Below are 228,213 nucleotides of genomic sequence, written 5' to 3' on the forward strand. Positions count from 1 at the left end.
TACTGGGCGCATGAAGCCTGTTTTCTGCCGCGCAGCGATTTCGCCCTTGTGCGCCACCGAATGTTGAACCCCGACAAGATGGGCTGGAAATATCATCGCGCGTGGATGGAGGAGCATGCCGGAAGTATTGCAGAGCTGGTGGCGCATATCGGACAAAACGGACCGGTTCGCTCGGCGGATTTTGCCCACCCACGCAAAGGCGCCAGCGGCTGGTGGGGGTGGAAACCGCATAAGCGCCACCTGGAAGGGCTGTTTACCGCCGGTGAAGTGATGGTGGTGGAGCGGCGAAACTTTCACCGCGTGTATGATTTAACCCGGCGGGTGATGCCGCACTGGAACGACGAGCGCGATGCGCTGTCCCGCGATGCTGCGGAGGCCATCATGCTGCGCAACAGCGCCCGCAGCCTCGGCATCTTTCGCCCCCAGTGGCTGGCGGATTACTATCGTTTACGTCAGCCGGCGCTACCGGGTTTGCTGGCGGCCTGGCAGGAAGAGGGCCTGGTTGTGCCAGTCGACGTGGAAGTGCTTGGCGAGATGTGGCTGCATCGCGACGCGCTGGCGCAGCTGGAGTCCGCGCCCGGCGGTAAACTTACCGCCAGCCATAGCGCCGTGCTCTCGCCCTTCGACCCGGTGGTCTGGGATCGGAAGCGCGCTGAGCAACTGTTCAACTTCAGCTATCGCCTGGAGTGCTATACCCCGGCGCCGAAGCGTCAGTATGGCTACTTCGTACTGCCTCTGCTGCACCAGGGGAAACTGGTCGGGCGGATGGACAGTAAAATACATCGCAAAAGCCGGGAGCTGGAGATCTTCGCCCTGTGGCTGGAGGATGAGGTGAAGATCACCCGTGGTCTGGAGCAGGGGCTGCGCCGGGCGATCAACGACTTCGCACGCTGGCAATCGGCAGACCGGATCCTGTGTCGACGCCTGCCGGAAGGGCTGTTTGTCGGCCAGGAGCGAGGATGGGAAATCGATGCCGATTGATCCCGGCGCCGACCTTCCTGTGTTATGCTGCTGAGAAATCTATCCGGTCCATCAGGAGGAAACATGGATCACCGTTTACTTGAAATCATCGCCTGCCCGGTCTGTAACGGTAAGCTGTATTACAGTCAGGATAAGCAAGAACTTATTTGCAAACTTGATAGTCTGGCGTTTCCACTGCGCGACGGTATCCCTGTGCTGCTGGAGACAGAAGCGCGTCCGCTGGCGGTAGAAGAGAGTCACTCATGAGTTTCGTGGTCATTATTCCTGCGCGTTTCGCCTCCACGCGCCTGCCGGGAAAACCACTGCAGGACATTAACGGCAAGCCGATGATTGTCCATGTGCTGGAGCGCGCCCGCGAATCCGGCGCGGATCGCATTATTGTCGCCACCGATCACGAAGAGGTCGCCCGGGCGGTTGAAGCCGCCGGCGGCGAGGTCTGCATGACCCGCGCCGACCATCAATCCGGCACCGAACGGCTGGCGGAGGTGGTGGAGAAGTGCGCGTTCAGCGATGACACCATCATCGTCAATATCCAGGGCGATGAGCCGATGATCCCCCCGGCTATCGTCCGCCAGGTGGCGGAGAATCTGGCTGCCAGCACCAGCGGAATGGCGACGCTGGCGGTACCGATCCACGATGCGGAAGAGGCGTTTAATCCAAATGCGGTCAAAGTGGTGATGGATGCGCAGGGCTATGCGCTCTATTTCTCCCGCGCCACCATTCCCTGGGATCGCGATCGCTTTGCCCACTCCCGCGACGCCATTGGTGATTCTCTGCTGCGCCACATCGGCATCTATGGCTATCGCGCCGGCTTTATTCGCCGCTATGTCAGCTGGGCGCCAAGCCCGCTGGAGCAGATAGAAATGCTCGAGCAGCTGCGGGTGCTGTGGTATGGCGAGAAGATCCATGTCGCCGTGGCGGCCGAAGTGCCCGGCACCGGCGTCGATACCCCTGAAGATCTGGCGCGCGTCCGCGCTGAACTGCGTTAGTCCTCTGTCCCCTCCTTGCAGGAGGGGATATCCCCACCGGTTTTATGCTTTTTTTGCCCATTTTTGATCTTATCCGATGACAACCCAGGTGCGGGCGCTCATTATGAAATCAGTAGTGTTCATAGGGGTAATCGACAATGGAACAGTTGCGAACCGAACTGAGTCACCTGCTTGGCGAAAAGCTGAGCCGGGTGGAGTGTGTCAGTGAAAAAGCCGCTACGGCGCTGTGGTCCCTGTATGACGCGCAGGGAAATCCGATGCCGCTGCTGGCGCGAAGTTTCACCACCCCCGGCGTGGCGCGGCAGTTGGCCTGGAAGATCTCCACTCTGGCGCGCAGCGGTACGGTGCGCATGCCGGTGGTCTATGGCGTGATGACGCATGAAGAGCATCCCGGGCCGGACGTGCTGCTGCTTGAGCGTCTGCGCGGCGTCCCGGTGGAGGCGCCCACCCGCACCCCGGCGCGCTGGGAGCAGCTGCAGGAGCAGATCGTCGAGGCGCTGCTGGCCTGGCATCGTCAGGACAGCGGCGGCTGCGTGGGGATGGTCGATAATACCCAGGACAATCTGTGGCCGAACTGGTACCGGCAGCGGGTGGCGATGTTGTGGAGCACCCTGAACCTGTATCAGGACACCGGCCTGACCATGCAGGATAAGCGGGTTTTGTTCCGCTCCCGCGAGTGTCTGCCGGAGCTGTTCCGCGATTTCAATGATAATGCCGTACTGGTGCACGGCAATTTCACCCTGCGCAGCATGCTGAAAGATCCGCGCAGCGATCAGCTGCTGGCGATGGTTGGTCCGGGGATGATGCTGTGGGCGCCGCGGGAGTACGAACTGTTCCGTCTCGCGGAGGGGGGCCAGGCCGAGCAGCTGCTATGGCGTTACCTGCAGCAGGCGCCGGTCTCCGAGGCCTTTGTCTGGCGGCGCTGGCTTTATCTGCTGTGGGATGAGGTGGATAGCCTGGTCAATACCGGGCGCTTTGACCGCGCCCGTTTCGACCTCGCCGCAAAATCACTCCTGCCCTGGCTCGCCTGAGCTGCCTTTCAGCCATTGCCAGACGCGACCAAGCGTTTCATAGCCGACCCGGTCGCTGTGCATCAGCCACACCGGTGAAGGAATGACCCGCTCCCACGGATTGAGCGGTGATGTGACCGCCATCTGATTAGCCGGCGCGGGCAGCGGATCCAGACCGGCATGGCGAAAGAAGATCATCGCGCGCGGAAGATGCGACGCCGAGGTGACCAGCAGGAAGGGGGCGTCGCCGATGGCGCCCTTCACCGCCAGCGCTTCCTCTTCCGTATCTTTCGGCTTATCGAGCACGATGATATCGCTGCGCGGTACGCCGAGGCTCTCCGCCACTCTCGCCCCGGCCTCCGCCGTGCTGACGGGGTTGGTTTTTGCCGCCGCGCCGGTAAAGATCATTTTCGATCCCGGATTCTCCTGCCACAGGCGAATGCCCTCCGTCAGGCGCGGCAGGCTGTTGCTGATAAGGTTAGAGCTAGGCGCCCACTCCGGGTTCCAGGTATAGCCGCCGCCCAGCACCACCACGTAGCTCACCGGCTGCTCGCCGCGCCAGGTGGGATAGCGATCTTCTATCGGTTTAAGCAGGCTGTCTGCCACGGGCTGCAGGCTCAGCAGCGTCAGCAGCAGCCAGCCGAGGCTCACGCAAAACTTCCCGGTACGTTGAAAGCGGCTGAACCATAACAGGGCGATCCCGATACCGATCAGCAACAGCAGGGCAGGAAGCGGTAGCAGCAGACCGCCGACGATCTTTTTTAGCGTGAAAAGCATGCCAGATGGTTCCTTTTTTAACCATATAACCAAAGTTATGTTCGGATCTTATAACAGATCGCTTCATTCTCGGCGTGGGTATGACAAAATAGCGGTTTTGTGTTGGCTTGTGGAGTCGCTCGTGCAGGATCGCAATTTCGATGACATTGCTGAAAAGTTTTCGCGCAATATTTACGGCACCACAAAAGGCCAGCTGCGCCAGGCGATCCTCTGGCAGGATCTGGAGCCGCTGCTGGCGCAGCTGGGGCCGGGGCCGCTGAGGGTACTGGATGCCGGCGGCGGCGAAGGGCAAACGGCCATTAAAGTGGCGCAACTGGGCCATCACGTGACGCTGTGCGATCTCTCCGCTGAAATGGTGGCCCGCGCCCGCCAGGCTGCTGTCGATAAAGGTGTGATCGACAACATGCATTTTGTACAATGCGCGGCTCAGGATATTGCGCAGCACTTGGAAAGCCCGGTCGATCTGGTACTGTTTCATGCGGTGCTGGAGTGGGTGGCGGAGCCCCAGGCGGTGCTGCGTACCCTGTGGTCGACGCTGCGTCCTGGCGGCGGCTTGTCGTTGATGTTCTACAATGCTAACGGCCTGCTGATGCACAATATGGTTGCCGGTAATTTCGATTACGTACAACTGGGCATGCCAAAAAAGAAAAAACGCACGCTGTCGCCGGACTATCCGCGTGAGCCGCAGCAGGTTTATCACTGGCTGGAAGAGATTGGCTGGCAGATTGTCAGCAAAACCGGCGTGCGGGTGTTTCATGATTATCTGCGTGAAAAACGCCAACAGCATGACAGCTATGCGGCGCTGCTGGAGCTGGAGACGCGCTACTGTCGTCAGGAGCCGTACCTCAGCCTGGGCCGTTATATTCATGTCACCGCGCTTAAGAGCCAGGCTCATAGCCGCAGATGCAAGGATAAAGTATGAGTGAATTTTCCCAGACAGTCCCCGAACTGGTTGCCTGGGCCAGGAAAAATGATTTTTCTATCTCGCTGCCGGTCGACAGACTCTCTTTCCTGCTGGCGATCGCCACCCTGAATGGCGAACGGCTGGAAGGGGAAATGAGCGAGGGAGAACTGGTGGATGCGTTCCGCCACGTGAGTGATGCGTTTGAGCAGACCAGCGAAACCATCAGCCAGCGCGCCAATAACGCCATCAACGATTTGGTGCGCCAGCGTCTGCTGAACCGCTTTACCAGCGAAATTACCGAAGGCAATGCAATCTATCGTCTGACGCCGTTGGGGATCGGGATCACCGATTATTATATCCGGCAGCGCGAATTTTCGACGCTGCGTCTCTCGATGCAGTTGTCGATCGTCGCCGGCGAGCTGAAGCGCGCGGCGGATGCTGCGGAAGAAGGCGGCGATGAGTTTCACTGGCATCGCAACGTTTTTGCCCCGCTGAAGTATTCGGTAGCGGAAATTTTCGACAGCATCGACCTGACGCAGCGCATCATGGATGAGCAGCAGCAGCTGGTGAAAGACGATATCGCGCAGCTGTTGAACAAAGACTGGCGCGCGGCGATTTCCAGCTGTGAACTGTTGCTGTCGGAAACCTCCGGCACCCTGCGTGAACTGCAGGATACGCTGGATGCGGCGGGGGATAAGCTGCAGGCGAATCTGCTGCGCATTCAGGATTCGACCATGGCGCGCGACGATCTCCATTTTGTCGACCGGCTGGTGTTCGACCTGCAAAGCAAGCTGGACCGCATCGTCAGCTGGGGCCAACAGGCGATTGACCTGTGGATCGGCTATGACCGCCACGTGCACAAGTTTATCCGTACCGCTATCGATATGGATAAGAACCGCGTCTTCGCCCAGCGTCTGCGCCAGTCGGTACAGACCTATTTTGATGAGCCGTGGGCGCTGACTTACGCCAACGCCGACCGTCTGCTGGATATGCGCGACGAGGAGATGGCCCTGCGCGATGAAGAGGTCACCGGCGAGCTGCCGGCGGACCTCGAATTTGAAGAGTTTAACGAAATTCGCGAGCAGCTGGCGGCGCTGATCGAAGCGCAGCTGGCGGTCTATAAAGAGAAAGGAATACCGCTGGATCTCGGCCTGGTGGCGCGGGAGTTCCTGGCGCAGTATCCGCGCGGGCGTCACTTCGACGTGGCGCGGATCGTCGTGGATCAGGCGGTACAGCTGGGCGTCGCCCAGGCAGATTTCACCGGACTGCCAGCCAAATGGCAGCCGATTAATGATTACGGAGCCAAGGTACAGGCGCATGTCATTGACAAATATTGAACAAGTGATGCCGGTTAAGTTGGCGCAGGCGTTAGCCAATCCGTTATTTCCGGCGCTGGACAGCGCCTTGCGCGCGGGCCGACATATCGGCCTCGACGAGCTGGATAATCACGCATTTTTGATGGACTTCCAGGATTATCTGGAAGAGTTTTACGCTCGCTATAACGTCGAGCTGATCCGCGCGCCGGAGGGGTTTTTCTACCTGCGCCCGCGTTCCACAACCCTGATTTCACGCTCGGTGCTGTCCGAACTGGATATGATGGTGGGCAAAATTCTTTGCTATCTCTATCTCAGCCCGGAGCGCCTGGCAAACGAAGGAATTTTCACCCAGCAGGAGCTGTATGACGAGCTGCTGACCCTGGCGGATGAATCCAGGCTGCTGAAGCTGGTCAACAACCGTTCCACCGGTTCGGATCTGGACCGTCAGAAGCTGCAGGAAAAAATGCGCGCGTCGCTAAACCGCCTGCGCCGTCTGGGGATGGTGTGGTTTATGGGCCACGACAGCAGTAAGTTCCGCATTACCGAATCGGTATTCCGCTTTGGCGCCGATGTACGCGCCGGCGACGACCCGCGCGAGGCGCAGCGCCGCCTGATCCGCGACGGGGAAGCGATGGCCCTGGAAAATCACCTGCAGCTCAATGATGAGAATGAAGAGAACCAGCCGGATAGCGGGGAGGAAGAGTAATGATTGAACGCGGTAAGTTTCGCTCGCTGACGCTGGTTAACTGGAACGGCTTCTTTGCCCGGACCTTTGATCTTGATGAACTGGTCACCACCCTCTCCGGGGGGAACGGCGCCGGTAAGTCGACGACCATGGCGGCCTTCGTCACGGCGCTGATCCCCGATTTAACCCTGCTGCACTTCCGTAACACCACCGAAGCGGGGGCCACCAGCGGCTCACGCGATAAAGGCCTGCACGGTAAGCTGCGCGCCGGCGTCTGTTACTCAGTGCTCGACGTTATCAACTCCCGCCATCAGCGCGTGGTGGTCGGCGTGCGCCTGCAGCAGGTTGCCGGGCGCGATCGCAAAGTCGATATCAAGCCTTTCGCCATTCAGGGGCTGCCCACCTCTATCCTGCCGACCCAGCTGTTAACCGAAACGCTGAACGATCGCCAGGCGCGCGTAGTCAGTCTCAATGAGCTGAAAGAAAAGCTCGAGGCGATGGAAGGGGTCCAGTTTAAGCAGTTCAACTCGATCACCGAGTATCATTCGCTGATGTTCGATCTGGGCGTGGTGGCGCGCCGTCTGCGTTCCGCCTCCGATCGAAGTAAATATTATCGCCTGATCGAGGCCTCGCTATACGGCGGGATCTCCAGCACCATTACCCGCTCGCTGCGCGACTACCTGTTGCCGGAAAACAGCGGCGTGCGTAAGGCATTCCAGGATATGGAAGCGGCGCTGCGGGAAAACCGCATGACTCTCGAGGCGATCCGCGTCACCCAGTCCGATCGCGATCTGTTCAAACATCTGATTAGCGAAGCCACCAACTACGTGGCGGCGGACTATATGCGTCACGCCAACGAGCGGCGTATTCATCTTGATAAGGCGCTGGAGTATCGTCGCGATCTCTTTACCTCGCGTTCGCAACTGGCGGCGGAGCAGTATAAGCACGTCGACATGGCGCGCGAGCTGCAGGAGCATAACGGCGCAGAAGGCGATCTGGAAGCGGATTACCAGGCCGCCAGCGATCACCTGAACCTGGTGCAGACCGCGCTGCGTCAGCAGGAAAAAATCGAGCGCTACGAAGCGGATCTTGACGAGCTGCAGATCCGTCTGGAAGAGCAGAACGAAGTGGTGGCGGAAGCCATCGATCGCCAGGAAGAGAACGAAGCCCGCGCCGAGGCCGCCGAGCTGGAAGTGGATGAGCTGAAAAACCAGCTCGCCGACTATCAGCAGGCGCTTGACGTGCAGCAGACCCGAGCCATTCAGTATCACCAGGCGCTGCAGGCGCTGGAGCGCGCGAAGGCGCTGTGCCATCTGCCGGACCTGACGCCGGAGAGCGCCGACGAGTGGCTGGAAACCTTCCAGGCGAAAGAGCAGGAAGCGACGGAGAAAATGCTGTCGCTGGAACAGAAAATGAGCGTGGCGCAAACCGCGCACAGCCAGTTTGAACAGGCCTACCAGCTGGTGGCGGCGATTAACGGCCCGCTGGCGCGCAATGAAGCCTGGGACGTGGCGCGCGAATTGCTGCGCGACGGCGTGAACCAGCGCCACCAGGCCGAGCAGGCGCAGGGGCTGCGCAGCCGCCTCAACGAGCTGGAGCAGCGCCTGCGCGAGCAGCAGGACGCCGAGCGCCAGCTGGCTGAGTTCTGCAAACGCCAGGGCAAACGCTACGATATCGACGATCTGGAAACGCTGCATCAGGAGCTGGAAGCGCGCATCGCTTCGCTGGCCGACAGCGTTTCTAACGCTCAGGAACAGCGCATGACCCTGCGCCAGGAGCTGGAGCAGCTGCAGTCGCGCACTCAGACGCTGATGCGACGGGCGCCGGTCTGGCTGGCGGCGCAGAACAGCCTTAACCAGCTGTGCGAGCAGAGCGGCGAGCAGTTTGAGTCCGGCCAGGAGGTTACCGAATACCTGCAGCAGCTGCTGGAGCGCGAGCGCGAAGCTATCGTTGAACGTGACGAGGTCGGCGCCCGCAAGCGCGCCATCGACGAAGAAATCGAGCGTCTCAGCCAGCCGGGCGGTTCGGAAGATCCGCGCCTCAACGCGCTGGCGGAACGGTTCGGCGGCGTTCTGCTGTCCGAAATCTACGATGATGTTAGTCTTGACGATGCGCCGTACTTCTCCGCGCTGTACGGTCCGTCGCGCCATGCCATCGTGGTGCCGGATCTGTCGCAGGTTGCCGAGCAGCTTGAAGGGCTGGAAGATTGTCCCGAAGATCTCTATCTGATCGAAGGCGATCCGCAGTCCTTTGACGATAGCGTATTCAGCGTGGACGAGCTGGAAAAAGCGGTGGTGGTGAAGATTGCCGACCGCCAGTGGCGTTATTCGCGCTTCCCGTCGCTGCCGCTGTTTGGCCGCGCCGCGCGTGAAAACCGCATTGAAACCCTGCATGCCGAGCGTGAATCGCTGTCCGAGCGTTTTGCGACCCTGTCGTTTGACGTGCAGAAAACGCAGCGCCTGCATCAGGCCTTTAGCCGCTTCATCGGCAGCCATCTGGCGGTGGCCTTCGAGGACGATCCGGAAGAAGAGATCCGCAAACTCAACAGCCGCCGCGGCGAGCTGGAGCGCGCGCTGAGCGCCCATGAAAGCGATAACCAACAGAACCGAGTGCAGTATGAGCAGGCGAAAGAGGGCGTGTCGGCGCTTAACCGCCTGCTGCCGCGCCTGAATCTGCTGGCGGATGATACGCTGGCCGACCGCGTGGACGAGATCCAGGAACGTCTGGATGAAGCGCAGGAGGCCGCGCGCTTTATTCAGCAGCACGGCAATCAGTTGGCGAAGCTGGAGCCTATTGTTTCGGTGCTGCAGAGCGATCCGGAGCAGTTTGAGCAGCTGAAAGAAGATTACGCCTATGCGCAGCAGACCCAGCGCGATGCGCGCCAGCAGGCTTTTGCCCTGGCGGAAGTCGTCCAGCGCCGGGCCCACTTCAGCTACTCCGATTCGGCGGAAATGCTCAGCGGCAACAGCGATCTCAACGAGAAGCTGCGCCAGCGTCTGGAGCAGGCGGAAACCGAACGCAGCCGCGCGCGCGACGCGATGCGTGCCCATGCGGCGCAGCTTAGCCAGTACAATCAGGTGCTGGCCTCGCTGAAGAGCTCGTATGACACCAAGAAAGAGCTGCTTAACGATCTGTATAAAGAGCTGCAGGACATTGGCGTACGCGCCGATGCCGGCGCGGAAGAGCGGGCCCGTGCGCGTCGCGATGAGCTGCACATGCAACTGAGCAATAACCGCTCCCGTCGCAATCAGCTGGAGAAAGCGTTGACCTTCTGCGAAGCGGAAATGGACAACCTGACCCGCAAACTGCGCAAGTTAGAGCGCGATTATTGCGAAATGCGCGAGCAGGTGGTGACCGCCAAGGCGGGCTGGTGCGCGGTGATGCGCCTGGTGAAAGACAACGGCGTCGAGCGTCGTCTGCACCGTCGCGAGCTGGCCTATCTTTCCGCCGACGAGCTGCGCTCCATGTCGGATAAGGCGCTCGGTGCGCTGCGTCTGGCGGTCGCTGATAACGAACATCTGCGCGACGTGCTGCGTATCTCGGAAGATCCGAAGCGTCCGGAGCGCAAAATTCAGTTCTTCGTTGCCGTCTACCAGCATCTGCGCGAGCGTATCCGCCAGGATATTATCCGCACCGATGATCCGGTGGAAGCGATCGAGCAGATGGAGATTGAGCTCAGCCGCCTGACCGAAGAGCTAACAAACCGCGAACAGAAGCTGGCCATCAGCTCCCGCAGCGTGGCCAACATTATTCGCAAAACCATTCAGCGCGAGCAGAATCGTATCCGGATGCTCAATCAGGGATTGCAGAGCGTCTCCTTCGGCCAGGTCAACAGCGTGCGTCTGAACGTCAATGTGCGTGAGACCCATTCGATGCTGCTCGATGTGCTCTCCGAGCAGCATGAACAGCATCAGGATCTCTTCAACAGCAACCGCCTGACCTTCTCGGAAGCGCTGGCTAAGCTCTATCAGCGCCTGAATCCGCAGATCGACATGGGGCAGCGCACGCCGCAAACCATCGGTGAAGAGCTGCTCGACTACCGCAACTATCTGGAGATGGAAGTGGAAGTTAACCGCGGCTCCGACGGCTGGCTGCGCGCGGAGTCCGGCGCGCTGTCCACCGGGGAAGCGATCGGTACCGGGATGTCGATTCTGGTGATGGTCGTCCAGAGCTGGGAAGATGAATCCCGCCGGCTGCGCGGCAAGGATATCTCGCCTTGCCGTCTGCTGTTCCTCGATGAAGCGGCGCGTCTCGATGCCCGCTCCATCGCCACGCTGTTCGAGCTGTGCGAACGTCTGGAGATGCAGCTGATTATCGCGGCGCCGGAGAACATCAGTCCGGAGAAAGGCACCACCTATAAACTGGTGCGTAAAGTGTTCAATAATCACGAACATGTCCACGTGGTGGGGCTGCGCGGGTTTGCCGCGCCGCTGCCGGAAGCGCTGCCGGGAACGGCCGACGCCTCCTGAGGCTGCGGCAACATTCTGGCGGCTAAGCGGTGAAGAGGGCAACGTTAAGTTGCCCTTTTTTTCTATCCAGCCCGGCATGCCAGGGTGGTATAATCTTTAAACTTCTTTACATTAGGTAAGGCAAAAGCCTTTTCGTCTTTATATACTGAAAAAGAGCCCCAATTTTGTGGGCTGCAATGTGTGACAACAGGGGGCAAGGGATGTTGCTAAAGAAACGGTATGGTCGTCCATTGTCAGCGCTCAGCCTGAGCCTGGCACTGGCATTTGCTCCGCTGTTCAATGTCCAGGCCGAAGAGCCTGAAGTCGTACCCGGCGACAGTTCCGCGACGCCCGCTGAGGTCTCTGTCGCGCTGGCGCAAAGCGATGGGCAATCGCCGGCGGTCGCGAAGCTGGCCGGTGAGCAGCCGCTGTCGATGGCGACGGCGGCAAACAGTCGCGCCCAGATCGAGGCGCTGTTGCCGGCAGGGTATAAACCCGTCTTTATGAATCCGCTGGTGTCGCTGTACGCCGCCAGGGATATGAAACCGATGTGGGAAAACCGCGAGGCGGTGCAGGCGTTCCAGCAGCAGCTGGCGGAGATCGCCATCGCCGGTTTTCAGCCGCAGTTTACCACCTGGGTCAGTCTGCTGACCGATCCCGCCGTCAGCGGCATGGCGCGCGATGTGGTGCTGTCGGACGCCATGATGGGCTATCTGCACTTTATCAGCGGCATCCCCACCCAGGGGACCCGCTGGTTGTACAGTTCAACGCCGTACAAGATGGCGACCCCGCCGCTGTCGGTGATTAACCAGTGGCAGCTGGCGCTGGACAATGGCTCCCTGCCGGCGTTTATCGCCGGCCTGGCGCCGCATCATCCGCAGTATGAAGCCATGCATCAGTCGCTGCTGGCGCTGGTGGCTGATTCTCGCCCGTGGCCGCAGATGACCGGCAGCGGCTCGCTGCGCCCCGGCGAATGGAGCAATGATATCGGTGCCCTGCGCGAGATCCTCCAGCGTACCGGGATGCTGGACAATACCGCCAATATCGTTCTGCCTGGCGATTTGGTGAGCCCGTCGGCGAAGAAAAAGAGCAAACCCGCGGCGCGCGGCGTGTACGATCGCCAGCTGGTGGAGGGGGTTAAGCGCTTCCAGGCGATGCAGGGGCTGGGGGCGGATGGCGTCATCGGCCAGTCGACTCGCGACTGGCTCAACGTCTCTTCCGCGCAGCGCGCAGGGGTGCTGGCCCTGAATATTCAGCGTTTACGCTTACTGCCCGGCAAACTATCCACCGGCATTATGGTCAATATTCCGGCGTTCTCGCTGGTCTATTACCAGGACGGCAGCCAGGTGCTGGCCTCGCGGGTGATTGTGGGGCGTCCGGACCGCAAAACGCCAATGATGAGCAGCGCGCTGAATAACGTGGTGGTCAATCCGCCGTGGAACGTGCCGCCAACCCTGGCGCGCAAAGATATCCTGCCGAAGGTGCGTAACAATCCAGGCTATCTGGAGCAGCATGGCTACACCGTGATGCGCGGCTGGAACAGTAAAGAGACCATCGATCCTTATCGGGTTGACTGGTCGACCATCACCGAGAACAACTTACCATTCCGCTTCCAGCAGGCGCCCGGGGCGCGTAACTCGCTCGGACGCTACAAGTTCAATATGCCGAGCTCCGATGCCATCTACCTGCACGATACGCCGAACCATAATCTGTTCCAGAAGGATGTTCGTGCGCTCAGTTCCGGCTGTGTGAGGGTGAATAAGGCTTCGGAGCTGGCCAATATGCTGCTGCAGGATGCGGGCTGGAATGACTCGCGTATTTCTGATGCCCTGAAGCAAGGGGACACGCGCTATGTCAATATTCGGCAAAATATACCGGTGAATTTATATTACTTAACGGCGTTTGTGGACGCTGATGGACGTACACAATATCGAACAGATATTTACAATTACGATATCACCGCGCGATCCAGCGCACAAATTCTGACGAAAGCTGAACAATTAATCAGGTAAATGAAGTAGTTCAATGGATTTTGTTGTCCTAGCACTGGGTAAAAAAGGGCGCTGCTCCTCTGCAGCGCCCGATTTTCCTAGGGTGAGGCTGCCTTGACGTTGGCAATAATGCCCGGTAAGGTGCCTTTCGTGCGCCAGAAGTGCATATACATATCATTCCGCTCAATGCGTGGCGCGGTCAGCGCGAACGCTCTCTTTTGCCGGGCTGCATCACGGCTGTGGCGAGCGATGGCGTGCTGAGGTTCTGCATCGCGCAAGGCGGAAAAAGTATATAACGATTCATTGACTGTAGACCTGATTATCATGGACAAATTTGACGCTAATCGCCGCAGATTGCTGGCGTTGGGTGGTGCTGCGCTGGGTGCTGCCGCCATTCTCCCTGCGCCGGCATTTGCCACCCTCTCGACCCCCCGTCCGCGTATTTTGACGCTGAATAACCTGCATACTGGTGAATCACTCAAGGCGGAGTTTTTCGATGGCAGAGGCTATATTCAGGATGAATTAGCAAGACTTAACCATTTTTTCCGTGATTACCGCGCGAATAAAATTAAGTCCATCGATCCAAATCTGTTCGATCATCTTTATCGGTTGCAGGGACTACTTGGCACCAACAAACCTGTCCAGCTTATCTCTGGCTATCGTTCCCTCGATACCAATGATGAGCTTCGCGCACGAAGCCGTGGTGTAGCAAAACACAGCTATCACACCAAGGGGCAGGCAATGGATTTCCATATTGAAGGTATTTCGTTAAGCAATATTCGCAAAGCGGCGTTATCTATGCGCGCAGGTGGTGTAGGATATTACCCACGTAGTAACTTTGTGCATATTGATACCGGTCCCGTAAGGCACTGGTAACGAAAGGAGCGTCATGAACTATCGTATTATTCCGGTTACCGCGTTCGCGCAGAACTGTTCTCTTATCTGGTGCGAACAAACCCGGCTGGCGGCGCTGGTCGATCCTGGCGGCGATGCTGAACGTATCAAAGCGGTGGTGACGGAGGCTGGCGTCACGCTGATGCAGATTCTGCTGACGCATGGCCACCTCGATCACGTCGGCGCCGCTGCGGAACTGGCGGAGCATTATGGCGTGCCGGTTATTGGTCCGGAAAAAGAAGATGAGTTCTGGCTGGAAGGCTTACCGGCGCAAAGCCGGATGTTCGGCCTGGAGGATTGCCAGCCGCTGCGTCCGGATCGCTGGCTCAATGAAGGCGATGTGGTTAATGTAGGGAATGTGGCGCTGCGGGTGCTGCACTGCCCAGGCCATACGCCGGGTCATGTGGTCTTCTTTGATGACGCTTCCCGACTGCTTATTTCCGGGGATGTGATTTTCAAAGGCGGAGTGGGGCGCAGTGATTTTCCACGCGGCGACCATGGGCAGCTGATCGCGGCCATTAAGGATAAGCTGTTGCCGTTGGGCGATGACGTGACCTTTATTCCCGGCCATGGTCCGCTGTCGACGCTGGGTGAGGAACGCCGCAACAACCCGTTCCTGCAGGATGAGATGCCGGTCTGGTAACCCACCTGACGCGAACATAAAAAAGGCCGCATTCGCGGCCTTTTTCTTGATATCGAATAATATTGCTTACAGCACGGCGACGATGGCTTCGCACAGCGGCGCCATGTTGTCAGGCGTCATGCCGGCCACGTTGATACGGCCGGACGCGACCGCATAGATGGCGAACTCTTCACGCAGACGCAGCACCTGCTCTTTCGTCAGGCCGCTGAACGAGAACATACCGTTCTGTTTGCTGATAAAGCTGAAGTCGCGGCTCGCGCCTTTTTCCTGCAGGGTATTGACGAACAGCAGTCGCATGCGCTGAATGCGCTGGCGCATATCGGTCAGCTCCTGCTCCCAGATCGCCCGCAGCGCATCGTTGCTCAGAATGGTCGCGACCACGGACGCGCCGTGCGCAGGCGGGTTGGAGTAGTTAGCGCGGATCACCGACTTCATCTGGCTGAATGCGCGGTCTACAGTCTCCTGATCGGCGGCGACCAGAGTGCAGGCGCCGACGCGCTCGTTGTACAGGCCAAAGTTTTTCGAGTAGGAGCTGGCGACCAGCAGCTCTTTATGCAGAGCAGCAAAGGCGCGCAACCCTTCAGCATCTTCTTCCAGGCCGCGGGCGAAGCCCTGATAGGCGAAATCGAACAGCGGCAGCCAGCCTTTCTCGACCGACAGCTGCGCCAGCGTCTGCCACTGATCGAGCGTGGGATCGATACCGGTCGGGTTGTGGCAGCAGCCGTGGAACAGTACCACGTCGCCCGCCTGGGCTTCGTTCAGGCTGGCAAGCAGACCATCAAAGTCCAGCGCGTGGTTAGCCGCGTCGTAGTAGGCATATTCACGCACTTCCAGCCCGGCGGAGGTAAACACACTCTTATGGTTTGGCCAGCTCGGGTTGCTTACCCACACGCGTTTCACGTCGGTGTTTTTGGCGAGGAAGTCTGCGGCGACGCGCAGTGCACCGGTACCGCCCGGGGTCTGCGCGGTGCGGGCGCGTTTATCGGCGATAATCGCATTGCCTTTACCGAACAGCAGCTCCTGGGTGCAGCGACCAAATTCAGGAATACCATCGATGCCCAGATAGTTTTTAGTCGTTTCATTTTCCAGCAGGTACTGCTCTGCTTTTTTGACGCTGGTCAGAACGGGGGTTTTACCAGTTTCATCCTTGTAAACACCAATTCCGAGGTTAATCTTTTCAGGGCGGTCATCGGCACGAAACAGATCGGCCAGACCTAAAATCGGGTCGGCTGGGGCGGCGGTAATGTTCTCAAACATGACGAGGTTCCATTGTGATTACTGAAGGGAAATCCGCTATCAGGTTAACGGGAGAACAACGAATTGCCAACCGTTTGCGACAAAAAGCGCGAAGGTTTTCGAAAGATACGATCTTTGCCTCACGAATAGAGAAAAGCAGGACCGAAGTCCTGCTCTGAAGGCATATCACGAAGGGGTGTACTGCAAATTAGAACTGGTAAACGATACCCACGGCCGCCTGGTCGTCGGTCGCTACGCCAGCTTCACGCGTATAAGCGTTGTCGTCCAGTTGGTTGAACTTGTACGCCGCATAGACGTTCATGTTCTTGTTGAAGTAGTACCAAGTACCCACTTCGACGTATTTAACCAGATCCGCATCGCCGCCGGAGAAGCCGCCGCGCGCCTGCAGGTCTTTGCCTTTGGTCTGTACGTAGCCGATGGACGGACGCAGGCCGAAGTCGAACTGATACTGTACAACGGCTTCGAAGTTCTGGGTTTTGCCAGCGAAGTAGTTACCCTGGTTTTCCGGGGTCATGTTGTAAGTCTGGGAGTACATGACGGCCGCGTAAACGTTGTTGGCGTCATATTTTGCAGAGGTTGCCCAGGCTTCGGCTTTGTCGCCATTGCCGTCAGCTTTCTGATCTACGCTACGGTTGGAACCGGAGTAGCCAGCAGACAGCGCAATACCGTTGTCGAACGCGTAGGTCGCCGCGGTGCTGAAGCCGTCGCCATTCTGCTTGTGAATCGAACGGTCGTGGTCGTTTTTACCCTGGTACTGCAGCGCGAAGCTCAGGCCGTCAACCAGACCGAAGAAGTCAGAGTTACGGTAGGTTGCCACGCCGTTGGTACGGCCGGTCATGTAGTTGTCGGTGTAGTTCCAGCCGTCGCCGCCCCATTCAACCAGCATATCGGTTGCTGCTTCGACGTCGTAGATTGCGCCGTAGTTACGGCCGTAGTCGAATGAACCATACTCGCCCGCTTTCAGACCTGCGAACGCCAGACGGGTTTTGGTCGGCTGGGAACCTTCAACGTTGGAGGCGTCCATGTTGTATTCCCACTGACCGTAGCCGGTCAGCTGATCGTTGATCTGAGTTTCGCCTTTCAGGCCGATACGGGCGTAGGTGGTATCGTCGCTGCTGGTGTCGCCATTGGTGGTCCAGACGTGCTCGCCGACCATTTTTCCATAGAAGTCCAGTTTGTTGCCGTTTTTGTTATAGATTTCTGCAGCGTTAGCTGCACCGGCTACCAGCAGGGCAGGGATCACCACTGCCAGAATATTGCGCTTCATCATTATTTATTACCCTCATTAATATTTTTTATATGAACACGTGCCACTGCCGTCAATAAGTTCTGTCAATAAAAACTTACAGAACCATTGATGAGAGTTTGGTGTCTGAAGGCATCTTTCCATCCGCGACAACGTTTCGCTAGCCGGAAAATGCTACTAATATCTCATATGAGTAACAAAACGAAAAAACATGTAACTAAATATGTATTTTTGGGAACTTTGTGAACTTAATCAAAATTCCGTTCCACATGGTGAGGTAAATCGCCCTTCCATATCTATCTATATGAAATATTTATGATTAATTTGGATAAAGGTAAATTTGCTCATTTTATGTGTTGAATTCGCCTTCTTTTTATTCAGCCTTTGTCTTGGCAAGATGTGCGGCGTATGGTTAAAAAATGAGCAAATTAATCAGGGGTTTTGCTCTGTTATGAACAAAAAGTGCGATCTGTATCACCAGGATGCACCGAAACAGTGCGTAACATAAATGTGAATTCGAGGCCTTGATGTTTAAGTTTGTTGAATTTTGATAACAGTAATTGACATAAAAAAAGGCCAGCTTGCGCTGGCCTTTCAGGTTTATGTCAGAAAAATTTAGAATGTCGCGTTGCGCGGGGTCCGCGGGAACGGAATGACATCGCGGACGTTCTGCACGCCGGTCACGTAGGCGATCAGACGCTCGAAGCCCAGGCCAAAGCCGGAGTGTGGAACGGTGCCATAGCGGCGCAGATCGCGATACCACCAGTAGTCTTCTTTATTCAGGCCCATCTCGGCCATACGCGCGTCAAGCACGTCGAGGCGCTCTTCACGTTGGGAACCACCGATGATCTCGCCAATACCCGGAGCCAGGACGTCCATTGCCGCGACGGTTTTACCGTCTTCGTTAAGGCGCATGTAGAACGCCTTAATATCTTTCGGGTAGTTTTTCACCACCACCGGCGCTTTGAAGTGTTCTTCAGCCAGGTAACGTTCGTGCTCGGAGGAGAGATCCACGCCCCAGTACACCGGGTTCTCGAATTGCTTGCCGCAGTTTTCCAGAATGGTGACGGCGTCGGTATAATCCACCTGCGCAAAATCAGCGGTGATAAAGCGCTGCAGACGGTCGATAGCGTCTTTATCAACGCGCTCGGCGAAGAACTGCATGTCGTCCGCGCGCTCTTCCAGTACCGCTTTAAAGACGTACTTGAGCATCGCTTCCGCCAGGCCGGCAACATCGTTCAGATTGGCGAAGGCCACTTCCGGCTCCAGCATCCAGAACTCCGCCAGGTGGCGGCTGGTGTTGGAGTTTTCCGCGCGGAAGGTCGGGCCGAAGGTGTAAATCTTCGACAGCGCGCAGGCATAGGTCTCGCCATTCAGCTGGCCGGAAACGGTCAGGAACGACTCTTTACCGAAGAAGTCTTTGTCGAAATCGACTTTGCCCTGATCGTTACGCGGCAGGTTTTCCAGATCCAGCGTCGACACGCGGAACATTTCGCCGGCGCCTTCGGTATCGGAGGCGGTGATCAGCGGGGTGGAGACCCAGAAGAAGCCCTGCTCATCAAAGAAGCGATGCAGCGCCTGCGCCAGGGTGTGACGCACGCGGGCAACCGCGCCGATCAGGTTGGTGCGCGGACGCAGGTGGGCCACTTCACGCAGATACTCGATGCTGTGGCGCTTGGCCGCCATCGGGTAAGTGTCCGGGTCTTCCACCCAGCCGGTCACTTCCACGTTGGTCGCCTGGATCTCAAAGCTCTGACCCTGGCCCTGGGAAGCCACGACTTTACCGGTGACAATCACCGAGCAACCGGTGGTCAGACGCAGCACTTCCTGATTGTAATTGGGCAGAGAATTATTAATAACGGCCTGTACAGGATCAAAGCAGGAACCGTCATAGACGGCGAGGAATGAAAAGCCAGCTTTTGAATCTCGGCGGGTACGCACCCATCCGCGGACCGTGACTTCGCTGTCAACGGCAACGCGGCCCTGGAGTACGTCGGCTACAGGCACAACGCTCATAATAATCTCTCTATATAGTCCAATAAAAAAGTCTCTTCCCCCTACAGCGGGGGGGATATCTATGTTACCTGTCATCTTCCATCAGACAAGTAGATTTCGCATCATAAGCGGATAATTCGGCAATAAATAATAAAGAAAAAGGAGCCTGAAAGGCTCCTTAAGAAAATTAGCTCGCTTTTTTAATCGGCGGCAGGTCGAACGCTTCGCGCAGGGCGCGGACGAAGGCCTTATCGTGGCAGATGGTTTTCCCCGGGCTGTCGGAGAGTTTCGCCACCGGCTTGCCGTTACATTCCACCAGCTTAATCACGATATTGAGCGGTTTAACCTGCGGCAGATCGCAGGTTAAACGGGTGCCGATCCCAAAGCTCAGCTTCACCCGCGAGGCGAAGTGGCGATACAGGTCGACGGCTTTCGCCAGATCGAGATTATCGGAGAAGACCAGCACTTTGCTCAGCGGATCGATGCCCAGCTTCTGATAATGGGCGATGGCTTTTTCACCCCATTCCACCGGGTCGCCGGAGTCGTGGCGCAAACCCTGATAGCGGGTGGCGAACTCCGGACCGAAATCGCGCAGGAACGCATCCATGGTGATGCAGTCGGTCAGTGCGATGCCCAGCTGGTCAGGATACTCTTCCAGCCAGGCGGCGAGGGCCGCCCGCTGGCTGCTGGCCAGGTTCGGGCTGATCTGCTGATGAGCCTGGAACCACTCATGGGCTTGGGTGCCCATCGGGGTTAAGTTGAGACGGCGCGCCAGATCGTAGTTGCTGGTGCCAACAAACCATGGCTCCTGCTGCAGGCGTTGCACAATAGCTTCCTGCACCTCGCGTGAAAAACGACGGCGGGTGCCGAAATCCATCAGGCGGAAGGCGCTCATATCGAGGTCAGCGGTCATGGTGGCGAAGTCGCCTAGCTTATGTTCAAGCGCGTTTAGCGCTTGTTCCACGCCCGTCTCGGGTGAACGGTAGCGATGTACCAGCTCGCTTATCACCGCCAGCAGCGGGACTTCCCACATGATGGCTTCCCGCCATGGGCCGGTAAGGCGAATGTTCAGCTTGCCATTGTCATTGGTGACCGTGACCTGGCGTGGGTCATAGCGAAAATCGCGCAGCCAGTCGAGGTAATCCTGGCGAAAAAAAGGAAGGGTGGACAGCCAGCGATATTCATCATCCCGCAGCCTCAGGTCGCGCATGGACTCCACCTGCTCGCGGATCGCGTCGGCATAGATGCCGAGCAGGTCGTCTCCGCGGCAGCGAAACTCCGCCGCCACATGTACATCGCCGTAGCGGTGGAAGACAGCCTGCTGCATGTGCAGCTTGTAGGCATCCGTATCAAGCAGCGAGTGCAGTACAGGAGAAGTGAATTGTGTCATGGTGCGCAGTAGCATCCTCTCACTGGAGCGTTCCATCGAAACCAACGCGGAAAAAGGAGGCGGAGTATACCTTTATTACCCGGCTCTGTCCCGCGATGGCGAGCAATGGCGACGCTGACGGTCATTTGCGAGGCCTAGTTTAATATATTGAACATGGATCACACCACAAGCTTTGCGTCGGGTCGAGGGCATTTCGTGCCGCGAGTGTTAACAAAATGTAGCGATTTCCGTGTTTCACGTTGAAAAGATGAAGATTCTGCATAGCGCGATTGACACAACGGGAATAGACTGGGACGACACTTTACCGAAGATGCGAAAGGTTTTTTATGACACAACAGCCCCAAGCCAAATACCGCCACGACTATCGTGCGCCGGAGTATCTGATTAGCGATATCGATTTGACCTTTGACCTGGATGCCGCAAAAACCGTTGTTACGGCCGAGAGCAAGGTCTCCCGCCACGCGGCAGCGTCTGATGTGCCATTGCGCCTGGACGGCGAAGATCTGACTCTGATTTCGCTGCAGGTGAACGGACAGCCGTGGAGCGACTATAAAGAAGAAAACAATCAGCTGGTGATCGGCGGCCTGCCGGAGCATTTCACCCTGACCATCGTCAATGAGATCAGCCCGGCGGCGAACACCGCGCTGGAAGGCCTGTATCAGTCAGGCGAAGCGCTGTGCACCCAGTGTGAAGCGGAAGGTTTCCGCCACATCACCTGGTATCTGGACCGTCCGGACGTGCTGGCGCGCTTTACCACCAAAATTATCGCCGATAAAGCCAAATATCCGTTCCTGCTCTCCAACGGCAACCGTATGGCGGAAGGGGAACTGGAGAACGGTCGTCACTGGGTACAGTGGCAGGATCCATTCCCGAAACCGTGCTACCTGTTTGCGCTGGTGGCCGGTGATTTCGACGTCCTGCGCGACACTTTTACCACCCGCTCCGGGCGTGAAGTGGCGCTGGAGCTGTACGTCGATCGCGGCAATCTCGACCGCGCGCCGTGGGCGATGACCTCGCTGAAAAACTCCATGAAATGGGATGAGGAGCGCTTTGGCCTCGAGTATGACCTCGACATCTATATGATTGTCGCCGTCGACTTCTTTAATATGGGTGCCATGGAGAACAAAGGGCTGAACGTCTTTAACTCCAAATATGTTCTGGCCCGTACCGATACCGCCACCGATAAAGACTACCTTGATATTGAGCGCGTGATTGGTCATGAATATTTCCATAACTGGACCGGCAACCGCGTCACCTGCCGCGACTGGTTCCAGCTCAGCCTGAAAGAGGGGCTGACCGTGTTCCGCGATCAGGAGTTCAGCTCCGACCTCGGCTCGCGGGCGGTGAACCGCATCAACAACGTGCGCACTATGCGCGGGCTGCAGTTTGCCGAAGACGCCAGCCCGATGGCGCACCCGATCCGCCCGGATATGGTTATCGAGATGAACAACTTCTACACCCTGACGGTCTACGAAAAGGGCGCCGAAGTGATCCGCATGCTGCACACTCTGCTGGGTGAAGAAAACTTCCAGAAAGGGATGCAGCTCTATTTTGAACGTCATGACGGCAGCGCCGCCACCTGCGACGATTTCGTCCAGGCGATGGAAGATGCCTCGAACGTCGATCTGTCGCACTTCCGCCGCTGGTACAGCCAGTCCGGTACGCCGATCGTCACCGTCCATGACGACTATAACCCGGAAACCGAGCAGTATACGCTCACCATCAGCCAGCGCACGCCGCCGACCGCCGAGCAGGCTGAGAAACAACCGCTGCATATTCCGTTTGCCATCGAGCTGTACGATAACGAAGGTAAGGTGATCCCCCTGCAGAAGGGCGGCCATCCGCTGCACCCGGTGCTTAATGTGACTCAGGCTGAGCAGACCTTCGTCTTTGATAATGTCTATTTCCAGCCGGTACCGGCCCTGCTGTGCGAGTTTTCAGCACCGGTGAAACTGGAATACAAGTGGAGCGATCAGCAGCTCACCTTCCTGATGCGCCATGCGCGGAATGATTTCTCGCGATGGGATGCGGCGCAGAGCCTCCTGGCGACCTACATCAAGCTGAACGTTAACCGTCATCAGCAGGGACAGCCGCTGTCGCTGCCGGTGCACGTGGCGGACGCCTTCCGCGCGATTCTGCTCGACGAGAAGATTGACCCGGCGCTGGCCGCCGAGATCTTAACCCTGCCGTCGGCCAACGAAATCGCCGAGATGTTCGCCATTATCGATCCTATCGCCATCGCCACCGTGCGCGAGGCGCTCACCCGCACCCTGGCGAACGAGCTGGCGGACGAATTCCTCGCGGTATATAACGCCAATAAGCTCGACAGCTACCGGGTGGAGCATGCCGATATCGGTAAGCGCGCCCTGCGCAATACCTGCCTGCGCTATCTGGCGTTCGCAGAACCGACGCTGGGCGATAAGCTGGTGGCGGCGCAGTATCACCAGGCGGATAACATGACCGACGCGCTGGCCGCGCTGTCGGCGGCGGTTGCCGCTGAGCTGCCGTGCCGCGATGCGCTGATGCAGGAGTATGACGACAAATGGCATCAGGACGGCCTGGTGATGGACAAGTGGTTTATCCTGCAGTCCACCAGCCCGGCGGCCAATGTGGTCGAAACGGTACGCGGTCTGCTGAACCATCGTTCGTTCAGCATGAGCAACCCGAACCGCGTGCGGTCGCTCATCGGCGCTTTCGCCAGCAGCAACCCGGCGGCGTTCCATGCGGAAGACGGCAGCGGCTACCAGTTCCTGGTGGAGATGCTGACCGAGCTTAACCAGCGCAACCCGCAGGTCGCATCGCGACTGATTGAGCCGTTGATTCGCCTGAAGCGTTACGATGAGAAACGCCAGGCGCTGATGCGCGCCGCGCTGGAGCAGCTGAAGGGTCTGAAGGATCTCTCAGGCGATCTGTACGAGAAAATCAGTAAGGCGCTGGCGTAACCGTGGCGTAAACCCGGGTTGCGGCGCACATTGCGCCCTGTCCGGGTTACCTGGTGCCGCAGTGATGTTGTCGGGTGGCGCGATGCTTACCCGGTCTGGAATACGCGGCAGATTTGTCGTTGGTCGCCCGGCTGAGCAAAGCGCGAGCCGGGGACATGTCGGATGACGATATGCCCCCGTTCTGACAGCAGACCGTTACTCCGGTCAGCCATGACTAAATAAACGCGGCACGCTCTCGCTCTTGCCGCGCTTCATCACCCGATCCAGTACCTCCGCCTCCAGCTCGGCCAGCTTCGCCGAACCGGTGCGCCGCGGTCGCGGAATATCCACGTTCAAATCGAGACCGATCTTCTTCTCTTCAATTAACAGCACCCGGTCGGCCATCGCCACCGCTTCGCTGACGTCGTGCGTGACCAGCAGGACCGTAAAGCCATGCTCCTGCCACAGGGAGACGATCAGCTCCTGCATCTCCAGACGGGTGAGGGCGTCCAGCGCCCCCAGCGGCTCGTCCAGCAATAGCAGGCGCGGGCGATGGATCAGGGCGCGGGCCAGCGCAACGCGCTGCTTTTGCCCGCCCGACAGCGCCGCCGGCCACTCCTGCGCGCGACTCTCGAGTCCGACGCTGGCCAGTGCCTGCAGGGCGGCTTCGCGCCAGGCGCCTTTTAACCCCAGCCCCACGTTATCAATCACCGTTTTCCACGGCAGCAGGCGCGCATCCTGAAACATCATCCGGGTGTCGTCCTGGATCGCCGCCAGCGGCGTTGCGCCCGCCAGTAGCTCGCCAGCGTTCGGGGTTTCCAGGCCCGCCAGCAGGCGCAGCAGGGTACTTTTGCCGCCGCCGCTGCGGCCCACCACCGCCACAAACTGGCCGCTGGGGATATGCAGATCCAGCTCGTTAAGAATGGTGTTGTCGCCATAGCGTTTAGTCACCCCGTTCAGCAGCAGCGGGATACCTGGGTTTAGACGGGCAGTGTTCATGCGTTCGCCTCCTGAAGATGATACGCCGGGTTCCAGCGCAGCCAGAGCCGCTCCAGCAGCTGGGCGCTGACGTCGGCCAGTTTGCCAAGAATGGCGTAAAGAATGATGGCGACCACCACCACGTCGGTTTGCAGAAATTCACGCGCATTCATCGCCAGGTAGCCGATACCGGCGTTCGCCGAGATGGTTTCGGCGACAATAAGCGTCAGCCACATCAGACCGAGGGCGAAACGCACGCCGACCATAATCGAGGGTAGGGCGCCGGGTAAAATCACGTGACGGAAAAGAGCAAAGCCGGATAAACCATAGCTGCGCGCCATCTCCACCAGTCCGCGGTCGATATTGCGGATCCCGTGCCAGGTGTTGATATAGATCGGGAACAGGGTGCCCAGCGATACGAGGAAGATCTTGGCGGTCTCATCGATGCCGAACCACAAGATCACCAGCGGGATCAGCGCCAGATGCGGCACATTGCGCAGCATCTGGATCGACGTGTCCAGCAGGCGCTCGCCCCAGCGTGACAGACCGCTGATCAAGCCGAGCACCAGCCCAATGGAGCCGCCGATGGCGAAGCCGACCAGCGCCCGCCACGAGCTAATGGCCAGATGCTGCCACAGCTCACCGCTGGCCGAGAGGGTCCAGAACGCTTTCAATACGCCCTCCGGCGAGGGCAGCACCCGCGTCGACAGCCAGCCGACGGACGAGGCCAGCTGCCAGACAATGACCGTTCCCACCGGCAGCAGCCAGGGGGCGAGGCGTAATAACAGGGGATGGGTTGATTTTGCCATCACGACCTCCTCAGCTCTGCGCCACTTTACGCGGGATAAACTCGTTAGCGACGGCTTCTCCCTGCAGGCGCAGGCTTTGCGGCTGCGGGACAGACGGCACCGCGACGTCGAGCAGCGGGAACAGCAGTTCGCCGACCCGATACGCCTCTTCCAGATGCGGATAACCGGAGAAGATAAAGCTATCGATACCCAGCGCGGCGTACTCATTGATCCGTTCGGCCACGGTGGCGGCATCGCCCACCAGCGCGGTCCCGGCGCCGCCGCGCGCTAAACCGACGCCAGCCCACAGGTTGGGGCTGATTTCCAGCTTATCGCGTCGGCCATTGTGCAGGGCCGCCATCCGCTGCTGGCCGACGGAGTCGGTTCTGGCGAAGGCTGCCTGGGCGCGGGCGATAGTCTCATCATCAAGATGAGAGATAAGGCTGTCCGCTGCCTGCCAGGCTTCCTCATTGGTTTCCCGCACGATCACATGCAGGCGGATGCCGAAACGCACCCGGCGACCGTGCTGGGCGGCTTTCTCCCGCACCTGAGCAATTTTCTCTGCCACCTGGGCCGGTGGTTCCCCCCATGTAAGATAGAGATCGACCTGTTCAGCGGCCAGATCCTGCGCCACCTCAGACGAGCCGCCGAAATAGAGCGGCGGACGCGGCTGCTGGAGCGGCGGAAACAGCAGTTTAGCGTCGCGAACGCGCTGATGCTTACCGTTAAAGGTGACAGTTTCCCCTTCCATCAGCTTGCGCCAGATGTGGGTAAATTCAGCCGAGGCCTCATAGCGCTCGGTGTGGTCGAGGAAGACACCGTCGCCAGCCAGCTCGGCGGGATCGCTGCCGGTGACCAGATTGAACAGCGCCCGGCCGTTTGACAGTCGGTCCAGGGTCGCCGCCTGGCGCGCGGCCACCGTCGGCGACACCACGCTTGGCCTGAGGGCGACAAGAAATTTCAGCCGCTGCGTTACCGGGATCATCGAGGCCGCAACCAGCCAGGCATCTTCACATGAGCGCCCGGTCGGGATCAGCACGCCGGTGAACCCCAGCCGATCCGCCGTCTGCGCGATTTGCTGCAGATAGCCATAATCGACCGGACGGGCTCCCTCTTCGGTACCCAGATAACGACCATCACCATGGGTCGGTAAAAACCAGAACATATTCAGACTCATGATTTCGCTCCTTGTGCGGCGGTGGGCTGCCAGATGCGGGCCCGGATATCTACTTTTTTCGGCACCAGCTTGTTCTCATAGAACAGGTCGGCCGTCTGCTGCTGGCGAGCGGCGGTTTCGGCGCTCACCGGGGTAACCGAGGTGGGGGGACGATGGTCCAGGTAGCTGGCGATCACCGCCTCCGGTAACCCCATCGTTTTCGCCAGCAGCGTAATGCTTTGCGCGCGCTGGCTATGGGTCAGGGCATCGGCCTGCGTAAAGGTATCGAGTACACCCTCAATAAAGGCGCCATTGCGTTCAGCGTAAGGGCGGGAAGCGAGATAGAAGGATCCTGTCTGTTTCAGGTCGGTTCCGTCGGTTAGCACCCGGGCGCCGCCCTGCAGCAGCGCGGCGGAGTAATACGGATCCCAGATCGCCCAGGCGTCGACATTGCCCTGCTGGAAGGCGGCGCGCGCATCGGCGGGGGCGAGATAGACCGGCTGAATGTCGCTAAACTTCAAACCTGCCAGCTGCAGGGCGCGCAGCAGCAGATTGTGGGAGCTGGAGCCTTTCTGAAAAGCGACCTTTTTTCCTTTCAGCTCAGCAACGTTATGAATCGGGCTGCCCTGCGCCACCAGAATCACTTCCGCTTTGGGCTTGGGCGGTTCCGAACCGATATACACCAGATCGGCGCCCGCCGCCTGCGCAAAGATAGGCGGAATGTCGCCAGTGCTGCCGATATCGATGCTGCCAACGTTCAGCGCCTCCAGCATCTGCGGACCGGCCGGGAATTCTATCCACGAGATATGGGTCTTTGGGTAGCGCTGCTCCAGCAGCTGATGGCTTTTCGCCAGCACCATGCTGACGCTGCCTTTCTGATAACCGATGCGCAGGGCGTCAGGCGCCGCCGGGGCGGCGTGGCCCAGGGTGGAAAAGAGCAGCAGTCCGCCGAGGGTCAGAGCGCGGAGAGGATTAAGCATGTTCCACCCCACGCAGAGACGTTAATGACGGCGCGCGGCTGCTGGGGCGGTGCAGCGCCTGCCAGAAGGTCTCGAGGGCTTCATCGAGGCGCCGCTGCAGGTTCGGGGTAAACTGCGGCTTGTGCTGGTAATCGGTCACCTGGCTGTCGTCGGCGAAGACGCCGTGGAGGATCTCCTGAGCCTTGAGGGCATTCAGCACCGGCTTCAGGGCGTAGTCCACCGCCAGCATGTGGGCGATGGTGCCGCCGGTGGCCAGCGGCAGTACGATTTTGCCCTCCAGCGCCCGCTCAGGAAGCAGGTCGAGCAGCGTTTTCAAGGCGCCGGAAAACGAGGCTTTATACACCGGCGTGGCGATGATCAAGCCGTCAGCCCCGGCCAGCTGCTCATTGAGCGTCTGCAGCGCCGGGTTGTCAAAGCGAGCGTAGAGAAGGTCTTCCGGGGCAAAGTTCTGCAGATGCCAGTGGCAGACTTCGATATCGGCGGCGGTGAGCGTCTCTCTGGCATATTCCAGCAGGGCGCTGGAACGGGAAGGGTAACGCGGGCTGCCCGCAAGCGTAATGACGCGCATCTCTCTCTCCTTATAACTAAATGTTTGCATTTATCTATAATTGATAACATTTATAGTGAGTGTGACAGAGGGCCATTATTTCCCTAAATGATTTATCCACCGTTAGATAGCCGAAAAGCGCATAACGGCGCGCGGGGAGGTAATCGTTTGCGCTGATGGGGGATTTTTTGTCGCAGGTCAATTCCCTTTCCGCAACAGATCGCACATAATACGCCCCCGGTTTGCACACCGGGAATCCAGGAGAGTTCATGTACTACCCCTTCGTTCGTAAAGCCCTTTTTCAGCTCGATCCTGAGCGCGCTCATGAAGTTACTTTTCAACAATTACGCCGTGTCACCGGGACGCCGCTGGAAATCCTGGTTCGCCAGAAGGTGCCGGCCAGGCCTGTCACCTGCATGGGGCTGACCTTTAAAAACCCGCTGGGTCTGGCGGCCGGGCTGGATAAAAACGGGGAATGCATTGACGCGCTGGGCGCGATGGGTTTTGGCTCCATTGAGATCGGCACCGTGACGCCGCGTCCGCAGCCGGGCAACGATAAGCCAAGGATCTTCCGTCTGGTGGATGCTGAGGGGTTGATCAACCGCATGGGCTTTAATAACCATGGCGTCGATAACCTGGTCGAGAACGTGAAAAAGGCGCATTTTGACGGCGTGCTGGGCATCAATATCGGTAAAAATAAAGATACGCCGGTTGAGCACGGGAAAGATGATTACCTGATTTGTATGGAAAAAGTCTATCCCTACGCCGGCTATATCGCCATTAATATCTCCTCGCCGAACACCCCGGGGCTGCGCACGCTGCAATACGGCGAAGCGCTCGACGATTTACTCTCCGGTATTAAAAATAAACAGCTTGAGCTGCAGCAGAAGCATCAGAAATATGTGCCGGTCGCCGTGAAGATCGCGCCGGATCTTTTGCCTGAGGAATTGATCCAGGTTGCCGATAGCCTCGTGCGTCATAATATTGATGGGGTGATTGCCACCAATACTACTCTCGATCGTTCTCTGGTCCAGGGAATGAAACATTGCGATGAGACCGGCGGGCTTAGCGGTCGTCCATTACAATTAAAGAGTACCGAAATTATTCGCATGCTCTCCGCAGAGTTGAATGGCCGTTTGCCTATCATTGGCGTGGGCGGTATTGATTCCGTGATTGCCGCGCGGGAAAAGATGGCCGCTGGGGCATCGCTGGTGCAGATTTATTCCGGATTTATTTTTAAAGGTCCGCCGCTGATTAAAGAAATTGTTACCCACATCTAATCTTTTACCCCTTTGAATCCCCCCAGGGCTTTATTTCCGGCCCTGGTTGTTTTATATTCCCTCACTGTTGCTTATTTAAACATTTTAGACTTTTCTTAATTTTAGAAAATATTCTGCGGTAAGTCGCAACAGCTTTGCAGAGGCGTATGAAAGGGGACAGGGGGAAAAATGCGGATTAAACCTGACGATAACTGGCGTTGGTATTACGATGAAGAGCACGACCGCATGATGCTCGATCTGGCCAATGGCATGTTATTTCGCTCGCGCTTCGCCCGGCGCATGCTGACGCCGGACGCTTTTGCCCCATCGGGATTCTGCGTTGATGACGCCGCGCTCTATTTCTCTTTTGAAGAAAAATGTCGCGATCTCGAGCTATCGAAAGAGCAGCGTGCGGAATTAGTCCTTAACGCGCTCACCGCCATCCGTTTTCTCAAACCGCAGATGCCGAAAAGCTGGCACTTTATCGCCCATACCCATCACTGGCAGCCGAGCGGCGGCGACGCGGCCTGCGTCTGGCTGAGCGATACCGGCGAGCAGGTGAATTTACTGGTGGTGGAGCCGGGCGATAATGCCGCGCTCTGTCTGTTGGCTCAGCCGGGTCTTACGCTTGCCGGCCGGGTTATGCAGCTGGGCGATGTCATTAAAATCATGAACGACAGGCTGCAGCCGGCGCAGAGCGCGGTCAGCTGCAGCCTGGGGCAGGCGGTTTAAGGCGCCAGGCGCAGGGCCGTTTTCGGCACGCAGCTGCAGGCGAGAATGGTGCCATCTCCGGCGACCGCGTTTTTCTTTAACGGACTCACTTCCCCCTCTTCAAGACGGATGCGGCAGCTGCCGCAGATCCCCGCCCGACACGAGTAGGGTACGCGAATGCCCTGTTGCTCCAGTTGTTCCAGCAGCACCTGCTGGTTATTGCCGGTAAATTGTTGACCCTGCCATTCAATGGCAACCGTGGCCTGCTGCTGCGCCTCGGGAGCCGAGGTATCGTCGCTTTCGCCGGCGCCGTAGGCTTTCGCCGGGCCGCGGGCGAGGATTTCCACTTCATCCCCCACCCGGATCACGCCGCTGTTACGGGCAATCAGGTTCTGACCAAAGTCGACATCGCCATTATCCTGCGCGGTACGGAAGCGCTTTAAAGTTTCCAGCGGCTCTCCGCTGGGATGCTTCTGCCCGCGCTCCGGACTGACGGTGGTAAAAATGCAGCGGCTGCACGGTTTGGCGACGTTAAATACCACCTCGCCGACGCGGATCACTTTCCAGCTGTCTTCATCCCAGGCCGCCGCGCCGATGACCACGAGATTAGGGCGAAACTGTTCTATGCTTACGCTGGCCGGGCAGCGCTGCTGCAGATCGCGCAGGGAGGCCTCGTTAGCCAGCAGGTAAGGGTAGCCGTCGGCGAAGGAGAGCGGTACCGCATCGTGGCGCTTCACCCGGCGGGTTAACTGTGGCCCCAGCCAGCGAAGCTGGACATCGCGATTGAAAAAGCCGCTGAGCCACTGATTAACCGCTGCGGGCGCGATAAGGGCGGTAAAATGGTTGCCCCAGACTTCTGTCGGTTCGGCCTGAGGGGCGAAATCGTTAAAACGCACCACGGCGCTGCTGCCGTCCGGTGCGGTCAGGTGAAGGCCATCATGCAGCGGCGCCGGAATAAATTTCACCATTTGCGGAAACTGACGGGCGGTAATAAAGGTGCCGTCGGTTTCGGTGACCATAAACAGGCGATCGAAGGCCAGGCCGCTGATATCGGCAAAGGCGTGGGTCAGGCCCATGCCGCGCATGGATTTAACGGGATGAATAAAAAGACGCGAGAGCGTTACCATACGCTGCCTCCGGGTTCCAAAAATAAGCCTATAACTTTATGACATAGGGCACATATTGGCTATAATGCGCACCAATTTTCTTTAAGTAAAAGTGACGATATGAATTCTCTGTTTGCCAGTACGGCTCGTGGGCTGGAAGAGCTGTTAAAAACTGAACTGGAAGGGCTTGGCGCGACGGACTGCCAGGTAGTCCAGGGCGGGGTCCATTTTCAGGGGGATACGCGCCTGCTGTATCAGAGCCTGATGTGGAGCCGGCTGGCTTCGCGCATCATGCTGCCGCTGGGCGAGTGTCGCGTATACAGCGATCTGGATCTGTACCTCGGCGTACAGGCCATTCCGTGGACGGAGATGTTCAACCCTGGCGCCACCTTCGCGGTGCATTTTAGCGGCCTCAATGAGGAGATCCGCAACAGCCAGTACGGCGCGCTGAAGGTCAAAGACGCTATTGTCGACAGCTTCACCCGTAAGAATCTGCCGCGCCCGAACGTCGATCGTGAGTCGCCCGATCTGCGGATCAACGTCTGGCTGAACAAAGAGACGGCGCACATCTCGCTGGATCTGAGCGGCGAAGGTCTGCACCTGCGCGGCTACCGCGATGGCACCGGTATGGCGCCGATCAAAGAAAACCTCGCGGCGGCGATCGTGATGCGCTCCGGCTGGGTGCCGGGCACCCCGCTGCTCGATCCGATGTGCGGCTCCGGTACCCTGCTGATTGAGGCGGCGATGCTGGCGACCGACCGCGCGCCGGGCCTGCACCGCGGCCACTGGGGCTTTGGCGGCTGGGCACAGCACGACGACGTCATCTGGAAAGAGGTCAAAGCGGAAGCGCAAACCCGCGCCCGTCAGGGGCTGGCGGCATATGGTTCACGCTTCTATGGCTCCGATGTCGACGCACGCGTCATTGACCGCGCCCGCCGCAACGCCCGTCGGGCCGGCATCGGCGAGCTGATCGATTTTGAAGTCAAAGACGTCGCCCAGCTGAATAATCCGCTGCCGAAAGGCCCGTACGGCACCGTGATCAGCAACCCGCCGTACGGCGAGCGTCTGGAAAGCGAGCCGGCGCTGATCGCCCTGCACAGCTTGCTGGGCCGGATCATGAAAAGTCAGTTTGGCGGCTGGAACCTGTCGGTGTTCAGCGCCTCGCCGGAGCTGTTAAGCTGCCTGCAGCTGCGCGCCGACAAACAGTTTAAAGCCAAGAACGGCCCGCTGGACTGCGTGCAGAAGAATTATCACCTGGCGGAGAGCGAAGGCGGCAAGCCGGCGATGCTGGCAGAAGATTTTGCTAACCGTCTGCGTAAGAACCTGAAGAAGTTTGAAAAATGGGCCCGTCAGGAAGGCATTGAATGCTATCGCCTGTACGATGCTGACCTGCCGGAATACAACGTGGCCATCGATCGCTACGCCGACTGGGTGGTGGTCCAGGAGTATGCCCCGCCGAAAACTGTCGACGCGCATAAAGCGCGCCAGCGCCTGTTCGATATTATCGCCGCGACTATCGCGGTGTTAGGAATCGCGCCGAACAAGCTGGTGCTGAAGACCCGCGAGCGGCAAAAGGGGAAAAATCAGTATCAGAAGATGGCGGAGAAAGGCGACTTTATCGAGGTGCAGGAGTACAACGCGCGTCTGTGGGTCAACCTCACCGACTACCTGGATACCGGTCTGTTCCTCGACCACCGGATCGCCCGCCGTATGCTTGGCCAGATGAGCAAAGGCAAGGATTTCCTCAACCTGTTCTCCTATACCGGCAGCGCCAGCGTCCACGCCGGCCTCGGCGGCGCTCGCTCCACCACCACGGTGGATATGTCGCGCACCTATCTGGAGTGGGCGGAACGCAACCTGCGTCTCAATGGCCTGACCGGCCGCGCGCATCGCCTGATGCAGGCGGACGTCCTGGGCTGGCTGCGGGAGAGCACCGAGCAGTTCGATCTGATCTTTATCGATCCGCCGACCTTCTCCAACTCCAAACGAATGGAGGATGCTTTCGACGTCCAGCGCGATCACATTCGCCTGATGACCGATCTGAAACGTCTGCTGCGTAAAGGCGGCACCATTATGTTCTCGAATAACAAACGCGGTTTCCGTATGGATCATGACGGGCTGGCGGCGCTTGGCCTGAAGGCGCAAGAGATTTCGCAAAAAACGCTGTCGCAGGATTTTGCCCGCAACCGTCAGATCCACAACTGCTGGCTGATTACCGCAGCCTGAAAGGAATAAAGAATGTCACTGATTAGTATGCATGGCGCCTGGCTTTCCTTCAGCGATGCGCCGCTGCTGGATAATGCCGAGCTGCATATCGAAGATAACGAACGCGTCTGCCTCGTCGGACGCAACGGCGCCGGTAAATCGACCCTGATGAAGATCCTCAACCGCGAGCAGGGGCTGGATGACGGGCGCATTATTTATGAACAGGATCTGATTGTGGCGCGTCTGCAGCAGGATCCGCCGCGTAATGTCGCCGGTACGGTGTACGATTTTGTCGCGGAAGGCATCGCCGAGCAGGCGGCCTACCTGAAGGCCTACCATGACGTATCACATCAGGTCATGACCGATCCGAGCGACAAAAATTTAAATGAACTGGCGCGCCTGCAGGAGCAGCTCGATAACCTGGGGCTGTGGCAGCTGGACAGCCGCATTAACGAAGTGATTGAGCAGCTTGGCCTTGACGCCAATGCGCAGCTGGCCTCCCTGTCCGGCGGCTGGCTGCGTAAAGCGGCGCTGGGCCGCGCGCTGGTCAGCGGGCCGCGCGTGCTGCTGCTCGATGAACCTACCAACCACCTGGATATCGAAACCATCGACTGGCTGGAAGGGTTCCTGAAAACCTTTAAAGGCACCATTATCTTTATTTCGCACGACCGCTCCTTTATCCGCAATATGGCGACGCGCATCGTCGACCTCGATCGCGGCAAGCTGGTGACCTACCCGGGCGATTACGATCAGTATCTGCTGGATAAAGAAGAAGCCCTGCGGGTTGAAGAACTGCAGAATGCGGAATTCGACCGCAAGCTCGCTCAGGAAGAGGTGTGGATCCGTCAGGGGATCAAAGCGCGCCGCACGCGTAACGAAGGCCGCGTTCGCGCCCTGAAGGCGATGCGTCGTGAGCGCGGCGAGCGCCGGGAAGTGATGGGCAGCGCCAGGATGCAGGTTGAAGAGGCTTCGCGCTCCGGCAAAATCGTTTTCGAAATGGAGAACGTCAACTATCAGGTTGATGGCAAAGTGCTGGTGAAAGATTTCTCCGCGCAGATCCAGCGCGGCGACAAGATTGCCCTGATTGGCCCCAACGGCTGTGGGAAAACCACGCTGCTGAAGCTGATGCTTGGCCAGCTGCAGGCCGACAGCGGGCGGATCCACGTTGGTACCAAACTGGAAGTTGCCTACTTCGACCAGCACCGCGCAGAGCTGGATCCGGACCGGACGGTGATGGATAACCTTGCGGAAGGTAAGCAGGAGGTGATGGTTAACGGTAAGCCGCGCCATGTGCTGGGCTATCTGCAGGACTTCCTGTTCCATCCGAAACGGGCGATGACTCCGGTGCGGGCGCTCTCTGGCGGGGAACGTAACCGCCTGCTGCTGGCGCGGCTGTTTTTGAAACCCAGCAACTTGTTGATTCTCGATGAACCGACAAACGACCTGGATGTCGAAACGCTGGAGCTGCTGGAAGAGCTGATCGATGGCTATCAGGGCACCGTGATGCTGGTGAGCCACGATCGTCAGTTCGTGGATAACACCGTAACCGAATGCTGGATCTTCGAAGGCGGCGGTCGCATCGGCCAGTATATCGGCGGCTATCACGACGCCCGCGGACAGCAGGCCCAGTCGTTGGCGCAGAAGCAGCCGGCAGCGAAAAAAACGTTGGAAGTCGCTCAGCCAAAAGCAGAAACTGTCAAACGCGGCGGGAACAAACTAAGCTATAACCTGCAGCGCGAGCTGGAACAGCTGCCGCAGAAGCTGGAAGCCCTCGAGGCCGAACTGCAGACGCTGCAGGAGCAGGTGGCCGATCCCGACTTCTTTGGACAACCGCACGATCGCACGCAGCAGGTGCTGGCAAAGCTGGCCGAAGCGGAACAGGCGCTGGAAGCGGCCTTTGAACGCTGGGAATATCTCGAAGGATTAAAGAACGGCGCCTGAGCCGAGGAGTTGTCATGTGCGATCATCATCATGCTGCGCGACATATTTTATGTCCCCAATGTGATTTGCTGGTGGCTTTGCCGCAGCTTGAGCATCGCCAGAAAGCCGCTTGTCCGCGCTGCGGTACAACATTAACCACCACGTGGGACGCGCCTCGCCAGCGTCCCACGGCGTATGCGCTGGTTGCGCTGTTTATGCTGCTGTTGGCCAACCTGTTTCCGTTCATCTATATGAAAGTGGGCGGGATCAGCAGCGAAATAGAGCTACTGGAAATTCCCAATGTGTTATTTACCGAGGATTACGCCAGCCTCGGCACTTTCTTTTTACTCTTTGTGCAGCTGGTACCGGCGTTTTGCCTGGTCACCATTCTGCTGCTGGTCAATCGGGTCAGAATGCCCGCCGGTCTCAAGGCGTTCCTTGCGCGTATTCTGTTCCACCTGAAAACCTGGGGCATGGCGGAGATCTTTCTTGCCGGCGTGCTGGTGAGCTTCGTCAAGCTGATGGCCTACGGCGATATCGGCATCGGTCTGAGTTTTGTGCCGTGGTGTATGTTTTGCCTGCTGCAGTTACGTACTTTTCAGTGCGTCGACCGCCGCTGGCTGTGGGATGATATCGCCCCCATGCCGGCCATTACCCAACCGCTGAAGGTCGGTGTGGCCGGTATCCGCCAGGGGCTGCGCTCCTGCGCGTGCTGCACGGCGGTGTTGCCGGCCGATCTGACGATCTGCCCGCGCTGTCACAGTAAAGGAACGGCGCGGCGTAAAAACAGCCTGCAGTGGACGCTGGCGCTGCTGGTGACCTCATTTATCCTTTATCTTCCTGCCAATATTATGCCGATCATGATCACCGATCTGTTGGGCGATAAAATGCCGTCGACCATTATGGCTGGGGTCGTTTTACTGTGGAGCGAAGGTTCTTATCCGGTGGCGCTGGTGATCTTTATCGCCAGTATTATGGTGCCGACGCTGAAAATGATCGCTATTGCCTGGCTGTGCTGGAACGCCAATGGCAACGGTGAGCGCGATTCGGAACGTATGCATCTGATCTATGAAGTGGTGGAATTTGTTGGCCGCTGGTCAATGATTGATGTTTTTGTCATCGCCGTACTCTCTGCGCTGGTGCGCATGGGAGGGTTGATGAATATCTATCCCGCTATCGGCGCGGTGATGTTTGCGCTGGTGGTGGTGATGACCATGTTTTCAGCCATGACGTTTGATCCCCGTTTACTGTGGGATCGTGAGCCAGATTCAAGCCATGAGGAAATACAACAACATGGAAAATAAGAGCGGAGAAGCGAAAGTGCAGAAGGTGAAGAACTGGTCACCGGTGTGGATCTTTCCTATCGTCACTGCGCTGATCGGGGCGTGGATCCTGTTCTATCATTACAGCCATCAGGGCCCTGAGGTCACGCTGATCACCACCAACGCGGAAGGGATTGAAGGGGGAAAAACCCGCATCAAGAGCCGCAGCGTGGACGTTGGGGTAGTGGAGAGCGCGACGCTGACCGACGATTTAACCCACGTGGAAATCAAAGCCCGCCTCAACTCAGGGATGCAGAAATTACTGCATAACGATTCCGTCTTTTGGGTGGTGAAACCGCAGGTAGGTCGCGAGGGGATCAGCGGTCTTGGGACATTGTTGTCCGGGGCCTATATTGAACTGCAGCCGGGGACGAAAGGTTCGGTGCCAGCGCAGTATCCGCTACTGGATTCTCCGCCGCTGGCCTCGCCGGATGCCAAGGGGATCCGTATTCTGCTGGAAAGCAGCAAGGCGGGGCAGCTGTCGCCGGGCGATCCGGTGCTGTTCCGCGGCTATCGCGTGGGGTCGGTGGAAACCAGCACCTTCGACACCCAGAAACGTCGTATCACTTATCAGTTGTTTATCAATGCGCCCAATGACCGCCTGGTGACCACCAATGTCCGCTTCTGGAAGGACAGCGGCATCGCTGTAGATTTGACTTCGGCGGGGATGCGCGTCGAGATGGGTTCGCTGTCGACGCTGTTTGGCGGCGGCGTGAGCTTCGATATTCCTGAAGGATTGGATCTCGGCGAGCCGGTGGCAAATAAAACGGAATACCATTTATTTGACGATCAGAAGAGCATCCAGGATTCGGTCTTTACCGAGCATATCGATTATGTCATGTTCTTCAAAGACTCGGTTCGCGGCCTGCAGCCGGGCGCGCCGGTGGAGTTCCGCGGCATCCGTCTGGGAACCGTCGGCAAAGTGCCGTTCTTCATTCCCGGTCTGAAGCAGCGTTTGAACGACGATTATCGCATTCCGGTGGAAGTGCGGGTGGAACCGCAACGTCTGATTAACCAGCTGGGCGGCGATCCGAATATTCGTGCCCACATTGACGATCTGATCAACCGCGGACTGCGCGGCTCGCTGAAAACCGGTAACCTGGTGACCGGCGCGCTGTATATCGATCTCGACTTCTATCCGAAGGCGCCGCCGCGCGGGAAAATTCAGGAGTTTAACGGCTATCCGATTATCCCGACCATCAGCGGTGGTCTGGCGCAGATCCAGCAGCGTCTGATGGATGCGCTGGATAAGATTAATAACCTGCCGCTCAATCCGTTACTGGAGCAGGCGACCAGCACCCTGGCGCAGAGCGAGAAGACCATGCAGCACGTGCAGACCACGCTGGATAGTCTGAATAAGATCACCTCCAGCCAGTCGATGCAGCAGTTACCTGCGGATATGCAGACGACGCTGCGCGAGCTGAACCGCAGCATGCAGGGCTTCCAGCCGGGCTCCGCGGCCTACAATAAGATGGTGGCCGATATGCAGCGTCTGGATCAGGTGCTGCGTGAATTGCAGCCGGTCCTGAAAACGCTCAATGATAAGAGCAATGCGCTGGTATTTGAGGCGAAGGATAAAAAAGACCCACAGCCGAAGGGAGCGAAATAATGAAAAAATGGTTACTGGCGGCAGCCGTATGCGTGCTGACGGCGTGCAGTAGCGGCGGCGAAAGCAAAACGTATTACCAGCTGCCGGTGGCGCAGGGCGGCGCACAGAGCGCCGCCAGCCAGGGGGCGCGTCTGCTGTGGGTTGAGCAGGTCAGCATCCCGGATTACCTGGCTGGTAACGGGGTGGTCTATCAGACCACCGACGTGCAGTATGTCATCGCCAATAATAATCTGTGGGCCAGCCCACTGGACCAGCAGCTGCGCACCACGCTGGTGGCGAACCTGAGCCAACAGCTGCCGGGCTGGGTGGTGTCATCCCAGCCGCTGGGTAGCGAGCAGGATACGCTCAACGTCGCGGTGAATGGCTTTCACGGACGCTACGACGGGCGGGTTATCGTCAGCGGTGAGTGGCTGCTGAAGCATCAGGGACAGCTGATCAAGCGCCCGTTCAACATCGTGCTTAAGCAGGATCAGGATGGTTATGACGCGATGGTCAAGACCCTGGCGCAGGCGTGGAGCCAGGAGGCGGCGGCCATTGCCAGCGAGCTTAAACGTCTGCCATAAGTAAAATTCATCACGCTGATCTGCCGTGCGGTTCGTCTGAGCCGCACGGCTTTTTTTTGTCAGGTCAGTTCGTTACCGGCCGGTGTGTCAGATGAACAAAAAATGAACTCTTATATAGGTCACAAATATGACAATGGCGTGAATTTTGCGCATTGACGTTGCCTTCATTTCGCGGTATTCGTAACCCGTGGCTGCATAATTTGCGACCACTGTTTTCTTTTCCACCAGATCAAAGAATGAGGGAAACGAGGCATGAAGAGACAAAAACGAGATCGCCTGGAACGGGCACATCAACGCGGATATCAGGCGGGTATCGCAGGAAGATCGAAAGAAATGTGTCCATACCAGAGCCTGAATCAACGCTCATGGTGGCTGGGAGGCTGGCGAGAAGCCATGGAGGACAGGGTACTAACGGCCTGACACTGTCTCTTTAAAAAAGAAGCCTCCGCATAGCGGGGGCTTCGCCTTTTAATCGCTGCTGAACGTTATCAGAAAGCGGAAGTATCCTGGAACAGACCCACTTTCAGATCGCTTGCGGTGTAGATCAGGCGATCGTCAACCAGCACTTCACCATCCGCAAGGCCCATAATCAGACGACGGTTAACGATGCGCTTGAAGTGGATGCGGTAGGTCACTTTTTTCGCGGTCGGCAGAACCTGACCCGTGAATTTCACTTCGCCAACGCCCAGCGCGCGGCCTTTGCCTTCGCCACCGAGCCAGCCGAGATAGAAACCCACCAGCTGCCACATGGCATCCAGGCCCAGGCAGCCCGGCATCACCGGATCGCCGATAAAGTGGCAACCGAAGAACCACAGGTCCGGGTTGATGTCGAGTTCGGCCTCAACATAACCTTTGTCGTAGTTACCACCGGTTTCGGTCATTTTGATGACGCGGTCCATCATCAGCATGTTTGGCGCCGGCAACTGCGGGCCTTTCGCGCCGAACAGTTCACCACGACCAGAGGCAAGAAGATCTTCTTTTGTATAGGATTCGCGTTTATCTACCATGTTTTCAGTAAGCCTTATTTTAAGTTCGGGACGCAGGATAGCTAACACGTGTAAGCTGAACAAGTCCGATCAGTTAGAACTTGTCCCACCTAACCAGCGTAGCGGCCACGGAAAACGATGGCGAGTCTCCTGCTGGGTCGCCTGCGCTATCCGCTCCTGAATGGTTTGTCGCAGCGTCTGTCCTTCACCGTCCCACATCAGCTGGGTCAACATCGGCAGCGCTTCGCTAATATCGTCTATTGCCCAGATAGCAAACTGGTTGTCGGCAACGGCCTGACGTAGCTCGTGGCTCAGGCTGAGATGACGAACGTTGGCGGCAGGGATAATCACTCCCTGTTTGCCGGTTAAACCGCGCTGCTGGCAGATAGTGAAGAAGCCTTCAATTTTCTCGTTCAGACCGCCGACCGGCTGCACACGACCAAACTGGTCGACAGAGCCGGTGATCGCGATGCTTTGATTAATCGGCACGTTGGCCAGAGCGCTGATTAAGGCGCAGAGTTCAGCCATGGAGGCGCTGTCGCCATCCACTTCACCGTAGGACTGCTCAAAGGTCAGCGAAGCGGAGAAGGGGAGTTGTTGCTCCAGCTCCAGCTCGGACATCAGAAAAGCCTGCATGATCATCATGCCTTTCGCATGAATGTTGCCGCCCAGCTCGGCTTTACGCTCGACGTCGATAAACTCGCCGTCGCCAATGTGCACGACGCAGCTGATGCGCGAAGGTTCGCCGAAGGCGCGTGGATGACCGGGGAATTCAATGACCGAGAGGGCGTTAATCTGCCCGACGCATTCGCCTTCGGTTTCAATCAGGATCTGTTCCTGCAGGATTTCATCCTGCATACGCTCCGCCAGGTAGCCCTCACGCCACTCACGGCGCGCCAGCATCGTCTGCATCGCTTCGCCGGTAATCTCTTCGCCTTCGCAGAAGGCGGCAGACTCACGCAGCTGGCGGGCTATCCATAGCGGGCTGAGCGGCAGGGTCTCCTGGTCGCCGGTGTAGCGCGTTCCTTCATCGATCAGCAGTGGCCAGGCATCGCTCGCCGGGCCCGGTAATTCCAGCTGCTGTGCATTCTGCCATACCCACTGGCACCAGGCCTTCAGCGTATCGGCGTCTGCAAACTGCAGGGTGTCTTCATACTCACTATAGATGGCCTGGGCAGAGAGCTCTGGCTCCATTTCCTGGAAATCGGCCAGAGATTCGCGTTCGCCCACCAGCATGACTTTCAGGCTCAGCGGCATGGAAGGGATGCTGACCGGCAGCGGCCGTGATTCATCGATGGAGAGCCAGTCAAAGCGTTGACGGGTCACCATATTTTTCAGGCGCACCCACAGTAGCGGTTGTGCCAGCAGTGTGCGTAGTGAAAGCACCAGCACGCCGCCGTTGGCCTGATGGACCAGGCCGGGCTGAAGTGTGATTTCACCGTTAAACTGGCGTACGCAGCCAAACAGCTGTTCCGCCTCCAGCCAATCGGCCGCCACGACCGGAGCGGTACTGGCAAAATTATCTTCAGCGCGTTGCGCCGGCGCGAGCGTCACGTGAGCGCCGTTAACCTCATAGCGGACTCCGTGAAGCGGTGCGGCAGGTTCGTGCAGCGTACGAGTTTCAGCCGCCAGCCATTGCAGATATTCCGGCTCCTCAGGGGCTTTCACCAGCATGAAGGAGGAGACTGCCGGGGTGCACAGCAGCTGCTCAAGCGCATAGAACAAACGCGGCTGCAGATCGCCCGAGAGGGAGGGGGCCGGATGAGAGAGTTCAGCTTGAGCAAACAGCGCCTGGTAAGGTTCCAGATCAGGCGCAAGGTCGGTTCGGGTCAGTTTCGTAATGGTCAAAGTCGCTGTTTTTTAGTTAGATGTAAAGCGCGCAATTATACCTGATGCCGCGTCAGAGCACACGGAGGATTATGAGTACCCCGATGATTACCCGGCCATCCACATCACGAATAATGATTTATATTCAGCACATCAGGAAAAAACTGATATCCTGAAATGAGTTACACGGTCACATTGAGATCGCAATGAAATATCAACAACTGGAAAATCTTGAAAGCGGCTGGAAATGGAAATATCTGGTAAAGAAGCATCGGGAAGGTGAGCTGATTACCCGCTACATTGAGGCCAGCGCTGCGCAAGCTGCGGTAGATGACTTGCTGACGCTCGAGAATGAACCTGTGCTGGTGCATGCCTGGATTGAGCAGCATATGAATCCGGCGCTGATGAACCGCATGAAGCAGACTATCCGCGCGCGACGGAAACGCCATTTTAACGCCGAGCATCAGCATACGCGTAAGAAGTCGATCGACCTTGAGTTTGTCGTCTGGCAGCGCCTTGCCGGTCTGGCGCAGCGGCGGGGGAAAACCTTGTCCGAAACCATTGTCCAGCTGATTGAGGATGCTGAGCATAAAGAGAAATATGCCAGTAAAATGTCGAGCCTGAAGCACGATCTGCAGGTACTGCTGGGTAAAGAATAACCGGCATGCCCGATCAGCGGTTGCTAAGGCGCAGGTCGCAGCGCACGGTCGACAATGCACAATCCATCGCTCACGGTCTTTAGCTATCAGCTATCAGCTATCAGCTATCAGCTATCAGCTATCAGCTATCAGCCTTCAGCCCTCAGCCGCTAAAGCGAGCGAGAAGGCATAAAAAAACCCGCCGAAGCGGGTTTTTTCATCAGTGATAACTTAAGCCGCAGGCTGAGTTACAACTTCTTTGTAGCCTTTAACTTCGATCTCTACACGACGATCCGGAGCCAGGCAGTCGATCAGGGCAGCGCGAGCTTTCACGTTGTCACAGGTGTTGCCAGTAACCGGATTGGATTTACCCATGCCGCGAGCGGAGATTTTGCCAGCCGGGATGCCTTTAGCAACCAGGTAGTCAACAACGGACTGAGCACGTTTCTCAGACAGCTGCTGGTTGTAAGCTTCGGAACCGATACGGTCGGTGAAGCCCATAACAACTGCGGAACCGTCTTTCGGATCCATGTTGCTCAGCTGGGTGTACAGCTGATCCAGAGCCTGCTGACCTTCCGGTTTCAGGGTCGCTTTGTTGAAGTTGAACAGTACGTCAGACTTCAGGGTGAAGTGCTTGGTAGCCACTTCCGGAGCCGGAGCCGGAGCCGGAGCTACAACCGGTGCAGCATCTTCCTGACCGAAACGGTAGGAAACACCCAGGCTCAGCATGCCGTTATCAGGACGGGTACCAACAGTGCCAGCGTCGCCGATGTTGTTAACCCACTGGTATTCCAGACGGGTAGCGATGTCACGAGTAACAGCCCACTCTACGCCGCCAGCAAATACTGGGGAAACGCCAGTGTCGTGTTCGCTACGGGAAACGCCGGTGGAAGCGTAGTTGCCTTTGGAGTCAGCGCGCCAAACCATGCCGCCCAGACGGGTGTAGATATCCAGATCGTCAGTGATCGGGTAACCCAGTTTAGCGGTCAGCTGAACGCCCTGAGCTTTGAAAGCACCGTTATCAACGCTGCCTTTATATGCCATACGGCCCAGCCAGTCATAACCCATTTCGAAACCGAGGTACGGGTTAACCTGGTAACCACCGAACGCACCAGCACCAAGCTGATCGTTACGGGTCGGACCATTGTTGTTCTGGAAACCGTTACCGTAGAAACCGGTATCGTGATACTGGGACCAACCCAGTTTACCACCTGCATACCAGGTGTTATCTTTCGGAGCGGCCTGCGCTACGGTAGCGAAGCCAGCCAGTGCCACTGCAATCGCGATAGCTGTCTTTTTCATTTTTTGCGCCTCATTATCATCCAAAATTCGCCATGAAGTTACAAAAGACCTCACGGTTAAATCCTTCACCGGGGGCGTGACTTGTTGTTAACTATGCTGATACATGCAGCGTAAGCCGATCACCCCTGGCGATGTAAAGTCTACAACTTAGTTCAAAACTTACAAGTGTGAACTCTGTCAGGCATATGAAAAAAAAGGGTTGTGTACACAATATTTAACAAATATGGTTGATTTTCGTACACGAAAAAAAGGCACAAATCCCCGTGTGGCAGGCATTCCGCGAAAAAGACCCTAAAAAACACAACGCCTTTACCACCGGTAAAAAAAATTCCAGGAATAATCCTAATTTCACTCAATGATACAAATTTGAGTGAATTTTTAGCCCGCTGAGTTGTCTGCCGAGCGTGCCCTGATTTCGGACCGGGCGCATGATGAACCCCATCGCGCAGCCTTCCTGGGCGGCATTGACCAGACGCTCATGTTCGTCAGCGGTTAACTCCTCCGCCAGCCAGCAGATAACCACACTATAATTACCGGTGCGCAGGGCGCGGATCATAGAGTCTACGGTATGGCAAGGAGAGAGCTGGCTAATTTGCATGACTTTAGACAGCGGCAGACCGGCAGACTGAACCCACTCGCGGCTAAGCTTTTGTTGCGGCGTAAGCCACAGCTGCCAGCGAGACTGTTGACCCAGCTGCTGTAATAAAGGTAGCAACAACAACTGTGTCATCATGGGTTGATCTTCACGATAGACAATTTCACTGATCAGCCCATTGGCGGCCTGTTCGCCAGAACGATGAGCGTAGTGGCCTGCCGGAGCAGAAGCCTGTGCTGAACGGTTTGCGTGAGCTGAAGTAAACATAGTCTATCCCGCCTGTAGTTACTGTATGCATATACAGTATATCCACCAGGGGAAAAGATCAACCGCAATTTGTCATTTTGCTGATGGAAATTTAATCACTTTCAGCCACCCTGACTATCCGGCTTTGCGGCTGACCTCAACACTATCCTTAACGCCGGCTAATCCTTTCTCTCCTGTCTTCCAGTTGCAGCAACAGCTGCAATTTTCTGAAAGCGTCTCGCAAAACCGCACTCTGGTGGAAAAGCAGGCAAAAATCATCTTGCTGCTGTCAGGGAAGTCCCTTATGTTTTCTCTTAGCGGATCCGTTAACAACTTAAGTTTAATTACATGATTCACAAAGGAATGATCATGAAAAAACTTGTATGTCCGCGGCTCCCGCAATTTCAGGCCTGCGTCTCACCGCTGGGTCAACTTCACTCTCGCCCCCTGTTTGGCGGCTACAGCCTGGCTATCGAAGATACCGTGTTTGCGATGGTGGCAGAGGGAAATATTTATCTGAAAGCCTGCGAGCAGAGCGCTGCCTATCGGGTAGAACACCATAATCCTTTATTGATGCTGCGCCGACATGGGCGCATCGTGCCGCTGAAGTATTATCAAATTGACGATGCCTTGTGGCGCGATGAGAAACAGCTTTTCCGCTTATCGCTGATGTCGTGGCAGAGCGCCCAGCGTGAAAAATGTCGCCGCCGGTCGTCGGGACGCCTGAAGGATTTACCTAATATCAGCTTTCATATGGAATTGCAGCTGATTCACTCGGGCATACCAGATGTGTTAGCGCTACGGGAGGTGGGCGCCCGCCAGGCCTGGCTAAAGCTGCGTGAGAACAATGCTTCCCTATCACACAACGTCTTGCTGGCGCTGGAGGGGGCTATCGTTGGCGTCCATGCCGCCGCGCTCCCGACGCCACGGCGTCAGGAGCTTCTGGAATGGGCGGCTGCCCGCTAGTGGACAACGGTTATTCCGTTTGAGCGTGTACCCGCTGCTGCAGGCGGCAGATTTCAGGCAACAGCGCCAGCAGCAGGCCAATCTGTTGTAACACAAGGGGCTCTTTACTGTCCGCGCGCGGCTCCAGATGGTGGATCCGGTCTTGCAGGCTGGCCAACGCCTTCTGCACTCGCTGTTCATCCGCTGGGGTATGATGTAAGGCGTCATCCACATAGCAGACCGCATCATCCAGCAGGGCGAGGATGTCCGGCGTGGACAGTTTTTCCCGATGCGCGCCGAGGGCGGAGATGTAGCTGGTGAAGGTATGATTGAGACACAGCAGGCGAAAGGCGGTCTCGCGCTGTGCGGCATCCGCCCGTGGTTCCGTCGACAAGTTCGAGACGACGGAAGCCAGCTCAGCATCGCGGTTGTAGGCGTCACGGCGTGCGACACGGTAGGCCAGCCGGTTGTCGCGGCCCTGGTGGTACTGCTCCAGGATGGCATCCAGATAACGGCAGTTCGCGTTCATCGCGCGATCCAACACCCGTGGCAGGTTGCGGAATTTCCAGTCCGGCCAGATGAAGCTCACTGCCGCCCAGGCGATGGCGCAGCCGATCAGCGTATCAATGATGCGCGGCAGGGCGACTTCAAAACCTTCGCCAAGCAGGTTAAAGCACAGCAGCACCAGCAGCGTAATAAACATCGTGGCATGGGCGTACTGCACGTTACGGAAGGCAAAAAACAGCACGCCGGTGAGAACGATCAGCAGCAGCTGTCCTTCAACCGACGGTACCAGCAGGAGGACCGGCAGGCCGATCGCCACCCCGACCAGGGTGCCGATGATCCGCAACGCCAGGCGATGGCGGGTGGCGTTATAGTTCGGCTGACAGACGAACAAGCTGGTCAGCAGGATCCAGTAGCCATGCTGAAGCCCGGTAAACTGGATAAAAGCGTAGCCGGCGCAAAGCACCAGCGACATACGCACCGCGTGGCGAAAGAGGGCTGACTCTGGCGACATATTGCGCTGCAGGCGCAGCCAGATATCGTTCAGCCCGCCGAGCCTGTCGTCGGCCAGCAGCGTCTCGGTATTACTCCCGGCGGGCGCGGTGGTTTGCACCGATTCAATCGTGGCCAGCTGCGCATCAATGGCGCGCAGGTTATTGAGTAAATAGCCGAGGGCGTTAAGCTGCTCGTCGGATGCGCCGCCGGCGCGCACGCGCTCGAGTGCTGCATCGAGATGCATAAACGCCCGTTCGAAATGGGCATCATGCTGATAGGGTTCGCGCAGCAGAATCGCCCGCGAGAGTTTCTGACAGGCCTGCGCCTGCATCGACAGCATGCGCTGGAAACGGAACATCACATCGCTGTAGCGGAATTGATCGCGCAGGGTCTGATATTGGATATGCGATGAGCTGGCGCGTTCATGAATATCCTGGGCCACAAAGTAATACTGCAGCGTGCGACGAGTACCGCGCTGCCCACGGTCGCCTCGTAGACGGGTCAACAGTGAAACCTTAGTTTGGTTAAGGGTCGCCACCAGCTGGCCGTTGGCGAGCGCCAGATCGTACAGCGGCGCCTGGCTCTCATCCTCAAGGTCTGGATCAAACAGCCGTGATTTGAGCTCCAGATAGCGGGCCAGTTGCTCATAGCTACGCGCCAGGTTGTCCTGCAGTGGACGAATCGGAAAGATCAGGTGGCCGGACAGCGTCAGCAGGTTGTACCACACGGCACCCGCCAGCAGGAACAACGGCTGCAGATACCAGTGATCGTACAGCGTAACGCCAAGCATGGTGTAGATGGCGATAAGCAGGGCGCCGAAGGCAATGGTCGCATAGCGCTGGCCGAGGCCGCCGAGCAAAATAAAGCCGATGGTAGACACGGTCAGACCAAGGGCAAACAGCGGCGGCCACGGAAACAGCAGCTCCACAGAGGCGGAGGCGATGAAAAAGCAAACCAGAGTAATGGCGAGGTTGCGCAGACGGCCCGCCAGACGGTCGTCAAGGTCGGTCAGCGCCGCGGCCACGACGCCGAGGGTGAGGGGGATGGTCAGTTTGACTTCGCCGATCCACCAGGGAAACAGCGTCGTGCCGCAGAGCGCGATAAAAATGCGTACGTTATAAAGCCAGGCGCTGTTCCAGGTGTAGCGGCGTAGCAGGGGGCTAATCATGTCCGTGTTCCGTTCGGTTACTGAAAGCGACGACGCGCATTGGCTTCACGCGCGGCGCGCGCGGTTTCCACAGAGACGACCCGGCGCCCCACTGGCCAGAGGGCGATGGCGGCGATTTTAAAATTAGCGATCCCCACCGGGATGCCTATGATAGTCAGGCACTGGGCGATGCCGCTGAAAATATGCATCAGGCACAACCACCAGCCGAAAAAAATAAACCACAAAATGTTCAGGATGGTGCCGCCGGCGTTCAGCAGACTGTTTTGTCGACCAGGCTCGAGCTCATCAACATGAATCGCCTCGTTACCGTAGGGGAATAACGAAAGGCGAGTGATTTCCCAGCAGGAACGAGTCAGCGGCAGCGTGACGATCAGCATAATACTGACCAGGGTGGCGAGCAGCCAGCCTAAAGTGGTGGCGAAACCGCCAAGAATAAAGTTCAGAATATTCAGAATGGTACGCATAAACCCTCGGTTTTGCCCTGTGGATAAGAAGACCTGACAATTGTAACGTTTTTTTGCGCTGGAGCACCTGGTCCGGGGCGGTTAAACTGAAAAACAATCCACCCTGATTGAAAATCGACATTATATGGAACTTAAAGCGACAACATTGGGCAAACGCATGGCTCAGCATCCTTATGACAGGGTGCAGTTACTGAACGCCGGGGTAAAGGTTTCCGGCGATCGTCATGAGTATCTTATCCCTTTCAATCAGTTATTGTCAGTGCATTGTAAGCGCGGTCTGGTCTGGGGCGAACTGGAGTTTGTGCTGCCGGACGATAAAGTCGTGCGTTTGCACGGTACCGAATGGAGCGAAACGCAGCGCTTTTATCACCATTTACATACGCTCTGGCAGCAGTGGAGCACGGAAATGAGCGATATCGCCGCCGGGGTGCTGAAGCAGCAGCTGGCAGCCATCGAACGCACCCGGGCAGAAGGTAAGTGGCTGACGCGTCGGCAGGTAGCGGACGTTCAGGATAATATTCGCCATGCGTTAACCGGGCTGCCGATGCCCACCAGCCGGCTTGACGCCTTTGATAACTGCCGGGAACTGTGGCAGGAGTGTCAGCGCTGGTTAGGGGATATTGAAGCGGCGCGTCAGGCCCATAACCAGGCCTTTACCGAGGCGATGCTGGAGCAGTATCGCGGCTTTTTTGACGGCGTGGAATCCTCCCCGCTCAACCCGTCGCAGGCGCGGGCGGTGGTGAACGGCGAGCGCTCCCTGCTGGTGCTGGCGGGAGCGGGCAGTGGTAAAACTTCGGTGCTGGTGGCGCGAGCGGGCTGGCTGCTGGCGCGGGGAGAAGCGACGGCAGAGCAAATTCTGCTGCTGGCGTTTGGCCGCCAGGCGGCGCAGGAGATGGATGAGCGGATCCGCGAGCGTCTGGCTTCAGACGATATTACCGCCCGCACCTTCCACTCGCTGGCGCTGCATATTATCCAGCAGGGCAGCAAAAAAGTGCCCACCATCAGTAAGCTGGAAAGCGATACTGCGGCCCGTCACGCATTGCTGCTGAAAAGCTGGCAAAAGCAGTGCCATGAGAAAAAAGCGCAGGCGAAAGGCTGGCGTCTGTGGCTGGAAGAGGAGATGGGCTGGCAACTGCCGGAGGGGGACTTCTGGCAGGATAAAAAAGTGCAGCGGCGGATGGCCAGCCGGCTTGACCGCTGGATCAGCCTGATGCGCATGCACGGCGGCTCCCAGGCGGAGATGATCGCCGGCGCGCCGGAAACGGTACGCGATCTGTTCAGTAAACGGGTGAAGCTGATGTCACCGCTACTGAAAGAGTGGAAGGCGGCGCTGAAGGCGGAGAATGCGGTCGATTTTTCCGGCCTGATCCATCAGGCGGTCAATATTCTCGATAAAGGCCGCTTTGTCAGCCCGTGGAAACACATCCTGGTGGATGAATTTCAGGATATTTCGCCGCAGCGAGCCTCGCTGCTGGCCGCGCTACGCCGGCAAAATAGCCAAACTTCGCTCTTTGCCGTTGGCGATGACTGGCAGGCGATTTATCGGTTCAGCGGGGCGCAGCTCTCCCTGACCACCGCGTTCAACCATTACTTTGGCGAAGGGGACTGCTGTGCGCTGGATACCACCTATCGTTTTAACGGGCGTATCGGCGAAATAGCCAATGGTTTTATCCAGCAGAATCCGCATCAGTTAAGCAAACCGCTGAACAGCCTGACCGCGGGAGATAAAAAGGCCGTCACGCTGTTAGCCGACGATAAGCTGGACGATCTTCTGGATAAATTGAGCGGTTACGTTAAGCCCGAGCAGCGGATCCTGCTGCTTGCCCGCTATCACCATCTTAAGCCCGAGGCACTTGATAAAGCGGCGACGCGCTGGCCGCACCTGCAGCTTGATTTTATGACCATTCATGCCAGCAAAGGTCAGCAGGCCGACTATGTCATTGTGCTGGGACTGCAGGAGGGCGTGGATGCGTTTCCGGCCCCGGCGCGCGAGTCGATCATCGAGGAGGCGCTCCTGCCGCAGCCGGAAGATTTTCCGGATGCGGAGGAGCGTCGACTGCTGTACGTGGCCATAACCCGCGCCCGTCACCGGGTGTGGCTGTTATTTAACAAGGCGCAACCGTCGCCGTTTGTTGAGATCCTGCAGGCGCTGGATGTGCCTGTGGCCAGGAAGCCGTAATCGCGGCTCGATTATTTCAGGCGCTCGGCAAGATAGCGTGGATAATCCGGGATCAGAATATCGAGCGGTTGAGCGAAGTGCGGCGACTGGATAATAAAGTCAGCGGTGGAGACGTTAGTGGCGACCGGAATGTTCCAGACCGTAGCCAGGCGCAGCAAGGCTTTGACATCCGGGTCGTGAGGAACCGCGTTCAGCGGATCCCAGAAGAAGATCAGTACGTCGATTTTGCCTTCTGAAATGAGGGCGCCCACCTGCTGGTCGCCGCCCATCGGGCCGCTCAGCATGGCATTGACCTCCAGCCCGGTAGCCCGGGAGACCAGGTTGCCGGTAGTGCCGGTGGCGTACAAAACATGTTGCGCCAGCAGCGCCTGATGGCGAGCAACCCATTTCATCAGCATATCTTTGCAGTGATCGTGAGCCACCAGCGCGATATGTTTTTGCGCGGGCAGGGTACGTGTTGTCAGTTCCATATTTTCATTCCACATTTTGACCTGTTGACAGATTACTGAATGTGGCTGTCGCTGCAAGCATCGCGGATGAAAATTTTGCTGGATCTGTGGGTTAGCCTGGATGGCCCCCTGCTGCGGATTAGCATACACTTAGGTGAAATAGCAGGAGGAAACCATGAAAGAGAATGATATTGCTGACATCCTGACCTCGACACGGACGATTGCGCTGGTCGGAGCCAGCGACAAACCTGACCGTCCGAGCTACCGGGTCATGAAGTATCTGCTGGATCAGGGGTATCACGTTATCCCGGTTTCGCCGAAGGTGGCGGGCAAGACGCTGCTGGGGCAGCAGGGATATGGAACGCTTGCCGATGTTCCGGAAAAGGTCGACATGGTTGATGTCTTCCGTAATTCAGAAGCGGCATGGGGCGTGGCGCAGGAGGCGATTGCTATCGGCGCGAAAACGCTGTGGCTGCAGCTGGGGGTGATCAATGAGCAGGCCGCAGTGCTGGCCAGAGAAGCCGGGTTAAACGTGGTGATGGATCGCTGCCCGGCCATAGAGCTGCCGAGACTGGGATTAGCAAAATAACAAAAAACCCCGCCAGGCGGGGTTTTGTTTAGTTGCGAAGGCGCGGAGCCTGCAGCTGCTGGCGAATCGTTTTGGCCAGCTCGTCGAGGGACGGCTGCTCCGGGTGTTCGTCGCGGAGTTCGCTGCTCAGTTGCGCTTCAGCCAGATAGGTGTGGATCGGCTGACCGTCATCATCTTCCATCACTACATGGTACCAGGGCGCCGCACGCAGTTCGTCATTAGCGGCAATTTCATCCTCTTCCGGCTCCGCGAGCGAGTACTCGGGATCGACATCGACGATGACGCCCAGGTAGCCCAAGAGCGTATGGCGGACCTGTTGGCCGATACCGAATTTGCTGGCTATCATAGGCACCTCCTGGGAAACATGAATACTCCCTATATGAGGCTCATGTTTCGTTTTTCAAGTTACATGACGCGACAGGCAAACCCCTTCAGATACAGCCCTTCCGGGTAGGTTGCGATCACCGGGTGGTCGGCAGCCTGACGGAACTGTTCTATAAATTGTACATCACGCCCGGCATCAATTGCGGCATCTGCGATGATTTTCTGAAATAAATCGGTGGTCATCAGGCCGGAACAGGAGAAGGTCAGCAGCACGCCGCCGGGGTTCAGCAGCTGGATCGCCAGCATATTGATGTCTTTATAGCCGCGGCATGCGCCCATCAGCTGGCTTTTGTTTTCCACGAACTTCGGCGGATCCATCACGATGACGTCGAATTTCTCTCCCTGATCCCGGTACTTACGCAGCAGTTTGAACACGTCGTCGCGCACAAACTCCGCTTTGGACAGATCCAGTCCGTTGAGCTCCACGTTCTGGCGCGCAACGTCGAGCGCCTCCTGCGAGGTATCCACGCTGGTGACCTTGCGGCAGCCGCCCATCAGCGCCGACACCGCAAAGCCGCCGGTGTAGGAGAAGCAGTTCAACACCCGTTTGTCCGCCACGTAGCGACGGGTCGCCAGGCGACTGTCGCGCTGGTCGAGGTAGTAGCCGGTTTTGTGCCCGCCCTGAATATCAACCAACAGCTTCATACCGTGCTCGGTAATCGGCAGCAGCGCTGGCGGCAGTTCTCCCACCACCGGCCCCTGGGCCAGCTCCAGACCCTCTTTTTTACGCACCGCGACATCGCTGCGGTCGTAAATGGCGCAGTCCGGGAACAGGGTCTGCAGGGCGCTGATAATGGCGGCGCGCTGGTATTCGGCGCCTGCGCTGAGGAGCTGCAGCACGAAAAAGTTGCCAAAGCGGTCGATCGTCACGCCCGGCAGCCCATCAGACTCGCCGGCGATCAGACGGTAGCTGTCGAGGCCATCGCGCTCGGCCAGCCAGGCACGCCAGGTTTGCGCTTGCTGCAGGCGGCGTTCAAAGAAGGCGTTATCGATGGCTTCGTTGCGGTCGAATGTCCACACGCGGGCACGGATCTGTGACGAGGGCGAGTAAGCGCCGCGGGCCAGCCATTTTCCCTGATGGTCAACGATATCGATGGTTTCACCGCTGCGGGCTTTACCTTCCATACGGGCGACGCCGCCGGAGAAAATCCACGGATGGCGACGCAGCAGGGATTTCTCGCGTCCTTTGGCTAACACTAAGCGGGGGAATAGGGAATCTGTCATGGAGCTACCTTTAAGCAACGGGAATGTCGGCACCGAAAAATGGCGCGTAGATTAGCACACCTGGCGCACGCAAGCATCTTTCCTCCGGCAGGCGCAGGTGAGCGTTTCGGCACAAAACGCAGGCGCATCGGCACATTCACCGTGCATGGACTGTCATACCCTGTCTTCTCACCCCCAGGAGGAGAAGACGATGAAAACAGGAATGCGGATGACCGTGGCGATGGTCGCGGCAGTGAGCAGTGGCGCGATGGCAGCGCCGTTTAGCGTAAGCAGCGATGATATGCATGACGGGCAAGCGCTGGCCCAGCAGCACTGGTTTGCCGGTTTCGGCTGTACCGGAGGCAATGTCTCTCCGCAGCTGGCATGGAAAAATGCCCCAGCGGGGACGCGCAGCTTCGCGGTCACCGTCCGGGATCCTGATGCGCCTACCGGCAGCGGCTGGTGGCACTGGACGGTGGTCAATATCGCCAGCAGCGTCTTTTCGTTACCCGCTGGTGCGGGAGATAAAAACAGCGCTACACTGCCGGACGGAGCGGTGCAGGGGCGCAATGATTTTGGCTATGCCGGCTTCGGCGGCGCCTGCCCGCCGGCGGGAGATAAACCGCACCGCTACCGTTTTACGGTGTGGGCGCTGGATGTCCCCACGCTGCCGGTGAATGCCGAGGCCAGCGGGGCGCTGGTCGGGTATCTGTTACACAGCCATGCTCTCGCCAGCGCGCAATTGACGGCGACGGCCGGGCGCTAAAACAAAAGGTCGGTCTGATGGAGAGTATCCATTTTCAGCATAACGCCCTGACCGCCGCGGAGATTACCACCCGACGGCTGTGCAGGCTGCACCGCGTGCGTCTGTTTTCCCCGGCGCTCTGTCGGGTGAAACGCGGCAGCAAAGTGATTGTGCAAGGGGAGAGCCGTGTGCTGGCGACACCGCAACAGCTGATTGTGTTGCCGGCTGACGTTGAGCTGGAAGTGATTAACCAGCCGGACAACGGCCTCTTTTGCTCCGATCTGCTGTCGCTGACGCCTGAGCTGCTGACGGCGTTTAAGACCCGCTATCTCAGCGAAAAACCACCGGGGCGTCTGACTTCGCTCTGCGCCCCGGTGACCAGTGAGCTGGCTTTTATGTGGCAAAGCGTTCTGCAGGCGGTGCGGGAAGGATTATCCACTGCTTTGCAGCAGCACCAGACCATGGGCCTGCTGCTGGCGCTCCACGAGGCGGGGTATGCCGGCCCGCTGCTCGTCGAGCGGCAGCAGGATCTGTCGGCGCAGGTTCGGCAGCTGGTCATGCTATCGCCGGCGCAGGCATGGAGCGTGTCGCGGGTGGCGAAAATGCTCTTTCTCGGAGAGTCCACGCTGCGCCGTCGTCTGCAGCAGGAATCGCAGAGTTTTCGCCAGATCGTCGAGGAGGTGCGGATGGCCCACGCCCTGGGACAGCTGCAGACCACCTCGCGGCCAATAGGCGAAATCGCGCAGAACAGCGGATATCAGTCGGGATCGCGCTTTACCGCGCGCTTTCGCCAGCACTATGGTTTACTACCAAAGCACGTACGCTGAGCGAATTTGCTATCCTCAGCGTAAAGGGTAAGTCAAAAGGAGAGGTTAATGGCCAGTATCTGCACCATGGCATGGGTATACGGTTCCGTTCAGGGCGTAGGGTTTCGCTATTCCACGCAGCGGGAAGCGCTGCAGCTGGGGTTGACCGGCTATGCCCGTAATCTGGACGACGGCGGCGTAGAAGTCCTTGCCTGCGGCGAGGCGGAGCAGGTGGAGAAACTCATCGCCTGGCTGAAAGCCGGCGGGCCGCGCAGCGCGCGGGTTGACCGGGTGTTGACTGAACCCCATCAACCCACCCGCAGCTGGGACAAATTCGCGATCCTCTATTAGATGCACTTCACCGGCTTCGGCAGCCCGGCGATTTTGGTCGCCTGTTTGGCGGGGCCTTTCGGGAACAGGCGATAGAGATAGCGGCTGTTGCCTTTCTCTTCACCAAACTTGTTGGCCATCGCCTTGACCAGCATGCGGATCGCCGGTGATGTGTTGAATTCAAGGTAAAACTCGCGCACAAAGCGCACCACTTCCCAGTGCTCAACGGCGAGCGTTATCCCTTCCTGTGCGGCGATAACGTCGGCCATCGCCTCGCTCCACTGGGTAGTATCCTTCAGATAGCCTTCGCTATCCGTCTCAATTTCGTTGCCTTCAAAAATAAACATAATTTTTCACATACCGCCTGAAATTGGCCGCAGTGTAGCAAAAAAAAAGGCCCCGCATAAGCGAGGCCTCTGGTAGCAGGGGAGCGGTTAGTCCCGGCTGGCGAAGCCCAGGATGCTCAGCAGGCTGACAAAGATGTTGTACAGCGAGACATACAGGCTGACCGTGGCGCGAATGTAGTTGGTTTCACCACCGCGGATGATGTTGCTGGTCTCGAACAGGATGGCGCCCGAAGAGATCAGGATGAACACCGCGCTAATCGCCAGGTGCAGCGCCGGCAGCTGCAGGAACAGGTTAGCGACCATACCAATCAGCACCACCACGACGCCGGCCATCAGCATACCGCCGAGGAAAGACATGTCTTTGCGCGTCGTCAGCACGTAGGCCGAGCAGCAGAAGAAGACCAGCGCCGTACCGCCCAGCGCCAGGCCGATTAAATCGCCCATGCCGGCAGAAAGGTACGCGTTCAGCATCGGCCCAAGGATATAGCCGAGAAAGCCGGTGAAAGCGAAGGCGGAAATAATCCCGGTGGGCTTATTCGCCGTTTTATAGGTCAGGAACATCAGACCGTACATCCCCACGAGGGTCAAAATCAGCCCCGGGGAAGGCAGCATCAGCACCGTGCTGGCGGTAGCGGTGATGGCGGAAAACGCCAGCGTCAGGCTGAGCAGGAAGTAAGTGTTACGCAGAACCTTGTGCGTGCTGAGCAGCGAGGAACGGTCACGCGATGATGTAATTATGCGATCCATGAGTCACTCTCTTATGACAGATGTAATTAGGTATAAAGAATAAGAAAAACAAGCGTGAAGCCCTAATGCTTTTACCCATCTTTACTTAGTTTTTGCCGCGTTTGACTAGCATAAAATTCTACATGGATTGGAAAAAGCGATATGTTTTCGCGTTTCGCTTCGGTGAGCCGATCGAAATCTTATAGGTTGCTGAAAAATATTGCTTTATTGAAATTCTGCGACTAAGTGTGGAAGGGGGAATAACTCCGTACGTTAAAGGCAAAGGGAAATGACATTACATAAAAACAATCACATCACGCGAACGCTCCTGGCCGTAAGTATGATAGCAATGTTCGGCGGGGCGCAGGCGGCGCAGGTGCCGCCGGGGACTCAGCTGGCAGAAAAGCAGGAACTGGTCAGAAATAACGGCAGTGAACCTGCCTCACTCGATCCGCATAAAGTCGAGAGCGACATTGAATTCAACATCATTAGCGATCTCTTTGAAGGGCTGGTCAGCGTGACGCCTGCGGGGGCGATCCAGCCCCGACTGGCGGAACGCTGGGAAAACAAGGACAACCTGTTATGGACCTTCCATTTACGCCCTGGTCTGACCTGGTCCGACGGCACGGCCATCACGGCGCAGGATATCGTCTGGAGCTGGCAACGGCTGGTCTCGCCAACCACCGCCTCCCCCTATGCGAGCTATCCCGGCAATATGCATATCGCCAACGCCCGTGAAATTGCCCTGGGGCAAAAGGGACCGGAGACGCTGGGGGTGAAAGCGCTGGACGACACCACGCTGCAGGTCACTCTGAACCAGCCGAATGCCGCCTTCCTGGCGATGCTGGCGCACCCTTCGCTGGTACCGATCGACAAAGTGCTGGTGGAGCGTTTTGCCGATAAATGGACCCGCCCAGAGCATATCGTTACCAGCGGCCCGTATAAGCTGACCCAATGGGTGGTGAATGAGCGGTTGGTGGCTGAACGTAATGCGAAGTACTGGGATAATGCGCACACCGTTATTAATAAAGTGACTTACCTGCCCATCTCTTCCGAGGCTGCCGATGTCAACCGCTACAAAGCGGGGGAGATCGATATTGTTTATACGGTGCCGATCAATCAGTTTGCGCAGTTGCAGAAAACCATGGGCGACCAGCTGGACGTTTCGCCGCAGCTGGCGACCTATTACTACGAATTCAATACTACCCGGCCGCCGTTTAACGACGCCCGAGTGCGTCGCGCGCTGAATATGGCGCTTGATAAAGATATCATTGCCGGAAAAGTACTTGGCCAGGGGCAGCGCCCGGCCTGGGTGATCAGCCAGCCGGATATCGGCGGTGTGACGCTGCACAACCCGGATTACGCCAGCTGGCCGCGCGAGAAGCGGATTGCCGAGGCGAAAAAACTGCTGGCGCAGGCGGGGTATGATGACAGTCACCCATTGGTCTTTACCCTGCTGTATAACACCTATGAGTCGCACCAGCGTATCGCCATCGCCGCCAGCTCTATGTGGAAGAAAAACCTCGGCGTCGAGGTGAAGCTGCAGAACCAGGAGTGGAAGACGATGCTGGATACCATGCATACGCATAACTTTGACGCTGTCCGCTATGCCTGGACCGCCGACTACGACGATGCCGCCACCTTCCTCAACACTTTCCGTACCGGGGATAGCGAGAACACCAGTCAGTACAGCAACCCGACTTACGATGAGGCGCTGCGCAATGCGGCGAAAGCCTCCGACGTGGCGAGCCGGGGCAAATACTATCAACAGGCGGAAGATCTGCTGGCGCAGGATGTTCCCGCCATTCCGGTCTATCACTATGTGCGTACCCATTTAGTGAAACCCTGGGTGGGAGGCTTCACGCCGGATAAGCTGGGGTATTACTACACCAAAGACATGTACATTAAAAAACACCCATCCGCTAGCGGCGACGGGCGCTGATTTTCTGCGCGAACTGCCTGAAATTCAGACGAATAACACAAAATTGTTTGTTTTTAAGGCAGTTGAACAAAATGGTGCTTTACAGCATCCGCCGAGGTGTTTATAGTGCGCCTCACACCGGAAGTGTGGCCGAGCGGTTGAAGGCACCGGTCTTGAAAACCGGCGACCCGAAAGGGTTCCAGAGTTCGAATCTCTGCGCTTCCGCCATATAAAAGAAGGGGTTACCGAAAGGTAACCCCTTTTTACTTTTCCCCTGGCCGTTCTGACGGCGCGTCATCTTCACGTCACGACTGCGCAAACCCACCCTGCCTGCAGCGTTATCGCTGGTGAAAATGTGACGATTAATCCATTTCAAATTGTTGTTATTTTAATTATTCAGTCTCACATTATAAACGGAAATGGTGCTCAGGAATAAAAAACCTGGTGCAAAATATCTTCGTCTATACTTGGAAAACGATGATTTACCTGCCATGGTGCTTTCGCAGAAACAGAGACCAGTGAGGTCAGCATGCCTGTCATTAACCCGCAAGATATCAAAGCATTACGGGCGTTGGTTGAACAGAAATTAAAATACACGCTGTGTGTTAGCTTAAATAAAGCGACAAATGGCGATATTTTTAACGCGGTGGCGCTAGCCATTCGTCATTTTCAGCAGGACCATTTTCTGACGAGCCAGGCGCGGCAGCGCGAAGAGCGAAAAAAGCGCGTTTACTACCTGTCGATGGAATTTTTACTCGGCCAGTCGCTGCGTAATAACCTGGTGAATATGAATTTACTGGACGAGATGCGCCTGGTGGTCAATGACCTGGGGTTTGATCTTGAACTGATCCTTGACGAGGAGCCTGACGCCGCGCTGGGTAACGGCGGGTTAGGCCGTTTAGCCGCTTGCTTTATCGACTCGATGGCCACCCTTGATATTGCTGCATCCGGGCATGGCATCAAATACGAATATGGGCTTTTTCGCCAGTCCTTTCAAAACGATCAGCAGGTCGAGCATCCTGATGACTGGCACTCCATGCATTCCCCATGGCTGGTGGAGCATCACGCTCAGCAAATTCTGATCCCGCTGGGGGGATATATTGAGCACAGCGAAGATATTGATGGCAACTACAATCCGATGTGGCTCGGTTGGAAAACCATCATCGGTATTCCCCATGATTATTTTGTTTCCGGCTACCGGGATACATCAACTAACACGCTGCGCCTTTACAGCGCGGTGGCCTCTGACTCCTTTAATATCCATATTTTTAATCGCGGGGATTATATTAAGGCAGTAAGTGAGAAAATCGCCTCGGAGAATATTTCAAAAATACTCTATCCTTCCGATGAGGTCCTGACCGGAAAAGAGCTGCGTCTGACGCAGGAGTATTTTTTGGTGGCCTGTACGCTACGGGATATTTTTCGTGACTATGCCGAGGTTAATGACGACATTACTTTGCTAGCGCAGCATGTGGCTATTCAGCTTAATGACACCCATCCGGCATTAGCGGTGGTGGAGCTGATGCGGATCCTGGTCGATGAATACCGACTGCCATGGGAGCAGGCGTGGGAGATAACGCAAAATACCTGCGCCTATACCAATCATACGCTGATGCCGGAAGCGCTGGAGACCTGGCCGGTGTCGTTGTTTGAGAAACTACTGCCGCGTCATTTGCAGATTATCTTTGAGATTAACCATCGTTTCCTTGAAGAAGTAGCCCGGCGCTGGCCGGATAAACCTCATCTGTTATCTTCACTGTCTTTAATTGACGAGCATCACGATAAGCAAATTCGCATGGCTAATCTGGCCATTGTCGGTAGCCACCGCGTCAACGGAGTAGCGTGGCTGCATTCGGAACTGGTCAAAAAACAGTTGGTGCCCGACTTCTATTTTATGACCCCGGAGAAATTCATTAATCAGACCAACGGCGTCACGCCGCGTCGTTGGGTGCAGCAGGCTAACCCGGGCCTGGCAGAATTTTTACAGCAACAACTCGGGGAAGGGTGGCCAACTGATTTACCCCTGCTTTCCCGCCTGGAAGATCTGGCCAGCGAGCCAGCCGTGATTGAGCGTATCCGGGCCATAAAATTTGCCAATAAAACCGCACTCAGCGAGCTGGTGGCTCAACGCTACGGCATCGCGCTGGATCCGCTGGCGATGTTTGACTGTCAGGTCAAACGTATTCATGAATACAAGCGCCAGTTGCTCAATATTCTGCACGTGATCGCGCTGTATCTGGATATCAAAGAGAACGGGCGTACTATCGCGCCAAAGGTGCATCTGTTTGCGGGTAAAGCGGCGCCAGGCTATCGGATGGCAAAGCTGATTATTCAGTTGATTAATACCGTTGCCCGAAAAATTAACAGTGACCCGCAGGTTGCCGGGCAGCTTAAAGTGGTATTCCTCGAAGATTATAAAGTCTCGCTGGCGGAAAAAATCATTCCCGCCACGGATCTCTCTGAGCAAATTTCCACCGCCGGCACCGAGGCGTCCGGCACCAGCAATATGAAGTTTGCCATGAACGGGGCGTTAACTATTGGCACCTATGATGGGGCGAACATCGAAATCCGCGAGGCGGTGGGGAGCGAGAATTTTTATCTGTTTGGCGCGGTGGCGGAAGAGATTGAAGAGAGCCGACGCCTTGGGCGGCATCATGGGTTCTATCATGACAACCCGGCTATCGCGCGTGTTGTCGATAGCCTGGTGTCCGGGCTGTTTTCAGCCGATCGCGAGCTGTTTGCGCCGCTGCATCAGATGCTGACAGGGGCCGATCATTACTGCCATCTGCTGGATTTCGACAGTTATTGTCTGGTGCAACGGCAGGCAATGGCCGATTTTGAACAGCCGGATCAGTGGCACCGCCGGGCCTTGCTCAATATTTGCCGGATGGGGGAATTTTCCAGCGACCGAACCATCCGCGGCTACGCCAGGGATATTTGGGGTATCAGGTGCTAAAGAGAACACATGCCGAACAGAGCAGGGACGCGTCGACGGTTATCAGCCAACATTGAGGATGAACATGAACGTTGAATTACATACTGAGCAGGGCGTCAAGGTCATTGTCCCCCTGGTTCGCCGGCTGGATGCTTCCGTCGCATCAGCGTTTAAGCAGCAGGTTCTTGAGGCTCTTGACGGTCAGACGAAAAACCTGGTGCTGGACCTGAGCCACGTCGATTTCATCGACAGTAGCTGCCTGGGCGCCCTGGTATCCATTCTCAAGAGCGTCAGTGGGCAGGGAGAGCTGGTGCTCTGCTCAGTCAATGGGACAATCCAAAACCTGTTCAAGCTCACCCGCATGGATCGCGTCTTTTCGATTAAAGAGACTCGTCAGGATGCACTGAACCTGTTGACTGCGAAATGACGCTCAGGCAGGCCTGGAAGGCCGCGGATTATCGATCGCCCGTTCATTCTTCGATAATCCGCGCCTTTGGTTTGCTCAGCAGAAGCATCACCAGCGCGACGTAGGGCATCGGCTTCCAGAAAAAGTAGCCCTGCAGTAGATGAATATTCTGGCGATTGAGATACTCAAGCTGAGCCTGAGTTTCGACGCCCTCGGCAATGATGCGCAGTGACAGCGTCCGCGCCATCTCTATCACGCAGTCCAGCAGTTTGCTTGACGGCGCCTCGTCAGTCACCCGGCCGACAAAACTCTGATCGATTTTGATATAGTCGAAAACCAGCTCATGCAGATAGGAAAGCCCGGAATAGCCGGTGCCAAAGTCGTCCAGCGCGATGGAAAACCCGCGGGAGTGTAATGCGTTGAGCTTGTCGACAACCGCCTCGTTGAGCAACAGCGGCTCCTGTTCGGTGATCTCCAGCATCAGCTTCACCGCTGTGCCCTCAAAGCCGCGCTGAAAGTGCAGGCAGTCATCGATAAACGACGGGGCGTTGATATGTGATGCGCTGATATTGACGCCGATATGAAACCCGTCCGGCAGCTTACTGAAGATCGGCCTCATCTGGGCGGCGACCTGCGCCATCAGGCTACAAGTGAGTGGGATAATCAAGCCGGTACGCTCGGCCAGCGGAATAAATTCACCGGGCGAACGCCACTGCGCCGTGGTGTTTGGCCAGCGGGCAAGGATTTCCACGCCATAGATCTCTCCGGTTTTCCCGTTCACCAGCGGTTGATAGTAGGGAACGATAGCGCCCTGAGCGATGGCGTAGCGCAGCCTCTCCTCTTCTGAGGTATAGACATTGAGGTATTTGCGCAACAGAAAATAAAACAGCAACGAAACAGAGAAAATAAAAATCAGCAGCCCGGACCCATTATGAAATAAGCGGCTGGGGCTAAAAAAAGGCGACTCAGGATAGGCAATGTGAAATGGATAGTCTGGTGAGCTAAAAATATCATGGTTCGGACCAGCGTTGAGTGGCTTCACATCGCCATATCTGGCAATCATTTGATTGTGAACCAAAAGCGCCAGCCCGCCGTTATCCTCATCGCTATACAAGGCATCGCGCAAATGGATATCGCTGATGCTGACAATGACTCTTACCTGCGCCGAACGAGTGTGATAGATCAGCACTGGCCGCTTATTCACCATCATTCTGGCGGGCATCAGCTGCAGTGGCTCATCGGGTAAAGACTCAGGATGGAGCATCAGTACCCGATTGCCCGGCAGCGACGAGCACCACACCTGGCCCTGTTTTACCAGCACAATTGTGCGCAGATGCGGCTGCAGGGCGGCCTCGGTCCCGAGCTGAAACTGGCCCTGCACGGAGCAACCGCCGCGGCTAACGTTCATCGCCGTCATCGTTGCTGCGCGGGCCTCATCCAGAATAACGGCGATTTTCTTTGCCGCCTGACGGGCGGTGGCGACATGCGAGGCCTGATCGGAATGCCACAGTTGCCAGTTTATTACGAACACGCCAGCCAGAAATACCACCAGCGCCAGGGAAAAGGCAATCCATGCGTTTCGTCGCTTTATCTCTTTCATTTGTTGGGCATGCAATGGTGTTTGTGCATAAAGTGAACCATCTCTCTGGCAGTAAAGGCTTTTCTATGATCGTAGAAGGGAGATAACTTCCGCGATGACGGTGCATCATAAAAATATGATCGCTATCACAATACCTGCCGACAAAGGCCGGTTATATCGCGTTGACGCTACGTACCTCTTCTGCCGGTAATAAAAATAAAAAATTAATGTTTTCTTAATATATTTTTCTGGGCCGGCTGGTTATTAGCATTTTCCAGTCCGTAGTGGCGTGCTTGCGCTATTTTTTGCTTTTTTAAGTTTATGATAATTGTTTTCATTATCATTCTTTTTTTGCTGTGATTTAATCCTCTCCGCTCAGGCTATTTACCATTAATTTCCCTGGTTCATTAAGGATGCGTTCATGAAATCTCGCTTATCGCCCCTCTGTACGGCAGCGCTGGTTGCCGCTTCTCTGTTTCTGGCGCCGCAGGGGATGGCGGCTGACGGTCAGGACGGGATTGTGGTCTACAACGCCCAACACGAAAATCTGGTGAAGTCGTGGGTGGATGGATTTACGAAAGAGACTGGTATTAAAGTCACGCTGCGCAATGGCGATGACAGCGAGCTGGGTAATCAGCTGGTTCAGGAAGGCGCCGCGTCGCCAGCTGATGTGTTTCTGACCGAGAACTCACCGTCGATGGTGCTGGTTGATAACGCCAAACTTTTTGCCCCGCTGGATGCGGCCACCCTGCAGCAGGTTCCGGCACAATATCGCCCTCAGCACGGTCGCTGGATTGGCATCGCCGCGCGTAGCACCGTGTTCGTCTATAACCCGGCAAAAATCAGCGAGGCGCAGCTGCCGCACTCGCTGATGGATCTGGCAAAACCGGAGTGGAAGGGCCGCTGGGCGGCTTCGCCATCGGGGGCTGATTTCCAGGCTATCGTCAGCGCGATGCTGGCGCTGAAGGGTGAGCAGGCGACCCTCGACTGGCTGAAGGCGATGAAAACCAACTTTGTCGCCTATAAAGGCAACAGCACGGTGATGAAAGCGGTCAACGCCGGGCAGATCGACGGCGGAGTGATCTATCATTACTATCGCTTCGTTGACCAGTCAAAAACCGGCGAGAACAGCAAAAACACCCAACTGTATTACTTCAAACACCAGGATCCGGGGGCCTTCGTCAGCATTTCCGGCGGCGGCGTGCTGGCCTCCAGCAAACATAAAGCACAGGCGCAGGCCTTTATTAAATGGATCACCGGTAAGCAGGGACAGGATGCGCTGCGCACCAATAACGCCTTCGAATATGCGGTGGGGGTAGACGCGGCCTCTAACCCGAAACTGACCCCGCTGAAAGATCTGGATGCCCCGAAGGTGGAACCTTCCTCGCTGAACAGTAAAAAGGTCATTGAACTGATGACGCAGGCTGGCCTGCTCTGATCCTGAGGAAGTGATGTTGCTATGTCTGTTCTGAGTCTGTCGCTCGGAAAGAAAACAGGACGCCTGCCTGAGCGCAGGCGTCCTGCATTTCCGATGGTTGCCTTAGCGCTCCTGTTTTCATTGCTGGCGCTGTTGCCGTTAGGGTTTGTGGTGGCGGTCGGATTCGATACCGGCTGGCCGACAATCAAAGCGCTGGTCTTTCGCCCGCGGGTAGGCGAACTGCTCAGCAATACCCTGTGGCTGACGGTGCTGACTGTCCCCATCAGCATTGTGCTTGGCGTGACGCTGGCCTGGCTGACGGAACGTACCGCGCTTGCCGGGCGGCAGCTGTGGTCGGCGCTGGCGGTAGCCCCGCTGGCCATTCCGGCCTTTGTCCAGAGCTACGCTTGGATCAGCGCTGTGCCCTCGCTGCATGGCCTGGGCGCTGGGGTGTTTCTCTCGGTGCTGGCCTACTATCCGTTTATCTATATGCCGGTGGCGGCCGTGCTGCGCCGACTCGATCCCACCCTTGAGGATGTCGCCGCGTCGCTGGGCACGCCGCCGTGGAAAGTGTTTTTCCGGGTGGTGCTTCCGCAGCTGCGGCTGGCCGTCTGCGGCGGTGCGCTGCTGGTGGCCCTGCATCTGCTGGCGGAATATGGTCTGTATGTGATGATCCGCTTCGATACTTTCACTACCGCCATTTACGATCAGTTCCAGTCGACCTTCAGCGGTCCGGCCGCCAATATGCTGGCGGGCGTGCTGGCTCTGTGCTGTCTGGCGATCCTGCTGCTGGAGAGCGCTTCGCGTGGTAAAGCGCGCTATGCGCGTATCGGCGCCGGGGCGGCGCGCGAGCAGAAGCGCCTGGTGCTGGGGAAAGGGGCCGCCTTCGGCGCGCAGCTGCTGCTTCTGCTGCTGGTGCTGCTGGCGATGGGGGTGCCGTTGCTGGTCCTGGGGCGCTGGCTGTGGCTGGGCGGTATCGATAACTGGCTACATGCCGATCTGTGGCATTCCCTGCGCCAGACTCTGTTGCTGGGGGCGGGCGGGGCGCTGCTGACGACGGTCTGCGCGATCCCCATCGCCTGGCTCGGCGTGCGCTATCCGCGTCCGCTGTTCCGCCTGCTGGAGGGGTGTAATTACATCACCAGTTCGCTGCCCGGCATTGTGACCGCGCTGGCGCTGGTCACCGTCACCATCCACTATGCCCGTCCGGTGTACCAGACCGAAGTGACGCTGTTTCTGGCCTATTTGTTAATGTTTATGCCGCGGGCGCTGATTAACCTGCGCGCCGGTATCGCCCAGGCGCCGGTGGAGCTGGAAAACGTCGCCCGCAGTCTCGGACGCAGCCCGGCCCGCGCCCTGTGGAGTATCACCATGCGACTAGCCGCCCCGGGGGCGGCCGCCGGCGCCGCGCTGGTTTTCCTTGGCGTCAGCAATGAGCTTACCGCCACGCTGCTGCTCTCGCCGTTAGGCACCCGCACGTTGTCGACCGGCTTCTGGGCGTTAACCAGCGAGATCGACTATGTGGCGGCGGCGCCCTACGCGCTGTTGATGATCATCATTTCGCTGCCGCTGACGGCGGTTCTCTATATGCAGTCGAAAAAAATGGCAGGGTTGTAACATGCTGGAATTGTCTTCTGTTTCGAAATCCTTCGCCGATGCGCAGGTCCTCGATAATATTCATCTTCAGGTGGCTCCGGGTAGCCGGACGGCAATTGTGGGTCCGTCGGGTTCGGGAAAAACCACGCTGCTGCGCATCCTTGCCGGTTTCGAAACGCCCGACAGCGGACGCATCGTGATGCACGGCGCGCCTCTGTTTGCCGAGGGCGTGTTTGTTCCTGCCCACCAGCGACGGATCGGCTACGTTCCGCAGGAGGGGGCGCTATTTCCTCACCTCAATGTCGCGGACAATATCGCCTGGGGGCTGGACGCCAGCCGCGAGGAAAAACGTCGCCGGGTGGGCGCACTGATGGAGATGGTCGCCCTTGACCATAGCCTGGCGCGCCACTGGCCGCATGAGATCTCCGGCGGCCAGCAGCAGCGTGTGGCCCTGGCTCGCGCCCTGGCCCAGCAGCCGGCGCTGATGCTGCTCGATGAGCCCTTTTCTGCCCTGGACACAGGACTGCGCGCCAGCACACGCAAAGCGACCGCCGATCTGCTGGCGGAGACCGGCATCGCCTCGATTCTGGTGACTCATGACCAGACCGAAGCGCTGTCGTTCGCCACACAGGTGGCGGTGATGCGCCAGGGACGTTTCGCCCAGGTGGGTACCCCGCTGGCGGTTTACTCGCAGCCGGTGGACGAAGAGACAGCGTTGTTTCTCGGCGATGCCCTGATCCTCCCCGCACGGCTGAGCCCCGGGCGGGCCAGCTGCGCGCTGGGCGACCTGGCGACAGACGCAGCGCATCCTGCTGGTGAAGGTAAGGTGATGTTGCGTCCGGAGCAGCTGAGCGTCAGCGTGAGCGGACCACAGGAAAGTACTGCCACCATCCGCGATGTTGATTTCTCCGGCCAGCTCTCCACGCTGACGCTGTCGATGTCCGGGCACGATCGGCCGATTGTTCTGCGAACCGTAAGCCAGCCGGCGTGGCAGCCAGGCGCGACGGTGCGACTGACGGTCAGCGGCAAGGCGCGCGTGTTCAGCGGCTAATCTCTGAGCAGGCGCCGCCGGATATCGGTGGCGCCGCACGGAAAGCTAATCAACTGACGGATTAAGCCGATAGTATCCGCGCCACTGACCTCGTCGCCATGGAGTGGTAGTACGTTGGAACAATTCCGCGGGGTCAGTCTACCTCACCGCCGTTTTGTCGGCGCGTCGCTTTTTCATTCGTCCCGCTGCGCTTAACTGCTATCCTGTCCCGCGATCGGCCCTGTTGTTACCGTGAGACATCGTTATGCCTGAATGCCATACTCCTGCGAATCGCTCCATTCCGTCCGCTTTGGCGCGGGGTACGTTGCTGCCTGCGCTGCTGGTCATCGTCGCCGTCGCTGTCGGCTGTGCGCTGGTGTCGCCGCCGATCGGCACGTGGCGTGAGATCCTGGCCAACCCCGGGCTCTATATCGATTTGCTGGCGCTGCTGTTTCTGGTGTTTATGCTGTGGAGCTCAGCAAAGGTGCGGATGAGCCATATCGCCGTCAACTGGGTGCGCTATGGGCTGCTGCTGTGGATTGCTGGCGGCACGTTCGATGTGATGGATGAGATAGTGGTTCAGCCGCGCTGGATGGGTTATTACTGCGAAGATCTGCTGCGCCTCTCCGGGATGCTGCTGACCGTGGTGGGCGTCTACAAAATTATTGAGCGCATCAACCTATTGTACGTTGATGCGCGCTCGCAATCACTGAAGGACGAGCTCACTCAGTTGCCCAATCGCCGTTTTTTCATCGATACCATTCGCGAAAAGTCCGGGCATGCGCTGGGGCTCATGATTCTGGATATCGATTTTTTCAAGAAAATCAATGATACCTGGGGCCACCTGGTGGGGGATGAAGTGTTATTTTCCCTGGGGAAACAGCTGGCGAAACTGACCAGCGAGCAGGTCCTGCCGGCGCGTATTGGTGGGGAAGAGTTTGCCATTATCGTCGATGGCCTGTCGGAGCCTGAACTGCACGCCCTGGCGCAGTCGATCCTCGACAATGCCCGCACCATCCTGATCAATCATCAGGCGCCGCTGTCGATCAGCATTGGCGTGGGAACCTGGCGGCCGGGCGAAGCGCAGGAGACGTTTATCCGCAAAGTCGACGAGGCACTGTACAAGGCCAAGCACAACGGGCGTGGGCGCGTGGAGTGGGCGTAATATTCCGACACGGCAGGTTAGGTCTGCTGCGCGCTGCGGCAGTGTCGCCGATACTCTGACGGCGAACGCTCGGTGTAGCGTTTGAAGACCCGGCAAAAATAGTTGCTGTCGACAAAGCCGCAGTTATGGGCGATCTCTTTCACCTTCAGGTCGTAGCCGCGCAGCAGCTGTTTTGCCTTTTCCAGACGCACCCGGGTCAGATATTCGTTAAATCCCACCGAGCCTGATTTCTGAAAAATATGCGAAAGATAGTTGGGCGTGATGTGAAAACGTCTGGCCACCGATTCCCGCGTCAGCGGCAGGCTAAGATTTTCCTCGAGGTAGTCCTGAACGGCGAGAAACAGATCCCGGCTGCGACTGACGCGCATTTCCAGCCCAACCAGCTGTTCGCGACAGTGACTCAGCAGCGCGGCGACCACCAACCGCGCGGTCAGCGGATCGGGCTGCAGGCTGACTTCGTTCAGGCTCAGCAACAGGTAAGAGCCCACGCGCGGTCCAAGGCGGGCAACGCTTTGCTTTTCCGTGTGCAGGCTTTTCCCGTCCCAGCGCTGAATACTGAACCCCAGCTTCTGTCGACCAAACAGAATACTCAGGGTGGTGGCCGGGCCGGTCCACTGCGGCAGCGTCCATTTTCCCGCCTGCACGTACAGCACCTGTAAAGTGGTTAACGTCGAGGCGGCCAGTGGCAGCCCCTGTTCACTGAGCTGGCCCTCCAGCACTATTTCCAGACGCGGAAACGGCACGTTGAGGGCGAGGGCAGGGACGGAGATATCCGGCTCAGGAAATCTCACCTGTAAATGATCTTTTTGACTGATTAACCGATGCAGAATATCTGGCAGATCTTCAATCATTCTTTGCCCTCAGCATGCGCATTATCCTGTTGATGGTAATCTATTTTTTATCCCCAGACAGCGTTTGTTTCGTCAATTTGCGCAGCGAATTCCCTGCCAGGCGCCGCGCATGCATCGCCGGAGAGGAGATTGTTGATGCCCATCACACTTCGGTGGCTCGCGTACGTATGTCCAGTTTTTCGTAGCGCTCGCCTCCTGTCATGCCGCGAATGGACCAGTAGAGTTTGTTTGTGTTATCGGAACGTTAAAAAGGAACGCAAAATGAACTCACCATCGGCTAGTTTTCTCGATGCGTTAGGCGCCAGTCAGGCGCTTAGTGCGCAAATGAAACATGAACTCGACACCCTCGGCTACACCGTCGTGCATAACGTCGTTGACGCCCAGTGGCTGAGCGAAATGCGCCGGCTAATTGATACCCTGGTTGAGCGTGAAGGCGACAATCTGGCGATGGAACACCATCAGGAAGCGACTGCGACGCGGATCGCCAACCTGGTGAATAAGGGGGTTATCTGGGAGAAAGTCTGGTCCCACCCGCTGATCCTCTCCGCCTGCCGCTATATCTTCAACGGTGATTTTAAAGTCTCCAGCCTTAATGCGCGTGAGGCGCTGTATAACGGCGGTCACCAGCCGCTGCACGCCGACTGGAAAAAGCCGCGCCCGGATTTTCCCAAAGTCCACCTGGTGAATACCATCTGGGCGATAGACGATTTAAGCGCCGCTAACGGCGCGCCGCGGATTATCCCTGGAACCCACCTGCGGCCGGAGTTGCCGGAAGAAGTCTTGGACGACCCGGAACAGGCCCACCCAGACGAGATTGTGTTTGCTGCGCCGGCCGGCAGCGTGATGATCTACAACGCCCACGCCTGGCACGGCGGTACCCGTAATCGTGAGGGTAGCCGACGACGCGTGCTGCATGGGTTATATATCGATCGCGCGGATACGCCGCAGCAGGACCAGCGGCGCTGGCTGACGCCGGAAACGGCAAGCCGCCTGACGCCAGCGCAAAAGTGGCTGCTGGATGTAGAGTAAGACTCGTCGCCGGTCAGGGAAGTTCTACATAGACGACCGGCTTTTTCATGATGCTTTTCACGGCCTCGACGATCTGCTGCGGCTGCAGCAGGAAGCTCTTGATGCTGGTTTTAATCGTCCGCAGGCCGCTAAAGCGCTGGGCGTCGTCAATTTCGATATCCGTCACCAGCAGCACCACTTCGGCGCGGGCGATATCTTCTGCGGTAATGCGATTTTCAACGCCGAGCGCGCCCTGGGTTTCCACCTTCAGGTGCCATTTTTCATGATGACCGACCTTTTCCAGCCGTTCGGCAGCCATATAGGTGTGCGCCACCCCGCTGACGCAGGCGGTGACGGCGACAATATTGAAGTCCATAACATCCTCCTGGCGTTAACCGCCGATAGTGACGTGGAATCCGGCCGCTTCGGCCATTATCCGATAAGGTTGAATGTCCGCTTCGCCAGGCGCTTTCACGCTGGCCAGCGTCCAGGGTTTGCCCAGCAGACGGTATTTTGGCTCGCCATATTGATGAAACGGCAACAGGTGCATTTCTTTTAGCGCGAACGGCGCGAGAAACGCCAGTATCTGGCGAAAATTATCCACGCTCATGGTGTAACCCGGGATCAGCGGCACCCGCGGGATCAGATTGATGTTTCTTGTCGCCAGCTGGCGAAAATTGTCCAGTACCCGCAGCTGATTCATTCGCAGCAGCGACCGCGCCAGCTCAGGATCCATGATTTTAAAATCAAACAGCACTTCGTCGCTGGATTCAGCCACCGGCAGCAAACGGTCAAAGGCGCCGTCGCCGGCGGTCTCGATGGCGGTGCGGATCCCCCACTGGCGCAGGCGCTGAAGAAAACGGGCGGCAAACCCGGCCTGCAGGAGCACCTCCCCGCCGGAGAGGGTGACACCGCCGCCGGAGGCGCGGAAGAAGACTTCATCTTTGAGCACCTCCTGAAGGAGTTTCTCCAGCGTCACGTCGCGACCGATCTGCTCCCATGCCCCGGAGGGACACTCGGCGACGTCCTGCAGACAGCGGGTGCAGCCCAGACATTTGCTCTGCCGGCGCAGGGTCTGGATCTTCGGCGACATTGACTCCGGGTTGGCGCACCACGGGCAGGTGTGGGGGCAGCCTTTGAAAAAGACCACCGTGCGGATCCCCTGACCATCGTTGAGCGAGTAGCGCTGCAGGTTAAAAATACGCGCCCGATCGGCGCGCGTCTCCATCACCTCACAGCTGATGCGCGGTGCGGCGGATGATGTCATCCTGAATCTCCTTCGACAGCTCAACAAAGAAGGCGCTGTAGCCCGCGACGCGCACCACCAGGCCGGCAAAGTCCTGCGGCCGCTGCTGCGCTTCACGCAGGGTGTCGGCATTGACCACGTTAAACTGAATATGCTGCAGCTTGAGCTTGCAGAAAGCCTGTAAAAAGTCTGCCAGCTTGTTCAGCCCGCCGTCGCCGGCCAGCGTTGCCGGGGTGAATTTGACGTTAAGCAGCGTACCGTTCGACAGCAGATAGTTATCCAGCTTGCTGACCGATTTCAGCACCGCCGTCGGCCCCTGAGCATCCTGACCGACCATCGGCGACAGGCCGCCGTCCGCCAGTTGTTCGCCGGCCAGCCGCCCGTCCGGGGTAGCCCCCACTACCGAGCCCAGCGGCACATGCGCCGAGACGGTATAGGAGCCGGGAGTAAAATGGCCGCCGCGCGGGTTCAGGTACTGCTCCACCTCTTTGCAGTAAAAGCGCAGCAGATCGGCGCTAATATTATCGACTTCGTCGATGTCGTTACCGTACTTCTCAAAACGGTTAATCAACCGGGCGCGGATCTTTTCCCCCTCCGGCGTGCGGAAGTTGGCCTTCAGGACCGCCATCAGTTGGTCAAAACTGAGACGCTGCTGATCGAAAACCATCCCCTTCAGGGCGTGCAGTGAATCGCTCAGGTTGGCGATCCCGATGCCCTGGACGCCGGAAAAGTTATAGCGCGCGCCGCCGGCGGTGATATCTTTGCCGTGCCGGACGCAATCTTCAATGAACGAGGAGAGCAGGGGGACCGGCGCCCAGTCGCGATGGCCGATATCGCAGATATTGCTGCCCTCGACCATCAGCTTGATGTAATAACGAATTTTGTCACGGATCTGACTGATAAGTCCTTCCCAGCTGACCTCCGGTTGCCCTTCATTTTCCTGCAGGACCAGTTCCATAACCTTCAGCAAGTTGAACATGGCGATATCATGCAGGCCGTAGGTGCGGCCAGGGATCGACAACTCGACGCAGCCGACCACCGCGTAGTCGCGGGCGTCTTCCAGCGACACGCCGCGATTGAGGAAGGCGGGGACCACCACCTCGTCGTTGAAAATCTGTGGAATGCCGGTGCCCAGGCGGATGGTTTCAGCGGTTTTACGCAGGAACGGGCGGTCAATCAGCTCGTTGACCCGCACGCCAAGATTCGGCTGCGGCAATTGCACGTTCTGATAGGCATCGAGGCATAAAAACGACAGCGCGTTGACCGCGCTGCGTCCGGTTTCCGTCAGTCCGCCGAGCAGAGCGGTGTAGCCGGTGGGAAAACCAGCGAAATAGCGCGCGCTGCTCGAGGAGCGCAGCAGCACGATATCGTTGCATTTCACCCACAGCGACTCCAGGAGCTCCCTGAGATACGCCGGATCCTGACCCTCATTCAGCGACGCCTGATAAAACGGCAGCATATACTGATCAAAACGCCCCAGTGAAATTGAGCTGGCGTTGGATTCGTACTGCAGAATGATGTTCATATACCAGAACAGCTGGCAGGCCTGGGGGAAGTCCGTTGGCCGGTGCTCCGCGTTGTGGCGCGAAATAGCGGCGATGGTTAACAGCTCCTGCTGACGCTGCGGGTCCTGACAGTGCCCAGCCATCTCCTCGGCCAGCGCGGCGTAGCGCAGAATATGGCGCCGGGAGGCTTCCAGCAGGATCAGCACCGCCTGATAAAAGTGGTTCCCGGGTTGCTGCTCGCAGTGGGCTTTTAGCTCCGCCATCAGCGCCCCGAGGCCATGATTGAGCAGACGCGGATAGTCGATGATGATATGGCCCTGGCCCTTATCGGTCTGGTTCACGCTGAATATCTGGGTGCTGACGGCGGCCTTGACCTCGTCGGTCATCTGGCCGTTGATAAAATCCTTCATTGAGCGCTTTTCCCAGTAGGGGAACAGCGTTTCGCGGTATATTTGCTTATCTTCTTCGCTTATCGCGAAGCGGTCCTGCGGCCGGGTCGGAAAGGCGTCGAGTTCGTTGAGCAGCCAGTAGGGATCCATCTCCGGCGACATAATGCCTGCCCGCGGTTTGATGGTCCGGTTGCCGGCAATCAGTTCATCATCACGAATCGAAATGTCTACCTTATCGAGGATCCAGGCGGTGGCCTTCGCCCGGCGAATAATCACCGGTTCGCCCTCCGTTTGCTGATGACTGGCGGTATACAGCAGAGCGCGCTCCAGGGAGATTTCGCGCGGCTGGGCGAACAGGCTGGCTTTCAGGCGTTGAGTACGATTCGTCATGACAAACTCCATGTGGTGGCGAAGGGCGCGAGGGCGCCCCTTGTAAGGCTTCAGGTACGCTGAGAAAGATGGCTGTCTATCTTGTTCATGATGGCGTCGGCGCGCTTGACCGCATCGCTGATATTGACGCGCACGATAGTTTTCCCGGCAAAACGCTCTTCGAATTTGATACCGATATCTTTGGTCAGGATGACCATATCGGCGGCGGCGATCTCTTCGGCGGTCAGTTCGTTTTCAATGCCGATTGAGCCCTGGGTTTCGACTTTAACCTGCCAGCCTTTGGCTTTGGCGGCGCTTTCCAGCGACTCGGCGGCCATGTAGGTGTGAGCCACGCCCGACGGGCAGGCGGTGACAGCGATAATGTGGGTCATAATCTGTTCCTTCCAGTCTGTTAGTTAATTTCGAAATCAAGATCTAATTCGTCGTCGGCTTTAGCGTCAGACGATTTCTTTTTAGCTAGCGCTTTCAGCACAATGACGCAGGCGGCGCTGACGCAGGCACCGACCAACAGCGCGGCGATAAAGCCGAGTTTGCCCTGGACCACCGGCAGCACGATGAGCCCGCCCCAGCCGGCGTAACACTGGGCCCCCAACAGCGCCGCGGTGACGCAGCCGCTGGCAGCGCCAATCATATTGGCCGGAATAACGCGCAGCGGGTCGGCAGCGGCAAAGGGAATCGCCCCTTCAGTGACCCCGACGCAGCCCATCACCAGCGCCGCTTTGCCGGTTTCCCGCTCTTCGGCGGTGAAATATTTACGGCCGATCAGCGTCGCCAACCCCATCCCCAGCGGCGGCACGGCGATGCCGACGGCGGCGATAGCCACCACGCTGTAGACCCCCTGCGAGACGCAGATCAACATGAAGGCGTAGGCCACTTTGTTCACCGGGCCGCCCATATCAAAGGCCAGCATCAGGCCCATAATGATGGCCAGCACCACGATGCTGCCTTCACGCATACCCTGCAGCCAGCCGGTCAGGTTAGCGGTTAGCGCGCCCACCGGTTCGCCGAGCCCCCACATCATGATCCCGGCGGTAATAAAGGTGCCGATGATGGGAATAATGAAAATCGGCATCACCGAGCGCAGCACCTTGTGGACCGGTATTTTTTTCAGGTAGTAGACCACCAGGCCGCCGATCATGCCGGCGATCAGCGCGCCGAAGAAGCCGGCGCCGAAGCTGTTGCCCACCCAGGCGCCGATGGCGCAGGGCGCCAGCGCGGCGCGGTCAGCGATGGAGTACCCGATGTAGGCGGCGAGAAAAGGGACCATCAGCGTTAGCCCGGCGACCCCGATGTCAAACAGCTTCTTCAGGTTGGGATCGGTGGCGGCATCGGGAACTGCGCCTTTGCCATACAACATGACGGACACCGCCAGCAGGATCCCACCGGAGACCACAAAGGGGATCATGTGTGACACGCCGGTCATCAGATGCTGGCGGGTATTTTTTAGTATTTGCACCAGTTCGTTCATTGTTTGCTCCTGAGCGCTGTAGGGCCCGTGACAGTATTGATGGCTCAACATTAGAAAAAGGTCGCCGCATAAAACAGTAGAGAAAAAGTGCATTTACTGGACATTTGTAAGGTTAGAAAGGAATTGCGATCCACCTCAAATCTTAGTGATGGCAGGAAGGATGGGCGCTAAATGGATGGAATTGTGATGGCGGGCATAAAAAAGTATCGTGTGTACAATAGTCCAGTAATTGCCAGTTTTATCACCTAGTCCCCGGCCCCTTCATTCATTACCTTTTGGGTAAATAATGGATTGCTCAGGAGGAAGACGATGGCTCTGGTCATTGAATTTACATGTGATTTGCCAAACGGCGTGCATGCGCGTCCGGCCAGTCTGGTCGAAACGCTGTGTAACCGTTTTTCATCGGCGATTGAGTGGCGCAATCTGCGCCGCGAGACCAGCGGAAATGCCAAGAGCGCGCTGGCGATCATCGGCAGCAATACCCTGAAGGGCGACGCCTGCCAGCTGGTCATTCATGGCGAAGATGAAGCCGACGCGTTCGCCGCCTTAAGCGCCTTTATCGAAAATGAATTCCCGCAGTGCGACGCGCCGCTGCCCGCTGCGCATGCGCTGGAGATCCAGCCGGTGCCTGCGTCGCTCTCGCGGCTGAACCCGACGCTGTTTCATGCCCGCCCGGTGTGCGCCGGCAGCGCGGGGGGCAGGCTAATACACCTGAAATCCCGCGATCTGCATGAGCTGGGGGAACTGCCGGGCGCCGTCAGTCCCGAACAGGAGCAGGCGGCGCTGGATAATGGCCTGCGCCTGCTGGTAAAAGATATCGAGCTGCGGCTGCTGGACAATGACGGTACCGCCAGCGCAATCCTCGACGCTCACCGTTCGCTGGCGACGGATGCCTCGCTGCGCCAGCACCTGCTTGGCGGTATTCTCACCGGGCTGAGCTGCGCGCAGGCGATTGTCGCCACCAGCGACCACTTCTGCGCCCGGTTCCGTGATTCCGGCAACAGCTATCTGCAGGAGCGGGTGCTCGATGTGCGCGATGTCTGCTTCCAGCTGTTGCAGCATATCTATGGCGAAGCCCGCTTTCCGCCCCCGGGCCAGCTGCGGGAGGCCGCCATTTGCCTTGCCGACGAGCTGACCCCCAGCCAGTTTCTCGAACTGGATAAAGCGCATCTCAAAGGGCTGCTGCTGCGCGGCGGCGGCACCACGTCGCACACCGTGATCCTCGCCCGCTCGTTCAATATTCCGACCCTGGTGGGGGTTGACCTCGACGCACTGTTGCCGTGGGAGGGTACCCAGGTGCAGATCGACGGCACCGCCGGACTGCTGGTGGTGGATCCGAGTCCGGCGGTGGCGCGCTACTATCAGCAGGAGGCGTGGGTTCAGGCGCAGATCCAGCAACAGCAGCAGGTATGGCTGGATAAGCCAGGGCAGACGGAAGACGGTATCCGCGTCGAGATCGCGGCGAACATTGCCCATTCGGTAGAGGCGGTGGCGGCATTCAACAATGGTGCGCAGTCGGTTGGCCTGTTCCGCACAGAGATGCTGTATATGGACCGGCCCGGCGCGCCATCGGAAGATGAGCTTTACAACATCTTCTGTCAGGCGCTGGAGCCTGCCGCCGGGCGCAGCATTATTGTGCGGACTATGGATATCGGCGGTGATAAGCCGGTGGCCTATCTCAACATTCCTGCGGAAAATAACCCCTTCCTCGGCTACCGCGCGGTGCGCATCTATGAAGAGTACCAGGCGCTGTTTCATACTCAGCTGCGGGCGATTCTACGTGCCTCGGCGCACGGCGCGCTGAAGATCATGATCCCGATGATTTCCTCCATGGAAGAGATCCTGTGGGTGAAAGAGCGGCTGGCGGAGGCCAAACAGTCGCTGCGCGTTGAACAGATCCCGTTTGATGAAAAAATCCCGCTGGGCATCATGCTGGAGGTGCCGTCGGTGATGTTCATCATCGATCAGTGCTGCGAAGAGGTGGACTTCTTTAGCATCGGCAGCAATGACTTAACGCAGTATCTGCTGGCGGTCGACCGCGATAACGCGAAAGTGACGCGCCATTACAACAGTCTCAACCCGGCCTTCCTGCGTGCGCTGGACTATGCCGTGCAGGCGGCGCACCGGCAGGGGAAATGGATCGGCTTGTGCGGCGAGCTGGGGGCCAAAGGTTCGGTGCTGCCGCTGCTGGTCGGCCTCGGCCTGGATGAACTGAGTATGAGCGCGCCGGCGATCCCGGCGACCAAAGCGCGTCTGGCGCAGCTGGACAGCCGCGCCTGCCGTCAGCTGCTGAATCAGGCGATGCAGTGCCGTACCTCGCTGGAGGTGGAGCATCTGCTGGCCCAGTTCCGTATGCGCCAGCAGGAGGTGCCGCTGGTGAGCGCCGAGTGCATTACGCTCAACAGCGACTGGCGTAGTAAGGAAGAAGTGCTGAAGGGGATGACGGATAACCTGCTGCTGGCCGGTCGCTGCCGCTACCCACGCAAGCTGGAGGCTGACCTGTGGGCCCGTGAGGCGGTGTTCTCCACCGGGCTTGGCTTTAGCTTCGCCATACCGCACAGTAAATCCGAGCATATTGAGCAGTCGACCATCAGCGTCGCCCGGCTGGCGCAGCCGGTGATGTGGGGCGATGAAGAGGCGCAGTTTGTGATTATGCTGACGCTAAACAAGCACTCGGCGGGCGACCAGCATATGCGCATCTTCTCGCGGCTGGCGCGACGCATTATGCATGCGGAGTTCCGTCAAGCTCTGGTCTCCGCGCAGAGCCGCGAAGATATCGCGCAACTGCTGCGCCGCGAGCTGGAACTGTAATTGTCTCTCCGGCCAGCGGCGCTGGCCGGAGAGCGAGCTATAAATCCAGCACTAACCGGCCGCCTTTGGCGCGCGAGCAGCAGATCAGCATACTCTGTTGGCTGGCTTTCTCTTCCTCGCTGTAATACTGATCGCGGTGGTCCGCTTCCCCTTCCAGAATCATCGTTTCGCAGGTGCCGCACACCCCTTCGCGGCACAGACATTCCACCTTCGCCGCTTTGTTATTCTCAATAACCTGCAAAATGGTCATGTCCTGCGGTACGGTAAATTCGCGTCCGGAACGCGCCAGCACCAGGGTAAACGCCTCTCCGCCTTTATCCTCAACGATAAACTGCTCAAAGTGCAGTTGACTGGCGGGCACCTGATGGCGTTCGGCGGCGGCTTTCACCGCCTCGTTAAGCGCCGCCGGGCCGCAGGTATACACGTGGGTTCCGGGCTCGAGGTCGGCGAACAGGCGCGGCAGGTCGAGACGGCTGCCGAGCGCTGATACATGAATATTGACCCGATCGCGCCACGGCGCGGCGCTGAGCGCATCGACGAAAGCATTATTGTCGGCGTCGTGGAAAGAGTAGTGCAGCTGCCAGTCGGCCTGCTGTTGTTCCAGTTCCGGAATATGCGACAAGAATGGCGTAATGCCGATACCGCCGGCGATCAGCAGATGTTTTCGCGCCTGTGGTTCGATGGCGAACAGGTTGTTGGGCGTGGACACCGTCAGGGTATCGCCCGGGCGCACCTGCTGGTGCATAAAGCGCGAGCCGCCTTTGGAAGGCGACTCAAGACGCACCGCAATCTGCCAGCTGGTGGTATCCAGCGGCGAGCTCATCAGCGAATAAGCATTGCTGTAGCGCTGCTCGCCATCCTGCATCTGGACGATAATATGGCTACCGCCGCTGAATCCCGGCAGCGGGGCGCCGGTCGGCGACACCAGCGTAAAACGCTTCACCTGGGCGGTGATCTGTTCAACATCGCGAACGATCGTCTCAAACATTTGATAATCAGACATCGCTGAACTCCATCAAAAATCCCGGCGTGGCCAGAGCCGCCGCCGGGAGAATACATTTATAACCCCTGGCAGAGATACTTCATCTCCAGGTAATCTTCGATTCCGTGTTCCGAGCCTTCGCGGCCAAGACCCGACTGTTTCACCCCGCCAAATGGCGCGACTTCGTTGGAAATCAGCCCGGTATTGATGCCGACCATGCCGTATTCCAGCTGCTCGGAGACGCGCCAGATACGGGCGGCATCGTTGCTGTAAAAATAGGAGGCGAGACCGTAGATGGTGTTATTCGCCTGCTCGATGACCTGCTGCTCATCGTCAAATTTCACCAGCGCCGCCACCGGGCCGAAAATCTCTTCCTGCAGCAGCAGTGACCCCGGTTGTACGTCGCCGATCACCGTAGGGGTGAAAAAATTACCGCCCAGTGGGTGCGCTTTACCGCCGGTTAACAGCGTGGCGCCGCGGCTCAGGGCGTCGTCGAGCAGGGACTGGACTTTGCGCCCGGCGTCGGCGTTGATCAGCGGGCCAATCTGGACATCGGACTCGCTGCCATCGCCCACTTTCAGGGCGGCGACGCGGGCGACGAATTTATCGCAGAATTGGTCGTAGACGGCGCGATGAATATAGAAGCGATTGACGCAGACGCAGGTTTGCCCGGCGTTGCGGAACTTGGCGATCAGCGCTCCCTCGACCGCTTTATCGATATCGGCGTCATCAAAGACGATAAACGGCGCGTTACCCCCGAGCTCTAAAGAGAGCTTTTTGATGGATTCCGCGCACTGGCGCATCAGCACGCGGCCAACTTCGGTCGAGCCGGTAAAGGAGAGCTTACGCACCCGTTCATCGCCAGTGAGAACCGCGCCAATCTCACGCGACTGTCCGGTGACAACGTTAATAACGCCCTGCGGGATCCCGGCCTGATTCGCCAGTTCCGCCATCGCCAGCGCGGTAAACGGCGTTTCGTTGGCGGGCTTTATCACCATCGTACAACCCGCGGCCAGCGCCGGGCCGGCCTTACGGGTGATCATCGCCGCCGGGAAGTTCCACGGGGTGATCGCCGCGCAGACCCCCACTCCCTGGCGGATCACCATCAGGCGTTTATCGGCGCCAGGGGAGGGGATTATCTCGCCGTTGGCACGTTTCCCTTGTTCGGCAAACCACTCGATAAATGAGGCGGCATAGGCGATTTCGCCTTCCGCTTCCGCCAGCGGCTTGCCCTGCTCGGCGGTCATTATCTGCGCCAGCGCGGTCTTGTTTTCGAGGATCAGGCGGTGCCAGTTCTTCAATAACGCGGCGCGCTGGGCGGCGGTAAGCGCGCGCCATGCCGGCAGCGCGGCAGCGGCGGCATCCACCGCCTGCTGCGCTTCCGCCCGACCCATATTGGGGATCTGGCCGAGCGTCGCGCCGGTGGAAGGGTTGCTGACGGCAAGCGTCGTGCCGTCGGCGGCGTCGCGCCAGCTTCCGGCAATCAGCGCCTGCTGGCGAAACAGATCTGAGTGAAACACGGACATAGCCAACTCCTTCAACGATTACGGCTGGAACACCTGGGCCACCAGATTGTGGAAATGCGCGATACCGTGCTCGGAGATACCGCTGCCGCTGTTATCCGCCATAATGCGCCCCTGGCCGCGATAGCCGCGGGACTTCAGCCCCTTCTGCACGCTTTCCACCAGGCGTAAATCTTCCGGGCGGAACACGTCGCGATACCACTCAATCAGCGCTTTCTGATCGTCAGTCAGCTCTTCGTTGGTGAAATAGATGTCGTAATTTTGCAGAGTGGTCTCTTCATCCACCGGGAATTCATAGATCACGGTCATCATGCCCTTGATCGGCGTCACGTTGAACATGGTGCACGGCCACAGCCAGAAACCGTGGAACGCGGCGTCGGTACCTTCTTCGAATTTAAACGACTGCTCGGACGGCTTGGCGAAGCCATACTGCAGCGTCCATTTGCCGTGCATGGTGTGCCAGTAACGGTCAACCTGTACGGAATCCGAGAAGCCCGGGTGCGCCGGGCCGCAGTGGTAACATTCCAGATAGTTATCGACGATATTTTTCCAGTTCGCCGGGGTGAGAGTGGTAAAGCGCGCCGCCAGTTTCAGATCATGCACGTCCGGGCAGGCTTCCAACACTTTGTCCTGCAGGCCCGGCAGCTGCGTTTCCACGCTCTCTGCTTGCGGGTTCATATTGATAAACACAAAGCCGGCATACTCTTCCAGGCGAACCGGCACCAGCTGCGCCTTTTCGCTATCGAAATTCGCCACGTTTTCGCAGTTGCGGGCGTGGGCGAGATTGCCGTCAAGCTTGAAGGCCCAGGCGTGATAGGGGCAGGTAATCACGTTTTTGGCTTTACCTTCACCGCTCAGCAGCTGGTGGCCGCGGTGCGGGCAGACGTTATAGAAAGCGCGCAGAATGTTGTCGCGGCCGCGGACGATAACGATATTTTCGCCAATGATCTCCCGGGTGATGTAGTCGTTCGGCCGGGCGACCTCGCTGCCGTGGGCGACGCAAATCCAGCTATTGGCGAAGATGCGCTCTTTCTCGTGTTCAAACGCCTGGCTGTCGGTATAAAAACGGGCCGGAATGGTCCAGGCATCCTGCGGATTGGCGCAAAAGTTAATCGGCAGAGTAAAGTCAGGGCTCAAATTGCTCATGTAAGGTCACCTTGTGATTATTGTCAGTAAGAGGTTTTACAGCGACTGGCCGTCGCCTTTGAGTACCGTGCCAACCGGTAGCGTCTCGGCTTTAATCATTGGCTCGGGCGTATGGGTTTCTATCTGATTGACCGGCACGTGGGCGTAGTCCTGTTTTAGCCAGCGCACGAAGCCGCCGGTTTTAATCAGTAAAATGGCCAGGAATGGTAGGGCGGTCAGCACCACGGTGGTTTTCATGGTCTCAAGCGAAGCGCCGGTAAACAGAATCGATAGCGGGATGAGGGTGATTACCACGCACCAGAACAGGCGCATGCCGCGATCCGGATCGTCGCCTTCGCGCAGGTTGCGGGTGCTGGTCGCCGCCATGGTGTAGGCCACCGCATCCATGTGCGAGGCGAGAAAAACAATCATCACGAACAGATAGGCGGCGAGGAACAGCTTACCTGCCGGCAGCGACATCAGGACCTGCTGGACGGCGGTTTCGCCGCCAAGAGTCTGCATCACCTGCGGTACGTTAATCACGCCGTTAACGAACTGGTGCATGGCGTAGCTTTCCATCACCCCAAAGAAGAACCAGCAGCCGGCGGTGCTACCAAGGAGCAGTCCCCATATCACCTCTTTGATTTTGCGCCCGCGGGAGACGCGGGTGACGAACATCGCCACGCCCGGGGTATAGGAGATCCACCACAGCCAGTAGAAGACGGTCCAGTTGCGGGTAAAGGCGCCGTCGCCGAGGGGATCGGTAAACAGGCTCATCTGCAGGAAGTTCTGAGTCGTCAGGCCGACGGCGTTAATGATGTTATTGGTGATGAATTCGGTTGGGCCAACCAGTAATACCACCAACGGCAGCAGAAATGCCCCCCAGCCGACCATTTTGCTCAGGCGCTGCAGGCCGTTGTTGATGCCAATCCACGAACTCATGCAGAAAATACCGCCGGAGAGCAGGATCACAAACGCCTGCACGGTGAAGTTATCCGGCAGCCCGGTCAGCGCTGACAGGCCGCGGGTGAAGGTGGCGGCAGTGACCACCAGCGAAATGGTTAACGCGCCGACGGTAGCGATCAGGAACATCAGATCGACCAGACGGCCCCAGAAGCCCTGCGGACTCACTCCGGTGATCGCTGAAATGATCCCGGAGAGGCTGAGGCCTTTATTTTTCCGCACGTGGAAGTGATAGGCCATGATCAGCGAGGCGAGAGTGTAGGTCGCCCAGGCGCTAACCCCCCAGTGGAAGAAAGAATAAGGGATGCTGTATTCCAGCGCTTTCGGCGATTGCGGGGCAATGTTCAGGCCCGGGGTCTGGTAGTAATAAGCCCATTCGGCGACGCCCCAGTACAGCGTGGAGGAGCCGAGCCCGGCGCAGATAAACATAAACAGCCATGAGAGGGTACTGTATTCGACTTTACCTTCGCCGAGACGGATATTGCCGTATTTGCTGGTCGCCAGATAGAGCACCAGTCCCAGCGCCAGCAGCACCAGTACCTGTACCGTGGAACCCAGCAGGCGGGTCACGCCGTTAAAAATCGAATCAGCCGCCTGCGCGGTTTGCTGCGGGAAGAGACTTAATGTAGCGGCGATGAAAACAATGGCCGCCAGGCTGATGGCAATCAGCGGCACATCTTTTTTCTTTACGTTGCTCAACATGGGTGATCTCCTGGGCATGATTGCCCGTCGGTGGCTTTAGCCTGTCGTTGTTATCACGCTGTAGGGTCAAGGTTCGTAGCAAAAGCTATTAACAATCGGATTATTTCTTCGTTACATGAATTAAACAATTGGCCGTTTCGTGAAGCAATAAAACACGGAACGGAAATAATAAAAGGTGAATTGGCGCAGGTTCTGTCTTTTCAGGAATTAATAAAGTTTGCCGCTGTGATGCGGTCCACTTGTCAATCGTGGGGGATTCTGCATAGCGAAAAGAGAGGGAAGTTGGCGCAGGTCTTCCCGGGTAGCGGCTGCGCCTTACCCGGGCTACGGTCCGTGCGGCCTGCCTTTAATGTATTCACCATTGTTGCTGAAACTGCCGGTGTTGGCGGCCTCAACATCGCTGAGACGTATCCGGCAGGTCGGGGCAGCCCGCAGGGATGCGGGCTGAGGGCCGTGTTTTTACATTATCGTGCCTTTTGTAGCCCCGGTAAGCGCCGCGCGACCGGGGAGCGGCTTGGGTAATTACGCCAAAATGGCTTTGCAGATAGCGTCGCTGACCTGTTGCGTTGACGCGCTGCCTTTCATATCCGGGGTTTTCGGCCCGCTGGCAATCACCTGCTCAATCGCCGCCAGAATGCCGTTGTGCGCGGCGTGATAGCGCTCATCGCCGTTGCCGAGGAAATCGAGCATCATCGCCCCGGCCCACACGGTGGCGATCGGGTTGGCGATATTTTTACCATAGATATCCGGCGCCGACCCGTGAACCGGTTCGAACAGCGACGGGAAGGTGCGCTCCGGGTTGAGATTCGCCGATGGCGCAATACCGATGGTGCCGGTACAGGCCGGGCCGAGATCGGAGAGAATATCACCGAACAGATTGGAGCCGACCACCACGTCAAAACGCTCCGGCTGCAGCACGAAGCGGGCGCACAGGATATCGATATGCTGCTTGTCCCAGCGAATATCCGGATAGTTTTTGGCCATCTCTTCCACCCGCTCATCCCAGTAGGGCATGCTGATCGCCAGACCGTTGGATTTGGTTGCGGAGGTCAGCGTTTTGCGTGGGCGGCTTTGCGCCAGTTCGAAGGCGTAGCGCAGGATCCGGTCCACGCCGCGGCGGGTAAAGACCGACTCCTGAATCACCACTTCATGCTCGGTGCCTTCATTGGCGCGCCCGCCGAGGGCGGAATATTCGCCTTCGGTATTTTCGCGCACCACGTAAAAATCGATATCGCCGGCCTTTTTGCCCGCCAGCGGGCAGGGGACGCCGGGGAACAGACGCACCGGACGCAGGTTGACGTATTGGTCAAACTCACGGCGGAACTTCAGCAGCGACCCCCACAGCGAAATGTGGTCGGGAACGGTATCCGGCCAGCCGACGGCGCCGAAGTAGATGGCATCGAAGCCCTGCAGCTGCTCGCGCCAGTCGTCCGGCATCATCTTGCCGTGATGGGCATAATATTCGCAGCTTGCCCACTCCATCTGCTCGAAGCTCAGCGCCAGGTCCCACCGCTGTGCGGCGGCTTGCAGCACGCGAATCCCTTCAGGCAGAACTTCTTTGCCAATTCCGTCACCCGGGATGGCGGCAATACGATAGTTTTTTTTCATTCCGGTTCTCACTTTTTAGCGATGATGTTTGACCACCTGCCTATCCTATAATTGACTGGTTCATAATTAATCACGCTAACTGGTGAAACATAAAACACAGATCATGAATAATCTGCCGCTGCTAAATGATTTACGCGTCTTTATGCTGGTCGCTCGCCGGGCCGGGTTCGCCGCCGCCGCCGAAGAGCTTGGCGTATCACCGGCGTTCGTCAGCAAGCGGGTTTCGCTGCTGGAGCAAACCCTGAATGTGGTGTTGTTGCACCGGACCACCCGCCGGGTCACCATTACCGAGGAGGGGGAGCGGATCTACGAATGGGCGCAGCGCATTTTGCAGGATGTCGATGAGATGATGGACGAGCTTTCCGACGTGCGCCAGGTGCCGCAGGGAACGCTGCGTATTATCAGTAGCTTCGGCTTTGGTCGCCGGGTGGTGGCACCGGCGCTGTCGGCGCTGGCCCTTCAGTACCCGCAGCTGGAACTGCGTTTCGATGTCCAGGACCGGCTGGTGGATTTAGTCAATGAAGGGGTGGATCTCGATATTCGCGTGGGCGATGATATCGCGCCGAATCTGATTGCCCGCCAGCTGGCGGCCAACCACCGCGTGCTCTGCGCCTCGCCGCAATTCCTTGCCCGCCATCCACCGCCGAAACAGCTGAGCGATCTGGCCGCTTTACCCTGCCTGGTGATTAAAGAACGCGATCATCCGTTTGGCATCTGGCAGTTGCACAGCAAAGAGGGGCAGCATGCCATCAAAGTGACCGGGCCGCTGTCGTCCAACCATGGTGAAATTGTGCATCAGTGGTGTCTGGACGGGCAGGGGATTGCGTTACGTTCATGGTGGGACGTCCGGGAGAATATCGCCAGCGGCCATCTGGTGCATGTGCTGCCGGAATTCTTTCAGCCTGCCAACGTCTGGGCAGTCTATGTCTCCCGGCTGGCGACGTCGGCTAAAATTCGCACCACTGTGGAGTTTCTGCGCCACTACTTTCAGCAGCACTATCCGCAGCATGAGCCGACGGCCAGCGCCGTCGGCAGAGGCGATTAAACCCCCAGGCGGTCGCGCAGACTGTAGTAGGCGGCGCCCATGGCGGTGAAGGGAATGCGCAGGCTGCGGCCGCCCGGGAACGGGTAGTGCGGCAGTTTGGCAAAGGCGTCGAAACGCTCAGCGTCACCGCGCAGCAGTTCCGAAATCAACCGTCCGGCGAGGTGGGTACAGGTGACCCCATGCCCGCTGTAGCCCTGCATGTAGTAGATGTTGGTATCGAGGCGACCAAACTGCGGCATCCTTGAGAGGGTCAACAGGAAGTTGCCGGTCCAGCGGTAGTCGATTTTCACCCCTTTCAGCTGCGGGAAGGTTTTCAGCAGCTTCGGCATAATCAGCCGTTCCACATCGTCCGGGTCGCGGGCGCCGTAGACCACGCCGCCGCCATACAGCAGGCGGTTGTCGCCGGTGAGGCGGTAGTAATCCAACAGATAGTTACAGTCTTCCACACAGTAGTTTTTCGGGATCAGCGAGCGAGCGACCTCCTCCGACAGCGGAGCGGTGGTGACCACCTGGGTGCCGCAAGGCATGCTGCGCTTCGCCAGCTCCGGCTCCAGTTTGTCGCCGAGATAGGCGTTGCCGGCGACGATCACATAGCGGGCAGTGACCTGGCCGCGGGCGGTGCTGACCACAGCCGGAGTGGAGTGCTGAATGCGGGTGACCGGCGACTGCTCATAGACCCGGCCGCCGTTCAGGCGAATGGCGTCCGCTTCGCCGATGGCGAGGTTGAGCGGATGAATATGGCCGCCGCTGTGGTCGAGCAGGGCGCCGACGTAGCGGTCGCTGTCCACTTCGCGACGAATCGCCTCTCTGTCCAGCAGCTCCAGCTGCGTGTTGCCGTAGCGCTCCCAGTTGGCTTTCTGTTCTTCCAGCGTCTCCAGCTGTTTGTGATTCATCGCCACGAACAGGCCGCCCGGGCGATAATCGCACTGGATCTGGTAGCGCTGGATACGTTCGCGAATAATATCGCCGCCTTCGAACATCATGCTACCGAGCATTTTAGCGGCATCCGGGCCGTAGTTTTTTTCAATCACGTCGATATCGCGGCTGTAGGAGTTAACCAGCTGACCGCCATTGCGGCCGCTGGCGCCGAAGCCGATGCGCGCCCCTTCCAGCACCACCACGTCGTAGCCCATTTCGGCCAGATGCAGGGCAGACGAGAGTCCGGTATAGCCGCCGCCGACGACGCAGACGTCGCAGCTTATCGATTCGTCCAGCGTCGGAAAGGGTTCATATTTGTTGGCGCTGGCGGCGTAATAGCTGGTGGTATGTTCGGTCATGATTAAGACTCCAGGGCAATCCAGATGGTTTTCAGTTCGGTGAATTTTTCCAGCGCGTGCAGCGACTTATCGCGTCCGTTGCCGCTCTGTTTGTAACCGCCGAAGGGGACGGTCATATCACCATCGTTATAGTTGTTGACGAAGACCGAACCGGCCTTCAGGCGGCGGCTCATGCGGTGGGCGCGTGAGAGATCGCGGGTCCATACCGCAGCGCCGAGGCCGTAGTCGCTGTCGTTGGCAAGCCGCAGCGCCTCGTCTTCGCTTTTGAAGCGAGTCACCACCAGCACCGGGCCGAAGATCTCTTCCCGGCTGAGGGTGGAGGCCGGGTCGACGTCAACAAAAATGGTCGGGCCGACGGCGGCAGGCCACGGATTTTTCCGCCCGTCGAGGAACAGCGTGCTTTTGCTTTCGCCGCCGCGAATAAAACTGTGCACGCTGTCGGCATGGGTGTTGTCAATCAGCATGCCCATGGTGGTGTTTGGGTCGAGCGGGTTGCCCGGCTGCCAGCGTTGCGCTTCGGTTTTCAGTCGTGCCAGGAACTCGTCGGCGATGCTCTCCTCCAGCAGCAGGCGAGTGCCGGCGATGCACACCTGCCCCTGGTTGTAGAAGATGCCGCCGGCGGTGGCGCTGACCGCTTTTTGCAGATCCGGGCAGTCGGCGAAGACGATGTTGGCGCTCTTGCCGCCCGCTTCCAGCCACACGCGCTTCATATTGCTGTCGCCGGCGTCTTTCAGCAGCTGTTTGCCGGTGCGGGTGGAGCCGGTAAAGGTAATGACCTCCACGTCAGGATGCAGGGCCAGCGCCTGTCCGGCTTCGTGACCAAAGCCGCTGACCACGTTCAGCACGCCGTCCGGCAGGCCCGCCTCTTTCGCCAGCCCGGCGAGGCGCAAAGCGGTCAGCGGCGATTTTTCCGAGGGCTTAAGGATCACGCTGTTGCCCGCCGCCAGCGCCGGGCCGAGCTTCCAGCAGGCCAGCAGCAGCGGGAAGTTCCACGGCACCACCGCGGCGATGACGCCAATCGGTTCGCGGACGATCATCGCCAGCTCGTTGCTGCCGGTAGGAGCCACTTCGCCATAGACTTTATCCAGCGCTTCGGCATACCAGCGGATGGCGCGGGCGGCGCCGGGAATATCGTCGCGCAGGCTGTGGCGAATCGGCTTGCCGGTATCCAGCGTTTCCAGCAGCGCCAGCTCTTCGCAGTGGGCCTCTATCAGGTCGGCAAAGCGTGTGAGAACCGCTTTACGCTGCGTGGGAGCGGCCTGTGACCAGTCGCCGTTATCAAAGACCCGACGCGCGGCCTTCACCGCCAGCTCAACGTCGGCTTTTTTGCCGCGAGCGACATGGGCTAACGTGTGCTGCGCGGCAGGGTCAATGGTTTCAAAGGTGGTATTATCGACCGCGGCGCAATATTCGCCGTTAATAAATAATCGTGTTTCAATGGCCAGGCTTTTCGCTTTTTCCTGCCAGTAAGCCAGGTGCTGAAAATTCATCATGACTCCTTAAAAAACATTATCGGCAAATTAATCACATCGGCGTTTTCAGGCTGCACGGGGGCGCTGCGCCAGGCGCAGGGCATAGTGTATCCCCGGAGTTGAATACCGTTTTATCACCCTAAATTTCGACAGGTTGTCTGCATGCCGAATAATTCAGGGGTGAGTCGCCATTCACGGCGTTAATTATTTCAGGGCCAGCAGAAAATAAGATTCTCTTCCGGCACCAACGTTATGACTGCGAGTTTTTCGCGGCGACGAAAATAAAATTTCCGCCGCCGCAGGTCTGAAGAAAGCCTGAACCTCGTTCAGGCTAAATATTCAGAATGTGGTGGGGGTGTGGGCACTGATGATGCGGCAGATGCCTGCCGAGGTGTTGCTGAAGCTGTGCGGGATGCCGGTATTAATGGCATAGCTCTGTCCAGCCACCAGGTGGTACGACTGACCGTTAATCGTCAGCACAATCTCACCCTCCAGTATGGTGCCTATCTCCTCACCCTGATGCTTAATCCTCTCCCCGGTCGTGGTTCCAGGCTGGTAAGTTTCAAAAATCATCGCCAGCGTACGGTTCGGATTTCCGTTATGAACCAGCTTCATGGAAACGCCCTGACTGCCCATTTCGATAAGGTCATCCTGATTAATGACCACCTGGGGTTCGTCCGGCTTTTCGGGTTCAGAAAAGAATTCCGAGAGCGACAGCCCATAGACTTTCAGCAGCTTTTGCAGCGTACTGATGGCAGGACTGACTTTGTCCTGCTCTATGGTGCTGATGGCACTATGTGTTAACCCAGACAGTTCGGCGGCACGACGCTGCGAAAGACCCAGCTGTTGGCGGATCTCTGACAGACGTTTCCCTGGCGCCAGTCCGTCATCGCTCATATTTGCATTTCCTTAACGGTAGTGGTCAGCGCCGCCGCTTTTCAGCATGATGGCCCTGACAGGCGGTGATAAAACCATCAAACAACATACGCGACAGGGCGTATTCGCTACTGTTCCATTCAGGATGCCACTGTACGCCCAGCGCGAAAGGGTGATCGTTCACGCTGACCGCTTCCACCAGTCCATCCGGCGCTCGCGCCTCCACGCGCAGCTGCGGACTGAGGGTTTTTGCCCCTTGCCCATGTAGCGAGTTTACCCAAAACGTGTTGCAGCCCGGTATCAATTGCGACAGCAATCCTCCTTCCTGAACCTCAACCTGATGGGACGGCGCATACTGCTGCTCGACGGGCAGTTCAGGATCTTCGCGATGCTCCAGCAGCTCAGGCTGCTCGAACAGACGACGATACAGAGTCCCACCGGTGGCGACAACCAGTTCCTGCAGTCCACGACAGATGGCGAAAATGGGGATGCGCCTTTCGAGTGCGGCGTTAATCAGCGCCATGCTCAGAAGATCACGCCCGGGGTCGGCGTCAGGCTCATCGCCGTTTTCACCATAAAGGTGCGGCTGCACGTTACTGGGGCTGCCTGGCAGGTATATCCCGTCCAGTTTATCGACTAACGCGTTCAGCAGATCCGGCTCAGCCAGCGCATGTGGCAGGGCGATCGGCAGTCCGCCGGCGTTAACAATTGCATTCAGGTACTTTTCTTGCAAGGTCTGGGTCTGGTGACCCTTAAGCCTGTTTCTACACATCACGACGCCAATAACTGGCTTGTACATTATATTTTCCATGATCGCCCTCACAAAGTGGACTAAATTATGACCGCTATAGCGGGTTTAACGGCCATATCGTTCAATATTTTCTCAATCTAGCAGTGGAAATAGCCCTTTGCAAACTTAATTTAACATTTGACAAACAATTTATTTGCATACACAGTCGATGGGGTGGACATTATATTTAACGGTCTGAGTGCAGGACCGAAACCAAACCAACGGCGGTGAATCATGGAAACCAATATCGTAGAAGTTGAGAATTTTGTTCAGCAAACGGAAGAGAGACGGGTCAGCGCGTTCGCGAAAGAAGTGAAGCGCTACCTCGAAACCTACCCTGATACCCAATATGTTGATGTCCTCCTCACTGACCTGAACGGCTGCTTCCGCGGCAAGCGCATCCCGGTTGCCGGCCTGAGCAAGCTGGAGAAAGGCTGTTATTTCCCGGCTTCGGTGTTTGCGATGGATATTCTCGGCAACGTCGTGGAAGAGGCCGGTCTGGGCCAGGAGATGGGCGAGCCGGATCGCAGCTGCATTCCGGTGCCCGGCACCTTAACGCCTTCAGCGGCCGATCCGCAGTCGATAGCCCAGGTACAGTTGACCATGGTTGATGAAGATGGCGCTCCCTTTGACGTTGAGCCGCGGAACGTACTCAACCGCCTCTGGCAGCAGTTGCGCCAGCGCGGGCTGTTCCCCGTGGTAGCGGTAGAGCTGGAGTTCTATTTACTGGACCGCAAACGCGATGCCGAAGGCTACCTGCAGCCGCCGTGCGCGCCGGGCACCGACGATCGCAACACCCAAAGCCAGGTCTACTCGGTCGATAACCTGAACCACTTTGCCGACGTGCTCAACGACATCGACGAGCTGGCGAAACTGCAGCTGATCCCCGCCGACGGCGCGGTGGCCGAAGCCTCGCCGGGCCAGTTTGAAATCAACCTCCACCATACCGATAACGTGCTGGACGCCTGCGATGATGCGCTGGCGTTAAAACGTCTCGTGCGTTTAATGGCGGAGAAGCATAAGATGCACGCCACTTTTATGGCTAAGCCTTATGAAGAGCATGCGGGCAGCGGAATGCATATCCACATCAGCATGCTGAACAATAAAGGGGAAAACGTGCTGGTGGACGGCGACGGGGAAGACTCCGCGCTGCTTAAACGCGCGCTGGCCGGGATGATCGATCTGATGCCGGCCTCGATGGCGCTGCTGGCGCCGAACGTGAACTCGTATCGCCGCTTCCAGCCGGGGATGTATGTCCCGACGCAGGCTTCCTGGGGGCATAACAACCGTACCGTGGCGCTGCGGATCCCATGCGGCGAGCGGCAGAACCACCGCGTGGAGTATCGCGTGGCGGGGGCGGACGCCAACCCGTATCTGGTGATGGCGGCGATTTTCGCCGGCATTCTGCACGGGCTGGATAACCCTCAGCTGCCTTTGCAGGAAGAGGTGGAAGGTAACGGCCTGGAACAAGAGGGTCTGCCGTTCCCGATCCGCCAGAGCGATGCGCTGTGGGAGTTTATGCAGAACGATCACCTGCGTGAGCGTCTCGGCGAGCGTTTCTGCCACGTTTTCCATGCCTGCAAGCATGATGAATTACTGCAGTTTGAGCGTCTTATCACAGAAACTGAAATTGAGTGGATGTTGAAAAACGCCTGATGGTCGCCCCGCAAGGGGCGCATGAGTTGAGTCATGAGTAGCATCATACGGCCTGAGCGGAGCCTGGTCGTCCTTTTTGCTGGGAGCCCAGCCATTTCCCGGATGTCGCGTTAAGGAGCGCAGGCGGCAACGGGGCTTCAGTTAACGACACAGTGTGTGACGAGGAAATGAGATGATGCAGATGTTCAAATATCCGCAGGGAGAGGGAGGCCGCTCAGGCCGCATTGGATGCCAGCCAGCAACCGCTCACCGGTCCGTCTTACCCTTTTATTTATGCCTTATCCCCTTGCTAAGCAGGTTTGTCACGCGAACGTTGTGTCCGCAAACTGTTATCCGCAAGGGGGGAATGGGCGATGGCTATTAATCTTCCTGCGCATAACGCCGCTCAGGCGGGCAGACCGCGTCTGCGTAAATCCCTCAAACTCTGGCAAGTGGTGATGATGGGGCTGGCCTATCTGACGCCGATGACGGTGTTTGATACCTTCGGCATCGTCTCCGGTATCAGCAACGGCCACGTCCCGGCGTCTTATTTGCTGGCGCTGGCTGGCGTGCTGTTCACCGCCATCAGCTACGGCAAACTGGTGCGCCAGTTCCCGGAAGCCGGCTCCGCCTACACCTACGCGCAAAAATCCATCAGTCCGCACGTCGGCTTTATGGTCGGCTGGTCCTCGCTACTGGATTATCTGTTCCTGCCGATGATCAACGTCCTGTTGGCGAAGATCTATCTCTCGGCGCTGTTCCCTGAGGTGCCGCCATGGGTGTGGGTGGTGACCTTTGTCGCCATTCTGACCGCCGCAAACCTGAAAAGCGTTAATCTGGTGGCGAACTTCAACACCCTGTTCGTGCTGGTGCAGATCTCGATTATGGTGGTATTCGTCATTCTGGTGGTTCAGGGGCTGCACAAAGGCGAGGGGGTAGGGACCGTCTGGTCGCTGCAGCCGTTTATCAGTCAGAATGCGCATCTGATCCCGATTATTACCGGGGCGACCATCGTCTGCTTCTCGTTTCTCGGCTTCGACGCCGTGACCACACTGTCGGAAGAGACGCCTGACGCCGCGCGGGTGATCCCGAAGGCTATTTTTCTCACCGCGATGTACGGCGGCATTATTTTCATCGTCGCGTCGTTCTTTATGCAGCTGTTTTTCCCGGATATTCATCGCTTTAAAGACCCGGACGCCGCGCTGCCGGAGATTGCGCTGTACGTGGGCGGTAAGCTGTTCCAGTCAATATTCCTCTGCACCACCTTTGTTAACACCCTGGCGTCCGGCCTGGCGTCCCATGCCAGCGTCTCCCGTCTGCTGTACGTGATGGGTCGCGATAACGTCTTCCCGGAGCGCATTTTCGGCTATGTGCATCCGAAATGGCGCACCCCGGCGTTGAACGTGATTATGGTGGGTATCGTCGCGCTGTCGGCGCTGTTCTTCGACCTGGTGACCGCCACCGCGTTAATTAACTTCGGCGCGCTGGTGGCCTTCACCTTCGTTAACCTGTCGGTGTTCAACCACTTCTGGCGTCGCAAGGGGTACAACAAAACCTGGAAGGATCGACTGCACTATCTGCTGCTGCCGATGGTCGGGGCGTTGACGGTAGGGGTGCTGTGGATCAACCTCGAGGCCACTTCCCTGACGCTCGGCCTGGTGTGGGCGGCGCTTGGTCTGCTGTATCTGGCTTATCTGACCCAACGTTTCCGTAAACCGCCGCCGCAGTTCGATGCCGCCAAGGCGGAGCAGGCCTGGGAGTCCTAGAACCTGACGCTGAAACCGAACGAAGGCAGGCCCGCAGGCCTGCCTTTGTTTTTGGTTCGGTAAGGGACAGTACAGGATGGTAAAGCAATCAGCAGAAAACGGCGGAGAACGGAAGGTATTATTTCTTCTTTTTATGGACAGGTAACTGACTGGCGCGCCGCTCTTTGAGGTACGACACCAGGCTGTAGATGGCGACGCCCAGCAGCGCCACCGCGACGATAAAGAGAATAAGACCCGACATAGACCAACCTAATATTCTGTTTAGAAAGGGAAAAAGATACAGGGCTCTGTGTGAAGATAACATCGGGATATGTCTGAAAGATGACGCCTCATAGCGAGAATATCTGCTGTCGGGGTTGTGATAAAATATTTCCCGCAGGAATGTGACAGCCTGGCTTTCAGCTGAAATGGCGTAACACTCCGTTAAGTGATTTTACAGAAGTGCGGCCAGCAACGGGTTACGCTGACCGCGAATAAGAATGATCTGAGAGTAAGACATGTATAAGACAACCCTCAGCCTGCTGGGCGTGGCGCTGGCGCTGACGGCCTTCGCCAGTCAGGCTGAAAATGAACGTCAGGCGAGCCGCGAGCGGATCGTGGAGCAGGTCCTGAAACCCTGTGAAGGCAAAAAAGCGGGCGATAAGGTAGTGATCACCGATCGCCGCGGCGGGGAGCACGAGGCGATCTGTACCCTGGCGGCGGTTCCGCTGCCGGAATAATGCCCGCCGCCGGGGCGAGTTAGCGATACCGCGGCGCCGGTTGCCCGGTTCGCGCGCTGGTAAACAGCGCCAGTCGCGTCTGCTCGAAAGCCTCCCACAGTCCCAGATCATGCACCGGCGGTAAGGTGACCTTTTCCCCCATTTCGAGTCCCCTGAGAGCGGCGTCAACCAGATCCTCGGTGGTCATTACCGTACCGGTGGGCAGGGCGTCGAGCGCCACGCCGGAGGTCGGCCACAGATCGGTGGCGGTCGCCGCCGGCAATACTGCCTGAATACGCACGCCGCTGTCGGCGAACTCATCCTGCAGGCCACGGGTAAAGCTCAACACCCAGGCTTTGCTGGCGCTGTAGACCGCGCTGCCCGGCAGCGTATGCAGCGCAAGAATAGAGGCAATATTGATCAGCGTTCCGCGGCCCCGGGGAGCGAAAGCGGCCAGTGCGGCATAGCTCAGGCGCAGAAGCGCGGTGGTGTTGAGCGTATGAATCGCCTGGTGCTCGCGCGACGTGCTGGCGAGAAAGCCCGCCATTTTTGCCGTTCCGGCGTTGTTGATGAACAGGTCAACGGCGGGATCCTGCTGCAGACGCTGCTCTACGGCTTCAATGCCTTGCTCCTCGCTCAGGTCGGCCTTGAGGATGCTGGCCCGGATGGCGTAGCGCGCCTGCAGTTGCCCGGCGAGCGCCTGCAGCCGATCTTCACGACGGGCGGCGAGGATCAGATCGTAGCCGCGGGCGGCAAGTCGTTCGGCATAGATCGCGCCGATACCTGAGGAAGCGCCGGTGATAAAAGCAGTGTGCGATGACTGGGACATGAGTATTGCCTCTTAAAAGGTTGCATGATTAAACCAAATTCAGCATGAGATATCTGGTTTAATAATGCAACCATTTTGCCGGGCTTTTTTTATTTCTGCCTGCCGCAGGGAGCGATTAGTCGTTCAGCGGGAGGGCGATGGTGATATCCGCTGGGGACAGCTCACGGCCATCGGCCGCCTGCAGCACCAGTTTACGCAGGGGCTGACGCTGCTGGCGGTCAATGAGCCGCGTCGCCGGTTCGTCCGGGTCGAACAGATAGTCGTCCGCCCACTGGGAGAGGGCGACCAGCACGGTCTGCAGGGCGCGGCCCTTATCCGTCAGGACATACTCCTGCCAGGCGCTGCCGTCGGAGGCCGGCTGCAAATGCAGGATGCCTTCATCCACCAGCATTTTCAGCCGCCCGGCGAGCATATTTTTGGCAATGCCGAGGTTTTTCTGGAATTCGCTAAAACGGCGTACCCCGCGCAGGGCATCACGGACGATAAGCAGCGACCACCAGTCGCCGATAACGTCGAGGGAGCGGGCGACAGGACAGCAGCTGTTTTCCAGACGGGTACGTTTCACGAAAGCCTCCAGGTTAGTTGTTTCATTATAAAACTATTTGGTCGGCAGAGGAAATTTTCGGCTCCGGTCTAAGTTTGCGAGCGAATGCCAGGAAAAATGGCCTAAATCCGTCACAATTAACCCGATGATAATAAATGACTAAGGATGAAGGGATGAAAATATGTCTACTCGCCGCCGCCGTAGCCGGCGCGGTCATGTTATCCGCTGGCGCCCAGGCGCAGGAAACGGCCGCCCCAGAGGGGTATCAGCTGCAGCAGGTGCTGATCATGAGTCGTCACAACCTTCGCACGCCGCTGGCCAATAACGGCAGCGTGCTGGAGCAGTCCACCGCCAAAGCCTGGCCGCAGTGGGATGTGCCGGGCGGCCAGCTGACCACCAAGGGAGGCGTGCTGGAGGTGTATATGGGCCACTATATGCGCGAATGGCTGGCGCAACAGAAGCTGGTGACCAGCGGGGAGTGCCCGCCGGAAAACGCCGTTTACGCCTACGCTAACAGCCTGCAGCGCACCGTCGCCACTGCGCAGTTCTTTATCACCGGCGCGTTCCCGGGCTGCGGCATTGCGGTGCATCATCAGCCGCAGATGGGCACCATGGACCCGACCTTCAACCCGGTTATCACCGACGACTCCCCGGCGTTTCGCGAGAAAGCGCTGCAGGCGATGGAAAAAGAGCGCCAGGGGATGCAGTTGACCGAGAGCTACAAGCTGCTGGAGACAATGATCGATTACCGCAACTCGCCCTCCTGCAAAGAGAAGCAGGTCTGTTCCCTGAGCGAGGGTAAAGATACCTTTAGCGCCGGTTATCAGCAGGAGCCGGGGGTATCCGGGCCGCTGAAGGTGGGCAACTCGCTGGTGGACGCCTTCACCCTGCAATACTATGAAGGCTTCCCGAAAGATCAGGTGGCGTGGGGGGAGATCACCAGCGATAAGCAGTGGCAGGTGCTGTCGAAGCTGAAAAACGGCTACCAGGATAGTCTGTTTACCTCGACGGCAGTGGCGCAAAATGTGGCCAAACCGCTGGTTAAATATATCGATAACGCGCTGGTGGGCGAGGGAGCCAGCAAGGCGAAAGTCACCCTGCTGGTGGGACACGACTCGAATATCGCCTCACTGCTGACGGCGCTGGACTTTAAGCCCTATCAACTTCCTGGCCAGTACGAGCGCACGCCTATCGGCGGCAAACTGCTGTTTCAGCGCTGGCACGACAGCGGCAGCAACCGCGATCTGATGAAGATTGAGTATGTCTATCAGAGCACTGAGCAGCTGCGTAATGCCGACCCGTTGACGTTACAGACCCCGCCGCAGCGGGTCACGCTGGCGCTTAACGGCTGCCCGGTCGATGACCAGGGATTCTGCCCGCTGGAGACCTTTAAAAAGGTGATCAACGAGGCGGCGAAATAATGAAAAAACCCGGAGCAATCCGGGTTTTTAGCAGGTTAGGGTGAGACTCAGCAGGGATAAACACCCTATACGTTTTTACGCTCAATCGTCTGTTCACCCCAGAACAGCGCATCTTTATCGGTTTTGGCAAAGGCCAGTGCCAGCACTTCGTCGCTGCCTTCCTCCCAAATTTGCTCAGCCAGTTTTTCATCGTAGTGGGCAACTTCGAAAATCGCCTCGGCGATCTCCGGCGAGGTGTTACGTAAACTTGCCCATTCGCCGACGCGATGTGCTTTTGCTTCTTGAGTTGGCATAGTGCTCCTCCTGCGGAAGATTAGCCGTGCAGTTTAACGGCCAGTTTGGCGACATGTTCACCCTGATAGCGGGCGATGGCTAACTCTTCCTCGCTTGGCTGACGCGAACCGTCGCCGCCGGCAATAGTGGTGGCGCCATAAGGCGTCCCGCCGCGGACCTGGGAGATGTCGAACAGCTCCTGTGCGCCGTAGCCGATTGGGACGATGATCATCCCGTGGTGGGCCAGCGTCGTCCAGGTGGAGGTAATGGTTTGTTCCTGGCCGCCACCTGTGCCGGTTGAGCTGAATACGCTGGCGATCTTACCGTACAGCGCGCCGGATGCCCACAGGCCGCCGGTCTGATCGAGGAAGGTGCGCATTTGTCCGGACATATTGCCGAAACGAGTCGGGGTACCAAAGATGATGGCGTCATACTCAGCCAGCTCCTGCGGCGTGGCGACAGGCGCGTTTTGCGTTTTCCCGCCTGCTTTGGCAAACGCTTCTGCTTGCATGGTTTCCGGCACGCGCTTCACAACCACCTCAACGCCGTCCACCCGGTTCGCCCCATCGGCGACGGCGTGAGCCATGGTTTCAATGTGTCCATACATGGAATAATAAAGCACCAGAATTTTAGCCATTTCCATCACTCCTCGGTTGCATTATAAGCCAGCCAAATAGCTGGTACCTTTAAAGATAAAGCCTCTGCCGAAGAGTGCAAATCCAACGGGCATTTATTTGATTTATAACAAAATGACAAAACATTATTTACTTTTCCTTGCGCAGCGCGGCCTGAGCGGCTGAGAAGCGGGAAGCGATGCCTCCGTTATACTGGCCGGTGCGGCGAGGATGTAGCATCAGGATACATTTTTTGCTGACTATTTTTTCTTCGGCAGCAGAGCAGGTTAGCGCCATCAGGCGGCGCGAGGGGATTTTTTTGGCCAGGCTTTGTTTCTGAATGTGACATTTGCCATCGTCAGCGGCAGTCATTCACTAACCTTATAGATACGCGGCAGAACAGCGGCGTCGCCGCTCCCGCGTAATGCACTATGATGTCTAACCTAATGGAGGTCAGTAATGGCAAACCATCGTGGCGGTTCTGGCAACTTTGCTGAAGACCGTGAAAGAGCATCAGAAGCAGGACGTAAAGGTGGCCAGCATAGCGGGGGGAATTTTAAAAATGACCCTCAGCGCGCCTCAGAGGCTGGCAAAAAAGGGGGTAAAAACAGTCATGGAAGTCGTGAGAGTTAACGCGCGACTGGCACTGTTCTCTTTGATGCGGTGTTAATCTCCCCGACCCAACCGCATCGCCCTCGCCGCCGGCATCTGCCGGCGGTTTTTTTTAGCTGTCGGAGGTTGCGCTCCCGCCGGGCCGATTGCACACTGGTCGCCCGTTTATCGTCATGGCTGTCTTATGTCTTCGTTAAAATTCTCCGTTAGCCGCCAGGAAGCGCTCCTTATCATGATCACCATGTTCTGGGGAGGGACTTTCCTTGCCGTACAGTATGCGGTCAGCCTCAGTGGGCCGCTGTTTTTTGTCGGCCTGCGTTTCGCGACCGCCGCGCTGGCGGTGGGCCTGCTCTCGCTCCGCACCCTGCGCGGCCTGACGTGGCTGGAGGTGAAGGCGGGGGTGGCGATTGGCGTGGCGATTGCGCTGGGGTATGGCCTGCAGACCTGGGGGCTGCAGTCGATCTCCAGCAGCAAGTCTGCCTTTATCACGGCGATGTATGTGCCGCTGGTGCCGCTGCTGCAGTGGCTGTGCCTGGGGCGTATGCCGGGGGTGATGTCCTGCGTGGGGATTGTGCTGGCCTTTATCGGTTTGATCCTGCTGGCCGGGCCGGAAAACAATCTGTTGGCGCTTGGCGTGGGGGAGATGATCACTCTGGCGAGTGCGCTGGCGATCGCCGCGGAGATTATCCTTATCAGCGCCTGGGCCGGAAAAGTGGATGTCCGACGGGTGACGGTGGTGCAGCTGGCGACCGCGTCGCTGGTGGCTTTCGCTGCCATGAAGCCGGCCGGTGAGTCGGTGCCGCCGTTGACGCCGACGCTGCTCGGCGTGGCGCTGGGGCTGGGCATTTTCAGCGCGATCATTCAGGTGACCATGAACTGGGCGCAGCGCAGCGTCTCGCCGACGCGGGCCACGCTGATCTATACCGGCGAACCGGTATGGGCCGGTATTTTTGGCCGGCTGGCCGGCGAGCGTCTGCCGCTGCTGGCCCTCCTTGGCTGCTTCTTTATCCTCGCGGGAGTGCTGGTGAGCGAGCTGAAGTGGAAGCGCAAACCGCCGCCGCAGATGTCAAAGAATGACGATGCGCAGCCGCTCCCGGACCTGGCCGATCGTCGCGAGCCGTAATTTTACGCTTCTGATCCTACAGCGGCGCTTATCCTGGCTGGCCTGCTCGTCCGGCTCTGATCGTCTCCAGGCCCGCGCAAGCGCAGCGCCGCCTGGCAAGATATCAGGCACGGTATCCATGATTTCGCCGGGTGGCGGCTGCGCCTTACCCGGCCTACGTTCGTACGACCTGTTATTAATTTAACCACTTGCGCGACTGAAACTGCCGGTGCTGACGGCCTCAAAATCGCTGAGACGTTCCCGGAAGGCCGGGGCAGCCCGCATGGATGCGGGCTGAGGGCCGTGTTTTGCAGGGACGCTGCCTCGGCCCGACCCGCAGCCTGCAGGGATAAGTCGAAGGTACCACGCAGTGGCGATTTTGCTGGCCGGAGCCCGGGGGTACAGGGGGCGGCGGCGACTGGCCGCCCCCTGTGCGCTCCCTGCGCTATGGAAAACAGAGTGCAGAAAAATTAACCGGGAGCGCAATCTGCCCGGCATTAACATAGAAGTTGTAGCCCTGCTAAGCGCAGCGCGAGCAGGGAAATATTCGGTTGTACCGTTATTTCGCCGGGTGGCGGCTGTCGCCTTACCCGGCCTACGTTCATACGACCTGTGGTTAATTTATTCACCATTGTTGCTGAAACTGCCGGTGCTGACGGCCTCAACATCGCTGAGACGTTCCCGGCAGGCCGGATGGCGGTATAAATGCCTTATCCGGCCCACCCGCTCCCTGCGCCAACGCCGCGCTAATGTGGCTTAAACCGGCGTTACTCTGGCCTCCTTCGCCTCCCGAGTCCCGCGATGAAGCAGCGCGTGCAGCAGGATCGCCCCGAAGGTGGCGGTACCAATCCCGCCCAGCGTAAAGCCGCCCAGCGACAGCGCGAAATCGCCGGCGCCCAGCACCAGGGTCACAGACACCATGATCAGATTGCTGTTCTGGCTGAGGTCGACGCGGTTTTGCACCCAGATCCGCGCCCCGGCGACGGCGATCAGGCCAAAGACCACGATCGAGGCGCCGCCGATCACCGGCCCGGGAATGGTGTGGATTAATGCGCCGAATTTCGGCGAGAAGCCCAGCAGCATGGCAATCAGCGCCGCGGCGACAAAGACCAGCGTCGAGTAGACCTTGGTCACCGCCATGACGCCGATGTTCTCCGCATAGGTCGTGACCCCGCTGCCGCCCACCGAGCCGGAGAGCATGGTCGCCAGACCGTCGCCGACGAAGGCGCGCCCCATGTATGGATCCATATTGCGCCCGGTCATCCCGGCGACGGCCTTCAGGTGCCCGAGGTTCTCGGCCACCAGGATCACCGCGACCGGGGCAATCAACATCATCGCCTGGCCGTTAAAGGATGGGGGGGTAAAGTGCGGCAGCCCGAACCACGCCGCCTGGGCGAGGGGGGAGAAGTCCAGCGGTTTGCCGAGGCCAAAACCGTTAGCCAGCAGGGCGTACAGCGCGCAGGCGACGATCAGGCCGACCAGGATCAGCAGACGCTGCAGCATCCCGCGGGTAAATACCGCGACTATGCCGATACAGAGCACGGTCAACACCGCCATCCAGCTGTCGAAGGCGCTGGCGGACACGCTGCGCACAGCAATCGGCGCCAGGTTCAGGCCGATAGCCATCACCACCGCCCCGGTCACCACCGGCGGCATCAGGCGCTCGATCCAGCGGGTGCCGATCTTCATCACCACCAGACCGATCAGGGTGTAGACCAGCCCGCAGGCGATGATCCCGCCAAGGGCGACGCTCAGATGAGGGTTCAGCCCCTGGCCATTAAAGCCGGTAATGGCGATCACCACCCCGACAAAGGCGGCGCTCGAGCCGAGATAGCTCGGCACCCGTCCGCCGGTGACGACAAAGAACAGCAGGGTGCCGACTCCCGACATCAGTATCGACAGGTTAGGGTCGAGCCCCATCAGCAACGGCATCAGCACCGTCGCGCCGAACATCGCAACGGCGTGCTGCACGCCCATCACCAGCGTTTGCCCGGCCGATAAGCGTTCATCGGGCGCGACGACGCCGGATTCGGCGGCGGTAGAGGTCAGCTTCCAGCGAGGAAAATCGAAGAGTGCCATGATGATATCCCGGGTTAGAGGTTAACAAGCGGGTCGCATAAGCGTGTGATAGCCGCGGTCAAACCACATCAGACCCCGGGGTTCCGGGTGACGGGTAATGGCCACGACGTGACAAAACAGGATGTCGTGCGTGCCGACGCTGACGCGCTGGTCGATGCGGCAGTCAAAACTGACCAGCGCCGCCTCCAGCCGCGGGCAGCCGGTGGCGCCGGTCTGCCAGTCGGCGGCAGCAAAGCGCTCGTCCATCGCCGTTTTTCCGCCAAACAGCGTCGACAGCGCCTCCTGTCCCGCCGCCAGGGTATTGACGCACAGCGTGTGATGTTCGCTGAACACCGGCCACACCGAGGCCGAGCGGTTCAGGCAGACCAGCAGGGTCGGCGGCGTGTCGGTAACGCTGCAGACCGCGCTGGCGGTAAATCCCGCCCGGCCCGCCGGGCCATCGGTGGTAATAATGTTAACCGCGGCGCCGACGTGGGCCATGGCGTCACGGAAACTCGCTTTGTCCGCTAACTCCATCGTAAACTCCTTATGCCAGCAGGCAGGCTTCATCAAAGGACAGACGCGGCAGGCGGCCGTACAGTTTGCCGGGGTCGCCATAGCCGATGTTCACCAGCAGGTTGCTTTTCCAGCCGTTGTCGGCGAAAAACGCCGCATCGACTTTTTCCCGGTCGAAGCCGGACATTGGCCCGGTGTCGAGACCCAGCGCCCGGCAGGCGAAAATCAGATATGCCGCCTGCAGGGAGCTGTTGCGAAACGCGGTCTCCTCCGCCAGCTGCGGGCTGGAGGTGAACCAGCTGCGGGCGTCACCGTGGGGAAAGAGGGTCGGTAGCCGGTCGTAAAAGGCGCTGTCCCACGCCACGATGGCGGTCACCGGCGCCTGCATGGTTTTTTGCAGATTGCCGCTGGAGAGCGTCGGGCGAAGTTTCTCTTTGCCTTCCGCGCTGCGCACAAACACGATGCGCGCCGGCGAACAGTTGGCGGAAGTCGGCCCCATTTTCATCAGGTCCCAGACTGCCTGCAGCTGCGCATCGCTCACTGGCTTATCCAGCCAGCCGTTGTGGGTTCGGGCCTGGGTAAACAGCGTCTCGCAGGCCGTCTGGTTTATCGCGTCGTTCATCGGGTCTCCGTGGCGACCGGCAGCATAGCGGCCAGCCCGTCGCGTAAAATGGTATTAAAGGTATCGGCGTCGGTGACGTTACAGGCATGGCCGCCCCATGGCATTTCCACGTGCTGGCTGCCGGAGATAGCCGTCTGCAGCACGCGGGAGCAGGAGGCCGGGACCAGCAGATCGTCAGCGGCGCTGATAATCAGCGTCGGGCAGGCGATGGCCGCCGCGCGACGCGAAAAATCAGCCTGCTTCAGGGCCTGCAGCCGCTTCAGCAGGTTCTCCTTGCCCTGAAAATGGCTGATGGCAAGCGCATCTTCCGCTTCGAGGCGCGGCAGGCGCGCGGCCATCCATTCCGCCGGGTAGAGAAACAGCGGCTGTGCTTCGACCCACGCCTGCGCGCCGCCGGCATGCAGCAGACGCTCGCGCACCAGGAAGCAGCGGCGGGTGTGCGGCGACAGCGACAGCCAGCCGTTGACCAGCACCAGGGCGCTCACCGCCTCGGGGCGATCGAGCGCCAGCTGCAGGCCAATTAGCGCCCCCAGCGCGTGGCCCACCAGCGCGAATCGGGCGATCCCCGCCGCCTGCAGAGCGCTGAACAGCTCTCCGGCCATCGTCGCCATGCTGTAGTCGGCGGGCAGCGGACCGGCGTTCTCCCCGGTCCCGTTATGGTCATAACTCACCAGCTGATACTGTTCCTCCAGCGCCGCGCGCTGCGCCAGCCAGTAGCCGCCGCCGCCGCCCAGACCGGCGCTGAGGACCACCACCGGCGCGCCGGGCCATGGGGCTGGAGCAATATTGAGCCTCATCATGTCGGGGTGCCGATATGGGCGACGCTGGCGATTTCCACCAGCGCATCGGGTTTCACCAGACCGCACTGAATGCAAAAGCGCGCGGGTTTATCGCCGGGGAAAAACTCGGCGTAAACCTCGTTAATCGCGGCGTAATTTGTCCAGTCGGTGATAAAGATGCTGTTAAAAGTCACATCCGCCATACTCCCGCCCGCCGTTTCGATAACGCTCTTGATGGTCTCCAGCACGTGGCGGGTTTGCGCCTTTGGGTCGCCGATGTGCACCACATTATTTTGCTTATCAAACGGCAGAGTGCCGGAGACGTAGACCACGCCATCGGCGAGCGTCCCCGGAACAAAGGGGGCAATCGGCGTGGTGGTGCCTGGCGGAATGATCACCTGTTTAGGCATAACGTTTCTCCTTGGCTAAAGACAGCGGGGTGGCAGGGGATAGCGCGCGGCAGAAGCTCTCGACGTCGCTGACCCAGCCGAAAAAGGTTTCAATATTGAACAGCGCCGCCTGCTGGGCGAAGGCCGGGCCGGCCTGATGGGTGGCATCCTCCAGCACCACGCCGAAGTATTCGAGGAAGAAGCCATCGCGCAGCGTCGATTCGACGCAGACGTTGGTGGCGATCCCGGTGAACACCAGGTGGCGTATACCGCGGCTGCGCAAAATGCTGTCGAGCGGGGTGTTAAAGAAGCCGCTGTAGCGCGGTTTCGGCAACACGATGTCGCCTTCCTGCGGCGTCAGTTCGTCCACCAGCTGATAGTCCCAGCCGCCTTTCGCCAACAGCTTGCCCTGCAGCTCCGGGCGCTGACGCATCGTTTTCAGCGCATTGGACTTGTGGTAGTTCGGCGAGCCCGGGCCGCCGGCTTCAACATACTGGTCATCCCAGCCATTCTGGAACCAGATAATCAGCATGCCCGCGGCGCGGGCGGCGGCGACGGCGGTATTAATATTGTCGATAACCGGCCGGGTGGCGGAGACGTCAAAGCCGGCAAGATCCAGATAGCCGCCCTGGCTGGCGTAGGCGTTCTGCATATCGACAACAATCAGCGCGCTCTGCTGCGGCGCGAAGGTCAGGGATTCCGGGCGAGCGGGAAGGGTAATCATCAGGCCACCTCACGGGTAACAGGAGCAATGTGGTCCCGGCAGCGCATCAGCGGCTGAATGCGTTCGCCAAAGGCGTCGATGCCGGCAAGAAAATCATCAAAGGTCAGCAGCACGCCGTCGGTGCCGGGGACGCTCGCTACTTCATCAAGCATACGGGCGACGCTGGCATACGATCCGACAAGGGTGCCCATGTTGATATTGACCGCCGAGGTTGGGTCGGCCATCTGGCGCACGTTGGTATCGCTGCCGGAGCGGGTGTCTTTCTGACTCTGCTCGGTGAGCCACGCCAGCGCTTCTTCATCGGCGCCCGCTTTGTAGTGCTCCCATTTGGCGCGCGCCGCTTCGTCGGTTTCGTCGGCGATCACCATGAACAGCACATAGGAGCCTACGTCACGGCCGGTTTTTTCCGCCGCCTGCATCATGCGCGCTGCGGTCGGCGCGAAGGCCGTCGGCGTGTTGACCCCTTTGCCAAAGCAGAAGTTGTAGTCCGCGTGCTGGGCGGAGAAGGCCATGCCGGCGTCGCTCTGCCCGGCGCAGATCACCTTCATCGGCTGCGAAGGGCGCGGGCTGACCCGGCAGTCGTTCATGGTGAAGTAATCGCCTTTGAAATCGCTGCGCCCGGTGCCCCACAGGTCGCGTAGCACCTGAACGTATTCGGTGAGATAGTCATAGCGGCTGGCGAAATAGTCATCCCCCGGCCACATGCCCATCTGGTCATATTCCGGTTTTTGCCAGCCGGTCACCAGATTGACGCCAAACCGGCCGCCGGAGATGGAATCGATGGTGGAGGCCATCCGGGCGACGATCGCCGGCGGCAGCGTAAGGGTGGCGGCGGTGGCGTAGATCTGGATCTTCGAGGTCACCGCGGCCAGGCCGGCCATCAGGGTGAAGGACTCCAGGTTGTGATCCCAAAATTCTGTTTTCCCGCCGAAGCCGCGCAGCTTGATCATGGAGAGCGCGAAGTCGAAATGGTAGTGCTCGGCTTTCTGCACGATAGCCTTATTCAGTTCGAAGGTCGGCATATACTGCGGGGCATGGGTGGAGATCAGCCAGCCGTTGTTGCCAATGGGAACGAAAACACCAATTTTCATACCTACCTCTCTACAGTCATGGAAGATGGGTTGCGGTGGCGCGGCATCCTGCCTCTCCCTGGACCACCTCGCAGAACAGGTAAAGCAAACGCGATGCCAGTTTTATAAATGCTAATGTTATTAATGTGTTGCTATTGGGTTGCTAAAAAGGACGATAAAAAAGTGGACTGGATGGTCAAAATCAGTGCACGAAAAAACGGCAGTCATGCGCAATCAGGGTGCATGGGGTCGTGTCGGCGAAGGGCTTTTGCTATGCTGGTGGCGTCAACTGAAGGAGAGGATGTATGGCACAGGGCGCGGTGAAGAAAAACGGCAAACGTTCACAAGCGGTCAGCGCCAAAAAGGAGGCCATTCTGGCCGCCGCGCTGGAGGCATTTTCGCAATTTGGTATTCACGGTACGCGGCTGGAGCAGGTGGCTGAGCGCGCCGGGGTGTCGAAAACCAATCTGCTCTATTACTACCCTTCGAAAGAGGCGCTGTACGTGGCCGTTCTGCAGCAGATCCTCGCCATCTGGCTGGCGCCGCTGAAGGCCTTTCGCGAGGATATCAGCCCGCTGGTGGCGATCCGCGAGTATATTCGTCTGAAGCTGGAGGTGTCCCGCGATCACCCCCAGGCCTCGAAGCTCTTCTGCCTTGAGATGTTGCAGGGCGCGCCGCTGCTGATGGGCGAACTGACCGGGGATCTGAAAGCGCTGGTCGATGAGAAATCGGCGATTGTTTCCGGCTGGATCGACCGCGGCAAGCTGGCGCCGGTCGATCCGCAGCATTTAATCTTTATGATCTGGGCCACTACCCAGCATTACGCCGACTTCGCCACCCAGGTGGAGGCGGTCACCGGCGCCACGCTGCAGGACGCGGCCTTTTTTGAGCAAACGGTCGATAATGTCCAGCGGATGATTATCGAAGGCATTCGCGTCCGTTAGTTAATTGGCCGGCGGCAGCGGGCAGCTTTGATCGCCGTCCTCGCACTGCAGCAGCGAGGCGAGGAAAGATTCCCGCTCCACGCTCTTATCGGTCATGCACTGGCTCAGCAGCATCGGCTGCATGCTGCCGCCTTCGGCGCCGGACGCGAGGAAGGCACAGTCGGCGTCGCGCAGGGCGATCCATGCCTGCTGCGCCTGCTTCAGTAATGTTTGCTGTTTACCCACCGCCCGCTGCAGAGCCTGCTGCCAGGTGTCGTTCAGTTTTTTGTCGGCCGCCTGAAACTGCGTGGCCGCGCACTGATTCATTTCGGTTTGGGTGTTGGCGTTGCTGCACTCGTCCGCCAGCGCCACGCCGCTGGCCAGCAGGGCCGCCACGGCAAATAACATGCGTTTCATTGTTCTGCTCCCATAAAAAAGGCTCCCGTCAGGGAGCCCTAATTAAGCACAGCTGACGTCGGCTGTCATTAGCTGATCGCATCGCAGATTGATTGCCCGAATGGCGGCGCACAGCGCCTTATCCGGGCTACCTCGTTGTATTGTTATGTTGTCGGGTGGCGCTACGCTTACCCGACCTACAATACTGGCCGCCCCCCGTGCCATGAGACAGGTAGCCCCGGTAAGCGCAGCGCCAACGGGGATGATCACAGCGCCGCTCTCCCGGATGGCGGCGCACAGCGCCTTATCCGGGCTACCCTTTGGCGGTGGTAGGTAGCCCCGGTAACACAGCGCCACCGGGGGGCCCGGGTTAACCGATGGTCATCAGGCTGGCGTTACCGCCTGCCGCCGCGGTGTTGACGCTCAGCGAACGCTCAATATACAGCCGCTCCAGCAGCAGATTGGTTTCGCCGCGGGCGAAGCCCTGCACGGAGACAATCGCCCCGTCGCACGCTGCCACCTGCTCGCACAGCTCGCGCAGCTGGTCGGAATCGCCGTGATAGATAACCGCGTCGAAGGCCTGAGCGGGCAACTGATCCGCTTTGGCAAAACGGATCCGCTCGCTGACGTCCCGCGGCAGTTTCTTCGCCAGATCGCGCTGCAAGGCGCTGTCCGGCCACAGCACTTCACAACCGACCGCCAGCACAGCCGCCAGCTGGATCAGCGTATCCTGCTCATTATCCGCCACGCACAGCACGCGCTCGCGGGGCATCAGCGTCAGGGTGTTGCGCTCGCCGGTTGGCCCCGGCAGCAGGCGTTGGGTGCCGCTTTGCGCCTGCTCGCTGTACTGCTGGCACAGCGCCTGCAGCTCAGGTCGGCCCGCCGCCCACTGCTGCAGCGCCTGCAGTGGTTTTTCCAGCAGCGTTTTCAGCTGGGCGTCCAGCGGACGCTCTGCATCCTGGCGGGCGAAGGTCACGCCAACGGCGCCCTGCGGTCGGCTGGAAAGCAGACGGTAAAGGTACAGCGGGCCGCCGGCTTTCGGACCGGTACCGGACAACCCTTCGCCGCCGAACGGCTGCACGCCGACCACGGCGCCAACCATATTGCGGTTGACGTACAGGTTGCCCACCTTCGCGCTGCCGGTGACCTGGGCGATGGTCTCGTCGATGCGGGTATGCACGCCGAGGGTCAGGCCGTAACCGGAGGCGTTAATCTGCTCCACCAGTTTATCCAGCTCGTTACGGTTATAGCGCACCACGTGCAGCACCGGGCCGAAAACCTCTTTTTTCAGCTCGTCAAAGCTGTCGAGTTCGATAAGCGTCGGCGGCACGAAGGTTCCTTGCTTCCATTCGCGGGCGTCTTCGCTATTCTCGCGCACCGCCTGATAGACGGTGCGGCCTTTGGCGCGCATCGTCTGAATATGGCGTTCGATATTCTCTTTCGCTTCTGCATCGATAACCGGACCGATATCGGTGGTCAGGCGGCCCGGATTGCCCATGCGACACTCGCTCATCGCGCCGCGCAGCATGGTTAAGGTGTGGTCGGCTACCTCTTCCTGCAGGCAGAGGACGCGCAGGGCGGAGCAGCGCTGGCCGGCGCTGTCGAATGCGGAGGCCAGGACGTCGATCACCACCTGCTCGGTGAGCGCCGACGAGTCGACGATCATCGCGTTCATCCCGCCGGTTTCGGCGATCAGCGGCGTCGGGCGTCCCTGAGCGTCAAGGCGGCTGGCGATATTGCGTTGCAGCAGGGTGGCCACTTCGGTGGAGCCGGTGAACATCACGCCGCGCACGCGCTCATCGGATGTCAGCGCGGCGCCGACGGTTTCCCCGCGGCCCGGCAGCAGTTGGATCACCCCTGGCGGTACGCCGGCTTCCAGCAGGATCGCCACGCCCTGGGCGGCGATCAGCGGCGTCTGCTCGGCCGGTTTCGCCAGCACGCTGTTGCCGGCCGCCAGCGCGGCGGCAATCTGCCCGGTGAAGATCGCCAGCGGGAAGTTCCACGGGCTGATACAGACCACCGGACCCAGCGGACGGTGGGTTTCATTATCGAAATCGTCGCGCACCTGGCCGGCATAGTAGTGGAGGAAGTCAACGGCTTCGCGCACTTCGGCGATGGCGTTGCTGAAGGTTTTACCCGCTTCGCGCACCAGGATCCCCATCAGGGTCGGCATCTGGCTTTCCATCAGCACCGCGGCACGCTCGAGAATGGCGGCGCGCTCCTGCGGCGGGGTGGCGAACCAGATTGGCGCGTTGTTGATAGCGCTGGTCAGCGCCTGCTGCACTTCGTCATCGCTGGCTTCGCGGACGTAGCCGACAATGTCCTTTGGCTCAGCCGGGTTGACTACCGGCTGCATCTCGCCTTCGGCTACCGGCTGCTCCAGCATCGGCAATGCCTGCCATTTATGCAGGGCGCTGTTGAGCAGGGAAGAGGAGAGGGAGGCCAGACGATGCTCGTTAGCCAGATCCAGACCGGCGGAGTTGCTCCGGCCGCTGCCGTAGAGATCGCGCGGCAGCGGGATTTTCGGATGCGGCAGGCCGGCCTGGCCTTCCTGCTGCGCCAGTTTTTCTACCGCGCTGACCGGGTCGGCCACCAGCTCGTCCAGCGGCAGGGTATTGTCCGCAATACGGTTGACGAAGGAGGTATTGGCGCCGTTCTCCAGCAGACGACGCACCAGATACGCCAGCAGCGTCTCGTGGGTGCCCACCGGGGCGTAGATCCGGCACGGCCGGTTCAGTTTGCCGTCGGCGACTTTGCCCACCACCTGCTCGTACAGCGGTTCGCCCATGCCGTGCAGGCACTGGAACTCATACTGGCCAGGGTAGTAGTTCTGGCCCGCCAGCTGGTAGATAGCCGCCAGGGTATGGGCGTTGTGGGTGGCGAACTGCGGATAAATCAGGTTCGGCACCGCCAGCAGCTTTTTCGCGCAGGCGAGATAGGAGACGTCGGTGTAAACCTTGCGGGTGTAGACCGGATAGCCTTCGAGACCTTCCATCTGCGCGCGTTTGATTTCGCTGTCCCAGTAGGCGCCTTTCACCAGACGGATCATCAGGCGACGGCGGCTGCGGGTGGCGAGGTCAATCAGGTAATCAATGACAAACGGACAGCGCTTCTGGTAGGCCTGAATCACGAAGCCAATCCCGTTCCAGCCCGCCAGCTCCGGCTCGAAGCACAGTTTTTCCAGCAGGTCGAGTGAGATCTCCAGACGGTCCGCCTCTTCGGCGTCGATGTTAATGCCGATGTCATACTGGCGCGCCAGCAGGGTCAGCGATTTCAGACGCGGGTAGAGCTCTTCCATCACCCGGTCATACTGGGCGCGGCTGTAGCGTGGGTGCAGAGCCGACAGCTTAATGGAGATGCCCGGCCCTTCATAAATGCCGCGGCCGTTAGAGGCTTTGCCGATGGCGTGGATCGCCTGCTGATAAGAGACCATATAGGCCTGGGCGTCGGCGGCGGTCAGGGCCGCTTCGCCTAGCATGTCGTAAGAGTAACGGAAACCTTTATCTTCCAGCTTGCGGGCGTTGGCCAGCGCTTCGGCGATGGTTTCCCCGGTAACGAACTGTTCGCCCATCAGTCGCATCGCCATATCCACGCCCTTGCGGATCAGCGGTTCGCCGCTCTTGCCGATGATGCGGTTCAGCGAGCGGGAGAGGCTGGTTTCGTTGTGGGTGGAGACCAGTTTGCCGGTGAACAGCAGCCCCCAGGTGGCGGCGTTGACGAACAGCGACGGGCTGCGGCCAATGTGCGACTGCCAGTTGCCGTTGCTGATTTTGTCGCGGATCAGCGCATCGCGGGTGGCTTTATCCGGAATACGCAGCAGGGCTTCCGCCAGACACATCAGCGCCACCCCTTCCTGTGAGGAGAGGGAGAACTCCTGCAGCAGACTCTGCACCATGCCGGCGCGGCCGCTGGCGGTCTTCTGGTTGCGTAGTTTTTCCGCCAGTTGATACGCCAGCTTATGTGCCTGCTCGCCCAGCGGCTGCGGCAGTCGGGCCTGCTCCAGCAGCATCGGCACCGCGTCGGTTTCCGGGCGACGCCAGGCGGCGGTGATCGCCGCGCGGCTTACCGACTGCGGCAGGATCTGCTCGGCGAATTCGAGGAACGGCTGATACGGCTCTTCCGTTAATACGCTGGCGTCATCGCTTTCGTTGGCGGCCCCGGAGAGCAGCGCCGGTAGCTCGGGCAGCGTCTCATCGTTCTCCAGTTTTTCCAAATAATTGAAGATGGCCTGCTTAATCAGCCAGTGCGGCGTGCGGTCAATGCGGCTCGCGGCGGACTTAATGCGCTCGCGGGTTGCGTCGTCAAGCTTAACACCCATGGTGGTGGTGCCCATGCTCAAAACTCCTGTCATTTATCGTTAGCTTATGCGGTTGCATGGAAATATCCACTATGTTGCAACTTTGTGCAACCATGTTAATTATGGCTTGTGACGAAAGCCGTGAAATGGCGGATTTGTTAAAAATAATGCCTAAAATAGCAGAATTTTAACCCCGGGCTCATAGGGTATTTGTATGCGTGAGTTAACACTTTTGTTTGGTGCAACCTTTAAAAACGTGAGAGAGTGCAACCTCTCGCAAATTGACGTTTTGCGCCGTCGGATTTTCGTGTAAATGCTGTGTTAAATCGTTTGTGAAAAACCGAAGCTTCCGTCAGGATACGGTCGCCCAATTAAACAATGCGCCATTACCCCGTTCCGGTAGTGGAAAAAAACGACGAAGTTGGACGCTGTCGATAAAAATTCTGGAGACTTTGCATGGCTATTAGCACACCGATGCTGGTGACATTTATTGTTTATATTTTTGGTATGGTATTGATAGGGTTTATTGCCTGGCGTTCGACCAAAAACTTTGATGATTATATTCTCGGGGGGCGGAGTCTGGGGCCATTTGTGACCGCGCTTTCCGCCGGCGCCTCGGACATGAGCGGTTGGCTGCTGATGGGCCTGCCGGGTGCCATTTTCCTCTCCGGGATTTCCGAAAGCTGGATTGCCATCGGCTTAACGTTGGGGGCGTGGATTAACTGGAAGCTGGTCGCCGGGCGCCTGCGCGTGCATACCGAGGTGAATAATAACGCCCTGACGCTGCCTGATTATTTTACCGGCCGTTTTGAAGATAAAAGCCGGGTGCTGAGAATTATTTCGGCGCTGGTTATTCTGCTGTTCTTTACTATCTATTGCGCCTCGGGAATTGTGGCGGGGGCGCGTCTGTTTGAAAGCACCTTTGGCATGAGTTATGAAACCGCGCTGTGGGCCGGCGCGGCGGCGACAATTATCTATACCTTTGTCGGCGGCTTCCTCGCCGTCAGCTGGACGGATACCGTGCAGGCCAGCCTGATGATTTTCGCGCTGATCCTTACCCCGGTAATCGTGATTATATCCGTCGGCGGTTTTGGCGATTCGCTGGAAGTCATTAAGCAGAAGAGCATCGAAAATATCGACATGCTGAAAGGGCTGAACTTCGTGGCGATTATTTCGCTGATGGGCTGGGGACTGGGCTATTTCGGTCAGCCGCATATTCTGGCGCGCTTTATGGCGGCGGATTCGCACCACAGCATCGTCCACGCGCGTCGCATTAGTATGACCTGGATGATCCTCTGCCTCGGCGGGGCGGTGGCCGTCGGCTTCTTTGGCATCGCCTACTTCAATAACAACCCGAGCCTGGCGGGCGCGGTTAACCAGAACGCCGAACGCGTGTTTATCGAGCTGGCGCAAATCCTGTTTAACCCGTGGATTGCCGGGATCCTGCTGTCGGCGATTCTGGCGGCGGTGATGTCCACCCTGAGCTGTCAGCTGCTGGTTTGCTCCAGCGCGATTACTGAAGATCTGTATAAAGCCTTCCTGCGCAAAAACGCCGGTCAGAAAGAGCTGGTCTGGGTGGGCCGTATGATGGTGCTGGTGGTTGCCCTGGTGGCCATTGCCCTGGCGGCCAACCCGGAGAACCGCGTGCTGGGTCTGGTGAGCTATGCCTGGGCCGGTTTCGGCGCCGCCTTTGGCCCGGTGGTGCTGTTTTCGGTGATGTGGTCGCGTATGACCCGTAACGGCGCGCTGGCCGGGATGGTGATTGGCGCCCTGACCGTGATCGTCTGGAAGCAGTTTGGCTGGCTGGGCCTGTATGAAATTATTCCGGGCTTTGTCTTCGGCAGCATCGGGATTGTGGTCTTTAGCCTGCTGGATAAAGCGCCGTCAGCCAGCATGCAGCAGCGCTTCGCTGAAGCGGATGCCCACTACCATACGCCGCCGCCGGTACGCGCCACGGCTGAGTAAGCTCATCTGACGCTCACGAGCCCGCCGCTGGCGGGCTTTTATTGCCTGTTGCCGGGCCGGAATATTATAACCCTTGCTAATTATTTGAAAATCCGCTGATATTTCCTGACTAATAACAATGAGGATAGCAAAGATGACGTTCAGACAGGGTGTAATGGCGCTGGTGCTGGCAGGGTTACTCAGCGGCTGCGCGGCGGGTGGAAGTTCATCGACCAGCGCGCCGAAGCCCGGCGCCTGCCCGGCGGATCAGTCCATGGTGCAAACCACGCTTTACTTCGGTCTGAGCCGCCCGGCGGGGAAAGACATCACCGCTGAAGAGTGGCAACAGTTTGTCGACCGCGACGTCACGCCGCGCTTTCGCGACGGGCTGACGGTGTTTGATGCCCACGGCCAGTGGCTTGGCCAGAATGGTCAGGTGGTGCGGGAGCAGAGCAAGGCGCTGATGGTGATCCATGGCCACGACGCGCAGAGCGAGACCGGTATTGAGGCCCTGCGCGAGGGCTATAAATCGCGCTTCGCGCAGGAGTCGGTGATGCGTGTCGACCAGCCGGTCTGCGTGCAGTTCTGAGTAAACGGCGGGGGCAGCCCCGCCGTTTGTCTTACAGCACCAGCCCGGCGAAGCTGGCGGAAAGCAGGCTCACCAGCGTGGCGCTAAACACCAGCCGCAGGCCGAAGCGGGAGACGATATTGCCCTGCGGTTCATTCAGGCCTTTGATCGCCCCGGCGATAATGCCGATTGAAGCAAAGTTAGCAAACGACACCAGGAAGACCGAGAGAATGCCGAGCCCGCGCGGCGTCATGCTGGCGGCAATCTTTTGCAGCTCAATCATCGCCACAAATTCGTTAGCGACCAGCTTGGTGGCCATGATGCTGCCGGCGTTCAGCGCATCGCTCAGCGGAATGCCGATAAGCCAGGCTAACGGATAGAAGACGTAGCCGAGGATCTGCTGGAAGCTGAGGCCAAACAGGGTAGCGAACAGCGCGTTAATGGCGCTGATCAGGGCGATAAAGCCGATCAGCATCGCCAGAATAATCATCGCCACTTTAAAGCCGGCCAGAATATATTCCCCGAGCATTTCAAAGAAACTCTGTGATTCATGCAGCTTCTCCAGCTTTATTTCCTGCTCGCTGTCCGGCCGCGTCGGGTTAATCACCGACAGCACAATAAAGGTGCTGAACATATTCAGGATCAGCGCCGCGACGACATATTTGGCGTCCAGCATGGTCATATAGGCGCCGACGATCGACAGCGATACGGTCGACATGGCCGTCGCCGCCATGGTGAACAGACGCCGTGAGGAGAGGTCGCCCAGTACGCCTTTGTAGGCGATGAAGTTTTCCGACTGGCCGAGGATCAGTGAGCTGACGGCGTTAAAAGATTCCAGCTTACCCATGCCGTTGACCTTCGACAGCAGGGTGCCAATCACGCGAATAAAAATCGGCAGGATCCGCCAGTGCTGGAGAATACCAATCAGCGCGGAAATAAACACAATCGGACACAGGACGCCAAGAAAAATAAAGGCTAAGCCTTTTTCGCTCATGCCGCCAAAGACGAAATTGGTCCCTTCGGCGGCAAAGCCTAACAGCGAAGCAAAAAAGCCGGAAATATTTTTTACCAGCCACAGGCCGCTTTCGGCGTGCAGGAAAAAGAAAGCGAGCGCTATTTCTATAATAATCAACTGAAGAATATAACGAATACGAATTTTTTGTCTGTCGTAGCTGACAAGCCAGGCCAGGGCGAGGATCACCGCCAGCGCCAGCAGGAAATGAAAAAATGCAGTCATGTTGTTCTTTTCGCAGGTCAATAAGGCCGCCATTTAGCCATAGCCGCCGCGACGGGTAAATATCTGGCGTAAAAAATCCTTTGCTTATTCTTTTCCCTCATAACAGGCGAATATTTTCATAAGTCATTATTTGCCAGCGATTTATTTACAGATAGTCATCATTCTCTAAACATTTCGCTTGTGTTTCTGAGTATTGTAATGATAATCACTATCATAAATATTACCTGTTTTTGCATTCGTTGACGGTGCTTTACATTTAAGGGTATTTGCATGTTTGTCCCATTTCTCATTATGTTACGCGAAGGCCTGGAGGCGGCGCTGATTGTCAGCCTGATCGCCAGCTATCTGAAACGCACCCAGCGCGGCAACTGGATTGGCGTGATGTGGATTGGCGTGATCCTCGCAGCGGCGCTGTGTCTTGGCTTAGGCATCTTTATCAACGAAACCACCGGGGAATTTCCTCAGCGCGAACAGGAGCTGTTCGAAGGGATCGTCGCGGTCATTGCGGTGGTGATCCTGACGTGGATGGTCTTCTGGATGCGCAATGTCTCACGCAACGTCAAGCAGCAGCTGGAGCAGGCCGTGGATAAGGCGCTACAGCGCGGCAATCACCACGGCTGGGCGCTGGTGATGATGGTCTTTTTCGCGGTCGCCCGTGAGGGGCTGGAGTCGGTCTTCTTCCTGCTGGCGGCATTCCAGCAGGACGTTGGCATCTGGCCGCCGCTGGGGGCGATGCTGGGGCTGGCCACGGCAATCGTGCTGGGTTTCCTCCTCTACTGGGGCGGTATCCGTCTCAACCTTGGCGTGTTCTTCAAATGGACCAGCCTGTTTATCCTGCTGGTGGCCGCTGGCCTGGCGGCGGGGGCGATCCGCGCCTTCCACGAGGCGGGCCTGTGGAACCTGTTCCAGGAGACCGCCTTCGATCTGAGCACTGTGCTGTCGACGCATACGCTGTTCGGCACGCTGCTGGAAGGGATCTTCGGCTACCAGGAGACGCCAAGCGTCAGCGAAGTGGCTGTCTATCTGCTTTATCTGATCCCGGTGCTGGTGCTGTTTGCGCTGCCGCCGCGAAATAATACGACTGCCTCGCGGGCTGCCTGACCGGGCGCTGCGAGCTTATAAGCGACACTCTACTTACCGAAAGGGATGATCATGATGATTCATTTTCGCCGTAATGCGCTGCGGGTGACCGTGGCCGCGCTGCTCAGCTCTGCATTCGGTGCTCAGGCTGCGGATATCCCGCAGGTCAAAGTCACCGTCAACGACAAACAGTGCGAGCCGATGCAGGTGACCGTTAACGCGGGTAAAACCCAGTTTATTATTCAGAACCACAGCCAGAAAGCGCTGGAGTGGGAGATTTTGAAAGGGGTGATGGTGGTGGAAGAGCGCGAAAACATCGCGCCGGGCTTTACCCAGAAGCTCACCGCAAACCTGCAGCCGGGCGAATATGACATGACCTGCGGTCTGCTCACCAACCCGAAAGGCAAACTGATCGTCACCGGCGCCGCCACCAAAGACGCGGCGAAAGCGAATGCGGTGCTGAGCCTCGGCGACGCGATCACCGCTTATAAAGCCTATGTGACGGCGGAAACCGCGCAGCTGGTCAGCGGCACCAAAGCCTTTACCGACGCGGTGAAAGCTGGCGACATCGAAAAAGCGAAAGCGCTGTACGCCCCGACGCGCCAGCATTACGAGCGCATTGAGCCGATTGCTGAGCTGTTCTCTGACCTTGACGGCAGCATCGACGCCCGCGAAGACGATTTCGAGAAAAAAGCGGAAGATCCGAAATTCACCGGATTCCACCGTCTGGAAAAGGCGCTGTTTGGTGATAACAGCGTCAAGGGCATGGAAAAATATGCCGATCAGCTGAACAGCGATGTGTTGGAGCTGCAAAAGCGCATCAGTGAGCTGGCGTTCCCACCGTCAAAAGTCGTGGGCGGGGCGGCAGGATTAATTGAAGAAGTCGCAGCCAGCAAGATCAGCGGTGAAGAAGATCGCTACAGCCATACCGACCTGTGGGACTTCCAGGCCAATATTGACGGCGCGCAGAAAATTGTCGATCTGCTGCGCCCGCAGCTGCAAAAAGAGAACAGCGCACTGCTGGCTAAAGTGGACGCCAACTTTAAGAAAGTGGACAGTATCCTCAGCAAATACCGCACCAAAGAGGGTTTCGAAACTTACGATAAGCTGACCACCGCTGACCGTAATGCGCTGAAAGGGCCGATCACCACCCTGGCGGAAGATCTGGCTCAGCTGCGCGGGATCCTGGGTCTGGACTAAGTCGATGGCACAACAGAAACCACACGACGTGAACGAGCCGTCACGTCGTCGCTTACTGAAAGGGATCGGCGCGCTTGGCGGCGCGCTGGCCATCACCGGCGGCTGCCCGGTAGCGCATGCGGCAAAAGCGGAAAGTTCCCCCGGGACGCTCACACCTGACGCGCGCCAGGAAAAACAGCCATTCTATGGCCCGCATCAGGCGGGTATTCTGACGCCGCAGCAGGCCTCGATGATGCTGGTGGCGTTCGATGTGCTGGCGTCAGATAAAGCCGACCTCGAGCGTCTGTTTCGGCTGCTGACCCAGCGTATCGCCTTTTTAACCCAGGGCGGCCCGGCGCCGGATACGCCTAATCCGCGTCTGCCGCCGATGGATTCCGGCATCTTAGGGCCGTGGATTGCCCCGGATAATCTGACCATCACCGTCTCGGTCGGCCATTCGCTGTTTGATGAGCGCTTTGGTCTCGCGGATAAAGCGCCGAAAAAGCTGCAGCCGATGACTCGCTTCCCCAATGATTCACTGGATGCCGCCCTGTGCCATGGCGACCTGCTGCTGCAGATCTGCGCCAATACTCAGGACACGGTGATCCATGCCCTGCGCGATGTCATCAAACATACGCCGGATTTGCTCAGCGTGCGCTGGAAGCGGGAAGGGTTTATCTCCGATAGCGCGGCGCGCAGCAAAGGCAAGGAGACCCCCATCAACCTGCTGGGTTTCAAGGACGGTACCGCTAACCCGGCGAGCCATGACAGCGCGCTGATGGATCAGGTCGTGTGGGTCACGGCGGATCAGGACGAGCCGGCCTGGGCGGTGGGCGGCAGCTATCAGGCGGCGCGCATCATCCAGTTCCACGTCGAGTTCTGGGACCGGACGCCGCTCAAGGAGCAGCAGACCATCTTCGGCCGCGACAAGCACACCGGTGCGCCGCTGGGGATGAAAAACGAACACGATACCCCGGATTACAGTAAAGATCCTAACGGCGAGACGATCGCGCTGGATAGCCATATTCGTCTGGCCAACCCTCGCACGCCGGAAACCCAGTCCAGCCTGATGATGCGCCGCGGCTACAGTTATTCGCTGGGAGTCACTAATGCCGGGCAGCTGGATATGGGGCTGTTGTTCGTTTGCTATCAGCACGATCTGGAAAAGGGTTTTCTGACGGTGCAGAAACGGCTTAACGGCGAGGCGCTGGAGGAGTACGTCAAACCCATCGGCGGGGGCTACTTCTTTGTTTTACCCGGCGTGGTGGATGATAAGCACTACCTGGGACAGACGCTGCTTCAGGCCTGATACCGACCCTGTCCGCAAGGGCAGGGCGTTTTCTGCTGTTTTTCTCTTTTTTATTATATTTCCTGCCATGTGTTATATTTCTGTAATACAAATGACCGATAGTCTCCTACACTTGCTTAAGAACTATTTGTTGCGTCATTGTGAAAAATAAGTTGCATTAAGAATCTTTTTTGATGTACTTATTACATACGCGGTAGTTCCCGGCAGTGTGACGTTTCACTATGGAGATCGCGAATGGTAAGGTCCCGTACCGGACAACGTAAAACCACAGACCGTACTCTTCAGCACGGAAGCCCCGCTTCCGGCAGCGATTTTCTCACTCTTTCTCCCTCCGCTTCGAATTATTACCATCTTGGCAGGGTACGCGGTGCGCGTAGCCGCGACTCGTTGTCAGTTCTACCGGCAAGCAATGGCTTACAAGGAAGCCAAACCTCAATCGTTCGTGCGCATAGTCGCGTCGATGTTGACGCGTGTGATGTAAACCTACAACGCAAGGTGCTATCCATGGGAAGACAAAAAGCAGTGATCAAAGCTCGTCGTGAAGCAAAACGTGTGCTGAGACGGGATTCACGCAGCCATAAGCAGCGTGAAGAAGAATCGGTCACATCGCTTGTGCAAATGAGTGGCGTAGAAGCAATTGGCATGGCGCGGGACAGCCGTGATACTTCCCCAATTGAGGCGCGCAATGAGGCTCAGGCGCATTATCTGAATGCCATCGACAATAAACAGCTGATTTTCGCCACCGGCGAAGCCGGATGCGGCAAGACCTGGATCAGTGCGGCGAAGGCAGCTGAAGCGCTGATCCATAAGGATGTGGACAGAATTATTGTTACCCGTCCCGTTCTGCAGGCCGACGAAGATCTCGGCTTCTTACCGGGAGATATCGCCGAGAAGTTCGCGCCCTATTTCCGACCGGTTTACGACGTGCTGGTGAAAAGGTTGGGGGCTTCCTTTATGCAGTACTGCCTGCGTCCGGAAATCGGCAAGGTGGAAATCGCGCCGTTCGCCTATATGCGCGGACGTACTTTTGAAAATGCGGTGGTGATTCTGGACGAGGCCCAGAACGTGACCGCAGCGCAAATGAAGATGTTTTTAACCCGCCTCGGGGAGAACGTGACGGTCATCGTCAATGGCGATATCACCCAGTGCGACTTGCCCTCAGGGGTGCGGTCCGGCCTGAGCGATGCGCTGGCGCGTTTTGAGGAAGACGAGATGATCGGCATCGTGCGTTTCACCACCGATGACTGCGTGCGCTCGGCCCTCTGCCAGCGGACGCTGAAAGCCTATTATTAATCGTCATACTGTGAGCAAGGCCCGGGCGAGCCCGGGCTTTGTTGTTTTTGGGGGGGGCCTCCCGGCGGCGCTGCGCATAGCGGGCTACCTGGCGGGTACGGTCTGGTAGCCCGGGAGAGGCATTGATGCCGACCCCGGGGATGTCTGCGGTGCCACATGCGAAAAAAAGCCCGTACTTGCGTACGAGCTCTTCTTAAAATATGGCGGCGAGGGGGGGATTGACTCGCTTCGCTCGCCGTTACTCGGCCCATCCATGGGCCTCGCCCCTGCGGGGCCAACGCAGGCGTTGTTCAAAAACGCTCCCGGCGTTTTTGTCGGGGCAGCCCGCTCGCAGGCTCGCGGTCTGTCCTACTGGCGTTGCCAGTAGTCGAACCCCGGTCGGGAGTTCTCATCCCCCCCGGCGGAGAATATAAAAGAAAAGAGCCCGTACTTGCGTACAGGCTCTCATCTCGAATATGGCGGTGAGGGGGGGATTGACTCGCTTCGCTCGCCCCTGCGGGGCAGCCCGCTCGCGGGCTCGCGGTCTGTCCAACTGGCTGCGCCAGTTGTCGAACCCCGGTCGGGGGTTCTCATCCCCTCCGGTGGGTGCCACATGCGAAAAAAAAGCCCGTACTTGCGTACGAGCTCTTCTTAAAATATGGCGGTGAGGGGGGGATTCGAACCCCCGATACGTTGCCGTATACACACTTTCCAGGCGTGCTCCTTCAGCCACTCGGACACCTCACCATATTGTCTTGCTGCTCACCTTGGGTGGGCAACGGGGCGCTACTATAGGGAGTTGCGTTAAAACGGTCAAGCATATTTTCTTCTTTCTTTACCGACCGCTCACGCAATGAACAATGCCCCGCTGCGACGCAGTGGGGCGGGTGTTTTAGCGCTGGGAATCAAGCTGTTCGTTATTCTTCACCACGTCCTGCGCTTTGCTGTAGCTTTCAATCAGCAGCTGGTAGGCCGGGAAGACTTTGGTGTACACCTCCGCCCATTCTGCTGCGTCCGGGCGATTCCAGGTGCGCTGCAGCTCAGAGGCGACGGCGGCGGTATCCATCGGCACTACGCCAGCTTGTACCACGCGAGCCAGGGTGATCTCCTGCGCCATTTTGCTGTAGGTGCCGGAAGCGTCAATCACGGCAAACACTTTATAACCGTCGGCGACGGCGGCAATCGCCGGGAAGGCCATGCAGACGCTGGTGATGGTCCCGGCGATAATCAGCGTTTTGCGACCGGTCGCTTTCACCGCGGCGACGAATTCCGGGTTATCCCAGGCGTTGATCTCGCCTTTACGGGCGATGTATTTCGCATGCGGCGCGTTCTCATGAATCTCCGGGATCAGCGGACCGTTCGGCCCCTGCGGCACGGAGGCGGTGGTGATCACCGGGATCCCGGCAAGCGAGGCCATCTTCGCCAGCGCGGCGGCGCGAGCGCGCAGCTCTGGCATCGGCATATCGCCGACGGTCTGGAACAGGCCGCTCTGGTGGTCAATCAACAGCATTGCGGTATCGTTGACATCAATCACCGGACGAGCACCGTTAAAGTTAGCGGGAGTAGACATAGTATTCACCTCAATCAGTTAGATTTGGCCAAAGCGGCCGCTGTTAAAATCGCGAACGGCTTCTGCGATCTGCGTTTTGTTATTCATGACAAAGGGGCCATAGCCCACAATCGGCTCCTGCAGCGGTTCGCCGGCCATCAGCAGAACTTTTGCCTGGGCGGTCGCCTCCAGATGCAGTGCGTCTCCTGCCTGGCTCAGGACGGCGAGCTGTCCTTCGCGGGCGGATTCGGAACCGTTGATGATCACTTCCCCTTCCAGTACCACCAGCGCGGTACTCCAGCCTTCCGGCTGGCGCAGCGTGAGGTCGCGCCCCTGATTCAGCTGCATATCCCACACGTTAAGCGGTGAGAAGGTATGGGCCGGGCCGCTGACGTCGTCATACTGGCCGGCAATAACCCGAACCTGTCCGGCGCCATTCGTCAGCGCGACGGTGGGGATCGTCCCGGCGGTAATGCTCTGGTAGCCGGGGGGCGCCATTTTGTCTTTGGCGGGCAGGTTGACCCACAGCTGGATCATCTTCAGCTCGCCGCCGCTGCGGGTGAAGGCCTCCGAGTGGAACTCTTCGTGCAGGATCCCGGCGCCCGCCGTCATCCACTGCACGTCGCCTGGACCAATCACCCCGCCACGGCCGGTGGAGTCACGATGTTCTACCTCTCCGGCGTAGACGATGGTGACGGTTTCGAATCCGCGATGCGGATGCTCACCGACGCCGCGTTTATCGCTGCCCGCCGGGAAGGTGTACGGCCCGGCATAGTCGAGCAGTAAGAAGGGGCTCAGCTGCTGGCCGTGCGTCTGATAGGAAAACATCGAACGAACCGGGAAGCCGTCGCCTACCCAATGCTGCGCGGGCGCGGTGTAGACTCCTGTAATCTGTTTCATGGCTTTCTCCTGTGTATCGGTATCTGATGTGAATAAGCTTATATCCGGGACGACATGTGCGGTAGTAAGCAAAAATGGCCTATACTGTTCCAAAAATGGAACAATGGAACAATGGAACAATGGAACAATGGAACAATGGAACAATGGAGGAAGGATGCAGGATCTCAATGACTTCGCCTGGTTTGTCCAGGTCGTGGACCATGGCGGTTTCGCCGCGGCAGGGCGAGCGCTTGACCAGCCGAAATCCAAGCTCAGCCGCCGCATTGCGCAACTCGAGGAGCGGCTGGGCGTGCGTTTGATTCAGCGAACCACTCGCCAGTTCGCGGTTACCGAGGTCGGGCAGACCTTTTACCAGCATTGCAAAGCGATGCTGATAGAGGCCGAGGCGGCGCAGCAGGCGGTCGACACGCTGCGCGCCGAGCCGCGCGGCAGCGTCAGGATCACCTGTCCGGTCACCTTGCTGCATGTCCATATCGGACCGATGCTGGCGCGATTTATGGCGCGCTATCCCGGGGTCACTTTGCATCTTGAGGCGACCAACCGCCGGGTGGATGTGGTCGGGGAGGGCATTGATGTGGCGATCCGCGTCCGGCCCCGGCCTATCGAGGACAGCGATTTGGTGATGCGTGTGCTGGCGGACCGAGGGCACCGGCTGGTGGCCAGTCCGGAGCTGATTTCCCGGCTCGGACGTCCGCAGGCGCCGTCTGAGCTGAGCGCCTGGCCTGGGCTCAGCCTGGGGGCGAACAAGCATCAGCATAAATGGCAGCTTACCGGGCCTGAGGGGGCAAGGGCGGAGGTGTATTTCACGCCGCGAATGGTGACCACCGATATGCTGGCGCTGCGCGAGGCGGCGATGGCCGGCGTAGGGGTGGTGCAGCTTCCTTTATTAATGGTGCGCGATCAGCTGGCGTCAGGGGAGTTAGAGGTGGTACTGGATGAGTGGCAGCCGCGGCGGGAAGTGATCCATGCGGTATTTGCCTCACGGCGCGGGCTGCTGCCCTCCGTCAGGGCGTTGGTGGATTACCTCAGCGAAGAGTATCAGCGAATGGAAGAGGATTAGCTTCGGGATTGGCTTTTCTCGGGGGGCTCTCCCCGGCGGAGAATATAAAAGAAAAGAGCCCGTACTTGCGTACAGGCTCTCATCTCGAATATGGCGGTGAGGGGGGGATTGACTCGCTTCGCTCGCCGTTACTCGGCCCATCCATGGGCCTCGCCCCTGCGGGGCCAACGCAGGCGTTGTTCAAAAACGCTCCCGGCGTTTTTGTCGGGGCAGCCCGCTCGCGGGCTCGCGGTCTGTCCAACTGGCGTTGCCAGTTGTCGAACCCCAGTCGGGGGTTCTCTACCCCCCCGGTGGGTGCCACATGCGAAAAAAAAGCCCGTACTTGCGTACGAGCTCTTCTTAAAATATGGCGGTGAGGGGGGGATTCGAACCCCCGATACGTTGCCGTATACACACTTTCCAGGCGTGCTCCTTCAGCCACTCGGACACCTCACCATATTGTCTTTCCCGTTGTTGTCGGGAACGGGCGCTAATGTAGGGAAATACGTATCGCCCGTCAATCAACTTTTTGCAAAATCAGCGCGTTTAGACAAACTTCGAACAACTTGCTCCTTAAACGTGCGAAATCCGTTTTTTTTGTCGCCACTCCCTTTTCACTTTGCGGCAAGGAGAAATTTGTTATGCTGGCAAACCAATAGAAAACAATGAGTAAAATAAGACGCCTGCATTAACCTGCTCCGGGCGTCTGCTATCAGGAGCCCCTATGGAGATTATTTTTTACCATCCGACCTTTGATACCCAATACTGGATCCGAGAGCTGGAAAAGCAGTTACCCGGCGCGCGAGTACGCGAATGGAAAGCGGGCGATAACCAGCCGGCGGACTATGCCCTGGTCTGGCATCCACCGGTAGAGATGCTGCAAGGCAGGGCGCTGAAGGCCGTGTTCGCCCTTGGGGCGGGGGTGGATTCGATCCTTAGTAAGCTGCGCGATCATCCGGATATGTTGCCCTTGTCGATCCCGCTGTTTCGTCTCGAAGATACCGGTATGGGACGGCAGATGCAGGAGTATGCCGTGAGCCAGGTGCTCCACTGGTTCCGCCGGTTCGATGACTATCAGGCGTTGAAGTTGGCTTCCCGCTGGCAGCCGCTGCCCGAGTACCGCGCCGACGAATTCACCATCGGGATTATGGGCGCCGGCGTGCTGGGGGCGAAGGTTGCGGAAAGCCTGCAACCCTGGGGATTCCCGCTTCGCGTCTGGAGCCGTAGCCGTAAATCCTGGCCGCAGGTACAGAGCTTTGCCGGCCAGGCCGAGCTGGGTGGATTCCTGCAGGGGACTCGCGTCCTGATCAACCTGCTGCCGAATACCGCCGAAACCGTCGGTATTATCAACCAGACGCTTTTGGCGCAGCTGCCTGATGAGAGTTATCTCCTCAACCTTGCCCGCGGCGTGCATGTCGTAGAAGAGGATCTGCTGGCGGCACTGAACAACGGTAAGCTCAAAGGCGCGATGCTCGATGTCTTCAGTCGCGAACCGCTGCCGCAGGAGAGTCCGCTATGGGCGCACCCGCGGGTGGCTATGACTCCCCACGTGGCGGCAGTCACCCGCCCGATGGAGGCAATTGCCTATATCGCCGGGACCATTAGCCGGCTGGAGCGAGGGGAATCGGTTAGCGGTCAGGTCGATCGTCAGCGCGGTTATTAAGATAAGCGAACCCCGCCACGGCGGGGTTTTTGCTAATCAATAGCCCGGTTTCCTGCTATTCTTGCGGCAAACAGAAGAGGAGAATGTGATGTATCCCGTTGACCTGCACATGCATACCGTCGCCAGCACCCACGCCTACAGCACCCTGCACGATTATATTGCGGAAGCAAAGCGTAAAGGGATCAAACTCTTCGCCATCACCGACCATGGCCCGGATATGGCGGATGCCCCGCACTACTGGCACTTCGTTAATATGCGCATTTGGCCCCGCCTGGTAGACGGGGTGGGGATCCTACGCGGTATTGAGTCGAATATTAAAAATATCGAAGGTGAGATCGACTGCTCCGGGCCGATGTTGACGTCGCTCGATTTGATCATCGCCGGATTCCACGAGCCGGTGTTTCCGCCGCAGGATAGCGCCACCCATACGCAGGCGATGATTGCCGCGATGGCCAGCGGTAAAGTGCATATGATTAGCCATCCCGGTAATCCGAAATTCCCGGTGGATATCCCGGCCATTGCCGAAGCGGCGGCCCGTTACCAGGTGGCGCTGGAGATCAATAACTCCTCTTTCGTTTCATCGCGCGTGGGCAGTGAAGATAACTGCCGTGCTATCGCCGCCGCGGTGCGCGACGCCGGAGGGTGGGTGGCGCTGGGCTCGGACTCTCATACGGCGTTTACCCTCGGAGAGTTTACCGAGTGCCGCAAGATCCTCGATGCTGTCGATTTCCCGGAGGAGAGGATCCTCAACGTTTCTCCGCGTCGCCTGCTCGACTTCCTCGAGTCGCGTGGTATGCCGGCGATCCCGGAATTTGCTGACCTTTAATTTGTATAACTGGAATAACTGAATGAACGAGTTTTCAATCCTCTGCCGCGTGCTGGGTTCGCTGTATTACCGTCAACCGCAGGACCCGCTGCTGGTGCCGCTGTTTAGCCTGATCCGCGAGGGCAAACTGGCCGCCAGCTGGCCGCTGGAGCAGGACGAGCTGCTGGCGCGTCTGCAGAAAAGCTGTGAAATGCAGTCCCTGGCGACGGACTATAATGCGCTGTTCGTCGGTGAAGCCTGCAGCGTTCCGCCGTACCGTAGCGCGTGGGTGGAGGGTTCCTCTGAAGCGGAGGTCCGGGCTTTTCTGAGCAATCACGGCATCCCGACAGGAGAAGGTCCGGCGGATCATCTCGGATCGCTGCTGCTGGCCGCCTCCTGGCTGGAGGATCATGCCACAGAAGCGCAGAGCGAGACGCTGGAGCTCCTGTTTGCCGACTATATCCTGCCGTGGTGCGGGACGATGCTGGGGAAAGTCGAAGCGCATGCGCACACACCGTTCTGGCGCACCATGGCGCCGTTAACCCGCGACGCCATCGCCGCGATGTGGGACGAGCTTCAGGAAGAAGATGAGCAATAAAATGTGATTCAAGTCACTAATTTAATGTAACTGAAATCAGGTTCATTCATTTAGTGTGTTTTAGATCGCATTCTTTCAGTGCGTATCTGCTAGGATACGCGCCATGAACATACTTTTCGCAATCGCATTGACGACGGGCATTCTCTCCGGGATTTGGGGATGGGTGGCCGTCGCCCTCGGCCTGCTGAGCTGGGCCGGTTTCCTCGGCTGTACGGCCTATTTCGCCTGCCCGCAGGGCGGTCTGAAAGGTCTGGCCATCTCCTCCTGCACGGTAATGAGCGGCGTGGTCTGGGCGTTGGTGATTATCCACGGTAGCGCGCTGGCCCCACAGCTGCAGATCCTCAGCTATATGATGACCGGCGTCGTGGCCTTTCTGATGTGCATCCAGGCGCGACAGAGGCTGCTGTCGTTTGTCCCCGGCACCTTTATCGGCGCCTGCGCGACCTTCGCGGCAGATGGCGACTGGCGTCTGGTGATCCCTTCCCTGGCGCTGGGCCTGGTCTTTGGCTATGCCATGAAGAATAGTGGCCTGTGGCTGGCGGCCCGTGCGGAAAAGCAAAAATCGTTCGCCAACGACAACGCCTGAACGGCGGGACGATGATATCAACAGGACCCTCAGGGTCCTGTTTTTTTTAACTTCTTGTCGCCGGCGCTGCGGGATAATCTTGCTCCCGGGGGCGGGTATGCCCTAGTATCGGCAGAAAGCCGTACCCACGCGCTATGCCGACAGGAGGAGAAATGGCTGTTCAACCTGAAGTAATTCTCGGCGATATTACGACGCTTGATGTCGATGTGATTGTGAATGCGGCAAACCCCTCGCTGTTGGGCGGCGGCGGGGTGGATGGCGCGATCCACCGGGCGGCCGGTCCCGCGCTGCTGGCGGCCTGCAAGCAGGTGTTGCAGCAGCAGGGCGAATGTCCCCCTGGTCATGCGGTGATCACGATGGCGGGCGATCTTCCCGCCAGCGCGGTGATCCATACCGTGGGTCCGGTCTGGCACGGCGGCGACCGCATGGAGGCGCAAACCCTGGCCGATGCCTACAAAAACAGCCTGCAGCTGGCGGCGGCAAACAACTATCGCTCCATTGCGTTTCCGGCGATCAGCACCGGCGTGTATGGCTATCCGAAAGAGGAAGCGGCGGCGATCGCCGTGCGCACCGTGACCGCGTTTCTCACCCGCTATAACCCGCTTGAACGGGTCCTGTTCGTCTGTTTCGACGAGGAAACGGCAGCTATCTATCGTCGCCTGCTGGCGGCATGCCCCTGATTCAGCAGAATAGGCTATGATAACCGCCGATATTGACAGGAATGATGGATAGCAGGAGGGAGCAGGGTGTCAGAAGGAAAAGTACAGCAGAAGCAGCAGGCGCGCCGCGCGGAGATCGTTGCCGCTGCGCAAAGATGTTTCGCGGCGAAGGGATTGCATGGCGCCTCTGTCGCGGATATCGCCCGCGAGGCGGGTCTGAGCGTCGGTCAGCTGTATCGCATTTTTGCCAGCAAGGAAGCGATCATCGAAGCAATTGTCAGCGAAATCGTCAACGCCAGAGTCGGCGAGATGATCGATGAGAACCACAATCTGGCGCGAAAAGCGGCGGTGCTGGCGGGCAGGATCCCGACTTCGGCAGCCACCAGAAGCGACAATTATCTGTTGATGGAAATTAACGCCGAAGCCTCGCGCAACCCACGCTTGCGCGAGATCCTGGTGCAGGCCGACCGGCGGTTGAAAGAGGAGGGCGGGCGTTTGTCGCAGCGTTATCATCCCGGGCTCAGCGATGCGCGACGCAATGCCGCTTCAGAGCTCATCGCCGTTCTGACGGAGGGGGCAGCCTACCGCTGTGAGCTGAGCGCATCCACCCCGGTCGATAAAGCGGATTTAGAAGCCCTGTATAACATGATCTTCGACCGGCTGTTTGATGAGCAAGCGTAGCGCGGCACGCCAGGCGTGCCGCAAAAGCTAAAGGTTAACTGGCCGAGGCCGGGGTTTTGGCCGGTTTGTTCATCGGTTTACCGGAGAACAGGAAACGCAGCAGCGGAATACGCAGGTGAATTTCATACAGGATCAGGGCAATACCCACCACAAAAACCAACCCGCCAATAAAGCCTAAGGTATTCGACTTGATGGCCGGGATGATCCACGCCCCGTACAACAGCGTCAGCGGATGGTGCACCAGGTAAATAAACAGCGAAGCATTGACGAAATAGGTCACCCGCGCCGACTGGAAGTTCAGCAGGCGATGGCCGAGCGAAAAGACCACATTGACCATCCACAGCCCCAGCACCATGGTGATCACCGATTCCGTTTCATACATCCAGCCGTCGCCGGAGCCGTACTGCTGGTTCAGCCGATAGGCGATAAATCCCAGCAGCGCTGCCGCGCAGCACCATGGCGACGGCGTGGTGAACATCGCCTTTAAGCGCGGATTAATAAAGGTCTGCGCCCCCAGCACAAAGAAGGGCAGATAGAACAGCGTCTGCATGACCACAAAGTTAAACAGACCATTGCTTAGCAGGGGCGGATAGATCACGAACAATGACCGACGGATCAGCGCGTAAAGCACCCCTAGCGCAAGGAAAATCATCGTCAGCTGGCCCATAGTGACAGTGTCACCGAAAGCGTGAGCACCTCCTGCCGGGCGGCGCGTCAGCCATTTAAACAGCACCATGCCCAGCGAAGTCAGCACCACCAGGACCAGCAAAAACCACAGGTGGGAAATGAGCTCCCACGCCAGGGTGTTGAATTTGTCGTACCCGGAAAGGGTGTGCCAGTTTTCCGCCTTGCCGTTGACGTACTGCAGCATAATAAACTGAGGCAGCGTCAGCAGCGGGATGGCGGTCAGCATCGGAATGCCGACCCGTTCGACGCGCACTTTCCACCACTTTTTCAGCGGGTAGCGCAGGAACAGCATATAGGAAAAATAGCCGGAGATGACGAAGAAGACCTGCATGCGGAAGGCATGAATGAAATCATTAAACAGCGTCAGCCACCACGAGGGCTCAGCGCTGTTGACATGCCAGCTGTGGCTGGAATAAATCAGCGAAATGTGAAAAGGGATCCCCAGCAGCATCAGCCAGGCGCGGATGCTGTCGAAAAAATATTCACGCTGTACCGGAGTATTATTCATACGATTCACGACAATCTCAGATAATTCGTCTTATCACTCAAGATGATAACGCTTACATTATCAGCAACCCTACATGAACTCGGGGTACCTGTCTCCAGGATAAGCACGCAAAGTGCAAACGGGACTGCGAACTGTTTATTCCCTGCGCCGCTACGCTGAACAAAGCAGGGATTATGTTGTCGGATTGCCTGAGTTTCCATTAAAATAGATCGGATCGATTTAAGCACACAAAGGGGGAAGTGCTTACTTATATGAAACATAAACCACAGATGATGAAAATGCGTTGGTTAAGCGCAGCCGTAATGTTGTCCCTGTGTACTTCATCTGCATGGGCATTTAGCATTGATGACGTTGCAAAAGAGGCCAAAACGTTAGCCGGGAAAGGCTATGAAGCGCCAAAGAGTAACCTGCCCTCCGCTTTCCGCGATATGAAATACGCGGACTACCAGCAAATTCAGTTTAATCACGATAAAGCTTACTGGAATAACCAGAAAACCCCATTCAAGCTTGAATTTTACCATCAGGGTATGTACTTCGACACGCCGGTCACCATCAATGAAGTGACGGCCACCAGCGTGCGCAAAATTAAATATAGCCCGGACTATTTTAACTTTGGTAACGTTCAGCACGATAAAGACACGGTGAAAGACCTTGGTTTCGCCGGCTTCAAAGTACTGTATCCGATCAACAGCAAAGATAAGAACGATGAAATCGTCAGCATGCTCGGTGCCAGCTACTTTCGCGTGCTGGGTCAGGGTCAGGTATACGGTCTGTCCGCGCGCGGTCTGGCTATCGATACCGCGCTGCCTTCCGGCGAAGAGTTCCCGCGTTTTCGTGAGTTCTGGATCGAGCGACCAAAAGCCACCGACAAGCGTCTGACTATCTATGCGCTGCTGGATTCGCCGCGGGCAACCGGCGCCTATCGCTTTGTGATCATGCCGGGACGCGACACCGTGGTGGATGTCCAGTCCAAAGTTTACCTGCGTGACAAAGTGGGCAAACTGGGCGTGGCGCCGCTGACCAGCATGTTCCTGTTCGGTTCCAACCAGCCTTCTCCGGCGCTCAACTATCGTCCGGCGCTGCACGACTCCAATGGTCTGTCGATCCTGGCGGGCAACGGCGAGTGGATCTGGCGTCCGCTGAACAACCCGAAACACCTGGCCGTTAGCAGCTATGCGATGGAAAACCCTCAAGGGTTCGGCCTGCTGCAGCGCGGCCGTCAGTTCTCGCGCTTCGAGGACCTTGACGATCGTTATGACCTGCGCCCGAGCGCCTGGATCACCCCGAAAGGGGAGTGGGGCAAAGGGAAAATCGAACTGGTCGAAATCCCGACCAACGATGAAACCAACGATAACATCGTGACTTACTGGACGCCGGATCAGCTGCCGGAGCCGGGCAAGGAGATGAACTTCAAGTACACCATCACCTTCAGCCGCGATGAAGACAAGCTGCATGCGCCGGATAACGCGTACGTTATGCAGACCCGCCGCTCTACCGGCGACGTGAAGCAGTCGAACCTGATCCGCCAGCCGGACGGCACCATTGCTTTCATTGTCGACTTCACCGGCGCCGATATGAAAAAACTGCCAGCGGATACCCCGGTCGCCGCCCAGGCGAGCACCGGCGATAACGCTGAAATCGTTGAAAATACCGTGCGTTACAATCCGGTGACCAAAGGCTGGCGTATGATCCTGCGTTTGAAGGTGAAAGATCCGAAGAAAACGACGGAAATGCGCGCCGCACTGGTTAACGGTGATGACACGTTGAGCGAAACCTGGAGCTATCAGCTGCCTGCCAATGAATAAGATAACGAAGTACATTGACGCATTGCCGCTGTCGGACGCCGAGAAATCGGCGCTGCCGGACACCAGCCTGCAGGCCGTTCATCAGGCCCTGGATGACGAACATCAGACCTTCGCCCGCGAAGACGACTCCCCGCTGGGGTCGGTAAAGGCGCGGCTGGCGCACAGCTGGCCGGATTCGCTGTCTGGCGATCAGCTGGTGAAGGATGATGAAGGCCGCACCCAGCTGCATGCGATGCCGAAAGCCAAGCGCTCCTCGATGATCCCGGACCCGTGGCGTACCAACCCGGTTGGCCGCTTCTGGGACCGTCTGCGCGGACGCGATGTCACGCCGCGCTATCTCTCCCGCCTGACGCAAGAAGAGCGCGAGAGCGAGCAAAAATGGCGTACCGTCGGCACTATTCGTCGCTACATCCTGCTGCTGCTGACGCTGTCGCAGACCGTGGTGGCCACCTGGTACATGAAAACCATTCTGCCTTATCAGGGCTGGGCGCTGATCAACCCGGCCGACATGGTGGGGCAGAACCTGTGGATCTCTTTCATGCAGCTGCTGCCGTACGTGTTGCAGAGCGGCATTCTGATCCTCTTCGCGGTGCTGTTCTGCTGGGTTTCCGCTGGCTTCTGGACCGCGTTAATGGGCTTCCTGCAGCTGTTGATCGGTCGCGATAAGTACAGTATTTCCGCCTCGACGGTCGGTGACGAACCGTTGAACCCGGCGCACCGGACAGCGCTTATTATGCCGATCTGTAACGAAGACGTTGACCGCGTGTTCGCCGGGCTGCGGGCGACCTGGGAGTCGGTGAAAGCCACCGGCAACGCCGCCCATTTCGACGTCTATATCCTCAGCGACAGCTATAACCCCGATATCTGTGTGGCTGAGCAAAAGGCGTGGATGGAGCTGATTGCCGAAGTGCAGGGCGAAGGGCAGATCTTCTACCGTCGTCGTCGTCGTCGCGTGAAGCGTAAGAGCGGCAACATCGATGATTTCTGCCGCCGCTGGGGCAGCCAGTATAGCTACATGGTGGTGCTTGACGCGGACTCGGTAATGACCGGAGAGTGTCTGAGCAGCCTGGTGCGTCTGATGGAAGCGAACCCGAACGCCGGGATCATCCAGTCATCCCCACGCGCCTCGGGCATGGACACGCTGTATGCGCGTTGCCAGCAGTTTGCCACCCGGGTGTATGGTCCGCTGTTTACGGCGGGTCTGCACTTCTGGCAGCTGGGGGAGTCCCACTACTGGGGACACAACGCCATTATCCGCGTGAAGCCGTTCATTGAGCACTGCGCGCTGGCGCCGCTGCCGGGCGAGGGCAACTTTGCCGGGTCGATTCTGTCGCACGACTTCGTTGAAGCCGCGCTGATGCGCCGCGCCGGCTGGGGCGTGTGGATTGCCTACGATCTGCCGGGCTCTTATGAAGAGCTGCCGCCGAACCTGCTGGACGAGCTGAAACGCGACCGCCGCTGGTGCCAGGGCAACCTGATGAACTTCCGCCTGTTCCTCGTGAGAGGGATGCACCCGGTCCACCGAGCGGTATTCCTTACCGGCGTGATGTCCTACCTGTCAGCGCCGCTGTGGTTTATGTTCCTTGCCCTGTCGACAGCGCTGCAGGTGGTGCATGCCCTGACCGAGCCGCAGTACTTCCTGCAGCCTCGTCAGCTGTTCCCGGTGTGGCCGCAGTGGCGTCCGGAGCTGGCTATTGCGCTGTTCGCCTCGACCATGGTGCTGCTGTTCCTGCCGAAGCTGCTGAGTATTATCCTGGTGTGGTGTAAGGGGCCGAAGGAGTACGGTGGATTTATCCGCGTGACGCTTTCCCTGCTGCTGGAGGTTCTGTTCTCGGTCCTGCTGGCGCCGGTTCGCATGCTGTTCCACACCGTCTTCGTGGTCAGCGCCTTCCTCGGCTGGGAAGTGGTGTGGAATTCGCCGCAGCGTGATGATGACTCCACGCCGTGGGGAGAAGCCTTTATGCGTCACGGCTCGCAGCTGCTGCTGGGGCTGGTATGGGCGGTCGGAATGGCATGGCTGGATCTGCGCTTCCTGTTCTGGCTGGCGCCGATTGTCGTATCGCTGATTCTGTCGCCGTTCGTGTCGGCTATCTCCAGCCGGGCGACCGTGGGCCTGCGCACCAAGCGCTGGAAGCTGTTCCTGATTCCGGAAGAGTATTCGCCGCCGCAGGTGCTCAAGGATACCGATGCGTACCTGACGCTGAACCGTCAGCGTTCGCTGGACGATGGCTTTATGCACGCGGTGTTTAACCCGTCGTTTAACGCCCTTGCCACCGCGATGGCCACCGCGCGGCACCGTCAGGGTCATATCCTGGAGATCGCCCGCGAGCGTCATGTCGAGCAGGCGCTGAATGAAACGCCGGATAAGCTGAACCGCGATCGTCGACTGGTGCTGTTGAGCGACCCGGTAACCATGTCGCGTCTGCACTATCGCGTATGGGCCGCGCCGGAGAAATACTCCTCGTGGGTGAACGCCTATCAGCAGCTGGCGCTTAACCCGCTGGCGCTGAAAACGAAATAAGCCGTACGTTAATGAAAATACCGGCAGCGATGCCGGTATTTTTTTATCTGAAAGACGAGGTTGTGGATGCGAATACTACCGATCATTGCCATGGCGCTGCTGCTCAGCGGCTGCGGCAGCATTATCAGCCGGACGGTGCCCGGGCAGGGGCATGGCAATCAATATTACCCGGGCGTGCAGTGGGACGTTCGCGATTCAGGATGGCGCTATCTCACCATTCTGGACCTGCCGTTCTCGCTGGTATTCGATACGCTTCTGCTGCCGCTGGACGCCAGCCACGGGCCCTATAACTGATTAACGCTCGTCCCACTCGTCGGCCGCCGTCTGTCCCTCTTCGGTGTCCAGAGAGGGCTCGAGCTGGAATTCACCTTCATCCCACTCATGAAGCGTATTTTCCTCCAGCCACTCCTGACGGAGCTCTATCTCATCATAATCCCCATCGAAGACGCTCTGCGCGGCTTCGCCGCTAAGCATCGGTAAGCATTCGCCTTGTTCCTCTTCGTCAGCAAAAAATTCGGCCTGCCAGGCGATATCGCCATCCTGCAGCACATACTTTTGAATATTGAGCTGCTCAACGTTAGCGCTCTCTTCATCGCTGTCAGGGTTGTTGGCGAGAAATTCTTCACGTGCTGCATCAATAGCTTCTTCGAGCGTGGCATAGAACATCGAATCCTTTGGCATAGCGAATCTCCTGAGAAGAATATGAATTGAACACGATTCAATCTATAGAAGGCGCTTGGCAAGGCGTCAAGGGGCTGAGCCCCTCTGGACGTTAATTTACTGAATGGCGGTCGGGCTGCGAGGCGTCCGCGGCTGGTCGGCGCAGGCTAAGGGTCGAATAGATCGCGTTAAACAAAACCACTCCTGCGGTGACAAGGAAGACGGCGCGAAAGCCGTAGTTGGCGGAAACCGAGGCGCCGATCAGGGGGCCGGTGACGTTGCCAATATCACGAAATGACTGGTTATAGCTGAAAATCCGCCCGGAGATCTGGCTGGTGGAGTTATACACCAGCAGGGTTTGCACCGCCGGCAGCAGCGCGCCGTCCGCGGCGCCGAGCAGGAATCGCAGGATACCTAACTGCAGCGGGGTCTGAACGAACGACATCGGGATCAGGAGTAGCACCGAGATAATCAGCGCCACGATGAGGATTTTTTCCGGCCCGATGCGATCCCCCAGTTTGCCCAGACGGGGGGCGCTCATCAGGGCGGCAATGCCCGGCACTGAGGCGATCATCCCGCTGATAAAGGCGATATTGCTGACATTACCCGCCAGATCGCGCACGTAAAGCGTCAGGATCGGCGCAATGGAGCCGGTGGCGACCTGGATGATCAGCGAGGTGACAAACAGACTGAGCACCAGTTTCGGATTCTGCAGAGAGGAGAATACCGCCTTCGCGCTGAGCATCTCTTTTTTAGCAATTGGGACAAAATTTTCACGGATTAAAAACAGGGTAAACAGAAAGCAGATAAACAGCACCGCGGCGGTCATAAAGAAGACGGTACGCAGGCCCCAGTGGTCTGCCAGGAAACCACCCGCCAGCGGGCCGAGCAGGGCGCCGCTTACCGCGCCGGTTGACAGCGTGCCCAGCGCCCAGCCGCTTTTATGGCGTGGGATCTGGGTGGCGATCAGGGCGTTGGCGTTGGGAATAAAGCCGCCCAGCAGGCCGAGTAGCGCGCGCAGCAGCAGAAACTGCCAGATATTCTGCGCCATCCCCATCAACATCATGACGATGGCCATCCCGAGGGATGAACGCAGCAGCATGATTTTACGTCCCTTGCGGTCAGCAAGTCCGCCCCAGAACGGCGAGGCGATGGCGGAGAAGAGAAAGGTAATGCTAAAGACCAGCCCGGACCACATGTTCAGGGCGCTATGCCCGGTGACGCCGAGTTGTTCGACATAAAGCGGCAGAAAGGGCATGACCAGGCTGAAGGCAGCGCCGGTTAAAAAGCAGCCAAGCCAGGTGACGGTCAGGTTTCGTTTCCAGTTAATGGGGGTATCAGCAGACGACATAGGGTTCCACTGGCCTGCGCAGCAGGTCAAATTAAGAGAAAATATGAGCCTGCTAATTATGCGCCTGGGAAATAAATGCCGCAATGGAGGAGAGCTTTTAAAGCTAAAGCAGAGCGTAAAGCCTGAGCGGTGGGGATTCCCGGCCGGGAGGCGCGCGGCCGGGAAAGGGGATCAGTAGCGGGAGGGCGTCCCCTCGGGGCGGGTTTTAAAGCGGCGATGGAGCCACATATATTGTTCCGGGGCCATCATAATGCACTGCTCTACGATCTTGTTCATCCACGCGGCGGTGGTTTCCGCGTCGTCCAGCGGCGGGGAGCACTCTGGCGGCAGGATAATCAGTTCATAACCTTTACCGTCCGGTTTACGGCGTGGAACAAAGGGCACGATGCAGGCTTTGGACATTTTCGCCAGCATCCAGGTGCCGGAGGTGGTCGCTGCCTGGTCAACGGCAAACAGTGGGGCGAAGACGCTGGCGGTCGGGCCGTAATCATGATCCGGCGCGTACCACACCACCTCGCCTTTTTTCAGCGCGCGGATCATACCTTTCAGATCCTTGCGGTCGATCATGTCCTTGTTGGAGCGCAGCCGGCCCCAGGTCTGCAGCCAGTCGATGACCGGGTTATCGTTGGGACGATAGACGCCAATCCCCGGCTCGTTCATGCCGAACATTCGCGCGCCCATTTCCAGTGTCAGGAAATGAATGCCGATCAGCAGAATGCCGCGCTGCTGCGCCTGCACATCGCGAATATGCTCAAAGCCGATGGTGTCGGTCCAGCGGGCGATTCGGCGAACTGGCCAGAACCAGGCCATACCGGTCTCCATCAGCCCCATGCCAACCGATTCGAAGTTCATCACCACCATCCGGTGACGTTCCTGCTCGCTTTTCTCGGGGAAGCAGAGCTCAAGGTTGCGATAGGCGATCTTCGCCCGGCGCTTCATAAAGCGCATGGCCAGGCGGCCGATGGCGTTCCCGATGCGGTAGATCAGCGGGTAGGGCAGTTGGACAACCAGCCACAGCAGGCCGATACCCAGCCACAGCAGCCAATAGCGCGGATGCAGCAGCGCCGGAGAAAATTTAGGCAAATGAGTCATTTCATACCCGTATCAGTAAGCAACATCTTATATTATCGCATTTTTTTACCGGCCAGCCAAAGGCGGCGACAGCCACATTGTTTTGTTAAGTGGGGGGCGACCGGGTGAGAAAAATGTAGCGTAAAATGTAGGGATGTAAATTAATAAGCTTTGCTATATCATGCCCGCCGTTTATTTCCTCATTTCTATGTCGAGCAGGTACACCATGCCAGTGTTACACAACCGCATTTCAAATGAGACGTTAAAGGCGCAAATGCTGGCTGAAACCGAGCCGCGCACGACGATCTCGTTCTATAAATATTTCACCATTGTCGATCCGCAGGCGACCCGCGATGCGCTGTGGGTTGCCTTAACCCAGCTGAAAGTCTTTGGCCGCATCTATCTGGCCCGGGAAGGGATCAACGCGCAAATCAGCGTGCCGCAAAGCAACGTTGAAGCCCTGCGTGAGTTTCTCTATGGCTTCGATCCGGCGCTGGCGGGGCTGCGTTTCAATATCGCTCTCGAGGACGACGGTAAATCGTTCTGGGTACTGCGCCTGAAAGTGCGTGACCGCATCGTTGCCGACGGCATCGACGATCCCTCCTTCGACGCCTCCAACGTCGGAGACTATCTCAAGGCGGCTGAGGTCAATGCGATGCTTGACGATCCGGATGCCGTGTTTATCGATATGCGCAACCACTATGAATATGAGGTGGGCCATTTCGAAAACGCGCTGGAGATCCCGGCGGATACCTTCCGCGACCAGTTGCCGAAAGCCGTGGAAATGATGCAGGACCATAAAGACAAGAAAATTGTAATGTATTGCACCGGCGGTATTCGCTGTGAAAAAGCCAGCGCCTGGATGAAGCATAACGGCTTCAATAAGGTCTGGCACATCGAGGGTGGCATCATCGAGTACGCCCGCCGCGCCCGTGAGCAAGGGCTGCCTGTGCGTTTCATTGGCAAAAACTTTGTCTTTGATGAACGGATGGGCGAGCGGATCTCCAATGACGTTATCGCGCACTGTCATCAGTGCGGCGTGCCGTGCGACACCCATACCAACTGCCTGAACGATGGTTGCCATCTGCTGTTTATCCAGTGCCCGAGCTGCGCCGAGAAGTTTGCCGGCTGCTGTAGCGAAGCCTGCATGGAAGAGCATAAGCTACCGGAAGAGGAGCAGCGTAAGCTGCGCGCCGGGCGTGAAAACGGCAATAAAATCTTTAATAAATCGCGTGGTCGGCTGAACACCAAACTCGGGATCCTCGATCCTGAGCCATCAGAAAAACCATAACCAGACGAGATCGATGATCGCCAGCAGCAGCCAAAGCGCCAGGTAGATCATAAAGTGCTCGCGGACGTTATTGACCAGCAAATTAAACAGGCGACGCATAATCGCTCTCAATGACTAACGGCCTCGACAGAGGCCGTTTTTTTTTGCCCGACGGCAAAAGTGCCGCATTCCATTACGCGTTAAAGCGCGCCAGCGAGAAGGGCGCCAGGTTGAAGCTCGATGCTTCGCCCTGAGCAAACTGACTGGCAATTTCCCCCAACACCGGGGCAAACTTAAAGCCATGCCCGCTCAGACCGGTGATTAGCAACGTGTCTGGTCTGCCGGGTAACGTATCGATAATAAAATCTTCATCGACGGTATTGTCATAAGTACAGGAGGCGCCGTGCAGGCAGCCGCCGATCCCTGGCAGGACGTTGCGCAAAAAAGGAAAAGATTCGGAGCCATCGCTGGCGACAGCGCCAAATGCCACTCGCTCCTGCGGCATGGAGATCGGTTGACCGCCGTTATGCTTGCCAATCTTCAGCTCGTTATCTTCTGCCGGGAAACCGTAGTATTGATCTCCGTTGGGCAACTCGCCGGTGAAGGCCGGAAAGTGATTCTTGCTGCTGTAACGGCCATCGGCCTGGTACCAGGCAAACACCTTACGTACCGGCTGGATGGGGAGGTCCGGGAGCAGGCGGGTGACCCAGGTCCCGGCGCTGACCAGCAGCTTTTTACCATGATATTCACCGTCGAGGGTATCGATGGTGATCCCGTCAGCATGGTGATGAATAGCCGAGACCGGACAGTTGAATAGCTGCGCGCAGCCTGCTTCCCGCGCCAGACGGATCCAGGTTTCGACGGCCAGCTCGCTGCGCAGTACGCCGGAAGCGGGTTCGAAAATCGCCCGATAGTCCTCGGGGAGGCGTATCTCTGGCCAGCGCTGCATCACGGCCTGGGCATCCAGCTCTTCCACCTCAAGCTTGAACGCACGGGCGCTGGCGGCGACGTTGGCGAGAAAAGCGGAGCTGGCGGGGCCGAGGTTAATGACGCCGGTGCGTTCAAACACGGCTTCGCCACTGATCTCTGCCAGTTCATCCCATAGCTGCTGGGCACGCAGCACCAGCGGAACATATTTCTCACCTTCGCCATAGGCGTGACGGATAAGACGGCTGCTGCCGTGATGGCTGCCTTCCTGGTGGGGAGGTTGATGGGCGTCGGTCATCAGAACATTGAGTCCGGCACGGCGCGCATAATAGCCAGCGGCGGCGCCGACGGAGCCGCTGCCAATAATGATAAGATCGTATTGCATGGTGAGTTCCGGGTAATTGCCTTGTTAGCAGGGTAATTAACTCCCTGTGCTTATACAAGCCCGAAAATAATTCAGGCACCCGCAGGTGCCTGTTAAGTTTAATGTTAAGTCATTCGCAAGCCGCGTTAATGTCGGCGGTACTCGTTTTCCTGGTATTCGCCAGATTCAATCTTCGCAATGCCTGCTTCCAGGATTGAAATAAACTGACGTGCGACGTCCGTCGTTAGCCATAGCGTCTGGCCGATCTCAGCATCATTACTGTTTTCTTGAGTGGGGTTCTGGTAGTGCAGGCGCAACATCAGCGCATCGTAGCTATCAACGGTGCTGATGTCCCATCCAACGAGGGGATGGGTCTGAATGACTTCATTATTTTTTTCCATCATAACCCCTTATTCATATGTTAAAAGACAACAATTCTCGAGGTTTAATGCATATTTTTTGAAGCAAGTTAATTATATCAGGGATCAAGAATAAACTCGAGAAATTAAATGAAAGGCAGCATGATTTTCTTCTTTTGCCGCTTTTTTATTCAAGATAAGCGCGTAAAATGGCCACTTTAGTCGATATTGAGCAGAATAATCAGGACTATTCTGAACAGAAGAGGGGCTAAAAAAAGCCGGGGCGACCCGGCAAAAAAAAGCACAATGAGGGAGCAAACCAGAGTAACTGGATCCCGCCATGCTTCAGGAGAGATCGTGGACAAACCAGTCGTCCGCGCTTTCCCATGTTTCCTGCAGGATTTCGCTTATCCGGTCTTTGTCTTCTTTCAGGGCGCCAAACACCGAGAGCTGATTGCCGGTGGCGTAGCGGACGCTCACCTGGCTGTCGATGGCCGGGAATTGCTCGGCGATACGGCGAGAGAGTTCGTTATTCAGCGCTTCCAGCGCGCCGTTGGGTAAGGCGGTAGTTTTGGCGATAGACACTTCAATGCGCATAATTGCCCCCTGCGTTCGATACTGGTTATTTATACAGTATCCGGTTGGCGTTGACAACAGGGGGCTACGTTTTTATTTCTTCACGGTCCAGCGAACGGTTTCACCTGCCAGGAAGGGCACCAGGGTGTCATTAGGCAGGGAAATGCTGTCCACAACGGTCGTCTCTTCACGCACCAGTTCAACGTAGCTCTCATTGACCGGCAGACCGTAGAAGCGCGGGCCATTCAGCGAGCAGAAAGCCTCAAAGTGCTGCAGAGCGTTCATTTCTTCAAACACCGTGGCGTAGCTGCCGAGGGCGGTCGGGGCGTTGAAGCAGCCGGCGCAGCCGCAGCTGGCCTCCTTACGGTGGCGGGCATGCGGTGCGGAGTCGGTGCCGAGGAAGGCGCGGCTGAAGCCGCTGGCGACCAGCTCCCGCAGAGCCTGCTGATGAATATTGCGTTTAAGTACCGGCAGGCAGTATAAGTGAGGACGAATACCGCCGACCAGCATATGGTTACGGTTGAACATCAGATGCTGCGGGGTGATAGTGGCCGCCAGCAGTTCATTGCCGTCACGCACATACTCGGCGGCATCTTTGGTGGTGATATGCTCAAAGACCACCTTCAGTCCGGGCAGGCGCTGGCGCAGCGGCTCCATCACGGTTTCAATAAAGCGCGCTTCGCGATCGAATATATCAATCTCGGCGTGGGTGACTTCCCCATGTACCAGCAGCGGCATCCCCAGTTTTTCCATCCGCTCCAGCACCGGCATAATGGCGTCGGTGCTGGTGACGCCGTGGCTGGAGTTGGTGGTGGCGTTGGCCGGGTAGAGCTTGGCGGCGGTGAATACGCCTTCGTTAAAGCCGCGCTCCAGCTCCGCCGGGTCGAGGGAGTCTGTCAGATAGCAGGTCATCAGCGGGGTAAAATCATGCCCGGCCGGGACGGCGTCCATAATGCGCTGGCGATAGGCGATAGCCGCCGCGACGGTGGTGACAGGCGGCACCAGATTCGGCATCACGATCGCCCGGCCATAAAACTCACTGGTATAAGGCACGACGGTTTTCAGCATATCGTCATCACGTAGATGGATATGCCAGTCGTCTGGGCGGCGGATTTTCAATACCTGGGATTGTGCTGTCATGGAAGGCTCCGGCTAATAGGTTCAGTCATCAGGGCTGTTTTTTGCCGGGCACTAAGGATAAGCGTAAACGTTTTCCTTTGCACTCATTTCCGTAAAAAATTGAGGGCGCCGCGGCGCCCTGGAGATTAATTGGTAAAGGGGATGACAATCTCGCCCGGCTTCACCTCGATGCCTTTGGCGTATTTCTTCGCCAGCGCTTCACCGGTGCTGGCGTCCTCACGCAGGACATAGGCCGGCTGCTGGCTGAAGTAACTGCGCAGCGACTGATTCAGGTAGGGGAGCAGGGCCTGAATGACCGACTGCAGCTTCTCGGGCGCCACTTTGGCATCCACCACCTCCATTTCCTGCAGGAAGATGGCGCCTTTCTCTCTGTCAAAGGTTGGCAGCGCTTTGAGCTTCAGATCGATCGTCGCTTTCTGCGTGCCGAACAGGGAGTTCAGGTCAACGTTAGCGATCCCGGTCAGCGTGACTTTGCCCGGCTCCTCGCGCCCGATAGCGCTGGTCAGGTTCTGCAGTTCGATATGGGCGTCGGCAACGCCTTTCAGACCAATATCTTTGGCAAAATGGTTTCGCTTCTGCAGGGCCTGGTTAATCTCCTGCTCGCTTACCGTGTATTGGGTCAGCTGATTACAGCCGCTCAGCAGGCCGCTGACAATCAACGCGGCGGCTATCAAAATCTTTTTCATGGGGTTCCTCTGGCTCATACCTTCATTCATCCTGACACAAAGCATCATGACCTGTCAGCATCCTCGATACCAGCAGAATAGGCTGAAAGCAGGAGAAACCGCCGCCGCGCGCATCAGGTCCGCGGCTCCAGCATGCCGGAGGCAGAGCGTTTCGGACTAAACTGCCACCACAGCGCCAGAAAGGTGATAACCCCGATGGCCCCGAGCATCAGCCACGGCAGCTCGGGCTGGCCGGCGGCTTTACCAGCATCAAACAGCCAGCCGCCGCCCGCATATCCCAGCGCGCCGCCAAAGGCGAGCCCCAGGCGGCTGAAGCCCATATAGCTGCCGCGCGCCCGGGCGTCCGCCAGCGAGGCGCCCAGCGTCTCCCGGGCAGGTTCGGCAATGATGGAACCGATGTAAAACAGGCAGATCAGGGTAAACAGCTGCTGCATACTGCTGGTCATGCCAATGGGGAGCATGGCCAGGGTCATCACCAGCAGACCGGCCATCAGCCGGTGCTCAAGGCGAAAACGTTTTTCGCTCCAGCGGGCAATGGGATAGAGCAGGGTCAGCGAAATGGTGGCTTCGATGGCGTACATCCACTTTACGGCGGCCGGCGAGCCGGCGATGTCATTCACCATGATCGGCAGCATCAGCATCACCTGCACCGCCAGCATGTAATAGCCCGTCAGCGTCAGGACATAGGTGACGAAGCGCTTGTCCCGCAGCACCCGGCCCAGCCCCTCGCGGATCGGCGTTTTTACCGTCGAGAGCTTCCATGCCGGCAGATACCAGGCGTTAAACGCCGCGCAGGCGATAAACAGCGCGGCGCCGGCGCTGCACACCAGGCGGAAATCATACTGCAGCAGCCAGCTGCCCAGCAGCGCGCCAATCACCGCGCCGGCGCTATCCTGCATCATCAGGATGGAGAAAAAGCGGCCGCGCTGATGCGGGCGCACCAGCTTAACCACCAGCGCCGCCCGCGGCGGGTCGAACAGCGTGCCGCCGAGCCCGGAAAGTATGCATGAGAACCACAGCACCCACGGCTCATGGGCGACGGCCATCGCCGCGAAGCCGCCGGCGCGCATCAGCATACCGGTGACGATCATCGGTTTGGCGCCAAAGCGGTCGGCGATGGCGCCGCCAAAGATACCTAATCCCTGCTGCACGAGCTGGCGCAGGCCGAGCGCGATGCCGACCATCAGCGCCGCCCAGCCCATCTGATCGACAAAGCGGATGGAAATCAGCGGGAAGACGACAAAAAAGCCCAGCACGACCAGCATGTTATCGACTAACAGGAAATATTTACCCAGGCTCCTTGCCTGCGAGACGCGGGACATTTCCCCTCCAGGGAAAAATAGAGATAAGCGTGGATATTCTGCGGGCAATCTGCTGCTTTTCCCAGCGCCCTTGCGACAATATTTTTTTATCAAAATGCAAGTTCGATTGAGGCTATTCATCGAAAAGAGGAGATGGCGCAGAAAATGGTATGTTGCTGTTTTCACACCGTCGCGCAGGACAGGTATAGTGAAGGCAGCAAGAATGAAGTCAGGGGGACTGAAAAGGAAATGTTTGGCTATCGCAGTAACGTGCCGAAGGTGCGTTTGACGACGGACCGGCTGGTGGTGCGCCTGGTTCACGATCGTGACGCCTGGCGTCTGGCCGATTATTACGCCGAGAATAAGGCGTTCTTAAAACCCTGGGAGCCGGTTCGTGACGACAGCCACTGCTATCCTTCCGGATGGCAGGCGCGTCTGTCGATGATCGCCGAGTTTCATAAGCAGGGGTCTGCTTTTTATTTCGCGCTACTCGATCCGGAGGAAAAGGAGATCGTCGGCGTGGCGAATTTTTCCAACGTGGTGCGCGGGTCATTCCATGCCTGTTATCTCGGCTACTCTATTGGCGAGAAGTGGCAGGGGCAGGGACTGATGTTTGAAGCGCTGACGTCTGCGATTCGCTATATGCAGCGTACGCAGCATATTCATCGCATTATGGCCAACTATATGCCGCATAATCAGCGCAGCGGCGCGCTGCTGGCGCGGTTGGGGTTTGAAAAAGAGGGTTACGCCAAAGATTACCTGCTGATTGACGGGCAGTGGCGTGACCATGTATTGACGGCGCTAACGACGCCGGACTGGTCAGCGGGACGTTAAGGAGAGAGGATGAAATATCAGTTAACCGCGCACGAAGCGCGCGTCATTGGCTGTCTGCTGGAAAAGCAGGTCACCACGCCTGAGCAGTATCCGCTGTCGGTGAACGCCGTAGTGACCGCCTGCAATCAGAAAACCAACCGCGAGCCGGTGATGTCGCTGAGCGAAGGCGAAGTCCAGGCTCTGCTGGATACCCTGGTGAAACGCCATTATCTGCGTACGGTCAGTGGCTTCGGCAATCGGGTCACTAAGTATGAGCAGCGCTTTTGCAACTCCGAATTTGGCGATCTGAAGCTCAGCGCCGGCGAGGTGGCGGTGGTGACGACGCTGCTGCTGCGGGGCGCCCAGACGCCGGGTGAATTACGCAGTCGGGCGCAGCGGATGCATGAGTTCAGCGATATGGCGGAAGTGGAAAGCGTGCTGGAAGGGCTGGCGACCCGCGAAGATGGTCCCTTTGTCGCCCGTCTGCCCCGGGAGCCGGGGAAACGGGAAAGCCGCTATATGCATCTGTTTTGCGACGACATGGACACACTGATCACGACAGTGGAAGCACTCTCGCCCCTGGAAGAGGAAGACGATCTGCGTGCCAGGGTTGAAGCGCTGGAAGGCGAGGTGGCGGAGCTGAAAGCGCGCCTCGATTCGCTGTTACACCATCTGGGGGACTAAACGTGGGGACAAGATTGCGCATTGGGGTGGTTGGCCTGGGCGGTATTGCGCAGAAAGCGTGGCTGCCGGTTCTGGGGGCGGCGGAAAGCTGGACGCTGCAGGCGGCCTGGTCGCCGGGAAAAGAGAAGGCGCTGCGGGTTTGCGAAACCTGGCGAATGCCATACGCTGAATCGCTGGATGCCCTGGCGGCGCAGTGCGATGCGGTCTTTGTTCATACGTCGACGGCTTCACATTATGAAGTGGTGAATCATTTGCTGAATGCCGGGGTTCATGTTTGCGTAGACAAACCGCTGGCGGACAAGCTGAGTGAGGCGGAGACGCTGGTCGAGCTGGCGGCGCGGCGTCGTCTGACGCTGATGGTCGGTTTCAATCGCCGCTTCGCACCGCTCTATCGGGAGCTAAAGGGGCGGCTGGGCGAGGCGGCCTCGCTGCGGATGGATAAGCACCGCAGCGATAGCGTGGGCAACGATCTGCGCTTTACCCTGCTTGATGACTATCTGCACGTGGTGGATACCGCGCTATGGCTGGCCGACGGTCAGGCGCGTCTGCGCGGTGGCGCACTACAGATTACTCCGCAGGGCGAGATGCTGTATGCCGAACACCAGTTCAGTTCGCCCCGGCTGCAGGTCACCACCAGCATGCACCGCCGCGCAGGCAGCCAGCGCGAGTGGGTGCAGGCGGTTACGGATGGCGGGCTATATGCCGTCAGCGAGATGCGCGAATGGCAGGAGGAGTGCGGTCACGGCGTGGTCCAGCGCCCGGTCGCCAGCTGGCAAACCACCCTTGAGCAGCGCGGCTTTGTCGGCTGTGCGCGCCATTTTATCGAATGCGTGCAAAATCAGACGGTTCCTGAAACCGCAGGCGAACAGGCGCTGCTGGCTCAGCGGGTGGTCGACAAACTTTGGCGCGACGCCATCAGCGAATAATCCGTTGTAACAACTGACAGTAGTAATTCATGTTGAACCCGGTAGACTATCGCCACTTTCCAGCGCCCGCATTTGCGGGCGTTTTACTCCAGGGTTTGGAATAACAGCGTAATGAACCTTTTAAAATCACTGGCGGCCGTCAGTTCGATGACCATGTTTTCGCGCGTGCTGGGCTTTGCCCGCGATGCGATTGTGGCGCGCATTTTTGGCGCCGGGATGGCGACCGACGCCTTTTTCGTCGCCTTTAAACTGCCTAATCTGCTGCGGCGTATTTTTGCCGAAGGCGCCTTCTCTCAGGCGTTTGTACCGATCCTTGCCGAATATAAAAGCAAGCAGGGCGAAGATGCCACCCGGGTGTTTGTCTCGTATGTCTCCGGATTGCTGACCCTGGCCCTGGCGATCGTCACCGTTATCGGGATGCTGGCGGCGCCGTGGGTGATCACCATCACCGCCCCCGGGTTTGCTGATACCGCCGATAAATTTGCGCTGACTACCCAATTGCTGCGCATTACCTTCCCCTATATTTTGCTGATCTCCCTCGCCTCGCTGGTGGGGGCGATCCTTAATACCTGGAACCGCTTCTCGGTGCCGGCCTTTGCGCCGACGTTCCTCAACGTCAGCATGATTGGCTTTGCGCTGTTTGCCGCACCGTACTTTCATCCGCCGGTGCTGGCCCTGGCCTGGGCGGTCACGGTCGGCGGCGTGCTACAGCTGGCCTACCAGCTGCCGCACCTGAAGAAAATTGGCATGCTGGTCCTGCCGCGCATCAATCTGAAAGATGCCGGCGCGATGCGGGTGGTGAAGCAGATGGGGCCGGCGATCCTTGGCGTGTCGGTAAGCCAGATCTCCCTTATTATCAATACTATCTTCGCTTCGTTTCTCGTGTCGGGATCGGTGTCTTGGATGTACTACGCCGACCGTCTGATGGAGTTTCCGTCCGGTGTCCTGGGAGTGGCGCTCGGCACTATCCTGCTGCCATCGCTGTCAAAAAGCTTCGCCAGCGGTAATCATGACGAGTATTGCCGGCTGATGGACTGGGGGCTGCGTCTCTGCTTCCTGCTGGCGCTGCCGAGCGCGGTGGCGCTGGGGATCCTCGCCAAACCGCTGACCGTGGCCCTGTTCCAGTACGGCAAATTTAGCGCTTTTGATGCGGCAATGACCCAGCGCGCGCTGGTGGCCTATTCCGTGGGACTAATGGGGCTTATCGTGGTGAAGGTGCTGGCGCCGGGCTTCTATTCCCGCCAGGACATCAAGACCCCGGTCAAGATTGCTATTGTCACCCTGATTATGACCCAGGTGATGAACCTGGCGTTTATCGGCCCGCTGAAGCATGCGGGTCTGTCGCTGTCCATTGGCCTGGCGGCCTGCCTGAACGCCGCTCTGCTTTACTGGCAGTTGCGTAAACAGAAGATCTTTACCCCGCAACCGGGCTGGCTGGCCTTCCTGCTGCGTCTGATTGCTGCGGTGCTGGTTATGGCTGCGGCGCTGCTGGGCGTCATGCATATCATGCCGGAGTGGTCGCTGGGGACGATGCCGTTCCGTCTGATGCGCCTGCTGGTGGTGGTTGTCGCCGGGGTGGTGGCCTATTTCGCCACACTGCTGCTGTTGGGCTTCCGCGTGAAAGAGTTTGCCCGACGTACAGCCTAAGCGGTTGTGCGGGAATGGATGAACCCGCTTCACCTCAGGCGAAGCGGGTTTTTTTATGATGCGCGGCGTTCGGCAGCGACGATACGGGCATTCTCCAGCAGGCGGATTGCCAGGGCGATCGCCCCGCTGACCACCGCCAGGGTAACCACCCCGTTCCAGCCGGCCAGCACGTACAGCTTGCTGCCCAGCACCGACCCCAGCGACATCCCGATGAAGACCACGGTAAACAGCAGGGCGTTAAGGCGGCCGCGGGCCTGCGGCTCGAGGCCATACACCAGGTTCTGATGCGCCACCAGGCTTGACTGCAGGCCAAGGTCGAAGCCAATCGCCGACAGGGCAATCAGCGCCAGCTGGCCATGCAGTGGCAGCAGCGGCAGTATAAACATCAGGGCGAAGGAGACGGTGACCAGCGCCGCCCCCATTTGAGTCACTTTACCGGCACCAAATTTATCGGCCAGTCCGCCGGCCAGCGGCGCGGCCAGCGCCCCGGCAGCCCCGGCGATACCAAAGCCGCCCGCTACCGCACTGCCCATGTGATAGTGTTCGGAGAGCATCACCGCCAGCGTCGACCAGAAGGCGCTGAAGGCGACAGAGAGCGCCCCCTGAGCCAGCGCAGCGCGGCGTAGCGCCGGGTAGCGCTGCCACAGATGCGCCATTGAGGCCATCAGCTGCGGATAGCTCAGCGTCGAGTGAATGGCGAAGCGCGGCAGCACCCGCCACATCACCAGGCCAATCAGCGCCACGCTGACCGCCGCCGCCTGATACATCACCCGCCAGCCAAACACTGCGCCCACCACGCCGCTGACCGTCCGGGAAAGCAGGATCCCCAGCAGCAGCCCGGTCATCACCGTGCCCACCATTTTGCCCTGCTTGCCCGCCGGGGCGAGGATCGCCGCCGCAGGGACGATATCCTGCGCCATGGTCGCCGCCATACCGATCAGCAGACTGACCACCAGCAGTGAGCTGAGCTGGCCGGTGAGGCTGCACAGGAGCAGCAGGAGCGCCAGCAGCGCGCTTTTCACCAAAATCAGCCGGCGGCGATCGTGGCGGTCGCCGAGCGGGAGCAGGAACAGAATGCCGAGCGCATAACCCGCCTGCGTCAGAGTAGGGACCAGACCCATACCTTCTACCGTCAGGTGGAGATTGGCGCCCATCAACGGCAGCAGCGGCTGCGCGTAGTAGATAGAGGCGACGCTAAAGCCGGCGCCGAGCGCGAGAATGAAGATAATCCAGCCTGCGTCGCGGGTGGAAAGGGAAGTCGGTGTCATGATCAATACCTCGTGAATGCGATGGGGCTATTTTTCCCTGAATGCGGCTGGCGCGGTAGCCGGGCTGGTGGTAAAACGGTTATACGTAGCACGTATAGGCAAAAGAAAAATGAAAAGACAGGAGCGTATAGATCGCATTGAGCTGATGCGTACCTATATTCGTATTATAGAGGCAGGGTCGCTCTCCGCCGCGGCGGGGCAGATGGAGACCACCCAGGCGACCGTCAGCCGCCGCCTGCAGTCCCTTGAAGGGCTGCTGGGAGTCAAGCTGATCCTGCGTACCACCCATGCGATGAAGCTCACTGACGATGGCGAACGTTGCTACCGTCACGCCCGCCAGCTGGTGGATGCCTGGCTGGCGCTGGAAGATGACCTGCGTATTGCCGACGATCGGCCGGTGGGGGTGCTGCGGGTGAGGGCGCCGCACGCTTTTGGCCAGCAGCAGCTGCTGGGGCCGCTGGTCGCCTTTCTCCAGCGCCACCCGCAACTGTCGGTGGAGTGGATGCTGAATGATAATACTGTCGACTTTCTCAGCGATAATATCGACTGCGCCATCCGCGTGGGGGCGGAGGTGGATCCGGCCACGGTCTCCGTGCTGCTGGCAGAAGTGCCGCGCTGCGTGGTGGCCTCCCCTGAACTGCTGGCGAAGCACCCACCGTTAACCTCGCTGGAGGCGTTATCCGGCCTGCCGTGGATCGCCATTAACACCTTTTATCAGCATGAGGTGCGGCTCCGACATCAGGTCAGCGGGCAGCTCGTCTCCACGGCGATCACCCCCTGTCTGAGCACCGACAGCCTTTACGTCGCGCGTAACACTGCGCTGGCGGGGCTGGGGGTGGCGATGGTGTCCAGCTGGGCCGTGGCGGAGGATCTTGCTGCCGGAAGGTTGACAGAGCTGTTCCCGCAGTGGCGTCCCGCCTCGCTGCCGGTCCACCTGGTCTATCCCTGGGCGCGCTATTATCCGACGCGGCTGCGTAAGTTCCTCGACCTGATGCGGGAGATCATGCCGGACCTCGCCGGCATGCAGCCTCCGCAAAGCGCATAAAAAAACCGGCCAGGAGGCCGGTTTTTTATTTAGCACGCTTACTCGACGGGCTGTGGGCGGGTCGGTTCAGCGGTGGCTTTATGGGTGGCGCTATGACCGCCGGCGGCGCCTTTGCCTTCAAAAGCGAATGGCGGGCGCACCCAGGTGCTGTGGCGCGGCGCTTCCGGGACATAGTCCGGCGCTGGCGCACGGGTCATTGGCGCGGTGGCATGGCGATGACCCGCCACCACTACCGGCTTACTCACCGGAGGCTCGGCTTTGACCGGCTCGACAACCGGTGCGTCAACAACCGGTGCTTCAACTGCGGTTTCCGCCGCCGGCGCGATGGTTTCCACTGGCGCTTCAACGACAGGCGCCGTTTCCACCACTTCAGGTTCTACCACCACCGGCTCGGCGTCGAGCGTCGCTGGCGCGATAGCCTGAGGCGCTTCGACAGCCGGCGCTTCGGTGACCAGCTCCTGCGGCGCTGGCTCGACGGCTGCTGGCGCGATACCTTCCGCAGCATCAACCACCACCGGCTCGGCGGCTACGACCGGCTCGACGACCACAGGCTCGGTGGTAACCGGCTCCATGGTAGCCGGCTCGACGGTGACCGGGGCAGCGGTAACGGTTTCAACGACGGCAACCGGGGTCGCGACGGCCGCGACGGTTTCCACAAGGTTGTCGTTCTGAATCTGAACCTCTTCCGGCTGCTGATCCTGCGGACGAACCACCGGGTAGCGGATCCAGACTTTACCGGAAGCCATCTCCGGCGATGCGCAGGCTACGGTCAGCGGCATTGGCGACTGGGTCGGATAGCGTTCGTCACGATAGCGACGACGACGCTGACCGCTAACGCGCAGGTGACGCGGGGAACGACGTGAGCGACGCGGCATACCGTTCGCTTCACGGGATTCGCCATTTTCGTCCTGGTCCGCCACGCTCTCCACTACTGCTGGCAGCTCGGCTTTCACCGGCTCGCTGCGCGGAGCGATAACTTCCGCCACTACGGCTTCTGGCACGATCTCGGCAACCTGCTCAACGACAGCGGACTCAACGCGTACTTTCTGCGCCAGCTGGCGCGGTTTACGACGCGGCAGGGTCTGCACACGCTCTTCCTGCTCCGTCTCCTGCGCTACCGGCTCTTCGCGAGTCTGCGCTTTGGCTTCCTGCTGCGCCTGACGTTTGTCGTCATTGCGGCGGCGGGTGCGTTCGCGGCGCGGCTGCTGCTCGTCACGAGATTTCGCTTTCTCCGCGTCGTCGCCTGAGGTCTGGCGAACATCACGGGCTTCCACATTCTGCGACGGCTTCTCGCGACGGTTGCGACGGTTCTCTTCACGCGATTCGCGCGGTTCACGGCCCTCGGCATTGTCCGCACGAGTGTCACGATTGTCACGGTTATCGCGGTTGTCACGATTGTCGCGGTTTTCACGGCGGTCGTTGCGATCGCGGCGGTTGTTGGCGCGCGGTTTACGGCGCTCCTGCTGACGCTCCGGTTTTTCTTCCGCTTTCTTCTCGACCTTAACCTCAGCCGGTTTGGCCTCTTCGGCGCCAGAGAAGATATTCTTCAGCGCGCTGAAGAAGCGTGAAAGCAGGCCAGGCTGCGCCGGTGCGGTGGCCGCGACCGGTGCCGCTGCGGCGACAGGAGCGGCGACAGGCTCTTCAAGCATCGGGGCTGGCGGCGCGTCAGGCATGACAAAAGCGGCCAGGGCCGGCTGTTCCGGACGTTTCCGTTCTGCCGGCTCATCGTCGCCCGGCAGCGCCATCTCTTCTTCATGCAGCTTCGGCAGCAGGTAGCTCAGCGTTGAGGTCTCTTCACCTTTGCGCACGCGCAGGACGGAGTAGTGCGGCGTCTGCATTTCGTCGTTTGGCACGATAATAACGCGCACATCGCCCTGACGGGATTCGATAGCGCTCACCGCGGCACGTTTTTCGTTCAGCAGATAGGAGGCGATCGGTACCGGAACGATGGCGTGCACTTCTTTGGTGTTCTCTTTCAGCGCTTCTTCTTCGATCAGACGCAGAATAGAGAGCGACAGCGATTCGTTATCACGCACGGTGCCGGTGCCGGAGCAGCGCGGGCAGACGTGGTGGCTGGATTCGCCCAGCGACGGGCTCAGGCGCTGGCGGGACATCTCCAGCAGGCCGAAGCGCGAGATATGGCTGATCTGAATGCGCGCCCGGTCCTGACGGACGGCTTCGCGCAGACGGTTCTCCACAGCGCGCTGGTGGCGAACCGGAGTCATATCGATAAAGTCGATAACGATCAGGCCGCCGAGGTCGCGCAGACGCAGCTGGCGGGCAATCTCGTCAGCCGCTTCGAGGTTGGTGTTGAACGCCGTCTCTTCGATATCGCCGCCGCGGGTGGCGCGGGCGGAGTTGATATCGATCGCGGTCAGCGCTTCAGTGCTGTCGATGACGATAGAGCCACCGGACGGCAGACGCACTTCACGCTGGAAGGCGGATTCAATCTGGGATTCGATCTGGTAGTGGCTGAACAGCGGGATTTCACCGGTGTACAGTTTGATTTTGCTGCTGAAATCCGGACGACCCAGCGCGGCGATATGCTGGCGCGCCAGCTCGAGCACTTTCGGATTATCGATCAGGATTTCGCCGATATCCTGGCGCAGATAGTCACGGAAGGCGCGGACAATGACGTTACTTTCCTGGTGGATAAGGAACGGCGCCGGACGGCTTTCCGCGGCTTTCTGAATCGCTTCCCAGTGTTTCAGACGGAAGCTCAGGTCCCACTGCAAGGCTTCGGCAGATTTGCCGACGCCAGCGGTGCGAACGATAAGGCCCATGCCGTCCGGAAGCTCCAGGCTCGCCAGCGCTTCTTTCAGTTCGGTACGGTCATCGCCCTCGATACGGCGTGAAATTCCCCCCGCGCGCGGGTTGTTCGGCATCAATACCAGATAGCTGCCCGCAAGGCTGATAAAGGTGGTGAGCGCAGCGCCTTTGTTGCCGCGTTCTTCTTTATCAATCTGCACGATAACTTCCTGACCTTCACGCAGTACGTCTTTGATATTAGGACGGCCGTGCGCATTGTAGTTGGCGGGGAAGTATTCGCGGGCGATTTCTTTGAGGGGGAGGAAACCATGACGCTCGGCGCCGTAATCAACAAACGCGGCTTCAAGGCTGGGTTCAATGCGGGTGATTTTGCCTTTGTAGATGTTCGCTTTTTTCTGTTCGTGCCCGGGGCTTTCGATATCCAGGTCGTACAGGCGCTGCCCATCAACAAGGGCGACGCGCAACTCTTCCTGCTGAGTTGCGTTGATTAACATTCTTTTCATCGTAACTTACTCATTATTCTTACATTGACGACTAAGCTGCGGGCAGAGTAATGCCTTTCCGGGGGAAAACCGATGGCCTCGTGTCTGGTTCACGTCGCCAACCTCACGGTTGTCGCGCGCTTAAGAGGCGCAGAGTGTCGGTCGCCTGTGTTTCAAACGGAAACACAGCGCAATTATTCAGGGGAACAGCCTGGGATGTATCACCAGAGAATATTCCATTTATACTCGTCGTCTTTCGCGTTGCAGGCATGATGGCTTAACCTGCTCACCTCGATCAGCGGATCCAGATGAGCTCCCGGGAGTCCCGGAGTTGACGCCTTCCTGCGACTTGAAATCCATAGAGCCTGTACCGGTAAGGACTGCAACCCGCAGCCCGCTAACTGTCTGAAAGATCACAACGTCTTACGCCATTGCTGCGTGGGCGATCGGTCAGACAAAACTGGTCATTCCGCTAATGTCTTGTTCTAACAAGATGCAATACGGAAAACGGTCTCATTATTCCATTGCTAACCTTGTTATAGCAAGTTGACTTTCACCTTTTATCACCCGGTTACTCACAGTTTTATCACCTGCCCATACAGATTGTTCTAATAACAAACAATATGGCGGTCAGGCAAACCGTGAAAACAGGATAATGATAAATATAAGCATATAAAAATGAGTGGCGCTAATGCGTCCGGCTATTTAGAATCGCGCACCATGAAAACTGAGACCCCAACCGTAAAAATGGTTGCCATTGCTGCTGATGAAGCGGGGCAACGTATCGACAACTTTTTGCGTACCCAATTGAAAGGCGTACCGAAGAGCATGATTTATCGCATCCTGCGTAAAGGCGAGGTGCGGGTGAATAAAAAACGCGTGAAGCCGGAGTATAAGCTGGAAGCGGGCGATGAAGTCCGTATCCCGCCGGTGCGTGTGGCGGAACGTGAAGAAGAGGCGGTATCGCCGCATCTGCAGAAAGTGGCGGCGCTCTCTGAGGTGATCCTCTATGAAGACGATCATATTCTGGTCCTCAATAAGCCATCCGGTACCGCGGTACATGGCGGCAGCGGCCTGAGCTTCGGCGTGATTGAAGGGCTGCGCGCCCTGCGCCCGGAGGCGCGCTTCCTTGAGCTGGTACATCGGCTCGACCGCGATACCTCTGGCGTGCTGCTGGTGGCGAAAAAGCGCTCGGCGCTGCGTTCGTTGCACGAGCAGCTGCGTGATAAAGGCATGCAGAAAGACTATCTGGCGCTGGTGCGCGGCCAGTGGCAGTCGCATACCAAAGTGGTGCAGGCCCCGCTGTTGAAGAACATTCTGCAGAGCGGCGAGAGAATCGTCCGCGTGAGTCAGGAAGGCAAGCCGTCAGAGACGCGCTTCAAAGTGGAAGAGCGTTATGAATTCGCCACTCTGGTGCGCTGCAGTCCGGTCACCGGACGCACGCATCAGATTCGCGTTCATACCCAGTATGCCGGCCATCCTATCGCCTTTGACGACCGCTATGGCGACCGCGAATTTGACAAGCAACTCTCTGGTACCGGTTTAAACCGCCTGTTCCTCCACGCTGCTGCGCTGAAGTTTACCCACCCGGGGAGCGGGGAGGTGATGCGCGTTGAGGCGCCGCTGGATAACCAGCTGAAGCACTGTCTACAGGTGCTACGGAAGAGCAAATAAGTGCAACGGCGGAATCAGTTCCGCCGTTTTTTTTACCTCAGCCTAACAGCGGGTTGTAATTTTCGCGGCGCAGCATCTGACAGAGCGCGATCAAGGGTAAACCGACCAGCGTATTCGGATCGCGGCCTTCCAGCCGTTCGAACAGCGTAATACCTAACCCCTCGCTCTTAAAACTCCCGGCGCACTGCAGCGGGTTCTCTTTACGCACATAGCCTTCGATCTCTTTATCGCTGAGATGCCGGAAGTGGACGTCAAAGGGCTCGCATTCGGTTTGCAGATGACCGCTGGCGGAGTTGTACAGCGCGAGGCCAGTATAAAAGGTAATGATCGACCCGCTCGCCTTTCTCAACTGCCTGCGGGCATTTTCCTCGGTGTGCGGTTTGCCGGTGATCTCACCGTCCAATACGCAAACCTGATCGGAGCCTATAATAAGGTGATTGGGGTAGCGCGAAGCCAGGCTCTGCGCTTTGGCCTGCGCCAGCCGGGTGACAAGCTGACGCGCGGATTCTTCAGGGCGGGGCGTTTCGTCGACGTCAGGCGCCGCACATTCAAATGGTAACCCCAGTTTTTCCAGCAGCATGCGCCGCCAGGGAGAGGTTGACGCCAGGATAAGTTGAGACATATTTTTTCATCCACATATAGCGCTTCGCAGAGCATCATCTTAAACTATGCGCCGCAATGTGTGCGAATAAATGGCAAAAGGCAACCTGAGGCTGCCTTTTTCTTTGACTCTATGACATTACAAAGTTAATATGCGCGCCCTATGCAAAAGGTAAAATTACCCCTGACTCTTGATCCGGTACGCACGGCTCAAAAACGCCTTGATTACGAAGGCATCTATGCCCGCGATCAGGTTGAACGTGTAGCCGATTCTGTAGTCAGCGTGGACAGCGATGTGGAATGCAGCATGTCGTTCGCTATCGATAACCAGCGTCTCGCCGTTATTACAGGCGATGCGAAGGTGACGGTAACCCTCGAATGCCAGCGTTGCGGGAAACCGTTTTCCCATCACGTCCACACCACGTATTGTTTTAGCCCCGTCAGAAATGACGAACAGGCCGAAGCACTACCGGAAGCGTATGAGCCGATTGAGGTTAACGAATTCGGTGAAATCGACCTGCAGGCAATGGTCGAGGATGAAATTATCCTCTCCCTGCCCGTAGTTCCGGTGCATGATTCTGAACACTGTGAAGTGTCCGACGCGGACATGGTCTTTGGCGAACTGCCTGAAGAGGCACAAAAACCAAACCCATTTGCCGTATTAGCCAGCTTAAAGCGTAAGTAATTGAGGAGTAAGGTCCATGGCCGTACAACAGAATAAACCAACCCGTTCCAAACGTGGCATGCGTCGTTCCCATGACGCGCTGACCGCAGTCACCAGCCTGTCTGTAGACAAAACTTCTGGTGAGAAACACCTGCGTCACCACATCACTGCCGACGGTTTCTACCGCGGTCGCAAGGTTATCGCTAAGTAATCACGCGATACTCGCAGGATTTCCCGTTGCAGGCCATGGCGGGTTTGTACGTACCTGGGCACTCGGTTAACCCGATAACCAGAGGCGTCAATGCCCGGATTGTTGCGTCTGCAGCGTGAAAATTCGCGGGTGCCAGCGTGATGAAGCTTAGTGAGGACTCCCCGGGCAACTGGGGAATCACCGAACCGGGCAGCGACGATACCTTGACACGTCTAACCCTGGCGTTAGATGTCATGGGGGGCGATTTCGGCCCATCCGTGACAGTGCCTGCAGCACTGCAGGCACTTAACTCTAATTCGCAACTCACACTTCTTTTAGTCGGCGATCCCGACGCCATCACGCCATTACTCGCCAAAGCTGACTTCGAACAACGTTCGCGTCTGCAGATTATTCCTGCGCAGTCAGTTATTGCCAGTGATGCGCGACCCGCACAGGCTATCCGCAGCAGTCGCGGAAGCTCAATGCGCGTGGCGCTGGAGCTTGTGAAAGAAGGGCGGGCGGAAGCCTGCGTCAGCGCCGGCAACACCGGCGCGCTGATGGGCCTGGCGAAACTGCTGCTCAAACCGATTGAAGGTATTGAGCGGCCGGCGCTGGTGACGGTGCTGCCGCACCAGCAGAAGGGCAAAACCGTGGTGCTGGATCTCGGCGCCAACGTCGATTGCGACAGCACGATGCTGGTGCAGTTCGCGGTGATGGGGTCAGTGCTGGCGGAAGAGGTGGTTGGCATTGCCAATCCTCGCGTCGCCTTGCTGAACATCGGCGAAGAAGAGATGAAAGGCCTCAGCAGCATCCGCGATGCTGCCGCAGTGCTCAAAACGCTGCCTTCCCTCAACTACATCGGCTATCTTGAAGCCAATGAACTGTTGACCGGAAAAACCGATGTGCTGGTTTGTGATGGATTCACGGGCAACGTCACATTAAAAACCATGGAAGGTGTTGTCAGAATGTTCCTTTCACTGCTGAAATCTCAGGGAGAGGGCAAAAAACGGTCGTGGTGGCTGCTGTTACTAAAACGTTGGTTACAAAAAAGCCTGGCGAGGCGATTCAGTCACCTCAACCCCGACCAGTATAATGGCGCCTGTCTGTTAGGATTGCGCGGTTCCGTGATCAAGAGTCATGGTGCTGCCAATCAACGCGCCTTTAGCGTCGCGATAGAGCAGGCAGTGCAGGCGGTGCAGCGGCAAATTCCCCAACGGATCGCCGCGCGCCTGGAATCTTTATACCCAGCTGGTTTCGAGCTGCCGGAAAGCGACAGTGACGTGAACGCCCGACAGCAAAGCGGGACGAATGGACACCACTGACGCCGCGGCGGTTGAACGAGGCGGGTATATTACCCAAGAGTGACTGAGCGTACATGTATACGAAGATTATTGGTACCGGCAGCTATCTGCCCGAGCAAGTGCGTACAAACGCCGACCTGGAAAAAATGGTAGAGACCTCTGACGAGTGGATTGTCACCCGCACAGGTATCCGTGAGCGTCGTATTGCCGCAGCGCATGAAACAGTTGCTACGATGGGCTTTGAAGCCGCAAAGCAGGCGCTGGCGATGGCGGGCGTGTCCGCGGAGCAAATTGGTCTGATCATCGTTGCGACCACCTCCGGCACGCACGCGTTTCCGAGTTCGGCATGCCAGATTCAGTCTATGCTGGGCGTCAAGGGCTGCCCGGCGTTTGACGTCGCGGCCGCCTGCGCCGGTTTCACCTATGCGCTGAGCGTCGCCGATCAGTATGTCAAGAACGGCGCGGTGGACTATGCGCTGGTCGTCGGCGCTGATGTGCTGGCGCGCACCTGCGATCCGGCCGATCGCGGGACGATTATTATTTTCGGCGATGGCGCCGGGGCGGTGGTGCTGGGCGCCTCCGAAGAGCCTGGCATTATCTCGACGCATCTGCATGCTGACGGTAGCTATGGCGAACTGCTGACCCTGCCGAACGCCGATCGCGTCGATCCGGAAAATCCGATCTATCTGACGATGGCCGGCAATGAAGTCTTCAAAGTGGCGGTCACCGAGTTAGCGCACATCGTTGATGAGACGCTGGCCGCGAATAATCTCGAACGTTCAGCGCTGGACTGGCTGGTGCCGCACCAGGCAAACCTGCGGATCATCAGCGCGACGGCGAAGAAACTGGGCATGTCGATGGATAACGTCGTAGTGACCCTCGACCGCCATGGCAACACCTCTGCGGCGTCAGTCCCTTGCGCGCTGGATGAGGCCGTCCGCGATGGCCGCATTCAACGTGGGCAGCTGATTTTGCTGGAAGCCTTTGGTGGCGGTTTCACCTGGGGTTCCGCGCTGGTTCGTTTTTAGTATAAGGATTTAAACATGACGCAATTTGCTTTTGTGTTCCCGGGACAGGGCTCGCAGGCCGTAGGCATGCTGGCCGATATGGCGGCGACCTGGCCGGTCATTGAAGAGACCTTCGGAGAAGCTTCCGCAGCGTTGGGTTACGATCTGTGGGCGCTGACGCAACAGGGCCCGGCAGAAGAACTGAATAAGACCTGGCAGACCCAGCCAGCGCTGCTGACCGCCTCCGTGGCGCTGTACCGCGTCTGGCAGCAGCAGGGCGGCAAAGCGCCGGCGCTGCTGGCTGGCCACAGCCTCGGCGAATACTCCGCGCTGGTTTGCGCGGGCGTTATCGCTTTCGCTGATGCCGTTCGCCTGGTTGAACTGCGCGGCAAATTCATGCAGGAAGCTGTACCGGAAGGTACTGGCGCCATGTCAGCGATTATCGGTCTGGACGACGCGGCTATTGCCAAAGCCTGTGAAGAATCGGCCGAAGGGCAGGTCGTCTCTCCGGTGAACTACAATTCCCCGGGCCAGGTGGTTATCGCCGGTCACAAAGAGGCCGTTGAACGCGCAGGCGCCGCCTGTAAGGCCGCGGGCGCTAAACGGGCGCTGCCGTTGCCGGTGAGCGTGCCGTCTCACTGTGCGCTGATGAAGCCAGCTGCGGAGAAACTGGCGCTTGAGCTGCAGAAAATCACCTTCAACGCGCCGACGATCCCGGTGGTAAATAACGTCGACGTGAAGTGCGAAACCGCGCCTGACGCCATTCGCGACGCGCTGGTACGCCAGCTGTATAGTCCGGTTCAGTGGACTAAAACCGTTGAGTTTATGGCTGCTCAGGGCGTAACGCATCTGTATGAGGTGGGCCCGGGTAAAGTCCTCACCGGCCTGACCAAACGTATTGTTGACACCCTGACCGCTTCCGCGCTTAACGAGCCGGCGGCGATGTCTGCGGCGCTTGAGCAATAAAAGAGGAAAACCATGAGTTTTGAAGGAAAAATCGCGCTGGTTACCGGTGCAAGCCGCGGTATTGGCCGCGCCATCGCTGAAACGCTCGTCGCCCGCGGCGCGAAAGTTATCGGTACTGCGACCAGCGAAAGCGGCGCGCAGGCGATCAGCGACTATTTAGGCGCCAACGGTAAAGGTCTGATGTTGAATGTGACCGACCCGGCATCTATTGAATCTGTTCTGGAAAATGTGCGCGCAGAGTTTGGCGAAGTGGATATCCTGGTGAATAATGCCGGAATCACTCGCGACAACCTGTTAATGCGCATGAAAGATGACGAGTGGAACGATATCATCGAAACCAACCTGTCATCGGTTTTCCGTCTGTCAAAAGCGGTAATGCGCGCTATGATGAAAAAGCGTCATGGACGTATTATCACTATCGGTTCTGTGGTTGGTACCATGGGAAATGCGGGTCAGGCCAACTACGCTGCGGCGAAAGCGGGTCTGATCGGCTTCAGTAAATCACTGGCGCGTGAAGTTGCGTCCCGCGGTATTACTGTAAACGTTGTTGCTCCGGGCTTTATTGAAACGGACATGACGCGTGCGCTGACCGATGAGCAGCGTGCGGGTACGCTGGCGGCAGTTCCTGCGGGGCGCCTTGGCACCCCAAATGAAATCGCCAGCGCGGTTGCATTTTTAGCCTCTGACGAAGCAAGTTACATCACTGGTGAAACCCTGCACGTCAACGGCGGAATGTACATGGTCTGACCGAGATTTGTGCAAAACGTTCAGGAACCGCGCACTTCGCACGGTTCTCTGTGCGGTTTTGTGCGAAAAGATTTGCGTTCTTAGGGCAAACGGCCTCAAAATAGCGCAAAATCGTGGTAAGACCTGCCGGGATTTAGTTGCAAATTTTTCAACATTTTATACACTACGAAAACCATCGCGAAAGCGAGTTTTGATAGGAAATTTAAGAGTATGAGCACTATCGAAGAACGCGTTAAGAAAATTATCGGCGAGCAGCTGGGCGTTAAGCAGGAAGAAGTTACCAACAATGCTTCCTTCGTTGAAGACCTGGGCGCTGATTCTCTTGACACCGTTGAGCTGGTAATGGCTCTGGAAGAAGAGTTTGATACTGAGATTCCGGACGAAGAAGCTGAGAAAATCACCACCGTTCAGGCTGCCATTGATTACATCAACGGCCACCAGGCGTAAGTGAACATCTCCAGGCGGTCATTCGACCGCCTGAGTTTTATCTTTATTTGTCCCACAAGAATCTATTTTCCCTCCCTGGAGGACAAACGTGTCTAAGCGTCGTGTAGTTGTGACCGGACTGGGCATGTTGTCTCCTGTCGGCAATACCGTAGAGTCTACCTGGAAAGCTCTCCTTGCCGGTCAGAGTGGCATCAGCCTGATCGACCATTTCGATACTAGCGCCTATGCAACGAAATTTGCTGGCTTAGTAAAGGATTTTAACTGTGATGACATCATCTCGCGCAAAGAGCAGCGCAAGATGGATGCCTTCATTCAATATGGAATTGTCGCTGGCGTTCAGGCCATGCAGGATTCTGGCCTTGAAGTGACGGAAGAGAATGCTACCCGTATTGGTGCCGCAATCGGCTCTGGTATTGGCGGTCTCGGCTTGATCGAAGAAAACCACAGTTCGCTGGTCAACGGCGGACCGCGTAAGATCAGCCCATTCTTCGTTCCCTCCACAATTGTTAACATGGTGGCCGGCCATCTGACCATCATGTTTGGTCTGCGTGGACCAAGTATCTCCATCGCGACCGCCTGTACTTCAGGCGTGCACAACATCGGTCAGGCTGCGCGCATCATCGCCTATGGCGATGCCGATGCGATGGTGGCAGGCGGTGCGGAAAAAGCCAGTACCCCCCTTGGCGTGGGCGGCTTTGGCGCAGCGCGGGCGCTCTCCACGCGCAATGACAACCCGCAGGCGGCAAGCCGTCCGTGGGATAAAGATCGCGACGGCTTCGTGCTGGGCGACGGCGCGGGCATGGTGGTGCTGGAAGAGTACGAGCACGCAAAAAAACGCGGCGCGAAAATCTACGCCGAGATCGTCGGCTTCGGCATGAGCAGCGATGCTTACCATATGACGTCACCGCCGGAAGATGGCGCGGGCGCCGCGCTGGCGATGGTGAATGCCATTCGCGATGCGGGCATCGAACCGGGCCAGATCGGCTACGTCAATGCCCATGGCACCTCGACGCCGGCTGGCGATAAAGCGGAAGCGCAGGCGGTTAAGTCTGTCTTCGGCGATGCGGCGAGCCGCGTACTGGTGAGCTCCACCAAATCCATGACCGGGCATCTGCTGGGCGCGGCAGGGGCGGTAGAGTCGATTTACTCTATCCTGGCGCTGCGCGATCAGGCGGTTCCGCCGACGATCAACCTCGACAACCCGGATGAGGGCTGCGACCTCGACTTCGTTCCGCACGAAGCGCGTCAGGTTTCCGGTATGGAGTACACCCTGTGCAACTCCTTCGGCTTTGGCGGCACTAACGGTTCGCTGATCTTCAAAAAAGTGTGACAGGGCATGCCCCGATACTGCTTTAACAAAAGGCCCGATTGTCGGGCCTTTTTTATTCGGCTTTCTCCGCTTGTCCTCTGCTCCGTGTCCTGAGACACTCACCGACCAGTGAAAAGGAGTCCTTTATGTTCTTGATAAATGGCGTTGAACAGGACACGCTGGCGGCGAACGATCGCGCCGTCCAGTTTGGCGACGGTTGTTTTACCACTGCCCGTATACAGCATGGACAGGTTGCGTTACTGGACGCCCATCTGCAGCGTTTGCAGACAACCTGCGAAAAATTACGCATCCCGTTTGACGACTGGCTGACGCTAAGCGACGAGATGCAGCGTCTGGCTCGACCGCACGCGCAGGGCGTGCTTAAGGTGACCCTTACCCGCGGCGTTGGGGGAAGGGGATACAGCACGGCGGGCTGTGCGTCGCCCACCCGTATTCTGAGCGACTCTCCGCTTCCGGCGCACTACGCGCGCTGGCGGGAGGAGGGCATTACCCTGACCCGGAGCCCGGTGACCCTGGGGCGCAACCCCTGGCTGGCTGGCCTGAAGCATCTTAATCGTCTGGAGCAGGTGCTGATCCGCTCTCATCTTGAACAGACGGACGCCGATGAGGCGCTGGTCCTTGACAGTGACGGGTGGCTTACGGAATGCTGTGCCGCGAATTTATTCTGGCGTCAGGGACGGGATGTATTTACTCCGCGACTCGATTATGCCGGGGTCAACGGCATAATGCGGCAGCGCTGTATCGCGCAGCTGGCACCATCGACGTTTCGCGTTGTCGAAGTGACAGCGCGTCCCGAGGCGTTGCGGGAGGCCGATGAAGTGCTGATCTGCAATGCGCTGATGCCGCTGGTGCCGGTTCGTCGCTGGGAGGAGACCGTCTGGTCCTCGCGCGAGCTTTACCATTTTTTAGCCCCTTTGTGTGAGCTGTCTGGTTAGTATGAAGAAAATGTTACGTTTTATCCTGTTGCTGGTGGTGCTGTTGGGCATCGCCGCGGCGGCAGGAATGTGGAAGGTACGCCAGCTGGCGGACAGCAAGCTGCTGATTAAAGAAGAGACCATCTTTACCCTCGAAGCCGGCACCGGCCGGCTGGCGCTGGGGCAGGATCTCTATCGCGAGAAGGTGATCAATCGCCCGCGCGTGTTCCAGTGGCTGCTGCGGATGGAGCCTGAGCTGTCTCACTTCAAGGCCGGGACCTATCGCCTCACGCCGCAAATGACGGTGCGCGAGATGCTGCAGCTGCTGGCCAGCGGCAAAGAGGCGCAGTTTCCGCTGCGCTTTGTCGAAGGCATGCGCGTCAGCGACTACCTTCGTCAGCTGCGCGATGCTCCCTACGTGAAGCACACGCTTGAAGACGATAGCTACGCGACGGTGGCTAAGGCGTTAGGTCTTGACCATGCCGACTGGGTGGAAGGCTGGTTCTGGCCGGATACCTGGATGTATACCGCCAATACTAGCGACATCGCCATCCTCAAGCGCGCGCATCAGAAAATGGTCACTGAAGTGGCGAAGGTTTGGGAAGGACGGATGGATAATCTGCCCTATGCCGATCAGAATCAGCTGTTGACCATGGCCTCGATTATTGAGAAAGAGACCGCGGTGGCGGAAGAGCGCGATCGCGTCGCGTCGGTATTTATCAACCGCCTGCGCATCGGCATGCGCTTACAGACCGACCCAACGGTGATCTACGGGATGGGCGAAGGGTATAATGGAAAGTTAACGCGTAAGGATCTGGAGACGCCGACCGCGTACAATACCTATACCATCAGCGGCCTGCCGCCAGGCCCTATCGCGGTGCCGGGCGAAGCGTCGCTGAAGGCGGCCGCCCATCCGGCGAAAACACCATACCTCTATTTTGTCGCCGACGGGAAAGGGGGCCATACGTTTACCACAAACCTGGTCAGCCATAACCGCGCGGTGCAGGACTATCTGAAAGTACTTAAGGAAAAAAATGCGCAGTAACTATATCGTCATCGAGGGGCTGGAGGGCGCCGGGAAGACCACCGCACGTCAACTGGTGGTGGAGACGCTGCAGTCGGCAGGTATTCACGATATGGTGTTTACCCGTGAGCCGGGGGGCACAATCCTTGCTGAAAAACTGCGTAGCCTGGTGCTGGATATCCAGTCCACGGGCGATGAAGTGATTAACGATAAAGCGGAAGTGCTGATGTTTTACGCGGCGCGCGTCCAGCTGGTGGAAACGGTGATTAAGCCTGCTCTGGCTCGCGGCCAGTGGGTGATCGGCGATCGTCACGATCTCTCCACTCAGGCCTATCAGGGCGGCGGCAGGGGCATTGACCGCACGATGCTGGCGACGCTGCGCGACGCCGTTCTCGGCGATTTTCGTCCCGATTTGACGCTGTACCTCGACGTCACGCCGGAAGTGGGGCTGCAGCGCGCCCGCGCCCGCGGCGAACTGGATCGCATTGAGCAGGAGTCGATGAACTTCTTCAATCGTACCCGCGCGCGCTACCTTAAGCTGGCTGCGGCAGATCCTTCTATCCGCACGGTGGACGCGACGCAGCCGCTGGATGCCGTCGCGCGCGATATCCGCGCCACGATCGCCCAGTGGATGGCGGAGCAACCGGCATGAAATGGTATCCGTGGCTGCGCCCCTCGTTCGAGCAACTGGTCGGTAGCTATCAGGCCGGACGTGGCCACCACGCCTTACTGTTACAGTCCCTGAGCGGGATGGGCGGCGAGGCGTTGATTTATGCGCTGTGTCGCTTCCTGATGTGCCGCCAGCCTGAAGGGCATAAAAGCTGCGGTCACTGCCACAGCTGCCAGCTGATGCAGGCCGGTACGCACCCCGATTACTATCCGCTGAGCCCTGAGAAAGGCAAGAGCGCGCTGGGTATTGACGCGGTGCGCGATGTCAACGACAAGCTCTATGAGCGCGCGCGTCTTGGTGGGGCGAAGGTGGTATGGATTAGCGATGCCGCCTTGCTGACCGATGCCGCCGCCAACGCGTTGCTGAAAACGCTGGAGGAGCCGCCGGAAAATACCTGGTTCTTCCTCGCCTGCGAGGAGCCGGCGCGTCTGCTGACCACCCTGCGCAGTCGCTGCCGCCTGCACCACCTGTCGCCGCCGACGGAATCTTATGCCCTGGCCTGGCTGGAGCGTGAGGTGAACCTGCCGCAGGAGGCGCTGCTGGCCGCGTTACGTCTGTGCGCCAGCGCGCCGGCCGCGGCGCTCGAGCTGCTTAAGGAGCCGCAGTGGACGGCGCGACAGCAGCTGTGTCAGGCGCTGGCGACCACACTGGCAAGCGGTGACTGGCTGGCGCTGCTGCCGATACTCAATCATGAACAGGCGGCGGTTCGCCTGCACTGGCTGGCATCGCTGCTGGTCGATGCGCAAAAACGACAGCAGGGAATTGCCCTGGTGAGTAACCCGGATGTCTGGCCGCTGCTGGAGCGGCTGGCGCACAGTCTGCCCGCCGCCCGGCTGCAGGCGATTGCCCATGACGTCTGTACCTGCCGCGAGCAATTGCTGAACGTCGTCGGCGTCAACCGCGAACTGCTGCTCACCGAGCGCCTGCTGCGCTGGGAACATTACCTGCAACCCGGGACGGTTTTACCCGTCTCCCACCTCTGAGTGAGACATTATGTTTTTAGTCGACTCCCACTGCCATCTTGATGGTCTGGATTATCAAACCCTGCACAAAAACGTCGATGACGTACTGGCAAAAGCGGCCGCGCGCGATGTGAAATTTTGCCTGGCGGTCGCCACGACGCTGCCTGGCTACCGCAGTATGCGCGAGCTGGTAGGAAGGCGTGACAACGTCGTCTTCTCCTGCGGGGTGCACCCGTTAAACCAGGATGAGCCCTACGAGGTGGAGACGCTGCGCACGCTGGCGGCGGAAGAGGGCGTCGTCGCGATGGGAGAGACCGGACTGGACTATTTTTATACCCCGGAAACCAAAGTCCAGCAGCAAACTTCGTTCCGTGACCATATCCGCATCGGCCGGGAGCTGAACAAGCCCGTGATCGTGCATACCCGTGACGCTCGCGCCGATACCCTGGCCATTTTACGCGAAGAAAAGGTGACGGATTGCGGAGGCGTACTACACTGTTTCACTGAGGACAGGGAGACGGCGGGTAAGCTGCTCGACATGGGGTTCTATATCTCGTTTTCCGGTATCGTCACTTTCCGTAACGCCGAGCAGCTGCGCGATGCGGCGCGCTATGTTCCGCTGGATCGTCTGCTGGTGGAGACCGATTCGCCATACCTGGCACCGGTACCCCATCGCGGCAAAGAGAACCAGCCGGCGCTGGTGCGTGACGTTGCTGAATACATGGCGGTACTGAAGGGTGTGTCGCTGGAGCAATTGGCTCAGCAGACCACCGACAATTTTGCCACACTGTTCCACATTGACCCCGCCCGCTTGCAACCTGCTTGATCTGCTTATTATTTTAAGGCTCGTAATTAATAGCCAAAGCGAGTAAAGTTCACCGCCACAAAAGTGGCGGTGAAGGTTTTTTGGCAACATCTGGATACAACTTATGTAAGCTGATGTAAATTTTTACCGGAAGGCTGATTGAAACGTGATAGCCGTCAAACAATCATCCCGTTAATTATTTTACTCTGTGTAATAAATAAAGGGCGCTTAGATGTCCTGTCCACGGCGCGGTTCTCCCCCCGGGCCAATGCGTGAAAACGTAAAAAAGTACCAAATACTCAGGAGCACTCTCAATTATGTTTAAGAATGCATTTGCTAACCTGCAGAAGGTCGGTAAATCGCTGATGCTGCCGGTATCCGTACTGCCTATCGCAGGTATCCTGCTGGGCGTCGGTTCCGCAAACTTCAGCTGGCTGCCAGCCGTGGTCTCCCACGTTATGGCAGAAGCAGGCGGTTCAGTTTTCGCCAACATGCCGCTGATCTTCGCTATCGGTGTGGCCCTCGGCTTCACCAATAACGACGGTGTATCCGCACTGGCTGCAGTGGTAGCTTACGGCATCATGGTGAAAACCATGGCGGTGGTTGCGCCGCTGGTGCTGCATTTACCTGCTGACGAGATTGCGGCAAAACACCTGGCTGATACCGGCGTGCTTGGCGGTATTATCTCCGGTGCTATCGCCGCGTACATGTTTAACCGCTTCTATCGCATTAAGCTGCCAGAATATCTCGGCTTCTTTGCGGGCAAGCGCTTTGTACCGATTATCTCTGGTCTGGCCGCTATCTTCACCGGCGTGATCCTCTCCTTCATTTGGCCGCCGATCGGTTCCGCGATCCAGACCTTCTCCCAGTGGGCTGCTTATCAGAACCCGGTGGTGGCGTTTGGTATCTACGGTTTCATCGAGCGTTGCCTGGTGCCGTTTGGTCTGCACCACATCTGGAACGTTCCTTTCCAGATGCAGATCGGCGAATACACCAACGCGGCTGGTCAGGTATTCCACGGCGATATCCCGCGCTACATGGCAGGCGACCCGACCGCGGGCAAACTGTCTGGCGGCTTCCTGTTCAAAATGTACGGTCTGCCGGCAGCGGCTATCGCGATTTGGCACTCTGCTAAACCGGAAAACCGCGCCAAAGTGGGCGGTATCATGATCTCCGCCGCGCTGACCTCGTTCCTGACCGGTATCACCGAGCCGATCGAGTTCTCGTTCATGTTCGTGGCGCCGATCCTGTACGTTATCCATGCCATCCTGGCGGGTCTGGCGTTCCCGATCTGTATCCTGCTGGGTATGCGTGACGGTACTTCGTTCTCTCACGGCCTGATCGACTTTATCGTGCTGTCCGGTAACAGCAGCAAGCTGTGGCTGTTCCCGATCGTCGGTATCTGCTATGCGATCGTGTACTACGTCATTTTCCGCGTGCTGATTAAAGCCCTGGATCTGAAAACACCGGGTCGTGAAGATACCACCGAAGAGAGCAAAGCTGGCGCAACCAGCGAGATGGCTCCGGCTCTGATCGCCGCTTTCGGCGGTAAAGAGAACATCACCAACCTCGACGCATGTATTACTCGTCTGCGTGTTAGCGTGGCGGATGTAGCGAAAGTTGACCAGGCTGGCCTGAAAAAACTGGGCGCCGCTGGCGTGGTAGTGGCAGGTTCTGGCGTACAGGCCATCTTCGGTACCAAGTCCGATAACCTGAAAACTGAAATGGATGAGTACATCCGTAACAGTTAAGACGTAGTATCGGGGAGACTAAGGCAGCCAACTGGCTGCCTTTTTTACGTGACAAGATCGGCCTTCCAGAGGCGATAACCCTGCTAACTGTCCGCCAAATGCTTATTCCCTCAGCAGCTAAGTCTATAGTTGAATAAGAAAAAGAGCTTTCAGGTTGAAAGAGAGGGAGGATGTCGCTCATACTCTTACCGGAACCTGTGCGTCTGCGTTTATCTGCAGAAGCAGGCCAGCGTACGGGATAAAACTAATAAGGAATCAGTCATGGCAGAAGAAACGATTTTCAGCAAAATCATTCGCCGGGAGATCCCGTCGGATATTGTTTATCAGGATGAGCTTGTGACCGCTTTTCGCGACATCTCCCCGCAGGCGCCCACCCACATTCTGATTGTCCCGAACGTTCTGATTCCTACCGTAAATGACGTCACCACCGAACATGAACTGGCCCTGGGCCGGATGATGACCGTCGCGGCGAAGATTGCCCGCGATGAAGGCCTCGCCGACGATGGCTACCGGTTGATCGTCAACTGCAACCGCCACGGCGGCCAGGAAGTTTACCATATCCATATGCATCTGCTGGGCGGTCGTCCGCTGGGTCCGATGCTGGCGCACAAAGGCTAACGCCATGCTAAGGACCCTTTTGGGCGCGTGTCTGGCGGCGGGGCTGCTGGCCGGATGTAGTTCACACCCGGAGATCCCGGTTTCTGACCAGCAGGCGCTGGTGATGGAGTCGAGCGTGCTGGCCGCCGGGATCAGCGCCAGCGAGCCTGTCGTCGTGGCGACGGAGATACAGGCTACCGCCTCCTCTACGCTGTATAACGAGCGCCAACAGCCGGTCACCGTGCATTATCGTTTTTTCTGGTATGACGCCCGAGGGCTGGAGATGCACCCGCTGGAGGCACCGCGCACCATCGTGGTCCCGGCTCGCTCCTCGGTGACGTTGTATGGCAGCGCCAATATCCTGGGGGCGCATAAGGCCCGCCTTTATCTTTATCTGTAAGGGGTAATTATAATGATGAAAATGTGTCGCTATGCGTTAATCACAGCACTGGCGATATTCCTCGCAGGCTGTGCGGGGCTGCGTGAGCAGCCCGCGCCGGTAGAAGAGGCCAAACCGCAGCCGCAGCAGCCTGTGCAGCCGCAGCCCACGGTGCCGACGGTACCGGCGGTGCCCTCCGTCCCGTCGCAGCCAGGACCGATTGAGCATCAGGATCAGCAGTCGGGTCAGCCGGCGCCGCGCGTGCGTCATTATGACTGGAACGGCGCGGTGCAGCCGATGGTGGGACAGATGCTGCAGGCGGGCGGGGTCAATGCCGGCAGTATTCTGCTGGTTGACAGCGTGAACAACCGCACCAACGGTTCGCTGAATGCCGGAGAAGCCACCACCGCGTTACGTAACGCGCTGGCGGGCAACGGCAAATTTACCCTTGTTTCACCGCAGCAGCTGGCGGTCGCCAAGCAGCAGCTGGGCCTGTCGCCGCAGGACAGCCTCGGCAGCCGCAGCAAAGCCATGGGCATCGCCCGCAACGTGGGCGCGCAGTATGTGCTTTATTCCAATGCCACTGGCAATGTCAACGCGCCCGAGCTAAAGATGCAGTTGATGCTGGTGCAAACCGGCGAGATTATCTGGTCAGGTAAAGGTGCGGTTCAGCAACAATAAGCTAACGCGCGACGAGCTCTTGTCGCGCTTCTTTCCCCACTATCATCCTGTCGCCTCGCTGAGCCAGACCGGCCTCAGCGGCGGCAGTGTGATTATCAGCGATGGCGACCAGCGACGAGTGCTGCGTCAGCCGCACGACCCGTCTGCCGCTGCCTGTTATTTTCGCCGTCAGTATCGTGCGCTGCGCCGGCTGCCTGCCAGGCTGGCGCCCAATCCTCTGTTTTACTCGCCCTGCTGGATGGTGGTGGAGTATTGCGCGGGTGAGGTGAAAAGCGAGTTACCTGACTGCCCGCAGCTGTCTGGCTTATTGTATGATTTGCATCAGCAACCGCGGTTCGGCTGGCGTGTTAGTCTCGGGCCGCTGCTGGCGCAGTACTGGCAGAGGAGCGATCCGGCCCGGCGCACGCCGCGCTGGCTACGTTGGCATCAGCGGCTGTGCCGCCGGGGAGAGCCTCGTCCTCTGCGGCTGGCGCCGCTGCATATGGATGTCCATGCCGGCAATATTATCCACAGTGACGCCGGTCTGAAGCTGATCGACTGGGAATATGCCGGCGATGGCGATATCGCGCTGGAGCTGGCCGCCGTGTGGATCGCCCCGGACGAGCGCCGCCAGCTGGTGGCGGCATATGCCCGACGGGCGGCTATCGACGCGCAGCAGCTATGGCGGCAGGTGGCGCGCTGGCGTCCGTGGGTACTGCTGCTCATGGTGGGCTGGTATGAAATGCGCTGGCGGCAGAGCGGGGATCGGCAATTTATCATGCTGGCAGATGAAACATGGTGTCAGTTAGACAACGAACGCAAAGGATAAGAGAGGTCAGTGTGGGCCCAGTGATGTTGGATGTTGAAGGGTATGAACTGGATGCGGAAGAGCGAGAGATTCTGGCGCATCCATTGGTGGGAGGGTTGATCCTCTTCACCCGAAATTATCACGATCCGGCGCAGCTGCGGGAGCTGGTGCGCCAGATCCGCGAAGCCTCCCGTAACCATCTGGTGGTGGCGGTCGATCAGGAAGGGGGACGCGTTCAGCGTTTCCGCGAAGGCTTTACCCGTTTACCGGCGGCCCAGTCTTTCGCTGCGCTGCTGGGGATGGAAGAGGGGGGCAAACTGGCCGCCGAGGCTGGCTGGCTGATGGCCAGCGAAATGATCGCCATGGACATCGATATCAGCTTTGCGCCGGTGCTGGACGTCGGTCACATCAGCGCCGCAATCGGCGAACGTTCTTATCATGAAGATCCGCAGAAAGCGCTGACGATGGCGCGTCACGTCATTGACGGCATGCACGCCGCGGGCATGAAAACCACCGGCAAACACTTCCCGGGACACGGGGCGGTGACTGCCGATTCGCACAAAGAAACCCCCTTCGATCCGCGTCCGGCATCGGTTATCCGCGACCACGATATGGCGGTATTCAAAAGCCTTATCGCCGAGCAGCGTCTGGATGCCATTATGCCGGCGCATGTGATTTACCCGGAGCTCGACCCGCGTCCGGCGAGCGGTTCGGCCTATTGGCTGAAAACGGTGCTGCGCGGCGAGCTGGGCTTCGATGGGGTGATTTTCTCCGACGATCTGTCGATGGAAGGGGCGGCGATCATGGGCAGCTATGCCGAACGCGGCCAGGCATCGCTCGAGGCCGGTTGCGATATGATACTCGTCTGCAATAATCGTAAGGGCGCGGTCAGTGTGCTGGATAACCTGTCGCCGATCAAAGCAGAGCGTGTTACGAAATTGTATCATAAAGGTTCCTTTTCCCGTCAGGAGTTAAGGGATTCAGCCCGTTGGAAAACGGTGAGTGCCCAGCTGGAGCAGCTTCATGCGCGCTGGCAAGAGGCGAAGTCCGCGTAACGCTCTGCGGGGCGTTGTTGTCTGGTGAGGATGCGATGATTATCTATTTACACGGTTTTGACTCGAACAGCCCCGGTAACCACGAGAAGGTGATGCAGTTGCAGTTTATTGACCCTGACGTGCGGTTGATAAGCTACAGCACGCGCCATCCCAAGCACGACATGCAGCATCTGCTGAAAGAGGTTGATAAAATGCTGCAGCTTACCGCCGATGACCGGCCGCTGATCTGCGGCGTTGGACTCGGCGGTTACTGGGCGGAGCGGATTGGTTTCCTGTGCGATATCCGTCAGGCGGTGTTCAATCCGAACCTGTTTCCGCATGAGAATATGGAAGGCAAAATCGACCGACCGGAAGAGTATGCTGACATCGCCACCAAATGCGTGACCAACTTCCGCGAAAAGAACCGCGATCGCTGCCTGGTGGTGCTTTCCCGACAGGACGAAGCGTTGGACAGCCAGCGTTCCGCCGACCTTCTGCACCACTATTATGAAATTATCTGGGATGAAGAGCAGACCCATAAGTTTAAAAACATTTCACCGCACCTGCAGCGGCTGAAAGCGTTTAAAACCCTCGGTTAAGCCTTTTCCCCTGTCTCCAAACCCGCGCCGGGTTCACCGCGCGGGTTTTTTCATGTCTACACTTATTGGTTTCGCTGAAAAAATACGCGACAAAACTTGATGCACATCAATTTTGGTATGACCAATGCACCGTTCATGGTATTCTCGACAGTGCTGAATGGTTTCATTGACGTAACTTGTTGTTAAATAAAGGCTATTTTAATAACTTTTATTTAACAATTGGTTAATAATTTTAGGGGTACACATGACTACGCCATTGAAAAAAATCGTAATTGTGGGTGGCGGCGCAGGCGGACTGGAACTGGCAACTCAGCTGGGGAAAAAGTTAGGGCGCCATAAGAAAGCGAAAATCACCCTGGTGGACCGTAACCACAGCCATCTGTGGAAGCCGCTGCTGCACGAAGTGGCCACCGGTTCTCTGGATGAAGGTGTCGATGCGCTGAGCTATCTGGCCCATGCCCGCAACCACGGCTTCCAGTTCCAGCTGGGGTCGGTGGTCGATATCAATCGCGAAGGGAAGACCATCACCCTCGGCGAGCTGCGCAATGAAAAAGGCGAGCTGCTGGTGGCTGAGCGTAAACTGCCGTACGACACGCTGGTGATGGCGCTGGGCAGTACCTCGAATGACTTCAACACCCCTGGCGTTAAAGAGAATTGTATTTTCCTCGACAACCCGCACCAGGCGCGTCGTTTCCATCAGGAAATGCTCAACCTGTTCCTTAAATACTCCGCGAACCTCGGCGCTAACGGTAAAGTAAACATTGCCATCGTCGGCGGCGGCGCCACCGGCGTGGAACTCTCCGCTGAGTTGCATAATGCCGTGAAACAGCTGCACAGCTACGGCTACAAAGGGCTGACCAACGAAGCGCTGAACGTCACGCTGGTCGAAGCGGGCGAACGTATTCTGCCGGCGCTGCCGCCGCGCATTTCCGGGGCGGCGCATAATGAGCTGACCAAGCTGGGTGTACGGGTGCTGACGCAGACCATGGTCACCAGCGCCGATGCGGGCGGCCTGCACACCAAAGATGGCGAATATATTGAAGCGGATCTGATGGTCTGGGCGGCCGGGATCAAAGCGCCAGATTTCATGAAAGAGATCGGCGGCCTGGAAACCAACCGTATCAATCAGCTGGTGGTTGAGCCGACGTTGCAGACCACCCGCGACGCGGATATTTTCGCCATTGGCGACTGCGCCTCCTGCGCCCGTCCGGAGGGCGGCTTTGTGCCACCGCGTGCCCAGGCGGCGCACCAGATGGCCACCTGCGCGCTGAATAACATCCTCGCGCAGATGAAAGGCAAACCGCTGAAGGCGTACACCTATAAAGACCATGGCTCACTGGTGTCGCTATCCAACTACTCCACCGTCGGCAGCCTGATGGGCAACCTGATGCGCGGCTCGATGATGGTGGAAGGGCGCATTGCGCGCTTTGTGTACATCTCCCTGTACCGTATGCACCAGATCGCCCTGCACGGCTATTTCAAAACCGGCCTGATGATGCTGGTTGGGCGCATCAACCGCATCATTCGCCCGCGCCTCAAGCTGCATTAATCGCTGTTGCGACCCGGAGCGCGCCCTGGCGGCGCCTCCGGGCTCTTCTGCTGAACCGGCGGCAATCCCGCTCGGAATCCTCTGAATCCCTTTGATTTGCAGCGAATTCTCGCACTTTTCATCCGCTATCTGATTTGCGCCTTCCCGGGTCCGGTTGCAAAATTGTATCAACAGCAACAAAGGAGGATCTCCCGTGAATAAATCTATGTTGGCGGGTATAGGGATAGGCGTGGCTGCCGCGCTGGGCGTTGCAGCTGTCGCTGGTCTCAACGTGTTAGATCGCGGCCCGCAGTATGCGCAAGTGGTCTCCAGTACACCGATTAAAGAAACCGTGAAAACCCCGCGCCAGGAATGCCGCAATGTCACCGTGACCCATCGTCGTCCGGTACAGGATGAAAACCGCATCGCCGGTTCCGTGCTGGGCGCGGTGGCGGGCGGGGTGATTGGCCACCAGTTCGGCGGCGGTCACGGACGCAGCGTGGCGACGGTGGTGGGCGCGCTGGGCGGCGGCTATGCCGGTAACCAGATCCAGGGCGCGATGCAGGACAACGACACCTACACCACCACGCAGCAGCGCTGCAAAACGGTGTATGACAAATCCGACAAAATGCTGGGTTACGATGTGACCTATAAGATAGGCGATCAGCAGGGGAAAATCCGGATGGATCACGATCCTGGCAGCCAGATCCCGCTGGACAACAACGGCCAGCTGGTCCTGAACAACAAAATCTAAAAACAGATTTGTGTATTGATTAGCCCCTCAATCGCTCAGGCTGAGGGGCTTTTTTTATCAGAAGGTTAACGCGTAATTCAGACCGAAGGTGCGGCCGCGGCCCTTGTATTCATACAGCGACGAGCTGCCGTAGGTTGGGCTGTAGAGCAGCGGCGCGCGCTGGCCCCAGATGGTGATATAGTCTTCGTTAAGCAGGTTTTCGATACTGAAGGTCAGTTTTCCCACCGGCAGCGCGTAACTGCCGATAAAATCGACGGTGTTATAGCCTTCCAGCTTGTTGCCGGCGGCGTCGCTGAGGTCAAACACCTGCTGGCTCTGCACGCGCAGGCTCCACGGATCCGGCGCCCAGCCCACCCAGGCGGTGGCTTTGGACGGCGAGGCGAGGGTGACGTCCCACTTCTGCCAGCGGCCATCGGTCTGCACCTGTGATTTCAGCACGTTGAAGTTGCCGCCGACGCTCCAGTCGCTGTCCGGAATAAAGTAATCGACCGCACCCTCAACGCCGTAAATACGCCGTTTGTCGGACTGAACATCGATGGTCATATCGGTACGGTTGACGACGATGGTCTTATCCGAAGTCGAGTAATACGCCGCCAGCTGGGTGCGCAGGTTATCGCCGGTATAGCGCCAGCCCAGCTCATACGAGTTAACTTTGATCCCCTGCAGCGGCGAGTCATCGACGTTGACGCTGGAGAGCAGCGGCAGATGACCATTGACCGCCGCGCCGTATTTCCCGATGCCATAGTATTTACCCGGATCCGGCAGCTCAACGCCCTGCGAGAAGTTAAACCAGGTCTGCTGACGCTCGGTCAGATGGGCCACGATCCCGGCGTTAAACAGGAAGTTGTCATAATCGGTTTTGCCGCCTTTGATGGCGTCGGCGGAGCGCGCTTTGCCGTTGGCGATATCCTGTTGCTGGGCGTAGCCGACAAAGTCGTCAACCCGGTTTTCGGTCCACTGGTAGCGAACCCCGCCGCTGAGGGTAAAGATATCGTTCAGATCATAGCTCGACTGCAAGAACGGCGCGACGTTGGAGATACTGTATCCCGGATAGCGGCCGGTGGTGTAGATCGATTCGTTGTGCAGCCCGCCGGACGCCAGCGATTGTTGCAGATCGAAGAACATCTGGTTGGCATTGAAGGTCTCATGATCGGCGTCGAGACCCCAGGTGAGATCCCATCCCGCCAGCGGCTGGCTGTTGAGGGTCAGCTTTGCCCCGTACTGATCGGTATCCTGCTGCGACGAGGAGAAGCTGCTGACCTGACCTTTGCTGAGCGTCGGGAATGGATAGAAGGTGAGGGACTCATCGCGATAGTACACCTGGCTCACCAGATTCTGGCCGAAGAAATCGGCATCGGAGTACTGGAGGCTGATCAGATGGCGCTCGGTGCCGGGGATACGATCGGAATTGAGCCCATCGGTGGTGTACGCTTTGCCGCCGCTGGTGACCGCGGACATATTTTTCCCGAGCCACAGGCCATAGTCATCATCGCCCTGGCTTTTATAGTACTGGGTGACCAGCTGCAGCTGGCGGTTGTCGTCGATCTCGATCGTCCCCGTCCCCATGACGTCCAGACGATCAGAGTGCTGGAGCCCCGTTTGGGTGTTATCGAGGATCAGCGCATCGTTATTGCCGTCGTACCAACCGCCGAAACGCTGATAGGCTACCGATAAACGCCCGGACGCGTGGTCTGTCCCGCCGCTGACCGCCGCCGCGACACGCTCATCATGATCGTTGCTGTTTGCAAACCCGCTCTTGCTGCCCACCTCAAGATCGACCTGGCGATCCTGCTGCCCTTTTTTGGTGACGATGTTGATAAGTCCGCCGGTACTGCCGCCGCCGTACAGCGAGGTTGCCCCGGAGATCACTTCGACATGCTCGATGTTGAACGGGTCGATGGCGTCGAGCTGGCGGCTGTCGGTGCGGGAAGAGTTGAGCCGGACGCCGTCAATCAGCACGACGATGGCGCGCCCGCGCATGTTCATCCCATAGTTGGTGCGCCCCTGGCTGCTGACGTCGATGCCCGGGATCAGCTGCGCCAGCACGTCTTTGAACTCTTTTCCGCCCTGGACCTGCTGCTCAATCTCCTGGCCCTCAATGACCCAGGTGGTTTGGGCCATTTCGGCAACGGTGCGATGGGTGCGGTTCGCGCTAACGATGATGCTGTCTTCTTCAGACTGAGCCGCCAGCGCAGGCAGCGCGCTGGCCAGCAGCAGAGGGTGGAGCACCCAGAGGCGCTTTTTCATATCCATTCCTTTTATGAGCAAGTTGTTTTGTCGTTGTTATGGGCCGGCGTCGGGCCGGTATTCGTTACAATGCGAAACATCTGGAAAAACTCAAAAAAGGATTTTGCACATAATGAATATCGCAATCAATATCATTTGCGTTTATCTTGCGCGAGAAAAGGTAATAAAAATCAATCTATTTTGTGGGGATAAAGCGAAACGGCTGGCGGTTCCGGCGGTTGAACACCGCCGGAAGCGGGGCGCATCAGGACTCGAGGACCAGCGGCCAGAGACGGAGGGTGGTGTCAGTGATTTGCATCAGTTTGTCAAAATCGGCGCCTTCCCGTGCGCTGATGGACATCCCCTGCAGGACACAGTTGAGAAACTGCGCCAGCTGCCCCACGTCGCGGCCCGCGGGCAGTTCGCCCTGCGCTTGCCGCTGCTGCAGAAACTGGGTTAGCGCCTGCTCCTGCATCGCATGGCGGGATTTGATGGTATTGGCGATATCCGTCGAGGAGGCGGCCAGCGCGGCGGAGGTATTAATGATAAAGCAGCCGGCCGGTGTCTCTTTGCTGGTAAAACAGGTGGCGACCGCGGTGAAGTAGTCGCGCAACGCCCGATCGACGGATTTTCCCTCAGCAAACAGCACGGCTTCGTGCTTCGCGGCAAAGCGCGAAATGTAACGGTCCAATACTGCGCGGAACAGTCCTTCTTTATTCACAAATTCCGCATACAGGGTGGGGGCTTTTGCTCCTGTCGCCTCGACCAGATCGGCGAGCGAGGTCGCCTCATAGCCGTGCTGCCAGAAGAGTGTCATGGCTTTGTCCAGCGCCGCATCCCTGTCGAACACCTTCGGTCGGCCACGGCTTTTTTTGGCGCAACTCTGAACGTCAGTTGTCATGATGCCGTTGTACCTATGTTGGTTTGGTGAATCGTCATTATAAAAATAAACGATCGCCGGGGCCAGCGCTGTTGGTTCAAAAATAAATAATTCATATGCGTATGAAAATTAAGCATTTTATAAATAGTTAAACGATCGTTATAAAAATGCGTTGACGTGTGACTTAGATCACATTAATATTTACCTATCGATCGTTAAGTTAATGCTTACGACCCTACTATAAAATTCATCTGCATAGGTATAATAATCATGAAAACCGTTAATACTCTGGCTATTGCCGCCGTGCTTAGCTCCCTCTCTTTCGCCAGCTTTGCCGCTGTTGAGGTGCAGTCCACCCCAGCCGGCCAGCATAAAGTGGGCACCATCTCTGCGTCCGCAGGGACTAACCTGGGGTCGCTGGAAGACCAGCTGGCGCAGAAAGCGGATGAGATGGGCGCCACCTCATACCGTATTACTTCGGTAACCGGTCCGAATACCCTTCACGGTACCGCGGTTATCTACAAGTAAACCCGATGCGTCGCTGCCCGGCCCCCTTCACCGGTCAGCGATGAGTAATACCCTGTTGTACCCCTGTTTGACCCTTGCCAACAAAAAACCCGCCTTCAGGCGGGTTTTTTGTTTTCTGCAGCGTGAGGTTACAGCGACTGCGGGCCGGGGTCCGCATGACGGGTGACGTCAATGGGCATGCCCGAGCGGTAATTCATCGCGCGCTCCATCACTGTTCCGTCGGTCTGCGGCGCCTGTTTGAACGCCTTCATGGCCGCGTTAAGCGTAATAGGCAGGGTCTGCGGATCATCATCGATATGCTCAGACAGCGGCTGATGGACCTCAACCAGACGGCGACCGTCCGGCTCTACCGACGCCTTGATCGGCGTGTTGATAATATTCACCTTCGTGCCCGGCGAGATGGCGTTGTACAGCGCCTTGATATCGTTGTCGCGCAGACGAATACAGCCGGAGCTGACGCGCATACCAATGCCGAAATCGGCATTGGTGCCGTGCAGGAGATAGACTCCGCCATAGGCGGCGAGGCGGATGGCGTGATGTCCCATCGGGTTGTCAGGACCGGCAGGCACCACCGCCGGCAGCTCAATCCCCATCGCTTTGTAGCGCGCGCGAATGTTGGCGGTTGGCGTCCAGGTCGGATTGGCCCGCTTGTCGGACACGGTCGTAACCATTGTCGGCGTGATGGTGGTTCCGCCCAGCTGGCCGATGCCGATCGGGTAGACGGTCACTTCATTCTTGCCCGGCGGGTAATAGTAGAGGCGCAGTTCGGCAAGGTTAATCACCAGCCCTTCGCGCGGCGCATCGGGCAGCAGCGTCTGCAGGGGGATGGTCAGCACGCTGCCGGCGCGCGGAACGTAGGGGTCCACCCCGGGATTGGCCTGCAGCAGGGCCAGGAAGCCGACATTGTACTTTTTGGCAATCGCCTCCAGCGAACCGCCGTTATCCTGCACCACATGGAACTGATTCTGCCCCACCAGTCGGCTGCCCGGCGGGGGTAGGGGCCAGGTGTTAGCGCGCGCGGGCAGCGCCAGCGCAGCAACCAGCGCGACCAGCGCCAGCATCAAGGGGAAACGGATTCTCATTACCATAACTCCAAAATATATAAGTGGTTATTTTTATATGAAAAAGGAGATGAGATTATGGCGTGAGTCTGTGTGGGGAAATCCAGGCGGATTGCAAAATGTTTGTAAAGATTGCCAGATATGTGGAAAGGGGGATACGGCGTAACGGCCATATCCCCCCGCGATCAGGCGACGGCGTTCTCTTCCAGCTGGCGCATGAACTGGCGAACCCAGTCCATCCGCGTCTTACGCTCCTCGAGATCCTGCATGAACTTCAGGCGCGTCGGCCCGTCCAGGCGGAAGTGCTGCGGCTGCTTCTGCAGCAGGCCAATTAACCACACCGGATTGACGTTGTTTTTCTCGTTAAATTCGATCACGCCGCCTTTTTCGTTACTTTCCAGTTTACGGATCCCCAGCTTCTGCGCCTGCTGACGCAGACGGGCGATATCCAGCAGGTTGCGGGCGGCGTCGGGCAGGCGGCCAAAACGATCGATCAGCTCGACTTTGATCTCCTCCAGATCCTGTTCGTTTTTGGCGCTGGCAATGCGCTTATAGAACGACAGGCGGGTATTGACGTCGGGGATGAAATCGTCAGGCAGCAGGGAAGGCATGCGCAGTTCGACTTCCGTCTGCTGGCTGGTGAGATCCTCCAGCGACGGCTCGCGCCCGGCTTTCAGCGCATCCACCGCATTCTCCAGCAGCTCCATATACAGGGAGAAGCCGATGGTCTCCATCTGACCGCTCTGATCTTCGCCCAGCAGTTCCCCGGCGCCGCGGATCTCCAGATCGTGGGTAGCTAGCGCAAAGCCGGCGCCGAGATCTTCCAGCGAGGCAATGGCTTCGAGGCGCTTTTGCGCATCGGTGGTCATCGCCTTTGGATGCGGCGTCAGCAGCCAGGCATAGGCCTGGTGATGGGAGCGGCCAACGCGGCCGCGCAGCTGGTGCAGCTGGGCGAGGCCAAAATGGTCGGCGCGTTCGATGATGATGGTGTTGGCGGTGGGAATGTCGATCCCGGTTTCGATGATGGTGGTGCACACCAGCACATTGAAGCGCTGGTGATGGAAGTCATTCATCACCCGCTCCAGCTCACGCTCCCGCATCTGACCGTGGCCGATGGCGATCCGCGCCTCAGGCACCAGCTCCGCCAGTTTGTCGGCGGCTTTCTGGATGTTCTCGACGTCATTAAACAGGTAGTAAACCTGGCCGCCGCGCAGCGTTTCACGCAGGATCGCCTCGCGCACCACCAGCGCATCGTATTCGCGAACGAAGGTCTTTACCGCCAGGCGGCGCGCCGGCGGCGTGGCGATGATCGACAGATCCCGCATCCCGCTCATCGCCATGTTCAGCGTTCGCGGGATCGGCGTGGCGGTGAGGGTCAGGATATCGACATCGGCGCGCATCGCTTTGATACGCTCTTTATGCCGCACGCCAAACCGGTGCTCTTCGTCGACGATCAGCAGCCCCAGATCGCGCAGCTTCACCTCGCTCTGCAGCAGCTTGTGGGTGCCGATCAAGATATCGATTTTGCCTTCCGCGGCCTGCTCGAGGATCTGCGCCTGCTCCTTAGCGCTGCGGAAACGGGAGAGCATTTCGATGCGTACCGGCCAGTTGGCGAAACGATCGCGGAAGTTGTCATAGTGCTGCTGAGCCAGCAGGGTGGTCGGCACCAGTACCGCCACCTGTTTGTGGTTCTCCACAGCGAGGAAGGCGGCGCGCATGGCCACTTCGGTCTTGCCGAAGCCCACATCGCCACACACCAGGCGGTCCATGGCCAGCGGCTGGCACATATCGCTGAGGACGGCGTTGATCGCCTGCGCCTGATCCGGCGTGGTTTCAAATGGGAAACCGTCGCAGAACAGCTGATACTGTTCGCGGTCGTGTTTAAAGGCAAAACCGGCTTTCGCTGCGCGCTGGGCGTAGATATCCAGCAATTCGGCCGCGACGTCGCGTACCTTCTCGGCCGCTTTTTGCCGCGCCCGGGTCCAGGCATCGCCGCCCAGCTTATGCAGGGGCGCGTTCTCTTCCGCTCCGCCGGCGTAGCGGCTAATAAGATGCAGGGAGGAGACCGGAACGTATAATTTGGCATCGTTAGCGTAGGTCAGCATCAGGTATTCGCCGGTGATGCCGCCCGCCTCCAGGGTGGTCATCCCCGCATAGCGTCCCACGCCGTGTTCCAGGTGAACGACCGGCTGGCCGATATGCAGTTCGGCAAGGTTGCGAATGAGTGTGTCAGGGTTAATGGTGCGACGGGAATCCTGACGACGGCGCGCGACGCGCTCGCCGAGCAGGTCGCTCTCGCAAATCAGCGCCAGGCCGCGCTGGCTGTCGATAAACCCGTGCTCGGCGGCGCCAATCATCAGATAGCGGCCGTTGCCGGTGGCTTCCTCCAGACGCAGCACGTGTTTTGGCGCAACTTTAATCCGCGCCAGCATTTCGCTCAGCGCTTCACGGCGACCCTCGCTTTCCACCGAGAAGATAACCGGGCCGGTAAACGCTTCGAGGAAGCGGCGCAGATTATCCAGCGGCGCTTTGTTTTGTGCCTGGACGGCGAGGTCCGGCAGCGTCTGGTAGCCCAGATTGGTATTTGCCGCTTTGTCCGCCAGGCGCTCGGTTTTCAGCTGTACGCGCGGCCACTTTTTCAGTTCGCTAAACAGCTCATCGCTGCGCAGCCACAGCAGTTCCGGCGGCAGGAGCGGGCGCATCGGATCGACGCCGCGGTTTTCAAAACGGGCGCGGGCTTCATTCTGGAAACGCTCCGCGCTGGCCTCGAGATCGCCGGTGTTGACGATCAGCGTGCTGGACGGGAAATAGCTGAATAACGGCGGCAGCGGCTCGCTGAAGAACAGCGGCTGCCAGTATTCGATACCGGCAGGCAGCGTCCCTTTACTGACCTGCTGATAGATATGCTCGGCATCGCGTTTCACTTCAAAGCGGTCGCGCCACTGGCTGCGGAACAGCTCGATGGCGGTCTGATCGGTGGGGAATTCGTGCGCCGGGAGCAGGTTAATGGCCGCCACTTCCTCCAGCGTGCGCTGGCTGTCGACGTCGAACAGGCGCAGGCTGTCGATTTCATCGTCAAAGAAATCGAGGCGGTAGGGCTGGTCGCTGCCCATCGGGAACAGATCGAGCAGCGCGCCGCGGGTAGCATATTCGCCATGCTCCATCACCTGATCGACATGGCGGTAGCCGGCCCCCTCAAGCTGATCGCGCAGCGCATCGCGCGACAGGCGCTGACCCTTTTTCATCACCAGCGCGTGGCCGTGAAGGAAGCTGTGCGGACAGACGCGCTGCATCAGCGTGCTGACCGGGACGATCAGCACGCCGCGCTGCATGGTGGGTAACTGGTAAAGGGTGGCAAGACGGGAGGAGATGATGTCCTGATGCGGTGAGAAGCTGTCATAAGGGAGCGTCTCCCAGTCCGCCAGCCCCATCACCATGCTGTCGGTGAACTGCCTGATCTCGTCGTTCAGACGCAGCGCGTTTTGCATGTCAGGCGCCACCAGCACCACCGGGCCCTTGTGGCGTTCGGCCATCTCCGCCACCAGGGTGGCGCAGGCTGCGCCGGTCAACTCGCCAAGCTGGCGCTGGTCACCGGCTTTCACCGGCAATGAGTATCGATATTGTTCAGGCATAGACGGTTTCATGGTCTCTTAGGGATTCGCTCTGCCGATATGGAGGGCAACTCGCTGATATTCAATAGTGAGATTATCCGCGATTGGTCTGGATTCGCCAACCCGAATTGCCATCGCGTGTTGGGTGAAGAAAGGTCAGCGCTGTCGATAAGCGTAAAGATAAATAAGTAAGTACTTATCTATCCGTTTGTATTTGCTTGGGTTTTAGGATTTTTGCTAATAAAGTCGTCAGGTATCAGTCATTTACGCTGCCCCTAATCGCTTATATACTCGGGAATCGGCTATCAGCAACCAGATGGATGACATGTATCAACCTGCCGCACTCTTTATCGGCCTGCGCTATATGCGTGGGCGAGCAGCCGACCGCTTCGGTCGCTTCGTCTCCTGGCTTTCCACCATCGGTATTACCCTCGGCGTCATGGCGCTGGTGACGGTCCTGTCGGTGATGAACGGCTTTGAACGCGAGCTGCAAAACAACATCCTGGGGCTGATGCCCCAGGCCATACTTAGCGCCAAACAGGGTTCGGTGAATCCCCAACAGCTGCCGGAGCGCGAGGCGAAACTCCAGGGCGTAACCCGGGTGGCGCCGATCACCACCGGCGACGTGGTGCTGCAGAGCGCGCGCAGCGTGGCGGTCGGGGTCATGCTGGGCATCGACCCGGCGCAGAACGATCCCCTGACCCCGTATCTGGTGAACGTCAAACAGAGCGATCTGCAGGCGGGTAAATATAACGTTATTCTCGGCGAGCAGCTGGCGGGTCAGCTGGGGGTTAATCGCGGCGATAAAATTCGCCTGATGGTTCCTTCCGCCAGCCAGTTTACGCCGATGGGCCGCGTGCCGAGCCAGCGCCTGTTTACGGTCATCGGCACCTTCGCTGCCAACAGCGAAGTCGATGGTTATCAGATGCTGACCAACATCGACGACGCTTCCCGTTTGATGCGCTATCCGCTGGGGAATATCACCGGCTGGCGCCTGTGGCTGGATAAACCGCTGCAAGTGGATACCCTCAGCCAGCAGACGCTGCCGCCGGGCACCCAGTGGCAGGACTGGCGCGAGCGCAAGGGTGAACTGTTCCAGGCGGTGCGCATGGAGAAAAATATGATGGGCCTGCTGCTCAGCCTGATCGTCGCCGTCGCGGCCTTCAACATTATTACCTCGCTGGGGATGATGGTGATGGAGAAGCAGGGCGAAGTGGCGATTCTACAGACCCAGGGGCTGACGCCGCGGCAGATTATGGCCGTCTTCATGGTGCAGGGCGCCAGCGCAGGGATCGTCGGCGCGCTGCTGGGAGCGGTGCTTGGTGCGCTGCTGGCCAGCCAGTTGAATAATTTAATGCCGATCATCGGCGCCTTCCTTGACGGCGCGGCGCTGCCGGTGGCGATTGAGCCGCTGCAGGTCGTCGTTATCGCCCTGGTGGCGATGGCGCTGGCATTGTTGTCTACGTTGTACCCTTCCTGGCGCGCTGCCGCCACTCAACCCGCTGAGGCTTTACGTTATGAATAAGATCCTGCTGCAATGCGACAACCTGTGCAAACGCTATCAGGAAGGCAATGTGCAAACCGATGTCCTGCACAATGTCAGCTTCAGCATTGATGAAGGCGAGATGATGGCCATCGTCGGTACCTCCGGCTCCGGCAAAAGTACCCTGCTGCATCTGCTGGGCGGCCTCGATACCCCCACCTCTGGCGACGTGATTTTCTCCGGCCAGCCGATGAGCAAGCTCTCCACCGCCGCGCGCGCCGACCTGCGTAACCGCGAGCTGGGCTTTATCTATCAGTTCCACCATCTGCTGCCGGACTTTAGCGCACTGGAAAACGTGGCGATGCCGCTGCTGATTGGCAAAAAGAAGCCGGCGGACATTGAACGCCAGGCGAAAGCGATGCTGCAGGCGGTCGGGCTTGAACACCGCAGCCATCACCGTCCGTCGGAACTCTCCGGTGGCGAACGCCAGCGGGTGGCGATTGCCCGCGCGCTGGTGAACAAACCGCGACTGGTATTGGCGGATGAGCCGACCGGTAACCTCGACGCTCGCAACGCCGACAGCATCTTCCAGCTGCTGGGCGAACTGAACCTCGCGCAGCGCACCGCGTTTCTGGTGGTGACCCACGACCTGCAGCTGGCGAAGCGGATGAGCCGCCAGCTGGAGATGCGCGATGGCCGCCTGACCGCCGACCTGACCCTGATGGGGGCCGAGTAATGGCCTCTCCGTTATCGTTACTGATTGCATTGCGTTTCAGCCGCGGCCGGCGGCGCGGCGGCATGGTGTCGCTGATCTCGGTGATCTCCACCATCGGTATTGCGCTGGGGGTGGCAGTGCTGATCGTCGGCCTCAGCGCGATGAACGGCTTTGAGCGCGAGCTGAATAACCGCGTGCTGGCGGTGGTGCCGCACGGTGAAATCGAACCCGTGAACCAGCCGTGGAATAACTGGCAGGAGGCGCTGGCTAAGGTGCAGAAAGTGAAGGGGATAGTCGCCGCGGCGCCCTATATTAACTTCACCGGCCTGGTGGAAAGCGGCAGCAATATGCGCGCCATCCAGGTGAAAGGGGTCGACCCGCAGCAGGAAACCCGGCTCAGCGCGCTGCCCACCTTTGTGCAGAATAACGCGTGGGCCGGCTTCAAGGCCGGTGAACAGCAGGTGATTCTGGGTAAAGGCGTTGCTGATGCGCTGCACGTGAAGCAGGGAGACTGGGTGTCGATCATGATCCCTAACGCCGACGCCGACCATCAGCTGCTGCAGCCGAAACGCGTCAGGCTGCACGTGACCGGTATTTTGCAGCTGAGCGGCCAGCTCGATCATAGTTTTGCCATGATCCCGATGCAGGATGCGCAGCAGTACCTGGAGATGGGCGGCAGCGTGACCGGTATCGCCATCAAGGTCACGGACGTTTTCCATGCTAACAAGCTGGTGCGCGACGCCGGCGAGGTGACCAACAGCTACGTCTATATCAAGAGCTGGATCGGCACCTACGGCTATATGTATCGCGATATCCAGATGATCCGCGCCATTATGTACCTGGCGATGGTGCTGGTGATCGGCGTGGCCTGCTTCAATATCGTCTCGACGCTGGTGATGGCGGTCAAAGACAAAAGCGGCGATATTGCGGTGCTGCGCACGCTTGGCGCAAAAGACGGCTTAATTCGCGCGATTTTCGTGTGGTATGGTTTATTAGCCGGATCGGTAGGCAGCCTGTTTGGGGTGGTGATCGGCGTGATCTGCGCGTTGAACCTGACGTCAATCATCAACGGCATCGAATACCTGATTGGGCATAAATTCCTCTCCGGCGACATCTATTTTATTGACTTCCTGCCGTCAGAACTGCACTGGCTGGACGTCTTTTATGTGCTGGTGACAGCACTGTTGCTGAGTTTGCTGGCCAGCTGGTATCCCGCCCGCCGCGCCAGCCGTATCGACCCGGCGAGGGTGCTGAGTGGCCAGTAATTTATCGTCATCGTCGGCCTGGCTGACGACACAAGAGGAATTGCTGAAATGTACTATGGATTTGACATTGGCGGCAGCAAGATAGCGCTGGGCGTATTTAATCAGGAGCGGCGACTGCAGTGGGAAAAACGCGTCGCCACGCCGAAAAGCAGTTATGAGGATTTTCTTCAGGCGGTAGAGGCGCTGGTCCGCGAGGCCGATGAGCGCTTCGACCAGCAGGGGTCGGTTGGGATCGGTATCCCGGGGATGCCGGAAACGGCGGACGGCACGCTGTATGCCGCTAACGTGCCTGCCGCCAGCGGCCGGCCGCTGCGCGCCGACCTCAGCGCGCGGCTGGGGCGCGATGTGCGCCTCGATAATGACGCCAACTGCTTCGCGCTGTCGGAAGCGTGGGACGATGAGTTTACGCAATACCCGCTGGTGATGGGGCTGATCCTCGGCACCGGCGTGGGCGGCGGCCTGGTGTTGAACGGTAAATCGATTACCGGACATAGCTATATCACCGGCGAGTTTGGTCATATTCGTCTGCCGGTGGATGCCCTGGAGGTGGTCGGGCGTGATTTTCCGCTGCTTCGCTGCGGCTGCGGCCAGCTGGGCTGCATTGAAAATTATCTCTCCGGCCGCGGTTTTGCCTGGCTGTATGAACATTTTTATCAGCAACCGCTCACCTCGCCGGAGATTGTGGCGCAGTGGCAGCAGCACGATCCGCGCGCCCAGGCGCACGTAGAGCGCTATCTCGATCTGCTGGCGGTGTGTCTGGGGAATATACTGACCATTGTCGACCCGGATTTGCTGGTGCTCGGCGGTGGATTATCTAACTTTACGGCCATTAGCGAAGGGCTGGCGCAGCGATTACCGCGCCATCTTCTGCCGGTCGCCAGGGTACCGCGCATTGAGCGCGCGCGCCACGGCGATGCCGGGGGAATGCGCGGTGCGGCCTTCCTTCATCTGACCCATTAATCACAGAGGTAGCTATGCAGTCGCGCCGTTTACATCGATTGAGCCGTTTTCGTCGCAATAAACGTCAGTTGCGTGACCGTCTGCGTCAGCGGATTTTCTTTAGGGAGGACAGGATGAAGCCTGAAGCGATGGCCAAACCGAGAGTGGTGGTGTTAACCGGCGCGGGCATATCGGCGGAGTCGGGGATCAAAACTTTCCGCGCGGCCGATGGCCTGTGGGAAGAGCATCGGGTGGAAGATGTGGCGACGCCGGAAGGCTTCGCCCGCGACCCGGCGCTGGTGCAGGCGTTCTACAACGCCCGCCGTCGTCAGCTGCAGAGTCCGGAGATCGCGCCGAACGCGGCGCATCTGGCGCTGGCGCGTCTGGAGGATCTGCTGGGCGACCATTTTCTGCTGGTCACCCAGAATATCGATAATCTGCACGAACGCGCCGGCAACCGCCGGGTGATCCATATGCACGGCGAGCTGCTGAAGGTGCGCTGTTCGTGGAGTGGCCAGGTGCTGGAGTGGACCGGCGACGTCACCGCAGAGGATAAGTGCCACTGCTGCCAGTTCCCGGCGGCGCTGCGTCCCCACGTGGTCTGGTTTGGCGAAATGCCGCTGGGGATGGACGAGATCTACAGCGCGCTGGCCGAAGCGGATATCTTTATCGCCATCGGCACCTCCGGCCACGTTTATCCGGCGGCCGGCTTTGTGCACGAGGCGCGGCTGCACGGCGCCCACACCGTTGAACTGAACCTGGAGCCCAGCCAGGTGGGCAGCGAGTTTGCCGAAAAGCACTACGGACTGGCGAGCGAAGTGGTGCCCGCCTTTATCGATAAGCTGCTGCAGGAAAACGCGCTGTAAACTGAAGCAGCCTGCCGGGGACGAGGGCGACGCCCGCCGCCTCCGGCAACGCTGCTGACAAGGATGATACGTCATGACAGGAGTCAGACCATGCATAATCCCCTGGTCATTGAATCGATCGCCTTGATCGCGGCCATTCTCGTTGGCGTCTGGAGCCAGCGTGCTTTACCGCTACACGCCGACAGCCGACCGATCCTCTTCCTGCTGTGTCTGTTCGTCGGCACCGGCAGCGCATTGTGCCTGCTGCTGGATGGTTTAGCCCTGTTGCTAACCGGCCAGATAGCGACCGGCGGTGTGCGAATATACGGCCCGTTGCTGCTGCTGGTGGCGCTGTGGAAACCCCTCAACGGGGTTGTCGGCATCATGGAGGGTGTTTTGCAGCGGCGAGCCGCAAAAGGGAAGGGTAAAGGTCAGCGCGACGGCGGACGACGCTGATCCGCTTCCCCCTGAGACGCGCATAACTTTCTCCTGGCTACCGTCAGCCCCCGGCGGTCGCTCTGACGATATGGCCCGGACCGGCGCCGGGCAATGATCTCCATCCTGTCATTCTCGGCTTCTCCTTTCTGAGCGATTTCCTATTCTATTTTGTGCGTGACCGCTGATTTCTGTACGTTTTTTTGTGCAGACCGGCAAATGTAGACCAGATTCAATAGGCGCCCGCGCGATCGCGCCGCACCCCTCAATTCCGCCGGAAGTCTGCAAAGGAGACCCCGCCATGCCGTCACCGATGATTTATCAGGATCTCACCACCACCGCGCTGCTCAGCCATGCGGCGCAATACCACAGCGAGACCGAGATCGTCTCGGTGAGCGCTGGCGGTGAGAAGGAGCGCAGCAGCTGGGGGGAGGTGGCCTGCCGCGCTCAGCGGCTGGCGTCGGCGCTGGCATCATTGGGGCTGCCACCGGGCGCCCGCTGCGCCACCCTCGCATGGAACAACCGTCGCCACCTGGAGATCTATTTTGCCGTCGCCTCCGGCGGCTGGGTAACGCATACCGTCAATCCGCGGCTGTCGATTGACCATCTACTGTATATCCTCAACGACGCTGCCGACGAAGTGCTGTTCTTTGATCAGACCTTTTTGCCGCTGGTAGCGCAGCTGCTGGCGCAGCTGCCGACGGTGAAACACCTCGTGCTGATGGAGCCCCGCAGCGAAGCGGCGCTCAGCCAGCTGCCCTCATTGCTGTTTTATGACGATCTGTTGCAGCAGGGGACAGTAGACTACCGCTGGCCGCAGTTGAATGAACTGACGCCGGCCTCGCTCTGCTATACCTCGGGAACCACTGGCCGGCCGAAAGGGGTGTTGAATACCCATCGTTCGCTGGTCCTGCACGCTTTGAGCGGCAATCAGCCGGACGCCGCCGGGATATCGGCCAGGGACAGCCTGTTGCCGGTGGTGCCGATGTTCCATGTCAACGCGTGGGGGACGCCGTTTATCGCCGCCATGGTCGGGGCGCGGCTGGTGCTGCCGGGGCCGCACCTCGATGGCGACAGCCTGCTGCAGCTGCTGGCTGCCGAGAAAGTAACCGTGGGGTTTGGCGTGCCGGTGATCTGGGCCGGCTTGCTGGCGGCGATGCGTCGGACAGACGTGAGAATGCCTGAATTCAAACGTGCGCTGGTTGGTGGCTCCGCGCTGCCGCCGTCGATGGCCGAGGCCTTTCAGCGCGATTACGGCATTGCGCTGACCCACGCCTGGGGAATGACCGAAACATCGCCTATCGGCACCATCAACACGCTGTTGAGCAAACATGACGCCCTCCCGGCACAGGAGCAGCAAAAGCAGCGTACCGGTCAGGGGCGGCCTATTTTTGGCATCGAGCTGCAGGTGGTCGACGTGGATGGCGAACCGTTGCCCCGGGATGGTCAAAGTCAGGGGTATCTGCAGGTGAGGGGGCACTGGGTGGTAGAGCAATACTATGGTCAGGACGAAAGCGCCCTGACCGCGGCAGGCTGGTTTGATACCGGCGATATCGGTACGCTCGACGCCAATGGTTATCTGGTGATCAGCGATCGGGCAAAGGATATTATCAAGTCCGGTGGCGAGTGGATCTCCACCGTTGAGCTGGAGAATATTGCCATCGCGCATCCGGCGGTACGCAGCGCGGCGGCCATCGCCGCCCGCCACCCGCGCTGGGACGAACGGCCGGTGCTGCTGTGCGTCCGCGCGGAAGGAGGGGAAGTGGAGGAGAGCGATCTGCTGGCCTGGTTTGAGAAACGGGTGCCTAAATGGCAGATCCCGGACCGGGTGATATTTGTCGATGCGCTACCGGTCAGCGCCACGGGCAAGGTGCTTAAAAACCAGCTGCGCCAGGCCTACGGGGAAATTTTAATGAGTGAGGGATAATGAGCCACGCGCGACCCGGTCTGACGACCTGCTCTCAGTATGACGCAGCGCTGCACGCCTTGTCGGCGGCGCGCCAGCGCTGGGCGGAAACCTCAGTGAACCGTCGTCTGGCGCTCCTGCGCCAGATCAAGGATGCCCTGGCCAGCATAGCGCCGGCGTGGGTGGAGGCGGCGGCGAGGGCTAAAGGGCTGCCGGCGGGGGATCCGCTGACGGGCGAAGAATGGCTGGCGGGCCCCTGCGCGCTAATGGTCGGCTGCAACGGGCTTATCGCCACCCTGGAGCAACTGGAGGAGAAAACCTTTCTGCGGCGGATCCCGCTGAGGACGCTGGCGGACGGCCGGCTGGCGCTGCGGGTGGTGCCCGGCACGCTCTGGGATCGGCTGCTGCTCTCCGGTATTCGCGCTGAAATTTGGATGCAGCCGGGAGTCACCCGGGCCAATCTCGATCGCTGCGCGGCAGCCGCATACGACATCCCGCCGGCCGCGCGGCAGGGCAAGCTGGCGCTGGTGCTCGGCGCCGGAAATGTGGCCTCTATCGCGCCGCTGGACGTGTTACACAAGCTGTTTATTGAAAATCAGGTCTGCCTGCTGAAGCTCAACCCGGTGAATGATTATCTGCACGATCTGCTGGCTCAGGCTCTGGCGCCGCTGATCGCCATGGATGCGCTCCGCATTGTCACCGGCGACGCCCGGGCGGGGGCGTGGCTGACCACCCATCCCGCTGTCGATGAGATCCATATCACCGGATCGCGGGAGAGCCATGACGCCATCGTCTGGGGCGACGGTGAGGCCGCTCGCCAGCGTCGGGCCGCCGGGACGCCGCTGAACCCGCGCCGGGTGACCTCAGAGCTGGGCGGGGTCAGCCCCACCATTATCGTCCCCGGGCCATGGAGCGAGGCGGATATCGCTTTTCAGGCGCAGCAGCTGGCGACGCAGAAAATGAACAACGGCGGGTTTAACTGCGTGGCCAGCCAGGTGCTGATCCTGCAGCAGGGCTGGGAGCCGGCGTCGGCCCTGCTTAACCAGCTGTACCGGCTGATCGCCGCCAATACCCGCCCGGACTATTACCCCGGCGCGGAAAACCGGTTGACTAACTTTCGCCTGCGCGCCCGCCAGCCGCTGGAGATAGCGCGCGGCGATGCGCTGCCGTTGATTGTGGCGAACACCGAGGATGACCCCGACTTCTGCCAGCAGGAGGTCTTTGGTCCGGGGCTGTCGATCACCCGCCTTGAGGCCGACAGCGCGGAAAGCTTTCTGCGTCAGGCGATCGGCTATGCCAATCAGCGGCTGCAGGGCACGCTGGGAGCCAATATTGTGATCCACCCGCGCACCCGTAAAGCGATAGGGCGTAAGCGTTTTAACGCGCTGATCGCCGAGCTGCGCTACGGCACGGTGGCGATCAACTGCTGGAGCGGGGTAGCCTTCCTGTTAGCCCCTTGCCCGTGGGGGGCGTTCCCTGGCCATACGCTCGACGATATTCAGAGCGGGCGGGGCAAGGTGCATAACAGCTTTATGCTGGAGAAAACCGAGCGCACGGTGATTGAGGCGCCGTTTCGGCCGTTTCCGCGCAGTCTGTGGCATGGCGAACTGACGCTGATGCCTTTGCCGCCCTGGTTTATTACCCACCGGGGGCAGGAAGCGGTGGCGCAGCGGCTGGCGGATTTTTACCATCGGCCGCGCTGGCGCAAGCTGCCGGCGATCCTCTGGCGCGCGCTGAGAGGCTAAAGTGAGGGCAAAAAAAGGGCGGAACCGCGGTTCCGCCCTGCGGGATTAGCGGCCCGCTTTCAGCTTCTGGTAATACTCTTCATAAATGGTGCTGGCGCTGCCGACGTCATTCTGCCATTCGCCTTTTTCGATGGTGGCGGCGTCCGGATAGAGCGATTTATCGTTGGCCACTGCCGGGCTGAGCATTTTGCGCGCCGCCAGGTTTGGCGTGGGGTAGCCGATGGTTTCCGCGACCTGTTTGGCAACATCCGGGCGCAGCAGGAAGTTAATCAGCTTCAGCGCGCCGTCGACGTTCTTAGCATTTGCCGGAATCGACAGGCTGTCCATCCAGAAGATGCCGCCTTCTTTCGGCCAGATCACTTCCAGCGGGGTACCGGCCTGGCGTGCGACATAAGCCGAGCCGTTCCATACCATCCCGAGGTTCACTTCGCCTTCCATATACGGGTTCGCCGGGTTATCGGAATTAAACGCCGCGACGTTGGGCATCAGTTTTTTCAGCTCGTTATAGGCGGCTTCAATCTCTTTCGGGTCGGTCGTGTTGCCGGAATAACCCAGCTTACGCAGCGCCATCTGGAACACTTCGCGCGCGTCGTCGGTCAGCAGCAGGCTGCTTTTGTATTCCGGTTTCCACAGGTCGGCCCAGCTGGTGACGGTTTTCGGATCGATAGCGTCGCTGTTAACGCCGATAGCCGTCGCCCCCCAGATGTAGGGGATGGAGTAGTCGTTATTCGGGTCGAACGGTTTGTTCAGCATCTGCGGATCGAGGTTGCTGAAGTTAGTCAGCTTGCTCTTATCGATCTTCTGCAGCATACCTTCTTTGCGCATCTTGTCGACGAAGTAGGTCGACGGGACGACCAGATCGTACGCTCCGTCTTTATAGGTCTTGAGTTTGGCGTACATGGTTTCGTTCGACTCGTAGGTCGAGTAAATAACCTTGATGCCGGTCTCTTTGGTGAACTGCTCCAGCAGGCCCGGCGGCACATATTCGGTCCAGTTGTAGAAGTAGAGCGTTTTGCTGTCGTCCGCGTGGGCAGCGCTCATGCCGATTGCCAGAGCGCCCGCCGCGAGCAGGTGGCGTGACCATTTTTTCATTTTAACGTCCCCTGAGTTTTATCACGTGCAATTAACTGACTGGCGATGACCATCACCAGCGACAGAACCAACAGTATCGTTGCCAGGGCGTTCACCTCTGGCGAAACGCCGACCTTGACCATCGAATAGATCTTCAGCGGCAGGATTTCATACCCCGGACCGGTGACGAACGAGGAGACCACCACGTCATCCATCGACAGCGTGAAGCTCAGCAGCCATCCGGCGGCCACCGCCGGCAGGGCCAGCGGCAGGATGATTTTACGCAGGATGGTCATCTCGCTGGCGCCCAGATCTTTCGCCGCCTCCAGCATCCGCACGTCAAAGCCTTTCAGCCGGGAGTATACGGTGACCACCACAAACGGCAGGCAAAAGGTGATATGCGAAAACAGCAGCGACCAGAAGCCAAGCTGGACGCCAATCAGCATAAACAGCACCAGCAGGGAGATAGCCATGACAATATCTGGCGACATCATCACTACAAACAGCATACCGCTAACGAACGGTTTGCCGCGAAAGCGATAGCGATACAGCGCCACGGCGGTCAGCGAGCCGATAAGGGTGGCGAAGGTCGCCGAAAGCACCGCCATGGTCAGCGAGTGCTGGGCGGCCTGCAGCAGGCTATCGTTGTTCATCAGCAGGCTATACCAGTCGGTGGTGAACCCCTGCCAGTTGATGCCGAAGCGCGACCGGTTAAATGAGTTAACGATCAGGATAATAATAGGGATGTAGAGATACGCGTAGATGGCGGTCATAAAGCCGCCGCGCAGCAGTCGACCGATCATTCCAGCTCCACCTTTTTATTCAGCAGGCGCGCCGCGCGCCAGTAAATCAACAGCATCAGGCCCATCACCAGGGTTAAGGTAATGCTGGTTGCCGCGCCGAACGGCCAGTCGCGAATATTGAGGAACTGGCTCTTGATCACGTTGCCGATCAGCAGGTTCTTGGCGCCGCCCATCAGGTCGGAAACGTAGAATAGCCCCATCGCCGGCAACATCACCAGCAGGCAGCCGGCGATGATCCCCGGCATGGTTAGCGGAATGATGATGCGGATAAACGTCTGCAGCTTGCTGGCGCCGAGATCTTTCGCCGCTTCCAGCAGCGGACGGTCCAGTTTCTCAATGCTGGAGTAGAGCGGCATCACCATAAACGGCAGCAGGATGTACACCAGGCCGATAATCACCGCCGACGGGGTGAACATAATGCGTATCGGCGTGTCGATCACTCCCAGCCACAGGAGAAACTCGTTCAGGTAGCCTTTGGTGCTGAGGAAAATCTTCAGCCCGTAGATGCGGATCAACGAGTTGGTCCAGAAGGGAACGATCAGCAGGAACAGCAGCAGAGGCCGCACCTTCTGCGGCAGCCGGGCAAGGAACCACGCAAACGGGTAGCCCAGCGCCAGGCAGGCGAGGGTCGCCAGCAGCGCCATGTTCAGCGAATGCAGCAGCACGTCGTAATAGAGCGGATCCAGCAGCCGCGAGTAGTTGTCCAGCGTGAAGACCAGCTTGACGAAGTTAGCGTCGTCGCGGGTCAGGAAGCTGGTGGCGATGATCATCAGGTTGGGCAGAAAGACAAACAGCACCAGCCAACCAACGATGGTGGCGATCACCACATTCTGGAATTTACTGGTGTTCTTCATCGGCCAGCACCACCTCCCAGCTCTCTACCCAATTGATAGACATTTTCTGATCAAGAGAGTGGTCGAAATCCGGGTCGTCTTCGTTAAAGAATTCGCTGACCATCACCATTTTGCCGTTTTCCAGCTCCACCACCGACTCGAGGGTCATGCCCTTATAGTTGCGCTCGCGGACATAGCCTATCAGGCCGTCGGCGTCGCTGTTGTGGTGGATCTCATCGACGCGCAGATCTTCCGGGCGCAGCAGGACATGCAGGCGCTGGCCGGCCTCCACCGCAAAATTGACGGTGATGTTGCATTCACGCCCTTCCACGCTGGCCCGCACGCGCTGTTCGTCGAGGCGTTCAATGACCGTGGCGTCGAAGATATTGATCTCGCCGATAAAGCTGGCGACGAACAGGTTTTTTGGCTCTTCGTAGATCTCGCGCGGGGTGCCGTCCTGCTCAATTTTGCCATCACGCATCACCACGATGCGATCGGACATGGTCAGGGCCTCTTCCTGGTCGTGAGTGACGAAGACGAAGGTGATGCCGAGCTTACGCTGCAGCGCTTTCAGTTCGTTCTGCATCTGCTTGCGCAGCTTGTAATCCAGCGCCGAAAGGGACTCATCGAGTAGCAGCAGGCGCGGTTTGTTGACCACCGCGCGGGCGATGGCCACGCGCTGCTGCTGGCCGCCGGAGAGCTGGTGCGGTTTGCGCTGGGCAAAGGCCTCCAGCTGCACCATCTTTAAGGCATCCATCACCCGCGGTGTGATTTCCGCCGCCGGGGTTTTCTGCATCCGCAGGCCAAAGGCGACGTTCTCGAACACCGTCATATGCGGAAACAGGGCGTAGCTTTGGAATACGGTATTAACGTGGCGGTTTTCCGCCGGAACATGAGTGATATCGTGATCTTCGAGATGGATCCGTCCGCTGTCGACGTTTTCCAGGCCGGCAATAAGGCGCAGAACGGTGGTTTTACCGCAGCCAGAGGGGCCAAGCAGGGTGAGAAACTCACCATTGTTGATGGTCAGGTTAAGGTTATCGATGACCGTTTTACCATCAAAGCTCTTGCGAATTCCCGCCAGATGCACCAGCGGCGAACGCGAACGCGGTTGTATATTCAATTTTTGACTCTGTCCCATGTAGACGCAACGGAAATTTCCGGCCGCTGCGGGGTTTGTGATTAACCACCTTTGGGGTTGCACGTTTTTAATAAGGGCCAGCATTCTACGGCAAACGAGGGTAATCGCCAATCCTTGATACGCCCGCATAGTCTACCTTTACACCATAACGTCGGTTCCGTTATTAAATTTCGCTTTACGGGCTAAAAATGACCTGACGCAATATTTGTCTTTTCTGGCTTATCAATAATGTTGTCACAAAAGAAGAGGGTGGCTACATGGATAAATTGCTTGAGCGTTTTTTGCAGTACGTTTCTTTGGACACGCAGTCGAAGCCTGGCGTTCGTCAGGTCCCCAGCACGGAAGGGCAGTGGAAGCTGTTACGCCTGTTGCAGGCGCAGCTGGAAGAAATGGGACTGGTCAAGGTAACGCTGAGTGAAAAAGGGACGGTAATGGGAACCCTGCCCGCCAACGTTGAGGGCGATATCCCGGCCATCGGCTTTATCTCTCACGTCGACACCTCCCCGGATTTCAGCGGCAAAAACGTTAACCCGCAGATTGTCGAAAACTATCGCGGCGGCGATATCGCGCTCGGCATTGGCGATGAGGTGCTCTCTCCGGTGATGTTCCCGGTTTTGCATCAGCTTTTGGGGCAGACGCTGATCACCACCGACGGGAAGACGCTGCTGGGGGCGGACGACAAGGCCGGCATCGCCGAAATCATGACCGCGCTGGCGACCCTGCAGGCGAAAAACATCCCCCACGGCGATATCCGCGTGGCCTTCACCCCCGATGAAGAGGTGGGAAAAGGGGCGAAGCATTTCGACGTCGAGGCCTTTGACGCCCGCTGGGCCTACACCGTAGACGGCGGCGGGGTCGGCGAACTGGAGTTTGAAAATTTCAATGCCGCCTCGGTGACCATTAAGATCGTTGGCAACAACGTGCACCCCGGCACCGCGAAAGGGGTGATGGTCAACGCGCTGTCGCTGGCCGCGCGCATTCATGCCGAAGTGCCGGCCGACGAGGCGCCGGAGACCACAGAAGGCTATGAAGGCTTTTATCACCTCACCAGCATCAAAGGCAGCGTCGATCGGGCCGAGATGCACTACATCATCCGCGATTTTGACCGCAAGCACTTTGAGGCGCGCAAGCGCAAGATGATGGAGATCGCCAAAAAGGTGGGCAAGGGGCTACACCCGGACTGCTATATCGAGCTGGTGATCGAGGACAGTTATTACAACATGCATGAGCAGGTGATCGCCCACCCGCACGTGGTCGATATTGCCCGCCAGGCGATGGTGGACTGCGATATCGAACCGCAGATGAAACCGATCCGCGGCGGTACCGACGGCGCGCAGCTCTCGTTTATGGGACTGCCGTGCCCGAACCTGTTTACCGGCGGCTACAACTATCACGGCAAACATGAGTTTGTCACCCTGGAAGGGATGGAGAAAGCGGTGCAGGTGATCGTGCGTATCGCCGAGCTGACGGCGGCACGAACAGGGAAATAATCTTCGCAACCAGACCGGTCATTCTGCTTGTCGCACAAGATGCCGGATGGCGGCTTCGCCTTATCCGGCCTACGGTCCAGCCGGTGACAACAGAACCCATAGGCCCGGCAAGGGCAGTGCCGCCGGGTGGTGAACAGCAGAGCAGGTGCCAGTCTTTATGCCGGATGGCGGCTTCGCCTTATCCGGCCTACGGTCCAGCCGGTGAGCGCAGAACCCGTAGGCCCGGCAAGCGCAGCGCCGCCGGGCGGTGAACAGCAGAGCGGGCACCTGTCTACATGCCGGATGGCGGCTTCGCCTTATCCGGCCTACGGTCCAGCCGGTGAGCGCGGAACCCGTAGGCCCGACAAGGGCAGCGCCGCCGGGCGGTGAACAGCAGAGCGGGCACCTGTCTACATGCCGGATGGCGGCTTCGCCTTATCCGGCCTACGGTCCAGCCGGTGACCGCAGAACCCGTAGGCCCGACAAGCGCAGCGCCGCCGGGCGGTGAACAGCAGAGCGGGCACCTGTCTTCATGCCGGATGGCGGCTAACGCCTTATCCGGCCTACGGTCCAGCCGATGACCGCAGAACCCGTAGGCCCGGCAAGCGCAGCGCCGCCGGGCAAAAGCAATAAGGCTAATACTGAGACATGTCTGATTATCGTCGCAGTTATATCCCCGGCGGCTGCTGGTTCTTCACCGTTAACCTGCAAAATCGGCGCAGCGATCTCCTGACGCGGCATATTGCTCATCTGCGTGCCGCTACAGCGTTTGTTAAAAGCAAAAAACCGTTTCTGATTAACGCCTGGGTCGTTTTACCAGAGCATATGCACTGCATATGGACCCTGCCTGAGGGGGATACCGATTATTCCGGTCGCTGGCGGGACATTAAAAAAATGTTTACCCGAGCGCTGGCGCAGCACCATATCTGGCAGCCGCGATTCTGGGAACATACCATCCGTAATGAAGAAGATTACCGGCGGCATATGGATTACGTTTATATCAATCCTGTTAAGCACGGTCATGTCCGTAGGGTGCAGGATTGGCCGTATTCGACCTTTCATCGCGATGTGCGTCAGGGAGGGTATCCGCCGGATTGGGCGGGTGAGGTAAGCGAATTTGATGCAGGCGAGAGGCGATAATGCTCGGGTAAGACATTGTCGCCATCGAAACCACAAAGTGCCGGATGGCGGCTTCGCCTTATCCGGCCTACGGTCCAGCCGGTGACTACAGAATCCGTAGGCCCAGCAAGGGCAGCGCCGCCGGGCGGTGAACAGCAGAGCGGGCACCTGTCTTCATGCCGGATGGCGGCTTTGCCTTATCCGGCCTACGGTCCAGCCGATGACCGCAGAACCCGTAGGCCCGGCAAGCGCAGCGCCGCCGGGCAGGATGGAGACTCAGTCGCCAAAGAACCAGTAGCCGCTGTTGACCAGCGCCGCCAGCATGGCGAGGAAGGAAGGATCTTCCAGCGCATCGCCAAAATGGTCGGCGCGCAGCGTCAGGTGGGTAGCTAAGGCGTCCAGCGCCGGACGGTGCGGGGAGTTGATCTTCTCGCCATTGACGAACACCTCGCCGTCAATGCGCAGCACCCGCAGGCCGCCCAGGCGTTCCAGGGTATCGCCCTGCTGCAGGGCATCATAAATCTCGTCAGGCTGATAAGGCGGCTCCGGCGGCGCGACGTCAAGTTCATGACGCGACTGGGTGATAAACTCGCCGAACCACTGCTTAAAGTGCTCCGGTTGGTTAATCAGCCCCAGCATCATCTCGCGCAGGCGGTCGAGTTCGGCCGGTAAAATATCCGCCGGATGGTCGCGCGACGGCACGTCCGGATCGGCGTAGCGCTGGCTGCCCAGTTCGCGCTGGAGAACGTAGTCGGCAAATCCGCTGAACAACTCGCGGGCATTCGGCGCGCGATAGCCGACCGAATAGTTGAGCGAGTTTTCCAGCGAATACCCCTCATGCGGGAATCCTGGCGGAATATAGAGAATATCCCCCGGCTCCATCTCTTCATCGATGATCGCCTCGAAGGGGTCAACCTGCAGCAGGTCCGGATGCGGGCAGTGCTGTTTCATCGGCACTTTTTCCCCGACGCGCCAGCGTCGACGGCCGGTGCCCTGAATGATAAACACATCATACTGATCCAGATGCGGGCCGACGCCGCCGCCCGGTACTGAGAAGGAGATCATCAGGTCGTCGATACGCCAGTCCGGCAGGGCGCGGAACGGATGCATCAGCGCCGCAGACGGCTCATGCCAGTGGTTAACCGCCTGCACCAGCAGGGACCAGTTGTTTTCGCTCAGGTGATCGTAGCTTTCGAAGGGACCGTGACTGACCTGCCATTTTCCATCCTGATGGCTGACAAGGCGGCTATCGACCTCGCTCTCCATGGCCAGTCCAGCCAGTTCGTCCGGGCTCAGCGGGTCGATAAAATTGGCGAAGCCGCGCTTCAATACCACCGGCCGTTTTTGCCAGTAGCGTTCGATAAAGTCGGGCCAGTTAAGCGTTAATTGATAATCCATATTGATATTCCACTGCAGGTGTCTGACAGGGATTATAACGGATGCGGCGCCCCGGCGATGCAGGCGCCGTGAAAAAACTCAACGATTAACTCTCTTTATCTTCCATCAGCTGGCGGCCAAACACCACCTCCATGCAGGCGCCGCCGAGCAGGCTCTCGCCGGCGATGATCTCCCCGTCATATTGTTCGACGATTTCCCGGGCGACGGAGAGCCCCACCCCCTGGCCGGGACGCAGAGTATCCGCCCGCTGGCCGCGGTCGAAGACGGCGCGGCGCTGGCTCGGTGGGATCCCCGGCCCATCGTCTTCCACCAGGATGTGCAGATGGCTGTCGGTGGTCTGGCGCACGGAAACCTCCACGAACTCCAGGCAGTACTTACAGGCGTTATCGAGAACGTTGCCCATCACTTCCATAAAATCGTTCTGCTCGCCGACAAAACTGATCTCCGGCGAGATGTCGAGCGAGATATTGACCCCCTTGCGCTGATAGACCTTATTGAGGGCGGAGGTCAGGCTGTCGAGCAGCGGGGCGATCGGGTGTAGTTCCCGGCTCAGCAGGGTACCGCCGCTGCGCATGCTGGCGCGATGCAAATAGTAACCAATCTGCTGCGAAATGCGGCTTATCTGCTCCAGCATCACCGGCTCCGCCTCGTCGACGCTGATCTTCTCGCCGCGCAGAGAGCGCAACGTGCTCTGCATCACCGCCAGCGGCGTTTTCAGGCTGTGGGTGAGATCGGTGAGGGTGGTGCGGTATTTGTCATAGCGTTCACGCTCGCTGCGAACCAGCCGGTTAAGGTTGCTCACCAGTCGGGTCAGCTCGCGGGTGGTGTTGGGATTGAGCTTCTCGCGGTGATGTTCCTCCAGCTCACGCACCTCTTTGGCCAGCGACTCGATGGGGCGCAGGCTCCACCAGGCGGCGACCCACAGCAGGGGGATCACCAGCAACAGGTTGGCGGCCAGCACGTAGATAAACCAGCTCCACACCATATAGCTGCGCTTGAGCTCCACCGGGATGGTGTCGACCACCACGATACTGAGCTGGGGCATTTTGCTGGTGGCTGGGTAGAAGTTGATCGCCACCGAGTGGGTCATCTCCGAATCGTCGCCCTGTTCGCGGATGGCGTCCAGCTGTTCCTGAACCTCATGGTTATTGCGCAACAGCATACTGCTGCTGTCGACATCGGCTTCAATTTCATGGAAGCCATTGCGTTTCAACCAATCCGGTTGAATGCGCTTCGTCAGCCAGGGGACATCGCGCTGCGCCCACAGTAGTTTGCCCTTCTCATCGTAAATAAGGGTCACCGTCGGGCTTTCCATATTCAGATTTTCCGGGATATCGACATCAATGGCGCCGTTCTCCCATTTGGCCAGCATATAAAAGAGATTGCTCTCGCCGCGCAGCAGACGGAAGGTGGTTTTATCGAAGCTGACGCTGTAGCCCACCAGCGCCACCATGCCATAGGCCAGGGAGAGCACCAGCACCACCCCGGCGGTCGCCAGCAGGAAGCGAACCCGTAATGACAGCGGGAAAATATGCCGCAACAGTCCCTTCATCAGCGCAGTTCGAACAGATAGCCCTGGCCGCGCACCGTGGTGATGACGTCCTGCGGGTATTCAGCCTGAATTTTCTTACGCAGCCGGCCCATCAGCACGTCGATGGTATGGCTTTCACGCAGTTCGGCATCCGGGTAAAGCTGGAGCATCAGGGAATCTTTACTGACCACTTTGCCGCGGTTGCGGATCAGGGTTTCCATAATCGTGTACTCAAAGGCCGTCAGCTTGATCGGCTGATCGTTCACCGACAGCTCGCGGCGGGAGAGGTCGACCTGAAACGGCGGCAGAGAGATCACCTGCGAGGCCAGGCCGCTGTTGCGGCGCAGCAGCGCCTGCATGCGGGCGGCAACCTCTTCAATATGGAAAGGCTTGGTGACGTAATCATCCGCCCCGGCGCTGAGCACTTCGACTTTATCCTGCCATCCTTCGCGGGCGGTCAGCACCAGCACCGGCAGCGACACGTCATGGCTGCGCCAGCGACGGATCAACGATAATCCATCTTCGTCCGGCAGGCCGAGATCGACTATGGCGATATCCGGGAGATGTTCGCCCAGATAGTAATCCGCTTCCTTGGCATCCTCTGCGGCATCGACCTGATGGCCCAGCTCCTGGAGCTGAACTTTGAGGTGGTGACGCAGCAGGGCATTATCCTCAACCACGAGTACGCGCATGGCTGTTCTCCCTTGCAATTTCGAAAGTAGTCTGACGTTTATTATATACGCAAAATATAAACAGCTGTTAAATAAAGCTTTTTATACAAACGGCGTGGAGCATCGCCGGGCAGGCCGGCGTTGAGCGGCGCCTTTTGCGCAGCGGGTATGGAACTCCTTCATTCTATGCGTAATTTCAGCAAACGCCCAGCGGCTGGGCGCGGCAGTGAGCGGGTTGGTGATGTTAATTTTTTGTGTAATAGTGCTCGAATCCTCCCTCAAGAACGCCGCAGGTTATTCATTATGTCTCAGCAGCAGAGCGCGGATTGGGTCAGGCTGGCGCAATCGCCCAGCCGGACGGAGCGCATCGAAGCCTTCTTCGGCGGCCACGGCTACGAGCCGCACCGGCATGATACCTACGCCATCGGCCAGACGATCGCCGGCGTGCAGAGCTTTCACTATCGCGGCGGGCTACAGCACAGTCTGCCCGGCGGGACGATGGTCCTTCACCCGGACGAAATACACGATGGCGAGGCGGGCACCGAGGCGGGGTTTCACTACCGCATGGTCTACATTGAGCCAGCGCTGATCCAGAAGATACTCGGCGGCAGGCCATTGCCGTTTATCCCCGGCGGCCTGTCGGCGGATCCACGGCTAGGTCGCGCCGTGCAGCCGCTGTTGAAAGCGGTCACGGATACCTTCGAGCCGCTGGAGGAAGAAGACGCCCTGTACGACCTGGCGCAGACCCTGGCCGTGGTCGGCGGGCAGCGTTCCCGTCGCCAGGCGTTTGATTATCAGGCGGCGGAGAGGGCTCGGGAGTATATCCATGCCTGTTTTATGCAGGATATGACCCTCGACACCCTGTCGCAGGTCAGCGGCCGGGACCGCTGGAGCCTGAGCCGTGATTTCAGAACGCTGTACGGCACCAGCCCGTGGCGCTACGTCATGATGCGCCGGCTCGATTTTTGTCGCCAGCGGATGCGCGCCGGGGAGCGTCTGGTGGATATTGCCGCTGACGCGGGGTTTGCCGACCAGAGCCACATGACGCGCCAGTTTATCAGCCGCTTTGGCCTCTCTCCGGGGCGCTGGCTGCGGGCGATCCGCGGCTAAGGCGGCGCAGGTTGCACAATCGTTCAAGCGTCAACGCGGCGAGGCGAACTATGCTGACTGCCTTTATCACAAGGAGACAGCCTATGTATCAACTCGTTAATCTTGCTCAGAAATTTTCCCTGTTCAGCGAACAATGGCAGCCCAAAGTGGTGGCCGAAATGAATGACTATCAGTTCAAGATCGTGCGCATCGCCGGCGACTTTATCTGGCACAGCCACCCGGAAACCGATGAGACGCTGATGGTGGTGGAGGGGGTATTGCGCGTGGACTTTCGCGACGGACATGTGCTGGTGAAGGCCGGGGAGATGATCGTCGTGCCGCGCGGGGTGGAACATAAGACCTCGACGGAGACGGAAGCGAAGCTGATGCTGATTGAACCGCGCGGGGTGTTAAATACCGGCCACGAGGGCGGCGAGCGGACGGCAGTGAACGACGTTTGGATCTGATCGCTTTCCGGCGATAAAACGCCCCTCTTTCCGGCGGAAAGAGGGGCAGGGCGATTACTTCAGCTCGTCAACCATGGTGGTTGCCCGACCGATATAGTTGGCCGGGGTCATCGCTTTGAGACGCACTTTTTCCTCTTCCGGCAGGGCGAGGCTGTCAATAAACTGCTTCATCCCTTCCGCGTCCACGCGTTTGCCGCGGGTCAGCTCTTTCAGCTTCTCGTACGGTTTTTCGATACCGTAACGACGCATCACGGTCTGGATCGGCTCAGCCAGTACTTCCCAGTTGTGATCCAGTTCGTCCAGCAGGCGATCCTGGTTCAGCTCCAGCTTGCTGATCCCTTTGAGGGTGGACTGATAGGCGATCAGCGCATAGCCGATGCCCACGCCGAGGTTACGCAGGACGGTGGAGTCGGTCAGGTCGCGCTGCCAGCGGGAAACCGGCAGTTTGCTGGCCAGGTGCTGCATGACCGCATTGGCCAGGCCGAGGTTGCCTTCGGAGTTTTCGAAGTCAATTGGGTTCACCTTGTGCGGCATGGTGGAGGAGCCGATTTCCCCGGCGATGGTCTTCTGTTTGAAGTGGTTGAGCGCGATGTAGCCCCACACGTCGCGATCGAAGTCGATCAGAATGGTGTTGAAGCGCGCGATGCAGTCAAACAGCTCAGCGATATAGTCATGCGGCTCGATCTGTGTGGTGTACGGGTTCCACTGAATGCCCAGCGAAGTGACAAACTCTTCGCTGAACTGATGCCAGTCGACTTCCGGGTAGGCGGCGATGTGGGCGTTGTAGTTACCCACCGCGCCGTTGATTTTACCGAGGATTTCCACCTGGTTCAGCTGACGGTACTGGCGCTCCATACGGTAGGCGACGTTGGCCATCTCTTTACCCATGGTGGACGGTGTCGCTGGCTGGCCGTGGGTACGGGAGAGCAGCGGCACATCGCGGTACTGGGTCGCCAGATCTTTTACCGCGTCAATCAGTTTGCGCCAGTAAGGCAGAACCACTTCGTCGCGGGCGGTTTTCAGCATCAGCGCGTGGGAGAGGTTATTGATGTCTTCGGACGTACAGGCGAAGTGAATAAACTCTGATACCGCGTGCAGTTCGGCGATGTCAGCGACTTTCTCTTTCAGAAAGTACTCTACCGCTTTCACGTCGTGGTTAGTGGTGCGCTCGATGGTTTTGATGCGCTCGGCGTCTTCGACGCTGAAATCGGCAACGATTTTGTCAAGGAAACCGTTTGCGTCGGCAGCAAAAGCAGGAACTTCCTTGATCGCTGCGTGGGCGGCCAGTTTTTGCAGCCAACGTACTTCCACCTGAACGCGGAATTTCAGCAAACCGAATTCGCTGAAGATACCGCGCAGCGCGCTGACTTTATCGCCGTAGCGGCCGTCTACAGGGGAAACGGCGGTCAGTGAGGATAATTCCATAGATCACAACTCCGGGGTTAAATGAGCAAGAATTTGCTTTGCCTGGTTAACCAGACGATTACGGGAAAACATAAGCTGGAGACGTCCGCCGCCCACCTGATGCCAGAGCACCGCGGCGCGAATACCCGCCAGCAGCGCTGAGCGAACTTTCGCCTGCACCTGCGGGCTTTGCAGCACGGCAGGGGAGCCGGTCACCTGAATACGCGGGCCCAGCGGGCTTATCACGTCGACATAGATGCCCGCCATGGCGCTGAGCAGCGTTTCGGACTGCAGGTCAAAGTGCTCCAGCTGACGATGCAGGCCGGCGATGCGGTTGCCGAGCGTGTCCATCGCCCCTTTACTGGCGGCGAGCTTGCGCTCCAGCACCATCAGGCTCAGGGTATAGCGGGTGAGTTCCGCATTGAGGCCCTGGCGACTGCTGGTATTGAGCACCCCGAGCAGCGTTTCAAGGCCGAGGCGAAGATTGGCTTCACTGCCACCGAACACCGCCAGCGTCGACTCGGGATCGAGGTCGATGATGCTGTTCAGCGACACATGCAGGGCATCGCTGTCGCAATGTCCCTGATGCGCCAGTTGCTGAACCAGTCGCGCCGCCTGGCAAACGCCAGCCAGCGCCAGGGTGATGTCATAGTAATTCTTCGCCACACATACTCCTTGTCAGCCGCCGGGGCGGTTCGTCCCGGCGGAAATAACGCGCGTTCAGGACTGCAGAGGCAGTCGTTGTTCAATAATTCCGCCGCCGAGACACACTTCACCCAAATAGAATACCGCGGACTGGCCCGGTGTCACCGCCGCGACCGGCTCATCGAAGCGGACTTCGATACGGTCTTCATCCAGCGCGGTAACGGTGCAGGGGATATCGGTCTGGCGATAGCGGGTTTTCACCGTGCAGCGCAGGGTGCCCTGCAGCGGTTCACGGTTTACCCAGTGCAGCTGTTGGGCAATCAGACCGACGGACATCAGGCGCGGGTGGTCATGGCCCTGGGCGACGATAAGAATATTATTCTCAACGTCTTTATCGACCACGTACCATGGATCTTCGCTACCCTCTTTGGTGCCGCCGATACCTAGCCCTTTACGCTGGCCCAGGGTGTGGTACATCAGCCCCTGATGGGTACCGATCTCCTCGCCGTCGACGGTGAGGATTTTGCCCGGCTGCGCCGGCAGGTAACGGCCAAGGAAATCGCGGAATTTACGCTCGCCGATAAAGCAGATGCCGGTGGAATCTTTTTTCTTCGCGGTGACCAGATCCAGCTCTTCGGCGATCTTACGCACCTGCGGTTTTTCCAGTTCACCCACCGGGAACAGGCTCTGGGCAATCTGCTCGTGGCTGAGGGTATAAAGGAAGTAGCTCTGATCTTTATTGCCGTCGAGGCCGCGCAGCAGCTGGCTTTTACCGTCGACATCGGCGCGGCGCACATAGTGCCCGGTGGCGATGTAGTCGGCGCCGAGGTCTTCGGCAGCAAACTCGAGGAAGGCTTTAAATTTGATCTCTTTATTGCACAGAATATCCGGGTTCGGCGTGCGGCCGGCTTTGTACTCTTCCAGGAAGAGCTCAAAGACGTTATCCCAATATTCGGCGGCAAAGTTAACGGTGTGCAGTTCAATGCCCAGCTTATCGCAGACCGCTTGCGCATCGGCAAGGTCGGCGGCGGCGGTGCAGTATTCCTCGCCGTCGTCTTCCTCCCAGTTCTTCATGAACAGGCCTTCCACCTTATACCCTTGCTGCAGCAACAGGTACGCGGAGACCGAGGAGTCGACGCCGCCGGACATGCCGACGATCACTTTTTTCTGGCTTTCTGACATGGAAATACTCGCTACATTGAACTTCGAGGCGGCGTATTCTAGCACGCGCTCACCGTTCATTCACCCCCTGTGAACGGCCAGTTAAAGGCGCCAATCAGCGACAGCGGCTGCCGCGGGTCCTGCAGGTAGCAGCGAATGCTTTCGGCAACCAGCGGCGAGCGCAGGTTTGGCGCGTTAAGAATTTCCTCAGCACTGAGCCACAGGCAGCGATCGATATCGCTGTCGTGCGGTTCAGTGGCGCACGGATCGCTAAGTTCGATAGCGAACAGGAAGCGCAGAAACGGGGTGTTATCGGGAGCCAGCCACTGATGCATGCGGATGAAGTGCTGCGGCGTGGCGCGAATGCCGGTCTCTTCCCACAGTTCACGTTCGGCGGCCTGCAGCAGCGTTTCATTGGCCTCGAGATGGCCCGCCGGCTGGTTCCACAGCGCTTTGCCGTTAATGGTTTCTTCGACGATGAGAAATTTATCCTGGGCGTGAACCACGCAGGCAACGGTGACATGAGGTTTAAACATCGCTTTTCCTTTTCAGTTATTCGGCTTTGCGCCAGTCGCCGTTGGCCAGTCCGTCGAGTGTATAGCCGCCCATGGCGTAGCGGATCAGCCGCAGGGTGGGGAAGCCGACGTGGGCGGTCATCCGGCGCACCTGGCGGTTGCGTCCCTCGTAGAGCGTAATTTTCAGCCAGCGGGTGGGAATCGATTTGCGCTCACGAATCGGCGGGTTGCGCGGCCACAGCCAGACGGGTTCCTCCACAAGTTCTACGTCGGCAGGCAGGGTGGGGCCGTCGTTGAGGGTGACGCCGTCGCGCAAGGCGGTCAGCGCCTCGGGCGTGGGTTCGCCTTCCACCTGAACATAGTAGATCTTGCCGGTGCGCTTACCCGGCTGGGTCAGCTTCGCCTGCAGCGCGCCGTCGTTGGTCAGCACCAGCAGGCCTTCGCTGTCGCGATCGAGCCGACCGGCAGCATAGACGCCCGCCACCGGAATAAAATCTTTCAGCGTGCTGCGCCCGGCCTCGTCGGTAAATTGCGGCAACACATCATAGGGTTTATTGAACAAGATCACAGTTTTTGGCTGGCGTTCTTTACGTTGTCTGGTGACTTGTTGTGTGCTGAATCGCTCAACGCGATGTTTTCTAAATGAAGTTTTCTGCATGGTATTTTCAGGCTCTATCAATTGCCGCATTATAGCCTAATTACGAATGCCTTTCATGGACGCAAACATTCAGGTAGTATTGACATGCTCATTACAAATTATTAACAAAAAATTGCTCAAACCGATTCGCACTACAGGCAGGAAGGCGACACGGACGCGATAGCTCCGGTTAGCGGGAAGACCCGGTACTCCGAAGCTGGCCGACTCAGCCAACACCAGGCTCGCGTGAAGAGGGAAGAGCAGAACCAGAAGCGCTCGAAGGAGAGGTTAATGGAAAGCAAAGTAGTAGTTCCGGCGGAAGGTCAAAAAATCACCCTGCAAAACGGCAAACTGAACGTCCCTCACAATCCGATTATCCCGTTCATTGAAGGTGACGGTATCGGCGTTGACGTTACCCCAGCGATGCTGAAAGTGGTTGATGCCGCCGTTGAGAAAGCCTATAAGGGCGAGCGTAAAATTTCCTGGATGGAAGTTTACACCGGTGAGAAATCGACACACGTCTATGGCCAGGATGTCTGGCTGCCAGCTGAAACCCTCGATCTGATTCGTGACTACCGCGTTGCTATCAAAGGTCCTCTGACTACCCCAGTCGGCGGCGGCATTCGTTCCCTGAACGTGGCGCTGCGCCAGGAGCTGGATCTCTACGTCTGCCTGCGTCCGGTACGTTACTACCAGGGCACCCCGAGCCCGGTTAAGCACCCGGAACTGACCGACATGGTTATCTTCCGTGAAAACTCCGAAGATATCTATGCAGGCATCGAGTGGAAAGCCGACTCTGCTGAAGCAGACAAAGTGATCAAATTCCTGCGCGATGAGATGGGCGTGAAGAAAATTCGCTTCCCGGAACATTGCGGCATCGGCATCAAGCCGTGCTCTGAAGAAGGCACCAAACGTCTGGTTCGTGCAGCCATTGAGTATGCGATCACCAACGATCGTGATTCCGTCACTCTGGTGCACAAAGGCAACATTATGAAGTTCACCGAAGGCGCGTTCAAAGACTGGGGCTACCAGCTGGCTCGCGAAGAGTTCGGCGGCGAGCTGATCGACGGCGGCCCGTGGGTGAAAATCAAGAACCCGAACACCGGTAAAGAGATCGTGGTAAAAGACGTGATCGCCGACGCCTTCCTGCAGCAGATCCTGCTGCGTCCTGCGGAATACGACGTTATCGCCTGTATGAACCTCAACGGCGACTACATCTCTGACGCGCTGGCGGCACAGGTTGGCGGTATCGGTATCGCCCCGGGCGCCAATATCGGCGACGAGTGCGCGCTGTTCGAAGCGACTCACGGTACTGCGCCGAAGTATGCTGGCCAGGACAAAGTGAACCCGGGCTCCATCATCCTGTCCGCAGAAATGATGCTGCGCCACATGCAGTGGTTCGAAGCCGCAGACCTGATCGTTAAAGGCATGGAAGGCGCTATCGCCGCCAAGACCGTGACCTATGACTTCGAACGTCTGATGGAAGGCGCTAAGCTGCTGAAATGTTCAGAGTTTGGCGACGCGATTATCGCGAACATGTAATCCCGTTAGTGGATTAAGTTAAAGCGGGAGCCGATGGGCTCCCGTTTTTTTATCGCATTCAGGCCGTTATTTTGCCGGACGCTCGCTGCGCGGTACCATGGTCGATTTCCCGCAACACAATGTCCATCAAAGCCATGCGCTTACAACAGGGCTAGCTCAGTTTACCGCGAGATCGCAAGTGGGTATGGATTGAACGCCAGGGGTCTTACTGATGGCCCGACCGGCTTAAACCGGTGCCGTTCGGCGAAAATGTGATGTAGCCTAAACTCAGGCTATCCACCCACCTTCAGATTAAACAGCCGGGACAGCGCCGCTCTGCCGCTATCCGTCACTTGCACTTCCCGATATCCCGGCGCGCGGGTTATCCATCCTTTCTGCTCAAACAGCGCCATCAGCGCCGAACCGGCGTCGCCTCCCAGATGAAAACGTCTTTCGCTCCAGTCAAGACAGGGGCAACAAGGCTTACGTCGCGGGCGAGCGTTAAGTACCGCGCCCAGGCTTTCAAGCTGGGTTTTACCGGCTGACGTCAGGGACTGCCCATCGGCCGCCAGCCATTTTTCCCGCAGCATACACTCATAAATCTTCACCGCCAGCTCGCCCGCCAGATGATCGTAGCAGGTGCGGGCGTAGCGAAGTGTCACCGGCGTGCTGGTGGCCAGCGCCTTATGCGACTGCATTGAGACGCCCATCAGGTTTTCCAGCAGCCCGGCGATATGCGCGCCTGCCAGGCGGTAATAGCGGTGGCGCCCCTGCGCGAGACACACCACCAGCCCGTTGCTGAGCAGCCGGGCAAGATGTCCGCTGGTGGTGGAGGCGGAGACCTCGGCGACCGTGCTGAGCTCGGTCGCCGTCCATGCGCGCCCGTCCATCAGCGCGCAGAGAATACTGACCCTTGACGGGTCAGAGAGGGCAGAGGCCACCATCGCCATCGCGGTTTCCAGTGCCGCCTCTGGCTCACTGTCTTGCTGCGTTTTCAGGAGATTCATTCAGAAAGTATGGCCCATTTTTTGGTCACTTCCGCTGCCCGGGTGTCATCATCGGTAAGAAGAATGAGCCGGTTACGGTGGTCGCTGTACTGTACCAGAATATTAATACCGTTGCGGGCAAGGGTGTCGGCAATGTCTCCCAGTTCCCCGGGGCGTTCCTGGGGTAACTTACGTATCAGAGGACGGCATACATCGCTGACCGTAAAGCCGGCCTCGGTCAGCACCCTGCGGGCTGTCTCACCGTCCTCCACCAGAAAATGCGCATGTCCGGCATCAGGCGTGGTGAATACCCCACCACCTTCGAGGCCCACACCGTTGTTGCCCAGCGCTATACCCATTGCGCCAAGCGAGCCCGGCGTGTTGCTGAGAATGATGTGAATATCATACATCTGGCTGTGCTCCCCGATCCGATGAGTAATCCCGGAACACGCGGGCAACGCGTATTCTGTAGTATGAAAAAATCGATGCTTTGCCTTCGCGCTGGGCAGCCAGATGCCGCTCATTTTGCTGCCAGTTGGCCACCGATGCTTCATCTTCCCACCAGGATAGCGAAAGGATTTTGCCGGGCGAATTCAGGCTCTGAAAACGCTCGATGGCAATAAACCCCGGCGTGTCTGAAAGCAAAGGCGTCAGCCCGGCCGCCAGCTGAAGATATCTTTCCTGTGCTTCCGGTAAGGCGTCGGCCTCAAAAAGTACTGCAATCATAAGTCTGCTCCGTGGTGAATGTCCGTGCAGTCTAATGACGACCAGAGCAGGATGCTTCGGCGTGCAGCGAAGTGTGGCTGAGGTTGGATACCCCAGCCACATTTCCTGCGCACCGGATGATCGCGCCAGAAACGAGTTACTCTGCGTTAAAAATAATAAATTCAGGCTGGTAGCTGACCGGGAAATTGACCGATCGGGCGATAAAACAGACGTGATGGATCTGCTGATGAAGGGCCGCGGCGGCGTCGAGATCGGTACCTGGTAATACGGTGATTTTCGGCCGGAGGGTAGCAGAAATAAAGCGACCCGCGCCCCCTTTTAATACTTCACCCGTTGCCACCGGCGAGTCCTGATATTCCATGACCGTAATGCCGGCATCTGAGGCCAGATGTAAGTACCACAGCATGTGACAGGCAGAGAGAGAAGAGAGCAGGAGATCTTCCGGGTTCATTTTGCCGGGATCGCCGCCCAGTAATGGATCATTTGAACAATGAATGGGTTCTTTTCCCTTTACCGCGATATCCCAGGTCCGGGCATAAGCCTTGTAACCCGAGGTACCCGTGCCCTGATTGCCGGTCCATGTGATATGACTGGTATAAGCATGTTCCATTGGTTTGCCTTTCTCTATAGAGGGATGAATTTCTTCACTGCGGTATCGTCCAGTTGCATTGCCTGAACGAAGCCGCAGGTAGAATCGCAAGGTTGTCATGACGTTGGCTCGAATGGTATAATGGTATACCATTTATGAATGATGTAAAGAGAGCCAAATGAACGCTGCTACCCGTTCGACCGCCGATATCCTTGCCAGTGAGTTAAAAATCTTAATCAACAAGGGGGCATTGCGAGATGGCGACCGGCTTGTGGAGCGCGACCTGGCCTGCCAGTTTTCTGTCAGCCGTATCCCAATGAGAGAAGCGATACAGCAGCTTGAGCGCGAAGGTCTGGTTGAGATTTTCAGAAATCGTGGCGCGGTGGTGAAAACGCTGACGGCCGCAGATGTCGATGAAATTTATCAGCTGCGGGCACTCCTGGAAGGTGAAGCCATTTTTCATAGCCTGGAGAATATGGACCCGGAAACGCTTGCCCGGGCAGAGCTGGTGCATCAGCTGCTGAGTAGCGCTTCTGAACCCGAGCTGCAGGGGAGGTATAACCGGGAGTTTCATGAACTGCTGTATCGGAAGTGTAACAATCAGCGCCTGTTGAAGATGATCGGTGAATTGCGCGAGCAGATTGAAAGATATGAGCTTTTTCAGAACAGACTGCTGTCGGATACGCTGAAATTCCAGGATGAGCATCAGCAGATCCTGATGGCCTGCCAGCAAAATAATCCACAGGAGGCTCGGGCATATACTGTGAAACATATTCTTTCAGCAGGTGAAATCCTTCGCGCCTATATTGTAAGCCGTTAATGGTTGCGTAAAGCGGCTGCGTTGTTCACGCATAAATTGCCATCCGTCTCAGCTCAATGCTATAAGAAAAGAGCCGTTTTAATGGCGCTTATGTTTTATCTGTAAGGAATAAGTGAAGGTCAGATAATGATTACGTCAGTGCAGCCAACCACCACCGTCACCACCACCACGACCGTAACCTGCGGTGGTGTGGGCGTATCTGTGACCGGCTCCTGACAAAAAGATCCTCACTCCCCGCCAATGTGGACGGGGAGAGACCTCTCCGTTCGTGACAGACTGAATGGAGGCCCATCATGATTTCATCTGAGCATGCCCTGTTAATTATCGATATGCAGCAGGGGCTTTTCCGTGGCCCGGTTTCCCCGTATCAGGCCGATGCGCTTCTGGCGAACGTTTGCCTGCTGATTGAAAAAGCGAGACAGGCTGAGGTGCCCGTCTTCTTTGCCCGCCATACCGGAGCTGACGACTCTCCGTTCTCCGCGCAAAGTCCATTAACTCAACTGCTGCCTGAGATGGGTGTTAACGGCGAGCGGGATATCGTCTTTATTAAAAAGTACCCTTCCTGTTTCCAGCAAACTGACCTTGCGCATCAGCTCGCTCAGGCCGGCGTAAAACAGCTGGTTATTGCCGGGATGAAAACCGAATTCTGCGTGGACACGACCTGCCGAGCGGCATCGGCGCTGGGATTACGGACGGTGCTGATCTCAGATGCGCACTCAACCATGGATAACGAACGTTTATCAGCGCCTGACATCATTGGCCATCACAATGTCACCCTTGCCGGGCCATTTGTGACGCTGTCGACCGCCGCAGAGTGGCGCTTTTCGGCAGCGAAATAAGGATGAAGAAAGGCAGCCCGAGGGCTCCCTTTCGCTACGCCTGCTCATCCGGTTTTACTGCCCATGGCGGCGCAGGGTGGAGGCGGGGTGGCGCCGGAGCGCCTCTTCGGGACGCACAGGGCGCCGCACCAGTTCGCCGCCGCAGTTCGGGCAATGGCCGTTAAGCCGCGCCGTCATGCAGTCCTGGCAAAAGGTGCACTCGAACGAACAGATAAACGCTTCGCGTGAGTCTGGCGGCAGATCTTTATCACAGCATTCGCAATTCGGGCGTAACTCGAGCATTTCCTTCCCCTGTGGTTAACGGCTGTATCAGCGACGGCCGGCCAGCGCATGCTGTTTTTATAGCACGGCGCAGACTGGCCTCCGAGGGATTTCGCTGCGTTAATCTCCGCCTCAAAGCGTTGCCTTTCCGGGCTGCATCCCCGGCACGAGGATCACTTTGCGGCATGCCTCTTCACGTTTCTCAAAGATCTGATAGCCGCGCGCGGCCTCCTCCAGAGGCATATGGTGAGTGACAATCTCCTCCGGGGTGAGCAACCCTTGCTCAATAAGCGCCAGTAGATCCGGCAACCAGGCATGGACGTGGGTTTGCCCCATTCTGAAGGTCAGCCCCTTATCAAAGGCATCGCCAAACATAAATCCGTGAATGAAACCGGCGTAAACCCCGGGCACGCTGACGATGCCGCCGCGGCGCACGGCAGCGATGCACTGGCGCAGCGCTTTCCCGCTGCTGCCCTCGATTTTCAGGGTGCTGAGGACGGTTTCCGTAAGGCTGCCTTTCGCCTCGAAGCCGACGGCGTCAATCACCGCATCGACGCCGCGATGGCCGGCGGTGTTGTCGATAATCCACTGCGCCGGATCGTCATGGTGGTCGAAGTTTATCGGGATCGCGCCATAGCGCCGCTGCGCGAAGTCGAGTCGGTAATCGTTATGATCGATGATAAATATCTGCTCTGCGCCATTGAGCCTGGCGCAGGAGGCACACAGCAGGCCAACCGGGCCGGCGCCAAAAATAGCCACGCTGCTGCCGGGTTTGACCTCGGCGTTTTTTACCGCCTGCCAGGCGGTAGGCAGAATATCTGACAGAAACAGCACCTTTTCATCGGGTAAGGTGTCCGGCACTTTAAACGGTCCGGTATTGGCTTTGGGAACGCGCACATATTCCGCCTGGCCGCCGGGGATCCCGCCGTACAAATCGCTGTAGCCGAACAGGGCCGCCGGTGGCGAAATGCCTTTTCGGTTGAGCGTCGCCCCCTGGCCGCTATTGGTGCTTTCGCAGGCGGCATATTGCTGCAGGCGACAAAAGAAGCAGTCTCCGCAGGCGATGACAAACGGGATAACCACCCGATCACCTTTACGAACCGCGGTGACCTCGGAACCGGCTTCCACCACTTCCCCCATAAATTCATGGCCGAAAATATCACCATGGTGCGTGCCGGGGATCTTACCGCGGTAAAGGTGCAGATCGGAACCGCAGATCGCCGTCGCCGTGACGCGCAGAATAATATCGTCCGGCGCCTCAAGGGCCGGGTCGGGCATGGTGTCGACGCTGACATGATGGGGGCCATGATAAGTGAGTGCTTTCATAAAGTCTTCTCCTGGAGAGAATGGCTGATAGCAGCAGGCGAAAAGGCATTGTGACCTAACGTTATTGCCGCCGATAAACCACAGTAAAAATAAAGCGTAGAGTACTTATAATGGAACTGCGTGATATTCCACTCAGTGAATGTATTCCACGCTTCGCTTATTTAGCGGCTGGTTTGTTGAGGTTATTTGAGGTTATTTGCCTATTCCCCTTATGTATGCCAGGCTTAATCGGGCATGATATTCGCTCCGTTTTATTTTCCAGCCGCTTCCCCAGCGGCTTTTTTTTTGGCCTTAAAAAAAGAAAAAATCTGAATTTCAACCAGACTAAGGGCGTTACTGCCGCTTCGTTATATAACCCAACAGGAGTACTCCGCCGGTATAAATAATTCTTTGCCACAGTGGTGCTCTGTGTGCATTATTTCCCTGAACACAGTAAGTTAGCGGTAATGTACCGTCTGGTTATTTTTGATGTGTTTTGTAGAATTATTCCGAATTACTCCTAAAAGGCATCAAAAACACGGGATAATAATTTGACTAACCAGCATTACCCGCTAGATTTAAATATCGAACGACGAGTGATACGGAATATTTTCGTATCGTACTGACATAACCGATATACATGAGGTGAAATATGGCAGAGCATCGTGGTGGTTCCGGAAATTTTGCTGAAGACCGTGAAAAAGCTTCTGAAGCAGGTCGTAAAGGTGGTCAGCACAGCGGCGGGAACTTTAAAAATGATCCGCAGCGTGCGTCTGAAGCGGGTAAAAAAGGCGGACAAAACAGCCACGGCGGTGGCCGCAAGTCCGATAATTCCTGATTATCATTTTCCTTGCACCCTGAAGTGAAAGTATCTCCTGCGAGTCTGTCACAGACTCGCAGTTATTTTCTGACTCCAGAAGGTATTTCTATGAATATGAAAAGCATTGAAGATGTATTTATTCACCTGCTCTCAGATACCTATAGCGCAGAGAAACAATTAACCCGCGGGCTGGCAAAACTGGCCAGAGCGGCGTCCAGTGAAAAACTCAGCGCGGCGTTCAATGCTCATCTTGAAGAAACCCAGGGCCAGATTGAACGTATCGACCAGATTATTGAGCAGGAATCTGGTCTGAAAATCAAACGCATGAAATGCGTGGCCATGGAAGGATTGATCGAAGAGGCCAATGAAGTCGTTGAGAGCACGGAAAAAAATGAGGTACGCGATGCCGCGTTAATTGCCGCTGCGCAAAAGGTCGAGCATTACGAAATTGCCAGTTACGGTACCCTGGTTACCCTGGCGGAACAGTTGGGTTATAAAAAAGCGGTCAAATTGCTGGCCGAAACCCTGGAAGAAGAAAAGCAAACCGATGTTAAATTAACCGACCTGGCGGTGGGTAATATTAATAAAAAAGCGGAAAAATAAACGCTCCCTGACACGAGGAAATCACGATGAATCACATTGAACATTATCATGACTGGCTACGAGATGCGCATGCCATGGAAAAACAGGCAGAATCCATGCTGGAATCAATGGCTGGCCGTATCGATAATTATCCGGATCTCCGTGCCAGAATCGAACAGCATATTAATGAGACCAAACGGCAAATTACCGTGCTGGAAGAGATCCTCGACCGCAACGACATTTCGCGCTCGGTGATTAAAGATTCGATGAGTAAAATGGCGGCTCTCGGCCAGTCCATTGGCGGAATGTTTCCTTCCGATGAAATCGTCAAAGGCTCGATCAGCGGGTACGTTTTCGAGCAGTTTGAGATCGCCTGCTATACCTCTCTGCTGGCGGCCGCTGAAAAAGCGGGCGATACCGCCTCCATCCCAGCCATTGAGGCCATCCTGGCGGAAGAGCGGGAAATGGCCGACTGGCTGATCAAACATATTCCTCAGACCACGGAGCAGTTTCTCCTGCGTTCAGATGCTGACGGCGTAGAAGCGAAAAAATAGCCCAGGAGGCAGGCCTATGTTTCGTCATGTGAAACAACTGCAGTATACCGTGCGCGTTGCTGAACCCAACCCGGGGCTCGCGAATTTACTGCTCGAACAGTTTGGCGGCCCTCAGGGCGAGCTGGCCGCCGCGTGTCGTTATTTCACTCAGGGATTAAGCGATGACGATCCCGGCCGTAAAGACATGCTGATGGATATCGCGACAGAGGAGCTAAGCCATCTGGAGATCATTGGCACCCTGGTCGGCATGCTAAATAAAGGCGCCAAAGGGGTGCTGGCGGAGGGCACCGAGAGCGAGGCGGAACTCTATCGTTCGCTCACCGCCAACGGCAACGACAGCCATATTACGTCGCTGCTCTACGGCGGCGGTACTCCGCTGACCAACTCGGCGGGCGTGCCGTGGACAGCGGCCTACATTGATACTATCGGCGAACCCACCGCAGACCTGCGATCCAACGTCGCGGCGGAGGCGAGGGCGAAGATCGTCTATGAACGGCTGATCAACGTGACCGACGATCCCGGCGTGAAGGACGCGCTGGCGTTCCTGATGACTCGCGAAGCGGCGCATCAGCTCTCTTTTGAGAAGGCGCTGCAGTCGATTCGTAATAACTATCCGCCGGGCAAACTGCCGCCCATTAGCGAGTACGCGAACACCTACTACAATATGTCTGAGGGTGGAGAAGTACGCGGCAGCTGGAACAGTGACAAACACTTCGATTATGTCAAGGATCCGCAGCCGGCCGTGGATGGCGGAGATGGCAGCGCCTCTGTCGGCCTGACGCCGGAGCAGGAAGCGCTGTGCAAAGCGATGCTGAAGCGAACACAGTCTGACCCGCAGGGTGATCCTTTGACCGGCGCCGAACTCGGCGCCGGTAAGCAAAACACGTCATCATCGGCTAAGTGATGTTCGCATAAGCCCCGGCTGCGGCCGGGGCGTTTCACAATGATGGTGCGGATTATGTTTGAATTTGACGCGTTTCATCTGGCCCGACTGCAATTTGCCTTTACCGTTTCCTTCCATATTCTGTTTCCGGCCATCACCATCGGCCTTGCCAGCTACCTTGTGGTGCTGGAGGGGATGTGGCTGAGAACCCGGGATAACGTCTGGCGCTCGCTCTACAACTTCTGGCTGAAAATTTTCGCCGTCAATTTTGGTATGGGCGTGGTTTCCGGATTAGTCATGTCCTATCAGTTCGGCACCAACTGGAGCGGATTCTCTCAATTTGCCGGCAGTATTACCGGCCCGCTGCTGCTGTATGAAGTGCTGACCGCCTTCTTCCTCGAAGCGGGATTCCTCGGCGTGATGCTGTTCGGCTGGAGCAAGGTGCCGCCAGCGCTGCATTTTTTTACCACCTGCATGGTAGCCCTTGGCACCCTGGTCTCCACCTTCTGGATCCTCGCCTCCAATAGCTGGATGCAGACGCCGCAGGGTTTTACCCTCGAAAATGGCCACCTCATCCCGCAGGACTGGCTGGCGATTATCTTTAATCCCTCGTTCCCGTATCGCTTATTCCATATGGCGATCGCCGCGTTTCTCAGTAGCGCCATGTTCGTCGGGGCCTCCGCCGCCTGGCATCTGCTGCGCGGCAACGACTCGCCGGCCATCCGCAAAATGCTGTCGATGGCGATGTGGATGGCGCTGCTGGTGGCGCCGATCCAGGCGGTGGTGGGTGATATGCACGGTCTTAATACCCTCGAACATCAGCCGGCGAAGATTGCGGCGATTGAGGGGCACTGGGAAAACCGGCCCGGCGAGGCCACCCCGTTGCTGCTGTTTGGTCTGCCGGATATGGAGCAGGAGCGCACCCGCTATGGCCTGGAGATCCCGGCGCTCGGCAGCCTGATCCTCACCCATAGCCTGCATAAGCAGGTGCCGGCCCTGAAAGATTTCCCGAAAGAGGACCGGCCCTATTCGCCCGCCGTGTTCTGGTCGTTTCGCATTATGGTTGGGATGGGGGTGTTGATGATCGCCTTAGGGATCTGCAGCGCCTGGCTTCGCTATCGGCGGCGGCTGTACCATTCGCGTCCCTTCCAGTGGTTTGCGCTCTGTATGGGTCCCGCCGGTCTGATTGCGCTGGTCGCCGGGTGGGTGACCACCGAGATGGGCCGTCAGCCGTGGGTGATCTACGGTTTGCTGCGCACCCGGGACGCGGTGTCGTTGCACAGTACGCTGCAGATGGCTATCAGCCTGCTGGTGTTTATCGTGGTTTACTGCGCGGTGTTTGGCGTGGGGTATTACTATATCTTCCGGCTTATCAAAAAAGGGCCGCAGCCGGTGACGGAGCTGACCTCGCAAACCGCAGGCACCCCGGCGCGTCCGCTCTCGGCGGCAGAGCCGGTGCGGGATGAGGAGAACGCATCATGAGCATCGATATCTCGGTGATTTGGTTTGTCATCATTGTCTTCGCCACGTTGATGTATATCGTGATGGATGGTTTCGATTTAGGCATCGGGATGCTGTTCAGCGTGGTGCATGACGCCGAAGAGCGCGATGTGATGGTTAACAGCGTGGCGCCCGTCTGGGATGGTAACGAAACCTGGCTGGTGCTCGGCGGGGCAGGGCTGTTCGGCGCCTTTCCGCTGGCTTACGCGGTGATCACCGATGCGCTGGTTATCCCGCTGACGGCGATGCTCATCGGCCTGATTTTCCGCGGCGTGGCGTTTGAGTTTCGTTTTAAAGCGGTTCCCTCGCATCGCACCTTCTGGGACTATGCCTTCGCCGGCGGCTCGCTGCTGGCGACCTTCAGCCAGGGGATTGTCGTCGGCGCCTTTATCAACGGCTTTGCGGTAGCCGACCGCCGCTTCGCCGGCTCGACGCTGGACTGGCTTACCCCCTTCAATCTGTTCTGCGGTCTGGGGCTGGTAGTAGCCTATCTGCTGTTGGGCACCACGTGGCTGATCATGAAAAGCGAAGGCGCGTTGCAGCAACGGATGCGCGAGCTGACCCGCAAGGCGCTGCTGGCGTTGATGGCGGTGATCGCGGTGGTCAGCGTCTGGACGCCGTTGGGCTGGCGCTACGTGGCGGAACGCTGGTTTACGCTGCCCAATTTCTTCTGGTTCGTGCCGGTGCCGATCCTGGTGCTGACCCTGAGCTTGTGGATCTGGCGCCTGAGTGCGCGCCCCGCAAGCCATGCTCGTCCCTTTATCCTGACGCTGGGCCTGATATTCCTCGGCTTCAGCGGGCTGGGAATCAGCGTCTGGCCGAACATTATTCCGCCGCACATCTCCCTGTGGGATGCCGCCGCGCCGCCCTCCAGCCAGGTATTTATGCTGCCGGGGGCGCTGCTGATCATCCCGGTGATCCTGATGTATACCGCCTGGAGCTATTACGTCTTTCGCGGCAAAGTGTCCGGCAGCGAAGGCTATCACTGAGCGAGATACGCGCCGGCGGCCCGGGAATGAACCAGGTAGTCGCGGGCAGACCGGCGATCCGTTCCCTCCTTGCTTGGGCAGGGTGTCAATATGGGGGCGCACCGGCAGCCCGAAGCCGTCGGTCAGGTCGGCGCTTAAGATACCGATCGTTATCTTCTCCACCCGGATCACCGCGGGGTCAAAAAGGGTTCCGGGCCTGGAGACGGCGGCAAAGCCCAACATGCGCAAGGTGTCACCCGCCAACAGGAAAGCGTACCCACGCGATGTGCGTTCAATCAGGGGCAGGCTGTGACTCCCTGCGAGCCACAGAGCCCGCATGATGCTGGCCTGACGCCCGCCGGGGAAGGCGGGCAGAGGCTTACGCTTTTGGCGACTTGATCTTAATAATAAATCGCTCATTCACCCGGGTGATCCTCGCGCCAATGTCGCCAAACTCGGTGGCGATTTTAAAAAAATCGTCTGCGGCGACGTCAAAATCGAGTTCGATTTTCTGATGTTGTCCTGTCGCCAGTAACTCATAGAAATGGTCAAGGCTGCGGGCTTTTTCGCTGGGCATCGTATTTCTCCATGGTCAACCAATCAGCAGGGCGTTTATGACTTATAGCGCATTCCGGATTATTCAGCAGAATGGTAATGGCGCCTGATATAAGATTATGCAATGACAGTAAGAGTGAGGTAGGGCGATATTATTCCGTGTTGTTAAACCGTGCGGTCGCGCGTTTGCCGGCGATACCATGACGGCAGGAACCATCCTGCGGCGTCGGCTGATGATAGACATTGTTTGATGACAATTTGATGTCAGTAAAATGAACCTGCAAGGGCTCGGGATTTCATATCGCTAAATAATTTTTAATCTGTGGCTGTTAAGGTAGTTCTTAACTACCTTATGGTGATGGGGCTTTATTTTTATGGCCAACGGCGAGGGAACAACGATGCAATTACTTGATTTATTCGCAGGCTTATTGTGGTTAAGCAGCGTTATTTTCCTGCTGTTTGTTCTTGATGTGGTCATCACCCGTTATCTTTATCGTAAATAACCGACAGAGGCGACGGCGCTGGGCATAGGGTACCGCGCCGGAGGATGATAGTATAACGCCGGGACTGATTCAGGAAGGAATGTGCGGTGCTCGGGAGAATTGATTACGATATTGAAAAATACCAGTTTACCGAAGCCGGTGAAACGTCGCGGCTGCGGGAGCAGTGGCGAGAAGTCTATCAGGAGTGCCGTCAGCTGCAGGCCGGGGCAGAGGAGCGTCTGCGCATTGCGTTGCTGAACGTCGACTATGTCACCAGCTTCGAGCTGCCTTTTCGCCTGCTGCTGGTGCGCGCGCCGCAGCTGATCGCCGACGTCCGCGAGACGCTGCAGCTCAGTCGTAAAGCCGCCGTTTTCAACGGCAAACGTTACGGCTGCGTCTACAGTTTGAAGCAGGATTTACAGGCTGTACCGGAGAGCTTTCATTACCACCTGACAAACCGTATTCGTCGCGTCGAGGCGACGGGCCAGACGGCGGCGCCGTACCAGCAGATCGCCCGGGAGATTAAACCAGCCCGGGATCGACTCCGGCAGGCATTAATCGCCGGCCTGCCGGTTACCGCGCTGGATGCCCTGTTCTGGTTCGGCAGTCAGCGGGTAGCGGCGGACATTGCCCAGCTGCGCCGGTCCGGTATGGCCATTGTCACTGAGGAGGTGGAGGTCTGCGACACTCTGTTCAATACCACCCGGCGGGTACCGGTTTATCGTCTGGCCAGCGCGTGAGCGGGCCTCCCTTCGCCCAGCCGCTGCCTCTGCAGGCAGTCGACCATTGCTCCATCAAACCAGACGCACAGGCCTCTGGCGGCATGCCGCGGAGCCGGTTCCAGCCACGCGCTGGCGCTGAGCATGACTAGCATCAGCGCCAGCGGAACCCCGTATATTCTTCTCACTACCCTTTTCCCACTTCGCCTCTTTTGCCAGTAAGGTAGCGGGAAAATATGACGTTTCGTTGACCCGTCTGCCTGATTTATCGCCTGCAGACGGCGTGGCAGGCGGGCCGTGCCGGGTGATGCGTTATTGATCTTCGGCATAAAAATGCCAAAAACTGGCGGCTTGTTTTTTTTCGGTTTTATTACTCCATGCTTTTTTCCCCGTAGAGAAAAAGCATGAAGCCGCAATGCCTGGTGATGGATTATTTTGTAACTAGCTGGTTTGAAACGATATTTTAATTTTGACTTAGGTGGGGATGACAGCGGTGGCAAATTTATATTAATTCACTTTACCGATCAATAAATTATATCTTGATAGCTTTTAGCTATCGAATGTTTCTTATCGATCATTTTAAACTATTTTTGTTGGCGGGAAATATATGACATGCTTTAACCCTTTCTTATTTCTGGTATTTTTTAAATGGTTAAAGAAAACGTGAAAAATACCTCTTATCGCTTCGTTCTGGAGCCCGCTATTAGCGATGATGGTGCCTACCACTCGTGGGAATTGCTCACTAAAGACATTATAGCACCCGCACAAAATAACACCTCCGCGCCCACGTTTTCTTTCTCCACTCTCACCGAACGCGACAAGCTTGCACTATTTACCCGGCAAATCGAATTGCTTTCCGTCTTTGATTTTTCCCAGGTCGATAATAAGCCGATCTCGCTGAATATTGATGATTTATTAAGCCATTTTATTCTGACCGATCGCTATCTGTGTGATTTTCTGCGCGCCAGTAAATACATCGCCCTGGAAATAAATGAGAATTTTCATGAGTTTATCGCCGGTCGCGAACTGACGGCGCTGAGCACGCTGGCGGCGCTTTGCCCGGTCTGGCTGGATGACTTTGGACGCGGACGCACGACTTTCCGGCTGCTGGAGCGATTTCGCTTCGATTGCGTCAAAGTGGATAAAGATTATTTCTGGGACAAAGAAAACGATCCCGCTTTGCCTGGGCTGTTACAGGCTATTCATACCCTGACCGGGCATGTGATTGTGGAGGGGATCGAAACCGAAAAGCAAAAACGGTTAATCACTGCGGCCGGGGATATCATTGGTCAGGGCCGTTACTGGAAGGATGAATATATCTTTCTCTGCTGCTGAGCCCCCACCGGGTCGAGGTTTCGGTGACCTGCCATTCTTTTCTTATCCAGTTTTAAACGAATGCTTTGTTACAGATAGGCTTTATTCCCGCGATGATAATCCCGTCTCTTTTACTTGCCTGAAGGATAACTCATTGTGAATACACGCTTGCGTAACACCCTGATCGCCATTGCGCTGACCACCTGCTTCACTGCCGCCAGCCAGGCGTCGACCTCGGCTGACGTGCCGTCTGTCTCGCAGGACCCGGTCGTCCAGCATCTGAAGCTGAGTGAGGAGCAGGTCGCCAAAATCCAGGCGCTGCGTCAGGGATTCGAAAACAATGTGAGCCAGATTAAAATCAGCGGCTATCAGGACGGCGCCCTGGCCGACGTTATTCACTCCGGGAAATGGGATGAAGCTAAAGTCAAACAGCAGCTGGCTGCTTTTGGCCAGCTGGATCAGCAGGTGCGCTACTATCGTGTGAAATACTACTTTGACGTCAGCCAGGTGCTGACTGCCGAGCAGCGTGAGCAGGTGAAAAAAGACCTCGCCGCGGCGATTAATTAACCCGGCCTTCGCCATCCGCTCCGGATGGCGCTGAATCGGGCGACAGACGCCGCGTGTCCGGCGCCAGTCGCCCAGCTTGACTGACTTACTGACCGTGGCCGTTTTCCAGACGGGCGAAATACTCCGGAGCAAACGGACGCGGGTCGACATCGGCAAACGGCGCACGCTCAAAGTGTGGCTTCAGCGCCCAGGGGACCGTGCAGTCAAAAATCGTCTTGCAGCTGATACCTTCCCCGCGGATCGACGGACTGTATTCCGGCGTCTGGGAAGGATCGAGCTGGTGACCGCGGATACCGGGGAGGGTGGTGATGCTGACATCCCCCTGCATGCGGGTGGTCATCGCCCACAGGATATCGTCGCTGTCAAAGATATCGACATCCTCATCAACCAGAATGATGTTTTTCAGTTCGGAATAGGTCGCCAGTGCCAGCAGCGCAGCCTGTCCCTGACGACCTTCGTCGGCGGGCTGACGTTTTTTCACCTGCAGGATCCCCAGAAATTTACCGCCGCCCGCGGTGTGGGCGTAGACATTTTGTAAGAAGCCCGGGATGGCAGCCTCGACGGCATTCCAGATACTGGCTTCCGTCGGCAGCCCAGCGAGGGTGGTATGCTCTTCCCCCGGTCCCACCAGCGTCTGCAGGATCGCATTGTGCCGCATGGTGACCGCTTTGACTTTGATCACCGGCAGCGACGGGTTGGCGCCGCCGCAGTAGCCGGGAAATTCCGGCATCGCGTGGCCGCTGTTGGTGTGCTGATCCTCTCTGACGCGCACGCCGGGCAGCAGTTCGCCTTCAATAACGATCTCGGCGCGGGCGATGGCTTTCTCCGGGACGCTGACGCCCTGCACCAGCTCCACCGGGCGCTGACGCAGCGCGCCGGCCACGCCCAGTTCGTTATAGCCAAACGGCGTGGTGGGGGCTTCGAAGCAGGCGCCAATATAGATGGCCGGGTCGAGACCCATATTGATGGTTATCGGCAGCGGTTTTCCGGCAGCCTCGGCTTTCTGGCGAAACACTTCGATATGGCGGCCGGCGGCAAGAAACATCGACAGCTCATCCCGGCCCTGCACGCACAAGCGGTGGATGGTGACGTCGGTGAGCGAGGCGTCGTCAGGATCGCTGGCCAGCGCCAGGCCCAGGCAGAAGAAGGGGCCGGCGTCGATCGGGGTGTTGGTGGGCGCCGGGAGCAGGGTGCGCAAATCAAAGTCCGGATCGTCGGCCAGAAAGATCTGCTCCTGACAGGGGGCGCTGTCGGCCGGGACGACTACCGGCGCGACCGGTGTTTTCACCGCTTTACCCACCTCCAGCGCCAGCTGCGAAGCTTCGCAGCCCAGCAGCAGCGCTGCCCGCTGGCGGCTGGCGTGCATGCCCACCAGAATGCGCGAATGCGGATAGCCCTTAATATTGTTAAACATCATCGCCGGGCCAATGCGGGTGGGGCGCTTCACGGTGCCGCCGGCGCCGATATGGCGATAGACGCCGGCCAGCTCGGCGTTAGGGTCCACCGGATGATTGGTTTCGAGGTACTGATTGTCATGCTGTTGCAGCAGCGCGATGGCGTCGCGCAGATCCTGAATCGGTGCGGTCATGATGTTCTCCTTAGCGTGTCGATGCGCACAGTATGCTTCGCAGGCTAATGGTTATCAATTGCATCATTCATGCTTTATTGATAACATTTTTATTATCAATCAAACCCACCGGAGTCCGGCCATGTCCTTGCGAGCGTTACGCCATTTTGTGGTCGTTGCCGAAGAGTTACATATGCACCGGGCGGCGGAGCGGTTGCATATCGCCCAGCCCGCCCTCAGCCAGCAGATCAAACAGCTCGAGCAGCGTCTGGGGGTGGTGCTCTTCTCCCGCGCTAACCGCCGTCTGACCCTGACCGCCGCGGGCGAGGCCTTTTGGCAGAAGACGCGGCTGGCGCTGGAGATGGTCGACCAGGCGGCACTGGACGCCCAGCGCACCGCGCGGGGCGAGCAGGGAAGACTGCATCTGGGGTATGTCTCCAGCGCGATGTACGACAGCAAACTGCCGGGGCTCCTGCGCGAGCTGCGCGCCGACTGGCCGGGGATTGAGCTGTCGCTGGTGCATGGCGATGTGCAAATGCTCTACGAAGCGCTGCTGGATCTGCGCCTGGATATCGCCATCATCCGCGCGCCGCTGGCCTCGCCGCCGGACGCGCTGGTGGTCAGGCCGTTTATGCGGGAAAAGCTCTGTCTGGCGCTCTATCAGCAGCATCCACTGGCAGGGGTAGGGGCGCTCAATCTGGCCTCATTGCGCGCGGATAACTGGATCTCTCTTAACGATCCGCAGGGCACCGGGCTGGAGCAGGTATTTATTGACGCCTGCCGCGTCGCGGGCTTTACGCCGCAGGTGGCGCAGCGGGTCAACGACGTCACCTCGATGATTAGCCTGGTCTCCGCCGGGGTCGGGGTGGCCCTGGTTCCGGTCTCGGCGCGGGCCTTACGCCTCGATAACGTGGTGTACATCGATCTTCAGGACCGGCTGGCGGAGAGTGAGCTGAGCATGGTTTACCACCGCCATATCCGTTCGGCGGTAGTACGGAAAGTCATCTCGCTGCTCAATGCGACTGAGCACTCACCCGGTTAACCGGTCTTCAGGCGGCCAAAGCTGACAATCCTTGAGCGGCCCAGCTCTTTCGCCCGGTACAGCGCGGCGTCCGCCGCGCGCAGCAGGCTGTCGCTTTGAGTATGCTGCGGATAGCTGGCGATACCAATCGACACATCCACCTGACCTATTTCGGTCAGACCATCGCGCAGCGTCATATTATGCACCTGGGTATAGATCTCGCTGGCGCACTGGTGCGCCTCGGCTTCGTCAATGCCGGGGAGCAGCACCAGAAACTCCTCGCCGCCGTAGCGGAAAGCCATGCCGATATCGCGCACCGCGCGCTGCACGATGGTGGCGACGCTCTTAATCACCAGATCCCCGGCCTCGTGGCCGTAGCGATCATTGATGGCTTTAAAATGATCGATGTCGATCATCAGACAGCTCAGCGGGGTGTGGGTATGGACCGCCAGCGCCATCTGTGAATGCAGCGCTTCGTCAAGATGATGGCGATTACGCAGGCCGGTCAGGGAATCGAACAGCGCTTTTTCCAGTAGGGCGCTGCGTAAGCGCTGATTGGCCAGCGCCAGGCCCAGCGCTTCCGCCATCAGCTCAAGGTAGGCCCGGGAAGGGGCGTCACTGGCGGTAACGTTCTGAAAGGTCAGCAGCCCGATGGCTTCGCCCTGGGCGATAAGCGGTACGCAGAGCGACTGGCCGGCGTGCGCCTCTGGCAGATGATAGCAGGTGATATCGGGTTCGCCCTGCACTGGCGGATGGCTGAGTCCCCGACGTATCGCCCAGCAGTCGTCGGGTGAAAAGGGCGTCGTCTCCCCGGTGGGCGTTAGCCACTGCGCCACGCAGCGCATCTGCCAGGGATCGGTATCCAGAATATACAGTTTCCCGGGGATCGTCGGGGCGATATTCGGCGCAAACAGTTCCGCCACCTTAATCACATCCTCAATGGTTTCACAGCCCTGCAGCCGCTGGGTCATGCGCGCCAGCAGTTCGCGGATCGCCCAGTCGGCGTCGCGCTGCTGCTCCAGCTGCTGGCGGGCCAGGCCGTTCTCGCGAAAAATGCGGATGGCCTGGGCCATATCGCCAATCTCATCCACCTGAGTGAACTGCGGCGTCTCCACCGCATAGTCCTGGGAGGCGAGACGCTGCACCACGTCGCTCAGGCGAACCACCGGGTAGAGCACCCGGCGTTTGAGAATAAAGCCGAGGACGAACAAAAACATCAGGGCGGTCAGGCCGACCATGATTTCCGACAGGGTTCGCCAGATCCGCGAGCGGTCGGTAGCCTGGTCAATGGCAACGGCGGCGCGATTTTCGAGCATCTGGCGGAAGCGATCGATCTGCGTCTGCATACGTTCCAGCTCGGTCTCGTACGCTTTGCCATACAGTATCGCGATGGCCGCTGGCGCATCGCCGTTGGCGACATGCGCCAGGGCGGCCTGCTGTTCATCCTGAAGTTCAGCGGCAATCTGCAGGCCATCGTGCAGCAGCGCCAGCTCCTCGCGGTTGGCGCCGTTATCTTTCAATCTGGCCAGCCGCAGCTCAATGCTTTTGTCGCTCCGCTGCAGCTGCTGATACTGCTCCAGCGTCTCCGGCGAGGGCTTAACCACGTATAGCCGGGCGAGGTCAGACAACGCCCAGGCGTCGTTTTCCACCTCGTCGGAGAGGGTATCAAAGACCTGGCGCTGCTGTACCGCCTGGCGTTCGACGCGGTCAGCGCTGGAGGCCATGAGCATGGCGCTCCCGGATGCCAGCGTCAGGCCGACGGTGATCCCGTAGGCCCAGTTGGTGATGGTGGCGATTCTCACCCTGTGTTTCCTTGCATGCAGATGAAGCGGTT

General features: G+C 58.2%; 216 protein-coding genes, 3 tRNA genes and 2 pseudogenes (1 of these 221 running past the window's edge). 121 read left to right on the forward strand and 100 right to left on the reverse strand.

Translation table 11 applies throughout. The features are described from left to right. From KHQ24_RS05445 to KHQ24_RS05460, 4 genes are all read left to right on the forward strand, one after another. A protein-coding gene (locus tag KHQ24_RS05445) for a winged helix-turn-helix domain-containing protein (RefSeq protein ID WP_211777151.1) crosses the window boundary here: on the forward strand, positions 1-981 show its 3' portion. 249 nt of this gene lie to the left of the window's left edge; the window shows 981 of its 1,230 coding nt (coding positions 250-1,230); the start codon falls outside the window, past its left edge; it ends in the stop codon at positions 979-981. 63 nt (positions 982-1,044) lie between these two features. Continuing rightward, positions 1,045-1,227 carry a protein YcaR gene (ycaR, locus tag KHQ24_RS05450; RefSeq protein ID WP_004201390.1) on the forward strand — a complete coding sequence of 61 codons (183 nt, stop codon included), beginning with the start codon at positions 1,045-1,047 and terminating at the stop codon, positions 1,225-1,227. Continuing rightward, a complete protein-coding gene (gene kdsB / locus KHQ24_RS05455; protein ID WP_004201392.1) occupies positions 1,224-1,970 on the forward strand; it encodes a 3-deoxy-manno-octulosonate cytidylyltransferase in 747 nt (248 codons plus the stop codon). The genes ycaR and kdsB overlap by 4 nt, the downstream gene beginning before the upstream one ends. A 137-nt stretch (positions 1,971-2,107) precedes the next feature. After that, positions 2,108-3,001, forward strand: coding sequence for a YcbJ family phosphotransferase (locus tag KHQ24_RS05460; RefSeq protein WP_004201393.1), 894 nt, complete (start codon positions 2,108-2,110; stop codon positions 2,999-3,001). On the opposite strand, the gene elyC is transcribed toward KHQ24_RS05460, so the two are convergent. After that, positions 2,978-3,757: an envelope biogenesis factor ElyC gene (elyC, locus tag KHQ24_RS05465; RefSeq protein ID WP_004201396.1), complete on the reverse strand. Its 780-nt coding sequence runs from the start codon at positions 3,755-3,757 to the stop codon at positions 2,978-2,980. The two genes, KHQ24_RS05460 and elyC, sit on opposite strands and share 24 nt — an antisense overlap. 121 nt (positions 3,758-3,878) lie before the next feature. Here elyC and cmoM point away from each other — a divergent pair, with 121 nt between their 5' ends. The 7 genes from cmoM (at position 3,879) to KHQ24_RS05500 (ending at position 14,638) form a co-directional block, all read left to right on the forward strand. Continuing rightward, on the forward strand, positions 3,879-4,679 hold the full coding sequence (gene cmoM / locus KHQ24_RS05470) for a tRNA uridine 5-oxyacetic acid(34) methyltransferase CmoM (protein ID WP_017899447.1): 801 nt from the start codon (positions 3,879-3,881) through the stop codon (positions 4,677-4,679). Next, on the forward strand, positions 4,676-5,998 hold the full coding sequence (mukF, locus tag KHQ24_RS05475; protein WP_002898189.1) for a chromosome partition protein MukF: 1,323 nt from the start codon (positions 4,676-4,678) through the stop codon (positions 5,996-5,998). The genes cmoM and mukF overlap by 4 nt, the downstream gene beginning before the upstream one ends. Beyond that, the gene (mukE, locus tag KHQ24_RS05480) at positions 5,979-6,683 is read left to right on the forward strand and encodes a chromosome partition protein MukE (RefSeq protein ID WP_004150840.1); all 705 of its coding nucleotides are present in this window, start codon (positions 5,979-5,981) and stop codon (positions 6,681-6,683) included. The genes mukF and mukE overlap by 20 nt, the downstream gene beginning before the upstream one ends. Beyond that, positions 6,683-11,131 (forward strand): chromosome partition protein MukB, encoded by a 4,449-nt coding sequence (gene mukB / locus KHQ24_RS05485; protein WP_004201401.1) that lies wholly within the window; start codon positions 6,683-6,685, stop codon positions 11,129-11,131. Before mukE ends, mukB begins: the two co-directional genes overlap by 1 nt. A gap of 200 nt (positions 11,132-11,331) precedes the next feature. Further along, positions 11,332-13,122, forward strand: a complete 1,791-nt coding sequence (gene ldtD, locus KHQ24_RS05490; RefSeq protein WP_211777152.1) for a L,D-transpeptidase — start codon at positions 11,332-11,334, stop codon at positions 13,120-13,122. Positions 13,123-13,425: 303 nt separating this feature from the next. Further along, on the forward strand, positions 13,426-13,977 hold the full coding sequence (locus tag KHQ24_RS05495; protein WP_004201403.1) for a YcbK family protein: 552 nt from the start codon (positions 13,426-13,428) through the stop codon (positions 13,975-13,977). A gap of 13 nt (positions 13,978-13,990) precedes the next feature. Then, the gene (locus KHQ24_RS05500; RefSeq protein ID WP_004201404.1) at positions 13,991-14,638 is read left to right on the forward strand and encodes an MBL fold metallo-hydrolase; all 648 of its coding nucleotides are present in this window, start codon (positions 13,991-13,993) and stop codon (positions 14,636-14,638) included. A 66-nt stretch (positions 14,639-14,704) separates the two neighbouring features. Here KHQ24_RS05500 and KHQ24_RS05505 read toward each other — a convergent pair whose 3' ends face one another. The 4 genes from KHQ24_RS05505 to pncB form a co-directional block, all read right to left on the reverse strand. Then, entirely contained in the window at positions 14,705-15,895 is a 1,191-nt protein-coding gene (locus KHQ24_RS05505) for an amino acid aminotransferase (protein WP_017899450.1), read from the reverse strand. A 187-nt stretch (positions 15,896-16,082) separates the two neighbouring features. Then, entirely contained in the window at positions 16,083-17,165 is a 1,083-nt protein-coding gene (gene ompK35, locus KHQ24_RS05510) for a porin OmpK35 (protein ID WP_004201406.1), read from the reverse strand. A 591-nt stretch (positions 17,166-17,756) separates the two neighbouring features. Then, positions 17,757-19,157 (reverse strand): asparagine--tRNA ligase, encoded by a 1,401-nt coding sequence (gene asnS / locus KHQ24_RS05515; RefSeq protein ID WP_017899452.1) that lies wholly within the window; start codon positions 19,155-19,157, stop codon positions 17,757-17,759. A 166-nt stretch (positions 19,158-19,323) separates the two neighbouring features. Continuing rightward, a complete protein-coding gene (gene pncB / locus KHQ24_RS05520) occupies positions 19,324-20,526 on the reverse strand; it encodes a nicotinate phosphoribosyltransferase (RefSeq protein ID WP_004201408.1) in 1,203 nt (400 codons plus the stop codon). A gap of 326 nt (positions 20,527-20,852) precedes the next feature. Between pncB and pepN the strand changes: the two genes are divergently transcribed. Continuing rightward, positions 20,853-23,468 carry an aminopeptidase N gene (pepN, locus tag KHQ24_RS05525; RefSeq protein WP_017899454.1) on the forward strand — a complete coding sequence of 872 codons (2,616 nt, stop codon included), beginning with the start codon at positions 20,853-20,855 and terminating at the stop codon, positions 23,466-23,468. 204 nt (positions 23,469-23,672) lie between these two features. On the opposite strand, the gene ssuB is transcribed toward pepN, so the two are convergent. The 5 genes from ssuB to ssuE are packed head-to-tail and all read right to left on the reverse strand — an operon-like array spanning position 23,673 to position 27,917. Next, complete coding sequence (gene ssuB, locus KHQ24_RS05530; RefSeq protein WP_004201411.1) at positions 23,673-24,446, reverse strand: aliphatic sulfonates ABC transporter ATP-binding protein; 774 nt, start codon at positions 24,444-24,446, stop codon at positions 23,673-23,675. After that, positions 24,443-25,234 carry an aliphatic sulfonate ABC transporter permease SsuC gene (gene ssuC, locus KHQ24_RS05535; protein ID WP_004201413.1) on the reverse strand — a complete coding sequence of 264 codons (792 nt, stop codon included), beginning with the start codon at positions 25,232-25,234 and terminating at the stop codon, positions 24,443-24,445. Before ssuC ends, ssuB begins: the two co-directional genes overlap by 4 nt. A gap of 10 nt (positions 25,235-25,244) precedes the next feature. Next, positions 25,245-26,390 carry an FMNH2-dependent alkanesulfonate monooxygenase gene (gene ssuD / locus KHQ24_RS05540; protein WP_048323568.1) on the reverse strand — a complete coding sequence of 382 codons (1,146 nt, stop codon included), beginning with the start codon at positions 26,388-26,390 and terminating at the stop codon, positions 25,245-25,247. Next, the gene (locus KHQ24_RS05545) at positions 26,387-27,349 is read right to left on the reverse strand and encodes a sulfonate ABC transporter substrate-binding protein (protein ID WP_032455792.1); all 963 of its coding nucleotides are present in this window, start codon (positions 27,347-27,349) and stop codon (positions 26,387-26,389) included. The genes ssuD and KHQ24_RS05545 overlap by 4 nt, the downstream gene beginning before the upstream one ends. Next, complete coding sequence (gene ssuE / locus KHQ24_RS05550) at positions 27,342-27,917, reverse strand: NADPH-dependent FMN reductase (protein ID WP_004201416.1); 576 nt, start codon at positions 27,915-27,917, stop codon at positions 27,342-27,344. Before ssuE ends, KHQ24_RS05545 begins: the two co-directional genes overlap by 8 nt. Before the next feature lie 248 nt (positions 27,918-28,165). Between ssuE and pyrD the strand changes: the two genes are divergently transcribed. Together pyrD and zapC are read left to right on the forward strand one after the other, a co-directional pair. Continuing rightward, entirely contained in the window at positions 28,166-29,176 is a 1,011-nt protein-coding gene (pyrD, locus tag KHQ24_RS05555) for a quinone-dependent dihydroorotate dehydrogenase (protein ID WP_004201417.1), read from the forward strand. Positions 29,177-29,344: 168 nt separating this feature from the next. Beyond that, on the forward strand, positions 29,345-29,887 hold the full coding sequence (gene zapC, locus KHQ24_RS05560; RefSeq protein WP_064189321.1) for a cell division protein ZapC: 543 nt from the start codon (positions 29,345-29,347) through the stop codon (positions 29,885-29,887). On the opposite strand, the gene KHQ24_RS05565 is transcribed toward zapC, so the two are convergent. Next, positions 29,884-30,993 (reverse strand): YcbX family protein, encoded by a 1,110-nt coding sequence (locus KHQ24_RS05565; protein WP_211777153.1) that lies wholly within the window; start codon positions 30,991-30,993, stop codon positions 29,884-29,886. The genes zapC and KHQ24_RS05565 overlap by 4 nt on opposite strands. Before the next feature lie 99 nt (positions 30,994-31,092). On the opposite strand from KHQ24_RS05565, the gene rlmKL reads away from it, so the two are divergent. The 6 genes from rlmKL (at position 31,093) to rmf (ending at position 39,011) form a co-directional block, all read left to right on the forward strand. Next, positions 31,093-33,198, forward strand: coding sequence for a bifunctional 23S rRNA (guanine(2069)-N(7))-methyltransferase RlmK/23S rRNA (guanine(2445)-N(2))-methyltransferase RlmL (gene rlmKL, locus KHQ24_RS05570; protein ID WP_004201420.1), 2,106 nt, complete (start codon positions 31,093-31,095; stop codon positions 33,196-33,198). A gap of 12 nt (positions 33,199-33,210) precedes the next feature. Continuing rightward, on the forward strand, positions 33,211-35,118 hold the full coding sequence (locus KHQ24_RS05575; RefSeq protein ID WP_004201421.1) for an ABC transporter ATP-binding protein: 1,908 nt from the start codon (positions 33,211-33,213) through the stop codon (positions 35,116-35,118). 14 nt (positions 35,119-35,132) lie between these two features. Further along, the gene (gene pqiA, locus KHQ24_RS05580) at positions 35,133-36,401 is read left to right on the forward strand and encodes a membrane integrity-associated transporter subunit PqiA (protein ID WP_004201422.1); all 1,269 of its coding nucleotides are present in this window, start codon (positions 35,133-35,135) and stop codon (positions 36,399-36,401) included. After that, positions 36,391-38,028, forward strand: a complete 1,638-nt coding sequence (pqiB, locus tag KHQ24_RS05585; protein ID WP_004201423.1) for an intermembrane transport protein PqiB — start codon at positions 36,391-36,393, stop codon at positions 38,026-38,028. Before pqiA ends, pqiB begins: the two co-directional genes overlap by 11 nt. Beyond that, positions 38,028-38,591, forward strand: a complete 564-nt coding sequence (gene pqiC / locus KHQ24_RS05590) for a membrane integrity-associated transporter subunit PqiC (protein WP_211777154.1) — start codon at positions 38,028-38,030, stop codon at positions 38,589-38,591. Before pqiB ends, pqiC begins: the two co-directional genes overlap by 1 nt. A gap of 252 nt (positions 38,592-38,843) precedes the next feature. Beyond that, complete coding sequence (gene rmf / locus KHQ24_RS05595; RefSeq protein WP_002898396.1) at positions 38,844-39,011, forward strand: ribosome modulation factor; 168 nt, start codon at positions 38,844-38,846, stop codon at positions 39,009-39,011. Between the two features lie 68 nt (positions 39,012-39,079). Here rmf and fabA read toward each other — a convergent pair whose 3' ends face one another. Further along, positions 39,080-39,598 carry a bifunctional 3-hydroxydecanoyl-ACP dehydratase/trans-2-decenoyl-ACP isomerase gene (gene fabA / locus KHQ24_RS05600; RefSeq protein ID WP_004201428.1) on the reverse strand — a complete coding sequence of 173 codons (519 nt, stop codon included), beginning with the start codon at positions 39,596-39,598 and terminating at the stop codon, positions 39,080-39,082. Positions 39,599-39,667: 69 nt separating this feature from the next. Next, positions 39,668-41,425 carry an AAA family ATPase gene (locus KHQ24_RS05605; RefSeq protein ID WP_211777155.1) on the reverse strand — a complete coding sequence of 586 codons (1,758 nt, stop codon included), beginning with the start codon at positions 41,423-41,425 and terminating at the stop codon, positions 39,668-39,670. Between the two features lie 185 nt (positions 41,426-41,610). Here KHQ24_RS05605 and matP point away from each other — a divergent pair, with 185 nt between their 5' ends. Beyond that, positions 41,611-42,063 (forward strand): macrodomain Ter protein MatP, encoded by a 453-nt coding sequence (gene matP, locus KHQ24_RS05610; RefSeq protein WP_002898404.1) that lies wholly within the window; start codon positions 41,611-41,613, stop codon positions 42,061-42,063. A 210-nt stretch (positions 42,064-42,273) separates the two neighbouring features. On the opposite strand, the gene ompA is transcribed toward matP, so the two are convergent. Then, a complete protein-coding gene (gene ompA / locus KHQ24_RS05615; RefSeq protein WP_004201430.1) occupies positions 42,274-43,344 on the reverse strand; it encodes a porin OmpA in 1,071 nt (356 codons plus the stop codon). A gap of 352 nt (positions 43,345-43,696) precedes the next feature. Then, the gene (gene sulA, locus KHQ24_RS05620; protein WP_017899460.1) at positions 43,697-44,206 is read right to left on the reverse strand and encodes an SOS-induced cell division inhibitor SulA; all 510 of its coding nucleotides are present in this window, start codon (positions 44,204-44,206) and stop codon (positions 43,697-43,699) included. Between the two features lie 25 nt (positions 44,207-44,231). Between sulA and KHQ24_RS05625 the strand changes: the two genes are divergently transcribed. Together KHQ24_RS05625 and KHQ24_RS05630 are read left to right on the forward strand one after the other, a co-directional pair. Continuing rightward, positions 44,232-44,537: a hypothetical protein gene (locus KHQ24_RS05625; protein WP_153650437.1), complete on the forward strand. Its 306-nt coding sequence runs from the start codon at positions 44,232-44,234 to the stop codon at positions 44,535-44,537. A gap of 17 nt (positions 44,538-44,554) precedes the next feature. Further along, the gene (locus KHQ24_RS05630) at positions 44,555-45,151 is read left to right on the forward strand and encodes a TfoX/Sxy family DNA transformation protein (protein WP_004201433.1); all 597 of its coding nucleotides are present in this window, start codon (positions 44,555-44,557) and stop codon (positions 45,149-45,151) included. 10 nt (positions 45,152-45,161) lie between these two features. Here KHQ24_RS05630 and yccS read toward each other — a convergent pair whose 3' ends face one another. Both yccS and KHQ24_RS05640 read right to left on the reverse strand, forming a co-directional pair. After that, positions 45,162-47,297 (reverse strand): YccS family putative transporter, encoded by a 2,136-nt coding sequence (yccS, locus tag KHQ24_RS05635; protein WP_004201435.1) that lies wholly within the window; start codon positions 47,295-47,297, stop codon positions 45,162-45,164. A 17-nt stretch (positions 47,298-47,314) separates the two neighbouring features. Continuing rightward, on the reverse strand, positions 47,315-47,761 hold the full coding sequence (locus KHQ24_RS05640) for a YccF domain-containing protein (protein ID WP_004201437.1): 447 nt from the start codon (positions 47,759-47,761) through the stop codon (positions 47,315-47,317). Between the two features lie 124 nt (positions 47,762-47,885). Here KHQ24_RS05640 and helD point away from each other — a divergent pair, with 124 nt between their 5' ends. Next, positions 47,886-49,940: a DNA helicase IV gene (gene helD, locus KHQ24_RS05645; RefSeq protein WP_155009364.1), complete on the forward strand. Its 2,055-nt coding sequence runs from the start codon at positions 47,886-47,888 to the stop codon at positions 49,938-49,940. An 11-nt stretch (positions 49,941-49,951) separates the two neighbouring features. Here helD and mgsA read toward each other — a convergent pair whose 3' ends face one another. Then, positions 49,952-50,410 carry a methylglyoxal synthase gene (gene mgsA, locus KHQ24_RS05650; protein ID WP_004201439.1) on the reverse strand — a complete coding sequence of 153 codons (459 nt, stop codon included), beginning with the start codon at positions 50,408-50,410 and terminating at the stop codon, positions 49,952-49,954. A 154-nt stretch (positions 50,411-50,564) separates the two neighbouring features. Here mgsA and KHQ24_RS05655 point away from each other — a divergent pair, with 154 nt between their 5' ends. Next, positions 50,565-50,978: a CoA-binding protein gene (locus KHQ24_RS05655; protein WP_004201441.1), complete on the forward strand. Its 414-nt coding sequence runs from the start codon at positions 50,565-50,567 to the stop codon at positions 50,976-50,978. 28 nt (positions 50,979-51,006) lie between these two features. Here the strand turns inward: KHQ24_RS05655 and hspQ are convergent, their stop codons facing one another. Beyond that, positions 51,007-51,324 (reverse strand): heat shock protein HspQ, encoded by a 318-nt coding sequence (hspQ, locus tag KHQ24_RS05660; RefSeq protein ID WP_017899464.1) that lies wholly within the window; start codon positions 51,322-51,324, stop codon positions 51,007-51,009. Positions 51,325-51,383: 59 nt separating this feature from the next. Continuing rightward, the gene (gene rlmI, locus KHQ24_RS05665; protein ID WP_017899465.1) at positions 51,384-52,586 is read right to left on the reverse strand and encodes a 23S rRNA (cytosine(1962)-C(5))-methyltransferase RlmI; all 1,203 of its coding nucleotides are present in this window, start codon (positions 52,584-52,586) and stop codon (positions 51,384-51,386) included. 190 nt (positions 52,587-52,776) lie between these two features. Here rlmI and KHQ24_RS05670 point away from each other — a divergent pair, with 190 nt between their 5' ends. The 3 genes from KHQ24_RS05670 to yccX are packed head-to-tail and all read left to right on the forward strand — an operon-like array spanning position 52,777 to position 54,467. Continuing rightward, the gene (locus tag KHQ24_RS05670) at positions 52,777-53,331 is read left to right on the forward strand and encodes a YbhB/YbcL family Raf kinase inhibitor-like protein (RefSeq protein ID WP_017899466.1); all 555 of its coding nucleotides are present in this window, start codon (positions 52,777-52,779) and stop codon (positions 53,329-53,331) included. Between the two features lie 17 nt (positions 53,332-53,348). Beyond that, on the forward strand, positions 53,349-54,137 hold the full coding sequence (locus tag KHQ24_RS05675; RefSeq protein WP_004201445.1) for an AraC family transcriptional regulator: 789 nt from the start codon (positions 53,349-53,351) through the stop codon (positions 54,135-54,137). A 48-nt stretch (positions 54,138-54,185) separates the two neighbouring features. Then, positions 54,186-54,467, forward strand: a complete 282-nt coding sequence (yccX, locus tag KHQ24_RS05680; RefSeq protein ID WP_004201446.1) for an acylphosphatase — start codon at positions 54,186-54,188, stop codon at positions 54,465-54,467. Here the strand turns inward: yccX and tusE are convergent. Beyond that, positions 54,464-54,793 carry a sulfurtransferase TusE gene (tusE, locus tag KHQ24_RS05685; RefSeq protein WP_004201447.1) on the reverse strand — a complete coding sequence of 110 codons (330 nt, stop codon included), beginning with the start codon at positions 54,791-54,793 and terminating at the stop codon, positions 54,464-54,466. The genes yccX and tusE overlap by 4 nt on opposite strands. A gap of 87 nt (positions 54,794-54,880) precedes the next feature. Continuing rightward, positions 54,881-55,540, reverse strand: coding sequence for an FtsH protease modulator YccA (yccA, locus tag KHQ24_RS05690; RefSeq protein ID WP_002898458.1), 660 nt, complete (start codon positions 55,538-55,540; stop codon positions 54,881-54,883). A 268-nt stretch (positions 55,541-55,808) separates the two neighbouring features. Between yccA and KHQ24_RS05695 the strand changes: the two genes are divergently transcribed. From KHQ24_RS05695 to KHQ24_RS05710, 4 genes are all read left to right on the forward strand, one after another. After that, positions 55,809-57,461, forward strand: coding sequence for an ABC transporter substrate-binding protein (locus KHQ24_RS05695; RefSeq protein ID WP_048294450.1), 1,653 nt, complete (start codon positions 55,809-55,811; stop codon positions 57,459-57,461). Positions 57,462-57,580: 119 nt separating this feature from the next. Next, positions 57,581-57,668, forward strand: a tRNA-Ser gene (locus tag KHQ24_RS05700). 301 nt (positions 57,669-57,969) lie between these two features. Next, the gene (locus tag KHQ24_RS05705; RefSeq protein ID WP_049093005.1) at positions 57,970-60,396 is read left to right on the forward strand and encodes a glycogen/starch/alpha-glucan phosphorylase; all 2,427 of its coding nucleotides are present in this window, start codon (positions 57,970-57,972) and stop codon (positions 60,394-60,396) included. Positions 60,397-60,460: 64 nt separating this feature from the next. Then, entirely contained in the window at positions 60,461-60,802 is a 342-nt protein-coding gene (locus KHQ24_RS05710; protein WP_004201450.1) for an STAS domain-containing protein, read from the forward strand. Positions 60,803-60,845: 43 nt separating this feature from the next. Here KHQ24_RS05710 and KHQ24_RS24380 read toward each other — a convergent pair whose 3' ends face one another. Next, the gene (locus KHQ24_RS24380; protein ID WP_228297976.1) at positions 60,846-61,673 is read right to left on the reverse strand and encodes a cyclic diguanylate phosphodiesterase; all 828 of its coding nucleotides are present in this window, start codon (positions 61,671-61,673) and stop codon (positions 60,846-60,848) included. Between the two features lie 96 nt (positions 61,674-61,769). Continuing rightward, positions 61,770-62,381 (reverse strand): annotated as a pseudogene (locus KHQ24_RS24385) (CSS-motif domain-containing protein); the annotation flags it as partial. 400 nt (positions 62,382-62,781) lie between these two features. Here KHQ24_RS24385 and KHQ24_RS05720 point away from each other — a divergent pair. The 4 genes from KHQ24_RS05720 to KHQ24_RS05735 all read left to right on the forward strand — a co-directional run bounded on the left by KHQ24_RS05720 (position 62,782) and on the right by KHQ24_RS05735 (position 67,568). Further along, entirely contained in the window at positions 62,782-63,798 is a 1,017-nt protein-coding gene (locus KHQ24_RS05720) for an iron ABC transporter substrate-binding protein (RefSeq protein ID WP_023317875.1), read from the forward strand. Between the two features lie 21 nt (positions 63,799-63,819). Further along, positions 63,820-65,394, forward strand: a complete 1,575-nt coding sequence (locus KHQ24_RS05725; RefSeq protein WP_023317876.1) for an ABC transporter permease — start codon at positions 63,820-63,822, stop codon at positions 65,392-65,394. 1 nt (position 65,395) lies between these two features. Beyond that, complete coding sequence (locus tag KHQ24_RS05730; protein ID WP_004201455.1) at positions 65,396-66,424, forward strand: ABC transporter ATP-binding protein; 1,029 nt, start codon at positions 65,396-65,398, stop codon at positions 66,422-66,424. Positions 66,425-66,668: 244 nt separating this feature from the next. Next, the gene (locus KHQ24_RS05735) at positions 66,669-67,568 is read left to right on the forward strand and encodes a GGDEF domain-containing protein (protein ID WP_017899473.1); all 900 of its coding nucleotides are present in this window, start codon (positions 66,669-66,671) and stop codon (positions 67,566-67,568) included. Between the two features lie 17 nt (positions 67,569-67,585). Here the strand turns inward: KHQ24_RS05735 and KHQ24_RS05740 are convergent, their stop codons facing one another. Next, positions 67,586-68,419, reverse strand: coding sequence for a helix-turn-helix transcriptional regulator (locus tag KHQ24_RS05740; protein WP_023317878.1), 834 nt, complete (start codon positions 68,417-68,419; stop codon positions 67,586-67,588). A 261-nt stretch (positions 68,420-68,680) separates the two neighbouring features. On the opposite strand from KHQ24_RS05740, the gene KHQ24_RS05745 reads away from it, so the two are divergent. Beyond that, entirely contained in the window at positions 68,681-69,448 is a 768-nt protein-coding gene (locus tag KHQ24_RS05745; RefSeq protein ID WP_017899475.1) for a phytanoyl-CoA dioxygenase family protein, read from the forward strand. Positions 69,449-69,461: 13 nt separating this feature from the next. On the opposite strand, the gene KHQ24_RS05750 is transcribed toward KHQ24_RS05745, so the two are convergent. From KHQ24_RS05750 to KHQ24_RS05770, 5 genes are read right to left on the reverse strand one after another with little or no spacing between them, the layout of a single operon-like run. Further along, positions 69,462-69,803: a PTS fructose-like transporter subunit IIB gene (locus KHQ24_RS05750; protein ID WP_004201460.1), complete on the reverse strand. Its 342-nt coding sequence runs from the start codon at positions 69,801-69,803 to the stop codon at positions 69,462-69,464. Between the two features lie 15 nt (positions 69,804-69,818). After that, positions 69,819-70,694 carry a [formate-C-acetyltransferase]-activating enzyme gene (locus KHQ24_RS05755; RefSeq protein WP_211777157.1) on the reverse strand — a complete coding sequence of 292 codons (876 nt, stop codon included), beginning with the start codon at positions 70,692-70,694 and terminating at the stop codon, positions 69,819-69,821. Next, entirely contained in the window at positions 70,660-72,957 is a 2,298-nt protein-coding gene (locus KHQ24_RS05760) for a formate C-acetyltransferase (protein WP_108450563.1), read from the reverse strand. The genes KHQ24_RS05755 and KHQ24_RS05760 overlap by 35 nt, the downstream gene beginning before the upstream one ends. Positions 72,958-73,007: 50 nt before the next feature. Then, positions 73,008-73,328, reverse strand: a complete 321-nt coding sequence (locus KHQ24_RS05765; RefSeq protein ID WP_004201463.1) for a PTS fructose-like transporter subunit IIB — start codon at positions 73,326-73,328, stop codon at positions 73,008-73,010. A gap of 20 nt (positions 73,329-73,348) precedes the next feature. Beyond that, complete coding sequence (locus tag KHQ24_RS05770; RefSeq protein ID WP_023317881.1) at positions 73,349-74,425, reverse strand: PTS fructose transporter subunit EIIC; 1,077 nt, start codon at positions 74,423-74,425, stop codon at positions 73,349-73,351. A gap of 309 nt (positions 74,426-74,734) precedes the next feature. Between KHQ24_RS05770 and ptsP the strand changes: the two genes are divergently transcribed. Further along, entirely contained in the window at positions 74,735-77,236 is a 2,502-nt protein-coding gene (gene ptsP, locus KHQ24_RS05775; RefSeq protein WP_211777158.1) for a phosphoenolpyruvate--protein phosphotransferase, read from the forward strand. Positions 77,237-77,273: 37 nt separating this feature from the next. On the opposite strand, the gene KHQ24_RS05780 is transcribed toward ptsP, so the two are convergent. The 5 genes from KHQ24_RS05780 to KHQ24_RS05800 all read right to left on the reverse strand — a co-directional run bounded on the left by KHQ24_RS05780 (position 77,274) and on the right by KHQ24_RS05800 (position 84,139). Next, positions 77,274-78,239, reverse strand: a complete 966-nt coding sequence (locus KHQ24_RS05780; RefSeq protein WP_043521056.1) for a PDR/VanB family oxidoreductase — start codon at positions 78,237-78,239, stop codon at positions 77,274-77,276. Between the two features lie 56 nt (positions 78,240-78,295). Beyond that, a complete protein-coding gene (locus KHQ24_RS05785; RefSeq protein WP_065697202.1) occupies positions 78,296-79,744 on the reverse strand; it encodes an NAD-dependent succinate-semialdehyde dehydrogenase in 1,449 nt (482 codons plus the stop codon). An 18-nt stretch (positions 79,745-79,762) separates the two neighbouring features. After that, positions 79,763-80,887, reverse strand: coding sequence for a carnitine monooxygenase, oxygenase subunit YeaW (gene yeaW / locus KHQ24_RS05790; protein ID WP_004201468.1), 1,125 nt, complete (start codon positions 80,885-80,887; stop codon positions 79,763-79,765). A gap of 36 nt (positions 80,888-80,923) precedes the next feature. Beyond that, positions 80,924-82,531, reverse strand: coding sequence for a BCCT family transporter (locus KHQ24_RS05795; protein ID WP_004201469.1), 1,608 nt, complete (start codon positions 82,529-82,531; stop codon positions 80,924-80,926). Positions 82,532-83,053: 522 nt separating this feature from the next. Continuing rightward, complete coding sequence (locus tag KHQ24_RS05800) at positions 83,054-84,139, reverse strand: tartrate dehydrogenase (RefSeq protein ID WP_065697204.1); 1,086 nt, start codon at positions 84,137-84,139, stop codon at positions 83,054-83,056. An 82-nt stretch (positions 84,140-84,221) separates the two neighbouring features. Between KHQ24_RS05800 and KHQ24_RS05805 the strand changes: the two genes are divergently transcribed. Further along, on the forward strand, positions 84,222-85,184 hold the full coding sequence (locus KHQ24_RS05805; RefSeq protein WP_008805923.1) for a LysR substrate-binding domain-containing protein: 963 nt from the start codon (positions 84,222-84,224) through the stop codon (positions 85,182-85,184). Here KHQ24_RS05805 and KHQ24_RS05810 read toward each other — a convergent pair. The 4 genes from KHQ24_RS05810 to puuD form a co-directional block, all read right to left on the reverse strand. Next, positions 85,181-86,461, reverse strand: coding sequence for an NAD(P)/FAD-dependent oxidoreductase (locus KHQ24_RS05810; RefSeq protein WP_004201473.1), 1,281 nt, complete (start codon positions 86,459-86,461; stop codon positions 85,181-85,183). The two genes, KHQ24_RS05805 and KHQ24_RS05810, sit on opposite strands and share 4 nt — an antisense overlap. A gap of 2 nt (positions 86,462-86,463) precedes the next feature. Next, positions 86,464-87,951 carry an aldehyde dehydrogenase PuuC gene (puuC, locus tag KHQ24_RS05815; protein ID WP_211777159.1) on the reverse strand — a complete coding sequence of 496 codons (1,488 nt, stop codon included), beginning with the start codon at positions 87,949-87,951 and terminating at the stop codon, positions 86,464-86,466. Positions 87,952-88,272: 321 nt separating this feature from the next. Next, complete coding sequence (gene puuR, locus KHQ24_RS05820; protein ID WP_002898590.1) at positions 88,273-88,830, reverse strand: HTH-type transcriptional regulator PuuR; 558 nt, start codon at positions 88,828-88,830, stop codon at positions 88,273-88,275. Between the two features lie 25 nt (positions 88,831-88,855). Continuing rightward, entirely contained in the window at positions 88,856-89,608 is a 753-nt protein-coding gene (puuD, locus tag KHQ24_RS05825; protein WP_025999163.1) for a gamma-glutamyl-gamma-aminobutyrate hydrolase, read from the reverse strand. A 225-nt stretch (positions 89,609-89,833) separates the two neighbouring features. On the opposite strand from puuD, the gene KHQ24_RS05830 reads away from it, so the two are divergent. After that, a complete protein-coding gene (locus tag KHQ24_RS05830; RefSeq protein ID WP_002898595.1) occupies positions 89,834-91,255 on the forward strand; it encodes a glutamine synthetase family protein in 1,422 nt (473 codons plus the stop codon). Between the two features lie 353 nt (positions 91,256-91,608). Then, positions 91,609-93,000 carry an APC family permease gene (locus KHQ24_RS05835; protein WP_004201476.1) on the forward strand — a complete coding sequence of 464 codons (1,392 nt, stop codon included), beginning with the start codon at positions 91,609-91,611 and terminating at the stop codon, positions 92,998-93,000. Positions 93,001-93,118: 118 nt separating this feature from the next. Here KHQ24_RS05835 and KHQ24_RS05840 read toward each other — a convergent pair whose 3' ends face one another. Beyond that, positions 93,119-93,241: a small membrane protein gene (locus KHQ24_RS05840; RefSeq protein WP_002898600.1), complete on the reverse strand. Its 123-nt coding sequence runs from the start codon at positions 93,239-93,241 to the stop codon at positions 93,119-93,121. Between the two features lie 256 nt (positions 93,242-93,497). On the opposite strand from KHQ24_RS05840, the gene KHQ24_RS05845 reads away from it, so the two are divergent. After that, entirely contained in the window at positions 93,498-93,719 is a 222-nt protein-coding gene (locus tag KHQ24_RS05845; RefSeq protein WP_004201478.1) for a hypothetical protein, read from the forward strand. A gap of 19 nt (positions 93,720-93,738) precedes the next feature. On the opposite strand, the gene KHQ24_RS05850 is transcribed toward KHQ24_RS05845, so the two are convergent. Both KHQ24_RS05850 and KHQ24_RS05855 read right to left on the reverse strand, forming a co-directional pair. After that, positions 93,739-94,527 (reverse strand): SDR family NAD(P)-dependent oxidoreductase, encoded by a 789-nt coding sequence (locus KHQ24_RS05850; RefSeq protein ID WP_004201480.1) that lies wholly within the window; start codon positions 94,525-94,527, stop codon positions 93,739-93,741. Positions 94,528-94,642: 115 nt separating this feature from the next. Further along, a complete protein-coding gene (locus KHQ24_RS05855) occupies positions 94,643-95,092 on the reverse strand; it encodes a winged helix-turn-helix transcriptional regulator (RefSeq protein ID WP_004201482.1) in 450 nt (149 codons plus the stop codon). 152 nt (positions 95,093-95,244) lie between these two features. Between KHQ24_RS05855 and agp the strand changes: the two genes are divergently transcribed. Next, positions 95,245-96,492 (forward strand): bifunctional glucose-1-phosphatase/inositol phosphatase, encoded by a 1,248-nt coding sequence (agp, locus tag KHQ24_RS05860; RefSeq protein WP_211777160.1) that lies wholly within the window; start codon positions 95,245-95,247, stop codon positions 96,490-96,492. A gap of 65 nt (positions 96,493-96,557) precedes the next feature. Here agp and KHQ24_RS05865 read toward each other — a convergent pair whose 3' ends face one another. The 3 genes from KHQ24_RS05865 to KHQ24_RS05875 form a co-directional block, all read right to left on the reverse strand. Further along, a complete protein-coding gene (locus KHQ24_RS05865; protein WP_008805934.1) occupies positions 96,558-96,785 on the reverse strand; it encodes a YccJ family protein in 228 nt (75 codons plus the stop codon). A gap of 20 nt (positions 96,786-96,805) precedes the next feature. Further along, positions 96,806-97,402, reverse strand: a complete 597-nt coding sequence (gene wrbA, locus KHQ24_RS05870; protein WP_002898704.1) for an NAD(P)H:quinone oxidoreductase — start codon at positions 97,400-97,402, stop codon at positions 96,806-96,808. 127 nt (positions 97,403-97,529) lie between these two features. Beyond that, the gene (locus KHQ24_RS05875) at positions 97,530-97,751 is read right to left on the reverse strand and encodes a hypothetical protein (RefSeq protein ID WP_004204497.1); all 222 of its coding nucleotides are present in this window, start codon (positions 97,749-97,751) and stop codon (positions 97,530-97,532) included. A gap of 87 nt (positions 97,752-97,838) precedes the next feature. Here KHQ24_RS05875 and KHQ24_RS05880 point away from each other — a divergent pair, with 87 nt between their 5' ends. Together KHQ24_RS05880 and KHQ24_RS05885 are read left to right on the forward strand one after the other, a co-directional pair. After that, positions 97,839-98,012, forward strand: a complete 174-nt coding sequence (locus tag KHQ24_RS05880; protein ID WP_002898708.1) for a general stress protein — start codon at positions 97,839-97,841, stop codon at positions 98,010-98,012. A 163-nt stretch (positions 98,013-98,175) separates the two neighbouring features. Next, complete coding sequence (locus KHQ24_RS05885; protein ID WP_064189303.1) at positions 98,176-99,114, forward strand: DMT family transporter; 939 nt, start codon at positions 98,176-98,178, stop codon at positions 99,112-99,114. 735 nt (positions 99,115-99,849) lie between these two features. Here the strand turns inward: KHQ24_RS05885 and rutG are convergent. Genes rutG through rutA form a run of 7 tightly spaced genes read right to left on the reverse strand, consistent with a single transcriptional unit; the run spans position 99,850 to position 105,272 of the window. Next, entirely contained in the window at positions 99,850-101,172 is a 1,323-nt protein-coding gene (rutG, locus tag KHQ24_RS05890; protein ID WP_048294464.1) for a pyrimidine utilization transport protein G, read from the reverse strand. Positions 101,173-101,193: 21 nt separating this feature from the next. Next, positions 101,194-101,688: an NADH-dependent FMN reductase RutF gene (gene rutF, locus KHQ24_RS05895; RefSeq protein ID WP_012968592.1), complete on the reverse strand. Its 495-nt coding sequence runs from the start codon at positions 101,686-101,688 to the stop codon at positions 101,194-101,196. A gap of 10 nt (positions 101,689-101,698) precedes the next feature. Next, positions 101,699-102,289 carry a malonic semialdehyde reductase gene (locus tag KHQ24_RS05900; RefSeq protein ID WP_017901103.1) on the reverse strand — a complete coding sequence of 197 codons (591 nt, stop codon included), beginning with the start codon at positions 102,287-102,289 and terminating at the stop codon, positions 101,699-101,701. After that, entirely contained in the window at positions 102,286-103,089 is an 804-nt protein-coding gene (gene rutD / locus KHQ24_RS05905; RefSeq protein WP_049093322.1) for a pyrimidine utilization protein D, read from the reverse strand. Before rutD ends, KHQ24_RS05900 begins: the two co-directional genes overlap by 4 nt. Then, on the reverse strand, positions 103,086-103,478 hold the full coding sequence (gene rutC / locus KHQ24_RS05910; RefSeq protein WP_004204505.1) for a pyrimidine utilization protein C: 393 nt from the start codon (positions 103,476-103,478) through the stop codon (positions 103,086-103,088). The genes rutD and rutC overlap by 4 nt, the downstream gene beginning before the upstream one ends. Continuing rightward, complete coding sequence (gene rutB, locus KHQ24_RS05915) at positions 103,471-104,181, reverse strand: pyrimidine utilization protein B (RefSeq protein ID WP_004204506.1); 711 nt, start codon at positions 104,179-104,181, stop codon at positions 103,471-103,473. Before rutB ends, rutC begins: the two co-directional genes overlap by 8 nt. Further along, complete coding sequence (rutA, locus tag KHQ24_RS05920; RefSeq protein ID WP_004204507.1) at positions 104,181-105,272, reverse strand: pyrimidine utilization protein A; 1,092 nt, start codon at positions 105,270-105,272, stop codon at positions 104,181-104,183. Before rutA ends, rutB begins: the two co-directional genes overlap by 1 nt. A gap of 284 nt (positions 105,273-105,556) precedes the next feature. On the opposite strand from rutA, the gene rutR reads away from it, so the two are divergent. Then, positions 105,557-106,195 (forward strand): HTH-type transcriptional regulator RutR, encoded by a 639-nt coding sequence (gene rutR / locus KHQ24_RS05925; protein ID WP_004204508.1) that lies wholly within the window; start codon positions 105,557-105,559, stop codon positions 106,193-106,195. Here rutR and KHQ24_RS05930 read toward each other — a convergent pair whose 3' ends face one another. Continuing rightward, positions 106,196-106,591 carry a lysozyme inhibitor LprI family protein gene (locus KHQ24_RS05930; RefSeq protein WP_064794423.1) on the reverse strand — a complete coding sequence of 132 codons (396 nt, stop codon included), beginning with the start codon at positions 106,589-106,591 and terminating at the stop codon, positions 106,196-106,198. A 349-nt stretch (positions 106,592-106,940) separates the two neighbouring features. Continuing rightward, positions 106,941-110,903: a trifunctional transcriptional regulator/proline dehydrogenase/L-glutamate gamma-semialdehyde dehydrogenase gene (putA, locus tag KHQ24_RS05935; RefSeq protein ID WP_211777161.1), complete on the reverse strand. Its 3,963-nt coding sequence runs from the start codon at positions 110,901-110,903 to the stop codon at positions 106,941-106,943. A 420-nt stretch (positions 110,904-111,323) separates the two neighbouring features. On the opposite strand from putA, the gene putP reads away from it, so the two are divergent. Together putP and KHQ24_RS05945 are read left to right on the forward strand one after the other, a co-directional pair. Further along, positions 111,324-112,832, forward strand: a complete 1,509-nt coding sequence (gene putP / locus KHQ24_RS05940; RefSeq protein WP_004147889.1) for a sodium/proline symporter PutP — start codon at positions 111,324-111,326, stop codon at positions 112,830-112,832. A 133-nt stretch (positions 112,833-112,965) separates the two neighbouring features. Continuing rightward, on the forward strand, positions 112,966-113,400 hold the full coding sequence (locus tag KHQ24_RS05945) for a DUF3574 domain-containing protein (RefSeq protein ID WP_004204513.1): 435 nt from the start codon (positions 112,966-112,968) through the stop codon (positions 113,398-113,400). 31 nt (positions 113,401-113,431) lie between these two features. Here KHQ24_RS05945 and KHQ24_RS05950 read toward each other — a convergent pair whose 3' ends face one another. Next, positions 113,432-114,616 carry a NupC/NupG family nucleoside CNT transporter gene (locus KHQ24_RS05950; RefSeq protein WP_096833581.1) on the reverse strand — a complete coding sequence of 395 codons (1,185 nt, stop codon included), beginning with the start codon at positions 114,614-114,616 and terminating at the stop codon, positions 113,432-113,434. Positions 114,617-114,886: 270 nt separating this feature from the next. Here KHQ24_RS05950 and efeU point away from each other — a divergent pair, with 270 nt between their 5' ends. The 4 genes from efeU (at position 114,887) to phoH (ending at position 119,477) form a co-directional block, all read left to right on the forward strand. Then, the gene (efeU, locus tag KHQ24_RS05955) at positions 114,887-115,717 is read left to right on the forward strand and encodes an iron uptake transporter permease EfeU (protein ID WP_211777162.1); all 831 of its coding nucleotides are present in this window, start codon (positions 114,887-114,889) and stop codon (positions 115,715-115,717) included. Between the two features lie 51 nt (positions 115,718-115,768). Further along, positions 115,769-116,896, forward strand: a complete 1,128-nt coding sequence (efeO, locus tag KHQ24_RS05960; RefSeq protein WP_004204517.1) for an iron uptake system protein EfeO — start codon at positions 115,769-115,771, stop codon at positions 116,894-116,896. 4 nt (positions 116,897-116,900) lie between these two features. Continuing rightward, the gene (efeB, locus tag KHQ24_RS05965; protein WP_048323645.1) at positions 116,901-118,184 is read left to right on the forward strand and encodes an iron uptake transporter deferrochelatase/peroxidase subunit; all 1,284 of its coding nucleotides are present in this window, start codon (positions 116,901-116,903) and stop codon (positions 118,182-118,184) included. A 504-nt stretch (positions 118,185-118,688) separates the two neighbouring features. Next, positions 118,689-119,477, forward strand: a complete 789-nt coding sequence (gene phoH / locus KHQ24_RS05970) for a phosphate starvation-inducible protein PhoH (protein WP_002898923.1) — start codon at positions 118,689-118,691, stop codon at positions 119,475-119,477. 638 nt (positions 119,478-120,115) lie between these two features. Here the strand turns inward: phoH and KHQ24_RS05975 are convergent. The 3 genes from KHQ24_RS05975 to KHQ24_RS05985 all read right to left on the reverse strand — a co-directional run bounded on the left by KHQ24_RS05975 (position 120,116) and on the right by KHQ24_RS05985 (position 121,905). Next, a tRNA-Ser gene (locus tag KHQ24_RS05975) sits at positions 120,116-120,203 on the reverse strand. Between the two features lie 145 nt (positions 120,204-120,348). Further along, a complete protein-coding gene (locus KHQ24_RS05980; RefSeq protein WP_002898927.1) occupies positions 120,349-121,026 on the reverse strand; it encodes an isochorismatase family protein in 678 nt (225 codons plus the stop codon). Positions 121,027-121,044: 18 nt separating this feature from the next. Next, the gene (locus KHQ24_RS05985; protein ID WP_043523224.1) at positions 121,045-121,905 is read right to left on the reverse strand and encodes a pirin family protein; all 861 of its coding nucleotides are present in this window, start codon (positions 121,903-121,905) and stop codon (positions 121,045-121,047) included. Positions 121,906-122,059: 154 nt separating this feature from the next. Between KHQ24_RS05985 and KHQ24_RS05990 the strand changes: the two genes are divergently transcribed. Then, positions 122,060-122,965: a LysR family transcriptional regulator gene (locus KHQ24_RS05990; protein ID WP_004204523.1), complete on the forward strand. Its 906-nt coding sequence runs from the start codon at positions 122,060-122,062 to the stop codon at positions 122,963-122,965. A gap of 347 nt (positions 122,966-123,312) precedes the next feature. Here KHQ24_RS05990 and KHQ24_RS05995 read toward each other — a convergent pair. After that, positions 123,313-123,400: transfer RNA gene (locus KHQ24_RS05995), tRNA-Ser, on the reverse strand. Positions 123,401-123,668: 268 nt separating this feature from the next. Between KHQ24_RS05995 and ghrA the strand changes: the two genes are divergently transcribed. The 6 genes from ghrA to KHQ24_RS06025 all read left to right on the forward strand — a co-directional run bounded on the left by ghrA (position 123,669) and on the right by KHQ24_RS06025 (position 127,936). Then, the gene (ghrA, locus tag KHQ24_RS06000) at positions 123,669-124,607 is read left to right on the forward strand and encodes a glyoxylate/hydroxypyruvate reductase GhrA (RefSeq protein WP_049004597.1); all 939 of its coding nucleotides are present in this window, start codon (positions 123,669-123,671) and stop codon (positions 124,605-124,607) included. Between the two features lie 88 nt (positions 124,608-124,695). Then, positions 124,696-125,433 (forward strand): phosphatase, encoded by a 738-nt coding sequence (locus KHQ24_RS06005; RefSeq protein ID WP_004204525.1) that lies wholly within the window; start codon positions 124,696-124,698, stop codon positions 125,431-125,433. 22 nt (positions 125,434-125,455) lie between these two features. Continuing rightward, entirely contained in the window at positions 125,456-126,010 is a 555-nt protein-coding gene (locus tag KHQ24_RS06010) for a TorD/DmsD family molecular chaperone (RefSeq protein ID WP_049092945.1), read from the forward strand. A 103-nt stretch (positions 126,011-126,113) separates the two neighbouring features. Next, positions 126,114-126,596 (forward strand): DUF1097 domain-containing protein, encoded by a 483-nt coding sequence (locus tag KHQ24_RS06015; protein WP_049092943.1) that lies wholly within the window; start codon positions 126,114-126,116, stop codon positions 126,594-126,596. Between the two features lie 152 nt (positions 126,597-126,748). Continuing rightward, the gene (ymdB, locus tag KHQ24_RS06020; RefSeq protein WP_004204529.1) at positions 126,749-127,276 is read left to right on the forward strand and encodes an O-acetyl-ADP-ribose deacetylase; all 528 of its coding nucleotides are present in this window, start codon (positions 126,749-126,751) and stop codon (positions 127,274-127,276) included. A gap of 66 nt (positions 127,277-127,342) precedes the next feature. Then, positions 127,343-127,936, forward strand: a complete 594-nt coding sequence (locus KHQ24_RS06025; RefSeq protein ID WP_017900746.1) for a TetR/AcrR family transcriptional regulator — start codon at positions 127,343-127,345, stop codon at positions 127,934-127,936. Between the two features lie 34 nt (positions 127,937-127,970). On the opposite strand, the gene mdoC is transcribed toward KHQ24_RS06025, so the two are convergent. Further along, complete coding sequence (mdoC, locus tag KHQ24_RS06030) at positions 127,971-129,131, reverse strand: glucans biosynthesis protein MdoC (protein ID WP_211777163.1); 1,161 nt, start codon at positions 129,129-129,131, stop codon at positions 127,971-127,973. A 251-nt stretch (positions 129,132-129,382) separates the two neighbouring features. Between mdoC and mdoG the strand changes: the two genes are divergently transcribed. The 3 genes from mdoG (at position 129,383) to KHQ24_RS06045 (ending at position 133,751) form a co-directional block, all read left to right on the forward strand. After that, complete coding sequence (gene mdoG, locus KHQ24_RS06035) at positions 129,383-130,936, forward strand: glucans biosynthesis protein MdoG (protein ID WP_004140751.1); 1,554 nt, start codon at positions 129,383-129,385, stop codon at positions 130,934-130,936. After that, positions 130,929-133,457: a glucans biosynthesis glucosyltransferase MdoH gene (mdoH, locus tag KHQ24_RS06040; RefSeq protein WP_004204533.1), complete on the forward strand. Its 2,529-nt coding sequence runs from the start codon at positions 130,929-130,931 to the stop codon at positions 133,455-133,457. Before mdoG ends, mdoH begins: the two co-directional genes overlap by 8 nt. Positions 133,458-133,523: 66 nt before the next feature. Beyond that, complete coding sequence (locus KHQ24_RS06045) at positions 133,524-133,751, forward strand: YceK/YidQ family lipoprotein (RefSeq protein WP_004204534.1); 228 nt, start codon at positions 133,524-133,526, stop codon at positions 133,749-133,751. On the opposite strand, the gene KHQ24_RS06050 is transcribed toward KHQ24_RS06045, so the two are convergent. From KHQ24_RS06050 to KHQ24_RS06060, 3 genes are all read right to left on the reverse strand, one after another. Then, a complete protein-coding gene (locus KHQ24_RS06050) occupies positions 133,752-134,138 on the reverse strand; it encodes a MysB family protein (protein ID WP_002898981.1) in 387 nt (128 codons plus the stop codon). A gap of 91 nt (positions 134,139-134,229) precedes the next feature. After that, positions 134,230-135,468 (reverse strand): multidrug efflux MFS transporter MdtG, encoded by a 1,239-nt coding sequence (gene mdtG, locus KHQ24_RS06055; RefSeq protein ID WP_211777164.1) that lies wholly within the window; start codon positions 135,466-135,468, stop codon positions 134,230-134,232. 171 nt (positions 135,469-135,639) lie between these two features. Next, complete coding sequence (locus KHQ24_RS06060) at positions 135,640-136,560, reverse strand: Kdo(2)-lipid IV(A) acyltransferase (protein ID WP_023317908.1); 921 nt, start codon at positions 136,558-136,560, stop codon at positions 135,640-135,642. 205 nt (positions 136,561-136,765) lie between these two features. Between KHQ24_RS06060 and KHQ24_RS06065 the strand changes: the two genes are divergently transcribed. After that, a complete protein-coding gene (locus KHQ24_RS06065) occupies positions 136,766-137,830 on the forward strand; it encodes a rhodanese-related sulfurtransferase (RefSeq protein ID WP_004204538.1) in 1,065 nt (354 codons plus the stop codon). Here KHQ24_RS06065 and KHQ24_RS06070 read toward each other — a convergent pair. From KHQ24_RS06070 to mdtH, 7 genes are all read right to left on the reverse strand, one after another. Further along, a complete protein-coding gene (locus KHQ24_RS06070; protein WP_004204539.1) occupies positions 137,816-137,929 on the reverse strand; it encodes a DUF2770 family protein in 114 nt (37 codons plus the stop codon). The genes KHQ24_RS06065 and KHQ24_RS06070 overlap by 15 nt on opposite strands. A gap of 73 nt (positions 137,930-138,002) precedes the next feature. Continuing rightward, positions 138,003-139,121 (reverse strand): N-methyl-L-tryptophan oxidase, encoded by a 1,119-nt coding sequence (gene solA, locus KHQ24_RS06075; RefSeq protein WP_004204542.1) that lies wholly within the window; start codon positions 139,119-139,121, stop codon positions 138,003-138,005. 125 nt (positions 139,122-139,246) lie between these two features. Continuing rightward, a complete protein-coding gene (bssS, locus tag KHQ24_RS06080) occupies positions 139,247-139,501 on the reverse strand; it encodes a biofilm formation regulator BssS (RefSeq protein ID WP_002898992.1) in 255 nt (84 codons plus the stop codon). Between the two features lie 303 nt (positions 139,502-139,804). Further along, positions 139,805-140,056, reverse strand: a complete 252-nt coding sequence (dinI, locus tag KHQ24_RS06085; protein ID WP_002898994.1) for a DNA damage-inducible protein I — start codon at positions 140,054-140,056, stop codon at positions 139,805-139,807. Between the two features lie 72 nt (positions 140,057-140,128). Beyond that, entirely contained in the window at positions 140,129-141,175 is a 1,047-nt protein-coding gene (gene pyrC, locus KHQ24_RS06090) for a dihydroorotase (protein ID WP_004893020.1), read from the reverse strand. A gap of 125 nt (positions 141,176-141,300) precedes the next feature. Then, positions 141,301-141,861, reverse strand: coding sequence for a lipoprotein (locus tag KHQ24_RS06095; RefSeq protein ID WP_004204546.1), 561 nt, complete (start codon positions 141,859-141,861; stop codon positions 141,301-141,303). Between the two features lie 113 nt (positions 141,862-141,974). Then, the gene (gene mdtH, locus KHQ24_RS06100) at positions 141,975-143,183 is read right to left on the reverse strand and encodes a multidrug efflux MFS transporter MdtH (protein ID WP_049115921.1); all 1,209 of its coding nucleotides are present in this window, start codon (positions 143,181-143,183) and stop codon (positions 141,975-141,977) included. 228 nt (positions 143,184-143,411) lie between these two features. On the opposite strand from mdtH, the gene rimJ reads away from it, so the two are divergent. The 4 genes from rimJ to murJ all read left to right on the forward strand — a co-directional run bounded on the left by rimJ (position 143,412) and on the right by murJ (position 147,232). After that, positions 143,412-143,996 carry a ribosomal protein S5-alanine N-acetyltransferase gene (gene rimJ, locus KHQ24_RS06105; protein WP_017900738.1) on the forward strand — a complete coding sequence of 195 codons (585 nt, stop codon included), beginning with the start codon at positions 143,412-143,414 and terminating at the stop codon, positions 143,994-143,996. A 9-nt stretch (positions 143,997-144,005) separates the two neighbouring features. Further along, positions 144,006-144,659, forward strand: a complete 654-nt coding sequence (locus KHQ24_RS06110; protein WP_004204549.1) for a YceH family protein — start codon at positions 144,006-144,008, stop codon at positions 144,657-144,659. A 14-nt stretch (positions 144,660-144,673) separates the two neighbouring features. Continuing rightward, positions 144,674-145,585 (forward strand): Gfo/Idh/MocA family protein, encoded by a 912-nt coding sequence (locus KHQ24_RS06115; protein ID WP_072140422.1) that lies wholly within the window; start codon positions 144,674-144,676, stop codon positions 145,583-145,585. Between the two features lie 111 nt (positions 145,586-145,696). Then, positions 145,697-147,232, forward strand: a complete 1,536-nt coding sequence (gene murJ / locus KHQ24_RS06120; protein WP_004204551.1) for a murein biosynthesis integral membrane protein MurJ — start codon at positions 145,697-145,699, stop codon at positions 147,230-147,232. A 53-nt stretch (positions 147,233-147,285) separates the two neighbouring features. Here the strand turns inward: murJ and KHQ24_RS06125 are convergent, their stop codons facing one another. Next, positions 147,286-148,500: an MFS transporter gene (locus KHQ24_RS06125; protein ID WP_004204552.1), complete on the reverse strand. Its 1,215-nt coding sequence runs from the start codon at positions 148,498-148,500 to the stop codon at positions 147,286-147,288. Positions 148,501-148,516: 16 nt separating this feature from the next. Here KHQ24_RS06125 and KHQ24_RS06130 point away from each other — a divergent pair, with 16 nt between their 5' ends. After that, entirely contained in the window at positions 148,517-149,545 is a 1,029-nt protein-coding gene (locus KHQ24_RS06130; RefSeq protein WP_074194119.1) for a LysR family transcriptional regulator, read from the forward strand. Between the two features lie 38 nt (positions 149,546-149,583). Here the strand turns inward: KHQ24_RS06130 and rne are convergent, their stop codons facing one another. Then, a complete protein-coding gene (rne, locus tag KHQ24_RS06140; RefSeq protein ID WP_228297969.1) occupies positions 149,584-152,817 on the reverse strand; it encodes a ribonuclease E in 3,234 nt (1,077 codons plus the stop codon). A gap of 699 nt (positions 152,818-153,516) precedes the next feature. On the opposite strand from rne, the gene rluC reads away from it, so the two are divergent. Beyond that, positions 153,517-154,470: a 23S rRNA pseudouridine(955/2504/2580) synthase RluC gene (gene rluC, locus KHQ24_RS06145; protein WP_012542245.1), complete on the forward strand. Its 954-nt coding sequence runs from the start codon at positions 153,517-153,519 to the stop codon at positions 154,468-154,470. Between the two features lie 37 nt (positions 154,471-154,507). Here rluC and KHQ24_RS06150 read toward each other — a convergent pair whose 3' ends face one another. Further along, entirely contained in the window at positions 154,508-155,092 is a 585-nt protein-coding gene (locus KHQ24_RS06150; protein WP_004204559.1) for a Maf family protein, read from the reverse strand. A gap of 141 nt (positions 155,093-155,233) precedes the next feature. Between KHQ24_RS06150 and yceD the strand changes: the two genes are divergently transcribed. From yceD to KHQ24_RS06260, 22 genes are all read left to right on the forward strand, one after another. Further along, the gene (gene yceD, locus KHQ24_RS06155) at positions 155,234-155,755 is read left to right on the forward strand and encodes a 23S rRNA accumulation protein YceD (RefSeq protein WP_017900733.1); all 522 of its coding nucleotides are present in this window, start codon (positions 155,234-155,236) and stop codon (positions 155,753-155,755) included. Between the two features lie 16 nt (positions 155,756-155,771). Further along, positions 155,772-155,945 carry a 50S ribosomal protein L32 gene (rpmF, locus tag KHQ24_RS06160; protein ID WP_000290724.1) on the forward strand — a complete coding sequence of 58 codons (174 nt, stop codon included), beginning with the start codon at positions 155,772-155,774 and terminating at the stop codon, positions 155,943-155,945. A 203-nt stretch (positions 155,946-156,148) separates the two neighbouring features. After that, positions 156,149-157,246 carry a phosphate acyltransferase PlsX gene (gene plsX / locus KHQ24_RS06165; protein WP_202821001.1) on the forward strand — a complete coding sequence of 366 codons (1,098 nt, stop codon included), beginning with the start codon at positions 156,149-156,151 and terminating at the stop codon, positions 157,244-157,246. Positions 157,247-157,299: 53 nt separating this feature from the next. After that, positions 157,300-158,253, forward strand: coding sequence for a beta-ketoacyl-ACP synthase III (locus tag KHQ24_RS06170; RefSeq protein WP_002899288.1), 954 nt, complete (start codon positions 157,300-157,302; stop codon positions 158,251-158,253). 15 nt (positions 158,254-158,268) lie between these two features. Beyond that, the gene (gene fabD, locus KHQ24_RS06175) at positions 158,269-159,198 is read left to right on the forward strand and encodes an ACP S-malonyltransferase (RefSeq protein WP_004204563.1); all 930 of its coding nucleotides are present in this window, start codon (positions 158,269-158,271) and stop codon (positions 159,196-159,198) included. A gap of 12 nt (positions 159,199-159,210) precedes the next feature. Continuing rightward, complete coding sequence (fabG, locus tag KHQ24_RS06180; RefSeq protein WP_002899294.1) at positions 159,211-159,945, forward strand: 3-oxoacyl-ACP reductase FabG; 735 nt, start codon at positions 159,211-159,213, stop codon at positions 159,943-159,945. Between the two features lie 210 nt (positions 159,946-160,155). Then, positions 160,156-160,392 carry an acyl carrier protein gene (gene acpP / locus KHQ24_RS06185; protein WP_000103754.1) on the forward strand — a complete coding sequence of 79 codons (237 nt, stop codon included), beginning with the start codon at positions 160,156-160,158 and terminating at the stop codon, positions 160,390-160,392. 88 nt (positions 160,393-160,480) lie between these two features. Continuing rightward, positions 160,481-161,722: a beta-ketoacyl-ACP synthase II gene (fabF, locus tag KHQ24_RS06190; RefSeq protein ID WP_002900666.1), complete on the forward strand. Its 1,242-nt coding sequence runs from the start codon at positions 160,481-160,483 to the stop codon at positions 161,720-161,722. 125 nt (positions 161,723-161,847) lie between these two features. Beyond that, entirely contained in the window at positions 161,848-162,657 is an 810-nt protein-coding gene (gene pabC, locus KHQ24_RS06195; protein WP_057214305.1) for an aminodeoxychorismate lyase, read from the forward strand. A gap of 1 nt (position 162,658) precedes the next feature. After that, entirely contained in the window at positions 162,659-163,681 is a 1,023-nt protein-coding gene (gene yceG / locus KHQ24_RS06200) for a cell division protein YceG (RefSeq protein ID WP_057214306.1), read from the forward strand. Then, a complete protein-coding gene (tmk, locus tag KHQ24_RS06205) occupies positions 163,671-164,312 on the forward strand; it encodes a dTMP kinase (protein ID WP_211777165.1) in 642 nt (213 codons plus the stop codon). Before yceG ends, tmk begins: the two co-directional genes overlap by 11 nt. Beyond that, a complete protein-coding gene (holB, locus tag KHQ24_RS06210) occupies positions 164,309-165,313 on the forward strand; it encodes a DNA polymerase III subunit delta' (RefSeq protein ID WP_080837460.1) in 1,005 nt (334 codons plus the stop codon). Before tmk ends, holB begins: the two co-directional genes overlap by 4 nt. A gap of 10 nt (positions 165,314-165,323) precedes the next feature. After that, the gene (locus KHQ24_RS06215) at positions 165,324-166,118 is read left to right on the forward strand and encodes a metal-dependent hydrolase (RefSeq protein ID WP_004204569.1); all 795 of its coding nucleotides are present in this window, start codon (positions 165,324-165,326) and stop codon (positions 166,116-166,118) included. A 296-nt stretch (positions 166,119-166,414) separates the two neighbouring features. Then, entirely contained in the window at positions 166,415-167,848 is a 1,434-nt protein-coding gene (gene ptsG, locus KHQ24_RS06220; protein WP_004204570.1) for a PTS glucose transporter subunit IIBC, read from the forward strand. A gap of 261 nt (positions 167,849-168,109) precedes the next feature. Continuing rightward, on the forward strand, positions 168,110-168,466 hold the full coding sequence (hinT, locus tag KHQ24_RS06225; protein WP_004204571.1) for a purine nucleoside phosphoramidase: 357 nt from the start codon (positions 168,110-168,112) through the stop codon (positions 168,464-168,466). Positions 168,467-168,470: 4 nt separating this feature from the next. Further along, the gene (locus tag KHQ24_RS06230; RefSeq protein WP_004204572.1) at positions 168,471-168,845 is read left to right on the forward strand and encodes a YcfL family protein; all 375 of its coding nucleotides are present in this window, start codon (positions 168,471-168,473) and stop codon (positions 168,843-168,845) included. 21 nt (positions 168,846-168,866) lie between these two features. Continuing rightward, positions 168,867-169,505 (forward strand): penicillin-binding protein activator LpoB, encoded by a 639-nt coding sequence (gene lpoB / locus KHQ24_RS06235; RefSeq protein WP_074194131.1) that lies wholly within the window; start codon positions 168,867-168,869, stop codon positions 169,503-169,505. Continuing rightward, the gene (thiK, locus tag KHQ24_RS06240) at positions 169,486-170,313 is read left to right on the forward strand and encodes a thiamine kinase (protein WP_064178151.1); all 828 of its coding nucleotides are present in this window, start codon (positions 169,486-169,488) and stop codon (positions 170,311-170,313) included. Before lpoB ends, thiK begins: the two co-directional genes overlap by 20 nt. A 23-nt stretch (positions 170,314-170,336) precedes the next feature. Beyond that, on the forward strand, positions 170,337-171,347 hold the full coding sequence (gene nagZ, locus KHQ24_RS06245; RefSeq protein WP_074437481.1) for a beta-N-acetylhexosaminidase: 1,011 nt from the start codon (positions 170,337-170,339) through the stop codon (positions 171,345-171,347). Positions 171,348-171,382: 35 nt separating this feature from the next. Continuing rightward, the gene (gene ycfP / locus KHQ24_RS06250; RefSeq protein ID WP_002900775.1) at positions 171,383-171,925 is read left to right on the forward strand and encodes an alpha/beta hydrolase YcfP; all 543 of its coding nucleotides are present in this window, start codon (positions 171,383-171,385) and stop codon (positions 171,923-171,925) included. 244 nt (positions 171,926-172,169) lie between these two features. After that, a complete protein-coding gene (locus KHQ24_RS06255) occupies positions 172,170-173,474 on the forward strand; it encodes an NAD(P)/FAD-dependent oxidoreductase (protein WP_008805997.1) in 1,305 nt (434 codons plus the stop codon). Positions 173,475-173,667: 193 nt separating this feature from the next. After that, positions 173,668-174,207: a glycine zipper 2TM domain-containing protein gene (locus KHQ24_RS06260; protein ID WP_002900781.1), complete on the forward strand. Its 540-nt coding sequence runs from the start codon at positions 173,668-173,670 to the stop codon at positions 174,205-174,207. 57 nt (positions 174,208-174,264) lie between these two features. On the opposite strand, the gene KHQ24_RS06265 is transcribed toward KHQ24_RS06260, so the two are convergent. Beyond that, positions 174,265-176,454, reverse strand: coding sequence for a TonB-dependent siderophore receptor (locus tag KHQ24_RS06265; protein ID WP_043519501.1), 2,190 nt, complete (start codon positions 176,452-176,454; stop codon positions 174,265-174,267). A 69-nt stretch (positions 176,455-176,523) separates the two neighbouring features. Between KHQ24_RS06265 and KHQ24_RS06270 the strand changes: the two genes are divergently transcribed. Further along, positions 176,524-176,646 (forward strand): hypothetical protein, encoded by a 123-nt coding sequence (locus KHQ24_RS06270; RefSeq protein WP_004140642.1) that lies wholly within the window; start codon positions 176,524-176,526, stop codon positions 176,644-176,646. Positions 176,647-176,698: 52 nt separating this feature from the next. Here KHQ24_RS06270 and KHQ24_RS06275 read toward each other — a convergent pair whose 3' ends face one another. Both KHQ24_RS06275 and KHQ24_RS06280 read right to left on the reverse strand, forming a co-directional pair. Further along, positions 176,699-177,334, reverse strand: coding sequence for a TetR/AcrR family transcriptional regulator (locus KHQ24_RS06275; protein ID WP_004204579.1), 636 nt, complete (start codon positions 177,332-177,334; stop codon positions 176,699-176,701). Next, on the reverse strand, positions 177,331-177,450 hold the full coding sequence (locus KHQ24_RS06280) for a hypothetical protein (protein WP_048294479.1): 120 nt from the start codon (positions 177,448-177,450) through the stop codon (positions 177,331-177,333). The genes KHQ24_RS06275 and KHQ24_RS06280 overlap by 4 nt, the downstream gene beginning before the upstream one ends. A gap of 133 nt (positions 177,451-177,583) precedes the next feature. Here KHQ24_RS06280 and bhsA point away from each other — a divergent pair, with 133 nt between their 5' ends. After that, positions 177,584-177,841 carry a multiple stress resistance protein BhsA gene (gene bhsA / locus KHQ24_RS06285; protein WP_002900788.1) on the forward strand — a complete coding sequence of 86 codons (258 nt, stop codon included), beginning with the start codon at positions 177,584-177,586 and terminating at the stop codon, positions 177,839-177,841. Between the two features lie 128 nt (positions 177,842-177,969). Here the strand turns inward: bhsA and ldtC are convergent, their stop codons facing one another. Next, entirely contained in the window at positions 177,970-178,923 is a 954-nt protein-coding gene (gene ldtC / locus KHQ24_RS06290; protein WP_017898955.1) for a L,D-transpeptidase LdtC, read from the reverse strand. Positions 178,924-179,087: 164 nt separating this feature from the next. Beyond that, complete coding sequence (gene mfd / locus KHQ24_RS06295) at positions 179,088-182,534, reverse strand: transcription-repair coupling factor (RefSeq protein ID WP_064183060.1); 3,447 nt, start codon at positions 182,532-182,534, stop codon at positions 179,088-179,090. A gap of 39 nt (positions 182,535-182,573) precedes the next feature. Between mfd and KHQ24_RS06300 the strand changes: the two genes are divergently transcribed. From KHQ24_RS06300 to KHQ24_RS06340, 9 genes are all read left to right on the forward strand, one after another. Further along, entirely contained in the window at positions 182,574-182,705 is a 132-nt protein-coding gene (locus tag KHQ24_RS06300) for a hypothetical protein (protein WP_004140630.1), read from the forward strand. Between the two features lie 133 nt (positions 182,706-182,838). Next, positions 182,839-184,038 (forward strand): lipoprotein-releasing ABC transporter permease subunit LolC, encoded by a 1,200-nt coding sequence (gene lolC / locus KHQ24_RS06305; RefSeq protein WP_004204582.1) that lies wholly within the window; start codon positions 182,839-182,841, stop codon positions 184,036-184,038. Next, positions 184,031-184,732: a lipoprotein-releasing ABC transporter ATP-binding protein LolD gene (gene lolD, locus KHQ24_RS06310; protein WP_004204584.1), complete on the forward strand. Its 702-nt coding sequence runs from the start codon at positions 184,031-184,033 to the stop codon at positions 184,730-184,732. The genes lolC and lolD overlap by 8 nt, the downstream gene beginning before the upstream one ends. Further along, a complete protein-coding gene (gene lolE / locus KHQ24_RS06315; RefSeq protein ID WP_008806005.1) occupies positions 184,732-185,976 on the forward strand; it encodes a lipoprotein-releasing ABC transporter permease subunit LolE in 1,245 nt (414 codons plus the stop codon). Before lolD ends, lolE begins: the two co-directional genes overlap by 1 nt. A 48-nt stretch (positions 185,977-186,024) precedes the next feature. Then, entirely contained in the window at positions 186,025-186,936 is a 912-nt protein-coding gene (gene nagK, locus KHQ24_RS06320; RefSeq protein WP_032455829.1) for an N-acetylglucosamine kinase, read from the forward strand. 14 nt (positions 186,937-186,950) lie between these two features. After that, complete coding sequence (gene cobB / locus KHQ24_RS06325; protein ID WP_017898959.1) at positions 186,951-187,781, forward strand: Sir2 family NAD+-dependent deacetylase; 831 nt, start codon at positions 186,951-186,953, stop codon at positions 187,779-187,781. 90 nt (positions 187,782-187,871) lie between these two features. Next, entirely contained in the window at positions 187,872-188,216 is a 345-nt protein-coding gene (locus KHQ24_RS06330; protein WP_023317922.1) for a hypothetical protein, read from the forward strand. A 280-nt stretch (positions 188,217-188,496) separates the two neighbouring features. Beyond that, positions 188,497-190,122, forward strand: coding sequence for a long-chain fatty acid--CoA ligase (locus KHQ24_RS06335; protein ID WP_211777166.1), 1,626 nt, complete (start codon positions 188,497-188,499; stop codon positions 190,120-190,122). Then, entirely contained in the window at positions 190,122-191,846 is a 1,725-nt protein-coding gene (locus KHQ24_RS06340) for an aldehyde dehydrogenase family protein (RefSeq protein ID WP_211777167.1), read from the forward strand. Before KHQ24_RS06335 ends, KHQ24_RS06340 begins: the two co-directional genes overlap by 1 nt. A gap of 45 nt (positions 191,847-191,891) precedes the next feature. Here KHQ24_RS06340 and potD read toward each other — a convergent pair whose 3' ends face one another. From potD to potA, 4 genes are read right to left on the reverse strand one after another with little or no spacing between them, the layout of a single operon-like run. Then, the gene (gene potD, locus KHQ24_RS06345) at positions 191,892-192,938 is read right to left on the reverse strand and encodes a spermidine/putrescine ABC transporter substrate-binding protein PotD (RefSeq protein WP_032455835.1); all 1,047 of its coding nucleotides are present in this window, start codon (positions 192,936-192,938) and stop codon (positions 191,892-191,894) included. Continuing rightward, positions 192,935-193,720, reverse strand: a complete 786-nt coding sequence (gene potC / locus KHQ24_RS06350) for a spermidine/putrescine ABC transporter permease PotC (RefSeq protein WP_004150813.1) — start codon at positions 193,718-193,720, stop codon at positions 192,935-192,937. Before potC ends, potD begins: the two co-directional genes overlap by 4 nt. Next, the gene (potB, locus tag KHQ24_RS06355) at positions 193,717-194,574 is read right to left on the reverse strand and encodes a spermidine/putrescine ABC transporter permease PotB (RefSeq protein WP_004150812.1); all 858 of its coding nucleotides are present in this window, start codon (positions 194,572-194,574) and stop codon (positions 193,717-193,719) included. Before potB ends, potC begins: the two co-directional genes overlap by 4 nt. Further along, positions 194,558-195,694: a spermidine/putrescine ABC transporter ATP-binding protein PotA gene (gene potA / locus KHQ24_RS06360; protein ID WP_004150811.1), complete on the reverse strand. Its 1,137-nt coding sequence runs from the start codon at positions 195,692-195,694 to the stop codon at positions 194,558-194,560. The genes potB and potA overlap by 17 nt, the downstream gene beginning before the upstream one ends. A 257-nt stretch (positions 195,695-195,951) precedes the next feature. Between potA and pepT the strand changes: the two genes are divergently transcribed. Together pepT and KHQ24_RS06370 are read left to right on the forward strand one after the other, a co-directional pair. Next, positions 195,952-197,184 (forward strand): peptidase T, encoded by a 1,233-nt coding sequence (pepT, locus tag KHQ24_RS06365; protein WP_004206633.1) that lies wholly within the window; start codon positions 195,952-195,954, stop codon positions 197,182-197,184. A 627-nt stretch (positions 197,185-197,811) separates the two neighbouring features. Continuing rightward, positions 197,812-198,303: an REP-associated tyrosine transposase gene (locus tag KHQ24_RS06370; RefSeq protein WP_048294486.1), complete on the forward strand. Its 492-nt coding sequence runs from the start codon at positions 197,812-197,814 to the stop codon at positions 198,301-198,303. Positions 198,304-198,558: 255 nt separating this feature from the next. Here KHQ24_RS06370 and KHQ24_RS06375 read toward each other — a convergent pair whose 3' ends face one another. The 3 genes from KHQ24_RS06375 to phoP form a co-directional block, all read right to left on the reverse strand. After that, a complete protein-coding gene (locus KHQ24_RS06375; protein WP_004206634.1) occupies positions 198,559-199,680 on the reverse strand; it encodes a cupin domain-containing protein in 1,122 nt (373 codons plus the stop codon). Positions 199,681-199,765: 85 nt separating this feature from the next. Beyond that, positions 199,766-201,232 carry a two-component system sensor histidine kinase PhoQ gene (gene phoQ, locus KHQ24_RS06380; RefSeq protein ID WP_004206635.1) on the reverse strand — a complete coding sequence of 489 codons (1,467 nt, stop codon included), beginning with the start codon at positions 201,230-201,232 and terminating at the stop codon, positions 199,766-199,768. Beyond that, entirely contained in the window at positions 201,232-201,903 is a 672-nt protein-coding gene (phoP, locus tag KHQ24_RS06385) for a two-component system response regulator PhoP (RefSeq protein WP_004206636.1), read from the reverse strand. The genes phoQ and phoP overlap by 1 nt, the downstream gene beginning before the upstream one ends. A gap of 282 nt (positions 201,904-202,185) precedes the next feature. Here phoP and KHQ24_RS06390 point away from each other — a divergent pair, with 282 nt between their 5' ends. Then, a complete protein-coding gene (locus tag KHQ24_RS06390; RefSeq protein WP_004206637.1) occupies positions 202,186-202,992 on the forward strand; it encodes an AraC family transcriptional regulator in 807 nt (268 codons plus the stop codon). An 83-nt stretch (positions 202,993-203,075) separates the two neighbouring features. After that, entirely contained in the window at positions 203,076-203,438 is a 363-nt protein-coding gene (locus tag KHQ24_RS06395) for a cupin domain-containing protein (RefSeq protein WP_004206638.1), read from the forward strand. A 54-nt stretch (positions 203,439-203,492) separates the two neighbouring features. On the opposite strand, the gene purB is transcribed toward KHQ24_RS06395, so the two are convergent. From purB to rluE, 5 genes are read right to left on the reverse strand one after another with little or no spacing between them, the layout of a single operon-like run. Then, positions 203,493-204,863 carry an adenylosuccinate lyase gene (gene purB / locus KHQ24_RS06400; RefSeq protein WP_004150804.1) on the reverse strand — a complete coding sequence of 457 codons (1,371 nt, stop codon included), beginning with the start codon at positions 204,861-204,863 and terminating at the stop codon, positions 203,493-203,495. 3 nt (positions 204,864-204,866) lie between these two features. After that, positions 204,867-205,508 (reverse strand): high frequency lysogenization protein HflD, encoded by a 642-nt coding sequence (hflD, locus tag KHQ24_RS06405; protein WP_004140557.1) that lies wholly within the window; start codon positions 205,506-205,508, stop codon positions 204,867-204,869. Between the two features lie 54 nt (positions 205,509-205,562). Then, positions 205,563-206,669, reverse strand: coding sequence for a tRNA 2-thiouridine(34) synthase MnmA (mnmA, locus tag KHQ24_RS06410; RefSeq protein WP_064177984.1), 1,107 nt, complete (start codon positions 206,667-206,669; stop codon positions 205,563-205,565). Positions 206,670-206,725: 56 nt separating this feature from the next. Next, positions 206,726-207,184, reverse strand: a complete 459-nt coding sequence (locus tag KHQ24_RS06415; protein WP_004206639.1) for an NUDIX hydrolase — start codon at positions 207,182-207,184, stop codon at positions 206,726-206,728. Between the two features lie 16 nt (positions 207,185-207,200). Further along, the gene (gene rluE / locus KHQ24_RS06420) at positions 207,201-207,851 is read right to left on the reverse strand and encodes a 23S rRNA pseudouridine(2457) synthase RluE (protein WP_004206640.1); all 651 of its coding nucleotides are present in this window, start codon (positions 207,849-207,851) and stop codon (positions 207,201-207,203) included. A gap of 240 nt (positions 207,852-208,091) precedes the next feature. Between rluE and icd the strand changes: the two genes are divergently transcribed. Beyond that, a complete protein-coding gene (gene icd / locus KHQ24_RS06425) occupies positions 208,092-209,342 on the forward strand; it encodes an NADP-dependent isocitrate dehydrogenase (RefSeq protein WP_004150800.1) in 1,251 nt (416 codons plus the stop codon). 272 nt (positions 209,343-209,614) lie between these two features. Here icd and KHQ24_RS06430 read toward each other — a convergent pair whose 3' ends face one another. The 4 genes from KHQ24_RS06430 to KHQ24_RS06445 form a co-directional block, all read right to left on the reverse strand. Continuing rightward, positions 209,615-210,328: an ArsR/SmtB family transcription factor gene (locus tag KHQ24_RS06430; protein ID WP_211777168.1), complete on the reverse strand. Its 714-nt coding sequence runs from the start codon at positions 210,326-210,328 to the stop codon at positions 209,615-209,617. Continuing rightward, complete coding sequence (locus tag KHQ24_RS06435) at positions 210,325-210,717, reverse strand: amino acid-binding ACT domain-containing protein (RefSeq protein ID WP_004203705.1); 393 nt, start codon at positions 210,715-210,717, stop codon at positions 210,325-210,327. The genes KHQ24_RS06430 and KHQ24_RS06435 overlap by 4 nt, the downstream gene beginning before the upstream one ends. Further along, entirely contained in the window at positions 210,710-211,033 is a 324-nt protein-coding gene (locus KHQ24_RS06440; protein WP_004203706.1) for an antibiotic biosynthesis monooxygenase family protein, read from the reverse strand. The genes KHQ24_RS06435 and KHQ24_RS06440 overlap by 8 nt, the downstream gene beginning before the upstream one ends. A gap of 136 nt (positions 211,034-211,169) precedes the next feature. Further along, positions 211,170-211,643 carry an OsmC family protein gene (locus tag KHQ24_RS06445; protein ID WP_004203707.1) on the reverse strand — a complete coding sequence of 158 codons (474 nt, stop codon included), beginning with the start codon at positions 211,641-211,643 and terminating at the stop codon, positions 211,170-211,172. A 157-nt stretch (positions 211,644-211,800) separates the two neighbouring features. Between KHQ24_RS06445 and KHQ24_RS06450 the strand changes: the two genes are divergently transcribed. Together KHQ24_RS06450 and KHQ24_RS06455 are read left to right on the forward strand one after the other, a co-directional pair. Continuing rightward, positions 211,801-212,442: a GntR family transcriptional regulator gene (locus tag KHQ24_RS06450; RefSeq protein ID WP_004203708.1), complete on the forward strand. Its 642-nt coding sequence runs from the start codon at positions 211,801-211,803 to the stop codon at positions 212,440-212,442. Positions 212,443-212,735: 293 nt separating this feature from the next. Next, positions 212,736-213,281 (forward strand): cysteine hydrolase family protein, encoded by a 546-nt coding sequence (locus KHQ24_RS06455; RefSeq protein ID WP_048294493.1) that lies wholly within the window; start codon positions 212,736-212,738, stop codon positions 213,279-213,281. Between the two features lie 54 nt (positions 213,282-213,335). On the opposite strand, the gene KHQ24_RS06460 is transcribed toward KHQ24_RS06455, so the two are convergent. Together KHQ24_RS06460 and KHQ24_RS06465 are read right to left on the reverse strand one after the other, a co-directional pair. Next, positions 213,336-213,563, reverse strand: a complete 228-nt coding sequence (locus tag KHQ24_RS06460) for a DUF1272 domain-containing protein (RefSeq protein WP_004203710.1) — start codon at positions 213,561-213,563, stop codon at positions 213,336-213,338. A gap of 111 nt (positions 213,564-213,674) precedes the next feature. Further along, the gene (locus tag KHQ24_RS06465) at positions 213,675-214,868 is read right to left on the reverse strand and encodes a zinc-dependent alcohol dehydrogenase (RefSeq protein ID WP_004203711.1); all 1,194 of its coding nucleotides are present in this window, start codon (positions 214,866-214,868) and stop codon (positions 213,675-213,677) included. Between the two features lie 110 nt (positions 214,869-214,978). Here KHQ24_RS06465 and KHQ24_RS06470 point away from each other — a divergent pair, with 110 nt between their 5' ends. The 7 genes from KHQ24_RS06470 (at position 214,979) to cydB (ending at position 220,175) form a co-directional block, all read left to right on the forward strand. Continuing rightward, entirely contained in the window at positions 214,979-215,254 is a 276-nt protein-coding gene (locus tag KHQ24_RS06470; RefSeq protein WP_139785822.1) for a hypothetical protein, read from the forward strand. Between the two features lie 245 nt (positions 215,255-215,499). Further along, positions 215,500-215,685 (forward strand): general stress protein, encoded by a 186-nt coding sequence (locus KHQ24_RS06475; RefSeq protein WP_004150795.1) that lies wholly within the window; start codon positions 215,500-215,502, stop codon positions 215,683-215,685. A gap of 90 nt (positions 215,686-215,775) precedes the next feature. After that, on the forward strand, positions 215,776-216,270 hold the full coding sequence (locus KHQ24_RS06480) for a ferritin-like domain-containing protein (RefSeq protein WP_008807707.1): 495 nt from the start codon (positions 215,776-215,778) through the stop codon (positions 216,268-216,270). Positions 216,271-216,296: 26 nt separating this feature from the next. Then, a complete protein-coding gene (locus KHQ24_RS06485) occupies positions 216,297-216,803 on the forward strand; it encodes a ferritin-like domain-containing protein (RefSeq protein WP_004203713.1) in 507 nt (168 codons plus the stop codon). 16 nt (positions 216,804-216,819) lie between these two features. Beyond that, the gene (locus tag KHQ24_RS06490; RefSeq protein ID WP_064150287.1) at positions 216,820-217,707 is read left to right on the forward strand and encodes a manganese catalase family protein; all 888 of its coding nucleotides are present in this window, start codon (positions 216,820-216,822) and stop codon (positions 217,705-217,707) included. A 54-nt stretch (positions 217,708-217,761) separates the two neighbouring features. Then, positions 217,762-219,168, forward strand: a complete 1,407-nt coding sequence (locus tag KHQ24_RS06495) for a cytochrome ubiquinol oxidase subunit I (protein ID WP_004203714.1) — start codon at positions 217,762-217,764, stop codon at positions 219,166-219,168. Next, complete coding sequence (gene cydB, locus KHQ24_RS06500; RefSeq protein WP_023317966.1) at positions 219,165-220,175, forward strand: cytochrome d ubiquinol oxidase subunit II; 1,011 nt, start codon at positions 219,165-219,167, stop codon at positions 220,173-220,175. The genes KHQ24_RS06495 and cydB overlap by 4 nt, the downstream gene beginning before the upstream one ends. Before the next feature lie 132 nt (positions 220,176-220,307). Here cydB and KHQ24_RS24390 read toward each other — a convergent pair. Together KHQ24_RS24390 and KHQ24_RS06510 are read right to left on the reverse strand one after the other, a co-directional pair. Beyond that, positions 220,308-220,574 (reverse strand): annotated as a pseudogene (locus tag KHQ24_RS24390) (FUSC family protein); the annotation flags it as partial. Then, positions 220,534-220,731 carry a hypothetical protein gene (locus tag KHQ24_RS06510; protein WP_004203716.1) on the reverse strand — a complete coding sequence of 66 codons (198 nt, stop codon included), beginning with the start codon at positions 220,729-220,731 and terminating at the stop codon, positions 220,534-220,536. The gene KHQ24_RS06510 and the pseudogene KHQ24_RS24390, both read right to left, overlap by 41 nt. A 567-nt stretch (positions 220,732-221,298) precedes the next feature. Between KHQ24_RS06510 and KHQ24_RS06515 the strand changes: the two genes are divergently transcribed. The 4 genes from KHQ24_RS06515 to KHQ24_RS06530 all read left to right on the forward strand — a co-directional run bounded on the left by KHQ24_RS06515 (position 221,299) and on the right by KHQ24_RS06530 (position 223,791). Further along, positions 221,299-221,931, forward strand: coding sequence for a helix-turn-helix domain-containing protein (locus tag KHQ24_RS06515; RefSeq protein WP_048323830.1), 633 nt, complete (start codon positions 221,299-221,301; stop codon positions 221,929-221,931). Positions 221,932-221,976: 45 nt separating this feature from the next. Beyond that, complete coding sequence (locus KHQ24_RS06520; protein ID WP_032425982.1) at positions 221,977-222,132, forward strand: hypothetical protein; 156 nt, start codon at positions 221,977-221,979, stop codon at positions 222,130-222,132. Between the two features lie 426 nt (positions 222,133-222,558). Beyond that, positions 222,559-223,245 carry an EAL domain-containing protein gene (locus KHQ24_RS06525; RefSeq protein WP_004203719.1) on the forward strand — a complete coding sequence of 229 codons (687 nt, stop codon included), beginning with the start codon at positions 222,559-222,561 and terminating at the stop codon, positions 223,243-223,245. A gap of 135 nt (positions 223,246-223,380) precedes the next feature. After that, positions 223,381-223,791 carry a Spy/CpxP family protein refolding chaperone gene (locus tag KHQ24_RS06530; RefSeq protein WP_017898654.1) on the forward strand — a complete coding sequence of 137 codons (411 nt, stop codon included), beginning with the start codon at positions 223,381-223,383 and terminating at the stop codon, positions 223,789-223,791. A gap of 85 nt (positions 223,792-223,876) precedes the next feature. Here the strand turns inward: KHQ24_RS06530 and KHQ24_RS06535 are convergent, their stop codons facing one another. After that, complete coding sequence (locus tag KHQ24_RS06535) at positions 223,877-225,379, reverse strand: UbiD family decarboxylase (protein WP_004203721.1); 1,503 nt, start codon at positions 225,377-225,379, stop codon at positions 223,877-223,879. A gap of 121 nt (positions 225,380-225,500) precedes the next feature. Here KHQ24_RS06535 and KHQ24_RS06540 point away from each other — a divergent pair, with 121 nt between their 5' ends. Then, positions 225,501-226,400 carry a LysR substrate-binding domain-containing protein gene (locus KHQ24_RS06540; RefSeq protein WP_032425984.1) on the forward strand — a complete coding sequence of 300 codons (900 nt, stop codon included), beginning with the start codon at positions 225,501-225,503 and terminating at the stop codon, positions 226,398-226,400. Here the strand turns inward: KHQ24_RS06540 and KHQ24_RS06545 are convergent. Beyond that, positions 226,397-228,181: a diguanylate cyclase gene (locus tag KHQ24_RS06545; protein WP_043519434.1), complete on the reverse strand. Its 1,785-nt coding sequence runs from the start codon at positions 228,179-228,181 to the stop codon at positions 226,397-226,399. The genes KHQ24_RS06540 and KHQ24_RS06545 overlap by 4 nt on opposite strands. Between the last annotated feature and the right edge of the window lie 32 nt (positions 228,182-228,213).

This window comes from Klebsiella sp. 54, from assembly GCF_018223875.1.
In the GTDB taxonomy this organism is placed as follows: Bacteria; Pseudomonadota; Gammaproteobacteria; order Enterobacterales; family Enterobacteriaceae; genus Klebsiella; species Klebsiella quasipneumoniae.

Coding starts and splice junctions, on each gene's coding strand:
- KHQ24_RS05785 (WP_065697202.1), bottom strand. CDS start 79,744: ATGTCCGTGTTTCACTCAGATCTGTTTCGCCAGCAGGCGCTGATTGCC.
- rlmI (WP_017899465.1), bottom strand. CDS start 52,586: ATGACAGATTCCCTATTCCCCCGCTTAGTGTTAGCCAAAGGACGCGAG.
- KHQ24_RS06415 (WP_004206639.1), bottom strand. CDS start 207,184: ATGTTTAAACCTCATGTCACCGTTGCCTGCGTGGTTCACGCCCAGGAT.
- KHQ24_RS06330 (WP_023317922.1), top strand. CDS start 187,872: ATGCATAATCCCCTGGTCATTGAATCGATCGCCTTGATCGCGGCCATT.
- rutD (WP_049093322.1), bottom strand. CDS start 103,089: ATGATGAGGCTCAATATTGCTCCAGCCCCATGGCCCGGCGCGCCGGTG.
- cydB (WP_023317966.1), top strand. CDS start 219,165: ATGAGCATCGATATCTCGGTGATTTGGTTTGTCATCATTGTCTTCGCC.
- KHQ24_RS06485 (WP_004203713.1), top strand. CDS start 216,297: ATGAATCACATTGAACATTATCATGACTGGCTACGAGATGCGCATGCC.
- mukF (WP_002898189.1), top strand. CDS start 4,676: ATGAGTGAATTTTCCCAGACAGTCCCCGAACTGGTTGCCTGGGCCAGG.
- KHQ24_RS06095 (WP_004204546.1), bottom strand. CDS start 141,861: ATGAAAAAGATTTTGATAGCCGCCGCGTTGATTGTCAGCGGCCTGCTG.
- KHQ24_RS05695 (WP_048294450.1), top strand. CDS start 55,809: ATGACATTACATAAAAACAATCACATCACGCGAACGCTCCTGGCCGTA.
- KHQ24_RS06435 (WP_004203705.1), bottom strand. CDS start 210,717: ATGTATGATATTCACATCATTCTCAGCAACACGCCGGGCTCGCTTGGC.
- KHQ24_RS06265 (WP_043519501.1), bottom strand. CDS start 176,454: ATGAAAAAGCGCCTCTGGGTGCTCCACCCTCTGCTGCTGGCCAGCGCG.
- KHQ24_RS06270 (WP_004140642.1), top strand. CDS start 176,524: ATGCGAAACATCTGGAAAAACTCAAAAAAGGATTTTGCACATAATGAA.
- KHQ24_RS06010 (WP_049092945.1), top strand. CDS start 125,456: ATGAACGAGTTTTCAATCCTCTGCCGCGTGCTGGGTTCGCTGTATTAC.
- matP (WP_002898404.1), top strand. CDS start 41,611: ATGAAATATCAACAACTGGAAAATCTTGAAAGCGGCTGGAAATGGAAA.
- yceD (WP_017900733.1), top strand. CDS start 155,234: ATGCAAAAGGTAAAATTACCCCTGACTCTTGATCCGGTACGCACGGCT.
- solA (WP_004204542.1), bottom strand. CDS start 139,121: ATGCAATACGATCTTATCATTATTGGCAGCGGCTCCGTCGGCGCCGCC.
- KHQ24_RS06450 (WP_004203708.1), top strand. CDS start 211,801: ATGAACGCTGCTACCCGTTCGACCGCCGATATCCTTGCCAGTGAGTTA.
- sulA (WP_017899460.1), bottom strand. CDS start 44,206: ATGTTTACTTCAGCTCACGCAAACCGTTCAGCACAGGCTTCTGCTCCG.
- rutB (WP_004204506.1), bottom strand. CDS start 104,181: ATGATTACCCTTCCCGCTCGCCCGGAATCCCTGACCTTCGCGCCGCAG.
- KHQ24_RS06510 (WP_004203716.1), bottom strand. CDS start 220,731: ATGCCCAGCGAAAAAGCCCGCAGCCTTGACCATTTCTATGAGTTACTG.
- KHQ24_RS06470 (WP_139785822.1), top strand. CDS start 214,979: ATGGAACTGCGTGATATTCCACTCAGTGAATGTATTCCACGCTTCGCT.
- ssuD (WP_048323568.1), bottom strand. CDS start 26,390: ATGAGTCTGAATATGTTCTGGTTTTTACCGACCCATGGTGATGGTCGT.
- KHQ24_RS05980 (WP_002898927.1), bottom strand. CDS start 121,026: ATGTCTACTCCCGCTAACTTTAACGGTGCTCGTCCGGTGATTGATGTC.
- pyrC (WP_004893020.1), bottom strand. CDS start 141,175: ATGACAGCACAATCCCAGGTATTGAAAATCCGCCGCCCAGACGACTGG.
- KHQ24_RS05850 (WP_004201480.1), bottom strand. CDS start 94,527: ATGTCCCAGTCATCGCACACTGCTTTTATCACCGGCGCTTCCTCAGGT.
- KHQ24_RS06300 (WP_004140630.1), top strand. CDS start 182,574: ATGGAGGGCAACTCGCTGATATTCAATAGTGAGATTATCCGCGATTGG.
- phoH (WP_002898923.1), top strand. CDS start 118,689: ATGGGAAGACAAAAAGCAGTGATCAAAGCTCGTCGTGAAGCAAAACGT.
- KHQ24_RS05770 (WP_023317881.1), bottom strand. CDS start 74,425: ATGAACGAACTGGTGCAAATACTAAAAAATACCCGCCAGCATCTGATG.
- KHQ24_RS06110 (WP_004204549.1), top strand. CDS start 144,006: ATGAAATATCAGTTAACCGCGCACGAAGCGCGCGTCATTGGCTGTCTG.
- KHQ24_RS06370 (WP_048294486.1), top strand. CDS start 197,812: ATGTCTGATTATCGTCGCAGTTATATCCCCGGCGGCTGCTGGTTCTTC.
- KHQ24_RS05495 (WP_004201403.1), top strand. CDS start 13,426: ATGGACAAATTTGACGCTAATCGCCGCAGATTGCTGGCGTTGGGTGGT.
- KHQ24_RS05730 (WP_004201455.1), top strand. CDS start 65,396: ATGCTGGAATTGTCTTCTGTTTCGAAATCCTTCGCCGATGCGCAGGTC.
- puuR (WP_002898590.1), bottom strand. CDS start 88,830: ATGAGCGATGACGGACTGGCGCCAGGGAAACGTCTGTCAGAGATCCGC.
- kdsB (WP_004201392.1), top strand. CDS start 1,224: ATGAGTTTCGTGGTCATTATTCCTGCGCGTTTCGCCTCCACGCGCCTG.
- elyC (WP_004201396.1), bottom strand. CDS start 3,757: ATGCTTTTCACGCTAAAAAAGATCGTCGGCGGTCTGCTGCTACCGCTT.
- KHQ24_RS05725 (WP_023317876.1), top strand. CDS start 63,820: ATGTCTGTTCTGAGTCTGTCGCTCGGAAAGAAAACAGGACGCCTGCCT.
- KHQ24_RS06430 (WP_211777168.1), bottom strand. CDS start 210,328: ATGAATCTCCTGAAAACGCAGCAAGACAGTGAGCCAGAGGCGGCACTG.
- pqiB (WP_004201423.1), top strand. CDS start 36,391: ATGGAAAATAAGAGCGGAGAAGCGAAAGTGCAGAAGGTGAAGAACTGG.
- rluE (WP_004206640.1), bottom strand. CDS start 207,851: ATGCGGCAATTGATAGAGCCTGAAAATACCATGCAGAAAACTTCATTT.
- KHQ24_RS05845 (WP_004201478.1), top strand. CDS start 93,498: ATGTATAAGACAACCCTCAGCCTGCTGGGCGTGGCGCTGGCGCTGACG.
- pepN (WP_017899454.1), top strand. CDS start 20,853: ATGACACAACAGCCCCAAGCCAAATACCGCCACGACTATCGTGCGCCG.
- KHQ24_RS05750 (WP_004201460.1), bottom strand. CDS start 69,803: ATGGACTTCAATATTGTCGCCGTCACCGCCTGCGTCAGCGGGGTGGCG.
- KHQ24_RS06215 (WP_004204569.1), top strand. CDS start 165,324: ATGTTTTTAGTCGACTCCCACTGCCATCTTGATGGTCTGGATTATCAA.
- rne (WP_228297969.1), bottom strand. CDS start 152,817: ATGAAAAGAATGTTAATCAACGCAACTCAGCAGGAAGAGTTGCGCGTC.
- KHQ24_RS05780 (WP_043521056.1), bottom strand. CDS start 78,239: ATGTCTGATTATCAAATGTTTGAGACGATCGTTCGCGATGTTGAACAG.
- mdoG (WP_004140751.1), top strand. CDS start 129,383: ATGAAACATAAACCACAGATGATGAAAATGCGTTGGTTAAGCGCAGCC.
- pncB (WP_004201408.1), bottom strand. CDS start 20,526: ATGACACAATTCACTTCTCCTGTACTGCACTCGCTGCTTGATACGGAT.
- pabC (WP_057214305.1), top strand. CDS start 161,848: ATGTTCTTGATAAATGGCGTTGAACAGGACACGCTGGCGGCGAACGAT.
- mdtH (WP_049115921.1), bottom strand. CDS start 143,183: ATGTCCCGCGTCTCGCAGGCAAGGAGCCTGGGTAAATATTTCCTGTTA.
- rlmKL (WP_004201420.1), top strand. CDS start 31,093: ATGAATTCTCTGTTTGCCAGTACGGCTCGTGGGCTGGAAGAGCTGTTA.
- lolE (WP_008806005.1), top strand. CDS start 184,732: ATGGCCTCTCCGTTATCGTTACTGATTGCATTGCGTTTCAGCCGCGGC.
- yeaW (WP_004201468.1), bottom strand. CDS start 80,887: ATGAGCAATTTGAGCCCTGACTTTACTCTGCCGATTAACTTTTGCGCC.
- icd (WP_004150800.1), top strand. CDS start 208,092: ATGGAAAGCAAAGTAGTAGTTCCGGCGGAAGGTCAAAAAATCACCCTG.
- KHQ24_RS05575 (WP_004201421.1), top strand. CDS start 33,211: ATGTCACTGATTAGTATGCATGGCGCCTGGCTTTCCTTCAGCGATGCG.
- mnmA (WP_064177984.1), bottom strand. CDS start 206,669: ATGTCAGAAAGCCAGAAAAAAGTGATCGTCGGCATGTCCGGCGGCGTC.
- potA (WP_004150811.1), bottom strand. CDS start 195,694: ATGGGACAGAGTCAAAAATTGAATATACAACCGCGTTCGCGTTCGCCG.
- KHQ24_RS05795 (WP_004201469.1), bottom strand. CDS start 82,531: ATGTTGAGCAACGTAAAGAAAAAAGATGTGCCGCTGATTGCCATCAGC.
- yccX (WP_004201446.1), top strand. CDS start 54,186: ATGGCCAGTATCTGCACCATGGCATGGGTATACGGTTCCGTTCAGGGC.
- murJ (WP_004204551.1), top strand. CDS start 145,697: ATGAACCTTTTAAAATCACTGGCGGCCGTCAGTTCGATGACCATGTTT.
- KHQ24_RS05950 (WP_096833581.1), bottom strand. CDS start 114,616: ATGACTGCATTTTTTCATTTCCTGCTGGCGCTGGCGGTGATCCTCGCC.
- puuC (WP_211777159.1), bottom strand. CDS start 87,951: ATGAATTTTCAGCACCTGGCTTACTGGCAGGAAAAAGCGAAAAGCCTG.
- acpP (WP_000103754.1), top strand. CDS start 160,156: ATGAGCACTATCGAAGAACGCGTTAAGAAAATTATCGGCGAGCAGCTG.
- KHQ24_RS06375 (WP_004206634.1), bottom strand. CDS start 199,680: ATGGATTATCAATTAACGCTTAACTGGCCCGACTTTATCGAACGCTAC.
- wrbA (WP_002898704.1), bottom strand. CDS start 97,402: ATGGCTAAAATTCTGGTGCTTTATTATTCCATGTATGGACACATTGAA.
- KHQ24_RS05500 (WP_004201404.1), top strand. CDS start 13,991: ATGAACTATCGTATTATTCCGGTTACCGCGTTCGCGCAGAACTGTTCT.
- mdoC (WP_211777163.1), bottom strand. CDS start 129,131: ATGAATAATACTCCGGTACAGCGTGAATATTTTTTCGACAGCATCCGC.
- cobB (WP_017898959.1), top strand. CDS start 186,951: ATGCAGTCGCGCCGTTTACATCGATTGAGCCGTTTTCGTCGCAATAAA.
- efeO (WP_004204517.1), top strand. CDS start 115,769: ATGATGATTCATTTTCGCCGTAATGCGCTGCGGGTGACCGTGGCCGCG.
- KHQ24_RS05740 (WP_023317878.1), bottom strand. CDS start 68,419: ATGATTGAAGATCTGCCAGATATTCTGCATCGGTTAATCAGTCAAAAA.
- ompK35 (WP_004201406.1), bottom strand. CDS start 17,165: ATGATGAAGCGCAATATTCTGGCAGTGGTGATCCCTGCCCTGCTGGTA.
- KHQ24_RS06005 (WP_004204525.1), top strand. CDS start 124,696: ATGTATCCCGTTGACCTGCACATGCATACCGTCGCCAGCACCCACGCC.
- KHQ24_RS05865 (WP_008805934.1), bottom strand. CDS start 96,785: ATGCCAACTCAAGAAGCAAAAGCACATCGCGTCGGCGAATGGGCAAGT.
- KHQ24_RS06490 (WP_064150287.1), top strand. CDS start 216,820: ATGTTTCGTCATGTGAAACAACTGCAGTATACCGTGCGCGTTGCTGAA.
- putA (WP_211777161.1), bottom strand. CDS start 110,903: ATGGGCACCACCACCATGGGTGTTAAGCTTGACGACGCAACCCGCGAG.
- ptsG (WP_004204570.1), top strand. CDS start 166,415: ATGTTTAAGAATGCATTTGCTAACCTGCAGAAGGTCGGTAAATCGCTG.
- pyrD (WP_004201417.1), top strand. CDS start 28,166: ATGTACTACCCCTTCGTTCGTAAAGCCCTTTTTCAGCTCGATCCTGAG.
- KHQ24_RS06150 (WP_004204559.1), bottom strand. CDS start 155,092: ATGTCTCAACTTATCCTGGCGTCAACCTCTCCCTGGCGGCGCATGCTG.
- agp (WP_211777160.1), top strand. CDS start 95,245: ATGAAAATATGTCTACTCGCCGCCGCCGTAGCCGGCGCGGTCATGTTA.
- putP (WP_004147889.1), top strand. CDS start 111,324: ATGGCTATTAGCACACCGATGCTGGTGACATTTATTGTTTATATTTTT.
- KHQ24_RS06335 (WP_211777166.1), top strand. CDS start 188,497: ATGCCGTCACCGATGATTTATCAGGATCTCACCACCACCGCGCTGCTC.
- hspQ (WP_017899464.1), bottom strand. CDS start 51,324: ATGATAGCCAGCAAATTCGGTATCGGCCAACAGGTCCGCCATACGCTC.
- KHQ24_RS05675 (WP_004201445.1), top strand. CDS start 53,349: ATGGAGAGTATCCATTTTCAGCATAACGCCCTGACCGCCGCGGAGATT.
- rutC (WP_004204505.1), bottom strand. CDS start 103,478: ATGCCTAAACAGGTGATCATTCCGCCAGGCACCACCACGCCGATTGCC.
- rutG (WP_048294464.1), bottom strand. CDS start 101,172: ATGGCACTCTTCGATTTTCCTCGCTGGAAGCTGACCTCTACCGCCGCC.
- KHQ24_RS06050 (WP_002898981.1), bottom strand. CDS start 134,138: ATGCCAAAGGATTCGATGTTCTATGCCACGCTCGAAGAAGCTATTGAT.
- efeU (WP_211777162.1), top strand. CDS start 114,887: ATGTTTGTCCCATTTCTCATTATGTTACGCGAAGGCCTGGAGGCGGCG.
- KHQ24_RS05705 (WP_049093005.1), top strand. CDS start 57,970: ATGCCTGTCATTAACCCGCAAGATATCAAAGCATTACGGGCGTTGGTT.
- KHQ24_RS05545 (WP_032455792.1), bottom strand. CDS start 27,349: ATGCTTAATCCTCTCCGCGCTCTGACCCTCGGCGGACTGCTGCTCTTT.
- KHQ24_RS06015 (WP_049092943.1), top strand. CDS start 126,114: ATGAACATACTTTTCGCAATCGCATTGACGACGGGCATTCTCTCCGGG.
- ghrA (WP_049004597.1), top strand. CDS start 123,669: ATGGAGATTATTTTTTACCATCCGACCTTTGATACCCAATACTGGATC.
- KHQ24_RS06495 (WP_004203714.1), top strand. CDS start 217,762: ATGTTTGAATTTGACGCGTTTCATCTGGCCCGACTGCAATTTGCCTTT.
- KHQ24_RS05670 (WP_017899466.1), top strand. CDS start 52,777: ATGAAAACAGGAATGCGGATGACCGTGGCGATGGTCGCGGCAGTGAGC.
- KHQ24_RS06340 (WP_211777167.1), top strand. CDS start 190,122: ATGAGCCACGCGCGACCCGGTCTGACGACCTGCTCTCAGTATGACGCA.
- mdoH (WP_004204533.1), top strand. CDS start 130,929: ATGAATAAGATAACGAAGTACATTGACGCATTGCCGCTGTCGGACGCC.
- KHQ24_RS05760 (WP_108450563.1), bottom strand. CDS start 72,957: ATGACGAATCGTACTCAACGCCTGAAAGCCAGCCTGTTCGCCCAGCCG.
- KHQ24_RS05720 (WP_023317875.1), top strand. CDS start 62,782: ATGAAATCTCGCTTATCGCCCCTCTGTACGGCAGCGCTGGTTGCCGCT.
- lolD (WP_004204584.1), top strand. CDS start 184,031: ATGAATAAGATCCTGCTGCAATGCGACAACCTGTGCAAACGCTATCAG.
- KHQ24_RS05630 (WP_004201433.1), top strand. CDS start 44,555: ATGAAAAAACTTGTATGTCCGCGGCTCCCGCAATTTCAGGCCTGCGTC.
- KHQ24_RS05710 (WP_004201450.1), top strand. CDS start 60,461: ATGAACGTTGAATTACATACTGAGCAGGGCGTCAAGGTCATTGTCCCC.
- nagK (WP_032455829.1), top strand. CDS start 186,025: ATGTACTATGGATTTGACATTGGCGGCAGCAAGATAGCGCTGGGCGTA.
- KHQ24_RS06255 (WP_008805997.1), top strand. CDS start 172,170: ATGACTACGCCATTGAAAAAAATCGTAATTGTGGGTGGCGGCGCAGGC.
- holB (WP_080837460.1), top strand. CDS start 164,309: ATGAAATGGTATCCGTGGCTGCGCCCCTCGTTCGAGCAACTGGTCGGT.
- KHQ24_RS06395 (WP_004206638.1), top strand. CDS start 203,076: ATGTATCAACTCGTTAATCTTGCTCAGAAATTTTCCCTGTTCAGCGAA.
- fabA (WP_004201428.1), bottom strand. CDS start 39,598: ATGGTAGATAAACGCGAATCCTATACAAAAGAAGATCTTCTTGCCTCT.
- lolC (WP_004204582.1), top strand. CDS start 182,839: ATGTATCAACCTGCCGCACTCTTTATCGGCCTGCGCTATATGCGTGGG.
- KHQ24_RS05880 (WP_002898708.1), top strand. CDS start 97,839: ATGGCAAACCATCGTGGCGGTTCTGGCAACTTTGCTGAAGACCGTGAA.
- KHQ24_RS05875 (WP_004204497.1), bottom strand. CDS start 97,751: ATGACTGCCGCTGACGATGGCAAATGTCACATTCAGAAACAAAGCCTG.
- KHQ24_RS06275 (WP_004204579.1), bottom strand. CDS start 177,334: ATGACAACTGACGTTCAGAGTTGCGCCAAAAAAAGCCGTGGCCGACCG.
- KHQ24_RS06455 (WP_048294493.1), top strand. CDS start 212,736: ATGATTTCATCTGAGCATGCCCTGTTAATTATCGATATGCAGCAGGGG.
- rluC (WP_012542245.1), top strand. CDS start 153,517: ATGAAAACTGAGACCCCAACCGTAAAAATGGTTGCCATTGCTGCTGAT.
- rmf (WP_002898396.1), top strand. CDS start 38,844: ATGAAGAGACAAAAACGAGATCGCCTGGAACGGGCACATCAACGCGGA.
- hinT (WP_004204571.1), top strand. CDS start 168,110: ATGGCAGAAGAAACGATTTTCAGCAAAATCATTCGCCGGGAGATCCCG.
- zapC (WP_064189321.1), top strand. CDS start 29,345: ATGCGGATTAAACCTGACGATAACTGGCGTTGGTATTACGATGAAGAG.
- ycfP (WP_002900775.1), top strand. CDS start 171,383: ATGATTATCTATTTACACGGTTTTGACTCGAACAGCCCCGGTAACCAC.
- KHQ24_RS05800 (WP_065697204.1), bottom strand. CDS start 84,139: ATGAAAAAAAACTATCGTATTGCCGCCATCCCGGGTGACGGAATTGGC.
- rutR (WP_004204508.1), top strand. CDS start 105,557: ATGGCACAGGGCGCGGTGAAGAAAAACGGCAAACGTTCACAAGCGGTC.
- KHQ24_RS06480 (WP_008807707.1), top strand. CDS start 215,776: ATGAATATGAAAAGCATTGAAGATGTATTTATTCACCTGCTCTCAGAT.
- KHQ24_RS05985 (WP_043523224.1), bottom strand. CDS start 121,905: ATGAAACAGATTACAGGAGTCTACACCGCGCCCGCGCAGCATTGGGTA.
- KHQ24_RS05755 (WP_211777157.1), bottom strand. CDS start 70,694: ATGACATCATCCGCCGCACCGCGCATCAGCTGTGAGGTGATGGAGACG.
- phoP (WP_004206636.1), bottom strand. CDS start 201,903: ATGCGCGTACTCGTGGTTGAGGATAATGCCCTGCTGCGTCACCACCTC.
- KHQ24_RS05840 (WP_002898600.1), bottom strand. CDS start 93,241: ATGTCGGGTCTTATTCTCTTTATCGTCGCGGTGGCGCTGCTGGGCGTC.
- rutA (WP_004204507.1), bottom strand. CDS start 105,272: ATGAAAATTGGTGTTTTCGTTCCCATTGGCAACAACGGCTGGCTGATC.
- KHQ24_RS06390 (WP_004206637.1), top strand. CDS start 202,186: ATGTCTCAGCAGCAGAGCGCGGATTGGGTCAGGCTGGCGCAATCGCCC.
- KHQ24_RS05885 (WP_064189303.1), top strand. CDS start 98,176: ATGTCTTCGTTAAAATTCTCCGTTAGCCGCCAGGAAGCGCTCCTTATC.
- tusE (WP_004201447.1), bottom strand. CDS start 54,793: ATGTTTATTTTTGAAGGCAACGAAATTGAGACGGATAGCGAAGGCTAT.
- KHQ24_RS05765 (WP_004201463.1), bottom strand. CDS start 73,328: ATGACCCACATTATCGCTGTCACCGCCTGCCCGTCGGGCGTGGCTCAC.
- rimJ (WP_017900738.1), top strand. CDS start 143,412: ATGTTTGGCTATCGCAGTAACGTGCCGAAGGTGCGTTTGACGACGGAC.
- KHQ24_RS05640 (WP_004201437.1), bottom strand. CDS start 47,761: ATGCGTACCATTCTGAATATTCTGAACTTTATTCTTGGCGGTTTCGCC.
- KHQ24_RS06125 (WP_004204552.1), bottom strand. CDS start 148,500: ATGACACCGACTTCCCTTTCCACCCGCGACGCAGGCTGGATTATCTTC.
- fabG (WP_002899294.1), top strand. CDS start 159,211: ATGAGTTTTGAAGGAAAAATCGCGCTGGTTACCGGTGCAAGCCGCGGT.
- mfd (WP_064183060.1), bottom strand. CDS start 182,534: ATGCCTGAACAATATCGATACTCATTGCCGGTGAAAGCCGGTGACCAG.
- KHQ24_RS06130 (WP_074194119.1), top strand. CDS start 148,517: ATGCGATGGGGCTATTTTTCCCTGAATGCGGCTGGCGCGGTAGCCGGG.
- KHQ24_RS06460 (WP_004203710.1), bottom strand. CDS start 213,563: ATGCTCGAGTTACGCCCGAATTGCGAATGCTGTGATAAAGATCTGCCG.
- ssuC (WP_004201413.1), bottom strand. CDS start 25,234: ATGGCAAAATCAACCCATCCCCTGTTATTACGCCTCGCCCCCTGGCTG.
- potB (WP_004150812.1), bottom strand. CDS start 194,574: ATGAAGAACACCAGTAAATTCCAGAATGTGGTGATCGCCACCATCGTT.
- KHQ24_RS05900 (WP_017901103.1), bottom strand. CDS start 102,289: ATGAACGACGCGATAAACCAGACGGCCTGCGAGACGCTGTTTACCCAG.
- KHQ24_RS06475 (WP_004150795.1), top strand. CDS start 215,500: ATGGCAGAGCATCGTGGTGGTTCCGGAAATTTTGCTGAAGACCGTGAA.
- dinI (WP_002898994.1), bottom strand. CDS start 140,056: ATGCGCATTGAAGTGTCTATCGCCAAAACTACCGCCTTACCCAACGGC.
- lpoB (WP_074194131.1), top strand. CDS start 168,867: ATGTGTCGCTATGCGTTAATCACAGCACTGGCGATATTCCTCGCAGGC.
- KHQ24_RS05735 (WP_017899473.1), top strand. CDS start 66,669: ATGCCTGAATGCCATACTCCTGCGAATCGCTCCATTCCGTCCGCTTTG.
- KHQ24_RS05565 (WP_211777153.1), bottom strand. CDS start 30,993: ATGGTAACGCTCTCGCGTCTTTTTATTCATCCCGTTAAATCCATGCGC.
- mukB (WP_004201401.1), top strand. CDS start 6,683: ATGATTGAACGCGGTAAGTTTCGCTCGCTGACGCTGGTTAACTGGAAC.
- ssuB (WP_004201411.1), bottom strand. CDS start 24,446: ATGAACACTGCCCGTCTAAACCCAGGTATCCCGCTGCTGCTGAACGGG.
- bssS (WP_002898992.1), bottom strand. CDS start 139,501: ATGGAAAAAAATAATGAAGTCATTCAGACCCATCCCCTCGTTGGATGG.
- ptsP (WP_211777158.1), top strand. CDS start 74,735: ATGGCTCTGGTCATTGAATTTACATGTGATTTGCCAAACGGCGTGCAT.
- asnS (WP_017899452.1), bottom strand. CDS start 19,157: ATGAGCGTTGTGCCTGTAGCCGACGTACTCCAGGGCCGCGTTGCCGTT.
- pepT (WP_004206633.1), top strand. CDS start 195,952: ATGGATAAATTGCTTGAGCGTTTTTTGCAGTACGTTTCTTTGGACACG.
- KHQ24_RS06465 (WP_004203711.1), bottom strand. CDS start 214,868: ATGAAAGCACTCACTTATCATGGCCCCCATCATGTCAGCGTCGACACC.
- mukE (WP_004150840.1), top strand. CDS start 5,979: ATGTCATTGACAAATATTGAACAAGTGATGCCGGTTAAGTTGGCGCAG.
- KHQ24_RS05830 (WP_002898595.1), top strand. CDS start 89,834: ATGGAAACCAATATCGTAGAAGTTGAGAATTTTGTTCAGCAAACGGAA.
- ompA (WP_004201430.1), bottom strand. CDS start 43,344: ATGAAAAAGACAGCTATCGCGATTGCAGTGGCACTGGCTGGCTTCGCT.
- KHQ24_RS06540 (WP_032425984.1), top strand. CDS start 225,501: ATGTCCTTGCGAGCGTTACGCCATTTTGTGGTCGTTGCCGAAGAGTTA.
- ycaR (WP_004201390.1), top strand. CDS start 1,045: ATGGATCACCGTTTACTTGAAATCATCGCCTGCCCGGTCTGTAACGGT.
- ldtD (WP_211777152.1), top strand. CDS start 11,332: ATGTTGCTAAAGAAACGGTATGGTCGTCCATTGTCAGCGCTCAGCCTG.
- phoQ (WP_004206635.1), bottom strand. CDS start 201,232: ATGAAGGGACTGTTGCGGCATATTTTCCCGCTGTCATTACGGGTTCGC.
- mdtG (WP_211777164.1), bottom strand. CDS start 135,468: ATGTCGTCTGCTGATACCCCCATTAACTGGAAACGAAACCTGACCGTC.
- KHQ24_RS06280 (WP_048294479.1), bottom strand. CDS start 177,450: ATGCTTAATTTTCATACGCATATGAATTATTTATTTTTGAACCAACAG.
- KHQ24_RS05625 (WP_153650437.1), top strand. CDS start 44,232: ATGCATATACAGTATATCCACCAGGGGAAAAGATCAACCGCAATTTGT.
- ldtC (WP_017898955.1), bottom strand. CDS start 178,923: ATGAGAATCCGTTTCCCCTTGATGCTGGCGCTGGTCGCGCTGGTTGCT.
- KHQ24_RS05745 (WP_017899475.1), top strand. CDS start 68,681: ATGAACTCACCATCGGCTAGTTTTCTCGATGCGTTAGGCGCCAGTCAG.
- KHQ24_RS05990 (WP_004204523.1), top strand. CDS start 122,060: ATGCAGGATCTCAATGACTTCGCCTGGTTTGTCCAGGTCGTGGACCAT.
- pqiC (WP_211777154.1), top strand. CDS start 38,028: ATGAAAAAATGGTTACTGGCGGCAGCCGTATGCGTGCTGACGGCGTGC.
- tmk (WP_211777165.1), top strand. CDS start 163,671: ATGCGCAGTAACTATATCGTCATCGAGGGGCTGGAGGGCGCCGGGAAG.
- KHQ24_RS05810 (WP_004201473.1), bottom strand. CDS start 86,461: ATGACCGAACATACCACCAGCTATTACGCCGCCAGCGCCAACAAATAT.
- pqiA (WP_004201422.1), top strand. CDS start 35,133: ATGTGCGATCATCATCATGCTGCGCGACATATTTTATGTCCCCAATGT.
- ssuE (WP_004201416.1), bottom strand. CDS start 27,917: ATGCGCGTCATTACGCTTGCGGGCAGCCCGCGTTACCCTTCCCGTTCC.
- purB (WP_004150804.1), bottom strand. CDS start 204,863: ATGGAATTATCCTCACTGACCGCCGTTTCCCCTGTAGACGGCCGCTAC.
- KHQ24_RS06170 (WP_002899288.1), top strand. CDS start 157,300: ATGTATACGAAGATTATTGGTACCGGCAGCTATCTGCCCGAGCAAGTG.
- bhsA (WP_002900788.1), top strand. CDS start 177,584: ATGAAAACCGTTAATACTCTGGCTATTGCCGCCGTGCTTAGCTCCCTC.
- KHQ24_RS05505 (WP_017899450.1), bottom strand. CDS start 15,895: ATGTTTGAGAACATTACCGCCGCCCCAGCCGACCCGATTTTAGGTCTG.
- KHQ24_RS06045 (WP_004204534.1), top strand. CDS start 133,524: ATGCGAATACTACCGATCATTGCCATGGCGCTGCTGCTCAGCGGCTGC.
- fabD (WP_004204563.1), top strand. CDS start 158,269: ATGACGCAATTTGCTTTTGTGTTCCCGGGACAGGGCTCGCAGGCCGTA.
- yceG (WP_057214306.1), top strand. CDS start 162,659: ATGAAGAAAATGTTACGTTTTATCCTGTTGCTGGTGGTGCTGTTGGGC.
- potC (WP_004150813.1), bottom strand. CDS start 193,720: ATGATCGGTCGACTGCTGCGCGGCGGCTTTATGACCGCCATCTACGCG.
- KHQ24_RS06070 (WP_004204539.1), bottom strand. CDS start 137,929: ATGCGTCGCCTGTTTAATTTGCTGGTCAATAACGTCCGCGAGCACTTT.
- KHQ24_RS05835 (WP_004201476.1), top strand. CDS start 91,609: ATGGCTATTAATCTTCCTGCGCATAACGCCGCTCAGGCGGGCAGACCG.
- yccS (WP_004201435.1), bottom strand. CDS start 47,297: ATGATTAGCCCCCTGCTACGCCGCTACACCTGGAACAGCGCCTGGCTT.
- puuD (WP_025999163.1), bottom strand. CDS start 89,608: ATGTACAAGCCAGTTATTGGCGTCGTGATGTGTAGAAACAGGCTTAAG.
- KHQ24_RS06440 (WP_004203706.1), bottom strand. CDS start 211,033: ATGATTGCAGTACTTTTTGAGGCCGACGCCTTACCGGAAGCACAGGAA.
- KHQ24_RS06065 (WP_004204538.1), top strand. CDS start 136,766: ATGCCAGTGTTACACAACCGCATTTCAAATGAGACGTTAAAGGCGCAA.
- potD (WP_032455835.1), bottom strand. CDS start 192,938: ATGAAAAAATGGTCACGCCACCTGCTCGCGGCGGGCGCTCTGGCAATC.
- KHQ24_RS05655 (WP_004201441.1), top strand. CDS start 50,565: ATGAAAGAGAATGATATTGCTGACATCCTGACCTCGACACGGACGATT.
- helD (WP_155009364.1), top strand. CDS start 47,886: ATGGAACTTAAAGCGACAACATTGGGCAAACGCATGGCTCAGCATCCT.
- mgsA (WP_004201439.1), bottom strand. CDS start 50,410: ATGGAACTGACAACACGTACCCTGCCCGCGCAAAAACATATCGCGCTG.
- KHQ24_RS05460 (WP_004201393.1), top strand. CDS start 2,108: ATGGAACAGTTGCGAACCGAACTGAGTCACCTGCTTGGCGAAAAGCTG.
- KHQ24_RS06445 (WP_004203707.1), bottom strand. CDS start 211,643: ATGGAACATGCTTATACCAGTCATATCACATGGACCGGCAATCAGGGC.
- ymdB (WP_004204529.1), top strand. CDS start 126,749: ATGGCTGTTCAACCTGAAGTAATTCTCGGCGATATTACGACGCTTGAT.
- KHQ24_RS06535 (WP_004203721.1), bottom strand. CDS start 225,379: ATGACCGCACCGATTCAGGATCTGCGCGACGCCATCGCGCTGCTGCAA.
- KHQ24_RS05930 (WP_064794423.1), bottom strand. CDS start 106,591: ATGAAACGCATGTTATTTGCCGTGGCGGCCCTGCTGGCCAGCGGCGTG.
- efeB (WP_048323645.1), top strand. CDS start 116,901: ATGGCACAACAGAAACCACACGACGTGAACGAGCCGTCACGTCGTCGC.
- rutF (WP_012968592.1), bottom strand. CDS start 101,688: ATGGAGTTAGCGGACAAAGCGAGTTTCCGTGACGCCATGGCCCACGTC.
- rpmF (WP_000290724.1), top strand. CDS start 155,772: ATGGCCGTACAACAGAATAAACCAACCCGTTCCAAACGTGGCATGCGT.
- yccA (WP_002898458.1), bottom strand. CDS start 55,540: ATGGATCGCATAATTACATCATCGCGTGACCGTTCCTCGCTGCTCAGC.
- KHQ24_RS05945 (WP_004204513.1), top strand. CDS start 112,966: ATGACGTTCAGACAGGGTGTAATGGCGCTGGTGCTGGCAGGGTTACTC.
- nagZ (WP_074437481.1), top strand. CDS start 170,337: ATGTTGGATGTTGAAGGGTATGAACTGGATGCGGAAGAGCGAGAGATT.
- KHQ24_RS06525 (WP_004203719.1), top strand. CDS start 222,559: ATGGTTAAAGAAAACGTGAAAAATACCTCTTATCGCTTCGTTCTGGAG.
- KHQ24_RS06060 (WP_023317908.1), bottom strand. CDS start 136,560: ATGACTCATTTGCCTAAATTTTCTCCGGCGCTGCTGCATCCGCGCTAT.
- KHQ24_RS06230 (WP_004204572.1), top strand. CDS start 168,471: ATGCTAAGGACCCTTTTGGGCGCGTGTCTGGCGGCGGGGCTGCTGGCC.